The following is a 230,686-nucleotide window of genomic DNA, read 5'->3' on the forward strand; positions in this document are numbered from 1 at the left end:
AGTTAAAGCGCCGGTAATCGTACAGTTCTCCAACGGTGGTGCTTCTTTCATCGCGGGTAAAGGCGTGAAGTCTGACGTTCCTCAGGGCGCTGCAATCCTGGGTGCTATCTCTGGCGCGCATCACGTTCACCAGATGGCTGAACACTACGGTGTTCCGGTTATCCTGCACACTGACCACTGCGCGAAGAAACTGCTGCCGTGGATCGACGGTCTGCTGGACGCGGGTGAAAAACACTTCGCAGCAACCGGCAAACCGCTGTTCTCTTCTCACATGATCGACCTGTCTGAAGAGTCTCTGGAAGAGAACATCGAAATCTGCTCCAAATACCTGGCGCGCATGTCCAAAATGGGCATGACCCTGGAAATCGAACTGGGTTGCACCGGTGGCGAAGAAGACGGCGTGGACAACAGCCACATGGACGCTTCTGCACTGTACACCCAGCCGGAAGACGTTGATTACGCATACACCGAGCTGAGCAAAATCAGCCCGCGTTTCACCATCGCAGCTTCCTTCGGTAACGTACACGGCGTTTATAAGCCGGGTAACGTTGTTCTGACACCGACCATCCTGCGCGACTCTCAGGACTATGTTTCTAAGAAACATAACCTGCCGCACAACAGCCTGAACTTCGTCTTCCACGGCGGTTCCGGTTCTACTGCTCAGGAAATCAAAGACTCCGTAAGCTATGGCGTAGTGAAAATGAACATCGACACCGATACCCAATGGGCTACCTGGGAAGGTGTTCTGAACTACTACAAAGCGAACGAAGCTTACCTGCAGGGCCAGCTGGGCAACCCGAAAGGCGAAGATCAGCCGAACAAGAAATACTACGATCCGCGCGTATGGCTGCGTGCTGGTCAGGCAACCATGATCACCCGTCTGGAACAGGCTTTCAAAGAACTGAACGCGGTTGACGTTCTGTAATTTACGCCGTTCTACGTGACATGAGGCCCGCAAATGCGGGCCTTTTTTATTGCCATTTCAATATGCTGCTGGCAGAGAATTCTGTGATCTGTTTGGCAAAATCCAGGTTTATTGTTTACCCTTGTCAGATTGCCAGTCCCGTTGGGACGGCTTTATTTTTCCCATTTGGGTAAGCAAAAAAGGAATATTGAATGGAAGATTTGAATGTTGTCGACAGCATAAATGGTGCGGGCACCTGGCTGGTCCGCAATCAGGAGCTGCTGTTAAGCTATGCCGTCAACATCGTTGCGGCCATCGCCATTGTCATTATCGGTATGATTGTGGCGCGAATCGTATCAAACACCGTTAACCGCCTGATGGTGGCACGTAAAATTGATGCAACCGTTGCTGACTTCCTCTCCGCACTGGTGCGCTACGGTATTATCGCGTTCACGCTGATTGCCGCTCTGGGTCGCGTTGGGGTACAAACCGCTTCTGTGATTGCCGTTCTCGGTGCCGCAGGTTTAGCCGTTGGTCTGGCGCTGCAAGGTTCGCTGTCCAACCTCGCCGCTGGCGTGCTGCTGGTGATGTTCCGTCCGTTCCGCGCAGGTGAGTATGTAGACCTCGGCGGCGTAGCGGGAACCGTACTCAACGTGCAGATTTTCTCCACGACTATGCGTACCGTAGACGGTAAGATTGTGGTGATCCCAAACGGTAAAATCATTGCCGGAAACATCATTAACTTCTCTCGTGAGCCGGTTCGTCGTAACGAATTTATCATCGGCGTGGCTTACGACTCCGATATCGATCAGGTGAAAAAAATCCTCACCGATATCATTCAGTCTGACGAGCGTATCCTTAAAGATCGTGAAATGACGGTGCGCCTGAATGAGCTGGGCGCTTCCTCGATCAATTTTGTGGTACGCGTCTGGAGCAACAGTAGCGATCTGCAAAGCGTCTACTGGGACGTACTGGAGCGTATTAAACGCGAGTTTGACGCCAACGGTATCAGCTTCCCGTACCCGCAGATGGATGTGAACTTCAAGCGTGTGAAAGAGAGCGCGGCAGAGTAATCGCGTGCCCGGTGGCGCTATCGCTTACCGGGCCCGCAGGTTTTGTAGGCCGGATAAGGCGTCAGCCGTCATCCGGCATTTCCCCCCCCCCCTGGGTATTAATTCTTCTTATCCCTGATTAAAATTATCCATTTCCGCTAATGTTTTCCCCGCGCTATAGTCTGCTCCTAAGAGAAACAGTTCGGGATGATTAACGTGTTATCGTATTATTTTCAAGGGCTTGCACTTGGTGCGGCTATGATACTTCCGCTCGGTCCGCAAAACGCCTTCGTGATGAATCAGGGGATCCGTCGCCAGTATCACATCATGATTGCTTTACTCTGCGCTATCAGCGACTTAGTGCTGATTTGCGCGGGGATCTTTGGCGGTAGCGCCTTGCTGATGCAGTCACCATGGCTGATGGCGCTTGTCACCTGGGGTGGGGTGGCATTTTTACTCTGGTACGGTTTCGGGGCGTTAAAAACGGCGATGAGCAGTAACCTGGAACTGGCCAGCGCCGAGGTGATGAAGCAGGGCCGCTGGAAAATTATCGCTACTATGCTGGCGGTGACATGGCTAAACCCCCATGTTTACCTGGATACCTTTGTGGTGCTGGGGAGTCTGGGAGGCCAACTGGACGTTGAGCCTAAGCGCTGGTTTGCGCTGGGTACCGTCAGCGCTTCGTTCCTGTGGTTCTTCGGCCTGGCATTGCTGGCGGCCTGGCTCGCTCCGCGTTTGCGCACTGCTAAAGCACAGCGGATCATCAATACCCTGGTAGGATTGGTGATGTGGTTTATCGCTTTTCAGTTGGCAAAAGAAGGTGTTGCGCACGTTCATGCGTTGTTCAACTAAGTGTTGTCTGATGGACAACGCAGCGAGATCGGCTAAGCTTGCCTGCATGTGCCCTGAGTTTCGGGGTAATTAATGAAACATGGAGGAACGACCGTGAAGTTCAAAATAATGGCCCTGGCGGCATTAGTCGGATTCAGCGCACTATCGGTACAGGCAAATGAGTTGCCAAATGGACCGCACATCGTGACTTCCGGAACGGCAAGCGTGGATGCGACACCAGACATCGCTACTCTGGCGATTGAAGTGAACGTTGCTGCAAAGGATGCGGCTTCAGCGAAGAAGCAGGCAGATGAGCGCGTGGCGCAATATCTGTCCTTCCTTGAACAGAACCAGATAGCGAAGAAAGATATTAGCGCGGCAAACCTGCGCACCCAGCCGGACTACGACTACCAGAATGGTAAAAGCGTCCTTAAAGGCTATCGTGCGGTACGTACCGTTGAGGTCACGCTGCGTCAGTTGGACAAACTCAACGCGCTGCTTGATGGTGCGCTGAAGGCCGGTCTGAATGAGATCCGTTCGGTATCGCTTGGCGTTGCCCAGCCGGATACTTACAAAGATAAAGCGCGTAAAGCAGCAATTGATGATGCTATTCATCAGGCTGAGCAGTTAGCTGCGGGCTTTAACAGCAAATTGGGGCCCGTTTACAGCGTGCGTTACCACGTTTCCAATTATCAACCGAGCCCGATGGTACGGATGATGAAAGCAGATGCAGCGCCTGCGACATCCGCTCAGGAAACCTACGAACAGCCGGTTATTCAGTTTGACGATCAGGTTGATGTGGTCTTCCAGATTGAGCCGACGGCGGGGCAGCCAGCAGCAACGCCAGCCAAAACCCAGTAATCATTGCAGACCCGGCTTTCCAGCCGGGTTTTTTCTGTGAGCAACTGTAAAAATGAGACCCCACATCCAGTCTTTTTTTTCGCCGTAATGAGGATAGGCCATAGCGATTTTTAAGGGGACGCTATGGATATTTTTATCTCGAAAAAGATGCGTAATTTCATTCTGCTGGCGCAAACCAATAACATTGCCAGAGCGGCAGAAAAAATACATATGACCGCATCGCCTTTCGGTAAAAGCATTGCCGCACTGGAAGATCAAATCGGCTATACGCTGTTTACCCGCAAAGATAACAACATCAGCCTGAATAAAGCCGGACAGGAGCTGTATCAGAAGCTGTTTCCCGTTTATCAGCGCCTTTCTGCCATTGATAACGAAATCCATAACGCCTCTCGCCGCTCGCGGGAAATCGTCATCGGTATCGACAATACCTACCCAACGATTATTTTTGACCAGTTGATTAGCCTTGGTGACAAGTATGACGGCGTGACGGCTCAGGCCGTTGAATTCAGCGAGAATGGGGTGATTGATAACCTGTTCGATCGCAAACTGGATTTTATTATCTCGCCGCAGCACGTTTCCCCCCGCGTCCAGGAACTGGAGAATCTGGCGATTAGCGAGTTGCCTCCGCTGCGTTTGGGGTTTCTCGTTTCCCGGCGCTACGAAGAAAAACAGCCGCAGGATCTGCTGCGCGAGCTGCCCTGGCTGCAAATGCGCTTCCAGAATCGCGCCAACTTTGAGGCGATGCTGGATGCATACATGCGGCCCTGCGGGATCAACCCGACGATTATCTACCGTCCGTACAGCTTTATGGCCAAGATCAGCGCGGTAGAGCGCGGGCAGTTTTTGACGGTAATCCCTCACTTCGCCTGGCGGCTGGTGAACCCGTCGACGCTAAAGTATTTCGATGCGCCCGGCAGCCCCATGTATATGCAGGAGTTTCTCTATTCGCTGAAAAATCATCGCTATACCGCCACTATGCTCCAGCATATTGCTGAAGATCGTGACGGTAGCGCAAGTTAACCGAGCATCGATCCTGTTTCGAGAAGATTACGATGCAGATCGAACGCATGGCTGAGATCGTGATGGATATGTCCGCCGGGTGCTTTCTCCAGATAGCGGTGCAGATAATCCCGGTAAAGAGGGTGCGCACAGTTATCGATAATCGTGTGCGCCCGCTGCATCGGAGATAGCCCACGCAGATCGGCAATCCCTTGTTCGGTCACGATCACTTTAACGCTATGTTCGCTGTGGTCGACATGGCTGCACATCGGTACGATGGTGGAGATTTTCCCGCCTTTGGCAATCGACGGCGCCATAAAGATAGACAGGTAGGCATTGCGCTCGAAATCCCCGCTGCCGCCGATGCCATTCATCAGGTTCACCCCCGCAACGTGCGTGGAATTGGCATGGCCGTAGATATCAAACTCCAGACCGACGTTGAGCGCAATAACCCCCAGCCGACGGATGATCTCCGGGTTATTGGAGATCTCCTGCGGGCGCAGCACAATCCGGCTGGCGAAGAAGTCCATGTTGTCGTAAATCTTCTGTAGCGACGGGGCTGAAATGGTCAGGCTGGAGGCGCTGGCACCTGTTATCTTGCCCGTTTCCAGCAGATGCACCACCGACTCCTGCAACACCTCAGAATACATCATAAAGGGCGGGATATCCGGGTTCTCGCCCAGTCGCGCCATTACCGCGTTGTTGATATTGCCCACGCCGCTTTGTAAGGGTAGAAACTCAGCTGGAATACGTTTGTGAGCCATTTCTGCCAGCAGGAAAGTGACGACGTTATCGGCAATTTGCTGGCTGACCGGATTGGTTTTATCCGCCGCATTTCCGGCATCGGGCAGCTCGGTATCCACCACCGCAACCACCTTTTTGGGGTCTATCTGTACGCACTGACTGCCTACGCGATCCATGGTATGAAAAATGGGTACGCTGTTACGCCGCGGCGGCGCACCGGGTATCACGATGTCGGCAAACTCCGCCACGCGCGGATTATGGTAATGATTCAATTCAATGATCACTTTTTTCGCCCGCAGCAGCCAGGTCGGCGCATTACCAATACCGCTGGAAAGCCAAATCCGGCCATCTGGCGCGATAGCGGAGGCTTCAATGACGGCAACATCGATCTCGCCAAAAAAGCCGTAATTAACCATTTGCGCCACTTCACTCAAATGGAGATCGACAAACCTCACCTGGCCCTGATTAATTTTCTCGCGCAGGCCCGATGACGTTTGATAAGGCGCCCGCCAGGAAACGGCATCCGCCGCGGATAGAACATCATCAGCGGCGGCGCCAATTGATGCTCCGGTCAGCAGGCGGATCTGAAAAGGCTGCCCGTTCTGATGCCGTTCGCAGGCGCGTTGGGCAATTGCGCTGGGTAACGCTTTGGGTGAACCCGCAGGGGTAAAGCCGCTAAACGCCACCATATCATCGTGCTGGATAATTTCTGCCGCCTGTTCGGCGCTCATCCGTTTCATGGCCGTCTCCTTCCTCGGACGTGATTAATGGCCAACAAAATTTGGTTTACGTTTTTCCATAAACGCGTTCATCCCTTCCTGATAATCCTCGCTGTCGTACACCGCGCGGCGCATGCCCTGAATACGCTCGAACTCATCAGAATTCATGGTGTGCGCTTCACCCAGCACGCGCAGTTCTTCTTTGATGACGGCGATGGCCAGCGGCGCTTTTTCCGAGATGTGGTGTGCCATTTGCAGAGTGAAATCTTCCAGTTCCTCGACGGGCACGACATGGTTAAGGATCCCGACCGCCATGGCGCGTTGAGCGGTGATGGGCGAAGCGGTAAAAATCAGCTCTTTTACTATGTGAAAACCAGCGTCGCGGGTCAGGTTGTGGATGCCCACCAGGTTATATGGCACACCGAGGTTGACCGGGGTCATCGAGAAAGTGGAGGTACTGGCTGCAATGATCAGATCGGAACTCATGATCATCTCAAACGCGCCGCCCCAGACGCTGCCTTCGACCATCGAGATCACCGGCTTCGGGTATTTTTGGATCATACGGGTTATCTGACGCAGCGGATCGTCATAAGAGAGCGGATCGCGACGTCCGGTCGGGAGTTCATGAATATCATGCCCGGCAGAGAACACTTTGGCCCCGCTCGGGGCGCGCAGAATGATGCAGCGAATGTCCGCACGATTGAGATCGCTCAGCGCCTGCATCAGATCGTCAATAAACACTTTACTCAGGGCATTGAGCTTGCGGGCGTAATTGAACTCAATAACCGCGACTTTCTGGATGATGACCACGTTGACGTATTGATAAGACATAATGTTCTCTTTATTGAAAGTAATGATGCTGAATAAATTCGCTGATGTGCCGCAGACCGGTGCGCGGCGAAAGATCATTGTTTTTGACGGCCTGTAGCGTCTGCTGGAAATAGCGGTCGAAATCAGTGCGGGCAAACAGCAGATGCAGGGCTTCTTCTTCAGCCTGCTGGTGTAACCAGTCCACCGCCTGCTGCTGGCGAACTTTTTCCAGTCGACCGCTGGCGGTCAGGCACGTTTTAAAGTCGCTAATCGCCTGCCAAACCTCCTCGATACCGCGTTTTTCCAGGGCGCTACAGGTCAGAACCCGCGGCTGCCACTCGTCATATTTGCGGCGCAGAATATGCAGGGCGGATTCGTACATATGGCGGGCAATGGCAACGCTGGTATGGTTATCACCGTCGTCCTTATTGATGACGACCAGATCCGCCATTTCCATCAGTCCTTTTTTGATGCCCTGTAAATCGTCGCCACCGCCAGCGATTTGCAGTGAGATAAAGCAATCCACCATGCCTGCGACTTCGGTTTCTGACTGCCCTACGCCGACGGTTTCCACAATCACCACGTCAAAGCCAGCCGCTTCGCACAGCAGCATTAATTCGCGGGCGCGCTGGCTGGCACCGCCTAAATGACCGCTGGAAGGGACCGGTCGAATAAACGCAGATTCGGCGCGGGCCAGCTCCGTCATGCGGGTTTTATCGCCAAGAATGCTGCCGCCGCTGACCGGGCTGCTGGGATCGACGGCGATCACCGCTACCCGTAACCCGTGGCGGATAAGCAGCATGCCGAATGCTTCCAGGAAAGTGCTTTTGCCCGCGCCCGGCGTACCGGTGATCCCCAAGCGCAGGGCGTTACCGGTGAACGGCATAATCGCGTCCAGCAATTGCGTACTCAGCGGCTGGTGGCGCGGGTGGTTGCTTTCGACCAGCGTCATCGCCTGGGCGAGCGTAGCCCGTTCACCGAGTCGCAAACGGCGGACGGTATCTTCAAGCGTGGCGGCGTTAATCATGATGCTGACTGATACGGGTTAACACATCGCGGACGCTGTCGAGCATTGGCGTGCCGGGACCATAAATGGCTGCCACGCCATGTTCGTGCAGGAAGGCGTAATCCTGTGGCGGAATAACGCCTCCTGCTACCACGCAGATATCTTCACGCCCCCATTTTTTGAGTGCGGTAACCAGTTCCGGAATCAGCGTTTTATGACCCGCCGCCAGTGACGATGCGCCTATTACATGCACATCGTTTTCTACCGCCAGACGGGCGATCTCTTCTGGTGTGGAGAACATCGGGCTGAGATCGACATCAAAACCGAGATCGGAATAGGCGCTGGCGATTACCTTCGCGCCGCGATCGTGGCCGTCCTGACCCATCTTGGCGATCAGAATACGCGGGCGGCGGCCATTTTCCGCGAGGAATCGTTCGGTTTGCGCAACGATGGTATCAAACTCATCGGCGGATTTGTCTGACTGATGATAGCTTTGCGCAATCACTCCGGTGACGCAGTGGCTGGGAACCAGATACCGATCAAAAGCGACTTCCAGCGCGTCGGAGATTTCACCCAACGTGGCGCGAACGCGGGCGGCGTTGACGGCAGCAGCCAGCAGGTTTTCATTATGCTGCGCGGCGTGGGTCAGTGCCGTGAGCGCGGCTTTAACGGCATCGTTGTCGCGGGTGGTGCGGATATGTTTCAGCGAGGCAATCTGCTCGTTGCGCACCTTCACGTTGTCGATCTCCAGTACCGACGTCTCGTCTTCTTTATCCAGCTTGTACTTATTGACGCCGACGATAACGCGCTTACCCTGGTCGATCAGCGACTGTTCACGCGCGGAGGCTTCTTCGATCATCCGTTTAGGGAGCCCGGCTTCGATCGCTTTCGCCATGCCGCCTGCCTCGTCAATCTGTTTGATGATCGTGCGTGCCTGCTTCACAATTTGATCGGTGAGTGACTCGACGTAATACGATCCGGCCAGCGGATCAACGGTGCGGCAGATCTCTGATTCTTCCTGAATGATGATTTGCGTATTACGCGCAATACGGGCGGAGAAATCGGTGGGCAGACCGAGCGCTTCATCAAAGGCGTTGGTATGCAGCGACTGGGTGCCGCCAAGCGTAGCGCCGAGTGCTTCAATAGTGGTTCGTACCACGTTGTTATATGGATCCTGCTCGGTCAGGCTCCAGCCAGACGTCTGGCAGTGGGTACGCAGAGCGAGAGATTTCGGGTTGGTCGCGCCAAAGCTGCTGACCGCTTCACTCCACAAATAGCGCGCCGCTCGTAGCATGGCGACGTTCATAAACAGATCCATGCCGATACCGAAGAAGAACGACAGGCGCGGGGCGAAGTCATCAATTTTCAGTCCGGCGGAGAGTGCAGCTTTGATGTATTCAATACCGTCTGCCAGCGTAAACGCTACCTGCTGCACGCAGTTCGCTCCGGCTTCACCCATGTGATAGCCGCTGATGCTGATGGTATTAAAGCGCGGCATGTTGCCGGAGCACCAGGCGATGATGTCGGCGATAATGCGCATGGACGGTTTTGGTGGATAAATGTAGGTGTTGCGGCACAGGTACTCTTTCAGAATATCGTTCTGAATGGTCCCGGTGAGTTGTTCCGGCGTTACGCCTTGTTCTTCTGCTGCGACGATATAAAACGCCAGCACCGGCAGAACCGCGCCGTTCATGGTCATCGATACTGACATCTTATCCAGCGGGATCTGGTCGAACAGTATCTTCATATCTTCGACGGTATCGATCGCCACGCCCGCTTTGCCGACGTCACCCGCCACGCGCGGGTTGTCAGAGTCGTAGCCACGATGGGTGGCAAGGTCAAAGGCGACGGAAAGCCCTTTTTGCCCGGCGGCGAGGTTGCGGCGGTAAAAGGCGTTGGACTCTTTGGCGGTAGAGAAACCAGCGTACTGACGAATGGTCCACGGCTGCGCGGTATACATGGTGGCGCGCGGGCCACGCACGTAAGGCGGCAGGCCGGGAAGGGTGCCCGTGACTTCCAGATTATCGAGGTCCTCTTCGGTGTACAGCGGCTTGATGGCAATCCCTTCCGCCGTCTGTCTTTCCAGCGACTCGACGGTTTTTTCCCGTCGACTGAGTTCTTTATTGGCGAGTGTTTGCCACTCCTGCACGTTTGCCATTTTTTGCTCCGTATTACGCAATAAGTTGAATCTTTGCGAATACGGTGAGCTTTTTCATTTGGCTTGTCGCCAGCAAAAAATAGCCAACAGGGCGTCGTTTTTTGCCGCGTGGCGTGTTTGATTTTGTGATTTATTTCAAAGACGTGGCGGGAATAGCATGAAAAGAGGGTAAAAGGCTTGTCGGCCGGATAGGGCGTTACGCCACCATCCGGCACTCAGAGGTTATGAGCGGTTTAATCCTGACGCAGTACGTTGTGACCATAGGCCAGCAGCGCATCGGTGACGTTGCGCATCATGCGACTTTCCGGTGCAAAACGGTGCCAGTACAGCATCCGGCGCTGGAACAGGCCCGGTGTTAAGTCGATAAGCTCGCCGCTTTCCAGTTCTTTCTCAATCTGCAAGTGGGGGATCATGCAGCAGGTCGTTCCCTGACGCGCCAATTGAACAAAGGCTTCAGACGAGTTAACGATATGGCACGGCACGCTGCCCGGTGGCAGGTCGAAGTTTTGTTGCAGGAACGCCTGGTGCATATCATCAAGATGGTCAAACGCTACCGCTGGGGCTTTCAGCAGGGCCGAGCGGGTGACGCCGTTAGGGAAATAGCGCTCGGCGAAAGGTTTAGAGCCAACAAACAGGTAGTCCAGCGCGCCGAGTTTATCCACCAGACAGCTTGGCAGCGCCTGATGCTGAATACTCACCGCACCGACCACCTCACCACGACGCAGACGCTCCTGAGTGCGCGTTTCATCCTCAACCTGCAGGTTCAGCCGAATCGGCGAATTTGCCAGTACCGGAGCCAGCGCAGGAAGTAACCAGGTCGCCAGACTGTCGGCGTTCACCGCCAGTGAGAGCAGCAGCGGCGTCGAGCCGGTTTGTTCATCACCCAGCCACTCGTCTTCCAGCAGTTCAACCTGACGCAAAAGCGCCAGTAGTTTCTGCCCCTGTTCGGTTGGGCGTGGTGGTACGGTACGCACCAGCAGCGGTTGTCCGAACATATTCTCAAGCTGTTTTATGCGCTGTGAAACCGCGGATTGCGTGATGCACAGCTTTTGCGCCGCGCGCTCAAATCCTCGTTCACGAATAACCGCATCCAGTGCTTGTAGTGTTCTGTAGTCCGGACGTTTCATTGCTTTGACGCACTCCTGAAAATTTTGCTTGTTCTGCACTATGACACAAATTTAGGTTGGGTAAAGACGAAATCCGCCGCTTGCGAGCGGGTGTGGGGACATTTTTCTGCACAATGTTCTATAATGCGCGTGAATTTTCCCACCATATTCACACCACAGGCGAAACGATCATGACGCAGGATGAACTGAAAAAAGCAGTAGGATGGGCGGCACTTCAGTATGTACAGCCCGGTACCATTGTGGGCGTAGGTACAGGTTCAACAGCCGCACACTTTATTGATGCGCTGGGCACAATGAAAGGTCAGATTGAAGGTGCGGTGTCCAGTTCGGACGCTTCAACCGAAAAACTCAAAAGCCTCGGTATCCACGTGTTCGATCTTAACGAAGTGGACAGCCTCGGCGTATACGTTGACGGCGCGGATGAAATCAACGGCCACATGCAGATGATCAAGGGCGGCGGCGCTGCGTTGACCCGTGAAAAAATTATTGCTTCCGTGGCGAAGAAATTTATCTGCATTGCCGACGCGTCCAAAGAAGTCGATATTCTCGGTAACTTCCCGCTGCCGGTTGAAGTGATCCCAATGGCGCGCAGCGCTGTGGCTCGCCAGTTGGTGAAGCTGGGTGGTCGTCCTGAATACCGTCAGGGCGTAGTGACGGACAATGGTAACGTGATCCTTGATGTACACGGTCTGGAGATCCTCGATGCCATCGCGATGGAAAACGCCATCAATGCGATTCCGGGCGTGGTAACCGTCGGTCTGTTTGCCAACCGTGGTGCGGATGTCGCGCTGATCGGTACGCCAGACGGCGTGAAAACTATCGTAAAATGATCTGACGGGAGTGTCTTCTCCCGTTAAAAAAATTTTGGCAGGGCAAATTTGGTGACTTGTGTCACGTTTATAATATTGTCCTGCCGATCTCTCCAAAGAAAAAGTTATCGCCAGTATTTTCCTCTGACATTTCTCTCTGAATGACATTTCTTCAGCACGGCGACGCAAACGTTCATATTGCCGCAATATTATTTTTTGATATGTTGAAGAGACGGATGAAAATCCCACACACAACACATCAGTTTGAACAAAAAAAGACAGGGTCGGGGAAATGGCAAAGGTATCACTGGAGAAAGATAAGATTAAATTTCTGCTGGTTGAAGGCGTGCATCAAAAAGCGCTCGAAAGCCTTCGTGCAGCAGGTTATACCAACATCGAGTTTCATAAAGGCGCTCTGGACACTGAACAACTGAAAGAGTCCATCCGTGATGCCCACTTCATTGGCCTGCGATCCCGTACCCATCTGACTGAAGATGTGATTGACGCCGCAGAGAAACTGGTCGCGATTGGCTGCTTCTGTATCGGCACCAACCAGGTTGATCTCAGCGCTGCGGCAAAGCGCGGTATCCCCGTGTTTAACGCACCATTCTCTAACACACGTTCCGTTGCGGAACTGGTGATTGGCGAACTGCTGCTGCTGCTACGCGGCGTACCCGAAGCAAACGCCAAAGCACACCGCGGCGTGTGGAATAAACTGGCTACCGGCTCGTTTGAAGCGCGTGGCAAAAAACTGGGGATCATCGGCTACGGCCACATTGGTACTCAGCTGGGCATTCTGGCGGAATCGCTGGGGATGCACGTCTATTTCTATGATATTGAAAATAAACTCCCGCTCGGCAACGCCACGCAGGTGCAGCATCTTTCCGACCTGCTCAATATGAGCGACGTGGTCAGTTTGCACGTACCGGAAAATGCCTCCACCAAAAATCTGATGGGCGCGCGTGAGATTGCGTTGATGAAACCAGGCGCGCTGCTGATTAACGCCGCACGCGGCACAGTTGTTGATATTCCTGCGCTGTGCGACGCGTTAGCGACCAAGCACCTGGCAGGGGCAGCAATCGACGTATTCCCAACCGAGCCGGCAACCAACAGCGATCCTTTCACTTCGCCGCTGTGTGATTTCGACAACGTGATCCTGACGCCGCACATTGGTGGTTCAACGCTGGAAGCACAGGAAAACATTGGTCTGGAAGTGGCTGGGAAACTGACCAAGTATTCCGACAACGGCTCTACGCTGTCTGCAGTTAACTTCCCGGAAGTTTCGCTGCCGCTGCACGGCGGTCGTCGTCTGATGCACATTCACGAAAACCGTCCGGGCGTACTGACTGCGCTGAACCAGATTTTTGCCGAGCAGGGCGTCAACATTGCCGCGCAGTATCTGCAGACTTCCGCACAGGTAGGTTACGTGGTTATTGATATTGAAGCGGATGAAGATGTGGCAGAGAAAGCGCTGCTGGCGATGAAAGCCCTTCCGGGAACCATTCGCGCTCGTCTGCTGTACTGATTTCCTCTACATGGGCAGGCGATGACCTGCCCATCTTTCCTCTGATTTCCCGGCCTCAAAATCTCTTCCTGTCACGCATACATTCTGTTTTCGAGCCTTGCCGCAATTGGCAAAAAAGCTACCACTCCCAGATTTTGGACGGCGTCACCACCGCAGGCAGCGGGATATCCCATTCTTCGACAGGTAGCTTTTCCACTCGCTGACAATCGTGCGCGTAGCCTACGGGCTGGATCTTATGCTGCTGCCAGTTTTGAAGCGTTCGATCGTAAAATCCACCGCCCATACCCAGGCGTTGCCCGACCTCATCAAATGCCACTAACGGCGTAATCAGTACATCCAGCTGTGAGAGCGGCAATACGTCACGTACATCAAGCCGTGGTTCCTGGATCTTTAAGCGATTGGTTACCAGGTCGCTGTGCGGATGATAGTGCAGGAACAGCAGGTTGCCAGGGCTGAAGGGATGAAGAACCGGAAGATAGACGCGCTTGCCCGCTCGCCACAGCTGATCTATTAGCGGCTGGGTATCGAGTTCGCCATCGAACGAGAGGAATACCGCCACGGTATGAGCGAGTACAACAGGGGGAAAGCTGAGCATTCGGGTTGCGGCTTGCTGACCGTATTGTCGTTGCTGTTCGGAGGTAAGCGCGCGACGACGCTGCCGAATCAGTTGGCGGATTTCTTGCCGGGATAAAGGGAGTTCAGAAAGTAATGTCATGGCTGTTGCCAGGTAGAAGGGAATCTCCGAGATGCCGCCGCAGGCTGTAACCCTTGAACCCTTGGTTCAAGGTGAATGCGTCGTCACAGTTTTAAGGCTTCTCGGACGGGCCGAGCATGCTCACCAACCGTGGAGCGCCACATTCTTGTGGTATGAAATATCGGCTCAGGGGACTGGCCCGCTTGCAAACATCTCAGAGAAATTTTGTCTTCACGGTCACTCTACCACAGTAAACCGAAAAGTGTTATTCAAAGTTTTGGCCCGTTTTTTCGGTTATGCGACCCTGATCAAGCAACGCCTGTTCGATGGTCTGTTGTAGCATCCGAATACGTTGTTCCATGCTCGCCGCGTACTCACGCGTCTTCGCTTTTTCCTGAGTTAATTCATAGCTGATGTTCAACGCGGCGATGAAAACCAACTGCTCAGTATTTGTGACTCTAGTGCGAACTTTCAGATCTTGCAATCGCTGATTGAGATCGTCCGCAGCCTGATTCAACGCATCCCTTTGTTCAGGCGGGCAATTCACTCGCAGTGAACGGCCAAATATTTGGATATCGACGGGTTGTGCAGACATGCCACCTTCCTGCTGATTGACTGCGCTGCCTTCGTCTCCAGACCGTGGGTCCGCGAAGGGGCGACACTATAGCTACCCTGGTATCAAGATACAAGCCCTTTTCTGGTCCACCAGGGTCCAAAGTGGTAGCATATCATGAATATTCCTCCCTTTGATGACGAATGCTTATGTCTATACAGAACGAAATGCCTGGTTACAACGAAGTTAGCCAGTTTTTGAACCAACAAGGGGCTGGATTAACCCCGGCCGAAATGCACGGCTTGATAAGCGGAATGATTTGCGGCGGAAACAACGACAGCTCATGGCAGCCGCTGCTGCACGACCTGACGAACGAAGGTCTGGCCTTTGGTCACGAGCTGGCTCAGGCGCTGCTGAAAATGCACTCAGCCACCAGTGATGCCCTCGAAGACGACGGCTTCCTTTTTCAGCTTTATCTGCCTGAAGGGGATGACGTCAGCGTTTTCGATCGCGCCGATGCGCTGGCGGGGTGGGTAAACCACTTTTTACTGGGCCTTGGCGTCACGCAGCCGAAGCTCGACAAAGTGACCGGCGAAACCGGGGAAGCGATTGACGACCTGCGCAATATCGCTCAATTAGGATATGACGAAGACGAAGATCAGGAAGAGCTGGAAATGTCGCTCGAAGAGATCATCGAATACGTGCGCGTAGCCGCCTTGCTGTGCCATGACACGTTTACGCGTCAGCAGCCGACCGCGCCGGAAGTCCGTAAACCGACTCTGCACTAAGAACGAAACGCAAAGGAGAGTGTGATGAGCGAGATATCTCAGCAAGAATTCCAGCGTCGTCGCCAGGCTTTACTGGCACAAATGCAGCCCGGCAGCGCCGCGCTGATTTTTGCCGCACCGGAAGCGACGCGTAGTGCGGACAGTGAATACCCTTACCGCCAAAGCAGTGATTTCTGGTACTTCACCGGTTTTAACGAACCTGAAGCCGTGCTGGTGCTGATTAAAAGTGATGACACTCATAACCACAGCGTTTTGTTCAATCGGGTTCGCGATCTGACGGCGGAGATCTGGTTTGGCCGCCGTCTGGGTCAGGATGCTGCCCCGGCAAAACTTGGCGTTGACCGGGCGCTGGCCTTCAGTGAAATCAACCAACAGCTGTATTTGCTGCTCAATGGTCTGGACGCGGTATACCACGCCCAGGGCGAGTATGCCTGGGCAGACGAGATTGTGTGCACGGCGCTGGATAAACTGCGCAAAGGCTCCAGACAAAATCTGCACGCGCCTGCCGCGATTATCGACTGGCGTCCGATGGTGCATGAAATGCGCCTGTTCAAATCACCGGAAGAAATTGCGGTCATGCGTCGTGCCGGAGAAATCACCGCACTGGCGCATACCCGCGCGATGGAAAAATGCCGTCCAGGAATGTTTGAATACCAGTTAGAAGGGGAGATTCACCATGAATTTACCCGTCATGGCGCGCGTTATCCGTCCTATAACACGATTGTCGGCAGCGGTGAAAACGGCTGTATTCTGCATTACACCGAAAATGAAAGTGAAATGCGCGATGGCGATCTGGTGCTGATTGACGCTGGCTGTGAATACAAAGGCTATGCGGGTGACATTACGCGAACCTTCCCGGTAAACGGTAAATTTACCCCAGCACAGCGTGAAATCTACGATATCGTACTGGAATCCTTAGAGACCAGCCTGCGTCTGTATCGTCCCGGAACGTCCATTCAGGAAGTCACTGGCGAAGTGGTGCGCATCATGATTACGGGCCTGGTGAAGCTTGGCATTCTGCACGGTGATGTCGATCAGTTGATTACCGAAAATGCGCACCGCCCATTCTTTATGCATGGTCTAAGTCACTGGCTTGGGCTGGATGTGCACGACGTCGGCGTTTATGGTCAGGACCGCTCACGTATTCTTGAGCCGGGAATGGTACTCACCGTCGAACCGGGACTGTATATCGCGCCGGATGCCGATGTACCGCCGGCCTATCGTGGTATCGGCATTCGTATTGAGGATGACATCCTCATCACCGAGGACGGCAATGAAAACCTGACCGCCAGCGTAGTGAAGAAAGCCGATGATATTGAAGCCTTAATGGCTTCGGCGCGACTGCAATGAGCGTGATTATCGTTGGTGGTGGTATGGTTGGCGCGACGCTGGCGCTGGCCATTTCTCAGCTCAGCCATGGGACTCTGCCGGTTCATCTGATAGAAGCGAGCGAACCTGAAACTGACCGCCATCCTGGGTTTGACGCCCGGGCGATCGCGCTGGCGGCAGGAACCTGCCAACAGCTGGCGCGAATTGGCGTATGGCAGGCGATTGCCGATTGCGCAACGGCCATTAAAACGGTTCACGTCAGCGATCGCGGCCATGCCGGATTTGTGACGCTGGATGCGCAGGAATACCGTATTCCGGCTCTGGGTCAGGTGGTAGAACTGCACGACGTCGGGCTGCGTCTGTTTGCGCTGCTGCGCAAAGCACCGGGTGTCACATTGCACTGCCCCGACCGCGTAGCCAGCGTGTCGCGCACGCAGGAGCGCGTTGAAGTGACGCTGGAGAATGGCGAGATGATTACCGGTCGCCTGCTGGTGGCTGCTGACGGCACGCGTTCCGCACTGGCGACTGCCTGCGGTGTTGACTGGCTGCAACAGCCTTATGAGCAACTGGCGGTGATTGCCAACGTCACGACCTCTGTACCGCACGATGGGCGAGCGTTTGAACGCTTCACGCAATATGGCCCGCTGGCAATGCTGCCAATGTCTGACGGTCGCTGCTCGCTGGTGTGGTGCCATCCGCTGGAGCAGCGTGATGAGATCATGGCCTGGTCCGACGAACAGTTTTGCCGTGAACTGCAAACCGCTTTTGGCTGGCGACTGGGACGTATTACCCAGGCTGGTAAACGCAGCGCTTATCCGCTTTCGTTAACTACGGCGCTGAAAGCGATTACCCATCGTACCGTGCTGGTAGGGAACGCCGCCCAGACGCTGCATCCCATTGCCGGGCAAGGTTTCAACCTTGGCCTGCGCGATGTAATGAGCCTTGCTGAGACGTTGACGCAGGCGCAGAACGGCGCAGAAGATGTGGGTGATTATGCGGTGCTGGCACGTTATCAGCAGCGCCGCGAGCGCGATCGCGAGACGACGATTGGTGTGACCAACAATTTAGTGTATTTGTTTGCCAATCACTGGGCCCCGCTGGTTGTTGGGCGCAATGTCGGGTTGATGGCGATGGAATTATTCACCCCTGCGCGCGATGCGCTGGCGGAGCGGACCCTGGGTTGGGTTGCACGATAAATATGACCTGTAGGCCGGATAAGGCAACGCCGACATCCGGCAAGGGTCCCCGCAAAAATGCCTGATGGCGCTGCGCTTATCAGGCCTACGGATTACAGGTTTCGAGGTACAAACAGTGCAAAGTGTTGATGTAGCAATTGTTGGTGGCGGCATGGTGGGGCTGGCGGTTGCCTGCGGCCTGCAGGGCAGTGGGTTGCGCGTTGCTGTATTAGAACAACATGTTCCGCAGCCGTTGGTGGCGGATGCACCTCCTCAGCTTCGCGTTTCGGCCATTAATGCAGCCAGCGAAAAACTGCTTACCCGTCTTGGCGTCTGGTCCGACATTGTTGCCCGTCGCGCTTGCTGCTACCACGGCATGGAAGTCTGGGACAAAGACAGCTTTGGACGCATTGAATTTGATGACCAGAGCATGGGTTACAGCCATTTGGGCCACATCGTTGAAAACTCAGAAATCCATTATGCGTTGTGGCAAAAGGCGCAGCGTTCAGCGGATATTACGCTGATGGCGCCAGCTGAAATACAGCAGGTGGCCTGGGGCGAGAACGAGGCATTTCTGAGCCTCAAAGATGGCGCAATGCTGACGGCGCGTCTGGTCGTCGGTGCCGATGGTGCTAATTCCTGGCTGCGCAATAAAGCGGACATTCCGCTCACCTTCTGGGACTACCGTCATCATGCGCTGGTGGCGACTATCCGTACGCAGGAAGCTCACGGTGCGGTTGCGCGTCAGGCGTTTCATGGCGAGGGGATCCTGGCATTCCTGCCACTCAGCGATCCACACCTGTGTTCTATCGTCTGGTCGCTCTCGCCGCAGGAAGCAGAACGTATGCAGCAGGCAAGCGTTGACGAGTTTAATCAGGCGCTGAATATCGCTTTTGATAATCGTCTGGGGCTGTGCAGCCTTGAAAGCGAACGTCAGGCGTTTCCGCTGACGGGACGTTATGCTCGCCAGTTCGCGGCCCATCGTCTGGCGCTGGTGGGGGATGCGGCGCATACCATCCACCCGCTGGCGGGTCAGGGGGTTAACCTGGGCTTTATGGATGCGGCAGAGCTGATCGATGAACTTAAGCGGCTACAGCGTCAGGGCAAAGATATTGGGCAGTATCTCTATTTACGCCGCTACGAGCGCAGCCGTAAGCACAGCGCAGCGCTGATGCTGGCGGGGATGCAGGGTTTCCGTGAACTGTTTGCAGGCGAGAATCCGGCGAAAAAACTGCTACGCGATATTGGGCTGAAACTGGCCGATACCCTCCCGGGCGTAAAACCACAACTCATCCGTCAGGCGATGGGACTGAACGATCTTCCCGAGTGGTTACGTTAGTGTCCGTAAGGACAATCTTAAGAGTTTGAGACCCGTCACACTTTCCTCTCCCGGCCTTCGCGCCGGGGTGCTTCTCTCATTTGAAATAATCTAATTCCACGCCTTTTTTCGCATTAGTTTTTCTAATATTACGTTTTTTTCATAACGCCATTTTTGACATTTTTTCCACATTTAATGTTGGTTGGTGCTGTAATTTTGCGTTTGTCTTTGTTTGTTGTTCTGATTAATTGCTATATGTATGGAGTTTTATTCTGTTGGCGATCTGGCTGTTTTTCGCCATAAGCTAATGTGATGGTTAATTTTGACTTATGGTTTAGCGTCTGTTTCGGTGGTAAGTTCAGGACAAAGAGAACGTTTGCGTCGTAGCCCCTGGAGCGGCTGCGGTGCTGGGTTTCGTGGCGAAAATTTCACCGCGAAAGAGTTGGTAGCCCCGCTTATTCAACGAGGAAAAGATGGCTCAACAGACTCCTTTGTACGAACAACACACGCTATGTGGCGCGCGCATGGTCGATTTCCATGGCTGGATGATGCCACTGCATTACGGTTCTCAGCTCGATGAACACCATGCTGTTCGCACCGACGCCGGAATGTTTGATGTGTCGCATATGACCATCGTCGACCTGCGCGGTAGCCGCACCCGGGAGTTCTTGCGTTATCTGCTGGCAAACGACGTCGCGAAGCTAACGAAGACGGGTAAAGCCCTCTACTCCGGGATGCTCAACGCTTCGGGCGGCGTGATAGATGACCTGATTGTCTACTACTTCACTGAAGATTTCTTCCGCCTCGTTGTAAACTCCGCCACCCGCGAAAAAGACCTATCCTGGATTACCCAACACGCTGAACCTTACGCCATCGACATCACCGTTCGTGACGACCTGTCGCTGATTGCGGTGCAGGGGCCAAACGCGCAGGAAAAAGCAGCCACGTTGTTTACTGACGAACAGCGCCATGCGGTAGAAGGTATGAAGCCGTTCTTTGGCGTTCAGGCGGGTGATTTGTTTATCGCAACCACCGGTTATACCGGCGAAGCAGGCTATGAAATCGCCATGCCGAATGAAAAAGCGGCTGATTTCTGGCGTGCGCTGGTACAAGCAGGCGTCAAACCTTGTGGTCTCGGCGCGCGCGACACCCTGCGTCTGGAAGCGGGTATGAACCTGTATGGCCAGGAGATGGACGAAGGTATTTCTCCGCTGGCGGCCAACATGGGCTGGACCATCGCGTGGGAACCGGCTGACCGCGACTTTATTGGTCGTGAAGCGCTGGAAATGCAGCGTGAAAAAGGCCACGAACAGCTGGTCGGGCTGGTGATGACTGAGAAGGGCGTGCTGCGTAATGAACTGCCGGTGCGTTTCACCGATGCTTCTGGCAACCAGCATGAAGGCATTATCACCAGTGGCACATTCTCCCCAACCCTGGGTTACAGCATCGCGTTGGCGCGTGTGCCTGCGGGTATCGGTGAGACTGCGATCGTACAGATCCGTAACCGTGAAATGCCGGTAAAAGTGACTAAACCTGTTTTTGTGCGTAACGGCAAAGCCGTCGCGTAATTCATCCTTTTTTGGAGATTGATTGATGAGCAACGTACCTGCAGAACTGAAATATAGCAAAGAACACGAATGGCTGCGCAAAGAAGCTGACGGCTCTTATACCGTTGGTATCACCGAACACGCTCAGGAGCTGTTAGGTGACATGGTTTTCGTTGACCTGCCAGAAGTTGGCGCCACCGTCAGCGCGGGCGATGATTGCGCCGTTGCGGAGTCCGTAAAAGCGGCATCCGATATCTATGCGCCAGTAGGCGGTGAGATTGTTGCGGTTAACGATGCGCTCAGCGACTCCCCGGAACTGGTCAACAGCGAACCGTATGCGGGCGGCTGGATTTTCAAAATCAAAGCCAGCGATGAAAGCGAAATTGAATCGCTGTTGGATGCCACTGCGTACGAGGCATTACTGGAAGACGAATAAGATTGTGCCGGATGGCACTGCGTTTATCCGGCCTACGGTTTTATGTAGGCCCGGTAAGCGTCAGCGCCACCGGGCAATTGAGTTAGAGACCATCACGATTCACTGCACGTTTCAGGAACCATCGCCCATGACACAGACGTTAAGCCAGCTTGAAAACAGCGGCGCTTTCATTGAACGCCACATCGGACCGGACGCCGCGCAGCAGCAAGAGATGCTGAATGCGGTTGGCGCCGAGTCGTTAAACGCGCTGATCGGCCAGATTGTGCCGAAAGACATTCAGCTCGCAACCCCGCCACAGGTGGGCGAGGCGGCAACCGAATACGCTGCGCTGGCTGAATTAAAAGCCATCGCCGGGCGTAACAAGCGCTTCACGTCCTACATTGGCATGGGCTACACCGCCGTGCAGTTGCCACCGGTTATTCTGCGTAACATGCTGGAAAACCCAGGCTGGTACACCGCATATACGCCGTATCAGCCGGAAGTCTCCCAGGGGCGTCTGGAAGCTCTGCTGAACTTCCAACAGGTCACACTGGACCTGACGGGCCTGGATATGGCTTCTGCTTCTCTGCTGGATGAAGCCACTGCGGCTGCTGAAGCCATGGCGATGGCCAAACGTGTCAGCAAACTGAAAAATGCCAACCGTTTCTTTGTGGCGGCTGATGTTCACCCGCAAACGCTGGACGTGGTTCGCACCCGTGCAGAGACCTTTGGCTTTGATGTCATTGTTGATGACGCGGCGAAAGCACTGGATCACCAGGATGTGTTTGGCGTGCTGTTGCAGCAGGTTGGCACCACCGGTGAAGTGCACGACTACAGCAAACTGATTGCCGAGCTGAAATCCCGTAAAGTTGTGGTCAGTGTCGCTGCCGACTTTATGGCGCTGGTACTGCTGACTGCACCGGGCAAACAGGGCGCGGATATTGTTTTCGGCTCTGCGCAACGCTTCGGCGTACCGATGGGTTACGGCGGCCCACACGCGGCATTCTTCGCCGCTAAAGACGAATTCAAACGCTCCATGCCAGGCCGTATTATCGGCGTATCGAAAGATGCGGCGGGCAATACCGCACTGCGCATGGCGATGCAGACTCGCGAGCAGCATATCCGCCGTGAGAAAGCGAACTCCAACATTTGTACCTCGCAGGTTCTGCTGGCCAACATCGCCAGCCTGTATGCCGTTTATCATGGTCCGGTTGGCCTGAAACGTATCGCTAATCGCATCCACCGCCTGACTGATATTCTGGCGGCCGGTCTGCAGCAGAAAGGGCTGAAGCTGCGCCATGCGCACTACTTCGACACTCTGTGTGTTGAAGTGGCCGACAAAGCGGCTGTTCTGGCGCGTGCCGAAGCGGCAGAAATCAACCTGCGTAGCGATATCCATAACGCGGTAGGTATTACGCTCGATGAAACCACCACCCGTGAAAACGTGGTGCAGTTGTTCAATGTTCTGCTGGGCGACAGCCACGGTTTGAATATCGATACGCTGGATAAAGATGTGGCGCTCGACAGCCGTTCCATTCAGGACAGCATGCTGCGTGACGATGCGATCCTCAGCCATCCGGTGTTTAATCGCTATCACAGTGAAACCGAGATGATGCGCTACATGCACTCGCTGGAGCGCAAAGATCTGGCGCTGAACCAGGCAATGATCCCGCTGGGTTCTTGCACCATGAAGCTGAACGCTGCCGCCGAGATGATCCCTATCACCTGGCCGGAATTCGCTGAACTTCACCCGTTCTGCCCGCCAGAGCAGGCAGAAGGTTATCACCAGATGATCGGCCAGCTTTCCGAGTGGTTGGTAAAACTGACCGGTTATGACGCCGTCTGCATGCAGCCGAACTCCGGCGCGCAGGGCGAATATGCGGGTCTGCTGGCGATTCGTCACTATCACGAAAGCCGTAACGAAGGCCACCGCGATATCTGTCTGATCCCGGCTTCTGCCCACGGCACTAACCCGGCATCCGCACAGATGGCGGGGATGCAGGTTGTGGTTGTCGCTTGTGATAAGAACGGCAACATCGACCTGGACGATCTGCGAGCAAAAGCAGAACAACATGCTGCGAATCTCTCCTGCATCATGGTGACCTATCCGTCTACTCACGGCGTGTATGAAGAAACGATCCGTGAAGTGTGCGACGTTGTACACCAGTTTGGCGGCCAGGTTTACCTCGATGGCGCGAACATGAACGCTCAGGTTGGGATCACCACGCCGGGCTTTATCGGCGCAGATGTTTCGCACCTCAACCTGCATAAAACATTCTGCATTCCGCACGGCGGCGGCGGCCCAGGTATGGGACCGATTGGCGTCAAATCACATCTGGCACCGTTCGTACCGGGTCACAGCGTAGTGCAGATTGAAGGAATGCTCACCCGTCAGGGCGCAGTTTCTGCGGCGCCGTTCGGTAGTGCATCCATTCTTCCAATCAGCTGGATGTACATCCGTATGATGGGTGCAGAAGGTCTGAAGCAGGCAAGCCAGGTGGCTATCCTTAACGCTAACTACATTGCCAGCCGTCTGAAAGATGCTTATCCGGTACTGTATACCGGCCGCGACGGTCGCGTGGCGCATGAATGCATTCTCGATATTCGCCCACTGAAAGAAGAGACCGGCATCAGCGAACTGGATATTGCCAAGCGTCTGATCGATTACGGTTTCCATGCGCCGACTATGTCATTCCCGGTCGCGGGTACCCTGATGGTTGAACCGACTGAATCTGAAAGCAAAGTGGAACTTGATCGCTTTATCAATGCGATGCTGGCAATCCGCGCTGAAATCGATCGCGTGAAAGCCGGTGAATGGTCACTGGAAGATAACCCGCTGGTTAACTCACCGCACACGCAAAACGAGCTGGTCGCGGAGTGGAATCACAGTTATAGCCGCGAAATCGCCGTCTTCCCGGCTGGTGTGGCGAACAAATACTGGCCGACCGTGAAACGCCTTGATGATGTTTACGGTGACCGTAACCTGTTCTGCTCCTGCGTGCCGATGAGCGAATATCAGTAACTTTTCCGCGCAGTAAAGCTTTTGTAGGCCGGGTAAGGCGAAGTCGCCTCCCGGCTTTTTCATATCTGGAGGTATCCATGGGAATCGCACTGGTTACTGGCGGCAGTCGCGGCATCGGGCGGGCAACCGCGCTGCAGTTAGCGCAAGAGGGTTACACGGTTGCGGTTAACTTTCATCACAATATCCGTGCAGCAACGGAGGTGGTGAATACCATTGCCGCTACCGGGGGAAAGGCGTTTGCTCTACGGGCTGATATCAGCGATGAAAGCCAGGTTGTGGCAATGTTTGAATCCATTGACCGCGAAGGTGAACCACTGTCTGCGTTAGTGAATAATGCCGGGATTTTGTTTGAACAGAGCACGGTGGAAAGCCTAACCGCCGAAAGAATTAACCGCGTGCTGGCGACCAATGTTACCGGCTATTTTTTGTGTTGTCGGGAAGCGGTAAAGCGCATGTCTTTCAAACACGGAGGGCAAGGCGGGGCGATTGTGAATGTCTCTTCGGCGGCATCGCGGCTTGGTGCGCCATTCGAATATGTTGATTACGCGGCCTCAAAAGGCGCTGTGGACACGCTCACCACCGGCCTTGCGCTGGAGGTTGCGGCGCAAGGGATCCGCGTAAACTGCGTGCGACCTGGTCTTATCTACACTGAAATGCACGCTTCAGGCGGCGAGCCGGGAAGGGTCGATCGCGTGAAATCGATGTTGCCTATGCAGCGCGGCGGACAACCGGAGGAGGTCGCGCAGGCGATTACCTGGCTGCTGAGCGAGAAGGCGTCGTACGTAACGGGCAGTTTTCTGGAACTGGCTGGCGGGAAGTAGGGTTTAATCGCCGGTTGGCGCTACGCTTATCCGGCCTACGGGAATTTAATCTGTAGGCTGGATAAGGCGTTTACGCCGCCATCCGGCAAAAAATCAAAGTTTCTCGCCGTTGCTGGCAATCACCGCTTTGTACCAGTTAAAACTTTTCTTGCGTGAACGCGACATATCGCCGGTGCCGTCGTCGTGTTTGTTCACGTAGATAAAGCCGTAGCGCTTGCTGTACTGACCGGTGGTGAACGAGACACAGTCGATGCAGCCCCACGGCGTGTAGCCCATCAGGTCTACGCCATCATAGGTTACCGCTTTCATCATCTCTTCAACGTGGGCGCGCAAATAGTCGATGCGATAGTCGTCGTTGATGCTGCCGTCTTCTTCCACTTTGTCGTAGGCACCAAATCCGTTTTCTACGATAAATAGCGGTTTCTGATAGCGCTCATACAGTTCGCATAAGGCGTAACGCAGACCGACCGGATCAATCTGCCAGCCCCAGTCGGACGCTTTTACGTGCGGGTTCGGTACGCTGCCCTCAAAACCAGAAATGGCATCGCCGCTGCCGCCTTCCGCTTTTACCGCGTTGGTCATGTAGTAACTGAATCCGAGATAGTCACAGGTGCCTTCACGCAGGATTTGCTCATCTCCAGCTTCCATTCGGATGTTGAATTCGCGGCGTTCCCACTCGTTCAGTACATATGATGGATAGTAGCCGCGCAGTTGAACGTCGGTGAAAACGTAGCGCTCACGCATCGATTCCTGCGCGAACATCACATCTTCAGGCTTACAGGAGAACGGGTACAGCGGCACCATCGCCAGCATGCAGCCGACTTTCATTTCCGGGTTGATGCGACGTGCGGCTTTCACTGCCAGAGCGCTGGCCACGAACTGGTGATGCAGCACCTGGTACATGGTTTCTTCCGGGTTTTCATGCTCGGTATACACCACGCCGGAGCAGCAATAACCAAACAGCGGTGCGCGCCAGTTGCGCTGGTTGTTGATCTCGTTAAAGGTCATCCAGTATTTGACCTTGTGCTTGTAGCGCTCAAAAACGACTTCAGCAAATCGGACAAAGAAATCGACGACTTTACGATTGGTCCAGCTGCCGTATTGTTGAACCAGGTGCAGCGGCATTTCAAAGTGGGAAAGGGTGATGACCGGTTCGATGTTGTACTTCAGCAGTTCATCGAACATGTCGTCGTAGAACTTTAGCCCTTCTTCATTCGGCTGGCTTTCATCCCCTTTGGGGAAGATACGCGTCCAGGCGATTGAGGTACGGAAGCATTTGAAGCCCATCTCGGCAAACAGCTTAATGTCTTCTTTGTAATGACCGTAAAAATCGACGGCTTCGTGGTTGGGGTAGTACTTACCGGGCACAACTTCCTGAGTGATTTCTCGCGGAACGCCGTGCGCACCACCGGTCAGTACATCGCAAATACTGGGGCCTTTGCCACCTTTGTTCCAGCCGCCTTCAACCTGGTGCGCCGCAACCGCGCCGCCCCATAAAAAATCTTTTGGTAAGGTGAGTTTTTTCATCTGCGCTCAGTCTCAAATTAATACAATCTGATTTTGAGTCTAACAAAGGAAAGATAAATGTCACGATATAACAAAATAGTGCTAATGTGATTTGTTACATCCAAAAAACAGATTGTTTTTTTACGCTATTCTTTTCGCCAGCTTGCGGCCGAGTGACTCCAGAATATAAATAACGGGGATCTGTGTGGTTATATCGTATACCCCGGCAATGCGCGTCTGTGGAACGTGCCAGGAGAGATTAAAGTCAGCCAATTTGGCCAGCCGCGAATGTTCATGACTGGTGACAGACAGGACCCTACAGTTATGCAGGCTGAACTGGCTGGCAAAACGCAGGATCTCTTCTGTTTCACCGGAAACGGAAAGCACGATCGCCAGCGCGTTTCTGGCCATGTCATTCGTTACCGGGAAATAAGGATCATCAATGTGATTACTGAATTTTCCAACGTTTGAGAAAAAACGTGCGCCATATTTGGCTAAGGCTCCGGATGTTCCCGCTCCGACGAATATAATACGTTCGGAAGATAATATAATATCAACAGCCTGATCGAGCAGGTTATCGAACTCATCATTATTAACGCCTTTAAAGAAGCTGATAATTTCGCTGGCACCGAAATTAGCCTGTTGCGGTTCATTCTGCTCTAAATATAATTTGAAGCGCACGCGAAATTCTGAGTAACCTTCACACTTAAGCTTGCGGCAAAAGCGCAGTACGGTGGTAGTGGAAACACCCACGGCATCGGCCAGTTCGCGAATGGTCATGTACATGACTTTGTCACGGTTTTTGATGACATAGTTGTAGACCAGCATCTCAAGATTGTTGAGACTGGCGATGGCAGCGTGGGAGAACATACTCACAATGGCAAAACTCACTCATCAGACTTCATCTACAGGGAATAATAACATGCAGCCAAATGACATCACTTTTTTTCAGCGTTTCCAGGATGACATTCTGGCCGGACGCAAGACCATCACTATTCGTGACGAGTCTGAATCACACTTCAAAGCCGGGGACATTTTACGGGTTGGGCGCTTCGAAGATGACGGTTACTTCTGCACGATTGAGGTTGTTGGCACCTCAACCGTCACGCTGGATACGCTGACGGATAAACATGCCCAGCAGGAAAACATGACGCTTGAAGAACTTAAACATGTCATTGCCGAGATTTACCCGAATCAGACGCAATTTTATGTGATTGATTTTAAATGCCTTTGATTTTAATAGTACACATGTTAGCTGAAATTTAAAAACTAACACCATGATTTTTAATGGTAAATATTTATCTGGTAATTATTTTAGCTAACAGGTGTTCACTGGAACCATTCTCAGTTACGCTAGAGGAGCAATCACGATAGGGTTCGTTTCTCGGGAGTAAGTTATGGTTCAGAAGCCATTAATCGCGCAGGGATATTCGCTGGCAGAGGAAATAGCCAACAGCATCAGTCACGGTATCGGGCTGGTGTTTGGGATTGTCGGACTGGTGTTGTTGCTGGTTCAGGCAGTGGATACCAATGCCAGCGCTATGGCGATTACCAGCTATAGCCTGTACGGCGGCAGCATGATCCTGCTGTTCCTCGCCTCAACCTTGTATCACGCGATCCCCCATCAGAGAGCGAAAGTCTGGCTGAAAAAGTTCGACCACTGTGCGATTTATCTGCTGATTGCCGGGACCTACACGCCATTTCTGCTGGTGGGGCTTGATTCGCCGCTGGCACGTGGACTTATGATTGTTATCTGGAGCCTGGCGCTGATCGGTATTTTATTCAAACTGACCATCGCACACCGGTTTAAAATTCTGTCGCTGGTGACTTACCTGACAATGGGCTGGCTTTCGCTGATTGTGGTGTATCAACTGGCGGTGAAGTTGGCGACGGGAGGCGTGACGTTGCTGGCTGTTGGCGGTGTAGTGTATTCGCTGGGCGTAATTTTCTACGTCTGTAAGCGTATTCCTTATAACCATGCGATCTGGCACGGCTTTGTGCTGGGCGGTAGCGTTTGCCACTTCCTGGCGATCTATCTGTACGTGGGGCAACACGCATAGATTCAGTGCAACCCCGGGGGCGGCGTAAACGCCTCGCCCGGGCTGTATTTTGTTGGCCGGACGAGGCAATGCCGCAATCCGGCGGCCTGTGCCGAATTGCCTAATGGCGCTGCGCTTATCAGGCCTACCAATTACTCTTCGTCTAACGAATATGGCAGCGGTACGATACGCAGCGTTTTTGCGTCGTCACGGACGCGGAACACGCTGTCGGCCTCCATGTCGTTATTCATCACAACCTGCACCAGTACCTGACCATCGGCCAGTTGTACTGCAGCAAGTACGGTACCAGTACGACGCCAGTTCTCGCCCATTTTTAATTCAAGGTCTTCGCCAGCTTCCGGTACTCGACCGGCGGCACCCGCCAAAGTCCACATGGCGCGTTTGTTGGCTCCGCGGAATTTTGCACGAGCCACCATTTCCTGACCGGTGTAGCAGCCTTTTTTAAAGCTGATCCCGCCCAGAGCCTGCAGATTGGTAGCCTGTGGAATAAACTGTGCACTGTTGGCTGTATCAATCACGGGGATACCCGCTTCGATATCCAGCGCCAGCCACTGCTGGCTGTTATTTAACTCAGCTTCGCCACGCAGCTTTTCAACCAAGGTTTCTGCGGTGGTGGCATCAACGATCAGCAGAAAACGTTCGGCAGGGTGTTCGAACCACAATACCGTGGAGGCACCTTCGGTAATGACCTGCTTATCACTGTTCGGTAATTCGCTGAAGATATTGGCCAGCGCTGCACGTGCCTGGAATCCCGCTACGCCCAGCAAGACGCGCTCGTCGTCTGGGGCGATCGCCACCTTCGAGAAGACCGCGTATTTTTTCAGCTCAGTGAGCTGCGCATCACGCAGGCTACGGCGCTCAAGCCATGCAAAACCGTCACCCTGGCGGAACAGACGCAGGTTGCTCCACATTTTACCTTTGGCGTCACAATGTGCAGCCAACAGGTGCTGATGCTCGGTCATCTGGCTGACATCCGCCGTGACCTGACCCTGAATATACTTCTCACTGTCGACACCTGTGATGGTGGCGAGCGCCCAGTCATCGAGCGTCATTAGCGTCAGAGGTAAACGCGTTGACGCAAAAGGCTGGCGAGGAGGAAAAGATGTAAAAGCCATAATAATGTCCTGATTTGCTTAACGCAGTGATGATGACTAATGGTAAAAGAGCTATGGACCATTGCAAGCGGTTTAAACAGGCTATTTGTGCCATATATTGTGCTTTGCGAGGAGACATCCAAAATTGGTGAATCCTTTGGCTTAATAAGGTTTTATTTAGCGAGCGAGCTTCAGTTTACTGATATTCCCGTAAAAAGAGCGGGAAAAACACGTTACAATAGCGGGATACTTCGTTTTCGCGAGACAGGGAGAAGAACATGGATATTAACAACAAAGCACGTATTCATTGGGCATGCCGCCGCGGTATGCGCGAGCTGGACATCTCGATCATGCCGTTTTTTGAACATGAATATGACAGCTTAAGTGACGAAGAAAAACGTATCTTCATCCGTCTGCTAGAATGTGATGATCCAGATTTATTTAACTGGTTGATGAATCATGGGAAACCAGCTGATGAGCAGCTGGAACAGATGGTGCGACTTATCCAGACACGGAATCGGGAACGTGGTCCAGTGGCAATCTGATTTACGCGTATCATGGCGCGCGCAGTGGCTTTCACTGCTAATTCATGGGCTGGTCGCGGTGTTTATTTTATTGATGCCCTGGCCATTGAGCTACACCCCATTATGGCTGGTTTTGCTCTCTCTGGTGGTGTTCGATAGCGTTCGCAGTCAGCGTCGAATCAACGCCTGTCAGGGTGAGATTCGGCTATTGATGGATGGCCGTCTGCGCTGGCAAGGGCAAGAGTGGTCTATCGTTAGCGCCCCCTGGATGGTTAAAACAGGTATGATGCTACGCTTGCGATCTGATGCCGGAAAACGTCAACATTTGTGGCTGGCAGCAGACAGTATGGATGATACAGAGTGGCGGGATTTACGGCGGTTGATGCTGCAAAAGGCGAAGCAAGGGTAACGCATGACACATGCCTGATGGCGCGCAGCTTGAAGGCCTACAGTTAGGTGCGTCATGCAGGCCGGATAAGGCATTTACGCCGTCATCCGGCAAATCGGTTATCAGGACCAGTGCTCGGCCATTTCCCCAAGAATTTGCTCGCACCAGGCCTGAATGCGTTCATCGCTGAGATCGTACTGGTTCGTCTCATCCAGCGCCAGGCCAACAAACAGCTGTCCATCAGCAATGACGGGTTTATCGCTGGTGAATTCGTAGCCTTCTGTGGGCCAGTAGCCGACAAACTTTACACCTTTGGTGATCAGTTTATCGTGCAGCATACCCAACGCATCCAGGAACCATTCGCCGTATCCCAACTGATCGCCCATACCGTAAAGCGCGACAATCTTGCCCTCCAGGTTGAGGTCGTCCAGTTGCTCCCAGACCGCTTCCCAGTCCTCCTGAATTTCACCGAAATCCCAGGTTGGGATGCCCAAAATGAGCACGTCATATTGCTCCATTAGGGTCGGAGAATCGTCTTTGAGGTTGTGCAGTGTCACCAGTTCGGGACCCAGGATATCGCGGATTTTTTCTGCTGCCATTTCGGTGTAGCAGGTGCTGGAACCGTAAAAAAGACCCATGTTCATGACGTAAACATCTCAATTCTGCTGTAGCGTTGCGGGTAGTGTAACAGAATCGCCGCATTCTCGGCACAATGAGGCATAATGCATCAAAAATGAGAGTGGAATAAGGGGCGCGAGTGGAACAGGATCTGGCGCGCATCGAGCAGTTTCTTGATGCCCTGTGGCTGGAACGAAATCTGGCGGAAAACACATTAAGTGCGTATCGTCGCGATCTGACCATGCTTGTGGAATGGTTACATCACCGCGGCGCTTCGCTTGCGACCGCGCAAAGTGATGATCTGCAAGCCTTGCTGGCTGAGCGGATGGATGGAGGGTATAAAGCCACCAGTTCCGCACGTTTGCTCAGTGCGACGCGACGTTTTTTTCAGCATCTGTACCGCGAAAAATATCGCGAAGATGACCCCAGCGCCTCGCTTGCATCACCTAAACTTCCGCAGCGCCTGCCTAAAGATCTCAGCGAAGCGCAGGTTGAGCGGCTGCTACAAGCGCCGCTTATTGAGCAACCGCTGGAGCTACGCGACAAAGCCATGCTGGAAGTGCTGTATGCAACAGGCCTGCGCGTGTCTGAACTGGTAGGACTGACGATGAGTGACGTCAGCCTGCGTCAGGGTGTGGTACGGGTGATCGGTAAAGGTAACAAAGAGCGCCTTGTCCCGTTGGGTGAGGAGGCTGTGTACTGGCTGGAAACTTACCTGGAGCATGGGCGTCCATGGTTGCTCAACGGCGTATCGATTGATGTGCTGTTTCCTAGTCAGCGGGCGCAACAGATGACCCGTCAGACCTTCTGGCATCGTATCAAACACTATGCTGTGTTGGCGGGAATCGACAGCGAAAAGCTGTCACCGCACGTCCTGCGGCACGCGTTTGCCACGCATCTGCTCAACCATGGCGCAGACCTGCGCGTGGTGCAGATGCTACTGGGGCATAGCGATCTCTCGACAACGCAGATTTATACTCATGTCGCAACGGAGCGCTTGCGGCAACTACATCAACAGCATCACCCGCGAGCGTGAGTGCTGACAGGATAGGATAGGCTATGAAAAAACGTTTTATGATGTTCACCCTTCTGGCGACGGCGTTTTCCGGCATGGTACATGCAGACGACGCGGCAATTCGTCAGTCATTAGCAAAGCTGGGTGTGCAGAGCACCGAGATTCAACCTGCTCCGGTTGCGGGCATGAAAACCGTACTGACCAATAGCGGCGTGCTGTACGTAACTGAAGATGGTAAACATATTATTCAGGGACCGATGTACGACGTGAGCGGCGCAAGTCCGGTGAATGTCACCAACCAACTGCTGATGAAGCATCTGAACGCGCTGGAAAAAGAGATGATCATCTACAAAGCGCCGCAGGAAAAACACGTCATTACCGTTTTCACCGACATCACTTGTGGTTACTGCCACAAGCTGCATGAAGAGATGAAAGATTACAATGCGTTGGGGATCACCGTTCGTTATCTGGCCTTCCCACGTCAGGGGCTGGACAGCCAGGCTGAGCAGGACATGAAGTCTATCTGGTGTGCTAAGGACAAAAACAAAGCCTTTGATGATGCGATGGCAGGCAAGGGCGTGAAAGCGGCGACCTGTGATGTGGATATCGCTAACCACTATGCGCTGGGCGTACAGTTTGGCGTCAGCGGTACACCGGCGATTGTGCTGAGCAATGGCTATGTCGTACCTGGTTATCAGGGCCCGAAAGAGATGAAAGAATTCCTCGACGCACATGCAAAACAGACCAGCGGTAAATAATTCGCGTGAAACAACAGATACAACTTCGTCGGCGTGAAGCCGACGAGACAGCCGAGCTGCCTGATGACTTGCCGCCATTGTTGCGTCGTTTATACGCCAGTCGCGGTGTACGTAGCGCGCAGGAGCTTGAGCGTAGCGTCAAAGGAATGCTGCCGTGGCAGCATTTAAACGGTGTCGAAAAGGCGGTTGAGATCCTCTACAGCGCCTTTCGTGCGGGAACTCGCATCATCGTTGTTGGCGATTTCGATGCCGATGGCGCGACCAGCACGGCGCTAAGCATCCTGGCGATGCGCGCGTTGGGCTGCAGTAACGTTGACTACCTGGTGCCAAATCGTTTTGAGGACGGTTATGGTTTAAGCCCGGAAGTCGTTGATCAGGCCCATGCCCGTGGTGCTCAGCTGATTGTCACCGTAGACAACGGCATCTCGTCTCACGCGGGTGTCGAACATGCCAGAACGTTGGGGATCCCGGTCGTTGTGACCGATCACCACCTGCCAGGGGATACGCTGCCGGGCGCGGAGGCGATCATCAATCCTAACCTGCACGACTGTGAGTTCCCGTCGAAATCGCTGGCAGGCGTTGGTGTAGCCTTCTATCTGATGCTGGCGCTGCGCACTTTCCTGCGTGACAAAGGCTGGTTTGATGAGCGAGGCATTGCACCGCCGAACCTGGCGGATTTGCTCGATCTGGTTGCGCTTGGCACGGTGGCGGACGTAGTACCGCTGGATGCCAATAACCGCATTCTGACGTGGCAAGGCTTAAGCCGTATCCGTGCTGGAAAATGCCGCCCTGGTATCAAAGCGCTGCTGGAGATTTCCAATCGCGACCCCCTAAAGCTGGCAGCCAGTGATTTAGGTTTTGCCCTCGGGCCACGGCTGAATGCGGCGGGGCGTCTGGACGATATGTCCGTTGGCGTAGCGCTGTTGCTGTGCGACAACATTGGTGAAGCGCGCGTGCTGGCCAATGAGCTGGACGCACTCAACCAGACGCGCAAAGAAATTGAGCAGGGTATGCAGGCAGAAGCGCTGACCCTGTGTGAAAAGCTGGAACGCAGTAGCGATACGCTACCGGGCGGTCTGGCGATGTATCATCCCGAGTGGCATCAGGGCGTTGTGGGGATTCTGGCATCGCGTATTAAAGAGCGATTCCATCGCCCGGTGATAGCGTTTGCCCCGGCAGGTGACGGTACTCTTAAAGGCTCCGGGCGTTCGATTCAGGGGCTGCACATGCGCGATGCGCTGGAGCGCCTGGACACCCTTTATCCGGGCATGATCCTCAAGTTTGGCGGTCACGCCATGGCTGCGGGCTTATCGCTTGAAGAGGCGCAGTTTGAGCGTTTCCAGCAGCGTTTTGGCGAACTGGTAACCGAGTGGTTGGATCCCGCCTTACTGCAAGGTGAAGTGGTGTCGGATGGCCCACTGAACGCGTCGGAGATGACCATGGAGGTCGCACAAATGCTGCGCGATGCCGGACCGTGGGGGCAAATGTTCCCGGAACCGCTGTTTGACGGGCATTTCCGTTTGCTCCAGCAGCGTCTGGTCGGTGAGCGTCATCTGAAGGTGATGGTCGAGCCTGTTGGCGGCGGCCCACTGCTGGACGGTATTGCGTTTAACGTCGATACCACCTGCTGGCCGGACAACGGCGTGCGCGAAGTTCAGCTTGCCTACAAACTGGATATTAACGAGTTTCGCGGCAACCGTAGTTTGCAGATTATAATCGACAATATCTGGCCACTTTAGCGTCACTAATCGCTATAAAAAAGGGCGTGGATTAGTTACAATCCCGCTCTTATCACCGCATTTTGACTAGTCCAATAAAAGAAATCAGACAATGTTTGAAATTAATCCGGTAAATAACCGCATTCAGGACCTCACGGAGCGCTCTGACGTTCTTAGGGGGTATCTTTGACTATGATGCCAAGAAAGAGCGTCTGGAAGAAGTAAACGCCGAGCTGGAACAGCCGGACGTATGGAACGAACCCGAACGCGCGCAGGCGCTGGGTAAAGAGCGTTCTTCTCTTGAAGCCATCGTTGATACGCTCGATCAGATGAGCCAGGGCCTGGAAGATGTCTCCGGCCTGCTGGAACTGGCTGTAGAAGCCGACGACGAAGAAACCTTTAACGAAGCCGTAGCAGAACTCGACACGCTGGAAGATAAACTGGCCCAGCTGGAATTCCGTCGTATGTTCTCCGGTGAATATGACAGCGCAGATTGCTATCTCGATATTCAGGCAGGTTCTGGCGGTACGGAAGCGCAGGACTGGGCAAGCATGCTGATGCGCATGTATCTGCGTTGGGCTGAAGCGCGCGGCTTTAAGACTGAAATTATTGAAGAGTCTGAAGGTGAAGTGGCGGGTATTAAATCCGTGACCATCAGAATTGCTGGCGAATATGCGTACGGTTGGCTGCGTACTGAAACCGGCGTACACCGTCTGGTTCGTAAGAGTCCGTTCGACTCCGGCGGACGTCGCCATACGTCGTTCAGTTCTGCGTTTGTTTATCCGGAAGTTGATGATGATATTGATATCGATATCAACCCGGCGGATCTGCGTATTGACGTTTACCGTGCCTCTGGTGCGGGTGGTCAGCACGTTAACCGTACGGAATCTGCGGTGCGTATTACCCACATCCCGACTGGGATTGTGACGCAGTGTCAGAACGACCGTTCCCAGCACAAGAACAAAGACCAGGCCATGAAGCAGATGAAAGCGAAGCTTTATGAACTGGAAATGCAGAAGAAGAATGCCGAGAAACAGGCGATGGAAGACAACAAGTCAGATATCGGCTGGGGTAGCCAGATTCGTTCTTATGTCCTTGATGACTCCCGCATCAAAGATCTGCGTACCGGGGTTGAAACCCGTAACACGCAGGCGGTGCTGGATGGCAGCCTGGATCAATTTATCGAAGCAAGTTTGAAAGCAGGGTTATGAGGAACCAAAATGTCTGAACAACACGTACAGGGCGCTGACGCGGTAGCCGACCTTAACAATGAACTGAAAACGCGCCGTGAGAAGCTGGCGAGCCTGCGTGAGCAGGGGATCCCGTTCCCGAACGATTTCCGTCGCGATCATACCTCAGACCAACTGCATGCTGACTTCGACGCGAAAGAAAACGAAGAGCTGGAAGCGCTGAACATTGAGGTATCCGTTGCTGGCCGTATGATGACCCGTCGTATTATGGGTAAAGCATCATTCGTTACGCTGCAGGACGTTGGCGGCCGTATTCAGCTGTACGTTGCTCGCGATGACCTGCCTGAAGGCGTCTACAACGAGCAGTTCAAAAAATGGGATCTGGGCGATATCCTCGGCGCGAAAGGTAAGTTGTTCAAGACCAAGACCGGTGAGTTGTCTATTCACTGCACCGAACTGCGTCTGCTGACCAAAGCGCTGCGCCCGCTGCCGGACAAATTCCACGGTCTGCAGGATCAGGAAGCCCGCTATCGTCAACGTTACCTGGATCTCATCTCTAACGATGAATCCCGCAATACCTTTAAAGTGCGTTCACAAATTATGGCTGGCATCCGTCAGTTCATGGTTGCTCGTGGCTTTATGGAAGTGGAAACCCCGATGATGCAGGTGATCCCTGGCGGTGCCGCTGCGCGTCCGTTCATCACCCATCATAACGCGCTGGATCTGGATATGTACCTGCGTATCGCGCCGGAACTGTACCTCAAGCGTCTGGTGGTTGGCGGCTTCGAACGCGTATTCGAAATTAACCGTAACTTCCGTAACGAAGGCATCTCTGTTCGCCATAACCCAGAGTTCACCATGATGGAACTCTACATGGCTTATGCGGACTACAAAGATCTGATCGAACTGACCGAATCGCTGTTCCGTACGCTGGCGCAGAACGTTCTGGGAACGACTGAAGTGCCTTACGGTGAAGAAGTCTTCGACTTCGGTAAGCCGTTCGAAAAACTGACCATGCGCGAAGCGATTCAGAAATACCGTCCGGAAACCAACATGGCCGATCTGGATAACTTCGACTCTGCAAAAGCGATTGCTGAATCTATCGGCATCAAAGTTGAGAAGAGCTGGGGTCTGGGCCGTATCGTGACCGAGATCTTTGAAGAAGTTGCGGAAGCGCACCTGATTCAACCGACCTTCATTACCGAGTACCCGGCAGAAGTTTCTCCGCTGGCGCGTCGTAATGACGAAAACCCGGAAATCACTGACCGCTTCGAATTCTTCATCGGCGGACGTGAAATCGGTAACGGTTTCAGCGAGCTGAACGATGCGGAAGATCAGGCGCAGCGTTTCCAGGATCAGGTTAACGCTAAAGATGCGGGTGATGACGAAGCAATGTTCTATGACGAAGACTACGTTACCGCTCTGGAACACGGTCTGCCGCCGACTGCGGGTCTGGGCATTGGTATCGACCGTATGGTTATGCTGTTCACCAACAGCCACACTATCCGCGACGTGATCCTGTTCCCGGCGATGCGCCCGGTTAAGTAAGGTGTGAAATGCCGGATGGCGGCTGACGCCTTATCCGGCCTACGATTCGTTATGTAGGCCAGATAAGCGTAGCGCCATCAGGCAATAATTTGTTGGCAGTAATTCCGCAACAGCGCACGCGCTTCTTTGTCTGCAACCTGCATTACCATCCACGGGCTAAAAGCCCACGGCGTCGCGTCAATCCCGCTTAAGACATCCTCAAGACTGCTCCACTGGCAATCCATCACTTCATCTGGGTTTAGCTGTAGCGGACTCACGATATGTGCGGCATAAACCGGGCACACTTCGTTTTCCACAATTCCACTCGGGTCTGTAGCGCGATAACGAAAGTCAGCATACACGGGGCTGAGCGAGTCGATGTCTGCACCCAGTTCGAAGCGAGCCCGGCGGACAATAGCGGCTTCGTGGGTTTCACCCAACTGCGGGTGACCACAGACAGAGTTGGTCCAGACGCCAGGCCAGGCTTTTTTGTGCAGCGAGCGGCGGGTGACCAGCAGTTGGCCCAGCTCGTTAAATATCCAGCACGAGAAAGCGGAATGCAGGGGGGTTGTGGCGGTATGCGCCGCATATTTTTCCAGCGTTCCGCAGGGTTGGTCCTGCTCATTCAATAAAATGACATGTTCCTGTCGCATAGCGTCCACCATCAATCTTAAGCATCCATATTATATGCTTAATTAAGTCAGATTGATTAACAGAGGGTGTGAAATGCCAGGGCCGACGGTTCGTTGCGCGATATGATTTGGCATCCGGTTTCTGGCTGCTATGATAAAGCGTCTGAAAATGTTGCGAGGTATTGTTTTGAGTGCAGGACGCCTGAAGAAAAATGGCCTGGGTATCGTGATGTTGCTGTGCGTCGGTCTGCTGTTAGCAGGGTGTTCCGGGAGCAAGTCGTCTGATACAGGAAGTTATTCCGGCTCCGTGTATACCGTGAAGCGGGGGGATACGCTATACCGTATTTCGCGCGCTACCGGGACCAGCGTGAAAGAGATCGCCCGCCTGAATAATATTTCACCGCCCTATACCATTGAAGTAGGGCAAAAACTGAAGGTCAGCGGTGGCGCGAAAACCAGTTCTAACTCTGGCAAAACAACCAAGAAATCCTCAACCAAAACGGCAGCGGTCAGACCGTCTTCGTCCGTACCGCAGTCTTCCTGGCCTCCGGTAGGGCAACGTTGCTGGCTGTGGCCTGCCAGCGGTAAGGTGATCCTGCCTTATTCAACCGCGGACGGCGGCAACAAGGGCATTGATATCTCGGCTGCGCGCGGTACACCGATTTATGCCGCCGGCGCCGGGAAGGTGGTTTACGTCGGTAATCAGCTGCGGGGCTATGGTAATCTCATCATGATTAAGCACAGTGAGGACTACATCACTGCGTATGCGCATAATGACACCATGCTGGTGAACAACGGTCAAAACGTGAAGGCCGGGCAGAAAATCGCAACGATGGGCAGCTCGGATGCGACTACGGTGCGGCTGCATTTCCAAATCCGCTACCGGGCGACGGCTATCGATCCGCTGCGTTATTTGCCGCCGCAGGGCAGTAAGCCAAAATGCTGACGGTGATTTAATCGCCAGTCAGTCGGTTAGTCCCTTGCCAAGAAGAGCGTAAGGTTTATAATCCCTTACGCACTTCGATGCGGGCGTAGTTCAATGGTAGAACGAGAGCTTCCCAAGCTCTATACGAGGGTTCGATTCCCTTCGCCCGCTCCACGACACTTCTTGAAGTTCAATAACTTACTGAATCCTAAGGGATACGGCTTAAAGCCTTCCGATAGTTTTACTCACTGTAACCAACACTGTGACTAACTTTGTTGAAGTAGTGAGCAGACCTAAGGTCTCAGTACATGCTCAACTCAAGAACCTACCTTTATCAGCGTAATGGTGTCTTTTACATCCGTCTTAGGATGAAGACCACTGGTCGCCTGACCGCTTCGCTTCCTTCTCACAACCGTTATAAACTAGCGTCAGTATCACTACGGACTAAGGACAGACGCATCGCTATGGCTCACTCCAGGCACATCAAGTCAGCACTTAAAGCAATCCACGCAGACAACCCTAACGCCTCTTATGAGGAGCTACGGGAGCACCTGAAGACCATTGTCGAGTGGGAACTTAGTGTCAGCCGTGATGACCTTAACGACCCGGAGTCCTACCAGCTTTACGTTGACCAGTACGACGACATCAAGTCCAACCTTCGGGAAGCTGTAGCGACTGAGCGTCTGACTGTAGACCAGCATCGCTATATCAATGACGTTATCGGTGTACTTAAAGCCTGTCAGGATAGACTCAAGGGCGATAACTCTGGCCTGTTGTCTTACCTTGAGCCTGAGACTGGCAGTCTAAGACCGTCCGTCTCCCTATCTGTATCATCGGAGCCTGAAGTCCCCGAACCTAAAGCTCTGACCCTCGCGTCTCTCATTGAGCAGTACGAGCAGGAGAACGCCCAGAACTGGAAGCCAGCGACCCTAAGCGAGAACCGAGCGTCTCACTCTACGTTAATCGAGATATTCGACTATCTGGATATTCAGGATGTCGGCAAGGCGACCCGTGCAGATATGCTTAGGGTCCGTGAAGTCCTCCAACTGTTACCGAAGAACCGCAAGCAACGTTTTAAGGCTATGCCGCTGTCTGACCTGCTGAACCGGGAGTCTAAGACTGACTGTTTGGATGTCGTTACCATCAACAATAAATACCTTATCAAGATGGCTGCTGTCTTTAAGTGGGCGGTACGCAACGACCTGATAGCTAAGAACCTGACAGAAGGTCTTGAGCTGAAAGTCCCGCAGCGTAAAGCCTCAGACGCTCGTGATGCGTTCAGTCCTGAGCAGGTAGGGCAACTACTGGTCGCCGCTAAAGCGTACTCTCAGAAGACCTCAGGTAAACCATATCATTATTACGTCACTGCTCTGGCTGCGATTACAGGTGCGAGACTTAACGAGGTGGCCCAACTTCAGGTCAAAGACGTCAGGACCACTGAGGCTGGGACCGTGTATATCCATATCAACGAAGACGATAGCAGCCTACCGGGTAAAAGTATTAAGAACGCTCATAGCGACCGCTGTGTCCCGCTGGTCGATGGCGCTTATGGTTTTGTATTGGCTGACTTTATGTCGCTTGTGGAAGACCGTAGAAAGACTGCGGGTGATAATGCTATGGTATTCGATGGCCTCAAGCTGATGAAGAATGGCTACGGTGAGCAGGTGAGCAAATGGTTTAACAGAACGTTGCTGCCTAAAGTCCTCGCTGACCGTAGCGGCTTAGCGTTCCACTCATTCAGACATACAGTGGCGACCCAGTTAAAACAACACGGGGTCGAGTTAGCGTATGCTCAGGCGATTATGGGTCATAGCTCAGGGTCAATAACTTACGACCGTTACGCGAAAGAGGTCGAGGTAGATAGATTGGTTAATGTGATGGCTGATGTTTATAAGGAGACTTTAGTAAATGGCTGAGTATTATCCGGCGGTGTTTGAAGCAGAGGCTTTTAATTGTCCTCACTGTGGTGTATATGCCCGTCAGTTCTGGCGTAGGATGTATGGAAGTGCGCGTGAGTTGGCGCAAAGGACAACTGAGTTCCGAATGTCAACATGCTCTCATTGCGGTGATGATGCTTATTGGTATGACGGCAATATGATTATTCCGGCGGCTGGCAATGTTGAACTACCAAATCCAGATATGCCAGATAACTGCAAGTCCGACTATATGGAAGCCCGAAGCATCATTAATCTGTCTCCTAAAGGGGCAGCTGCACTCCTTCGTCTTTGCCTTCAGAAGCTAATGGTCCACTTAGGCGAGCCGGGAGAAAACATTAATAAAGACATCCGGTCACTCGTCCAGAAAGGACTACCTGTACGCATCCAGCAGGCGGCAGATATCTGTCGTATTGTCGGCAATCAGGCGGTCCATCCCGGAGAGATTAGTCTTGATGATGACCCGCAGTTGGCACACGGTCTCTTTAAGCTGCTGAACATTATTGTCGATGACCGAATCACGAGACCGAAAGAAATTGAGGCTATGTTCCAGAGTATGCCTGAAGGTCCACGTCAAGGTATTGAGAATCAGGACAGACAGGCGAGGGAGCAGCAGCAGGCCGCTAACGAATAACCCCTCACTATAGGGGAAGGGGACTTAACTATCACTATAGGGAGAGACCATAAGTCACCAGCCTGCTGGCATTCTCCGACACACATACATTCATTTAGTCTCAGGCTTCCGATAGCGGACCGATTGGAAACCATCCGCAGACGCCTAGTGTTAAATCACCTTGGCCTGAGACCATTCTCTTTTAATGTAGGTTATCTTCCCTTTTGACAGGCAGGGAGCAGAAGACCACATCCGACTTTAAGTTGGCTCTGTGATAATCGCTGCGCGGATAACTGAAGAACCAAGACATCATTGCTGAGGTCTGCCATCCATTTGTGGACAGGCGGAAACTCAAAGAGGTTAGACCAGTGGTGGTGTCTGGGTTGACCTTGAGTCCTGACCAGCAGGCTGGAGGAGACCATGAGTTTATCTTGTTATGGATTGTGTTTATCACAATTCCAATAAGAAGAACTTTAAGTCCAGCCTCCAGTCCTGTCAGCCCGAAGTAAACTATGGTCGCTATGATGTGGTCTCCATGCTTCGGGTCTAACTGGAGGTCAGATTATGGCCTTATCAGGTAGCACATCTTATACCCTCACTATAGGGAATGGACCCTTAGCTATCACTATAGGGACCATACATTCCGCCTCTGGTCTTGATGCGTCAAGTTATGCGGAAGCTCTCCCGACATTAAGTCTTTCTCCTAAGTAAGCAAGGCCAGCAATCCGCCTCTGTCAGACCTCCTGTATCGACCTCCAGCTCGTTAGCGTTCTTTAGTCGTCTCATTGGCTTAAGTCTATCACCGCTCACCATCTGGAGTCCTTACAGCTCGTCCTGACATGCGGCCTGCAACCTTCGTCTCTATGGTCGAAGAACTTAACGCGCTCAAAACTGAGCAGTCCTCAAAAGAGGAAAATTTCCTTTTATTAGCCGCTATGGTCATCTCTGGTCTTCACACGACCTCATCAATCCTCAAGTCTTTCTGTATGTCTCCTGTTGCCTGTGAGTCTCCCTATCGTTGGGGGCTTGAGTAGGCTTTCAGGGTGTGACTTCAGGAGACATAACAAAAGGAGTACAACGATATGTCAAAGCTTAACGCTAACCACATCATCTACATCGATGGTCAACCATTCAAAGCGAATGAGGACGGGATGTGGAACCTGACCGAAATCTGGAAGACCCTGGAGCTGCATCGCGGGAAGTCTCCCTCCGAGTGGAGGACCAAAGACGCTAAGCGTTTCTCTACCGTCCCGCAAAAAATGCGGTCCGCTCGTAATGAGCTGGGTCATGATTATATTCTGGCTGACAAGCAAGTGACCATGAAGTATGCCGGATGGGTCTCTCATGATTTCGAGGACATGGTCTACGCTGCCTTTGAAGCTGTTCTGGCAATGCCTGAAGTCCAGACCGTTGTCGTTAACAAGATGGTTGAGCTGGGCTATCACGCCGAAGCTGAGCTACTGGAGCGACACTCTAACGCTGACCGAGACTACGCCCATCACCAGATGTCTACCCTGTTTAGCAAAGCGGACGGACGCAAGCCTGAGCGACTGTATAAGGCTGTTAAAGCTGGTCACATGACCAAAGGTATGGCGCTGAGTCTCATCCCTACAGGGAGCGTCTGGGCGTCCCGAGTGGAGGGACTCTAAGATGATTGACCCACGCACACCTGAGGGTCGCATGACTCTCCGTTACCGTGGCTACCGGACTGAAGTCCTCCTGAAGGAGCTAGGTCTGGACCCAGAAGACGAGACCCGCCAGCACCAATCCCGAGACGAGCTAATAGCCCAACTGGTCGCTATGAAACTGCCGTCAGCTAGCAAGCTAGCACCAGCACACCGTTAGTAGCTCACCTACTCAATACCTAATTTTAAACCTTTTGAGATGACCGATGCGGGGAGACGCCGCAGGACTAAACACGCCTGTAGCAGACCGATAGTCTCAACTCTCAAGAGGAGAATTACCTATGATGTTCAACAACAACAACTGGAAGCTGTCAGTCACCGACATCAACCTTTATGAAAACACTGTGAGTCTGGACGGTCAGCCATACCCGTTGTCGCTCGCTATCAAGACCCTCATTCCGGGCTACTTGTCAGGCCTGCCGTCTACCAGCCGCGAGGCAATGGAGCTGTTAGAGGCTCTGGCTGAAGCTGGCGTGACCATTGGTAACTTCATGTCCAACGACCTGATGACCGCCTACCAACGCCGCCAGATGAATAAGCGTGTCGAGGCTGAGCGTATCGCTAAAGAGCTGGCGTCTCAGAAAGAGCGTACCCGCGAAATGTTCATGACCGAAGACGAATGGCAGAAAGAGTTACAGCGCCGCGAACAGGTCAAAGCTGAACGCCGGACCTATGGTGAGAACCTCCGCAGTGCTACCCATTCCGCTGGTCGCTCCCGTGCCGCTATCGTCGCTGACCTTGAGTCAGGCGGTAACTGGATGGACAGCCTGTAAGACATACGCACACACAAATGGTCCTGACCTAATGTTGGGACCCACAGTATCTAAACTAATTTAGGAGATTGATTATTATGACAACTATTAAAGACGCTTACCAGTTCGGCATTGAACCAGTACGAATCACCGACACCGACAACATTCAGGTTAACGAAGGTCTGCCAACCAATGCTGACCCACAGGTTTACGCTCTGCGTTTAGCCCAGACCGTTAAGGCTATGCTGAACGGTGTGCTGAAGTCCGCTCAGGAGAACATCCCGTTCCCTGTAGAAGTCCTGCCGACCCGTAACAGCTTACCGACGCCAATCATTGCTCACACTCTGGCTGACCGCTCTGTGGTCGTTCCTGTCCGTGGTGGTAAGCGACCTGAAGTCGTTACCGTTCCGTCCGGTCAGGAGATTGTGGTCGAACCGATTGAACAGGCTATTCTCATCTCTGAGCAGACTAAACTGTGGGACGCTAAGTCGACTACTGGTTTCACTCAGGGGACGCTCCAACAAGATGCGTTGAACATTTGTGAGAATGTGGTCCGTACCATTAACTCTAAGATGGTTGACGTTCTGGAGTCCTCTAAGCTGTTGAAGACAGTAGAGCTTCCGGTTCTAACTGGCAGTCTGACCGCTAAGGCTGACGCTATCATGGATGCCCTGTATGAGAACACCGAGCCTTCTTTCGGTTCTGAGGTTACTGATTATGGACTCATCGCCCATGAGTCACACCTCAAGGCTCTCTCCCGTCTTGCTGCTAAGCAGGGCTTCGGTGGTGAAGACGCTATCGTCGATATGCTGGGGACAGACATCGCCTATTACAACGGTGAAGACCGTGGTGTGTTCATGATGGCTAAACGCTTCACGGCTCTGAGCTTCGGTTGCTTCCGTCACGATGGCGAGAACATTACTGTGGTCCTGTCCCGAGATGGCAACACCCAGTCTCACGACCTTGAGATTCTCGGTAAGGTCTTCGTGGTCGCTGAGGCTGCAACGACTGTAAAGATGGGGACTGGTAGCGCTGCTGCTGTCCTGCCTGTAGTCAAACGCCTGAGCTTTACCAAGACAAGCTAACTAACAATAACGACTATTGGTCAGACTTCCGTAACTGGATGTCTGGCCTTTATTTTGTACTAGTGATCTAGTTCATGGGTACGGAGGGAGGAGGACCTAATGGACCTACACAAAGTCTATCTCGGGGTCTTCCTGCTGAAGTTAGCGCTTGTTGTTTGGCTGATGGCTATTAGACGATGAGTTTTGACTGAAAAATGTGAGACCCTATCTAATACAATGAGCCTGACGATTTACCCCATAGCCCGACCCTCAGTCAGACCAAAGGGCCGGGTAGTCCGTGACCGTGTTCTATTCCTTTTGTGGGAATGTTACGTACTTCAAGTCTTGACCTTCAGCCTCTCCACGTGTAACCATCACTGTAACCACTGGATTCATCAATCTTTAAGAAACAAGAAGTTAGCTAGTTGTCCTCGGCTCCCTTCGCCCGCTCCAAAAATTCTCTCCCTGTAGTTAATCCTTAAAAACGTTAGATAGCGACACCGGAATCCGGTGGCAGCGTGCTGTTACCTTCACCCAGATTACGTTGTAGCAATACCGTGTCGAGCCATAGCCCATGTTTGAAGCCAATGTTTTTCAGTGTGCCGATTTGCGTAAATCCGGCCTGCTGATGGACTTTTAACGATCCCTGATTATTGCTGTCGCCGACGATGGCAATCAGTTGCCGATAACCCTGTGCTTCAGCCCAGCCAATCACATGACGCAGTAAGGCTTTTCCTACACCCTGACGCTGAGCCGTTGGAGCAATATAAATCGAATCCTCAAGGGTATAGCGGTAGGCATAGCGCTCGCGGTAGCGGGTGAGGTAGCAATACCCGATGACCTTATCTTCCTGCAGAGCGACGACCCACGGCAGCCCGAGGCTGCGGATTTTTTCCAGACGAGCAAGCATCTCGTGTGCATCCGGCGGGTCGGTTTCAAAGCTGCCGGTACCGTGAAGAACATGATGTGCATAGATATCGCGTATGGTGAGGATGTGCTTTTCTTCTGCGTTAACGATTTTCATTGACCGGCTCCCATTGGCGTCTTTGCCCAGATTACCTGAAAGACTGAGGGGAAGGTAAGTGCAAAAAATTATGCTTCTATCAGTTGCTTGTAATGCAAATAGGCTTGCATATTGTAAGGGGAAATAATTGATTGTGGTTGATATTGTCAATAGTACGCAAGGTTGGTAAATATATTAACAGGTAGAGTAATACACAATTATTCACGCACGTATTTGATTGAGTTTCCAAATACCAATTATGGTAGGTTTCGAAAAATGATAAATAAAGTTGTTTGATTTCAACGCATTGTTACTGTATCTAATTCTTCTTGCGCCTGTACCCTTATTTTCATTTCATTGGCCCTGTTTGAGCCCTAAAAATTAAGTTATATTTTGTTGTTAGCAGAGAGCCTATTATCAGATTTTTCTCTATTCACCTCTCAAAATAGTTACCATGCAAACAGTTGCGCGGTGTAGCTATGCTAACCAGCAATAGTAAGCATCGTCACATGATGTCACCGGGCAAACTTTGTTTAAATCCAGAATTCAATCCCAAGAGTATTAGGATTATTTAGTCTAAAATACTTTTTTGCCTAAGACTTTTCTTATTGCGTAGCCACGAACTACATGGAGTGATAAAATTCCCGAGTTTATGCCTCCTGTCCAACGATTAGAGGACGCGGTGCGGGTAGTCAATAAGACGAAAGAATTAATTGCTTCATAACCCTATTACGAAATAAGCGGCAGTGCATCTTACATGGTCGGCAACTGTCATGGATTGACCGTAACTTATTGAAAACGCTTATTTTTACTCTGATGTAAGATATAAGGGCAGATATGTTCAGTATGCGTCGACATGCCAACTTCATTAAACGTTTTAAGTCTGTAAGCTGTTTATTTACGGCAAGCATTCTTTTCCCTATGCAAATCTCTGCTGCGGTATCAGATTATGATGCTTTGGTTATTGAAGCGCGGGGGGGGAATAGTGCGCCACTATTGCGCTACCTTGAGGATCAGGGAAAGAAAAGTGCGCTAACGCCAAATCAGGTTGCCGACTGGCTGCAAGTTTCTGGTTGGGTTGAGAACAACGATAAAACAACCATTCAAATCTGGCAGCGGTATCGTGGGCAGATGGATGTGCCTGCGCGCGGCAAAGTCGCCGCTGCACGTGCGTACCGTAACCAGAAAAACTGGAATGATTCATTGGCGGTGTGGGAAAGCGTTTTACAGGAAGAGCCTGATAACGTGGATGTACGCACCGGCTGGATAATGACGTTGGCGGATGCGCGCTACAACCAACAAGCCCTTACTGAAGCGAATAAATGGGCGCAGGCGCATCCGGGCGCAGACTCCGACGCACTGCTTGCCTACGTATATCATTCTCAGGGGAAAAACTGGGATGCACTGTTGGTTGCCAGCCAGGCGGATGATGTTGATCCAGGCAACAAAAATGCAAAATCCACGCTGCTATCTGCGCTGTCGGCGAACCGCGTTTCCGGACCCGCTTTAAATATGGCTGAGGTCGTTCCCACGGCTGATCCAGTGAAGCGCCGTCTTGAGCTTGATGCGGCGGCTGAAATGGTACGCTCCTCCTATACGTCCGCACGTAATGAAGAAGAACGGTTTATCGTGGCCGATAAAGCGCTGGCCCGTTATGACCAGTTGCTGGCGGCCTGGAAAGATGAGCCGTCTGCGCAGAATGATGTCCGTCGGGCGAGAATTGACCGTATGGGTGCCCTGTTGGTGCGTAAGCGTACTGCCGAAGTGATTGATGAGTATGAATCCCTTTCTGCAAGCGGCGAAGTACCAAACTATGCAAAACGCTGGGTGGCATCAGCATGGTTAAGCGAACGCCAGCCGGAAAAAACCGAAGCGATGCTGGCGAGCATCTACTACCCGAATGGACCTATCCCGGTGACGCCGCTCAGTCCTGAGGATCAACAAGATCTGTTCTACGCGCACATTGATAATGAAAACTTCGATGCTGCCAAAAAACAAGTCGATGATTTGATCAAAGAGAGTCCGTATCTGCGGCGTATCTATGGCTCGCCAACGCCGCAGCCTAACGATAACTGGCTGCTCGGACAGTCGCTACTGACGCAATATCATATCGCTGCCAATGAACTGCCAGAGGCAGAAAAGCTCGCAGAGCATCTGGCACGAACAGGCTCTGGTAACCAGGGATTGCGCATATCTTATGCCTCTGTGCTTGAAGCGCGTGGATTGCCGCATGCGGCGGAGAAAGAGCTTAAGCTGGCGGAAGTCATTGAGCCAAGCAACCTGGAGCTGGAACGTCAGCAGGCTTACGTTGCGCTGGATCTCCAGGAGTGGAAACAGGCAGATGAACTGACGGATGACGTTATTGCCCGTAGCCCGGATGATGAAGCGACGCTGCGCCTCGCGCGTATTCGTGATGTCCACAAAATGTCGGAAGTGCGCATTAGCGGTACGCAGGGGATCTCGTCCGATAGCCCGGTCAGCGGTAAGAATGACTTCAACATCAACACGGCTATTTACAGTCCGCCGATTAATGACAACTGGCGACTGTTTACCGGATTCAACTTTGCTACCGGTGAATTTGAGGAAGGGAAGGGCATCAGCCGCGATCTGGCGGCGGGGGCAGAATGGACTTCCCGTGATTACTGGGCGGAAATGGAAGTGTCTGGCCGAAATTATGGCGATGGTCAGAAGATTGGCGGGCGTCTATCCGGCTGGCATGACTTTAATGACAACTGGCGCGTTGGTGGGTCGGCCGAGCGCCTCTCTCGCAATACCCCGTTGCGCGCGCTGCGTAGTGGCGTGTATGCCAACGGCGGCGATATGTTTGTTCGCTGGTATCAAAACGAACGACGTGAATATCAACTGTCGTTTGCCGCATCACATTTCTCGGACGGTAACGATCGCATCGAATATGGACTCAGCGGAAAAGAGCGCATGTGGACCACGCCGCGCTTCACGCTGGACTTTACGCCGGGTATCGGCGGGAGCACCAACACCAAAGAAAATGTTCCGTATTACAACCCGAAGAGTGATTTTTCGGTTGTCCCTGGCCTGAGCGCAGAGCAGGTTCTTTACCGCCACTATGATACCGTCTGGACGCAGCAAGGCCTGGCAGGCGTAGGTGGCTACTGGCAGCAAGGTGAAGATGCAGGTGCTATCGTCCAGGTGGGATACGGCCAACGGCTTAAATGGAACAACGTCGTAGATGGCGGGGTGATGCTGATTTGGGATAAACGCCCCTATGACGGTAAACGTGAGCGGAATATCTCCCTCGCTTTCGATTTAAATGTCAGGTTTTAAGGATTGTTCATGCTGAAAAGATGCCTGTGGCTTAGCGCATTAATCGCTGGCTGGTTGATGATTACCGCGTGCAGCAGCGCGCACAATACAACGCCTCGCTATGTTCCTCCCGCAGAGAGAACACCGCTGACGGCGGATCATCCGTGGCCGAAAAATAGCTTTCTGGTGCTCGGCTACCATGATGTGGAGGATGGTGCAGCCGACCAGCGCTACCTCTCTGTGCGTACCAGCGCGTTGAGCGACCAAATGGCCTGGCTGCGTGATAATGGCTATCAGCCGATCAGCGTGCAGCAAATTCTGGACGCCCATGACGGTAAAATTGTACTGCCGGAAAAAGCGGTATTACTCACCTTTGACGACGGATATAGCAGTTTTTATACCCGCGTCTGGCCATTGCTGAAAGCCTACAACTGGCCTGCACTCTGGGCACCAGTAGGCAGTTGGGTTGATGCGCCAGCCAACAAAAAAGTCGATTTTGGCGGCTTAATGACCGCGCGAGACAAATTCGCCACCTGGAAAATGGTCGAAGAAATGGGCAAGTCGCCGTTGGTAGAAGTCGGTGCGCACACCTGGAACTCGCACTTTGGCGCTGAGGCCAACCCGCAGGGGAGTAAAGAGCCCGCTGTGGCGAACCGCCTGTATGATAAGAAAACCGGCACTTACGAAACGGACGAACAGTACACGCGACGTATAAACACGGATATCTCTCTGATCACTAACAAGATCAAAGCGGTGACCGGCAAATCGCCGCGCGCGTGGGTATGGCCTTACGGCGCAGCCAACGGTACAACGTTAAACCTGGCCAAAGAGCATGGCTATAAGATGGCCTTTACGCTTAATGAAGGGTTGGCAAATGCCGCGTTTCTCGATGATATTCCGCGCGTGCTGATTTCTGATAACCCATCCCTTAAGCGCTTTGCCAGTCAGGTCGCTCAGGTCCGTGAACCACAGACGATGCGCGTGATGCATGTCGATCTGGATTACGTGTATGACAAAGACCCTGCTCAGCAGAAGCGAAATATCGATAAGCTGATCCAGCGCGTTTATGACATGCGTATTTCTCATGTCTTCCTGCAGGCGTACGCCGATCCGCAGGGCGACGGGAATATTCGCGAACTCTATTTCCCCAACCGCTGGCTGCCGATGCGTGCCGATCTCTTTAACTATATCTCCTGGCAGTTACAAACGCGGGCAGGGGTGACGGTGTATGCCTGGATGCCGGTTCTGGCTTTCGATCTCGACGCGTCCATTCCACGCGTAACCGCATGGGATCCGAAAACGGGACGCACTGCTATCAATCACGAGAACTATGTTCGTCTCTCGCCCTGGGACAGCGAAGCGCGCAAACGCATCACTGAAATCTATGAAGACCTGGCGAAGCACGCCAGCTTCAAAGGTATTTTGTTCCATGACGATGCTTTCCTGACGGATTTTGAAGATGCGTCACCGGAGGCGTTAGCCGCCTACCGTGCCGCAGGGCTTCCGGGCAGTATCGAGCAAATACGTAATAATCCTCAGGCGTTCGAGCGCTGGACTCGCCTGAAAAGTAAGATGCTGATTGACTTCACCAAACAACTGACCCGGACGGTGCGTAATATTCGCGGTCCACAGGTGCAAACTGCGCGCAATATTTACGCCATGCCGGTACTGGAGCCTGAAAGTGAAGCCTGGTTTGCACAAAACCTGAATGATTTCCTCAATACCTATGACTGGACGGCGCCGATGGCGATGCCATTCATGGAACAGATCCCGGCCAATGATGCCAACGCATGGCTTGACCGACTGGTGAATGCCGTTGCACAAACCCCTGGGGCGCTGGATAAAACCGTGTTTGAACTGCAGGCACGAGACTGGCGTAAATCCGGGGATCAGGCTGAAATCAGCGGAAAACAAATAGCCGAATGGATGCGCCAGCTGAAATTAAGCGGTGCAGGTAACTACGGCTATTACCCGGATGATTTCATCAGCGACAAACCTGAGATGTCAGAGATTCGCTCGACGTTCTCCTCATACTGGTATCCGCAAAAATGACCGATCGCATTATTGCTTTCCTGATACTTTGTCTGATGTTCAGCCTGCCGTTTGGCGTGGCTGTCATCTTTACAGGTGAAGTGATGTTGAACTTCGTCTTCTTCTGGCCATTGTTCATGTCTGCTTTGTGGATAAGCGGCGGGGTCTATTTCTGGTTTTACCGTGAACGTCACTGGAAATGGGGAGATGACACGCCACCACCAACCCTGCCGGGGAATCCACTGGTTTCCATTCTGATCCCCTGTTTTAACGAAGGGATCAACGCGCGTGAAACCATTGAGGCAGCACTGGCACAGCGATATAAGAATATCGAAGTGATCGCCATCAACGATGGCTCGACGGATGACACTCACGACGTGCTGGAACAACTGGCAGTGGAATACCCCAGCCTGCGGGTGATTCATCTGGCTGAAAACCAGGGTAAAGCGCTGGCGCTCAAGACCGGTGCAGCCGCTGCGCGCAGTGATTACCTGGTGTGCATTGATGGCGATGCGTTACTGGATCGTGATGCCGTTGCCTATATTGTGGCTCCTCTGATCCAGTTCCCGCGCGTTGGTGCAGTGACGGGGAACCCGCGTATTCGAACCCGCTCTACGTTAATCGGTCGTGTGCAGGTCGGTGAGTTCTCTTCCATTATCGGCTTAATTAAGCGTACTCAGCGAGTCTATGGGCAGATCTTTACCGTTTCCGGCGTAGTTGCGGCGTTTCGCCGTCGCGCGTTGGCCGAGGTCGGTTACTGGAGCCCGGACATGATCACCGAAGATATCGATATCAGTTGGAAGCTGCAATTGCGCCACTGGTCGGTATTCTTTGAGCCGCGCGCACTGTGCTGGATCCTGATGCCTGAAACATTAAAAGGGCTATGGAAGCAGCGTTTGCGCTGGGCGCAGGGTGGTGCAGAGGTGTTTATCGTTAACATGCGTCGTCTGTGGTCGTGGGAGTTCCGTCGCATGTGGCCGCTGTTTCTTGAGTTCTGTTTTTCTACCGCCTGGTCGTTTGCCTATGCGATCAGTATCGTGCTGTTCCTGTTAGGACTGATGATCCCGATGCCGGACTCGCTGTATGTACAGCATCTTTTCCCGCCAGCCTTTACTGGGCTTATCCTCGGCGTGGTGTGCTTGCTGCAGTTTGCGGTGAGCCTGATGATTGAACGACGCTATGAAAAAGGCATTGGCGCCTCGTTGTTCTGGATTATCTGGTTCCCGGTGGTGTACTGGATGCTAAGCCTGTTCACCACGCTGGTCGCGTTCCCGAAAGTGATGCTCAAACGTAAACGTGGCAGAGCGCGTTGGGTGAGTCCTGACCGCGGTATTGGGAGGATCGAATCATGAACCAGCCACTGATCTTCACGGAGCGGCGTTTGCTGCCGCGCATCATCGATGTGTTGTTGACGGCCATCGCATGGGTTGGATTTATCTATTTGATCTATAAAGGGCTGATCACAGCCCTGGCGCATTCACCGTATATGGGTGTGCGACCCTTTTTCACCACGCTGGATACGGTCACGTTTTATATCCTTGTCGCCCTGGTCAACGGCCTGGTGCTGATTGGCTGGGCGAAGTACAACCAGTTTCGTTTTCGGGTCGAACGCCGCAGTCGCAGACCCGGGCTTGAAGACCATGAGCTGGCAGAAAGTTTGCGTATTACCCGGGAGCTGGTTACGGAACTGAACAAGGCGAGGGTGCTGACGGTCCACCATCATGAGAATGGCGAAATCAGTCATATCGATGTGGACAGGGATATTGCCGATAACCGCCTCCCGCCGCCGACGCCTGCGATGCTGGAGTATTTGCCGCCAGAGCCGCAGCCGTCGATACAGAAAAAGCCTGAATGATATTTCTGCTTTCAGCCGCTTCCTTCAGCCTCGCATAGGTCTATGATTAGACCCAGACAATAAAAAAATGCGAGGCAATGTCGTGGATAAGGAACTACTGGATGCAGGTTACCGGGCCTATACCGGCGAGAAGATTGACGTCTACTTCAACACGGCGATGTGTCAGCATTCGGGCAATTGCGTGCGGGGAAGCGCGAAGCTGTTTAACCTGAAACGTAAACCGTGGATTATTCCGGATGAAGTGGACGTTGCCACGGTCATCAAGGTCATCGATACCTGTCCGAGCGGTGCGCTGAAATATCGCCAAAAATGAGTGAGGGAAGCATGGAAATTCTTGCAGGCCATAACAAGTTTTATGTCAATGATGCTGAGGGCAACCAGGTTGCCGAGATTGTTTTCGTGCCGACGGGCGAGCATCTGAGCATCATTGAACATACCGATGTTGATCCCAGCCTGAAAGGTCAGGGCGTCGGCAAACAGCTGGTGGCGAAAGTGGTAGAGAAGATGCGCGCTGAAAACCGCAAAGTTATTCCGCTGTGCCCGTTTGCCAAACATGAATTTGATAAAACCCGCGAGTACGACGATATCCGCGCCTGATTATCTTATATGCACCGGAAGGTATAACAGCCATCCGGTGCATCACGCCCGATGCAGTAAATCCTGATAAATCCCCGTCAGTATCCCTTGTGGGCCAAACTCTTTTTTAATCCACTGAGTGACACGACCGGTTGCCGAATGCTGGGTTGCCAAAAGCATTCGTGAATCCTGACGTGGGTTGTGGATCTGCCGTGTCACCAGCAACGACTTTTCCATCGCCTCGCGCACCATATAGTCTGGCAGAAAACCGATGCCCTCCCCCAGGATCTGGCACTGGCACTTGGTATTAAAATCGGGAACCAGAATCGACTCTTGACCGTGTAACAGCCAACCGACTTTTTTGTTGATGGTGTGTGCGGTGTCTTCCACCATGATGTTCGGGTACAGGCGCAGTTGGCTCTCAGAGATGGGTTCAGGCATAAACGCCAGCGGATGATCCGGGGCAATCGCGAACGACCAACGGATCGCGCCGATCTCGGTGTAATCAATTCCGCCGCCGTCCAGTAATGTATCGGGCGCGCCAATCGCGATATTGGCCAGGTTATTGATGATCGAATCCCAGACGCCGTTATACACCTCTGTAGTGACGGTTATCTGGCAGGTTGGAAACTGTTTCTTGAGTACCTGCAGCAGCCTCGCCGTATGTTGAGGGGTATACAACAGCTGGTTAATGCAGATGCGCACCCGAGCCTCAATTCCCTGAGCGATGGTATCAATGCTGCGCTTGATGGCGTGGAAATCGTTGAGCAGGTCGGTCGCCTTGCGAAACAGGTAACGCCCGGACTCGGTCAACTCAATGCTGCGAGTACTGCGGGTAAACAGCACCACGTCGAGACCCATTTCCATGCGCTTAATGGTGTAACTAATTGCCGATGTGGTTAAGCCAAGCTCCTCCGCCGCCTTGCTGAAACTGCTATAGCGGGCAGCCATCGTAAATGCCAGTAGGTTTTCCTCGGTAAATATTGAATTCATCTTTCTCCCCTCCGGCGACAATGCGCATCCGCAACACGATGATTGTTGAATGTATTTGTAATCCTTATACAGAGCAATCAGTTTTGAACAGAATTTAACACTAGTTTTACATTTGATTTGAAGGCAATCACACTTCTGTATTTTAATTGCAGGCCGCTATCCGTGCAGCATACTGCCTGATTTCCCGGACTACTGATTAGTGGCTAAAAGGGCCCCAGCCATAAGGGAAAGATTGCACTACAGCACGTTTTGTTCTCATTGTTAAAATTGATTCAATAATCGATGCGCTAACGATGAATGAAATTTAAGCGGATGTTATTCTCTGCACTCTATTGCTATTCTCAGGTTATCGGATATTTAAAAAGTCTAAAAAACTGCAGGAGAGCGATTATGTCAGAGAAAGAACTCATTACTGAATTTCTGCTGGCGGCAGAGCAGGGCAATGCCGATGGATTAAAATCCTGTCTGGCAAAAAATGTGGATATTAACGCCACCAACCGCCAGGGGCGTACTGCCATTATTATTGCCAGCCTGAATAAACATTATGACTGTGTTTCTTTATTGATTGCTGCGGGTGCCGATATTAATAAACAAGATCAAACTTGTTTTAACCCTTTCCTGATTAGCTGCCTGACTAATGATTTAACGCTGTTGCGTACGGTATTACCGGCTGACCCCGACCTCAATTGCCTGAGCCGTTTTGGCGGCGTTGGTATTACACCAGCCAGCGAAAAAGGTCATGTCGAGATCGTGCGCGAGCTGCTGCTGCGTACCGATATCAATGTCAACCATACTAATTTTGTTGGCTGGACGCCGCTCCTGGAAGCCATCGTGCTAAATGACGGCGGTGCGAAGCAGCAGGAGATCGTTAAGCTGCTGCTCGACCATGGCGCAAACCCGCACATGACGGATAAATACGGTAAAACCCCGCTGGAACTGGCGCGAGAGAAAGGGTACCACGAAATTGCCGAGCTGCTGATTGCGGCCGGAGCCTGACACAGGAGCGCCATTATCGCTACGCCATCACGGCGATGCGTACGGGCGCTAACCGCAGACAGCGCGTTTCTCACTTTCCGGGGAACGGGACGGGTTGAACAGGTTTTTTCCCACGCGGTAAACCTGTTGATACCCGAACAGCAGCGGCTGCTGACGTTACTGAGTGAAGATTGTGATAACGCACCTAACAGCTGTCGGTTGGCGCTGACGCATTGTGAAGACCTGTTTCACCCCGGTGAGCGGGTCAATTTTAGCGGGTCGGGAATAGTTGTTGGCAATGATAAATGGATAGAAACCGCCGGTTGCCAGCTGTGGCGAATACCACGGTGGACATCTGATGCAGCAAGCCTTGCCGCAGTCGGCTGGCAGCACTGGGAAGAGGTTATCCGCCAACAGCTAACAAGCGACGACACATTATTTCTGTACCGGGGTGACAATCCGTTTTATCAGGAAATCACCCGTCAATTACTCAACCGCCGACAAACATTACTGACGGCGTTGCGTACAGGAGAAAATATTACTACGGCGGTCAGCCATTTAATTGGTTTGGGGATAGGGCTGACGCCCTCATCGGATGATTATTTAGTAGGCTTAAGCACCATTTTATTTATTCCCGGATATCCGCTGAGGAAATATAGAGATGATTTTTTAGCGGCATTGCCACGTGCAGGAAATAATACAACGCTACTTAGCAAAATAACGCTAGAGGAAGCATTTAATCAGCGTTATCGGGAAAGCATCGGACGGCTGCTGAACCAATTTATTACTGAGCAACAACCCGTTTCTACGCAATATATTACTGACATTAAAAATATCGGCTCAAGTTCTGGCTGCGACATGCTGTATGGCATGGCGGATGCCTGCGCCCTGAGCCACAGGTCCGGAGGGAATTATGTCAATCAGGATAGTTGTTAAAAAGAACACGTATTTTGATTCTGTCTCACTGATGTCTATCTCCACGCGCGCAAATAAGCTCGATGGCGTTGAGCAGGCGTTTGTGGCTATGGCGACAGAGATGAATAAGGGCGTGCTGAAGAATCTCGGCCTGCTGACGCCTGAACTGGAAGAGGCGAAAAGTGGCGATCTGATGATTGTCATTAAAGGCGCCAGCGAGGCGGCGAACGACCAGACGCTGATGGCGATTGACGATCTGTTTACGCATAAAGAGCAGGGGGGCCAGCATGAATCGCGCTATGCCACGCTTGCCAGCGCGAAGAAGCATGTTCCTGAGAGCAATCTGGCGGTGATCTCAGTCAATGGCCTGTTTGCCGCGCGTGAAGCGCGCCAGGCGCTGCAAAATAACCTCAATGTGATGCTGTTCTCTGACAACGTCTCTCTTGAGGACGAGCTGGCGCTTAAGCAGCTGGCGCATGAAAAAGGACTGTTGATGATGGGGCCAGATTGCGGAACCGCCATCATTAACGGCGCGGCGCTGTGTTTTGGCAACGCGGTGCGTCGCGGCAACATCGGAATTATTGGTGCCTCCGGTACCGGTAGCCAGGAGCTGAGCGTACGCATTCACGAGTTTGGCGGCGGAATTTCCCAGTTGATTGGCACAGGTGGACGCGATCTGAGTGAAAAGATTGGCGGCCTGATGATGCTTGACGCGATTGGCATGCTGGAGGCCGATCCGCAAACTGAGATCATCGCACTTATCTCCAAACCGCCTGCGCCAGCGGTGGTGCGCAAGGTGCTGGAACGTGCGCGCGCCTGTCATAAGCCCGTGGTGGTGTGTTTCCTCGGACGTGAAGCCGCGCCTGCGGATGAAAAAGGCCTACAGTTTGCCCGCGGTACTAAAGAGGCGGCGTTGAAAGCGGTACTGCTGACCGGCGTGAAAAAAGAGAGTCTGGATCTACATCCGCTCAACTGGCCGCTGATTGAAGAGGTTCGCGCCCGTCTGACTCCACAGCAAAAGTACATCCGTGGCTTGTTCTGCGGCGGCACGTTGTGCGATGAGGCGATGTTTGCTGCCATGGAAAAACATGCCGAAGTTTACAGCAACATTCATCCGGATCCGGCGTTCCGCCTGAAAGATCTCAACCGCAGCGTGGCGCATACCTTCCTCGATTTCGGTGATGACGATTTTACCAATGGCAAACCGCACCCGATGATCGATCCCACCAACCGCATTAGTCGTCTGTTACAGGAAGCGCGCGATCCTGAAGTTGGCGTGATCGTGATGGACTTCGTCCTTGGATTTGGATCGCATGAAGATCCGGTTGGCGTGATGCTCGATGCGATCGTTGAAGCCAAAGCGATCGCCGTCGCAGACGGTCGTCCGCTTGAGATCCTCGGCTATGTGCTGGGAACCGATATTGATACGCCGTCGCTGGAAAAACAGTGTCAGATGCTGACCGACGCCGGGGTTATCTGGGCGAGCAGTAGCACCAACACCGGATTGCTGGCGCGTGAATTTATCTGTAAAGGGGAGGAAGCCTGATGAGCCAGACACTGTTTAACCAGCCGCTGAACGTGATTAACGTTGGCATCGCGATGTTCAGCGATGACCTGAAAAAGCAGAACGTACCGGTGACCCAGCTCGACTGGACGCCGCCGGGGCAGGGCAACATGCAGGTCGTGGCTGCGCTGGACGACATTGCCGATTCGCCGCTGGCAGACAAAATCGCGGCCGCTAACCAGCAGGCGCTGGAACGCATTATCCAGTCGCATCCGGTGCTGATTGGCTATGACCAGGCGATCAACGTCGTGCCGGGCATGACCCGTAACACCATCCTGCACGCCGGGCCGCCAATCCGCTGGGAAAAAATGTGCGGCGCAATGAAGGGGGCGGTAACCGGGGCGCTGGTCTTTGAAGGGCTGGCGAAAGATCTGGATGAAGCCGCCGAACTGGCCGCCTCGGGTGAAATCATCTTCTCTCCATGCCACGAGCATGACTGTGTCGGCTCGATGGCGGGCGTGACGTCGGCATCGATGTTTATGCACATCGTCGAGAACAAAACCTATGGCAACCGCGCATATACCAATATGAGCGAGCAGATGGCGAAGATCCTGCGTATGGGCGCGAACGATCAGAGCGTTATCGATCGTTTGAACTGGATGCGCGATGTGCTGGGACCGATGCTGCGCGACGCTATGAAACTGGCGGGCGAAATCGATCTGCGCCTGATGCTGGCGCAGGCATTGCACATGGGTGATGAGTGCCATAACCGCAACAACGCCGGGACGGCGCTGCTGATTCAGGCGCTGACGCCGTGGATTATTCAGACCGGCTATCCGGTTGAGCAGCAACGTGAGGTGTTCGAGTTCGTCCTCAGTAGTGATTACTTCTCCGGACCGACCTGGATGGCGATGTGTAAAGCCGCAATGGACGCTGCACACGGTATTGAATACAGCACCGTGGTGACGACGATGGCGCGCAATGGCGTTGAGTTCGGTCTGCGCATTAGTGGCTTACCGGGCCAGTGGTTTACCGGTCCGGCGCAGCAGGTGATTGGGCCGATGTTTGCGGGCTACAAGCCGGAAGATTCCGGACGTGATATCGGCGATAGCGCGATCACCGAAACCTACGGCATTGGCGGTTTCGCGATGGCGACGGCACCGGCCATCGTAGCGCTGGTGGGCGGTACGGTCGAAGAGGCCGTTGATTTCTCTCGCCAGATGCGAGAAATCACTCTCGGCGAAAACCCCAACGTCACCATTCCGCTGCTTGGTTTTATGGGCGTACCGACCGCTATTGATATTACGCGCGTAGGCAGCACCGGCATTCTGCCGGTGATCAACACCGCTATTGCGCACAAAGACGCGGGGATCGGCATGATCGGCGCCGGAATAGTTCACCCGCCGTTCGCCTGTTTTGAAAAGGCGATCCTCAACTGGCGCGACCGCTACTGCCAATAACAATAACCGGGGCTAACGCGGTTAGCCCCACAGTAGCGAAGCGAAAAACGTTGCTTACCTGCAGGGCTGGGCGATCTCCGCGATCGCAAATGATGCTTAACCTGTTAAGGATATTCCATGAACAGCATAAAACTAGAATGGAAACGTGGTGACTGGGCGGCTTACTTTGGGCTGATGACCAACAACCTGACTAACCTGCTGACAATGATGGGGCTGCTCATTTTTGTCGTCGGGATCCCTACCGAAATTGTCTATGGTCGCATTGCGCCTGCCTTTGGTCTGGCGGTGCTGGTGGCCAGCGTCTGCTACGCCTGGTTTGGCCTGCAGATGGCAAAGCACACCGGGCGTAACGACGTAACGGCGCTGCCGTCCGGACCGAGTGCACCGTCAATCTTCACCGTGACCTTCCTGGTGCTGATGCCGGTTTATCAGCAAACCAAAGATGCCAACTTCGCTATCCAGATAGCCCTGGTGTGGTGCTTTGTCGAAGCGTTGATCCTGGTCGGCGGCTCCTTCCTGGGCGAGACCATCCGCAAGATGATCCCGCGTACGGTACTGCTTTCTTGTCTGTCCGGCCTGGGGCTGTTGCTGCTGGCGATGAACCCGATGCTGCAGGCATTCGAAGCGCCGACGGTTTCTTTCATCGTCCTGTTGCTGATCTTCATTAACTGGTTCGGTAAGAAGCCGATTTTTGCCCGTATTCCTACCGGTTTACTGCTGCTGATTGCCGGTACGGCCCTGGCGTGGATCTCCGGTTTACAAAGCCCGGAAGCCATTAAAGCTTCGATGTCTTCCTTTGGCTTCAACCCGCCGGAAATTCATGTCGACAGCTTCTTGCAAGGTTTACCGCACGCACTGCCGTATCTGGCTTCTGCAGTTCCTTTGGGCCTGGCGAACTATATTTTTGACCTTGAGAACATTGAAAGTGCGCACGCGGCGGGCGATGAGTACAACACCCGTAAGGTCATGATGGCGAACGGCTTTGCCTCCATGCTCGGCTGCATGCTGGGTAACCCGTTCCCGGTGACCGTATATGTTGGGCATGCGGGCTGGAAAGCGATGGGCGCCAGCATCGGCTATACCCTCGCTTCAGGCATCACCATGTTCCTGGTGCCGCTGTTTGGGCTGGGCGCGTTTATGCTCGCCATTATTCCGATGACCGCGATAGTGCCGATTCTGGTGTTTATCGGCGTGGTGACCGCCAACCAGGTGGTGCGAGAAACGCCCAAAGTCGAGGTTCCCGTTATCTTCATCTGTCTGTTCCCGTGGATCGCCAACTGGGCATTAACCATCGTCAACAGCGTGATGGGTGCCGCCGGAACATCCGCGGGGAAACTGGGTAGTGACTTGCTGCACAGCAAAGGTGTCTATTACGACGGACTGGTGCATCTGGGAAGCGGCGCACCGCTGGCCAGCATGCTGTGGGGCTGCGTCGCTATCTTCGCCATTATGAACAAGCCGTTACGCGGGGCGATTGCCGCAGCCTTTGGCGCGCTGTTATCGCTGTTTGGCGTGATTCACTCCCCGGCGGTTGGCTTTGCGGAAGGCAGCTCGATGATGTTTGTTGTGGCCTACCTGATGATGAGTGGCATGTTTGTCCTCAAGCATGTTCTTGATAGCCGTGAAGCGGTGACTGCGCCTGAGCAGGAACCAACGAAAACGACCTGAATTGCCTGCAAGCGGAAGATAACACTATGAAAGAACTTGTGGTCGTTGCCATTGGCGGCAACAGCATTATCAAAGATAACGCCAGCCAGTCGATTGAACACCAGGCTGAAGCGGTGAAAGCGGTAGCGGATACGGTGCTGGAGATGCTGGCATCGGACTACAACATTGTGCTGACGCACGGTAACGGGCCACAGGTAGGGCTGGATCTGCGGCGTGCGGAAATCGCGCACGAGCGTGAAGGGCTGCCGCTTACCCCGCTGGCAAACTGCGTTGCCGATACGCAGGGCGGTATCGGTTACCTGATCCAACAGGCGCTGAATAACCGTCTGGCGCGGCGCGGTGAGCAGAAGGCAGTTACGGTGGTCACGCAGGTGGAGGTCGACAAAAACGATCCGGGCTTCGCTAATCCGACCAAGCCCATTGGAGCGTTCTTTAGCGAAGTGCAGCGTGATGAACTGCAGCGGGTCAATCCGGGCTGGCGCTTTGTTGAGGATTCGGGGCGCGGCTACCGTCGGGTAGTCGCCTCTCCACAACCGAAGCGCATTGTCGAGGCGGAGGCGATCAAAACGCTGACCCAGCAAGGCTTTGTGGTTATTGGCGCGGGTGGCGGCGGGATCCCGGTGGTGCGTAGCGATCAAGGGGATTACCAGAGCGTGGACGCGGTGATTGATAAAGATCTCTCCACGGCGCTACTGGCGCAGGAGATCCGCGCCGACATTTTGGTTATCACCACCGGCGTCGAGCAGGTCTGTATTCATTTTGGCAAACCCAACCAGCAGGCGCTGGATACGGTGGATGTTGCAACGATGACCCGTTACATGCAGGAGGGTCATTTCCCGCCTGGCAGCATGTTACCCAAGATCGTTGCCAGCCTGGCGTTTCTGGAGCGTGGCGGTAAACGAGTGATCATCACCACGCCGGAATGCCTGCCTGCCGCACTGCGCGGCGAAACGGGCACCCATATTGTCCATTCCTGAGAGGAGACGTGAATGAAGGAAAGTAACAGCCGCCGTGAATTTTTAAGCCAGAGCGGAAAAATGGTGACCGCTGCCGCGCTGTTTGGCGCGGTCGCTCCGGTCGCGTATGCTGCTAATCCTGTCGGGAACACCTGCGGGTCGAAGAGCACAATGACGATTAACGATAAACACTATTACCTGGATAACGTCCTGCTGGAAGCGGGCTTTGATTACGAAAACTCGGTGGTGGTGCACACCCGTACCGCGCTGCAAACCGTTGAAATCCAGGACGGAAAAATCGTTGCGCTGCGCGAGAATAAGCAGCATCCGGATGCGACGCTGCCGCACTATGATGCGGGAGGAAAGCTGATGCTGCCCGCCATGCGCGACATGCACATCCATCTGGATAAAACCTTTTACGGCGGTCCCTGGCGTTCGCTGAACCGTCCGGCTGGCACCACTATTCAGGATATGATCCGCCTGGAACAAAAGCTGCTGCCTGAACTCCAGCCTTATACGCAGGAGCGTGCGGAAAAGCTGATCGATCTACTGCAGTCAAAAGGCACCTCGATCGCGCGCAGCCACTGTAATATCGAACCGGTTTCCGGGCTGAAAAATCTCGAAAACCTGCAGGCGGTACTGGCGCGTCGCCAACCGGGTTTTGCCTGTGAAATCGTGGCGTTTCCGCAGCATGGCCTGCTGTTATCAAAATCTGAACCGCTGATGCGCGAAGCGATGCAGGCGGGAGCGCATTATGTCGGCGGTCTGGACCCCACCAGCGTCGATGGGGCGATGGAAAAATCCCTCGACACCATGTTCCAGATTGCGCTGGATTACGATAAAGGCGTAGATATCCATCTGCATGAAACCAGCCCGGCGGGTGTGGCGGCGGTGAATTACATGGTGGAAACGGTGGAGAAAACGCCACAGTTAAAGGGCAAACTGACCATCAGCCACGCGTTTGCGCTGGCAACGTTGAACGAACAGCAGGTAGACACGTTGGCGGGCCGTATGGCGGCGCAGCAGATTACCATTGCCTCGACGGTGCCGATCGGTACCTTGCACATGCCGCTCAAGCAGCTGCGCGATAAAGGCGTGGAAGTGATTACCGGAACCGACAGCGTAATTGATCACTGGTCGCCGTACGGGCTGGGAGACATGCTGGAGAAGGCGAATCTGTACGCCCAGCTCTATATTCGCCCCAATGAGCTTAACCTGTCGCGTGCGCTGTTTCTTGCCACCGGCGATGTGCTGCCGCTAAACGATAAAGGTGAGCGCGTCTGGCCAAAAGCGCAGGATGAAGCCAGCTTTGTACTGGTGGATGCCTCCTGTTCGGCAGAAGCGGTCGCGCGAATTTCCCCACGCACCGCGACCTTCCATAAAGGGCAACTGGTGTGGGGGAGTGTCGAAAGCTAGCCTGGTTTTACGCGCAGCGGCAAGCGCTGCTGCGCTCTCTTGGTGTTAACCGACGATCCCCATATAGCCGTGAATCCCCATATATAAGCCGACCATCGCAATGAGCACACTGGAAAAATAGGGGGCTTTGCGTGCCATCGTGTTAAATCCGCTCCAGCGTTTGGCCGCCTGCTGCACGCTGATTGCCGCTCCCACGCCCACCGTTACGAGCGTCAGCGCCAGCCCGAGGCTGAAGCACAGCACCATGGTCGCACCCAGCGTGAAGGCTTTGAGCTGGATGCAAATCAGCAGCACCGTAATGGCGGCTGGGCACGGGATAAGCCCGCCGGTCAGACCGAACAGTAATATTTGGCCGTTGGTGACCTCTTTGCCCGCAAAGCGGCGCTGAATATCGGTGGCATGCGCCCGTTCGTGGGCATCCTGATACTCTTTCGATCCTTCGGTGAGTCCTGCCAGTGCGGCATGGTCGTGATTATGCTCGTGTTCGTGATGATGATGATGATCGTCATCGTGGTCATGATGGTGGTGATGGTCATCATGATCATGGTGGTGGTGATGCTCGTGATTGTGGTCGTGATGCGTCTGGGCCAGCCAGTTCTGCTCTCCCTGCCAGGTTCGCCAGAACATCCAGAATGCGGTCCCGAGAATAATAATCGCCGAGACAAACTGCAGCCAGGGCTCAACGGCCTGGGCAGTAAACGCTTTGCTGATATACATCCCGCCGAGCGCAATCAGCCATACCACGGCGGTATGCGACAGCGTTGCTGCCAGCCCCAGCATCACTGCCTGTTTGATGGTCCCCTTAATGGCAATAATAAAGGCCGCCATCATCGTCTTGGAATGCCCCGGCTCCAGGCCGTGTAACACACCCAATAGAATCGCGCTGGGAATGAAAAACCAGGCGTTACCTTGCTGAAGAAGCGTAGAAAACTCACCCATGAGAATGATTCTTAGTTGTTTAATTTCGCCTGATTCTACTCCCCCCCAGTATCAAATACTACCCCCCAGTAGAATGTCGATGGTATTGTCCCTACAGCCAGACGTTAAAAAGGTAAAGTTATGTCACATACGATCCGCGACAAACAAAAGCTGAAAGCCCGAACCAGCAAGATTCAGGGGCAGGTAGCGGCGTTGAAAACCATGCTGGATGAACCGCATGAATGCGCGGCAGTATTGCAGCAAATAGCGGCGATCCGCGGGGCAGTAAACGGATTAATGCGTGAAGTGATTAAAGGTCATCTGACCGAGCACATTGTGCATCAGGGCGATGAAATTAAGCGCGAAGAGGATTTGGATGTGGTCCTGAAAGTGCTGGATTCGTACATCAAATAAGTCAGTTTAACGGCTCATCCACGTTCAATACCGTCCAGTTAAGCATGTAGGGTGAACATGTGATTCTTTCTCAGGGTTCCGTTCACCTCAGCAGTGTTATTTTTCTGAAGCATTGATACCCGTGAACGTGTAAAGGGCGTTCTTCGCCACGCCCTTTACAATCCCGGCTCCCGGCGGGAAAATTGCCGCTCCGCGGTCCCCTCCGCTTATTCCTCCAGGCTACCGGGTCGGGCGCGAGGAAGCATCCCTGCAAAGCGCGCCCTGAGCCAGCATCCATGCTGGCTCTCCCGGGCTTACGGAAACACGTCGGCAATTTTCAGCCGGACCAGCCCACACCTCACCATCTGCGTTTTTGGTCTGAACAGCAAAACAGATTTAACTGGAAATCAGAGCGTTGAAGCGATGACTCGGGTCCGGCTGAAAATCGATGAGGAGTTGACGTCTGACCGGGGCTGTCCGCAGGGATGCGGACAGAGGGGACGGGCTGCATGGACGCAGGCTCGGCCCCGACCCGACAGGCAGACGGCATAAGACGAATGAATCGCGTAGCGACGATTTTCCCGCCGGGAGCCTGGGTTGCAAGGGAGGCGGCGGTGAGCCTCCCTTGCACGTTCACAGGAATCGGTGCTTCAGAGAAACGATGAACATGAGGTGAACGGAACCCTTCTCTGAGATAGCATGTTCATTACTTCCGCCAACACAGGTTGAAACTTTCTGAAATTGAGTCGTTAACTGAACGACATCGCACCCACTTTCAGGAGAATGAGCCGTTAAACAACACGTTCTAGCCAAAAAACATCACAGATACGCACAGCAGACCGACAATCAGGGTGATCAGATTACCCACTGAACGGTACGGCTTCAGCGCCGGGATCAGATAGGTAGACAATGTCGGCATGATAAACAGAATCATGGCAATCAGCGGGCCGCTTATCGCGTAAATCATTGAAATGGCATTAGGATTAATGTAGCAGATGATAAACGTGATAGCCGAGACCAGCATGATGGACAGAGCGCGGTTAAAGGCCCGGCTTTTCTTCACACCCACCTGATGCAACGACGTTTTTACTACCTCCGTTGCCCCTTCAATCACGCCAAAGTAGGTGCCGAGGAATGATTTTGACATCGCGACAACGGCAACGATGATCCCGGAAATCGACAGCCATGCCGGTGCGTTTGGCATCATCGACAGCGCGGAAAGAATCGTCACGCCTTCATTTTTCGCGTCTTCGATATAGTTTGTCGGAATCGAAAGCAAGCAGCTGAAGACGAAAAACAGTACGCTCAGGCAGATGATGACGTAGGCTACCTTCATGATTTTTTTGCATTTACCCATGGCCTGCTCGCCGTATTTCTCTCGTCTGTCGATGGCGAACGTAGAGATAATTGGCGTATGGCTAAAAGCGAAAACCATCACGGGAATAGATATCCAAACCTGATGAAGCGTGTGCTGATCGAAAGACATCTGGCCGGTGAGTAGCGTTGGCTGCCAGCTTCCGGTCAGGTAGAGCGAAAGGAACAAAAAGTACGCGATGAGCGGGAACACCAAAAAGCCCATGACCCGAATAGTGGCTTGTCGGCCCATCAGAAAAATCAGGTTCAGCACCAGCACCACGCCAAGGCTGACCAACATGCGGATCCGCAGATCGATAGTGATATGTTTTGCCAGCTGTTCAGTGAGTGAATTGGTTATCGCTACGGCGTAGATCAGCACCACCACAAAGAAGGCAATAAAATAGAGGGTGGTGATCAGGCTGCCAATCTTCTTGCCGTAGTAGTGGGTAACCGCGCCAGTGATCCCTTCACCAGCCGACGTTTTTGAGGACAGGATAAACTGACACAGCGCCTTGTGCGGCCAGTAGGTTAAAGGCCAGGCGACGAGTGCGGTGATAAACAATACCACCGCGCCTGCAGAACCCAGCTGTATGGGTAGGAATAGGGTTCCTGCGCCGACGGCAGTCCCATATAGTGCGAAGCTCCAGAGAGTCTCTTCTTTTGACCAAAATTTCGACATTATTTGAACGTATCAACTATAAAATAAACAAAAAGAAGCGCAATTTACCACAAATGGCAGGGGCTGGGGGAGGTGTGAACAAGAGGGCGAGTGAATGGGACAATAGCCGGAACCGAGAAGATTCCGACTATTATTTTAATTATCAGGCAGTAACGCGCTGCTGGCGGCGCTTCATAACGCGCTCGCGTAACGTGTCATAAGCCCAGTTATAGAACATGGTGTACGGCAGGAAGAACAGGAAGAAACCTATTTCCAGCGTGAATGCCTGAACCAGGCTGACGTTCAGCACATACGCCACGATGCTCACCCCGATCACAATAAAACCGCTCTCGAAGCCTAAGGCGTGAAATGCTCGCACTTTCGCCGTACGTTTTACCAGGTGTGACGGCCACAAACGGTCAAACAGGGCGTTATAAATGATATTCCAGATCATCGCTGTGGTGGCGAGAAGAATGGTCAGTCCGCCCATTTCCAGCACCGAGCGCTGCATCAACCATGCGGTGGTTGGTGCGAGGATCGCGGTGGCAATGCCTTCAAAGCAGACGGCATGAAAAATACGCTCCACTAACGAGCGGCGTTGGACAGTGTCGTGTTGCATAACCTAAAACCTTCTTTGATGCCCGGATAACGGAATGGTGGCAATTTTATCGTTTTATGTGATATCTAAAAGATAGTATCCATCGATAAAGTAGATAGCTCATGCGTTATTCTCCTGAAGCATTAACGGCATTTGTGGAGACCGTTTCCTGCGGTTCATTTTCTGCGGCGGCCCGGCGGCTACGTAAAAGCCAATCCACTATCAGTACGGCCATTGCGCATCTGGAAGCCGATCTTGGTTTTGCGCTGTTTGACCGCTCATCCCGCCAGCCAACGCTGACCGAGGAAGGTAAGCGGGTGTTGGGCTATGTGCAGGCTATTCTGACGGCCAGCGAACGTCTCGATGAGGCGGCGATCTCGCTGTCGGGGGAAACTGAGGCGCGTCTGACCTTTGTGCTGTCTGACACGCTGCATCCGGATGTGCTGGAAGAGTTGATGGTGCAGTTTGATCGCAAGTTTCCCCATACCGAGTTTGAATGCCTGATTGGTGAAGATGAAGACGTGATCGATCTGCTGCAAAAAGGACGTGCTCAGGTGGGGTTGATCGAGGCGCGGGAAGATTACCCGACCGACATGGGCGTTACGCGTCTGCCGATGCAAACCTGGATGGGATTATACGTTGCAGCGTCGCATCCGCTCGCGGCTCAAGAAAAACTGCAGTGGGAGCAGCTACACACCTGGCGCGAGCTGCGTTTGAATACCTATCTGGAAAGCGGCACCAACGTGGCGCGCGGCCCCGTCTGGTCTGCTCCTAACTATCTGTTATTGCTAAGTATGGCTGTTCAGGGATTCGGCTGGTGCGTGCTCCCTTGTGCGCTGGTGGAGGAGTTTGCGGCAGAAAAACCACTGGTGCAATTAAAGATGCCTGGCTGGCCAAAGGCTATCTCTATCGATCTGTTGTGGAATAAGAAATCACCGCCTGGTGTGGCAGGAAGCTGGTTGCGTGACCATTTACAGCAGAGTGGCGTTCAGATGACCAATAAGTGATACGAATTTCCTTTGTGATAAAAATCACCGTTTTTAAACAACCTTGATAACTATTTTTAACAATCATCTACTATTGCGGTGTTATTTTGCGCTGAGGTAGTGATGAAAGAGGTTGTGATCGTCGGGGCATTAAGGACACCGATTGGCTGCTTCCAGGGGACGCTGGCGCGCCACTCTGCCGTTGAGTTAGGCAGCATGGTGGTCAAGGCGTTACTGGAACGCACGGGCGTGGACGTTCACGCTGTGGATGAAGTGATCCTCGGACAGGTGCTTACCGCAGGTGCCGGGCAGAACCCTGCGCGTCAGTCTGCCATCAATGGTGGGCTACCCAATACCGTTTCCGCCATCACCATTAACGATGTCTGTGGCTCGGGTCTGAAAGCGCTGCATCTGGCGACCCAGGCTATCCAGTGTGGCGAAGCCGACATTGTGATTGCGGGCGGGCAAGAGAATATGAGCCGTGCACCGCATGTCCTTACCGATAGCCGCACTGGCGCACAGCTGGGGAACAGCCAACTGGTCGACAGCCTGGTACATGACGGTCTGTGGGATGCCTTCAACGATTATCACATGGGCGTTACCGCGGAAAACCTGGCGCGAGAATACGGAATCAGCCGCGAATTGCAGGATGCCTACGCGCTGCACTCGCAGCACAAAGCGCGGATGGCAATTGATGCCGGACGCTTTAAAGATGAAATCGTGCCGGTGGTAACACAGCGTAACGGGCAATCGTTCGTGGTGGATACCGACGAACAACCGCGTACCGATGCCAGCGCCGAGGGGCTGGCGCGTCTGGATCCTACCTTTGACAGACTCGGTTCGGTAACGGCGGGTAACGCGTCATCCATCAACGACGGTGCCGCTGCGGTGATGATGATGAGCGAGGCCAAGGCGCAGGAACTTAACTTACCTGTGTTGGCTCGTATTCGCGCCTTTGCCAGCGTCGGAGTCGACCCTGCGCTCATGGGGATTGCGCCAGTGTATGCAACGCGCCGCTGCCTTGAGCGCGTGGGCTGGCAACTGGCTGATGTTGATCTTATCGAAGCTAATGAGGCCTTCGCCGCGCAGGCATTATCCGTTGGGAAAATGCTGGAGTGGGATGAACGGCGGGTGAATGTGAACGGCGGGGCCATTGCGCTCGGCCATCCGATTGGCGCTTCTGGCTGTCGTATTCTGGTTTCGCTGGTACATGAAATGGTGAAACGTCGGGCGCACAAGGGCCTGGCAACACTGTGTATTGGTGGTGGTCAGGGGGTGGCGCTCGCTATCGAACGAGACTAATCCCCGTCATACTTCAAGCTGCATGTGCGTTGGCTTTACTCGCTCACCCCAGTCACGTACTTATGTACGCTCCGGGGAATTCGCTGCGTCGCCGCGTGATTCGGCCTTACGGCCTCACCCCTTCGGGGCCAGCGCAAGCGCTGTTCAAAACGGCCGGGAAGTTTTGTCCTGCAACTCGAATTATTTAGGGTATATATTTTTCCTCTCGAACAGTTTTCTGCCGTGTTATCTCTTCCTCTATAAAAAAGCCCTCCAACAGGAGGGCAAGGCCAGTTACAGAAACATACACTCTAAACCCTGCCAACATATCAAAACGTTGTTTCATTTCATGTGATTGATAGCGCACTTTGTTAGAAAAGGTGTGTGAATGACGTATGAGCCTGGCTGTATTTTCAATATCTTATCCCTGCCACTAATGATCTACTCTTTTGTGTTTTTATCTATCTAATTGTTTTAAGTGATTTTATTGAAACCATTTTGCGATTTATATGCGCTAGCGTGATCGCACTTACACTTTTGATAATAAGATGCGTAAAAAGTGAAACATCGTTTTAGTTATAATTGAAAACACATTCAGGGAGGGATATCATGAGCGCATAAGATAAAACGGAACAGCGTTTTGCTATTCGTTTAAGCATTCACGGTCAATTTATCACTGGAGGTAAATGTGGACGTAAGACAAAGCATCCATAGTGCGCATGCGAAAACCCTGGACACTCAGGGGCTGCGTAATGAGTTTTTGGTCGAAGAAGTGTTTGTCGCAGATGAATACACCATGGTCTACAGCCACATCGACCGCATCATTGTTGGCGGCATTATGCCAGTGGCCAAAACCGTCTCTGTGGGTGGCGAAGTCGGCAAACAGCTGGGCGTAACCTATTTCCTCGAACGTCGTGAGCTGGGTGTGATCAATATCGGCGGCCCGGGCACGATTACCGTTGACGGCCAGTGCTATGAAATTGGTCATCGCGACGCGCTGTACGTCGGAAAAGGGGCAAAAGAAGTGGTATTCGCCAGTATTGATACGGCGAAACCGGCGAAGTTTTACTACAACTGCGCGCCGGCACACACGACTTACCCAACTAAGAAAGTCACGCCTGCAGACGTTGCGCCAGTGACGCTGGGCGATAACCTCACCAGTAACCGTCGTACCATCAACAAATACTTTGTGCCGGATGTTCTGGAAACCTGCCAGTTGAGCATGGGTCTGACTGAACTGGCACCGGGTAACCTATGGAACACCATGCCGTGTCATACCCATGAACGTCGTATGGAAGTCTATTTCTATTTCAATATGGAAGAAGACACCTGCGTCTTCCACATGATGGGTCAGCCTCAGGAAACGCGTCATATTGTGATGCACAACGAGCAGGCGGTGATTTCTCCGAGCTGGTCTATTCACTCCGGTGTCGGCACAAAAGCTTATACGTTCATTTGGGGCATGGTCGGCGAAAACCAGGTCTTTGATGATATGGACCATGTTGCAGTAAAAGATCTGCGCTAGTTGCGGGCGACAGCCGTGCCTGTTGCGGCGGGCATTATAAAAAATTAAGGATTTACAATGATTTTGAATGCATTCTCTCTTGAAGGTAAAGTCGCCGTTGTGACCGGTTGTGACACAGGTTTGGGTCAGGGTATGGCGCTGGGTCTGGCTGAAGCGGGCTGCGATATCGTCGGTATCAACATTGTTGAACCGACAGAAACCATCGAACGCGTGACCGCATTGGGCCGCCGTTTTTTAAGCCTGACCGCCGATCTGCGTCAAATCGATGGTATTCCGGCACTGCTGGAGCGCGCAGTGGCAGAATTCGGCCATATCGATATTCTGGTCAACAACGCGGGTCTTATCCGTCGTGACGATGCGATCGACTTCAGCGAAAAAGACTGGGATGACGTGATGAACCTGAACATTAAGAGCGTGTTCTTTATGTCTCAGGCCGCGGCGAAGCACTTTATCGCTCAGGGTAACGGCGGCAAAATTATCAATATCGCCTCTATGCTTTCCTTCCAGGGCGGGATCCGCGTGCCGTCTTACACCGCATCTAAAAGCGGCGTAATGGGTGTTACCCGTCTGATGGCGAACGAGTGGGCAAAACATAACATCAACGTCAACGCGATTGCACCGGGTTACATGGCGACGAATAACACTCAACAGCTGCGTGCTGATGAGCAACGTAGCGCAGAGATCCTCGATCGTATCCCGGCGGGTCGTTGGGGTCTGCCGAGCGATCTGATGGGGCCTGTCGTGTTCCTGGCGTCCAGCGCATCTGACTATATCAACGGCTATACCGTTGCAGTAGATGGCGGCTGGCTGGCACGTTAATTCGCTTTCCTGAACCGTCAAACCCTGCCCTCTGGCAGGGTTTTTTTATATTCGGATCATTAAAATCCATATTGTGGTTATAAATTATTCCATATTAAATTTCATACGTATAAATTTATTGTTTTTAATATTCTTTAATATCAATGAATTAAATTTAATTGAGTGATTGTCGGTAAATTTTAAAATTGGAATATCCATCACATAACCATGTGGTGTAGCTATTTAATCCATGTTTTTGCCGTTTCCCGCCTGACGCTTCCTGCAAGGGATCCCTTACTTTCAATGGCATGGTTACTCTGTATCTGGCAGGAAAAAATGGTCTCAATAAATAATGATGCTGCTTTAGCGCCGCGCCCAGTGCGCGATACGCGACGTATGAATATGTTTGTTTCTATCTCTGCGGCTGTCGCAGGGTTGTTATTCGGCCTGGATATTGGCGTGATTGCTGGCGCGTTGCCTTTTATCACCGATCACTTTGTGTTGACCAGCCGCCTGCAGGAGTGGGTGGTAAGCAGCATGATGCTGGGTGCGGCAATTGGTGCGCTGTTTAACGGTTGGTTGTCATTCCGCCTGGGGCGCAAATACAGCCTGATGGCGGGCGCGATCCTTTTCGTCGTCGGATCTCTGGGCTCGGCGCTTGCCTCCAGCGTAGAAATGCTCATTTTTGCTCGCGTGGTGCTGGGCGTAGCGGTGGGGATCGCGTCTTACACCGCACCACTCTATCTCTCTGAAATGGCCAGCGAAAACGTGCGTGGCAAGATGATCAGTATGTATCAGCTGATGGTGACGCTGGGCATCGTTCTGGCCTTTTTGTCCGATACCGCGTTCAGCTACAGCGGTAACTGGCGCGCTATGCTTGGCGTGCTGGCGCTTCCGGCTGTATTGCTGATTATTCTGGTTGTTTTCTTGCCCAACAGCCCGCGCTGGCTGGCGGAGAAAGGTCGCCACATCGAAGCTGAAGAAGTACTGCGCATGTTGCGCGATACGTCAGAAAAAGCCCGCGATGAGCTGAACGAAATCCGTGAAAGCCTGAAGCTGAAGCAGGGTGGTTGGGCGCTGTTTAAAATTAACCGTAACGTGCGTCGTGCGGTTTTCCTCGGAATGTTACTGCAGGCGATGCAGCAGTTCACCGGGATGAACATCATCATGTACTACGCGCCGCGCATTTTTAAAATGGCGGGTTTTACCACCACAGAGCAGCAGATGATTGCCACGCTGGTAGTTGGCTTAACGTTTATGTTCGCCACCTTTATTGCCGTCTTCACGGTCGACAAAGCAGGACGTAAACCGGCGCTGAAAATTGGTTTCAGCGTAATGGCTATCGGGACGCTGGTGCTTGGTTATTGCCTGATGCAGTTTGATAACGGCACGGCTTCCAGTGGGCTATCCTGGCTGTCAGTTGGCATGACGATGATGTGTATTGCAGGCTATGCGATGAGCGCCGCGCCGGTGGTGTGGATCCTGTGTTCGGAAATTCAGCCACTGAAATGCCGTGATTTTGGTATTACCTGCTCCACCACCACCAACTGGGTGTCGAACATGATCATTGGCGCAACGTTCCTGACGCTGCTCGACAGCATTGGCGCTGCCGGTACGTTCTGGCTTTATACCGCGCTGAACGTCGTGTTTATTGGCATCACGTTCTGGCTGATTCCAGAAACCAAAAACGTCACGCTAGAGCATATCGAACGTAAGCTGATGGCAGGCGAGAAGTTAAGAGATATTGGGGTGTAAGTCAGACAAGCATGCCGGATAGCGGTTCAGCCTTATCCGGCCTGCGAGTGGAGTCTCTTACAGGCCGGGAAAGCGTCAACGCGACCCGGTTTTTTTATTTAGCACCTTACCCGTGCAGAAAATCTTCGCGAATTGGGGTAAAGGTATCCAGCAGCGTTCCCGGTTTTAAGCAGACGCAGCCATGCATAATGTTGGGCTGTTTATACAGGGTATCACCTGCCCTAACGACATGCTTTTCTTCGCCGATGGTAAATTCAAACTCACCGGACAACACGTAAGTCAGCTGCTCATGCGGATGATTGTGCATCGGGCCGATTGCGCCTTGCTCGAAGTTCACCTCAACCGCCATCATGTTACCGCCGTGAGCAAGAATGCGCCGGGTAACGCCATTGCCCAGATCGTCAAGCGTGGTCTCTTTATGAAAAATAAACATCCGGCCTTCCTGTAATTAATTAAAACAATGTTTCATTAAAGCTATATCAGAAAATTAAAAAAAGAAATGCACGCCAACAGATGTGGAAAGTTGATCACATCTTTGGTTCACTGGAGAGACAACAACGAGTCAGGGGAAATGATGAAAACGATCGGTCTGTTAGGCGGTATGAGCTGGGAATCTACCATTCCTTATTACCGACTCATTAATGAAGGGGTAAAACAGCGTCTGGGTGGCCTGCATTCGGCACAGATTCTGTTGCACAGCGTGGATTTTCACGAGATTGAAGCCTGTCAGTCAAGCGGTGACTGGCAGCGAGCCGGTGAGATCCTCGCGCAGGCCGCCACAGGGCTACAGCAAGCCGGGGCGCAAGGAATTGTGCTGTGTACCAACACCATGCACAAAGTTGCTGAGGCGATTGAAAGCGCCTGTGATGTGCCGTTTCTGCATATTGCTGACGCGACGGGGCGGGCGATACAAAAGCAGCAGATGAACAACGTGGCGCTACTGGGTACGCGTTACACCATGGAGCAGGATTTTTACCGCGGGCGTTTACAGACTGAATTCGGCATTAGCACGTTGATCCCTGAAGCTGCTGATCGTCAGAAAATAAACCAGATTATTTTCGATGAGCTGTGTCTCGGTGAATTCAGCGAGGCTTCCCGCGATTATTACCTGGGCGTCATCGACCAACTGGCGAAACAGGGGGCGCAAGGGGTGATCTTTGGCTGTACCGAGATTGGTCTGCTGGTTCCCACCGAGCTAAGCCCACTACCGGTTTTCGACACCGCGGCAATCCATGCGCAAGATGCGGTGGCGTTTATGCTTTCGGCTGCGGATGCAAAATAGCCTCCAGCGGGTCAATAAGCCTCGGTAGATGGGCTTGCAGATGCGCCGTAAAAGCATCAACCAGCGCCGAGGCGGGGCGATGAAGCGGGTGAATCAGGCTGACTGTAAAGGGTACCGAAATACTGAAGCGGCGGATAACGACTCCGCTGCTGGCGTAATCCAGCGCGGTCAGTGGGTTCACCACCGAGATCCCCACACCTGCCCGTACCATTGCACAAATTGAAGCGGCGCTATGGGTTTCAATCACCATGCGGCGCTTCACCTGGTGCTCATTAAACAGTGTATCCAGTAGCTGACGGTAGCTGTCGGTGCGCGACAGGCTGATGTAGTTTTCTCCCTGAAAATCCTGCGGCGTTAACACCGCTTTCTTAGTCAGCGGATGGCCCTGCGGCAGCACGCACACTTCATCCAGCGCCAGCAATTCGGTGCGTTTCGTTCCGGCAGGCGTATGCAGCGTTTCCGTTAACCCCAGATCGTGGCGCTGCGCCGACAGCCACTCTTCCAGCAGCGGTGACTCCTGCGGCACTATCTGAATATTGACCTGTGGATAGCGAGCGAGGAATGGCTGCAGCAGCGGCGGTAAAAAAGACTGTGAGAATACCGGCAGGCAAACAATCGACAATTCGCCTTGGCGAAACTCGCGCAGGCTTTCGGCGGCGCTCACAATTCTGTCCAGGCCATACCACGAACGTTGCACCTCTTCAAACAGACGTAACCCTTGCACGGTTGGATGCAGTCGGCCACGCGTACGTTCAAACAGCGTTAATCCCAGCACTTTCTCGAATCGGGCCAGTTCCCGGCTGACGGTGGGCTGCGAGGTATGTAGCATGCGCGCGGCTTCTGTCAGATTACCTGCCGTCATGATGGCGTGAAAAATTTCGATGTGTCGCAGGTTAACGGCGGGCATGGGCAATCCTCGAATGAATCAATCCATATCATTTTTGCATAGACTCACGATAAAACGATATTTTTTATTCTTTTCGGACTGTGGCGTAATCATAAAAAAGCCAATACCGGAGCACACCATGCCACGCCCACTCAATAGTACTGACACTGACCTGACCGCCGACAACCTGCTGCGCCTGCCTGCCGAATTCGGCTGCCCGGTGTGGGTCTATGATGCTCAGATTATCCGCGGGCAGATTGCCAAATTGAGTCAGTTTGACGTGGTGCGTTTCGCCCAAAAGGCATGTTCGAATATTCATATTTTGCGCCTGATGCGCGAGCAGGGCGTGAAGGTTGATTCCGTCTCGCTTGGCGAAATTGAACGTGCGCTGGCGGCAGGCTTCGTACCGGGGAAAGATGAAATCGTCTTTACCGCCGATATGATTGATGAAGCGACGCTTGCGCGGGTGCATGAATTGCGCATTCCGGTAAATGCCGGGTCGGTGGATATGCTGGAACAACTGGGCCAGGTCTCGCCGGGCCATCGCGTGTGGCTACGCGTAAACCCTGGCTTTGGGCATGGGCACAGTCAGAAAACCAATACCGGCGGCGAAAACAGCAAGCACGGGATCTGGTATAGCGATCTTCCCGCGGCGCTGGAGGTGATTCAGCGCTATAAGCTGAAGCTGGTGGGGATTCATATGCATATCGGCTCCGGCGTGGACTATGCGCATCTGGAGCAGGTGTGCGGTGCGATGGTGCGCCAGGTGGTTGAATTTGGCCAGGATCTGGAGGCGATCTCCGCAGGTGGTGGTTTATCAATCCCGTATCGCGAAGGCGAAGAGGCGATCGATACCGATCACTACTTTGGATTGTGGAACGCTGCGCGTGAACAGATTGCTAAACACCTGGGTCACCCGATCGCGCTTGAGATAGAGCCTGGTCGTTTTCTGGTCGCGGAAGCTGGCGTGTTAGTGGCGCAGGTACGTAGCGTAAAAGAAATGGGTAGCCGTCACTTTGTGCTGATCGATGCGGGCTTCAACGATCTAATGCGCCCGGCCATGTACGGTAGCTATCACCATATCTCAGCGCTGTCAGGAGATGGTCGCTCTCTGGAGCACACACCGCAACGGGAAACCGTGGTAGCCGGGCCGCTGTGCGAATCTGGTGACGTGTTTACCCAGCAGGAAGGCGGAAATGTGGAAACCCGTCTGTTGCCTGCGGTGGTGCCGGGCGATTATCTGGTGCTGCATGATACCGGGGCGTACGGCGCGTCAATGTCGTCAAACTACAATAGCCGTCCGCTGCTGCCGGAAGTTTTGTTCGATAACGGCGTGGCGCGGCTGATTCGCCGTCGCCAGACCATTGATGAGCTATTAGCGTTGGAATTAATCTGATTACAGCGTTGTGAAATGCCGGATGGCGCTACGCTTATCCGGCCTACAAGATTAACTGCGCCGCCATCCGGCATTTGATTACTTAAAGTATGGCCCGAGCGTTACTGAGTCACGTAGTACCAGTTTGCCGGTGAACGGTGGGATTGGCTCGACGCTCTCGCCGTTGGCCAGCCGGATAGCCTGGTCGATTGCCGTGGTTATCATGGTATCAATCGGTAGATAAACGGTAGACAGCCCCGGCTCCAGCCATTTGGCGCTGGGCGCATCATCAAAACCAAACAGTGAGACGTCCGTTGGGATCCTTAGCCCGGCCTGATGTAACGCTTTTGATGCGCCTAATGCCATGTCATCGTTACAGGCGAACAGGGCGCTAAATTTCACCCCTTCCTCCAGCAGTTCACGGCAGGCCTCATAGCCTCGCGTCATCGTGGAGTCGCCGTATTTGACCTTATCGGGATCCCAGGGAATACCGTTTTTTTCCAGCGCTTTACGATACCCCATCAGGCGTGATTTACCGGTAGGCGTATGGCCAGGCACAGTGATACAAGCAATATCGCTATGGCCCTGCGAGATCAGATAATTGACCGCCTGATAGGCCGCGTCTTCCTGTTCAAAGAAAATTGCGCGATCGCGGGCCTGGCTGACATCACGGTTGATGACCAGCAAGGGCATAGCAATGCTGTTCATCAACGACATAATCGCCTTTTCACTCATATAGCGGGTATAGAGAATAATGGCGTCGCACTGCCTGTCCGCCAGCATTTGCACGGCTTCCTGCTCACGCTCTGGTGTGTCGTGGCCGTCGGTGACGATCAACTGCTTGCCGTGAGATTCCGTCTGGCGTGAAGCCTGTTGCAGCAGGCGGCCAAAGTAGAATCCATCAAATGTGGAAACTACCAGACCAATGCTGTTGCTGGTGCGGTTTGCCAAAGAGCGCGCTAAAAAATTAGGCCGATAATCAAGTGCCTGCATGGCCTTAAACACTTTCTGGCGCGTGCTCTCTTTTACCTGACCCGTGCCATTCAGTACGCGCGAAACGGTCGCTTTTGAGACGCCTGCGTGTCGTGAAACGTCCAACATCGTAGTCATAACGCTATCCTGGTTATTCGTTTGACGATGAATTCCCCGGCTCTGTCAGCGTCGAAACGGAATGGCGACGCACCAGAGTTGGGTTAAAAACGTGGGTAATTTCAGGCACGGGACGCTTCTCCGCCAGCGCGAGCGCCAGTTCGGCAGCCTGGGTTGCCATCGTCACGATCGGGTAGCGCACCGTGGTCAGACGCGGGCGCACGTAGCGGGAAACCAGCACATCATCAAAACCAATCAGCGAGATTTCTCCCGGCACATCAATGCCGTTATCATTCAATACGCCCATGGCACCAGCCGCCATTGAGTCGTTGTAGCAGGCTACCGCAGTGAAGTTTTTGCCACGGCCAAGTAACTCGGTCATAGCCTGTTCACCGCCGCTTTCATCCGGTTCACCAAACGTTACCAGTCGATCGCTGACAGGAATATTGCTCTCTGCCAGCGCGTCGTAATAGCCTTGCAGACGATCTTCCGCATCTGAAATCGTGTGATTGGAGCACAGATAACCAATGCGCGTATGGCCCTGCTGAATGAGGTGTCGGGTCGCGAGCCAGGCGCCGAAACGGTCATCAAGGGCAACGCAGCGTTGTTCGAATCCCGGCAGAATTCGGTTAATCAATACCATGCCGGGGATTTGCTTCATGAGTGATGCCAGCTCAGCATCCGGGATAATTTTCGCGTGGACAACAAGGGCTGCGCAGCGGTGGCGAATGAGCTGTTCAATCGCCTGTCGTTCCTTCTGTTCGTTATGGTAGCCGTTACCAATCAGTAAAAAATTACCGGTGTTATACGCCACCTGCTCGACAGCTTTAACCATTGCCCCAAAAAATGGATCGGACACATCTCCAACCACCAGACCGATGGTTTCAGTGGATTGTTGTGCCAGCGCACGCGCATTGGCGTTGGGGTGGTAGCTGAGTGATTCCATTGCACTCGTTACGGCCAGGCGCGATGCTTCGCTGGCTTTAGGAGAATCATTAATCACTCGAGAAACGGTGGCGACTGATACACCAGCTAGTCGGGCTACATCCTTTATGGTCGCCATGATAGTACCTGTTGTGGGTAAACGCTTACATTCCGTCAGTGTTACGGAAAATGGCTGGCTGTTCAAGCAGATTGCCCGTCAGAACGTCGCAAATGTGAGCGCAAACGAGCGAAGTAAGACAGAAAATAGAAAATGCTAATTTTTGCTTACACTTTGCGATGTGCTGTTGCGATTGTTCGCTGGTGAGAGAACTGAGCAGATTGCTAGAGTTGAGATCCCAGAGGTATTGATAGGTGAAATCAACTTTCGGGTTGATCACTAGAATTACACCAGCCTGCGCAGATGCGCAGGTTTTTTTTTACCTTCAGTCTATCTGTAACAGTAACCGATAATTTACACAACTCGTTGCATTTGGGTTCATTTCTTTGCGTTTTCGCACTGGCGTATCTGGCTGCTGACGACCACAATCAAGATCCCAGAGGTATTGATTGGTGAGATTATTCGGTACGCACTTCGTACCTGTCTCTTGCACCAACCTGCGCGGATGCGCAGGTTTTTTTTCGGATTGTATTTACCAGTTACCTGTCGCGCCAATTCCCCAACTCGTATACTCTCCCACCATTGATGTTTATATAATTAATGGCACAGGGAGTTGAGATGCTATTTGGCTTTTTTCGTAATCTGTTTCGCGTGCTTTTCCGCGTTCGCGTCACGGGCGATGTCAGCGCGCTACAGGGAGAACGCGTTCTAATCACTCCCAACCATGTCTCATTTATAGACGGCATCCTGTTGGCGCTCTTTTTACCGATTCGTCCCGTCTTCGCTGTTTACACCTCGATCAGCCAGCAATGGTATATGCGCTGGCTAACCCCGCTGATTGATTTTGTACCGTTAGATCCAACCAAACCGATGTCGATTAAACATCTGGTTCGTCTGGTCGAACAGGGCCGTCCGGTGGTTATTTTCCCGGAAGGACGTATTTCGACCTCCGGCTCGTTAATGAAAATTTATGACGGCGCGGGGTTTGTTGCCGCTAAGTCGGGGGCGACGGTGGTTCCTGTGCGCATTGAAGGCGCGGAGCTTTCCCGCTTTAGCCGCCTGAAAGGTTTGGTTAAACAGCGATTCTTCCCGCGCATCCGCTTACACATCCTACCGCCGACACAACTGCCGATGCCGGAAGCTCCGCGTGCTCGCGATCGCCGCAAAATTGCCGGAGAGATGCTGCATCAAATTATGATGGAAGCACGCATGGCGGTTCGTCCGCGTGAAACGCTATACGAGTCGCTGCTGGCGGCGAAATACCGTTTTGGCGCAGGCAAAAACTGCATTGAAGATGTTAACTTTACCCCGGACAGCTACCGCAAGCTGCTGACAAAGACGCTCTTTGTGGCCCGTATTCTGGAAAAATACAGCGTCGAAGGTGAAAAAATCGGCCTGATGCTGCCAAACGCGGGGATCAGCGCAGCGGTCATTTTTGGCGCCATTGCGCGCCGACGCATTCCGGCCATGATGAACTACACCGCGGGCGTGAAAGGATTAACCAGTGCCATTACTGCGTCTGAAATTAAAACGATCTTCACATCCCGACAGTTTCTCGATAAAGGCAAACTCTGGCATTTACCGGAACAGCTCACCCAGGTGCGTTGGGTTTATCTGGAAGACTTAAAAGCTGATGTGACCTTTAGCGATAAGCTGTGGATTTTCTCACATCTGCTGGCACCGCATCTGGCGCAGGTGAAGCAGCAGCCGGAAGACGCTGCGGTGATCCTCTTTACTTCTGGTTCAGAAGGCCATCCGAAAGGTGTGGTTCACAGTCATAAAAGCATTCTGGCGAACGTTGAGCAGATCAAAACGATTGCCGATTTCACCGCCGATGACCGTTTTATGTCGGCGCTGCCGCTGTTCCACTCCTTTGGCCTGACGGTGGGATTATTCACGCCGCTACTGACTGGCGCAGAAGTGTTTCTTTATCCCAGCCCGCTGCATTACCGCATTGTGCCAGAGCTGGTATACGACCGGAACTGCACCGTGTTGTTTGGTACTTCAACGTTCCTCGGCAACTACGCGCGTTTTGCGCATCCGTACGATTTCCACCGCCTGCGCTATGTGGTGGCGGGAGCGGAAAAACTTCAGGACAGCACAAAGCAGCTGTGGCAGGAGAAATTTGGCCTGCGCGTTCTTGAAGGCTATGGCGTGACGGAATGTGCGCCGGTTGTGTCGATTAACGTACCAATGGCGGCAAAATCGGGAACGGTAGGGCGCATCTTGCCTGGTATGGATGCTCGACTGTTGGCTGTTCCGGGAATTGAGGACGGTGGGCGTTTACAGCTGAAAGGTCCTAATATTATGAGCGGCTATTTGCGCGTCGAAAAACCTGGCGTGCTGGAAGTGCCGACAGCAGAAAATGCGCAAGGTGAGATTGAGCGCGGCTGGTATGACACCGGAGACATCGTGCGCTTTGATGAAAACGGCTTTGTACAGATTCAGGGGCGCGCTAAGCGATTCGCTAAAATTGCCGGAGAGATGGTTTCGCTGGAAATGGTTGAGCAACTGGCGTTGGCGGTATCCGCAGACAAAATGCACGCCACGGCGATCAAGAGTGATGCCAGCAAAGGTGAGGCGCTGGTGCTGTTCACTACCGACAGCGAGCTGACACGTGAAAAACTACAGCAGTATGCGCGGGCGCACGGTGTACCTGAACTTGCCGTACCGCGTGATATTCGCCATCTGAAGCAACTCCCCTTACTCGGCAGCGGTAAGCCGGATTTTGTTACGCTGAAAAGCTGGGTCGATGAGCCGGAAAAACAACATGAGTGAGTCAGTGCACACTAACACTTCAATCTGGTCCAAAGGGATGATGTCCGTTATCGCCGCGCAATTTCTGTCGGCGTTTGGCGATAACGCGTTGCTGTTTGCTACGCTGGCGTTGCTGAAGGAGCAATTTTATCCGGACTGGAGTCAGCCAATCCTGCAAATGGTGTTTGTGGGCGCTTACATTCTGTTTGCTCCCTTTGTGGGACAGGTGGCGGATAGCTTTGCCAAAGGCAGAGTGATGATGTTCGCGAACGCTCTGAAACTGCTGGGCGCGGCGAGTATTTGCTTCGGCATTAATCCGTTTCTTGGGTATACGCTGGTGGGGATCGGCGCGGCGGCATATTCACCGGCCAAGTACGGCATTCTCGGTGAACTGACTACCGGCGACAAACTGGTGAAGGCTAACGGCCTGATGGAAGCCTCCACCATTGCCGCGATTTTGCTCGGTTCTGTCGCCGGCGGCGTTCTGGCCGACTGGCACGTGATTGCCGCGCTTTCTGCCTGTGCCCTGGCCTATGCTGGCGCGGTGGTGGCTAACCTGTATATCCCGAAACTGGCCGCGGCTCGTCCTGGCCAGTCCTGGCATCTGGGGAAAATGACGCGCAGTTTCTTCTGTGCTGCTTCATCGTTGTGGCGTAATGGCGAGACGCGTTTCTCGCTGGTGGGAACCAGCCTTTTTTGGGGCGCGGGTGTTACGCTGCGTTTTCTGCTGGTGCTGTGGGTCCCGGTGGCGCTCGGCATCACCGATAACGCCACACCGACCTACCTCAATGCCATGGTAGCAATCGGGATTGTGGTCGGTGCGGGTGCGGCAGCGAAGCTCGTAACGCTGGAAACCGTGTCGCGCTGTATGCCTGCGGGGATCCTGATTGGCGTCGTGGTGCTGATTTTCTCTCTTCAACATTCGCTGCTTCCGGCTTACGCATTGCTGATGCTTATCGGCGTGTCGGGTGGCTTCTTTGTGGTACCGCTGAATGCGTTGCTGCAGGAACGGGGTAAGAAAAGCGTCGGCGCGGGTAATGCGATAGCGGTGCAAAACCTGGGCGAAAACAGCGCGATGCTGTTGATGCTCGGTATTTACTCACTGGCGGTGCTGGTGGGGATCCCGGCTGTTGCGATTGGTATTGGATTTGGTGCACTGTTTGCGCTGGCGATTGCGGCGCTGTGGATTTGGCAGCGCCGCCATTAGTCTGTTGTATGCTGTTGCCGGATGGCGGCGTTGCCTTATCCGGCCTACAGGATGCTCACTTTGTAGGCCTGATAAGCGCAGCGCCATCAGGCGCTAATCGTCACGGTTCGAGATGAGCATGCTATGAATGTGCCGGATGGCGGCGTTGCCTTATCCGGCCTACAGGATGCTCACTTTGTAGGCCTGATAAGCGTAGCGCCATCAGGCGCTAATCGTCACGGTGCGAGATGAGTATGCTATGAATGTGCCGGATGGCGGCGTTACCGTATACGGCCTACAGGGCGTTCACTTTGTAGGCCTGATAAGCGTAGCGCCATCAGGCGCTAACTGTTACGGTGCAGGATAGGTATACACCTGATGCACCGCTTCAATCTCTGCCAGTACTTCTTCGCTCAACTCCAGATGCAGGCTTTCAACGTTGGTTTTTAGCTGCTCCATCGTCGTGGCGCCCAGCAAAGTGCTGGCGACAAACGGCTGACGACGCACGAATGCCAGCGCCATTTGCGCAGGATCCAGATTATGGCGTTTCGCGATATCTACATAGGCCGCAACGGCTTTCTGCGTCTGCTCGCCGCTGTAGCGCGTGAAACGACTAAACAACGTATTGCGTGCACCGGCAGGTTTCGCGCCGTTCAGGTATTTCCCGGTTAACGTACCGAAGCCCAGGCAAGAGTAAGCCAGCAGCTCAACGCCTTCATACTGGCTCACTTCAGCCAGTCCAACCTCAAAGCTGCGGTTCAGCAGGCTGTAGGGGTTCTGGATGGTGGCGATGCGTGGCAGATCGTGTTTGTCCGCCAGGTGCAGATAGCGCATCACGCCAAACGCGGTTTCATTAGAAACGCCGATGTAGCGAATTTTCCCGGCGCGCTGAAACTCGGCCAGAGCGTCCAGCGTATCGAGAAGGGAAACGACCGGCGCGGAGTCTGTCCAGCTGTAGCCTAACTTACCAAAACAGTTGGTCGGGCGCTGCGGCCAGTGAACCTGATACAGATCCAGATAATCGGTTTTCAGTCTTTTCAGGCTGTCGTGCAGCGCTTCACGGATATTTTTACGGTCCAGCGCCTGATTCGGTCGAATGCCGCTGTCGTTGTTACGTGATGGTCCGCTGACCTTAGACGCAACGATCAGCTTTTCGCGGCTGCCGTGTTTGGCGAGCCAGTTACCTACGTAGGTTTCGGTGAGACCCTGGGTTTCAGGACGCGGCGGTACCGGATACATCTCGGCAACGTCGATCAAATTAATGCCCTGTGCTACGGCATAATCGAGCTGTGCATGTGCGTCGGCTTCGCTGTTTTGTTCACCAAACGTCATTGTGCCCAGCCCCAGTGTACTGACTTCCAGCGAGCTGTGGGGTATACGGTGATATTGCATAGCCGTTTCCTTTTTATAATCACGACATAAGGATTATAAAAATGGCTGAGGGAAGAGAAAAAGGGAAGTAAAATTGTTAAGGCCAGCGCGCTGCTGACCTCAACCATCAGCGTTCAATGATTTGAGACACATCATCGCGGTTAATCTGCATCGCATTGCCCTGCTGGTCGTGATAGCTCACCAGACCGGTATCATCGTCAATTTCTGGTTTTCCATCGGTCAGGATCATTCGACCATCTTTTGTCGCCATTACATAATCGCTGCTGCATCCGGAAACGGCAAAAGCCAGTCCTACGGCGGAAATCAAAACTGCCCATTTTTTCATCTGCTTATCCTCACATGGCCTGCGTCTGACAATAGTTTAGTAATAACGCGAAGTTGTGCAGGGTGAAAGCAGTAAAATCTTAAACTGTGAGAAGGGGTAGGTGTGGCTGGCATTCGCTCCCCTTGCGGGGAGCGATGGATTTCATCAGAGCGGATTTTTTTTATTACGCCACAGGTTCAGGGTCTCTACCGCGATAGAGAAGAACATGGCGAAATAGATATATCCTTTCGGAACGTGGACGTCGAAACTTTCCAGAATCAGCGTAAAACCGACCAGAATCAGAAACGAGAGCGCCAGCATTTTTACCGAAGGGTGGCGATCGACAAACTCACCAATCGGGCGAGCAGCAAACATCATCACGCCTACGGCAATCACCACCGCCGCCATCATGATAAACAGATGATCGGACAAACCAACCGCAGTAATCACGGAATCCAGACTGAAGATAATGTCTAACAACATGATCTGCACAATCGCGCCCAGGAAAGAAGATACGCGGGTTTTTAACCCCTCTTCCTCACCTTCAATGGATTCGTGGATCTCTTTACTGGCTTTCCAGATCAGGAACAATCCCCCCAGCAGAAGGATCAGGTCGCGTGCTGATATCGCCTCGCCAAACAGCTCGAATAACGGGTTTGTCAGCCGCGTTACCCAGGCGATAGAAGCCAGCAGTGCCAGACGCATGATCATCGCCGCCGCCAGCCCAATACGTCGGGCATGATTGCGTTGCGCTGTCGGGAGTTTGGCTACAACCAGAGAAAGGAAAATAATATTGTCGATCCCAAGAACGATCTCCAGCAGCGTCAGCGTACCGAGCGCAAGCCAGGCGTTAGGATCGGTTATCCATGCAAATAACATCGAACAAAGTCCTGCCAAAAAAAAGAAGCGGTAATTATAGGCCCGTAACGCGGCGGGTGAAAGGCCGGACGGTGCCTATTGCGCCTGGAACAAGAAATGTCGCTCAAGCAATGCGCGGGTGAAGTTCTTTTTCAGGTAAAAGCCGCGTGGCAGGGTCAGGATGGGTTCGCCGTTGGCGCCAATGGCCTCGGTAAGCGCGCGGGCGTTGGCGGCTTTAGGACGCAGTTGCAGTACTTCCCCATGGCGAGCGGTGATGCGTTCGACATGTCCTAACACAATCATGTCCATTAACTCTTCCCAGTCCAGACGCAATTGCCGGTCTTCTTCTTCATTCGGGCTCCACAGCAGGGGAGAGCCGACGCGGCGCTCAGCCAGAGGGATGCTGCGTTCGCCTTCTACCGGGATCCACAGAACACGTTTGAGTTTGTGCCGTACATGGCTGGTTTCCCAGGTGACGCCGGTATTGCCGGTTAACGGCGCCACACACACAAAGGTGGTTTCCAGCGGTCTGCCAAGACTGTCCACAGGGATCGTTTTCAGCTCCACGCCCAGCGCCGCAAAATCCTGCTCTGGTTTACTGCCCGCGCTTGCACCGAGCCAGATTTCCAGCAGGACGCCAATCCAGCCTTTATCGCGCTTAAGATCCTTCGGCGTAACGATTCCCGCCATTGCCGCTAATTCTCCTAACGCGTAGCCCGAAAGCTGCCGTGCCTGGCTCAGCAACTGGGCTTCAGATTCAGGGGGAGAAAGCAACGGACGGAGTTCTGGCATCGGGTTAACCCTTAGGTGAAAAAATGAGCAATGATTTTATACCGTGTGGACAGAGTTTATCTTTTTCCACATGCTTTATTCAATTCTATGATTTATATTGGTTTTTAGATTCACGTTCGCAGAGTTGCGCAACAGCGAAGCGGGTTTTCCAATTCTGGTCACTGACAATGAACAGGATCTTACACCATGTTATCCACAGAAAGATGGGATAACTGTGAAAAACCCCCACTACTGTTTCAATTTACAGCCTTGACGTGCGACGAAAATCGAATTTTCACACAAATTGTGCCTAACTTATTGGCATAATCTGTGGATAAAACCAACGCTGGTCGATCTTTCATCAGCGTGAAGATCGTATGCGTGATGCACATCACATTTCTGTGTGTTTATCTGCGTGGAACGGTTTTAACTTTATGAATGTATAAGAGTATTTTTGATATGTGACGAATGTCTTATTCGGACTGTTCTGGGTTTTCCCATAGTAATTCCGTACTTCTTCACAACTATATCCACAGAAAAGGTGAATAAAATCGCCTTGCTTGCCCTTCTTCTGTTTATAACTCGGCCTTTAACTGTGAGTTATTCAATTGTTATTAGAATATCGCACCCTTAACAGAGTGGTTTACCGCCCCTCAGGAGTGTGAAACAATCGTTTGTATATAAGGTTTATGTTGAGGTAGTCCGGTGATTGATGACGATGGCTACCGCCCGAATGTAGGGATAGTAATTTGTAACCGCCAGGGGCAGGTCATGTGGGCCCGGCGATTTGGTCAGCACTCCTGGCAATTCCCACAAGGTGGGATCAACGCAGGAGAGACAGCAGAGCAGGCGATGTACCGGGAACTCTTTGAAGAAGTGGGTCTCAGTCGTAAAGATGTACGGATCCTTGCTTCTACTCGTAACTGGTTGCGTTACAAGTTACCGAAACGTTTGGTGCGTTGGGACACGAAGCCGGTTTGTATCGGCCAGAAACAAAAATGGTTTCTTCTGCAATTGGTCAGCAGCGATGCTGAAATCAATATGCAAACCAGCAGTACACCTGAGTTCGACGGCTGGCGCTGGGTGAGTTACTGGTATCCGGTTCGACAGGTGGTGTCATTTAAACGCGATGTCTATCGCAGGGTGATGAAAGAATTCGCAAGTGTTGTCATGGCGCTTCAGGAGAGCACTCCTAAACCGCAAAGCGCACCTGCATACAGACGTAAAAGAGGTTAAGCTACGCAAATTATGCTCACCCGCCTGCGCGAAATAGTCGAAAAGGTGGCCAGTGCTCCGCGTCTGAACGAAGCGCTGAATATACTGGTTACCGACATCTGTCTTGCGATGGATACAGAGGTCTGTTCGGTTTATCTGGCCGATCACGATCGACGTTGTTATTACCTCATGGCGACCCGGGGACTAAAAAAACCACGTGGTCGCACTGTCGCACTCGCGTTTGATGAAGGTATCGTTGGCCTGGTTGGCAGGCTGGCGGAACCTATCAACCTCGCCGATGCGCAAAAACATCCCAGCTTTAAATACATTCCTTCGGTAAAAGAAGAGCGTTTTCGTGCATTCTTAGGCGTACCGATCATTCAGCGTCGCCAGCTTTTAGGTGTGCTGGTGGTGCAGCAGCGTGAACTGCGTCAGTACGATGAAAGTGAAGAGTCTTTCCTCGTCACGCTCGCCACGCAAATGGCGGCCATACTTTCGCAGTCGCAGCTAAACGCGCTGTTCGGCCAGTACCGTCAAACGCGCATCCGTGCGCTGCCTGCCGCTCCCGGTGTGGCAATAGCCGAAGGTTGGCAGGATGCGACGCTGCCGTTGATGGAACAGGTCTACCAGGCTTCAACGCTGGATCCTGTGCTTGAACGCGAGCGACTGACCGGTGCGCTGGAAGAGGCGGCGAACGAATTCCGCCGCTACAGCAAGCGTTTTACCGCTGGGGCGCAGAAAGAAACGGCGGCGATCTTTGATCTTTACTCGCACTTACTTTCCGATACCCGTCTGCGCCGCGAGCTGTTTGCGGAAGTGGATAACGGTTCGGTGGCCGAGTGGGCGGTTAAAACGATCATTGAAAAGTTTGCCGAACAGTTCGCCGCGCTGAGCGATAACTACCTCAAAGAGCGGGCCGGAGATTTACGCGCGCTGGGCCAGCGCCTGCTGTTCCACCTTGATGACTCTATCCAGGGGCCGAATGCCTGGCCGGAACGCTTTGTGCTGGTGGCGGACGAACTTTCGGCGACCACGCTGGCGGAGCTTCCTCAGGACCGGTTAGTTGGCGTGGTTGTCCGGGACGGCGCAGCCAACTCTCATGCGGCAATTATGGTGCGTGCGCTGGGTATCCCTACCGTCATGGGGGCCGATATCCAGCCGTCGGTACTGCATCGCCGTACGCTGGTGGTGGACGGTTATCGCGGTGAACTGCTGGTCGATCCGGAACCGGTATTGATCCAGGAATACCAGCGTCTTATCAGTGAAGAAATTGAGCTGAGCCGCCTGGCGGAAGACGACGTCAACCAGCCAGCACAGTTGAAAAGCGGCGAGCGCGTGAAGGTGATGCTCAATGCGGGCCTCAGCCCGGAACATGAAGAAAAGCTGGGTAGCCGAATCGACGGCATTGGCCTGTATCGCACCGAAATTCCGTTCATGCTGCAAAGCGGTTTTCCTTCGGAAGAAGAACAGGTTGCGCAGTATCAGGGGATGCTGCAAATGTTTAACGACAAGCCGGTGACCCTGCGTACGCTGGATGTCGGCGCCGATAAACAGCTGCCCTATATGCCGATCAGTGAAGAGAACCCCTGCCTTGGCTGGCGAGGGATCCGCATAACGCTCGATCAGCCGGAGATCTTTTTGATCCAGGTTCGCGCTATGCTGCGTGCGAATGCGGCAACCGGAAACCTGAGCATTTTGCTGCCGATGGTAACCAGCATCGATGAAGTGGACGAAGCGCGACGTTTGATTGAACGCGCCGGACGCGAAGTGGAGGAGATGATCGGTTACGAGATCCCGAAACCGCGCATTGGCATCATGCTGGAAGTTCCGTCGATGGTGTTCATGCTGCCGCATCTGACAAACCGGATAGACTTTATCTCGGTCGGAACCAACGACCTTACCCAGTACATACTGGCCGTCGATCGTAACAACACACGGGTAGCCAGCATTTATGACAGCCTGCATCCGGGGATGTTGCGTGCGCTGGCGATGATTGCGCAGGAAGCCGAAAGAAGCGGTATCGATTTGCGCCTGTGTGGTGAAATGGCGGGCGACCCGATGTGCGTGGCTATTCTGATCGGTCTCGGTTTCCGTCATTTGTCGATGAACGGTCGTTCTGTCGCTCGCGTAAAATATCTGCTGCGTCATATCGATTTTGATGAGGCGCAAACGCTGGCGCAGCGCAGCCTGGAGGCACAGATGGCAACAGAAGTACGCCATCAGGTAGCGGCCTTCATGGAGCGTCGTGGCATGGGGGGCTTGATTCGCGGGGGATTGTAGGTCTGACAAGCGTAGCGCTATCAGGTATTACGGGGGATAGAGATTACCTATACAGATCTTTTACATCTTCCCGGCATCCGCTTCTAACCCCTTGTGCTATCATTCGCACCTTTGGAGCGCCTGCATTATGCAGGCGCGCTTATCAATTGCTGTCTGACTTCAGCGAAATAACAAGAACTTGTGGTGACAGATGACCAGTAGCTATCTGCATTTTCCGGATTTCGATCCGGTCATTTTCTCAATCGGACCCGTCGCGCTTCACTGGTACGGCTTAATGTATTTGGTGGGGTTTATTTTCGCGATGTGGCTGGCGACGCGCCGCGCGAATCGTCCGGGCAGTGGCTGGACCAAAAATGAAGTAGAAAACTTACTGTATGCGGGCTTCCTCGGGGTTTTCCTCGGTGGGCGTATTGGTTACGTACTGTTCTATAACTTCCCGTTATTCCTCGATAATCCCCTGTATCTGTTCCGCGTCTGGGACGGCGGTATGTCCTTCCACGGTGGACTTATCGGTGTGATCCTGGTGATGATCATCTTCGCCAAACGCACTAAGCGTTCGTTCTTCCAGGTTTCTGATTTCATTGCCCCGCTGATTCCGTTTGGCTTGGGTGCAGGGCGTCTGGGCAACTTTATCAACGGTGAGCTGTGGGGACGCGTTGACCCGAACTTCAAGTACGCCATGCTGTTCCCCGGCTCCCGTACCGAAGATATTTTACTGCTGCAAACTAACCCGCAATGGCAGTCTATTTTTGATACCTACGGCTCGCTGCCACGCCACGCCTCACAGCTTTATGAGATGGCGTTGGAAGGCGTTGTGCTGTTTATCATTCTGAACTTGTACATTCGCAAACCGCGCCCGATGGGTTCGGTATCCGGTCTGTTCCTGATTGGTTATGGCGCGTTTCGTATTATTGTTGAATTCTTCCGCCAGCCGGATGCGCAGTTTACCGGCACCTGGGTACAGTACATCAGCATGGGGCAGATTCTCTCTATCCCGATGATTGTCGCAGGCATTATTATGATGGTTTGGGCGTACCGCCGCAGCCCACAGCAACACGTTTCCTGAGGAACCATGAAACAGTATTTAGAACTGATGCAAAAAGTGCTGGATGAAGGCACACAGAAAAACGACCGTACCGGAACCGGAACGCTTTCCATTTTTGGTCATCAGATGCGTTTTAATCTGCAGGAAGGGTTCCCGCTGGTTACGACTAAACGCTGCCATTTACGCTCGATCATTCATGAGCTGCTGTGGTTCTTGCAGGGCGATACTAACGTTGCCTACCTGCATGAAAACAACGTCTCAATCTGGGACGAATGGGCGGATGAAAACGGTAATTTAGGCCCGGTTTACGGCAAACAATGGCGCGCGTGGCCTACGCCAGATGGTCGCCATATCGACCAGATCACCACCGTGCTAAACCAGCTGAAAAATGATCCGGACTCTCGCCGCATCATCGTTTCCGCATGGAACGTCGGTGAGCTGGATAAAATGGCGCTGGCACCGTGCCATGCGTTCTTCCAGTTCTACGTGGCGGATGGCAAGCTCTCCTGCCAGCTGTATCAGCGTTCGTGCGATGTGTTCCTCGGCCTGCCGTTTAACATTGCCAGCTACGCTTTGCTGGTACACATGATGGCGCAGCAGTGCGATCTGGAAGTGGGTGATTTTGTCTGGACCGGCGGCGACACGCACCTGTACAGCAACCATATGGATCAAACGCATCTGCAGCTTAGCCGTGAACCGCGCGCGCTGCCGAAACTGGTTATCAAACGTAAGCCTGAATCAATCTTTGACTATCGCTTCGAAGACTTCGAAATTGAAGGCTACGATCCGCACCCGGGTATTAAAGCACCGGTAGCTATCTAACCTGTTTCATGCTGTCACAACCGACGCCCATGTGCGTCGGTTTTTTTTGTCTCAAATCGCGTTCTTCGGCGTGGATTCCTGAAATATTGCAACGGCCTGTAACGTGCTAAATATTCCCCATAGCTCGCCGTAGAAACCGAATTTCCCGCTCGTTATTCATTTTCCTCACGCCATACTGGCGACATGAAAAAACAACAAGGTTACACGCTTCTCGAAACCCTGATTGCGATGCTGATTGTCGCGGCGCTTGGTGCATCTGGACTGTATGGTTGGCAGCGCTGGCAGCAGCAACAGCGGCTGTGGCAGACCGCCTGCCAGGTGCGGGACTACCTGCTGCAACTGCGTGAAGATGCTAACTGGCGTAACCGCGATCATGTGATAAGCGTGATTCGGGATGGCACATCATGGTGTTTTGTCAGCTCTGCGGCTTCGCAAACCACGTGTCGACCCGCTTCGTCTTTGGTTTTTACATCGCCCTGGGACGACGTCGAAATGGCAGAGATAACACCTTCACTGGCCTTTTTTGGACTGCGCAATACGGCATGGGCCGGACATATACGCCTGAAAAATACGGCAGGGGAATGGCGCGTGGTGGTGTCTGGCTGGGGACGAATCAGGCTTTGCGAGCGCGATGAGGCGAGATTATGTCAGTAAATGAACGGGGATTTTCACTGCTGGAGATGCTCATTGCCATGGCGATTAGCAGTATTTTATTGCTTAGCTCAGCACGATTTTTACCGGCGCTACAGCGAGAGATTCTGCGTAACACGCGCCAGTTAGTACTGGAAGATGAAATATGGCAGCGGGTCTACACCGTGGCGAAGCATCTTCAGCGGGCGGGGTATTGCCGGGGAAACTGTGTCGGAGAGGGACTGGTGATATCGGCTAAGGGAGACTGTGTTATTGCCCGATGGGATGCCAACAGCAATGGCGTTTGGGAAAGCAGTCCCGTGAAAGAGGCTGATTCTATTGGGTTTCGTTTACAGGACAAGGTGTTGGAAACCGTGCGTGGAGCCACCGGCTGCACTGGCAAAGGATGGGAGAAAATGACCGATCCGGCCACGATGCAGATTGAGGCATTCCAGGTTGAAAGGCTGAATTTCAGCGGATATTCCCCGCTTCTTACGCTGCGTTTGCGTGGAGTGAGCAATGACCAACCACAAAAAGTTGTTGAAGCGGTCTACAGCGTTACGGGATTCAACCTGTGAACCGTGAGCGAGGCGTATCTTCTCTGGCAATGGTCCTGTTGCTGCTGGTGCTCGGTAGTCTGCTGCTGCAAAGCGTTAGCAGACAGGAGGCCAGTTTTGCTGCGCGTGTGGTCACACAAAGTCAGGCGCTGCAGCGTCAGGCGGTAGTGCAATCCGGGATGGAATGGGGGCGTATGCAGCCCTGGCGCTTACAACCCCCTGTACAGTGTCGGCGCGTTCCCACGCAGGACGCCGCGGTTTGCCTGCGCCTGCTTACCAATAATTTTGTTCTGCTTATTGCCCACTATGAAGGGATATCGTTATGGCGTCAGGGGGTGGTTATTGATGGCAACATAGAATTCTCGGCGCGTGGCTGGAGCGATTTTTGTCCGCTAAAGGAGCAGACGTTATGCCAGATCCCCTGAACAGACAGCGTGGCTTTAGTCTGCCGGAAGTGATGCTGGCAATGGTACTAATGATAATGATTGTGACCGCGTTGTCAGGATACCAGCGGGTGCTAATGAACAGCTTTATCATCAGAAACCAGTATCAGCAACTCTGGCGCCACGCCTGGCAGCAAACCCAGCTGTACCCGTTTTCATCGCCTGTGAACTGGCAGGTTAACCGAATGCAGACAACGAGAGCGGGATGTGTCAGCATCAACGTTATAATTTCTTCACCCCTCGGCAGGCAGGGTCAGATGACGCGTCTGCATTGCCCGAATCGTCAGTAGTCAGGAGTCGCTATGTTAAGGGTCTACCACTCCAACCGTCTGGATGTGCTGGAAGCGTTAATGGAATTTATCGTTGAGCGCGAGCGGCTGGACGACCCCTTTGAACCTGAGATGATCCTGGTTCAAAGTACCGGTATGGCGCAGTGGCTACAAATGACTCTTGCACAGAAGTTTAGTATTGCCGCCAATATCGATTTTCCGCTGCCCGCGAGTTTTATCTGGGATATGTTTGTGCGCGTGCTGCCGGATATCCCGAAAGAGAGTGCGTTCAGCAAACAGAGTATGAGCTGGAAGTTGATGACGCTGTTGCCACAATTGCTGGATAGCGATGACTTCGCATTGCTACGCCACTATCTGACGGACGATACTGATAAACGTAAGCTTTTTCAGCTTTCCTCGCGCGCGGCTGACCTTTTCGACCAGTATTTAGTCTACCGCCCTGATTGGTTGACCCAGTGGGAATCGGGGCGACTGGTTGAGGGACTCGGCGAGTCTCAGGCCTGGCAGGCACCGTTGTGGAAAGCGCTGGTGGAATACACCGCGGAATTGGGCCAGCCGCGCTGGCATCGTGCCAATTTATACCAACGATTTATTCAGACCCTGGAAAATGCGTCTGAATGTCCGCAGGGGCTGCCTTCTCGCGTCTTTATTTGCGGAATTTCGGCGCTACCGCCGGTTTACCTGCAGGCCTTGCAGGCGTTGGGTAAGCATATTGATATTCATCTGCTGTTTACCAACCCTTGTCGCTACTATTGGGGCGACATTAAAGATCCTGCCTGGCTGGCGAAGCTGATGGCTCGTCAGCGTCGGCACAGCTTTGAAGAACGGCATCTGCCGCTGTTTCGTGATAACCAGAAAGCCGAAGGATTATTTAACAGCGATGGCGAACAGGATGTGGGCAACCCGATGCTGGCCTCGTGGGGCAAGCTGGGGCGTGATTACATTTATTTGCTTTCGGAGCTGGAAAACAGTCAGGAACTGGATGCGTTTGTCGATATTACGCCTGACAACCTTTTGCATAATATTCAATCAGATATTCTGGAACTCGAAAGTAATGCCGTGGCGGGCGTTACGCTGGAAGAATATTCCCGTAGCGACAATAAACGCCGGCTTGAGCTGAACGACACCAGTGTGACTTTCCATGTCTGCCATAGCCCACAGCGCGAGGTGGAAATTCTTCATGACCGGCTGTTGGCCATGCTGGAAGCGGACCCAACGCTGACGCCGCGCGATATTATTGTGATGGTGGCGGACATCGACAGCTACAGCCCATTCATTCAGTCGGTCTTTGGTAGCGCGCCAGCCGAGCGTTACTTACCTTATGCAATATCTGACCGTCGGGCACGCCAGTCTCATCCCGTCTTACAGGCCTTTATCAGCCTGCTGTCGCTGCCGGATAGCCGTTTTGTCTCAGAGGATGTCCTGGCGTTACTGGATGTTCCCGTGCTGGCGGCGCGTTTCAACATTGATGAAGAAGGGTTGCGCTATCTTCGCTTATGGGTCAATGAATCCGGGATTCGTTGGGGAATTGACGACGATAACGTGCGTGAACTGGAACTTCCACCTACAGGTCAGCATACCTGGCAATTTGGTTTAACGCGTATGCTGCTCGGCTACGCGATGGAAAGCTCGCAGGGCGAGTGGCAATCGGTATTGCCTTACGATGAGTCCAGCGGCCTGATTGCCGAGCTGGTAGGGCATCTGGCCTCGTTGCTGATGCAGCTTAATCTCTGGCGTAGAGGGTTAGCGCAGGAACGACCGCTGGAAGAGTGGCTACCTGTTTGTCGGGAAATGCTTAATGATTTCTTCCTACCGGACGCGGACACCGAAGCTGCAATGACGCTGATTGAACAGCAGTGGCAGGCCATTATTACCGAAGGTTTAGGGGCCGAGTACGGCGATGCTATACCGCTCTCTCTGTTGCGTGATGAGCTAGCCCAGCGCCTTGACCAGGAACGCATCAGCCAGCGCTTCCTGGCGGGGCCCGTTAACATTTGTACGCTGATGCCGATGCGCTCCATTCCGTTCAAAGTGGTGTGCCTGCTGGGTATGAACGATGGGGTTTATCCGCGTCAGCTTGCGCCGCTGGGCTTTGATTTAATGAGCCAAAAACCGATGCGGGGTGACCGCAGTCGTCGCGATGATGACCGCTATTTGTTCCTCGAAGCATTAATCTCGGCACAGCAGACGCTCTACATCAGCTACATTGGCCGCTCTATTCAGGATAACAGCGAGCGCTTCCCGTCGGTGCTGGTGCAAGAACTGATGGACTACATTGGACAAAGCCATTATCTGCCGGGCGATGAATCGTTGACCTGTGATCAAAGCGAGGCAAGGGTAAAAGCGCATATAACCCGTTTGCATACCCGTATGCCCTTTGATGCACAAAACTATTTGCCGGGCGAACAGCAAAGCTATGCCCGGGAATGGCTGCCTGCGGCGAGTCTGTCAGGAAAAGCGCACACGGATTTTGTGCAGCCTCTTCCCTTTGAAATGCCAGAAACGCTAACGCTGGAAACGCTGCAGCGATTTTGGGCACATCCGGTACGCGCCTTTTTCCAGATGCGTTTAAGGGTCAACTTCCGCTCTGAAGAGAGTGAGATCCCGGATACGGAACCTTTCACTCTTGAAGGGTTAACCCGCTACCAGCTTAATCAGCAATTGCTTAATACGCTGGTTGAAGAGAACGATGCTGAACGACTGTTCCGCCGTTTTCGTGCGGCGGGCGCGCTACCCTATGGGCCGTTTGGCGAAATTCTGTGGGATACGCAGCGTCAGGAAATGCAGTCACTGGCTGAACGCATTATCGCCTGTCGTCAGCCCTGTCAGAGCATGGAAATCGATCTTAACTGTCACGGCGTGCAAATCACCGGCTGGCTGCCGCAGGTGCAAGAAGACGGTTTGTTGCGCTGGCGCCCATCTTTGATAAGCATTGCGCAGGGTGTGCAACTTTGGCTGGAACATCTTGTCTATTGTGCCAGTGGCGGTAGGGGAGAGAGCCGATTGTTCCTGCGTAAAGACGGAGAATGGCGTTTTCCGCCGCTGGATGCAGAACAGGCGTTGCTGTACCTGTCGCAACTCATTGAGGGGTATCGGGAAGGCATGTCGTCACCATTGCTGGTATTACCCGAAAGCGGCGGTGCATGGATAAAAACCTGTTATGACGCCGCAAATGATGCCATGTTAGATGACGATGCAACGTTGCAAAAAGCGCGTAGTAAGTTTCTGCAAGCCTATGAAGGCAACATGATGGTACGTGGCGAAGGTGATGATATCTGGTATCAGCGTCTTTGGCGTCAACTGGATGCTGATACGCTGGAGGCTATTGTTTTACAGTCTCAGCGCTACCTGTTACCGATTTTTCGCTTTAATCAGTCATGATGATTGTATAAAAATTGCGCAATTCGATGGCTTCCACTATGATGCGCATTCTGTCACGGACTGATTCTTACAAAGAGAAGATGCTGGCTCGTTCAGCACATAGTCTTGCCCTGTTCAGATCATGTATTTATGCGTGGTTTGTAGTGAACAGGTGAATTCGTTAATGATGAGGTTTGTGAATGCCCCGCAGCACCTGGTTCAGCGCATTACTGTTGTTCGTCGCCCTTTGGGTTCCCGTAAGTCAGGCAGATACCGGTTGGCAGCCTTTAGCTGAAACCATCCGTAAAAGCGATAAAGACACCCGTCAGTATCAGGCCGTGCGCCTTGATAACGGCATGGTTGTGCTGCTGGTATCCGATCCTCAGGCCGTGAAATCCCTTTCTGCACTGGTAGTCCCCGTGGGCTCGCTGGAAGATCCGGACGATCATCAGGGGCTGGCGCACTATCTCGAACACATGTGTCTGATGGGCTCGAAAAAATACCCACAGCCGGACAGCCTGGCTGAATTCCTGAAAATGCACGGCGGTAGCCACAATGCCAGCACTGCGCCTTATCGTACGGCCTTCTATCTTGAAGTCGAAAACGACGCGCTGGTGGGGGCGGTGGATCGCCTGGCGGATGCTATTGCCGATCCATTGCTGGATAAAAAATATGCTGACCGCGAGCGTAACGCGGTTAACTCCGAGCTGACACTGGCGCGTACCCGAGACGGGATGCGTATGGCGCAGGTGAGCGCTGAGACGATCAACCCGGCGCACCCAGGTTCGCGTTTCTCTGGCGGGAATCTTGAGACATTAAGCGATAAACCGGGTAACCCGGTGCTGCAAGCATTACAAAAATTTCATGAAAAGTACTACTCTGCGAACCTGATGAAGGCGGTGATTTATAGCAATAAACCGCTGCCAGAGCTGGCGCGGATAGCGGCTGACACCTTTGGGCGCGTACCGAACAGGAATATCGCAAAGCCTGAGATTACCGTCCCGGTCGTCACTGATGCGCAAAAGGGCATCATCATCCACTATGTTCCGGCAATGCCGCGTAAAGTATTGCGCGTCGAGTTTCGTATCGATAACAACAGCGCGCAGTTCCGCAGTAAAACCGATGAACTGGTGACCTACCTGATTGGCAATCGTAGCCCGGGCACGTTGTCTGACTGGCTGCAAAAGCAGGGCCTGGTTGAAGGTATTCGCGCAGACTCCGATCCGGTGGTCAACGGGAACAGCGGCGTATTAGCCATTTCCGCGACGTTAACCGACAAGGGGCTGGCGAACCGCGATGAAGTTGTCGCGGCAATCTTTAGCTACCTCAATTTGTTACGCGAGAAAGGTGTCGATAAACGCTATTTTGACGAGCTGGCGCACGTGCTGGATCTCGATTTCCGTTATCCCTCCATCACCCGTGATATGGACTACGTGGAATGGCTGGCTGATACCATGATCCGCGTTCCCGTCGAGCATACGCTGGATGCGGTGAATATTGCTGACCAGTACGATGCGAAAGCCGTTGAGCAACGTCTGGCAATGATGACGCCGCAGAATGCGCGTATCTGGTATATCAGCGCGAAAGAGCCGCATAATAAAACCGCTTATTTTGTCGATGCGCCTTACCAGGTGGATAAAATCAGCGACAAAACCTTTGCCGACTGGCAGCAAAAAGCGCAGGGCATTGCGCTGTCGTTACCGGAGTTGAACCCCTACATTCCGGATGATTTCACGCTGATTAAGACGGATAAAAAATACGCTCACCCAGAGCTGATTGTTGATGAGCCGGATTTACGCGTGGTGTATGCCCCGAGCCAGTATTTTGCCAGCGAGCCGAAGGCTGACGTCAGCGTGATCCTGCGTAACCCGAAAGCCATGGACAGCGCCCGCAACCAGGTCTTATTCGCCCTGAACGATTACCTGGCAGGGATTGCGCTCGATCAGTTAAGTAACCAGGCATCGGTAGGTGGAATTGGTTTCTCTACCAACGCTAACAATGGGTTGATGCTTAACGCCAACGGCTACACTCAACGTCTGCCGCAGCTTTTTCAGGCGCTGCTGAGTGGCTATTTCAGCTATACCTCAACGGACGAACAGCTGGAACAGGCGAAATCCTGGTATGCCCAGATGATGGATTCCGCAGAAAAGGGTAAAGCTTACGATCAGGCTATTATGCCGGTGCAGATGCTTTCTCAGGTGCCGTACTTCTCCCGCGACGAGCGCCGTAAGCTGCTGCCTTCCATCACCCTGAAAGAGGTGATGACCTACCGCGACGCTTTAAAAACCGGTGCGCGACCTGAATTCCTGGTCATTGGCAATATGAGCGAAGCTCAGACAACGAGCATGGCGCGGGATATCCAAAAACAGCTTGGTGCGAACGGGTCACAGTGGTGTCGCAACAAAGATGTGGTTGTGGACAAGAAGCAGTCCGTCATCTTTGAAAAAGCAGGCAGCAGCACGGATTCAGCGCTGGCGGCGGTATTTGTGCCAACCGGATACGATGAATACGCCAGTTCAGCCTACAGCGCTATGTTAGGTCAGATTGTTCAGCCGTGGTTCTACAATCAGCTGCGTACTGAAGAACAGTTAGGCTACGCCGTATTTGCTTTCCCGATGAGTGTTGGCCGTCAGTGGGGAATGGGGTTCCTGCTGCAAAGCAGTGATAAGCAGCCGTCTTACCTCTGGGAGCGTTATAAAGCGTTCTTCCCGACGGCGGAAGCGAAGCTGCGGGCGATGAAACCTGAAGAGTTCGCGCAAATTCAGCAGGCGATTATTGCGCAAATGCTGCAGGCGCCGCAAACGCTGGGGGCAGAAGCCTCACAGTTAAGCAAAGATTTTGATCGCGGCAATATGCGCTTCGATTCACGTGATAAAATAGTGGCTCAGATTAAACTGCTGACGCCGCAAAAACTTGCCGACTTCTTCCATCAGGCGGTGGTTGAGCCGCAAGGCATGGCGATATTGTCACAGGTTTCCGGCAGTCAGAATGGGAAAGCAGAATATGTGCACCCGGAAGGCTGGAAAGTGTGGCAGACCGTCAGCGCGTTGCAGCAAACCTTACCCCTGATGAGTGATAAGAATGAATGATGCCGCTGAGTCCCTTGATCCACTGCGCTTGCCCCTGACGGGCGAGCGTCTGATTGAAGCCTCTGCGGGCACCGGTAAAACCTTTACCATCGCCGCCCTGTATTTACGTTTACTGCTTGGACTGGGCGGCTCTGCCGCCTTTCCTCGTCCTCTGACCGTCGAAGAACTACTGGTGGTCACCTTCACCGAGGCGGCTACCGAAGAGTTGCGTGGTCGAATTCGTAGCAATATTCATGAACTGCGAATTGCCTGCCTGCGTGAAACCACCGACAACCCGCTATATGCCCGTTTGTTAGATGAAATTGCCGATAAAAAACAGGCCGCGCAGTGGCTGCTATTGGCTGAAAGACAGATGGATGAAGCGGCGGTGTTTACCATCCACGGCTTTTGTCAGCGTATGCTCAGTCTCAATGCCTTTGAGTCAGGCATGCTGTTCGAACAGCAGCTGATAGAAGATGAATCGCTGCTGCGCTATCAGGCCTGTGCGGACTTCTGGCGTCGGCACTGCTACCCGCTGCCCCGCGACATTGCGCAGGTGGTTTTTGAAACGTGGAAAGGACCGCAAGCGCTGTTGAGAGATATCGATCGCTATCTGCAGGGGGAAGCGCCGGTTATCAAGGCGCCACCGTCTGATGACGAAACGCTGGCCGCCCGGCATGAACAAATTCTCGCACGCATTAACCAGATCAAGCAGCAATGGCGTGATTCTGTTGATGAGCTGGATGGCCTGATGGAAGCCTCCGGAATTGACCGGCGTAAATTTAATCGCGGTAATCAGGGCAAGTGGATCGAAAAGATCAGCGCGTGGGCGCAGGAAGAAACACAAAGTTACCAGCTTCCTGACGCGCTGGAGAAATTCTCACAGCGTTTTCTGGAAGAGCGAACCAAAGCGGGCGGGATAACCCCTCAGCACCCGCTGTTTGTCGCTATTGATGAACTGCTTAGCGAACCGTTAACTCTCCGCGATCTGGTGATCACCCGGGCGCTGGCGGAGATCCGCTCGGCAGTTGCCGAGGAAAAACGTCGCCGCGGCGAGCTGGGTTTTGACGATATGCTCAGCCGTCTGGATGCGGCGTTGCGCAGTGAAAGCGGCGATGCGCTGGCGACGGCTATTCGTACTCGTTTTCCGGTCGCCATGATCGATGAATTCCAGGATACCGATCCGCAGCAGTACCGTATTTTTCGTCGGATCTGGCAGCATCAGCCGGATACCGCACTGCTGCTAATTGGTGATCCGAAACAGGCAATTTACGCGTTTCGCGGCGCGGATATCTTCACCTATATGAAGGCGCGCAGCGAAGTCAGCGCACACTATACGCTTGATACCAACTGGCGTTCGGCCCCCGGCATGGTCAATAGCGTGAATACGCTTTTCAGCCAGATGGACGACGCCTTTATGTTCCGCGAAATCCCTTTCAGCCCGGTAAAATCCGCAGAAAAAAACCAGGCGTTACGGTTTGTTTTGCACGGCGAAACGCAGCCAGCTATGAGTATGTGGCTGATGGAAGGAGAAAGTTGCGGCGTAGGCGATTATCAGAGCTACATGGCCCAGGTGTGCGCCACACAAATTCGCGACTGGCTTAAGGCCGGGCATTCTGGCGCAGCGCAACTGGTCAGTGGCAAAGCATCCAGCCCGGTACGCGCGTCAGATATCAGCGTACTGGTGCGAAGCCGCCAGGAGGCGGCGCTGGTCCGTGATGCGCTGACGCAACTGGCCATTCCCTCTGTCTACCTCTCCAACCGTGACAGCGTATTTGAAACGCTGGAAGCGCAGGAGTTGCTATGGGTGCTGCAGGCGGTGATGACGCCGGAACGTGAGAACACGTTGCGTAGCGCGCTGGCGACCTCAATGATGGGTCTGAATGCGCAGGATATTGAAGCGTTAAATACCGACGAGAATGCCTGGGATGCGGTGGTCGAAGAATTCGACGGCTATCGTCAGATCTGGCATAAACGCGGCGTGATGCCGATGCTACGTGCGCTGATGACGGCTCGCCAGATTGCAGAGAACCTGCTGGCGACGGCGGGAGGCGAACGTCGACTGACCGACATTTTACATATCAGCGAACTGTTGCAGGAAGCGGGCTCGCAGCTGGAAAGCGAGCATGCGCTGGTGCGCTGGTTGTCCCAGCATATTCTTGAACCCGACAGCAACGCGTCCAGCCAGCAGCTCAGGCTGGAAAGCGACAAGCATCTGGTCAAAATCGTCACCATCCATAAATCGAAAGGGCTGGAGTATCCGCTGGTCTGGCTGCCGTTTATCACCAATTTCCGCGTTCAGGATCAGGCTTTCTACCACGATCGTAGCTCTTTTGAAGCCGTGCTGGATCTCAGCGATGCTGAGGAGAGCGTTGAGCTAGCCGAAGCAGAGCGTCTGGCGGAAGATCTGCGTTTGCTGTATGTCGCGCTAACCCGTTCGGTATGGCATTGCAGCCTTGGCGTTGCGCCGTTGGTACGACGTCGGGGCGATAAAAAAGGGGATACCGATGTGCATCAGAGCGCGCTTGGTCGCCTGTTGCAAAAAGGTGAGCCGATGGATGCCGTGGGTCTGCGTAGCGCGATTGAAGCGCTTTGTAGCAACGATATTGCTTGCCAGACTCCCGCGCAGCCTGACGGTGAACCCTGGCAGGTTGCGCAGGCTGTTAGCAGCGAACTGAGTGCGAAAATACTGCAGCGTAAGCCCGGTGATAGCTGGCGCGTGACCAGTTATTCCGGTTTGCAACAGCGTGGACAGGGTATCGCGCAGGATCTGATCCCAAGACTGGATATCGATGCCGCAGGCGTCGGTGAGGTTATTGAAGAACCAGGACTCACACCGCACCAGTTCCCGCGTGGCGCTTCGCCGGGTACGTTCTTGCATAGCCTGTTTGAAAATCTCGATTTTACGCAACCGGTGGATCCGCATTGGGTCGAGGAGCAACTGGCGTTGGGCGGTTATGACGCACACTGGACGCCAGTTTTGACCGAATGGCTGGCCGCCATTTTGCAGGCGCCTCTCAACGAGACGGGCGTGAGTTTGAGCCAGCTATCCGCGCGTGAAAAACAGGTGGAGATGGAGTTTTATCTGCCGATTTCGCAGCCGTTGATGGCCAACCAGCTTGATGCGTTAATTCGCCAATACGATCCGCTCTCGGCGGGGTGCCCTGCGTTGGACTTTATGCAGGTTCGCGGCATGCTGAAAGGCTTTATTGACCTGGTATTTCGCCACCAGGGGCGTTATTACCTGCTCGATTACAAATCGAACTGGCTGGGTGAAGACAGCTCCGCCTATACGCAGCAGGCAATGGCCTCTGCCATGCAGGCGCATCGCTACGACCTTCAATACCAACTTTATACCCTCGCGCTGCATCGCTACTTACGCCATCGCATTGCTGATTACGATTATGAACGCCATTTTGGCGGCGTTATCTATCTCTTCCTGCGCGGCGTTGACAGTGAAAATCCGCAGCAGGGAATTTACGCGACCCGACCTGACGGAGAGTTGATTGCGTTGATGGACGAGATGTTTGCCGGTGCGGTGCAGGAGACGATGCTATGACAATCCAGAAACGATTTCTGGAGGCTGTTGAGCAAAAACAGCTCCGGCCTCTGGATGCTCAGTTCGCGCTGGCGGTTGCCGGAAGTGACAACCCTGCCGTTGCGCTGGCTGCGGCGTTGCTCAGTCGTGAAGCGGGAGAAGGGCACGTCTGCTTACCGCTTTCACGGTTATCTCTGAGCGAGGACGCGCATCCTCTGTTAAGCGCCTGGCTCGCTGAAACGGGCGAGCCAGAAGACTGGGCGGAATGTCTGCTGGCTTCCAGTGCGGTAAGCCGTGGCGAGCAACCCACGCCGCTGGTGCTGTACGGCGATCGCTTGTATCTGAACCGGATGTGGCACAACGAACGTACGGTAGCTCGCTTTTTCAGTGAAGTGAACCACGCCATTGAAGTGGATGAACAACGGCTGACCCACACGCTGGCGGCGCTGTTTCCGCCATCGGAGGGGGTTAACTGGCAAAAAGTAGCCGCTGCTGTTGCGCTCACCCGCCGGATATCGGTGATCTCAGGCGGACCGGGGACGGGAAAAACGACAACGGTCGCAAGGCTGCTGGCGGCGTTGATTCAAATGGCAGACGGTGAGCGCTGTCGTATTCGACTGGCGGCGCCAACGGGAAAAGCGGCTGCGCGCCTGACCGCCTCACTAGGCGCGGCGCTACGAGAACTACCGCTAACCGATGAGCAAAAGAAACGCATCCCCGATGACGCCAGTACGCTGCATCGATTATTAGGCGCTCAGCCTGGCAGTCAGCGCCTGCGTCATCATGCGGGAAACCCGCTGCATTTGGATGTGCTGGTGGTGGATGAAGCCTCGATGATTGATTTGCCGATGATGTCGCGCCTTATCGATGCGCTGCCGCCGCACGGACGGGTGATTTTTCTGGGCGATCGCGACCAGCTCGCTTCCGTCGAAGCGGGGGCCGTGCTGGGGGATATCTGTGCTTTCGTTGGTGACGGGTTTACCCCGGAACGCGCCCGCCAGCTCAGTCGCCTGACCGGGAGCGCTATTCCTGCCGGTTCGGGAATTCAGGCAGCAGCGTTGCGCGACAGTCTGTGCCTGCTGCAAAAGAGCTACCGTTTCGGCAGCGATTCCGGAATCGGTCAGTTGGCTGCGGCAATTAATCGCGGCGACAAAACTGCGATAAAAACGGTGTTCCAGCAGGGATTTAGCGACATCGAAAAAAGCACGCTACACAGCAGCGAGGATTATGCCGCGATGCTGGATGAGGCGCTGGCGGGATATGGGCACTACCTGGATTTGTTGCACGAGGGTGCGGAGCCGGGGGCTGTCATTCAGGCCTTCAATGAGTATCAACTGCTATGCGCCCTGCGGGAAGGTCCGTTTGGCGTTAGTGGTTTGAATGAACGCATTGAGCAGGTGATGGCGCAAAAACGTAAAATTCATCGTTCGACGCATAGCCGCTGGTATGAGGGAAGGCCGGTGATGATCGCGCGCAATGACAGTTCGCTGGGATTATTTAACGGTGATATCGGCATTGCCCTCGACCGTGGACAGGGCCTGAGGGTGTGGTTTGCGCTGCCGGATGGTTCTATCAAATCGGTGCAGCCCAGCCGTTTGCCTGAACATGAAACCACCTGGGCGATGACGGTGCACAAATCGCAGGGATCTGAGTTTGACCACGCGGCGTTGATTTTACCCAGCCAGCATTCACCCGTGGTTACCCGCGAGCTGGTCTATACCGCCGTTACCCGCGCGCGTCGCCGCCTGTCGCTGTATGCCGATGAGCGGATATTGAGCCGCGCCATTGCCACCCGTACCGAACGTCGCAGCGGACTGTCAGCATTATTTAATGACGGCATGATGTAGATGTAGGCCGGATAAGCGTCAGCGCCATCCGGCCTAAAAAAGATGTGCCAGCGATGTAGGCCGGATAAGGCTGTTATGCCGCATCCGGCAACGACTCTTACCCCAAATCCGCCATCAGCACTTTTGACCGCCGCTGATAGTTGTACATCTCTTTCTTGCTTTCCGGCAGCAGGTCGATATCCACCGGCGTGAAGCCGCGCTCCTGGAACCAGTGGATGCTGCGTGTGGTTAACACAAACAGCTTGCTCAACCCCATTTGCCGGGCCTGCGCGGCGATTCGTTCCAGCAACACTTCCCCGCGTGACGAGCTACGGTAGTCCGGATGCACTGCTACACACGCCATTTCGCCAATCCTCTCTTCCGGGAAAGGGTACAGAGCGGCACAGGCGATGGTCAGGTTATCACGCTGAATAATCGTGAATTTGTCGATCTCCATTTCCAACTGCTCGCGCGAGCGGCGCACCAGAATACCTTGCTGCTCCAGCGGGCGGATAAGCTCCAGAATCCCGCCGATATCGTTAATGGTAGCGCGACGGATCTGCTCGGCGCTTTCCATTACGATCTGCGTACCGATCCCGTCGCGGGAGAACAGTTCCTGCAGCAATGCACCATCTTCCTGATAGCTGATCAGATGGCAACGGCGTACGCCACTGCGACAGGCCTTCACTGCCCCACGCAGGAAGCGCACCGTGCCGGAGCTGTAATCGCCTTTCTCTTCCTGCAACTCAACGCGAGCCTGAGCTTCGTTAGGAAACAGCTCGGAAATAATATCGCCGTCATCGTTGGTGACACCCTGAGAGGAGCAAAAGCCGATCATTTTCTCGGCCTTCAGTTTGATAGCCAACTGCGTGGCGACCTCTTCTGACGTCAGGTTAAAGCTCTCACCGGTGACGGAAACGGCGACCGGGCCCATCAGCACAATTGCGCCGCTGTCTAACTGGCGGTGAATGGCCTCTTCATCAATACGACGAATACGCCCGCTATGGCAGTAATCTACGCCGTCATCAACGCCCAGCGGCTGAGAGATAATAAAATTACCGCTGACCACATTGATGTGAGCACCCTGCAATGGCGTATTATTCAGGCTCATCGACAGGCGGGCGGTAATATCAAGCTGAAGTAAACCCGCAGCCTGTTTGACCAGCTCCAGCGTTTTAGCGTCGGTAACGCGCGTATTTTTGTGGTACACCGGCTCATGATGATGCGCCGCAAGATTGGCATCAATCTGCGGTCGTGCGCCATAGACCACGACCAGGCGGATGCCGAGGCTATGAAGAAGCCCAATGTCATTGACGATACTGGAAAAGTTTTCATGCTCGATAGCTTCGCCGCCCAGCATAATGACAAACGTTTTTCCCCGATGGGTATTGATATAGGGAACAGAATGGCGGAATCCCTGTACCAGTTCGGTTCTACGCTCCTTCACCACGGCACACCCTCATTGCATGATTATTCGTAATTTGTGTATTTTTATTCTGTTTTTGCGCTGTGCGCAAGCGTAATTTTTACCCATGCCGAAGATTTTTCTCAGTAATGCCGTGAATATAAAAAGAATGTTTACCCTTTTATAGATGACAGATTATGCGTCATTCGCTAAAGTTTCCGGTCAATTCGGACGTTTTACGTATTACCTCTAAAAAAGATTTCTTTTGCTCGGGAGAAGCATGTCGGGATCCAATTCAGCAATCAGTCGCCGCCGTTTATTGAAAGGTGCGGGTGCTATGTGGCTTTTGAGCGTCAGCCAGGTGGGTCTGGCGGCCGTGAGTCAGGTCGTTGCCGTACGTATCTGGCCTGCGTCCAGCTACACTCGCGTCACGGTAGAATCTAACCGTCTGCTGAAATACAAACAGTTTGCCCTGAGTAATCCTGAGCGTGTGGTTGTGGATATTGAAGACGTTAATTTGAACTCGGTGCTCAAGGGCATTGGGACGCAGATTCGTCCTGACGATCCGTATATTAAGTCGGCGCGCGTTGGTCAGTTTGATCCAAAGACCGTGCGGATGGTGTTCGAGCTGAAACAGAATGTGAAGCCGCAACTTTTTGCTCTGGCTCCGGTGGCAGGCTTTAAAGAACGTCTGGTGATGGATCTCTATCCCGCGAATGCCCAGGACGTTCAGGATCCGCTGCTGGCATTGCTGGAAGATTACAACAAGGGCGATCTGGATAAACAGGTGCCACCTGCACAAAGTGGCCCGCAGCCGGGTAAAGCGGGGCGCGATCGTCCCATTGTCATTATGCTCGATCCAGGCCACGGCGGAGAAGACTCCGGTGCGGTGGGGAAATACAAGACGCGTGAAAAGGATGTGGTGCTGCAGATTGCCCGCCGCCTGCGAGCCCTCATAGAGAAAGAGGGCAACATGAAGGTCTTTATGACACGAAATGAAGATATTTTCATTCCGCTTAAAGTCCGCGTGGCGAAAGCGCAGAAGCAGCGTGCTGACCTGTTTGTCTCTATTCACGCTGATGCCTTTACCAGTCGACAACCCTGCGGTTCGTCGGTGTTTGCGCTCTCGACCAAAGGCGCGACAAGTACCGCCGCGAAATATCTGGCGCAGACCCAGAACGCCTCGGATCTCATTGGTGGCGTCAGTAAGAGCGGTGACCGCTACGTCGACCACACCATGTTCGACATGGTGCAGTCGCTGACCATCGCCGACAGCCTGAAGTTTGGTAAAGCGGTATTGAACAAGCTTGGCAAAATCAACAATCTGCACAAGAACCAGGTTGAACAGGCCGGGTTTGCGGTACTAAAAGCGCCGGATATCCCGTCTATTCTGGTCGAAACGGCATTTATCAGTAACGTTGAGGAAGAGCGCAAACTCAAAACGGCGACCTTCCAGCAGGAAGTTGCAGAGTCGATTCTGGCAGGGATTAAAGCCTACTTTGCCGATGGGGCGACGCTGGCGAGAAGGGGATAACAAAAAAGCGCTGAAAAGCGCTTTTTTTATGGGCGGCAGAAACAAAAAAACACCCGTTAAGGTGTTTAATGTGTTGGTTGCGGGGGCCGGATTTGAACCGACGACCTTCGGGTTATGAGCCCGACGAGCTACCAGGCTGCTCCACCCCGCGTCACCGTACTGCTTATATTTTATCAAATTTGATTGGTTGCGGGGGCCAGATTTGAACTGACGACCTTCGGGTTATGAGCCCGACGAGCTACCAGGCTGCTCCACCCCGCGTCCGTCTTTTTGCTTCGTATTTCAAACCACATCAGCGTTGGCTTTCCTCGTTCACCTCAGTCACTTACTGGAGTATGTTCCTAAGGATTCACTGCGTCGCCGCCTTGCTGTGATTCGAACTACTTTGCAAAAATCTTACATCAAATTTTAATTGGTTGCGGGGGCCAGATTTGAACTGACGACCTTCGGGTTATGAGCCCGACGAGCTACCAGGCTGCTCCACCCCGCGTCCGTGGATGCGCACTATACTCTGCTCGCATTTTCATGCAACCCTTTTTTCACCTTGATCACGTTTTTAGGGTGAAAATGAACAAAAACAACGCATTCTGGATTATTTTTTGCTCAAAATTTGCGTTCGGGTATGTATACGCATTTCATTAGGTTCGGGGGTTTGTTATCTTCGTCTCGCATTCAGGCAACATAAGACGAGAACAATGAAAGGACGTTGGGCAAAATATCTTCTGGCGGGAGCTGTAGTCGCGATGCTCGCCGCGTGTTCCTCAAAACCCACCGATCGTGGGCAGCAGTATAAAGACGGGAAATTTACCCAGCCTTTCTCACTGGTGAACCAGCCTGATGCGGTTGGCGCGCCAATCAATGCCGGTGATTTCGCCGAGCAGGTTAATCAAATTCGCAGCGCTTCGCCACGTTTGTACGGCAACCAGAGCGACGTCTACAACGCTATCCAGCAATGGTTACGTGCGGGCGGTGATACGCGCAGTATGCGCCAGTTTGGTATTGATGCCTGGCAAATGGAAGGGGCGGACAACTACGGTAACGTCCAGTTTACCGGTTACTACACACCGGTTATCCAGGCGCGCCATACGCGCCAGGGCGAGTTTCAGTATCCTATCTATCGCATGCCGCCAAAACGTGGGCGCTTACCCTCTCGTGCCGAGATCTACGCGGGCGCGCTAAGCGACAATTATATTCTGGCATACAGCAACTCCCTGATGGATAACTTCATTATGGATGTTCAGGGCAGTGGTTACATCGATTTTGGCGATGGCAGCCCGCTCAACTTCTTTAGCTATGCCGGGAAAAACGGCCACGCCTATCGCAGTATCGGTAAAGTGCTTATCGACCGTGGCGAAGTGAAAAAAGAAGATATGTCGATGCAGGCTATTCGCCACTGGGGTGAAACGCACAGCGAAGCCGAAGTGCGTGAGTTGCTGGAGCAGAACCCATCGTTTGTCTTCTTTAAACCGCAATCTTTTGCTCCGGTGAAAGGGGCCAGCGCGGTGCCGCTGATTGGCCGCGCGTCCGTAGCTTCTGACCGTAGTATCATTCCTGCGGGCACAACGTTACTGGCGGAAGTCCCGTTACTGGACAATAACGGCAAGTTTACCGGCCAGTACGAACTGCGCCTGATGGTGGCGTTAGATGTGGGTGGGGCTATTAAAGGGCAACACTTCGACATCTATCAGGGTATTGGCGCTGACGCCGGACACCGTGCCGGGTGGTATAATCACTACGGTCGCGTATGGGTGCTAAAAACAGCGCCGGGTGCGGGTAACGTGTTCAGCGGTTAATGGCGGGATGGCACTTCGCTTATCAAGCCTACATTATTGAGTAGGCCTGATAAGGCGTAGCCGACATCAGGCAGTCAGACTGCTCGGTATTAATGAATTTGAGGTTCTATGTCTGTGGTTATTAGCGATGCCTGGCGCCAACGTTTTGGCGGTACGGCACGTCTGTATGGCGAAAATGCGTTGCAGCTGTTTGCCCAATCACACGTTTGCGTTGTTGGGATTGGTGGAGTAGGGTCATGGGCGGCGGAAGCGCTGGCGCGAACCGGTATTGGCGCTATCACACTCATCGATATGGATGATGTGTGCGTCACCAATACAAACCGCCAGATCCATGCGCTGCGTGATAACGTCGGTCTGGCAAAAGCTGAAGTGATGGCGGAGCGTATCCGACAGATTAACCCGGAGTGCCGGGTGAACGTGGTCGATGATTTTGTTACGCCAGATAACGTTGCTGAATATATGAATGCGGGATTTTCGTACGTCATCGATGCGATTGATAGCGTGCGCCCAAAAGCGGCACTGATCGCGTACTGTCGGCGTAACAAAATTCCGCTGGTGACCACCGGTGGTGCGGGCGGACAGATCGATCCTACCCAGATTCAGGTCGTTGATTTGGCAAAAACCATCCAGGATCCGCTGGCGGCCAAGCTACGTGAGCGGCTGAAAAGCGATTTTGGCGTGGTGAAAAACAGTAAAGGCAAGCTGGGCGTGGACTGCGTGTTCTCGACCGAAGCGCTGGTTTACCCGCAGGCAGATGGCTCGGTATGTGCGATGAAAGCGACGGCGGAAGGGCCGAAGCGTATGGATTGCGCGTCCGGGTTTGGCGCGGCCACCATGGTGACAGCCACCTTTGGCTTTGTTGCTGTCTCCCATGCGCTGAAGAAGATGATGGCGAAGGCCGCGCGTCAGGCCTGATTGTGTCGGATGTCGCTACGCTTATCCGACCTACGGTTCGTGCAGTGTTGTAGGCCGGATAAGACGTATCAGCGTCGTCATCCGGCTTTCTGGGCCGCCTCGAGAATCGCCTCGTTCAGAGCATGTAGTCCCTGGCTACGCGAGGCGCTGAGCTGCGCGCGTAAACCCAGTTCATCAAATAACGCCATCGGCGAACGCGCCAGTAACTCGGCTGCCGTTTTACCTTCGACCGCGGTGAGTAATACCGCCAACAGTCCGCGTACTATTCGACCTTCGCTGTCGCCGAAGAAATGCAGAGTGCCATTCTCATTAAAAGTATGCCCCAGCCAGACGCGGTTTTCGCAGCCCGCAATTTCTTTGGCCTGCGCCTTTAGCGCATCCGGGAGCGCCGGCAACTGCTTACCCAGCAGAATCAGCTGGCGATATTTATCTTCCCACTGAGTAAGCGGGATAAAGGTATTGCGTAACGTCTCTTCGGTTACGGTTGTGCCAAACGGGTGTCCGGCGAACTGAGGTCTTGTCATTAATCCACCAATATTTCAAGCGCGCGGTCGACGGCTGCGACCAACGCATCCACATCGCTTTGGGTATTATAAGGGGCAAATGAGGCGCGTAGTGTTCCGGATACGCCAAGTTCCGCCAGCAGCGGTTGTGCGCAGTGTTGCCCCGCGCGCAGCGCAATGCCATATTCGGCCAATAGAGTGACCATATCACTGTGATGAACACCCGCGAAATCAAAGGCTAACAGACTGGAGTCCTGGCAGCGGAAGGAACGAAAGCCAGGGCGTTTCGCCAGGGCATCTTCTGCCAGCGTCGCCAGACCCCGGCTCCAGTTTTCGGCCTGCGCAACGTCGACGTCCGCCAGCCATTCGAGCGCCGCGCTTAGCCCGATAACGCCTGCAACGTTAGGCGTACCGGCTTCCAGCTTCCATGGTGCGGGCTTAGTGGTGAAACCGTCAAAACTGACTTCGCTAATCATCTTACCGCCCCCAAGCCAGGGAGACATGGCTTCCAGCAGTTCCGGCTTACCGTACAGCACGCCAATACCGGTGGGGCCATATAGCTTGTGGCCTGAAAACGCATAGAAATCAATATCCAATTGCTGTACATCGGCAGGGTAATGCACAATCCCCTGGGCACCATCAACCATCACCACCATGCCAGCCGCATGGGCGAGCGTAATGGCGCGGACCAGATCCGGGCAGCCACCGGTGACGTTCGACATTTGCCCGAGCGCCAGAATGCGGCTGCGCGGGGTGATGAGCTGCGTGAGGCGCTCAACGTCTGGCAATAAATGGGGGGTGAGTGGGAGTTTGACAACCTTAGCCCCCGTTTGCTCCGCGACCATCAGCCAGGGAACGAGGTTGGCGTGATGTTCCGCTGCGCTAACGATAATCTCATCACCCGGTTGAAGGCGTGGACGCGCATAGCTTTGGGCAACCATGTTGATCGCTTCCGTTGTGCCGCGGGTCCAGACGATGGTTTTGTCATCCGACGCATTAATCAGGTGTGCGACTTTTTCCCGCGCGGCTTCATAGCGTGCGGTCAGGCGCTGGGCTTCAGCAAACTGGCTGCGATGGACGTTCCCGGCACTCAGGCTATAAAACTGATGGGTAGCCTCAATGACTGCCTGTGGCTTCAGCGCCGTAGCAGCGCTGTCGAGATAGACGCCAGCATCGTTGAGTGCGGGAAATTGTGCGCGAAACTGCGCGGGGTTAAAAGCGTTCATGGTATTCCTCAGTTCAGTAAACCGATCGTGGCGCAAAAAGGGCATTGATACAAGGGTTGTGCTAACCATCGGAATACTCTGGATATCCTGGCAAAGTCCGTTCAGTGTCTTATGCTAAATAGCGTTAGGCGAACAATTTTGCCTGTTACGGAGTATGTTTTTAATAGCATAAATCGCTTTAAGGAGAAGAAGATGAAAAAGACTGCCGCCATAATTTCTGCCTGTATGCTGACTTTTGCCCTGAGCGCCTGTTCTGGTTCGAATTACGTGATGCACACCAATGATGGCCGATCAATCGTAGCTGATGGTAAACCACAGACCGATAATGAGACGGGGATGATTTCGTATAAAGACGCTAACGGCAACAAACAGCAGATTAACCGCACTGACGTGAAAGAGATGGTAGAACTGGAGCAATAACAGCCGGTCGGCCATCGACGAAATGTGGACAAAAAAAAGCACCGCAATTTGGCGGTGCTACATTAATCACTATGGACAGACAGGGTAAATGTACAGGAAGTGAAAAAGGGTAGCTTTGCTACCATGGTCTGAATCGCAGACCAATTGCAAACACAACAACACAACATCACAACCGTAAGCCAAAAGCCCACCAGAACACGCATTCCGATAAAACTTTTCGTTCCGGCTTCAGGAAGTGCCGCCACTATAGGTATTTGCTGGTAGAACCTCAACGGACAATTTATAATGGCTCAGATAAAAAAAACTAATAGGTTACAGCCTGTTAGCTAATTGTTAAATTCATTTAACATCAAAGCCTAAAAGTCATGTCAAAACGATTACCACCCTTAAATGCGTTACGTGTTTTTGATGCTGCAGCGCGTCATTTAAGCTTTACTCGCGCAGCAGAAGAGCTTTTTGTGACGCAGGCCGCAGTAAGTCACCAAATCAAGTCACTTGAGGATTTTTTGGGGCTAAAACTGTTTCGTCGACGCAATCGATCTTTGCTGTTAACGGAAGAAGGTCAAAGCTACTTTCTCGACATTAAAGAGATTTTTTCGCAATTAACCGACGCGACGCGTAAACTTCAGGCACGCAGTGCAAAAGGTGCGCTTACCGTTAGTTTATTGCCCAGTTTTGCGATCCAATGGCTGGTGCCCAGACTCTCTAGCTTTAACTCAGCTTATCCGGGAATCGATGTCAGGATCCAGGCGGTGGACCGTCAGGAAGACAAACTGGCTGATGATGTTGATGTGGCGATTTTCTACGGACGCGGCAACTGGCCGGGTCTGCGCGTTGAAAAATTGTACGCAGAATATTTATTGCCGGTCTGCTCTCCGCTGTTGCTTACCGGTGATAAACCGCTAAAGACACCGGACGACCTGGCAAAACACACTTTATTGCATGATGCGTCGCGACGAGACTGGCAAGCCTATACGCGCCAGCTTGGCCTGAATCATATCAACGTGCAGCAGGGACCTATCTTCAGCCATAGCGCCATGGTGCTACAGGCTGCAATCCATGGACAGGGGATCGCGCTGGCTAACAACGTCATGGCGCAGTCCGAAATTGAAGCCGGACGTCTGGTCTGTCCGTTTAACGATGTTCTGGTCAGCAAAAACGCATTTTATCTGGTTTGTCATGACAGTCAGGCAGAACTGGGTAAAATAGCCGCCTTCCGTCAGTGGATTCTGGCGAAAGCGGCCACGGAACAAGAAAAATTCCGCTTTCGTTATGAACAATAATTTACGTAGGGTATTCAAATGACCAGCCGTTTTATGCTGATTTTTGCCGCCGTAAGTGGCTTTATCTTTGTGGCGTTGGGCGCCTTTGGGGCTCATGTTCTGAGCAAAACCCTCGGTGTTGTTGAAATGGGGTGGATTCAGACCGGCCTTGAGTATCAGGCGTTTCATACGCTGGCTATCTTTGGCCTGGCCGTCGCCATGCAACGGCGCATTAGTATTTGGTTTTACTGGAGTAGCGTGTTTCTGGCATTAGGTACAGTGCTGTTTAGCGGCAGTCTGTATTGTCTCGCGCTCTCTCATTTACGCCTGTGGGCGTTTGTTACCCCTGTCGGCGGCTTCAGCTTCCTCGTAGGCTGGGCGCTGATGTTAGTGGGCGCTATTCGATTGAAACGTAAGGGCGTTAGCCATGAATAAGGTTGTATTGTTGTGTCGCCCAGGTTTTGAAAAAGAGTGCGCCGCAGAAATTACGGATAAAGCAGGACGCCGGGAAATCTTCGGTTTTGCCCGCGTGAAAGACAATGCGGGTTACGTCATCTTCGAATGCTATCAGCAGGACGATGCTGAAAAGTTAGTGAAAGAGCTGCCGTTTAGTTCGCTGATTTTTGCGCGTCAAATGTTTGTGGTGGGCGAGCTGCTGCAATACTTACCGCCGGAAGATCGTATTACACCGATCGTTGGCATGTTGCAGGGCGTGGTGGAAAAGGGTGGCGATCTGCGAGTAGAAGTTGCCGACACCAATGAAAGCAAAGAGCTGGTTAAATTTTGCCGTAAATTTACCGTACCGTTGCGTGCAGCGCTGCGCGAAGCGGGCGTACTGGCAAAGTATGAAACGCCAAAGCGTCCGGTGGTTCACGTCTTCTTTATCGCCCCTGGCTGTTGTTATACCGGCTATTCCTGGCCTGACAATAACTCACCGTTTTACATGGGGATTCCGCGTCTGAAGTTTCCAGCCGATGCGCCGAGCCGTTCAACGCTCAAGCTGGAAGAAGCGCTGCACGTGTTTATCCCTGCCGATGAATGGGATGAGCGTCTGGCGAACGGAATGTATGCGGTGGATTTAGGCGCCTGCCCGGGCGGATGGACCTATCAGCTGGTTAAACGCAACATGTGGGTTTATTCCGTGGATAACGGCCCGATGGCGCAAAGCCTGATGGATACCGGACAGGTCACCTGGCTACGTGAAGACGGATTTAAGTACCGTCCGAATCGCAACAACATTTCGTGGATGGTCTGTGACATGGTGGAGAAGCCGGCGAAGGTTGCCGCGCTGATGGCGCAATGGCTGGTCAACGGCTGGTGTCGTGAGACGATCTTCAACCTCAAGCTGCCGATGAAAAAACGCTACGAAGAGGTATCACAGAACCTGGCTTACATTCAGGCCCAGCTTGATGAACATGGTGTAAATGCCCAGATTCAGGCGCGTCAGCTGTATCATGACCGTGAAGAAGTAACCGTTCACGTACGTCGTCTGTGGGCTGCCGTCGGCGGTCGTCGCGACGAGCGATAAGGCTACAATCCAGGTCGGATGGCGGCGTAATCGCCCTATTCGGCCTGGATTGCTTCAATCAGCTGTGTATCTGAAACAATATGCGTCACATCATCCAGATGCCCAATTCTGGCCTCTCCCGAACGATTAAATTTACTTTTATCGATCAGTAATAAAGACTGCGATGCACGCTTAAGCAGAATGGATTTGAAGTCTGCGTTGGTTGCATTTGAGTCCCAGAGCGCACCGTCGCTGTCGATCCCTTCGCAGGAAAAAATAAACAGGTCAATCTCGAGTGGTTTTAGCTGCGAGATAAGCGAGGGATTAACGTAGCAACCGTATTTGCGCTCAAGGCGACCGCCGGAGCTGATAAGCTGAATGTGTTCACGTTTAGCCAATTCCTGGCAGATGGGCTGGCTGTTGGTAAAAACGTGAATGTTGATGTCCGGTAATTGTCGCGCCAGATACCAGCAGGTAGAGCTGGCGTCTAAGGCAATCACCATACCTTCTTCGATCCATGCCAACGCTTCACGGGCGATATCCGCTTTGTGCGCATAGTGGCTTTTGAGTCGAATATGAAATGGGTCACCGCTGTCCTGATTTTCCCGGTGAATAACTTTGGCCCGACCGTGGTTGCGTAACACTTTTCCCTGGGTCTGTAACTCGCTGAGATCGCGGCGGATGGTCTCTTTGCTGACGTTAAGCTGCAAAGCCAGGGCTTCGGTTGTCAGGCTTTTGTGGTTAGTAAGCAGATCTACGATTGCCTGCTGGCGCGCCGCTTTCATGTTCTGATCCTCATCTAATGATGAATGCCCGTACCTGACGGGCATTCTGACCAGAGATTACGGCGTTACCCCTTTTTTTAAAAGAATATTCCCGTACTTTGCCCGCTCTCCTGTGATAACGATCGCAAACGCCTTTTGTGCTCGTTCGTAAAAGGCATAGCGGTCAATACGCGTGATGTCCGGGCAGGGGGTCTGTAATGAAAGCGCCTGACGATAGCGAGTCTCAACGTCAGGATCGAGAGTGTCACCTTCAACCGCAGCCATCATCACCAGCGGTGGGGCGTAGCTGTCCAGTTCAAATAGCGGAATAAGCGCCTGCAGCAGATCGCTGACCAGCAGACCGTCAGCGCGGATGACCTGTGGCCCCATGCTGTTGGCCGGGAAGTGGGCATCGGAAAAGATAATCTCATCGCCGTGTCCCATTTCGGCCAGCACTTTCAGTAAGTCGGGGGAAATTAAGGGAGATATCGTTTTAAGCATGTTACTCGACTCCTGTGAGTTCGGATTCGGTTTGCGGATAGAAGTAACGGTACTGATAGCGCACCTGTTCGCGTGCCTGCTCCGGAGAGATAAATTCCCCGATGCCTGACCAGGCAAACATTGCGGCGCCTGCCACGGTGGTTTCGGCATCATCCAGCACTTTGACAGGGATCCCGAGAACGTTCGCTTTGATTTGGTTCCACAAGATGTTGCGGCTGCCCCCGCCAACTAATAGCAGTTCAGTGGCTTGGAAATGGCCGATTTTTTCCAGCGTTTGCAGATTCCGCTGCAGCTGTTCTGTCAGTCCTTCCAGCGCGGCGCGATAAAAGTGCCCACGGGTAGTATTGAGGGTAACCCCTTGCCAGCCCGCATTCTGACAGGCCAGCAGGTCGCAGTGCATCTTCACCCCTTCGGCACCAGCGGGAATATCCCGAGCTTCATCAATCAACGTTTGCCAGGGCGTGTCCGCGGTCCATAACAGCTTACGAACCCATTCAAGCACACCGGAGGCCAGCCACTGCATACCGGGATTGTTAAGCCCAGCCTGACTATCCAGCTCACAGGTGGAGCCCGCATAATGACTGAGCAGGGAGGTATTTACCTGCGCACTGCGTACCATCAGAATTTCCCATGTGCCGGAAGAGAGCACCGGTTCATCCTGTTGGGCTCCTGCGCCAAATAGCGCAAACTGTGTGTCGTGTCCGGCAGAGATGACTGGAATACCCTCTGGAAGTCCGAGCTGGCTGGCGGCCTCGCGTTGCAGTACCCCAATTTGTTCGCCTGCTTCAACCAGGCGCGGAAACAGGCGACGCGGTATGCCTGTTGCCTGCAAAATGTCCTGGCTGAAATCACGTTGCTGGATATCCAGCATCTGGCTGGTTCCCGCCATGGTGATGTCAGTTGTGAACTCGCCGGTTAAACGTTGGTTGATAAGCGACGAGATAAACAGCCAGGCGTGCGCCTGTTCCAGTAATTGCGGGTGGTTCTCTTTCAGCCACACCAGTTTGTACAGTGTATTGAAGCTAAACGCGCCAACGCCGGAGATTTCCTGCAGTTGCTGCGGCGACATGTAGCGATGGATATTCTCCATTACCGCTGCGGTACGTGGGCATTTCCAACTGATCACCGGGTACAGTTGTTTGCCGTTCTTATCCACCAGCGCGCCATCCACGCCGAAGGTGGTGACGGCGATCCCGCGAATTTGGCAGGCGGCCAATTGTGAGGAAAGCCGCTGACAGCAGTCGGCAAAGCGCTGCAGAATGGCCTCCAGCGACCATTGGTGCCAGGCACTGTTTTCTGCGGCGATGTCACTGGCGTTCGGGGTCGCTGCGCGGGCGACAATCTTTCCCTGTCGGTCAACGGCAATGGCCCGTACGTTGGTCGCGCCACAGTCGAGAACCAGAATAACCTCTTGTTTCATAATTGCTCCTGGGAGATTACCTATTGCCGGATGGCGGCTTCGCCTTATCCGGCCTACAAAACCGTGTGCTTCGTAGGCCGCGCCGCCATCAGGCAATCGCTCGATGTTTAACGCTTATACAGCGGACCGTAGTTCTGACAAGCGCGGTAATCCTGACCTTCCGTATCCATACCGTGGGCGGCCCAGGAGGAAGGACGATAAATTTTCTCGTCTTCCACGTTGTGCATGCACACCGGGATACGCAGCATGGCAGCCAGAGTGATAAAGTCCGCACCTACGTGACCAATCGTCAGCACCCCGTGGTTAGCGCCCCAGTTAGCCATGACGGAATAGACGTCGCTGAACGGGCCCTTGCCGGTTAAGCGCGGAGCAAACCAGGTGGTTGGCCATGTGGAGTTGGTACGCGCATCAAGCTGGTCGTTCATATCTTTCGGCAACTCCACGCTCCAGCCTTCCGCGATTTGCAGCACCGGCCCCAACCCTTTGATGATGTTGATACGGCTCATGGTGAACGGCACACCGCCTTCAGTCAGGAAGCGAGATGAGTAACCGCCCCCGCGGAAGTATTCGTGAATAGCCGGGCACCATTCGGTTGCCGCCAGGCATTCATCCGCCTCTTTCTGCGAGATTTCCCAGTGTGGTTTCATGGTCGGTTTACCTTCGCTGTCGCGCTGTTTGCAGGAACCGTCCAGTGCCGCAGAACCGGAGTTAATCAAGTGAATAATGCCGTGCTCAGCAAGACCGGTCAGCGGTTTACCCGTGACGCGTTCAACCGCCTCTGGCGACCAGTAGGTACGCACATCGGCAAAGACCTGGGCCGTGCCGGTGAGTTGATGGCCGAACAGCATCGCCACGCCGTTCAGGCTGTCGTTTTCTGTCGCGACAACGAACGGTTCACGAACGCCATTCCAGTCAAAGGAGCTGTTGAGCAACGCTTCGGCGGTATCGCCATTTGGGTATTGATCGGTCCAGTGACGCTGGCCCTGGAAGCCTGCGGCGATCGCGTTATAGCCCAGGGATTCTTCGACCAGACCTTTGTCTGCCAGCTTTTTGTTACCCTGCATCATGTCGCGAATGCACATAGCCATCAGCAGGCTTTCTTTCAGCACTGCGCGGCTTTGTTCTGCGTTACGCTTATATTGCTGCGCGTTCTGATCTTCGCCGTAGCGGAAGTTTTTGTCCGCCCACGCCAGCGCCATTTCCAGCTCGGTTTCATCATAGATTTTCTGGTCAATGCGACGACGCAGTTCGGTCATATCAACCGCCTGCACCTTCATACCCAGCCAGGATTCAAAGAAGTTATGGTCGACGATAGAACCGGCGATGCCCATTGATACACCACCGACAGACAGGTAGCTTTTCCCTTTCATACTGGCGACCGCTAAGCCGGCACGGGCAAAGCGCAGCAGTTTTTCTTCAACATCGGCAGGGATAGATGTGTCGTCTGCATCCTGTACGTCATGACCATAGATGGAGAAGGCAGGAAGTCCTTTTTGGCTGTGAGCTGCCAGTGCGGCGGCCAGGTAAACCGCCCCCGGACGTTCCGTGCCGTTGAAGCCCCAGATCGCTTTCGGGCGCATCGGATCCATGTCGATGGTTTCACTGCCGTAGCACCAACATGGGGTAACGGTAATCGTCACGCCAACATTCTGGCTGCTGAATTTTTCTTCACAGGCTGCGGATTCCGCCATGCCGGCGATACAGGTATCGGCAATCACACATTCAATTTGTGCGCCGCAGGCATGACGAAGTTTTTCAGTGATAAGCGCTGCGGTAGCTTTAGCCATATTCATGGTTTGCTCTTCGAGCGACTCACGTACACCCATACGACGTCCGTCAATAACCGGGCGAATACCAATTTTTGGTAAGCTGATTTTTTTCATCACAGATTCCTCACGTTATTCGGATAAATATTCAGTTGGCTGCCGTTTGTGAACGGAAGCGGGCAAAAATAAAGATGATGGCGAAGCAAAGCGCCGGGACCAGTTCAGCGGTCGGGATATTGCCAGCGGCATCGCTGACAAAGCCCATCACCGGGGTCACAATGCCGCCGCCAATGATGGTCATGACGATAAAAGACGAGCCGTATTTGGTGTCTTGTCCCAGATTTTTGATCCCCAGAGAAAAAATGGTTGGGTACTGAATCGACATAAATGCGCTGCACAACGTCAGGGCCAGCAGGCCGATCTGGCCACCGGTGAAGGCGGAAATCAGGCACAGAATCATGGCAAGCAGGGCATATGCGGCCAGCACTTTATGCGGCGCAAAGCGACTGATAAGCCAGGTGCCGGAGAAACGACCGATAAAGAAGCACACCATGGTGCCGGTCAGGTAGTTGGCGGCGAAACCTGGCGTCATGCCTGGGATCTCTTCGATTGCGTAGCGAATCAGGTAGCTCCAGCAGGCAGTTTGTGCACCGACGTAGCAGAACTGCGCCAGTACCGCCCAACGCCAGTGGCGAATGCGCACCAGGCGGGAAAGGGACGCGGAGAATGAACTCTGAGCGTTGTCACTGTGATCGTCACTTTGCAGGGTCGGAAACTTGGTAAACATGATCAGCAGGGCGACCAGCAAAACGACCGCGACGATGATCATATAAGGGGTTTGAACCGATAACACCAGGCTGTGCTTGTAGGCGCTTAGCTGTTCTGGCGCCATCTTATCGAGTACGTCTTGAGATTGATGTGGCACATTAGACAAAATAAGACTTTGCCCAAAAACAACCGCAATAATGGCACCAAATGAGTTAAAAGTTTGCGCGAGATTTAATCGGAAATGACCGCCGCTTTCCGGGCCCAGTACGGTTACAAAGGGGTTGGCAGCCGTTTCCAGACAACCTAAGCCCGCCGCAATAATAAATAGGCCAATCAAGAATAAGGTGTAATTCATTACTTCAGCCGCTGGCCAGAATAATGCTGCACCGATGGCATATAAGAATAATCCGGTAATAATGCCTGCTTTATAACTTAGTTTTTTCATCAGGATCCCAGCTGGGATTGGAATGACGAAATAACCAAAATAAAAAGCAGATTGAATCAGACCAGCCTGAAAGTTTGTTAATGTAAAAGCTTGCTGAAATTGTGGTAATAAAATGTCATTAAGATTATTGGCAACCGCCCAAAGAAAAAACAGTGAACAGAGCAACGCGAAGGGAATGACATAATTTTTTGTCTGCCCCCGCTCTACCGCATGAAAACTTTGTGTTTGTATTGATGTGTTTCCCATAGAATCCTCATCAGTTCATAAGCATGTTCAACAGCTTAAGAGTACGATTGGTGATTTTTACCAACCTGCTAATCCAGGTGAGTTCCGGTAACCTGCCAGATAAAATTGGCCTTCATGAATGAACTCATGAATTCATTTTCAAATAAAAACCGGCCATTAATATGATGGTGGTCACATTTATGCTCAGGGTGTGGGTTTATGTGATTATCATCACTTTAATTTCTTTAAAACAATGACCGTTTGAGAAAAATAAATTAAAAAGCCACAGGGATAATGCCCGAATTAATTAGTTAAGTGGAAAACGGGCAATGGTAACAATTTATTCGCAAATGACCGTTTTACAATGGTTTTATTAAGAACGGACATTTTGCAATTGTAATATTATGCCTGCATGTTTTTATTCAGCGTTATTAGTTGATGAACATCACAAAATCCAGTGCTAAAAATTCCCTTCTCTTTATTCAGCATGATGATAGTTAGCAAATACCCGCTTAAATCAACAGAGCGTCGAGGTATTAGCAATGTTCTGTTGTCGCATTTTGACTCACTGAGAGAGGTAAGTAATGGAACGAAATACGCTGGCACGGCAGATTATCAATACCTGCCTGGAAATGACCCGTCTGGGGTTGAATCAGGGGACTGCGGGTAATGTAAGTGTGCGTTACCAGGACGGGATGTTAATTACCCCGACGGGTATTCCGTATGACAAACTCACCGAATCCCACATTGTGTACATCAACGCTGAGGGGCAGCACGAAGAAGGGAAATTACCTTCCAGCGAGTGGCGGTTCCATATGGCCGCTTATCAGACGCGTCCCGATGCTCAGGCGGTGGTCCATAATCATGCCGTGCATTGTACTGCTGTTTCTATTCTCAATCGGCCAATCCCGGCAATCCATTACATGATTGCGGCGGCTGGCGGTAACTCAATTCCCTGTGCGCCATATGCGACGTTTGGCACGCGTGAGCTTTCCGAGCACGTTGCGGTAGCGCTGAAAAACCGAAAAGCAACGCTGTTGCAGCATCATGGGCTGATCGCCTGCGAGGAAAATCTGGAAAAAGCCCTGTGGTTAGCGCATGAAGTGGAAGTGCTGGCGCAGCTTTATCTCAGCACGCTGGCGATTACCGATCCGGTTCCGGTACTGGACGATGAGGCTATCGCTATTGTGCTGGAAAAATTCAAAACATATGGATTGCGTATTGAGGAATAGGAGATAAAACGATGGCGAACAGAATGATTCTGAACGAAACGGCATGGTTTGGCCGGGGAGCTGTTGGCGCATTAACCGATGAAGTTATTCGTCGTGGTTATCGCAAAGCATTGATTGTGACTGATAAAAATCTGGTGCAGTGCGGCATTGTTGAGAAGGTGACTTCCCGAATGGATGCTGCAGGTCTGGCATGGGAAATCTATTCAGGCGTTATTCCTAATCCAACCATTGCGGTAGTGCAGGAAGGATTGAGTGTCTTTCAGCAAAGCGGCGCAGACTATCTGGTCGCCATTGGCGGTGGCTCCCCGCAGGATACCTGTAAAGCGATTGGCATTATTAACAATAACCCGGAGTTTGCGGATGTACGCAGCCTTGAAGGGTTATCGCCGACACGCTTCCCGAGCGTGCCTGTTATGGCTATACCAACCACTGCGGGAACGGCGGCGGAAGTGACCATTAACTACGTGATCACTGACGAAGAGAATCGGCGTAAGTTTGTTTGTGTCGATCCACATGACATCCCGCAGGTGGCGTTCATTGATGCTGACATGATGGACGGCATGCCTGCTGCATTAAAAGCGGCTACTGGCGTAGATGCACTGACTCATGCCATTGAAGGCTACATCACGCGGGCTGCGTGGGCGCTTACCGATGCGCTGCACATTAAAGCCATCGAAATTATTGCCGGGTCATTACGCGGTTCCGTTGTGGGCGACAGCCAGGCGGGGGAAGCGATGGCTCTGGGCCAGTACGTTGCCGGGATGGGTTTCTCCAACGTAGGTCTGGGATTAGTGCATGGCATGGCACACCCGTTAGGCGCGTTCTACAACACGCCGCACGGCGTCGCGAATGCCATTTTGCTGCCGCACGTGATGCACTATAACGCCGAATTCACCGGGGAAAAATTCCGCGATATCGCCCGGGTAATGGGGGTTAAGGTTGAAGGACTGACGCTGGCAGAGGCACGCAAAGCGGCGGTGGATGCCGTCTTCGCCCTTAATCGCGATGTAGGTATCCCACTGCATCTACGCGATGTTGGCGTCCGTAAAGAGGATATTCCTGCGCTGGCGCAAGCCGCATTTGACGATGTTTGTACCGGGGGAAATCCGCGTGAAGCGAGCCTTGGGGATATCGTTGAGCTGTACCATACCGCCTGGTAATCACCTGGCGTTTATCTGGCCTACAGGGTTGTACAATAAGTAGGCCGGATAAGCGCAGCGCCATCCGGAAATAAGACTACCGCGCCAGCCGTAGCTGCTGTAGGTTTCCGTCGATATGTAAGTCTGTTTGCAGCCGCGCGATATCGCGACACAAAAACGCCATCTCCCGATGTTCTTCGAGTTTCTTGCGCCATTTCTCCGGTACATCATCCAGGTGTTCATACAGCGCTTCCAGCGTTGGAAACTGTGCCAGCAGTTGTGTGGCGCTTTTAGGACCAATACCGGCTACCCCCGGTATTTTAGAACTGCTGATCCCAGCCAGTCCCCAGTAATCAGGCAACTGTTGCGGCAGTACGCCGAACTCTTTCTCGATAAACGGCGCATCCAGCCAGCGTTTCTGGAAATAATCGCGAATCCGCAGCGTTGGGGAGAGTAGCTGACAGTAGCCTTTATCGGTTGAGACGATAGTCGCCTGGTGTCCCGCCTGGCTAACTTTCACCGCCAGAGTGGCGGCTAAATCATCGGCTTCATTCCCGCTGGATACCCAGCAGCAGACGCCGCGCTGTTCAAAAGCGGCGCGTAAGGCGGGCATTTCCTGGTGTAAATCGTCAGGCATCGGCGGGCGACCGGCTTTGTAGTCAGGTAACCGTTGGTGACGCCAGCCGCTGTTACGCGCTTCGTCATCAAATACCGCCACGGCGTGCGTGGGCTGACTGTGCACAATCAGCTGATCGAGTGCGTGCTGGCATGTCTCCACGCAGGGGGAGCCCTGTACGGCGTGAATACGGCGGATGAGATTCAGTGCATCAACAATGAGCAGGTGGACGGCCACGGTGTTCTCCCTAACAAATTAGTCTGTAGGGTAACATTCACGACGAGTGGAGACGAGCATTGCGAAAGAGCGCTATCCGTAAGCCTGACAAGCGAAGCGCCATCAGGCAATAAAAGCCGGATGCGGCGAGCGCCTTATCCGGCCTACAGATACGAAAATGTGCTGAGAATTAATCGCAGGTGACAATCTTCATCGCCAGACCACCACGAGAGGTTTCACGGTATTTGGCGTTCATGTCTTTACCGGTTTCGTACATGGTCTCGATAACTTTATCGAGGCACACGCGTGGTTCACTGGTACGGCGCAGCGCCATACGTGCAGCGTTCACCGCTTTAACCGAAGCAATGGCATTACGCTCAATGCACGGTACCTGAACCTGGCCGGCAACCGGGTCGCAGGTCAGACCCAGGTTGTGTTCCATACCGATTTCTGCCGCGATGCACACCTGCATTGGGCTACCGCCCAGCAGTTCAGCCAGACCAGCCGCTGCCATGGAGCAGGCGACGCCAACTTCACCCTGACAGCCGACTTCGGCACCAGAGATAGAGGCGTTCATCTTGTACAGTGAACCAATGGCGCTCGCGACCAGCATGTAGCGTGCCAGCGAGTTAGCGTTCACTTCACGGATAAACTTGTCGTAATACGCCAGTACGGCAGGAACAATCCCGCATGCACCGTTGGTTGGTGCAGTCACCACGCGTCCACCGGCTGCGTTTTCTTCGTTCACGGCCAACGCGAACATGTTGATCCAGTCAACAACCGCCATCGGGTCGGTGGTGGTTTTGTCGCTGCTGACCAGCATGCGACGCAGCGCAGCAGCACGACGCGGAACGCGCAGTTTGCCCGGCAATACACCTTCGGTGGTGATGCCGCGTTCAATCCCGCTACGCATCACTTCCCAGACGTTAGCAAAGTGCTGTTCCAGCTCTTCTTTGCTGTGCAGCGCCAGTTCGTTTTGCATCATCAGACCGGAAAGCGACAGGCCGGTTTCCTGGCAATGACGTTGCAAATCAGCTGCGGATTTATACGGATATGGCACGTTTACCGGAGAGTTGTTCGGTAAACCAAAATGTTCTTCATCAACGATGAACCCACCGCCAATGGAATAGTAAGTCTGGCTGTAAATAGCCTTTTCGCCCGCCAGTGCGGTAATGCGCATCCCGTTTTCGTGCAGGGACAGATTGTCCGCATGGAAATTCATGCACTTGTCGACCGGGAACTCGACCTCATGTTGACCGTCTGCCAGCAGCAAACGCCCATGAGTATTCACATCCTGGATAAAGGACGGAATGGCATCAATGTCTACGGTATCCGGCAGATTACCCGCCAGGCCCATAATTATCGCGATGTCGGTATGGTGACCTTTCCCCGTCAGAGATAAAGAGCCATAGACATCAACCACTACGCGGGTTACGTCAGTGAGAATTCCGCGTGCAATCAGGTCATCCGTGAATTGTTTGCCTGCTTTCATCGGGCCAACAGTGTGGGAGCTGGAAGGGCCAATGCCGATTTTGAAAATATCGAATACGCTAATCATGAGGCGTCCATTGTGTATCGAGGTGCGCCGCCCCGAGGAGCGGCGCAGGGGAATTAACTGAACAGAGAGTAGAAAATAGCGGAGATAGCGATCAGGCCCATAATCACAACGAAGACGTTGCTGATATGGCCGCTGTACTTACGCATTGCCGGTACTTTCTGAATGGCATACATCGGCATCAGGAACAGAATCATCGCGATGATTGGGCCACCCAGGGTCTCAATCATGCCGAGGATGCTTGGGTTCAGCGTCGCCACAATCCAGGTGGTTACCAGCATGAACAGCGCAGTGATTTTGTTCAGTTTGTTGATTTCGATGGATTTGCCTTTGCCACGCAGAGACTTAATCACCATACCATTGAAGCCTTCACGTGCGCCCAGGTAGTGGCCCAGGAAGGATTTGGTGATAGCGATAATCGCGATGATCGGTGCCATCCAGGCAATAATCGGCGCGTTAAAGTGGTTCGCCAGGTAAGACAGAATCGAGATGTTCTGCTCTTTCGCTGCTGCCAGGTCTGCCGGAGTCAGGCTGAACACGCAGCTGAAGACGAAGAACATAACGGTCAGTACCATCATGATGTGAGCGAATGCCAGAATCTTGGAGCATTTTTTCTCTGCTTCATCACCGTACTCTTCACGCTTCGCCACGGCGAAGGAGGAGATGATCGGGGAGTGGTTGAAGGAGAACACCATTACCGGAATTGCCAGCCACAGGGTCAACAGCAGGCCGTTGCCGGTGGTTGCCGCAGAGTCAAAAGACATGGTTTCCAGAATCGCACCGCTCCACTGAGGGATCAGGTACAGCGCCAGTAGCATCAGAGCCGCAACGAACGGGAATACCAGGATGCTCATCGCCTTAACGATCATCTGCTCACCGAAGCGCACGATGGTCATCATACCGACAATCAGGATCAGTGACAGGATTGCGCGCGGCGGCGGCGTAATCGCCAGCTGGTGGGTCAGGAAGCTTTCAACCGTGTTGGTGATTGCTACGCTGTAAACCAACAGAATCGGGTAGATAGCGAAGAAGTAGAGCAGGGTAATCAGTTTACCTGCACCAACACCAAAGTGTTCTTCTACAACTTCGGTGATGTCTTCACCCGGATTTTTACCGGACAGCACAAAGCGAGTCAGGCCGCGGTGTGCAAAGAAGGTCATTGGGAAGGCAAGGATCGCCATGATGATCAGCGGGATCATACCGCCTACGCCTGCGTTAATCGGCAGGAACAATACACCCGCCCCAATCGCCGTGCCGTAAAGGCCCAGCATCCACATGGTGTCTGTTTTGCGCCATGCGCTGCGGGTCTGGCCCGTAACGATAGTGCTGGTTTGAGTGTTTTCCATCTATTTCTCCTGGAGGAAGCTTAAAAAGTCGGGTTTGGGGTCAATCCAATGAGAAAGTACCCGACTGTAAATCGAAATTCGTTGAGCGATTTTTATATAATTTTTCGCCGTAATAATTTTCGGGCGGAAAGATACATTTTAGTAATGAATGTATCAGTGATCGGGATCCCAAATGCAATAATCCACCTTTTATGTGGATAAATTTGGGCCATTAATCTGTTAAAAAATAGTCAAAGCGAATTTACGGGCGCGAAGGCTAACATTAACGACATATCTCATGAAAGCGAAGGCGCGAAGATAGGCGTGTTCAGCTGTAAAAACTGTTGTTTTTAGATGATTTCGGCGACTAATAATAATTTTCTAAGATAAATCACGGTTGGTTTTTCAAGGTAATCGTTTGCGTAGCGCGCTGTTTTTTATGAATCATCACTGGTATTTATATGATTGTCGGAGCTATGTGACTGGTATCACTAAAAAAAGCCGGGAGGCAAGTGCGCCAAACCCGGCTTTGATATGGACAAAACTGTCACCGCTCTAGCGCTGCTAGCCGGTGTTGAAGGTCAGGCGCAGATCTCGTAGCAAGGGATGTACGCGGAGCCTGGCAACTTCATGCGATGTTGTGCAACAAAGCCCTGCAGGAGATCGTCCATGCGGCGCATCATTTCGCGGTCACCGTGGATTTTGTACGGGCCAAACTCTTCGATGGCGCGAATGCCGACCTCCTTCACGTTACCGGCCACAATACCCGAGAATGCACGACGCAGGTCGGCGGCCAATACTTCAACGGGTTGATCCGGGTACAGCTTCAGGTTGGCCATGTTTTCATGGGACGGCTCGAACGGCATCTGCAAATCAGGTGCGATACGAATCGACCAGTTAAAGCTGTAAGCATCTCCTGTGTCGCGACGGTTTTCTTTCACCAGCGGCATCGCTTTTTTCATCAGACGCGCCACTTCGGCCGCATCGTCAATGATAATGCGATAGTGGCGACGCGCATCTTCCCCTAGCGTGTGCACGATAAATTCGTCCAGCACGCGGAAGTAATCCGCACTCTCTTTTGGTCCGGTCAGGATCAGCGGTAGAACCTGATCTTTGTTGGCCGGATTCATCAGGATCCCCAGCAGATACAGCAGCTCTTCTGCTGTCCCTACGCCACCCGGGAAGATGATAATACCGTGAGCGATACGCACGAACGCTTCCAGACGTTTTTCAATGTCCGGCATGATGATCAGTTCGTTTACCAGCGGGTTAGGCGGTTCAGCGGCGATGATTGACGGTTCGGTCATGCCAATAAAGCGGCTGTCTTTGTATCGCTGCTGGGCGTGGCCGACCGCAGCGCCTTTCATTGGCGCTTCCATCGCCCCCGGACCGCAGCCGGTACAGATGTTCAGTTCGCGCAGACCCAGTTGGGTGCCGACGCGACGGGCATACAGGTACTCATTTTCGTTGATTGAGTGACCGCCCCAGCAGACGACCATGTTCGGCGCTTCACCAACGTGTAGCGCCCGCGCATTACGCAGGATCGAGAATACGAGGTTGGTAATATGTACCGAGCTTTCGAGATCCAGATGCTGAAAACGACCGGCGTTATGGATCTGTCCATTGACGAACAGAATGTCGCGCAGTACGGCAAACAGGTTAGCCTGTAGCGCACGAATAATGCGTCCATCAACAAACGCATCTTCAGGTGGGTTGATCAGTTCCAGCTTCACGCCCCGTTCGCGGCGCAGTACGTTAATATCGAAACTTTCAAAGCGGGACAGCAGTTCTTTACTGTTGTCGGTCAAACTGCCGGAGTTCAGAACGGCAAGCGAACAGTTACGAAACAGTTGATACAGGTCGCTGCTGGCCGTGCGTTTAAGCATATCGACTTCCAGCTGCGACAACATGTCCATTGAGCCAAGCGGGCTAATATGTGTAATCAAGTAAACTCCTTATGGGACGCAACACGTCATTCCCTATTGATTACAATAGCCCTGGCTTATGACCTTTCACAACCTTGCGCGCGGAATCCGGCACGCAAAATTGAGAAAAAAGATTACTGACGTACCAGACGACCGGTTGCCGGAGTGAAATCGGTGTTGGTGCGCCATGGGTTAATGTCCAGGCCGCCACGTCGCGTGTAGCGTGCATAGACGCTCAGTTTCTCTGGCTGGCAGAAGCGCAGAATGTCATTGAAAATACGTTCCACGCACTGCTCATGAAATTCATTATGGTGGCGGAAGGAGACCAGATAACGCAGCAGCTTCTCTCTGTCGATTTTCCGTCCACGATACTGAATTTGTATGGAGCCCCAGTCGGGCTGGTGGGTGATCAGACAGTTGGATTTCAGCAGGTGGCTGACCAGCGTCTCTTCGACTGCCTTTTCACCGCTCACGGCATTTTCCAGATACGCAGTGCTGAACTGATAGTTGTCGATGACGATATCCTGATTGTCGATACAGGTCCCATTAAAGTGGGCTATCGGCTGCCCTTCCAGTTCGTCAAGGCGGTACAGCGCCACGCTGACATCGCCCTGAGCGCAGGCGCGCAGATCGTTTTCCAGCGTCTGGCGTACCGCGTCCCAGGAATCAAAACGCGTCTGGTTAAAACTGTTCAGGTAAAGCTTAAAGCTTTTCGACTCAATCAGATTTACGCTGGTGTAATCCAGTTCCACGTGACCGACCGCGACCTGCGGTAAGCCGTTGGCATTCAGCCACGACAGTTCATATAGCGTCCAGATATCCGCACCGTGAAAAGGCAAGTTATCGGCCTTTAAATCCAGCGGGTCGCGATTCAGGCTGCGCGGAACGCCCTGCAACAGACTTGCATCGTAATTGTCTCGGTAATCCGTTGATTTACCGAGTGTCAGGCCGTTAAGCGCCTGATGATTTTCATAAGAGGACATGTTTCACCGTCATAAACCAGATACACTATGCGACAAGTGTATCCTGGCTTTTGTGAAGAGAGAAATCAGTGGACGAATTGACAGCGCAGGCGTTGATAGCCTTTACGACGCGTTATTGCGACGCATGGCATGAAAAAAACAACAGTTGGCCGCTCAGCGAAGAGCTGTATGGCGTACCTTCTCCGTGTATCATTTCTTCCACAGACGATGCGGTATTTTGGCAGCCTCAACCTTTTGTCGGCGAAAATAACCTCAATGCGGTTGAACGGGCCTTTGATATTGTGGTACAACCTGCCGTTCACGCTTTTTACACCACCCAGTTTGCTGGTGATATGCACGCGCAGTTTGCGGATGAAAAGCTCACGCTGCTGCAAACCTGGAGTGAAGATGACTTCAGGCGCGTTCAGGAAAACCTGATTGGTCATCTGGTTACGCAAAAGCGCCTCAGGCTATCACCTACGCTTTTTATTGCCACACAAGATAATGAGCTTGACGTCATTTCGGTGTGCAATCTGTCCGGTGAAGTATGCAAAGAAACGCTGGGAACCCGTAAACGAACGGTGCTGGCGGCCTCACTTGCGGAATTCCTCACTCAACTTAAGCCAGTTCTGTAATCCAGTTTGCCCTGAATCTTGTGAGAGATCTCTTACAAACCCTGTAGGACATTGCCAGGTGATAAGTAAAGACTTAATGAATTGATAAAATAATAATTTATTATTATTCAATTGGTTAGTGTTTTATTGTCAACTTTCATATGAAAATAATCATAAGGGTAAGCCTGTAAGCATCTTGTAAGACAAAGCGAAACAGGCGATTCTATATCTGTCGACAAGGAGTCGCACAACGAAGAGAACATCAGGATGATGGCTCTTCGCCAGGACACACCAGGACGGTGTTGCAAGGACAGGCTTCAGGACGAAGCAAAGAGGAAGACGCTGGATGCGTTAAAGGACACCTCCAGGATGGAGAATGAGAGCCGGTCAGGATGTTCGGCGGGTCTGGATGGCCAGGATACTTCAGGATGAAGTTTTCACATCGGGGTGATGTGAGCAGGATGCAAAAGTTCAGGATGAACACGGTCGCAAGACCACAGGAAAAGTTGTCAAGGATGAGCAGGGAGCACTAAAAGTAGCTGGAATGCTGCGAAACGAACCGGGAGCACTGTTTTTACAGTGCTCCCTTTTTTTATTTCCCTTCACTAGTGCTATTCTTCGCGCCAGATTTTTTCATCATTGAGGTTAATTTCATGACGACTCATGACCGTGTGCGCCAGCAGTTACACGCACTTGAAGCGCTACTGCGTGAACATCATCACTGGCGGATGGATGAGCCAGCAGAGCATCTGTTTACCAGTACGCAGCCTTTTTGTATGGATACCATGGAACCGGTCGAGTGGCTGCAGTGGGTGTTGATTCCCCGCATGCATACGTTGATTGATAACGCGCAGCCGCTTCCGCAGGCTTTTGCCGTCGCACCGTATTACGAAATGGCGCTGGCAGCCGATCACCCGCAACGCGACATTCTTCTGGCGGCATTGCAGGAGCTGGATGCGCTGTTTACAAGTGATAACGCCTGATGCTGGAAATTCTTTATCAGGACGAATGGCTGGTCGCCGTCAATAAACCTTCGGGCTGGTTGGTTCACCGCAGTTGGCTCGACCGGGATGAGAAAGTGGTGGTGATGCAAACGGTGCGCGACCAAATTGGTCAGCACGTATTTACCGCCCATCGACTCGACAGACCAACCTCCGGCGTGCTGCTGATGGGACTGTCCAGCGAAGCCGGGCGTTTGCTGTCCCAGCAGTTTGAACATCATCAAATTCAGAAACGCTATCATGCGATTGTGCGTGGCTGGCTGATGGATGATGCCGTGCTGGATTACCCGCTGGTCGAAGAGCTGGATAAGATTGCCGATAAGTTTGCCCGCGATGATAAAGGCCCGCAGCCTGCTGTCACCCATTATCGTGGCCTGGCAACGGTAGAAATGCCGGTAGCGACCGGGCGTTATCCGACTACTCGTTACGGGCTGGTGGAGCTGGATCCTAAAACCGGTCGCAAGCACCAGCTCAGACGCCATCTGGCGCACTTGCGCCATCCGATTATCGGCGACAGCAAGCACGGTGATTTGCGGCAAAATCGCAGCGCCGCAGAGCATTTTGGTTGTCAGCGATTAATGCTGCATGCCAGCCAGCTTGCGCTGACCCATCCTTTCACCGGCGAACCGCTGGTTATTCGCGCCGGACTGGATGACGTCTGGATGCAGGCGTTATCACAGTTTGGCTGGCGTGGACTTCTCCCTGAGAATGAAAGGGTTGAGTTCAGCGGGCTGTCAGGTCAGGATGAGCAGATAGATTCTTAAGTCCCAGGAGATTACGGTTATGGCGGAAATTGGAATTTTTGTCGGCACGATGTACGGAAACGCGCTGCTGGTTGCCGAAGAGGCCGAAGCTATTTTGACGGCGCAGGGTCATAAAGCTACGGTGTTCGAAGATCCGGAGCTTAGCGACTGGCAGGCATATCAGGATAAATATGTACTGGTGGTGACTTCCACGACCGGGCAGGGCGATCTGCCGGATAGCATCGTGCCGCTGTTTCAGGGGATCAAAGATAATCTCGGTTTCCAGCCAAATCTGCATTACGGGGTAATTGGGCTGGGCGACAGTAGCTACGTTAATTTCTGCAATGGCGGCAAACAGTTCGATGCCTTGTTGCAGGAACAAAGCGCCCACCGTGTAGGAGAAATGCTGCTGATTGATGCCAGCGAGCATCCTGAACCGGAAAGCGAATCCAATCCCTGGGTAGAAAACTGGGGAACCTTGCTTAAATAACTCCCTCGCTCGTACGGGCATGCAACCCCCATTTGAACCGCAAGCCGGGCCAGGCGAAGCCGCCACCCGGCAATAAAACCCCAATTACGTGAACTAACTTCCACTACTTTGGGCTTATGCCCCAAACAACTTCTCACTGCCTCCCTAATGTTGTGTTCATGCACGGTGAGGGTCAGTGGCACTCCTTCATATACTTTTCCCGTCAGTTCCCGGAATGGCAGCGAGTCAGAATAAAACGGCCCTGAGCTGTACCAACACTGCCACACACTAACCTCTCATTCTGATCACCCTACAGGTGCTGTACAGAATGAACTGGCGAAAGCCAGGATTCAGGAGTGCAACAATGAGTTCATTAAGTCAGGCGGCGAGCAGCGCGGAAAAACGCACTAACGCTCGCTACTGGATAGTGGTGATGCTGTTTATCGTCACATCCTTCAACTACGGTGATCGCGCCACCTTATCCATTGCCGGTTCGGAGATGGCCAAAGACATTGGTCTGGATGCGGTAGGGATGGGGTATGTATTCTCCGCTTTCTCATGGGCCTATGTTATCGGCCAGATCCCCGGCGGCTGGTTGCTCGACCGCTTTGGTTCAAAACGCGTTTATTTCTGGTCCATCTTTATTTGGTCCATGTTTACCCTGTTGCAGGGTTTTGTCGATATCTTCAGTGGTTTCGGCATTATCGTTGCGCTGTTTACCCTGCGTTTCCTCGTCGGTTTAGCTGAAGCGCCCTCCTTCCCCGGCAACAGTCGTATTGTGGCGGCGTGGTTCCCGGCACAGGAAAGGGGCACGGCGGTCGCTATCTTTAACTCTGCGCAATACTTTGCCACCGTTATCTTCGCGCCAATCATGGGTTGGCTGACCCACGAAGTGGGTTGGTCGCACGTGTTCTTCTTTATGGGCGGTCTTGGGATTGTTATCAGCTTCGTCTGGCTGAAGGTGATTCATGAACCGAACCAGCACCCGGGCGTAAACCAAAAAGAGCTGGATTACATTGCCGAAGGTGGGGCGCTGATCAACATGGATCAGGCGGCAGCCAAAACCAAAGTGCCGTTTAGCGTGAAGTGGGGGCAAATCAAACAGCTGCTGGGTTCACGGATGATGATCGGGATTTACATCGGCCAGTACTGCATTAACGCGCTGACCTACTTCTTTATCACCTGGTTCCCGGTTTATCTGGTGCAGGCTCGCGGTATGTCGATTTTGAAAGCTGGCTTTGTTGCTTCGGTTCCGGCCATTTGCGGATTCGCCGGCGGCGTGCTCGGCGGCATTATTTCCGACTGGTTGATGCGCCGTACCGGTTCGCTGAATATCGCCCGTAAAACGCCAATCGTACTCGGTATGCTGCTGTCGATGGTGATGGTGTTCTGTAACTACGTCAATGTGGAGTGGATGATCATCGGCTTTATGGCGCTGGCCTTCTTCGGCAAAGGTATCGGTGCGCTGGGATGGGCGGTGATGGCTGATACCGCACCTAAAGAGATCAGCGGTCTGAGCGGCGGTTTGTTCAACATGTTTGGCAACATCTCCGGCATCGTCACGCCAATTGCTATCGGCTACATCGTCGGGACTACCGGCTCGTTTAACGGCGCGTTGATTTACGTCGGGGTACATGCGCTGATTGCGGTGGTGAGCTATCTGGTGCTGGTGGGCGATATTAAACGTATCGAACTGAAACCTGTCGCAGGACAATGATGATGACAACACAATCGAGTCCCGTTATTACCGATATGAAGGTCATCCCGGTGGCCGGTCATGACAGCATGCTGCTCAATATTGGCGGCGCGCATAACGCATACTTTACTCGTAATATCGTGGTGCTCACCGATAATGCCGGAAACACCGGTGTCGGTGAAGCGCCTGGTGGTGAAGTGATTTATCAGACGCTGGTGGATGCGATTCCGCAGGTGTTGGGCCAGGAAGTGGCGCGCCTGAATAAGGTGGTGCAGCAGGTGCATAAAGGCAATCAGGCCGCTGATTTTGACACCTTTGGCAAAGGCGCCTGGACCTTTGAACTACGGGTCAATGCGGTAGCAGCGCTGGAAGCCGCATTGCTCGACCTGCTGGGTAAGGCGCTGAACGTGCCGGTTTGTGAACTGTTAGGGCCGGGCAAGCAGCGCGATGCGGTCACCGTACTCGGCTATCTGTTCTACGTGGGTGATCGCACAAAGACCGATTTACCGTATCTGGAAAGTACGCCGGGAAACCATGAGTGGTATCACCTGCGTCATCAGCAAGCGATGAACAGTGAGGCTGTGGTACGTCTGGCTCAGGCTTCGCAGGATCGCTACGGCTTTAAAGATTTCAAACTCAAGGGCGGTGTACTGCCTGGCGAGCAGGAAATCGACACCGCTCGTGCGCTGAAAAAATGCTTCCCGGATGCGCGTATTACGGTTGATCCCAACGGTGCCTGGCTGCTGGATGAAGCCATCTCCCTGTGTAAAGGGCTGAACGATGTTCTGACCTACGCTGAAGATCCATGCGGCGCTGAACAGGGTTTTTCTGGCCGCGAAGTGATGGCCGAGTTCCGCCGTGCAACCGGTCTGCCGGTAGCAACGAACATGATAGCCACCAACTGGCGTGAAATGGGCCATGCGGTGATGCTGAATTCAGTAGATATTCCGCTGGCCGATCCGCACTTCTGGACCCTTTCTGGCGCGGTACGCGTGGCACAGTTATGCGACGACTGGGGCCTGACCTGGGGCTGCCATTCTAACAATCATTTTGATATTTCCCTGGCGATGTTCACCCACGTTGGCGCGGCTGCACCGGGTAATCCAACGGCTATTGATACCCACTGGATCTGGCAGGAGGGCGATTGCCGCCTGACCAAAAATCCGCTGGAGATTAAAAACGGAAAAATTGCGGTACCCGATGCGCCCGGTCTGGGCGTGGAACTGGACTGGGATCAGGTACAGAAAGCGCATGAAGCCTATAAGGCGCTGCCCGGCGGTGCGCGTAATGACGCAGGCCCAATGCAGTATCTGATCCCCGGATGGACTTTTGACCGTAAACGTCCCGTTTTCGGCCGCCACTAATTTTGAATAAGGACTTAATTATGAGCGCACAATTTTCTACCCCATTGGTTACCTCTATGCAGGTTATTCCGGTTGCGGGTCATGACAGCATGCTGATGAACCTGAGCGGCGCACATGCTCCGTTCTTCACGCGCAATATTGTGATTATTAAAGATAACTCCGGTCATACCGGCGTGGGTGAAATTCCCGGCGGCGAAAAAATCCGCAAAACGCTGGAAGATGCGATCCCGTTGGTGGTAGGCAAAACGTTAGGCGAATATAAAAATGTGCTGAATGCAGTACGCAATACTTTTGCCGATCGTGATGCGGGCGGTCGCGGTTTGCAGACCTTCGATTTACGTACCACTATTCATGTGGTTACAGGGATCGAAGCGGCCATGTTGGATCTGTTAGGTCAGCATCTGGGCGTAAACGTCGCCTCTTTGCTGGGGGATGGACAGCAGCGTAGCGAAGTTGAAATGTTGGGTTATCTGTTCTTCGTGGGTAACCGTAAGGCAACGCCGCTGCCGTACCAGAGTCAGCCGGATGATAAATGCGACTGGTATCGTCTGCGTCATGAAGAAGCGATGACCCCGGATGCGGTAGTGCGCCTGGCGGAAGCCGCGTATGAGAAGTATGGTTTCAACGACTTTAAACTGAAAGGCGGAGTACTGGCCGGGGAAGAAGAAGCGGAATCTATTGTCGCGCTAGCGAAACGCTTTCCGCAGGCCCGCGTCACGCTGGATCCGAACGGCGCGTGGTCGCTAAATGAAGCGATTAAGATCGGCAAATATCTGAAGGGTTCTCTGGCCTATGCGGAAGATCCGTGCGGTGCCGAGCAGGGCTTCTCTGGTCGTGAAGTGATGGCGGAGTTCCGCCGCGCCACCGGTCTGCCGACCGCCACCAACATGATCGCCACCGACTGGCGTCAGATGGGGCATACGCTGTCGTTGCAGTCTGTGGATATCCCACTGGCGGACCCGCACTTCTGGACTATGCAGGGTTCTGTCCGTGTGGCGCAGATGTGCCATGAGTTCGGGCTGACCTGGGGATCGCACTCTAACAACCACTTTGATATTTCGCTGGCGATGTTTACGCATGTTGCGGCGGCGGCTCCAGGAAAAATTACCGCTATCGACACCCACTGGATCTGGCAGGAAGGCAACCAGCGCTTGACCAAAGAGCCGTTTGAAATCAAAGGCGGCATGGTGCAGGTTCCGGCAAAACCGGGTCTGGGCGTGGCGCTGGATATGGATCAGGTCATGAAAGCGCATGAGCTGTACCAGCAACATGGACTGGGTGCGCGTGATGATGCGATGGGTATGCAGTATCTTATCCCGAACTGGACGTTTGATAATAAGCGTCCGTGCATGGTTCGCTAAGTGATCCAGGACCGCTCCTATAGAGTGAGCGGTTTTGCTCCTGGTGTATGCTTAACATAATCAACATGCGTAAGGATGCTTTATGAAAATAGTAATCGCACCCGATTCCTATAAGGAAAGTTTGAGTGCGCTTGAGGTGGCAACGGCTATAGAGCTGGGGTTTCGTGAGATCTGGCCCGATGCGGATTACGTGAAGATTCCGGTTGCAGATGGCGGTGAAGGAACGGCCGAAGCGATGGTTGCCGCAACGCAAGGTCACCTTGTGCATGTTGATGTTACCGGCCCTTTGGGCAACACAATTCAGGCATTTTATGGTTTATCTGGTGATGAGCGCTCGGCGTTTATCGAAATGGCGGCCGCCAGCGGACTGGAACAGGTTCCTGTGGGGTTACGCGATCCGCTGAAAACGACATCCTGGGGAACCGGGGAGTTAATCCGTCATGCGCTGGACGCTGGCGTTGAGCATATCATCATTGGGATTGGCGGTAGCGCCACCAATGATGGCGGTGCCGGGATGGTGCAAGCGCTGGGAGCAAAACTGCTGGATGCGCAAAATAACGAAATTGCGCAAGGCGGAATCGGTCTGGAATCTCTGTCCCAGATTGATATTTCTCAGTTAGACAGCCGTCTTGCCGGGTGCCTTATAGAAGTGGCTTGCGATGTGACCAACCCGTTGACTGGAAAAGAGGGCGCATCTGCGGTTTTTGGTCCGCAAAAAGGGGCGACGCCGGAGATGATTACCCGCCTGGATCGGGCGCTCACGCACTATGCGCAACTCATTGCCCGCGATCTGGACGTCAACGTGCTGGATCTGGCCGGTGGTGGTGCGGCGGGTGGTATGGGGGCGGCGCTGTATGCGTTTTGCGGCGCACAGTTACGCTGCGGTATTGAGATAGTGACCGATGCGTTACACCTTGATGCCTGCGTTGCGGATGCGGATTTAGTGGTCACAGGTGAAGGGCGCATTGATAGTCAGACCATTCACGGTAAGGTTCCGGTTGGCGTGGCGAAGGTCGCAAAGCGTTACAACAAGCCGGTTATCGGTATCGCAGGTAGCCTGACGGCCGATGTGGGGGTCGTACACGAGCATGGGCTGGATGCGGTTTTCAGCGTCATCTACTCCATTTGTACCCTGGATGAGGCGCTGAAGAACGCGAGCGACAACGTACGAATGACGGCGCGAAACGTAGCCGCAACGCTCAAAGCAGGGCAGCAATTACGCTGAGTTGTTAGCCGCATTCGTCGATGTGCCCGATGCGCGACGCTTATCGGGCCTACGGCAAACAGCGAAACCTGTAGGCCGGATAAGGCGTTTACTACCCGATGCGCGACGCTTATCGGGCCTACGGCAAACAGCGAAGCCTGTAGGCTGGATAAGGCGTTTACGCCGCATCCGGCGATGTGCCCGATGCACGACGCTTATCGGGCCTACGGTAAACAGCGAAACCTGTAGGCCGGACGTTTACGCCGCATCCGGCGATGTGCCCGATGCACGACGTTTATCGGGTCTACAGTAAACAGCGAAACCTGTAGGCCGGATAAGGCGTTTACGCCGCATCCGGCGAATATCACCCCAATATCCGTTTCGCTTCGCGCGCAACGTTGTCCATTTCATCCAGAAGCTCTAAAAATTCAGGTTCCAGCTCTTCTTCTTTGGTTCCACTGCGTAGCTGTTGTTCAATGAGCTGACACAGGTTTTTCATGCGGGGGACACCACTATAACCGCAACTGCCGTGCAGCTTGTGAATCATATCCACTAGCCCTTCGGGGTTCTCTCCGACCAGTTGCTCTTCGATTTTGTTACGCACCTCAGGCAGAAAATCGATCAGCATTTGCAGCATATCCCGCGCCAAATCGTTCTTACCCGCGGCTTGCCTTAATGCCAGTTGCCAGTCGAGCGTCGTGTTCGGATTGACGACCGGCTCAAGAGGTTCTGCGGTGAGTGCCCGCAGCGATGTGCTTGCGCCCGGTTTGTAACGTAACAGCAGATTATGCAGCTTATCTTCCTCGATAGGCTTCGCCAGGTAATCGTTCATCCCGGCGCTGAGCAGCTTCTCTTTCTGCCCGGCCATGGCGTGTGCGGTGACCGCAATGACCGGTGTCTGCTGTTGATGAGGAAGCTGGTGGATCAGTTCGCAGGCACGAATACCGTCCATGTCTGGCATCTGAATATCCATCAGGATCAGGTCAAACGGCATTTGTCTGGCGCGATCCACCGCCTGATGCCCGCTGTCACACAGCACGACGTGCTGTACCTTATCTTCCAGCAATGCGCCAATCAGCTTGAGGTTCGCCGGGTTGTCGTCTACCGCCATGACGGTCATCGCAATTTTGCTTTCATCTAACAGCAGCGGATCCGCGCTGTGGTTTAGCTGACAATACTCTGTCAGCGCAGGCAGTAAACGGGTTGAGGTGAGAGGTTTCAACAGACACGCCGCCGCGCCGCCCTGTTTCAATTTCTCAGCGTTAATTTGTGCATGACAAGGCAAGGCTAGCAACAGGAAGTCGGTCATCGCTGCTGCGCTTGCCAGCCGCTCATGCTGCATGGTGAGTGGTTCGCGCAAAGTGACCGGAATGCCCAGCAACAGAATGTCGTAGTGCTCCGCTGGCAACCCGGAGAACGAAGGGCTGTAAATCACCTCCAGCGGTGTTTCACTCAAGATATCTAACGTGCATTGTGCGGCGGTGGCGTTAGGTTCGACGTAGGCCAATCGTTTACCGGCAAGGCATCGGGTTGTCGAACGATCAATAAGCACGTTAGGGTTGAGATCGAGGCTGATATGGAACCAGAACGTGGAACCCCGATTAGGTTGGCTGTGGAAGGAGATATCCCCACCCATTTCGTTGACCAGTTTTTGCGTAATGACCAGACCTAGCCCGGTTCCGCCATGACGCCGGGAAATACTGGCATCCGCCTGACGGAAAGCCTGGAACAGACGGGATTGATCGCGCTCAGGAATACCGATCCCGGTATCGCGGATTTGTACTTCAATTTGCACTTTCGTGTTACTAAGGGCTCGCTTCTCGACCAGAATGTCGATGTTGCCGCCTTCGGTAAATTTGATGGCGTTGCCGACCAGATTGGTGATCACCTGCTGTAAACGCAGCGGGTCACCGATGACGTTGTCCGGTACGTCATTCTTAATATTCAGCGTCAGCTCAAGCCCTTTATCATGGGATGAATGCGCTAACAGCGTAACGACGTCATCCAGCGTGCTGCGCAGCGGGAACGGAATGCTTTCCAGAATCAGCTTGCCCGCCTCAAGTTTGGAGAAGTCGAGTACATCATTGATGATGGCCAGCAGATTGTTAGCCGAGCGTTCAATGGTATTCAGGTGATCGCGCTGTGTGGTGTTGAGCTCGGTTTTTAGCGTCAGACGGGTGAAGCCAATCACGCCATTCAGCGGTGTTCGCAGCTCGTGGGACATGTTTGCCAGAAACTCAGACTTAATACGTGCCGCTTCCTGGGCGCGTTTCTTCGCCAGATCCAGTTCGACGTTCTGGATTTCCATCTGCTCCAGCGTTTCGCGCAGGTCAGAGGTGGCCTGATCGATGTTGTGCTGCATCTCTTCATGGTAAGCAGCGAGAGACATAGCCATCGAGTTGATGCCATTTTTAAGCATATCCAGCTCGCCCAGCATGAAACCTTCCACGCGGCTGTCGAGCTGTCCTCTACGTATTCGGTCAACGGTATTCACCATATTGCGAATCGGGCCGGTCACGTCGCGCATCAGACGCCAGCCGAAAATTAACGCAATACCAATACAAAACAGCATCATTACGCTGGAGATAAAGATCTCTTTGTACTGCTGCAATCGTACGGACTTAAGGTCCAGCTCAAGCGCCACATACCCCAGCATATTTTTGGTGTTTTTGGCGTCGCTTACGGCGGATTCATCCGGTGAATAGCTTTCCGATATAATAGGGGTTCGCAGGATCATGATATCCCCGTGCCGGGTGACGCTCAGCTTCCGGGGAAACGGTGAACCTGTCGCCAACTGCATTTCAGACGGATCGAGATGAAAATTTGAGGTGACGAACAGTCGGTTATTTTCGTCATAAACAGAAATTGCCCGCACGATATCGGAATGGCGACGATGCAGCACGCTGATAAGCTGGCCGATGGATTCCCTGTTTTGCAGGTTCATGCCATATTCGCTGGAGACCGCGAGTGGTTCAATGATGCTGGCACCAGCATCTTCCAGTTGACGCTGCAAGTCGTTATAGCGATGCACAACAAAAAAGATACTGAGCAACAAACCTATCAGGACGGTCGGGGCCAGGATCAGAATCATCATGCGTGCGCGCAGGCTGTAGTTGGTCATGGAGTTCCGTTATGGGACAATTAGGGTCACACTGTTAAATAGAGAAATATCTCGTCGATGGCGCAATTCTACTCTGCAAAACGACGCGTGACGACGCGTCAGATCATAACCGTTACCGTCAATGACCTCGATCCTTTTGGTCAGGGCGTCGCTCGCCATAACGGAAAGGCGTTGTTTATACCGGAATTGCTACCCCAGGAAAGCGCCGAGGTGGTGATTACCGAAGATAAAAAACAGTTTGCCCGCGCGCAAGTAAAACGACGTTTAAACGACAGCCCACAGCGTGAAGTGCCACGTTGCCCGCATTTTGGCGTGTGCGGCGGTTGCCAGCAGCAGCATGCCAGCATCTCATTGCAGCAGCGTAGCAAAAGCGCAGCGTTGTCGCGTTTAATGAAATGTGAGGTGTCGGATGTTATAGCTGATGCCCCGTGGGGCTATCGTCGTCGCGCACGTTTGAGTCTGAACTATCGGCCAAAAGAACAAAAATTGCAGATGGGGTTTCGCAAATCCGGTTCCAGCGACATTATCGATGTCAAACAATGCCCTATTTTGGTGCCCCAGCTTGAGGCGTTATTACCCCATCTCAGAGCGTGTCTGGAAAGTCTGCAAGGGTTACGCCATCTTGGCCATGTCGAACTGGTGCAGGCGGGAAGCGGAACCCTGATGATTTTGCGCCACACGGCGCCATTGAGTGCTGCGGATAAAGAAAAACTGGAATGCTTTTCGCATTCTCAGGGGCTGTCTTTGTTTCTGGCCCCGCAAAGCGAGATACTGGAATCAATATCAGAAGAATCGCCCTGGTATGATTCAAATGGACTACGGTTAACCTTCAGCCCGCGCGATTTTATTCAGGTCAATGAAGGGGTAAACCAACAAATGGTCGCCCGTGCGCTGGAATGGCTCGATGTGCAACCTGAAGATCGTGTACTCGATCTGTTCTGTGGAATGGGTAATTTTACCCTACCGCTGGCAACTCGGGCAGCAAGCGTGGTTGGCGTAGAAGGTGTTCCTGCGTTGGTGGAAAAAGGCCGAGAAAACGCGCTGAATAACGGATTACACAATGTGACATTCTTTCATGAAAACCTTGAGGAAGATGTTACCCGACAGCCGTGGGCGAAAAACGGATTCGACAAAGTATTGCTCGATCCTGCGCGTGCGGGGGCTGCAGGTGTGATGCAACATATTATAAAATTAGAACCTATACGCGTTGTTTATGTATCCTGTAACCCAGCAACGCTGGCTCGTGACAGCGATGCTTTGCTCAACGCTGGATACGCCATACGGCGACTGGCGATGCTCGATATGTTTCCGCACACTGGACACCTGGAATCAATGGTCCTGTTTGAGCGTTTGTAATGAATTTTGTACCCATTGGATTTAGGGTTGTAATGCAGCATGAAAGACAATGGGTAGGGCTTGTCGACTTCGACAGGCCTGGCCCCTTAAGGAGAGGACAATGGTTGCGGTAAGAAGTGCACATATAAATAAAGCTGGTGAGTTTGATCCAAAGAAATGGATCGCGAGTCTGGGGATCTCCAGCCAGCAGTCGTGTGAACGCTTAGCCGAAACCTGGGCGTACTGCCTCCAGCAGACACAGGGGCATCCGGATGCGGATCTGCTGCTGTGGCGTGGCGTGGAGATGGTAGAAATTCTCTCTATGTTGAGCATGGATATCGACACGCTGCGTGCAGCAATGCTGTTCCCTCTGGCTGATGCCAACGTGGTCAGTGAAGACATCCTGCGCGAGAGCGTGGGCAAATCCATTGTTCATCTTATCCACGGTGTGCGTGATATGGCGGCGATACGCCAGCTTAAAGCCACGCATACCGATTCAGTTTCTTCCGAGCAGGTCGATAACGTCCGTCGCATGCTGCTGGCAATGGTGGATGACTTCCGCTGTGTGGTCATCAAGCTGGCAGAGCGGATTGCCCATCTGCGTGAAGTGAAAGATGCGCCGGAAGATGAACGCGTTCTGGCGGCAAAAGAGTGCACCAATATCTATGCACCGCTGGCCAACCGTTTGGGAATCGGGCAATTAAAATGGGAGCTGGAAGATTATTGCTTCCGTTATCTGCACCCGGCTGAATACAAACGCATTGCCAAGCTGCTGCATGAACGTCGTATCGACAGGGAACATTACATTGATGAGTTCGTCGGTCATTTGCGCTCAGAGATGAAAACGGAAGGCGTCAAAGCCGAAGTGTATGGACGTCCGAAGCATATCTACAGCATCTGGCGCAAAATGCAGAAAAAGCAGTTGGCCTTCGATGAACTGTTCGATGTACGCGCAGTGCGTATCGTGGCAGAGCGTTTACAGGACTGCTATGCCGCACTCGGGATAGTACATACTCACTATCGCCATCTGCCGGATGAGTTCGATGATTACGTTGCAAATCCGAAACCCAATGGCTACCAGTCAATCCATACGGTTGTACTGGGGCCGGGCGGGAAAACCATCGAAATTCAGATCCGTACAAAACAGATGCACGAAGATGCCGAACTGGGCGTCGCGGCGCACTGGAAGTACAAAGAGGGCACCGCTTCAGGCGCGGCGCGTTCTGGTCATGAAGATCGCATTGCGTGGCTGCGTAAGCTGATCGCCTGGCAGGAAGAGATGGCAGATTCCGGTGAAATGCTGGATGAAGTCCGTAGCCAGGTCTTTGATGACCGCGTGTACGTCTTTACGCCAAAAGGCGACGTTGTGGACTTACCTGCGGGCTCCACGCCGCTCGATTTTGCTTACCACATTCATAGCGATGTGGGGCATCGATGCATTGGCGCGAAAATTGGTGGGCGCATCGTACCGTTTACCTACCAGCTGCAGATGGGCGATCAAATTGAAATTATCACCCAGAAACAGCCAAACCCAAGCCGCGACTGGCTGAATCCTAACCTTGGCTACGTAACCACCAGTCGTGGGCGTTCGAAGATCCACGCCTGGTTCCGTAAACAGGACCGCGACAAAAACATCCTTGCTGGTCGCCAGATCCTCGACGATGAACTGGCGCATTTAGGTATCAGCCTGAAAGAGGCGGAAAAACACCTGCTGCCGCGCTACAGCTTCAATGAGCTGGACGAGTTGCTGGCGGCGATTGGCGGAGGAGACATCCGCCTCAACCAAATGGTGAACTTCCTGCAGGCGCAGTTTAATAAGCCAAGCGCTGCCGAACAGGATGCCGCCGCGCTGAAACAGCTTCAGCAGAAAACGCAGGCACCGCAGAGCCGTCGTAAAGACGACGGTCGTGTGGTGGTGGAAGGGGTAGGTAACCTGATGCACCACATCGCCCGCTGCTGCCAGCCGATTCCAGGCGATGAGATTGTCGGGTTTATTACCCAGGGACGCGGTATTTCCGTGCACCGGGCGGATTGTGAACAGCTGGCTGAGCTGCGCTCCCATGCGCCGGAACGTATTGTTGATGCAGTCTGGGGTGAAAGCTACTCGGCAGGGTATTCGCTGGTGGTTCGCGTCCAGGCCAACGATCGCAGCGGCTTGTTACGTGATATCACCACGATTCTCGCCAACGAGAAGGTGAACGTGCTGGGAGTTGCCAGCCGAAGTGATACCAAACAACAGCTGGCCACCATCGATATGACCATCGAAATTTATAACCTGCAGGTGCTTGGGCGCGTGCTCGGCAAGCTGAACCAGGTACCGGATGTGATTGACGCACGTCGCTTGCACGGTAATTAATTATTTTGTAGGCCGGATAACCTTGTAGGCCTGATAGGACGCGTTAGCGTTGCCATCAGGCATTGCTATGTTGCCGGATGTCGGCTATCGCCTTATCCGGTCTACTGTATTGAAATTTCAGGACATTCCAATGAATCAAATCGACCGACTGCTCGGTATTATGCAGCGCCTGCGCGACCCGGAAAACGGCTGCCCGTGGGACAAAGAGCAGACATTCTCCACTATTGCTCCTTACACCCTCGAAGAAACCTATGAAGTGCTGGACGCGATTGCGCGTGAAGACTTTGACGACCTGCGCGGAGAGCTGGGCGACCTGCTGTTCCAGGTGGTGTTTTACGCCCAGATGGCGCAGGAAGAAGGGCGCTTCAACTTCGATGATATTTGTGCTGCGATAAGCGATAAACTTGAACGCCGTCATCCACATGTTTTTGCTGATGTTTCTGCCAGTAACAGTACTGAGGTTTTGACCCGTTGGGAAAAAATCAAAAGTGAAGAACGCGCCCAGAAGGCACAGCATTCCGCACTCGACGATATTCCCCGCAGTTTACCGGCATTAATGCGCGCCCAAAAAATCCAGAAACGCTGCTCAAATGTTGGCTTCGACTGGAAAACGTTAGGACCGGTTGTCGACAAGGTTTACGAAGAGATCGACGAAGTCATGTTTGAGGCTAAGCAGGCTGTTGTTGACCAGGCTAAACTGGAGGAGGAAATGGGCGATCTGCTATTTGCTACGGTTAATATGGCCCGGCATTTAGGCACTAAAGCAGAGACCGCATTGCAGAAAGCGAACGAGAAGTTTGAGCGGCGTTTTCGTGAAGTTGAGCGAATTGTGGCTTCGCGCGGTCTGGAAATGACTGGTGTTGATCTGGAAACTATGGAAGAAGTCTGGCAACAGGTAAAACGGCAGGAAATTGATCTCTAAGGGATTTCGTCGGTCAAGGGCGATTTGTGTGATTTTTTAAATAACAAGCGCTTGATTTACGTCAAAAACATTTACCCAAAAGAGGCTATTTTCTCTTCCCGTTATGTTGATGAAACACCTTGTATACTGCCTCTTCGAGTTATTCGAGTCGCAACAAGGCGGCGACTGAAAGAATCCCCAGGAACATAGAAATGCTATGTGACTGGGGTGAGTGAAGGAAGCCAACACCGGTGCGGCTTGAAGAACGAAGGAGAGGGGATAATGAAAGTTTGTGGCGCTCGTCATGTTCGGGTATACTACTTTCCCGTCTTGGTAATTCCATCGTTTCACCCTAACTTCTCAGGTCCAGCATGACAACGAACTATATTTTTGTGACCGGCGGGGTCGTATCCTCTCTGGGAAAAGGCATTGCCGCAGCCTCCCTGGCAGCCATTCTTGAAGCCCGTGGCCTCAATGTAACCATGATGAAACTGGATCCGTACATCAACGTCGATCCAGGTACTATGAGCCCAATCCAACACGGGGAAGTGTTCGTTACCGAAGACGGCGCTGAAACCGACCTGGACCTGGGTCACTATGAGCGTTTCATTCGTACCAAAATGAGCCGCCGCAACAACTTCACTACGGGTCGTATCTACTCCGACGTTCTGCGTAAAGAGCGCCGTGGCGACTACCTGGGCGCAACAGTTCAGGTTATCCCGCACATCACGAATGCCATTAAAGAGCGCGTTCTGGAAGGCGGTGAAGGTCATGATGTTGTTCTGGTCGAAATCGGCGGAACCGTTGGGGATATCGAATCTCTGCCGTTCCTTGAAGCGATTCGCCAGATGGCCGTAGAAATTGGCCGTGAGCACACGCTGTTTATGCATCTGACGCTGGTTCCGTACATGGCGGCGGCAGGTGAAGTCAAAACTAAACCGACTCAGCACTCTGTAAAAGAGCTGCTTTCTATCGGTATTCAGCCAGATATCCTGATTTGCCGCTCCGATCGCGCAGTTCCGGCTAATGAACGTGCAAAAATTGCATTGTTCTGTAACGTTCCGGAAAAAGCGGTTATTTCTCTGAAAGATGTCGATTCCATCTATAAAATCCCGGGCCTGTTGAAATCTCAGGGCCTTGACGATTATATTTGTAAACGATTCAGCTTGAACTGTCCGGAAGCTAATCTGTCAGAATGGGAACAGGTTATCTACGAAGAAGCGAATCCGGCAGGCGAAGTGACTATCGGTATGGTCGGCAAGTACATTGAACTGCCGGATGCCTATAAGTCAGTTATCGAAGCGCTGAAGCACGGTGGTCTGAAGAATCGTGTCACCGTCAACATCAAGCTGATCGATTCGCAAGATGTCGAAACGCGTGGCGTTGAGATCCTGAAAGGTCTTGATGCAATCCTGATCCCAGGCGGCTTCGGCTACCGTGGTGTTGAAGGTAAAATCGCGACGGCGCGCTTTGCGCGTGAGAACAATATTCCTTATCTGGGCATTTGCCTGGGTATGCAGGTTGCGTTGATTGAGTTTGCACGTAACGTAGTGGGTATGGATAACGCCAACTCCACGGAATTTGTGCCAGACTGTAAGTACCCGGTGGTGGCCCTGATTACCGAATGGCGCGATGAAGACGGCAACGTCGAAATCCGTACCGAGAAGAGCGATTTGGGCGGCACAATGCGCCTTGGCGCGCAGCAGTGTCAGTTGAGCGACGATAGCCTGGTTCGTCAACTGTACGGCGCGCCGACAATTGTTGAACGCCATCGCCACCGTTACGAAGTCAACAATATGCTGTTGAAACAGATTGAAGCTGCGGGTCTGCGTATTGCAGGCCGTTCCGGTGATGATCAGTTGGTCGAGATCATTGAGGTACCGAATCATCCGTGGTTCGTGGCCTGTCAGTTCCACCCGGAATTTACTTCCACGCCACGTGATGGGCACCCGCTGTTTGCCGGCTTTGTGAAAGCCGCCAGTGAACATCAGAAGCGTCAGGCGAAGTAAGAAGTAAATAAGTTAGAACGGCAATGCACCCATTAGGGTGCATTGTTTGTCTGGAGTTTTAGTTTAACTTGTACTGAGGAAAATCTAATGTCCAAAATCGTTAAAATCATCGGTCGTGAAATCATCGACTCCCGTGGTAACCCGACTGTTGAAGCCGAAGTACACCTGGAAGGTGGTTTCGTTGGTATGGCAGCAGCTCCGTCAGGTGCTTCTACTGGTTCCCGCGAAGCACTGGAACTGCGCGATGGCGACAAATCCCGTTTCATGGGTAAAGGCGTACTGAAAGCTGTTGCAGCTGTTAACGGCCCAATTGCTCAGGCTCTGCTGGGTAAAGATGCTAAAGATCAGGCTGGCATCGACAAGATCATGATCGATCTGGACGGTACTGAAAACAAATCCAACTTCGGTGCAAACGCCATCCTGGCTGTGTCCCTGGCGAACGCCAAAGCAGCAGCTGCTGCTAAAGGCCTGCCGCTGTATGCACACATCGCTGAACTGAACGGTACTCCGGGTAAATACTCCATGCCGGTTCCGATGATGAACATCATCAACGGTGGTGAGCACGCTGACAACAACGTCGACATCCAGGAATTCATGATTCAGCCGGTTGGCGCTAAGACTCTGAAAGAAGCCGTTCGTATGGGTTCTGAAGTGTTCCACAACCTGGCTAAAGTTCTGAAAGCTAAAGGTATGAACACTGCAGTTGGTGACGAAGGTGGCTACGCGCCGAACCTGGGTTCCAACGCTGAAGCTCTGGCTGTAATCGCTGAAGCGGTTAAAGCAGCTGGCTACGAGCTGGGCAAAGATATCACCCTGGCGATGGACTGTGCAGCTTCTGAATTCTACAAAGACGGTAAATACGTTCTGGCTGGCGAAGGCAACAAAGCATTCACCTCCGAAGAATTCACTCACTTCCTGGAAGAACTGACCAAACAGTACCCGATCGTGTCCATCGAAGATGGTCTGGACGAGTCTGACTGGGACGGTTTCGCATACCAGACTAAAGTACTGGGTGACAAAATCCAGCTGGTTGGTGACGATCTGTTCGTAACTAACACCAAGATCCTGAAAGAAGGCATCGAAAAAGGCATCGTTAACTCCATCCTGATCAAATTCAACCAGATCGGTTCTCTGACCGAAACTCTGGCTGCGATCAAAATGGCGAAAGACGCTGGCTACACCGCTGTCATCTCTCACCGTTCTGGCGAAACTGAAGATGCTACCATCGCTGACCTGGCTGTTGGTACTGCTGCAGGCCAGATCAAAACTGGTTCTATGAGCCGTTCTGACCGCGTTGCTAAGTACAACCAGCTGATTCGTATCGAAGAAGCTCTGGGTGAACAAGCACCGTACAACGGTCGTAAAGAGATCAAAGGTCAGGCGTAATCCTGTTCTTTAACTCTTAACGTAAAAACCCGCTGCGGCGGGTTTTTTTATGCTCTTAAAGCAGTAGAGGAAGGGTCGCGCTGGCGGTTTGCTGGCTCACATTACTGTACTTTTCATCCAGAGCAATCAGCGACGTAGTCAGTAGTTCTACCAACAGCATCACTCCCACCTTGGCGTTTAGCGCGCCAGCACTCAACGGACCTTCTGGTTTGGCTGCGACCAGTTGAATATCACTCAGCGAAGCCAACGGGCTGCGCGGCGTATTACTTAACGCCAGTACGCGCACGCCTTGCTTACGCGCCAGTTTAACGACATGCAGTAGATCGCGCGTCGAACCTGAACTGGAAATCGCTACCACCAGCGTGTCTTTGTTAAGCGTTGTGGCGTTCATGGCTGCACGATGCATGTCACTGAACAATTGTGCAGGTTTGCCGAGGCGCAGGAGTTTGTAATGTAAATACTCACCCAGAATAGCGCTGGCCGCTACGCCATAAATCTGTACCGACTGGGCCTGATGCAGCGCCAAAGCGGCGGATTCCAGTAATGTCCTGTCGAGTAATTTTGCTGTGTCCTGCAGCGCTTGTACGGATTCATTGACCACATTGTCAATCTCATCTCCGCTGTGCTCTACCGGCTGTCCTTGCTGGAGATCGAGTGCCAGCGCCATTTTGAATTCGTTATAACCCTTACACCCTAGTGCGCGGCACAGACGTGTGACGCTCGCCTCGCTGGTGTCGCTTTCACGCGCCAGTTCGGTAATCGTCAGGTAGACAACTTTTGCCGGATCGCTGAGCACAAACTCTCCCAGCTTCTGCTGTGTTCGGCTATATCCGTCAACGCCCTGGCGCAATCTCAGCAGCAGGTTTTCATTTTCTGACATGCAAAATCCTTAATGCGTTTCTCTGTTGATAGTGTGGCGGAAAGCAGGGGAGAGATGCCAGTCATTTTAAAAAAGTATGATCGGCTTCCTGGATTTTGATGAAAATTTTCATTATTAATATTAAATATGGTAAAAATTTTCATCATTAATCGGAGAGATGAAAAAATGATGCAAATGTTTAGCGGCGCTTCATCGGGCGCATGGTTCGAAAAGGCACAGCGGTTCGGCAAATCGTTCATGCTGCCGATTGCGGTACTGCCCGCTGCGGGGCTGTTGTTAGGGATTGGCGGCGCGCTGTCGAATCCAAACACATTGACTGCTTATCCGTTTTTGGACGTTGACTGGTTACAGGCAATCTTCACGATCATGACCAGCGCAGGTTCTATTGTGTTTGCCAACCTGTCGGTGCTCTTTGCAGTAGGTGTTGCAGTAGGACTGGCTAAAACGGATAAAGGCACCGCTGGGCTTGCGGCATTGCTGGCATTTCTGGTGATGAACGCCACCATCAACGCTTTATTGACGCTCAACGGAACGCTGGCACATGAGAATCCCGGTGCCGTAGGCCAGGGGATGACGCTGGGTATTCAGACACTGGAAACGGGTGTGTTCGGTGGGGTGGTGATTGGGCTTGTCACCTGCGCGCTGCATAGCCGTTTCAATAAAGTCTCATTACCTCAGTTCCTTGGTTTCTTCAGCGGTTCGCGCTTTGTACCGATTATTAGCTCCCTCGCCGCGATTGTCGTGGGGGCGGTCATGACGGTGGTTTGGCCGCATTTCCAGAAACTCATTTTTGGACTGGGAGGTCTGGTGGATGCGACAGGCTATCTGGGGACGCTGTTGTACGGCTTCATCCTGCGTATGCTTGGCCCACTGGGGTTACACCATATCTTCTATTTGCCGTTCTGGACGACGGCGCTTGGCGGTAGTGAAATCGTCAACGGCCAGTTAGTTGAAGGTACGCAGCGTATTTTCTTCGCGCAACTTGCCGATCCGAATACGCAGCAGTTCTATGCGGGCACCTCGCGCTTTATGTCCGGGCGCTTCATCACCATGATGTTTGGCCTGCTTGGCGCATGTCTGGCGATGTACCACACCGCCAAGCCTGAGAACAGAAAACTTGTCGCTGGTCTGCTGTTATCAGCAGCCCTGACCTCTTTCCTGACAGGTATCACTGAGCCTATCGAGTTCTCCTTCCTGTTTGTCGCACCCGTGTTATACATCATTCACGCCTTCTTCGATGGTCTGGCGTTTATGATCGCGCATATTTTACATATCACTATCGGGCAAACCTTTTCGGGCGGGCTTATCGATTTCCTCCTTTTCGGCGTGCTACAGGGGGAAGCTAAAACCAACTGGATGTACGTCCCCATGGTGGGGATCCCGTGGTTCTTCCTTTACTACTTCACCTTCCGCTATTTGATTAACCGCTTTAACTGGTTGACACCTGGTCGTGAAAACGCAGCGCCGACTGAATCCGGCCTGCCGCAGAGTGAGCGAGCAGCGGCAGTGATCGCCGGGCTGGGAGGCAAAGAGAATCTGGAAGAGGTGGATTGTTGTGCCACACGCCTGCGCGTGACGGTGAAAGAGAGCAGCAAGGTCGATGAAGCGGCGCTGAAAGCGACCGGGGCCCGTGGCGTAATTATTCGCGGCAACGGGGTTCAGGTGATTTATGGCCCGCATGTCACCATCATTAAAAACGAAGTCGAAGAGATCTTATCGTAATGAAAACTGTACTGGATTCCCTGAAAGGTAAATTAATTGTTTCCTGTCAGGCGCTGGAAAATGAGCCTCTGCACAGCCCGTTTATTATGTCACGTATGGCGCTGGCGGCAGCGCAGGGCGGTGCGGTAGGTATTCGTGCGAACAGCGTGGTGGACATTCGCGCGATCAAAGAGAGCGTCTCCCTGCCGGTGATTGGGATTATCAAGCGTGATTATCCGGGTAGCGATGTGTTTATCACGGCCACTTTACAGGAAGTCGATGAACTGATGACCGTTGAGCCGGAAATTATTGCTCTGGATGCGACAGCGCGCCCGCGCCCCGGTGGGCAAACGCTGAAAGAACTGGTTACGCAGATCCGCGCTCGCTATCCGTCCGTACTGCTGATGGCGGATATTGCCACCGTAGACGAAGCGGTGACCGCTGAGCGCCTGGGTTTTGACTGTGTGGGCACTACGCTCTACGGCTATACCGCTGATACTGCCGGGCATGTGCTGGCGGAAAACGACTGCGGTTTTTTACGTGATGTGTTGGCTGCGGTTAGCGTACCGGTTGTGGCGGAAGGGAACGTTGATACTCCTGAACGTGCTGCACGATGCCTGGCATTAGGTGCCCATACCGTGGTGGTTGGTGGGGCTATCACGCGCCCGCAGCAGATAACGGCACGCTTTGTCGCAGCGATCGCCTCGTAAAGCATCGATGGGGCATGATACTTTGGCGGGGATCTGCGATAATTATCGTTTATCCCCATATTGAGAGCGCTATGCAGTACCCGATTAACGAGATGTTCCAGACCCTGCAAGGTGAGGGTTACTTTACCGGCGTCCCCGCCATTTTTATTCGTTTACAGGGATGCCCGGTTGGCTGTGCCTGGTGCGATACCAAACACACCTGGGATAAGCTTGAGGATCGGGAAGTCTCCCTGTACAGCATCCTGGCCAAGACCAAAGAAAGCGATAAATGGGGTGCTGCGAGCAGCGAAGATCTGCTGGCGGTCATTTCGCGTCAGGGCTATACCGCCCGTCACGTGGTGATCACCGGTGGCGAGCCCTGCATTCATGACCTGATGCCGCTGACTGACCTGCTGGAAAAGAACGGCTTTAGTTGCCAGATTGAGACCAGCGGCACGCACGAAGTACGCTGTACGCCGAATACCTGGGTGACCGTATCGCCGAAGGTGAATATGCGCGGTGGCTATGATGTGCTGTCACAGGCGCTGGAGCGCGCGAATGAAATCAAGCATCCGGTTGGCCGTGTCCGCGATATTGAAGCGCTGGATGAACTGCTGGCGACGTTGAGTGACGACAAACCGCGAATCATCGCCTTACAGCCAATCAGCCAGAAAGAAGATGCGACGCGTTTGTGCATTGATACCTGTATTGCGCGTAACTGGCGTCTGTCGATGCAGACCCATAAGTATCTGAATATTGCCTGATAACTGTGCCGGGGGCGTTTCGCTTACCCGGCCAGAGTTTGTTGCTCGTTGCAGGCCGGATAAGACGCATTGCCATCCGGCAAGCCTATAATCACTCGCCGCGGTATACGCAGCCCGCTGTGCAGGTCTCTTTCACCATTACGGCACTCAGCAGAGGGACCACAGGTTTAACCTGATCCCAAATCCATTTGGCCAGCACTTCGCTGGTTGGATTTTCTAAGCCAGGAATATCGTTCAAATAGTAGTGATCGAGTCTGTCGTAAGTCGGCTTAAACGCGGCTTTTAACTCAGCAAAATCCATGATCCAACCGGTATGCGGATCGACTTCACCGGTAATTTCAAGACGCACCATAAATGAGTGACCATGCAGGCGGCCACACTTATGCCCTTCCGGTACATGCGGCAGGTGGTGAGCGGCTTCGAAGGTGAAATCTTTAAACAAGGTGGTGGACATTTTTTACTCTCAAGAATGCGAAAAACCGCGGTAGGGTACCGTAAAGAGCAAATTTTATCATTATTTATACACGTCATTCTTTAAGCTGCTTCTTTGTTGGCTGCCTTTGCTCGCCCCAGTCACTTACTCATGTAAGCTCCCGGGGACTTGCTCAGTTGCCGCCTCGATGCATCTTAAATTATTTAGTGTATAAAAGGATGCTCAGCACTAAAGCTACGTATTCATACGATCAATATTAATTAATCATTTGTATATCAAATGCTTATATAATCTGTTTTGCAGTTAATAACTATAACTAAAACAGGTTAGTCCATTTGGTTATTTGTTATTTCCATCCCTTCTTTAATTGTTACTATCCCCGCCGTTAACCTTATCTTCAGTTTGGGTTTTATTGCTGAAATCCGCTTTGCTTACTGGAACATGACAACGCATGACGACACAGGCCCCACCTTCCGCTTTGCTACCGCTAAACCCGGAGCAACTGGCACGCCTTCAGGCGGCCACGACCGATTTCACTCCCGCACAGCTTGCGTGGGTTTCTGGCTATTTTTGGGGCGTGCTGAATCAGCAGCCTGGCAGCAACGCGGTGGCGCCTGCGCCTGTCGCTGAAATGCCTGGCATTACGCTTATCTCCGCCTCGCAAACCGGTAATGCGCGACGTGTGGCGGAAGCCCTGCGCGATGATCTGATCGCCGCGAAGCTCAACGTCACTCTCATCAACGCTGGCGACTATAAATTCAAACAAATCGCCAATGAAAAACTGCTGATCGTGGTGGCGTCGACGCAAGGGGAAGGTGAACCGGCGGAAGAAGCCGTGGCGTTGCATAAATTCTTGTTCTCGAAAAAAGCGCCGAAGCTTGATAACACCGCTTTTGCCGTGTTTGGTCTTGGCGATACCTCTTATGAGTTTTTCTGCCAGGCAGGAAAAGACTTCGATGCGAAACTGGCTGATCTGGGCGGTGAACGTCTGCTCGATCGCGTCGATGCCGACGTTGAATACCAGGCCGCCGCCGCGCAGTGGCGTGCTCGCCTCGTTGATGTTCTGAAAGCGCGTGCGCCTGCGGCACCGTCTGTGCAAGTTGCCGCGAGCGGTGCAGTAAATGAAGTACACACCAGCCCATACACCAAAGAAGCGCCGCTGACGGCGTCGCTTGCGGTGAATCAGAAAATTACCGGCCGCGACTCTGAAAAAGACGTGCGCCATATTGAAATTGATTTAGGCGATTCCGGCCTGCGTTATCAGCCGGGCGATGCGCTGGGCGTCTGGTATCAGAATGACCCGGCTCTGGTTAAAGAACTGGTTGAACTGCTGTGGCTGAAAGGTGATGAGCCGGTCACGGTTGAAGGAAAAACCCTGTCGCTCGCTGAAGCGTTGCAGTGGCATTTCGAGCTGACGGTTAACACCGGCAATATCGTGGAAAACTATGCCACCTTAACCCGCAGCGAAACTTTGCTGCCGTTAGTGGGTGACAAAGCACAGTTGCAGCATTACGCCGCAACCACGCCCATCGTCGATATGGTGCGCTTCTCTCCGGCACAACTGGATGCTCAGGCGTTAGTTGATCTTCTGCGTCCGCTGACGCCGCGTTTGTACTCCATTGCTTCTTCCCAGGCGGAAGTGGAAAGCGAAGTGCACGTCACCTTGGGCGTGGTGCGTTATGAGATAGAAGGTCGCGCCCGTGCTGGTGGTGCTTCCAGTTTCCTCGCCGACCGCGTGGAAGAAGAAGGTGAAGTTCGCGTGTTCATTGAACACAACGACAACTTCCGTCTGCCGGCGAACCCGCAGACGCCGGTAATTATGATTGGACCGGGTACGGGGATTGCGCCGTTCCGTGCATTCATGCAGCAACGTGCGGCTGACGGAGCCGAAGGCAAAAACTGGCTGTTTTTTGGTAACCCACACTTTACCGAAGATTTCCTGTATCAGGTGGAATGGCAGCGTTACGTCAAAGAGGGCGTACTGAGCCGTATCGATCTCGCCTGGTCCCGCGATCAAAAAGAAAAAGTCTACGTACAAGATAAACTGCGCCAACAGGGCGCGGAACTGTGGCGCTGGATTAACGACGGTGCGCACATTTATGTCTGTGGCGACGCCAATCGCATGGCGAAAGACGTTGAGCAGGCGTTGTTGGAAGTGATTGCCGAATTCGGTGGTATGGATATCGAAGCGGCGGATGAATTTTTAAGTGAGCTGCGCATTGAGCGCCGTTATCAGCGAGATGTCTACTAATGAGCGAAAAACATCCAGGACCATTGGTGGTCGAAGGCAAACTGTCCGACGCTGAGCGTATGAAGCTGGAAAGCAACTATCTGCGCGGTACCATTGCCGAAGATTTAAACGACGGCCTGACCGGCGGGTTTAAAGGCGACAACTTCCTGCTGATCCGTTTTCACGGTATGTACCAGCAGGACGACCGCGATATCCGCGCCGAACGTGCCGAGCAAAAGCTGGAGCCGCGTCACGCGATGCTGCTGCGCTGTCGTCTGCCAGGTGGGGTGATCACCACCAAACAGTGGCAGGCGATCGATAAGTTCGCCCATGACAACACCATTTACGGCAGCATTCGTCTGACCAACCGTCAGACCTTCCAGTTTCACGGCATTCTGAAGAAGAACGTTAAGCCGGTACACCAGATGCTGCATTCAGTCGGGCTTGACGCTCTGGCGACCGCCAACGATATGAACCGTAACGTGCTGTGCACCTCGAATCCGTATGAATCTGAGCTGCACGCGGAAGCCTACGAGTGGGCGAAAAAGATCTCCGAACATCTGCTGCCGCGCACCCGCGCCTATGCAGAGATCTGGCTTGATCAGGAAAAAGTCGCGACCACCGACGAAGAGCCGATCCTCGGTCAAACCTATCTGCCGCGTAAGTTTAAAACCACGGTCGTGATCCCACCGCAAAACGACATCGATCTGCACGCCAACGACATGAACTTCGTGGCGATTGCGGAAAACGGCAAGCTGGTGGGCTTTAACCTGCTGGTGGGCGGCGGTTTGTCGATTGAGCACGGCAACAAGAAAACCTACGCCCGCACAGCAAGCGAGTTTGGTTATCTGCCGCTTGAGCATACGCTGGCCGTGGCGGAGGCTGTGGTGACCACGCAGCGTGACTGGGGTAACCGTACCGACCGTAAAAATGCCAAAACCAAATACACCCTTGAGCGCGTCGGCGTCGACACCTTCAAGGAAGAGGTTGAGCGCCGGGCGGGGATCAAGTTTGAGCCGATCCGTCCGTACGAGTTTACCGGTCGCGGCGATCGTATCGGCTGGGTGAAAGGGATCGACAATAAATGGCATCTGACGTTGTTTATTGAAAACGGCCGTATCCTCGATTATCCGGGCCGACCGCTGAAAACCGGTCTGCTTGAGATCGCGAAGATCCACAAAGGTGAGTTCCGCATTACCGCGAACCAGAACCTGATCATTGCCGGTGTTCCTGAGAGTGAAAAGGTGAAGATCGAGAAGATTGCGCAGAAGAGTGGCTTAATGAACGCGGTCACTCCGCAGCGTGAAAACTCGATGGCCTGCGTCTCGTTCCCGACCTGTCCGCTGGCGATGGCGGAAGCTGAGCGCTTCCTGCCAATGTTTATCGACAACATCGACACTCTGATGGCGAAGCACTGCCTGAGTGATGAAAACATTGTCATGCGTGTGACCGGCTGCCCTAACGGCTGCGGCCGCGCGATGCTGGCGGAAGTTGGTCTGGTGGGTAAAGCACCCGGGCGTTATAACCTCCATTTAGGGGGCAACCGTATCGGAACCCGCATTCCCCGGATGTTTAAAGAGAACATCACCGAGCCGGAAATTCTGGCATCGCTGGATGAACTGATTGGGCGCTGGGCGAAAGAGCGCGAAGCGGGTGAAGGCTTCGGTGACTTTACGGTGCGTGCGGGCATTATTCGCCCGGTGCTCGATCCCGCCCGGGATTTCTGGGAATAATGTGAAATTGACTTATCGGGTCTGCTGAATCGGTAGGCCTGATAAGCGCAGCGCCATCAGGCAAGGCAAACAGTGAGGAACTTATGTCCAAACTCGATCTCAACGCGTTGAACGAACTGCCGAAAGTTGAACGCGTTATGGCGTTGGCACAAACCAACGACCAACTGGAAAAATTGAGCGCCGAGGATCGCGTAGCGTGGGCGCTGGAAAACCTGCCTGGTGAATATGTACTGTCATCAAGTTTTGGTATCCAGGCGGCAGTGAGCCTTCATCTGGTAAATCAGGTTTGCCCGGATATCCCGGTGATCCTCACCGATACTGGCTACCTGTTCCCGGAAACCTATCAGTTTATTGATGAGTTAACGGACAAGCTTAAGCTTAATCTGCAAGTCTACCGGGCAAAGGAAAGTGCGGCCTGGCAAGAAGCGCGCTACGGCAAACTGTGGGAGCAGGGCGTTGAAGGCATTGAAAAATACAATGACATCAACAAAGTCGAGCCGATGAACCGGGCGCTGCATGAGCTGAACGCGCAAACCTGGTTTGCCGGTCTGCGCCGTGAGCAATCGGGTAGTCGTGCGCATTTGCCGGTGCTGGCTATCCAGCGTGGCGTGTTTAAAGTTCTGCCGATCATCGACTGGGATAACCGTACGGTTTACCAGTATCTGCAAAAACACGGTTTGAAATACCATCCGTTGTGGGATCAGGGCTATCTGTCGGTAGGCGATACCCACACCACCCGCAAATGGGAGCCGGGTATGGCGGAAGAAGAGACGCGCTTCTTCGGATTGAAGCGTGAGTGCGGACTGCACGAAGGGTAAATTAACCCATGATGGGCCAGTATTGAACAAATGTTGGCCCGTCATTATCTTCCGAGGCCTGTCCGTTTATTGTAATAACCCGCTTCACCTTCTGGCGATACCAGAATCACCTGTGCTGTCGGGCGGTGTTGTTTCTTACGGAACAGCTCAAGCTGTTCATCGCTGGGGAGTAAAAAGTCGCCTGATTGTTTACGCCACCACGACAGGCGTACTGATAACCGGCTCATTTCCCATCGGAAATCGCCTTCATCGACGATGGGATGAAACTCACCCTCCTCATTTTGCCATGCGAGGTAAACATCCACGCTCTCTTCGCCCAGGCGAGTCGAAAATTCTCTGTCTTTGTCCCATAAAAAATCGCTGGCTTCCCGATCATAACCGAGATCGTGACGTAACAGATTTTGTGCGGCAACTGATCGTTGGCTGAGTACTTTACCGAAGGCAATATCGGAAAGTGTCTGTAAGCCCGCCGGAGCAGCTATCTCCTGCTTGTAGACGCCATCCACTAATGCTCTGGCGTTTTCTGGCATACGGATTTCTCCGTGCTGGCGCAGCACTGCCTGGGTACGCCACAAACAGGCATGATCGGCATAAACAAAACCGGTTCCTTTTATTTCTTGCCCCAGCCAGCCCTCTTCAGCTTGTTCCTGCCATTCCGGCACCAGAATATGCAATACCGGCAGCTGGCGACCATCAGGCAACGTGGGTTTACGCTGCCCATCAGCATCGCGGATATGACGTTGCAGACGACCAGCGCGCTGGATCAATAAATCAATGGGGGCCAGATCGGAGATCATCCAGTCAAAGTCCAGATCGAGGCTCTGTTCAACGACCTGCGTGGCGATCAATACTTTACCCCGTCGTTCTGAAACGGGAGCGTTATTACCGAACCAACTGAGCGTTTTATTTTCAATATCAATACGATCGGTAAAAGCGAAGCGACTGTGGAAAAGTAACAGATCCTGTTCTGGCAGCATTCCTTCGTGAAGTAACTGCTGGTAAACGTCTCGCGCATCATCCACCGTGTTACGAATCCAGCAAACACACTGCCCGGCAGCCACAACACGATAAATAATATCCAACGCTTGCTGGCGTTGCTGTATCCATTTTATGGTTACGGTACGTTGGACCTCGGGGCGCGTATCCAGCGATTGCTCCAGCAGACCGCTGGAAGATAGATGGCTTAGCCAGGGGTAGCCCGCATCCTCGTTGGTTTCAGTAGCCGTAAAATCGGCACCGTCATTGAATGCGTGGAGTAGTTTCTCTCGTAAGGCGGCAGGAAGCGTCGCACTCAGAATAATGGCGCTGCCCCCCTGTGCGGCATGGAATCTCAATAGCCCTTCCAGTAATTTCACCATATAGCCATCGTAGGCGTGGACCTCATCCAGCAACAGAATTTTATCGCGCATTCCCAGCAGGCGGAGCGACTGGTGGCGAAAAGGCATGACGGCCATTAAGAGTTGATCAAGCGTTCCGACGCCAACTTCTGCCAGCAGCGCTTTTTTGCGTGAATCGGCAAACCATGCGTGGCACTCACTGTTCGCGTTACCATCATTGTGAGCATAATCTTTCGCCGTATCTCCATCTGGTTGCCAGATAGATTGTCGGAAGGCGTCAGTCATTTCTCGCCCACCGTGCGCCAGAATTAGCGAGGGTCTGGAATCATCGGTAAAAAGCGCGTGATAGGCCGCGGCCAGACGTTTATACATGGCGTTTGCAGTGGCCATAGTCGGTAGTCCAACGTAGAGACCGTGGCCTTTATTGGCTGACATTAAACGATGAGTCAGGATCAGCGCAGCCTCTGTTTTGCCGGCTCCGGTAACGTCTTCCAGAATAACCAACTGTGGGCCGGGGGCTGAGATATCTAATGTGGTTGCCCGCTCCTGCAGTGGGGTCAGCGTATGAATGAACGGAAATAATGCCTGGTGGCTCTGATAATGGCTATGCTGCGATAACGGGGGCATTTTAAGAATGGCCTGCTGCGCTTTTTCACAAGCAAGAGGCCAATAATCGACCAATGGCATAGGCTGGCTAAGCAGAGGGAACTGCGTTTCGTCAGATCCCATCCAGTCAGCGAGGGTGACGAGACCTGCAAAAAACCAGCTATGTTGCTTTAAGCATTTTCTGCCTGCTTTAGTCTTCCATTCCTGCGGGATCGTAAAGGGGAATAACTGACTTAATGCTTCCAGATAATGTGTTGCTGCAACAATATCTTCATCAGCGAATGCCAATGAACTTCTGTTCTTCATGGTTTCCGGTGGGATGCCATGATGTCCGGTGCTAATGAGCATCCAGGTATTTAAGGGGCTTTCAAATCTGGCACGGTTTTCAGATTCAATGCCTGCGATAATTTCATTACTACCTGAACACCACGCTTCAAATAATTTCCCCCACAAATAGAATCCTAAGGAATCATGTCTCTCAAATGCGGAAATCCCACTAACAGGAGGAAATAAAGGGGAGTCGGGGAATTCTGCATATCTTTGAAATCCTCTGGCGAATTTTCCAATATCATGACTGGCAAGAAACCAGATTAACCAGTTTTCGGCATCCGTGCCAGTAATGCCGCATTTCTGTAATATATCTTTAGAGTCAAATATATTGTTTTCAATTATGTAATACCCGCATGCGGCAACATCGAGGCAATGGTATGCCAATAAATGATAATTATTAATTATGTTTTTAGTTGATTTATTGGTTTTCCCCCAATATCGGAGGTAGTCAAGGTTTTCTATTTGCGTCATCTTTTTACTGTAAGGAGGAAGATAAATGACATCCATTTTAATACAGAGTAAGTAACTTATTGGGTTTTTTGAGAAAAACTGAGGTTACCCCCGCTGGCGCGGGGAACGTTTTGCTATTCAGACTGTATCTACGGTTTATCCCATAACTTAAGGGAACGTATTAAAGATAACAAATAATAATAAAAAATACATTGTATGATTTAAGACTGTATCTACTTTTTATTTATGTTTTCGTTTTTGAAAAAATGGAGTATAACTCCAATGGAAGTATTAAATGGAAATCTCAGAACGGAGCTTACCTGTGGGTAGGTAATATTTCAATTGGCTTGAGAAATAGTCTTACAGGAGTAATTCTATGGATTTAACCAGAGAGAAATGGCTTCCCGTCATATTCTCAAGCGGCGAGAAAAAGAGAATATCATTAAGCGAACTTCTGGATAACAATATTCAGGATCTTGCATACCCTCGGGCCGATTTTCAGGGGGCGGCATGGCAAATGCTGATTGGTATTTTGCAATGTACCGTCGCGCCGGAAGATAAAGAAGAATGGGCTGATATCTGGCATGACGGTATCGAATTCGAACAATGGGAGAAGACGTTAACAACGCTCTCTCTGGCTCTACAGTTCGGCGAGCAAAAGCCCTCCTTCCTGCAAAGTTTCGATCCTCTGGATAGCGAATATGGATCTATTGCCGGGTTGTTAGTCGATGCGCCTGGCGGCAATACGCTTAAGCTCAATAAAGATCATTTTGTTAAACGCGGCAATGTGGAGCAAATTTGCCCGCACTGTGCGGCGATAGCGCTGTTTGCGATTCAAGCCAATTCACCTGCCGGTGGGGCGGGCTACCGGGTCGGAATGCGCGGCGGTGGTCCGCTCACCACGCTGGTGGTACCGCAGGAAGAAGATAAATACCCACTCTGGAAAAAACTCTGGCTAAACGTCTTACCGCAGGAGGCTAAGCCTACCGTCGCACAGTATCCCCTTATTTTCCCGTGGCTTGCGCCGACAAAAACCAGTGAAAATGCCGGAAATGTGGTGACGCCGGAAAATGCCCACCCGTTGCAAGCTTACTGGGGAATACCGCGGCGTATCGAGCTGGATTTCTCCCAGACTATGGCAGGTATCTGCGATTTGTGCGGAGAACATCATGAGTCGCTGTTACTGCAAATGCGCAGTAAAAATTATGGCGTTCAGTACGACAGCTGGCGGCATCCTTTCTCCCCCTATCGGCAGGCATTGAAAGATCCTTCCTCACCCTGGCTGGCGTTTAAAGGGCAGCCGGGCGGGTTAAGTTATAAAGACTGGCTGGGGCTGATGCTCAATCGCGAGGATAAGTTCAACAAAATGCAGCCTGCGAAGGTGGTCTCTGCTGCTGGTCAGAGGAATAACATGAGCCTGTGGTGCTTTGCCTGGGATATGGATAACGCCAAGGCCCGCTGCTGGTATCAGCATCGTATTCCGCTTATCAGCGTTTCGCATGAAGAGCAATTTCTCGCTGCGCTTAACATTGTGTTGGTGCTGGCTAGTGAGGCGCTGTCGTTGTTAAGGAACGCGTTAAAGAGCGCCAAATTCGATACGCCGAAAGAAGCCAAAATGGATTTCAGTATGGTGGATATCGCCTTTTGGCAGGAAACCGAGCCTGCTTTTCGGGTGCTGCAAGAGGCGCTGGTTGCTGACCCATTACGTCAAAATCCGCTGACTCACCGCGCAGTTCGCCAGTGGGAGCAGGAATTAGCGCGTTATTTATTTCACGTTTTTGACCGTGATGCCCTGACCAACCCCGATTGCCCGGACGATATCCTGTTGCGCCAACTGACGGCCAGGCAGGATTTTGCCAGCAGCTATCGTAAACATAAAGCGCGCAAGGATGTGTTGGCGCTGGTCGAATAACCGAAGGATCTAAATATGCTGAACAGTAATACCGCAGCGTTATGCAGAATTCTCAACTCTGACGCGCAGAAAGCTCTCCTTGACTGGTTTGCCACGCTGTCTGAGCGCTATGAGCGCAAAGATGATAAACGAATCAACGGTCGAGCTTGGCGGGCTGAGTTGAAAAGAATGGCGCCGCCTTATGGCGTGATGATGTGCGAGGGGTATGACGCGCTTCGTCAGGCGCTACTGAAACATATGCCGCTGCAACCTCTTGATGAAATGGCGCTGGCGCTGTTTGTCAGCGTTGCCGCACATATTAAGAGTCATAAGGAAAAAGCCAGTTTTGCCGCGCAACTGGGGGAAAAGCTAAAAGGTTCCACGCCGTGCGTTTCTGCATTGCGTTTTGAACGTTTACAAAAAGCGTCCGACCCGGAGACGTTTTGTCTGTTGTTGATTCAGGCGGTGAAAATTCGTGGAACAGAAGGGGTGAATGTTCTGTCGCTGGCCGATGGAATATTCCTGTGGATGGAAGAGTGGCAACGACGCGAAAACCATCAGCCGGAACCCGCCAATCCCTTTGAACGCAACCGTACACGTTGGGCGAATGAATACCTTTCCATGTCGCGCGGCAAATAATCATTTTTAGAAGGATTTAACGATGACCTCTTTTATTCAACTGCATTTATTGACTGCTTATGCGCCTGCTAACCTGAACCGTGATGAATCCGGACGCCCGAAAACGGCTTATATGGGCGGTGTAGAGCGCCTGCGCGTTTCGTCGCAAAGCCTGAAACGCGCCTGGCGTGTGTCGGAAACCTTTGAGGGCGCGATGGATGGATTTATGGGTAAGCGTACCCGCCGAATTGGCGTGGATTATGTTTATCGCCCGATGACTGCCGCTGGCGTTATTGGGAAAACAGCGAAAAGCGCAGCGGAGAAAATTGCGGCGCAGTTCGGCAAACTGAAAAGTGACAAAAACGCGCCTGAAGAAAAGAATCTTGAAATTGAACAGATCGTTCACGTCAGCAACCATGAAATTAGTTTGATCAAACAGTTGGTCGATACGCTAATTGCCGAAAAACGCGAACCCAGCGATGAAGAAGTGAAGCTATTACGCAAAGAGCAGCGAAGCGTAGATATGGCGCTGTTTGGGCGTATGCTGGCGTCATCACCGGAGTTTAACGTAGAGGCGGCCTGTCAGGTCTCGCATGCGCTGGGCGTAAGCGCTGTGACCGTTGAATCTGATTTTTTCACCGCCGTTGACGATCTGAATAATAAAGAAGAAGACGCAGGCTCCGGACATATGGGCGAACAAGGTTTTGCCTCAGCGCTTTTCTATACCTATGTCTGCATCAGCCGCGATCTGTTGGTGGAAAACCTCGGCGGTAATGAAGATCTGGCGAAACGCGCCATCGCCGCGCTTACCGAAACGGCGTTAACGGTCTCTCCGACCGGAAAGCAAAACAGCTTCGCTTCTCGCGCCTACGCAACCTATGCGCTGGCGGAAATCGGTCAAAAACAACCGCGTTCTCTGGCGGCGGCGTTCTTCCAGCCAGTGCGTGATACCGATCAAATTCCCGCAGCAATCGCCCGTTTAACACAGCAGCGCGCGAGTTTCGATAGCGTATACGGGAATTGTGCTGATGATTATCGCGAGCTGAACGTTCAGGAAGGCACGGGTTCTCTGGCGGAATTACTGGCCTTTGTTAGCCAGTAAGGATGAATAATGAAGGAATATCTGGTTTTCCAGCTCTATGCACCGCTGGCGTCGTGGGGGGAAGAAGCATCTGGCGAGATTCGCCATTCTGCAACGGTTCCCACGCGATCCGCATTATTGGGGATACTTGCCGCTGCGCTAGGAATTCGTCGTGACGAAGAAGAGAGGCTGAATAGCTTTAATCAGCATTACCATCTGGCGGTACACGCGCTAGCTTCACAAGATCGCTGGTTGCGGGATTATCACACGGTTAGCGCGCCGCGAGAAAATAAAAAGTATCGCTACTACACGCGCCGGGATGAATTGACTCTCGCGCCGGATGAAGTGGGGACGCTTATTTCGCAGCGGGAATATCGCTGCGACGGCTACTGGCATGTGGCAATAAGTGTAACGCCCGATGCACCGCATACGCTTAGCGAAATGCGAGCGGCGCTACTGACCCCACATTTCCCTCTCTATTTGGGGCGAAAATCTTGCCCTCTGGCGTTACCGTTGGCACCACGTTTAATGACGGGCACGTTAAAAGAGATATTCACTCAGGCTGTTGAGGAACTGTCCGCTGCGGAGTTAAGCGGCTTTACCCTGCGTGAAGGCGTTTGTTACTGGGACGATCCTGACGAAGCGAGTTTGGTCTGGCAGCAAAAGCAGCATAGCAATAATCAACCTGTTAGCCGCCAGCGCTGGCAGTTTGGCGGCTATACCCGCTTCTATGGCCCCTTACAGGAGAGAACATAATGTATCTTTCTCGTATCCAGCTTCGGTTTAATCAATTGCGACCGGAAATGCTGGAAAAATGGCATTCAGCCAGGCCTTATGCCAGCCACCAATGGCTATGGCAGCTTTTTCCTGAACAAGAGTCACGTCAGTTTTTATTTCGTGAGGAAGCGCATGGCGGTTTTTTCATGCTTTCGGCGATACCGCCGTTAGCTCAGCATTCCCTGTTTCTCGTTGAAACCAAAGCGTTTAATCCACAGCTGACCAATGGTCTTATGCTTGATTTTCAACTTCGCGCAAATCCTGTCATTACTCGTAACGGTAAGCGCAGCGATGTGATGATGGATGCGAAGTTTCAGGCAAAAACGCAGGGAGTCGCGCAGGAACAATGGTGGGAGCTGCAACAGCAGGCTGCACAGGCCTGGCTGGAAAGGCAAGGGCAGCAGCATGGTTTCCGTTTGCTTGAGGAGGAGACTGATGATTTCGCCCAGTGGGCAGACGCGGAACAGAGTGAAATGCAGGCGCGTTGTGGGTGTGTGCAAGCCTATCAACAACATCGTTTTGTCCGTAACGATCGGGAAGAGTCGATTGCTTTCAGTAGCGTTGATTTTAGTGGAACGCTTTGCATTACTGATGCCTCACGATTTGAACAGGCGCTGTATTCTGGATTAGGTAAGAGTAAAGCGCTGGGCTGCGGAATGCTGATGGTGAAAAGGAAGCGCTGATGGCCTGGCTACCGTTGAACCCCATCCCGTTAAAAGATCGCGTATCGATGATTTTTCTCCAGTATGGGCAGATTGATGTTATCGACGGCGCGTTTATATTGATCGATAAAACGGGCGTTCGTACACATATCCCCGTTGGCTCGGTTGCCTGCATCATGCTAGAACCGGGGACGCGTGTTTCCCATGCGGCAGTACGTCTTGCCGCGACGGTGGGGACATTGCTGGTGTGGTTGGGGGAAGCAGGCGTTCGTGTTTATGCTTCGGGGCAGCCGGGCGGGGCTCGTTCAGACAAATTGCTTTATCAGGCGAAACTCGCACTGGATGAGGATTTGCGGCTGAAGGTAGTGCGTAAAATGTTTGAGTTACGTTTTGGCGAACCCGCGCCAAGCCGTCGTTCCGTTGAACAATTGCGCGGCATTGAAGGTAGTCGCGTACGGGCAACCTACGCATTGCTGGCGAAGCAATATGGCGTGAAGTGGCAGGGGCGTCGTTACGATCCGAAAGATTGGGAAAAAGGCGATGTGATTAATCAATGCATCAGCTCAGCAACTGCCTGTCTTTATGGTGTGACGGAAGCGGCGACATTGGCAGCTGGGTATGCGCCTGCGATCGGTTTTGTGCATACGGGGAAGCCTCTATCTTTTGTTTATGACATCGCTGATATCATTAAATTTGATACCGTCGTACCGAAAGCATTCGAAATAGCAAAGCGTAATCCTACCGATCCCGATCGCGAAGTCCGCCTTGCTTGCCGGGATATTTTTCGTAGCGGTAAAACGCTGGCTAAATTAATACCTCTTATCGAAGATGTTCTCGCAGCAGGTGAAATCCAACCGCCGTTACCTCCTGAAGATTCACAGCCCATCGCAATCCCACTTCCTGTTTCTGTGGGGGATTCTGGCCATCGGAGTAACTAACGATGAGTGTGCTGGTTGTTGTTACAGAAAACGTACCACCTCGCTTGCGAGGCCGACTTGCCGTCTGGTTGCTGGAAATTCGAGCTGGTGTATACGTTGGTAATGTTTCAACGAAGATCCGCGAGATGATATGGCAACAGGTCTCCGTTCTGGCAGAAGAAGGGAACGTTGTCATGGCGTGGGCAACGAATACGGAGTCGGGCTTTGAATTTCAGACGTGGGGTGAAAACCGACGTATTCCGGTGGATCTCGATGGATTACGATTAGTGTCGTTTCTGCCTGTTTTAAATCAATGAGTTAGCGATCTTTAAAAATACGGAAAAGTTGGTGGATTTCTTGTATGCCAAAAAAGGCTTAAAATTCAGTTGGGTAGTTTTAGAGTGTTCCCCGCGCCAGCGGGGATAAACCGCGGCGCGGGCAGACTGGGCACCGGTGCTGCTTGTGTTCCCCGCGCCAGCGGGGATAAACCGGGCGAGCCGAACATTCGCAAACACCTGCAATCGTGTTCCCCGCGCCAGCGGGGATAAACCGCCAGTTCTCTTAATGGGTTTTCTAAAAGAGAAGTGTTCCCCGCGCCAGCGGGGATAAACCGATCCGGCGTTCCCCTTCCTCGGTCGACACGTCGTGTTCCCCGCGCCAGCGGGGATAAACCGCGATATGGAGGATTCGCAGGGCCGACCGCTGTGTGTTCCCCGCGCCAGCGGGGATAAACCGTCCTGGTCAACGACTCCACCCACCAGCGGCACGTGTTCCCCGCGCCAGCGGGGATAAACCGAGGTCCAGGAGAGCGCCATGCGTATCACGACAGTGTTCCCCGCGCCAGCGGGGATAAACCGCAATTCGGTGCGACTCAGCATCAAATGTTGATGTGTTCCCCGCGCCAGCGGGGATAAACCGCAATTCAGCAGCGGCACACCGCCCATGCCCTGGTGTTCCCCGCGCCAGCGGGGATAAACCGGGATCCAGATCCTCTCCTGCTCCATGAATACCGTGTTCCCCGCGCCAGCGGGGATAAACCGACGCAGGGCAGCTCGGCGAGTTTATAACTACCGTGTTCCCCGCGCCAGCGGGGATAAACCGGGCCAGATCATCAGTCAAAAAATCCTCGTTGCGTGTTCCCCGCGCCAGCGGGGATAAACCGTTCATCACCCTATTCATTTCCGGTATCGTGCCGTGTTCCCCGCGCCAGCGGGGATAAACCGCACTCCAAAAATGATTTCCTTCAACCCCTTATGTGTTCCCCGCGCCAGCGGGGATAAACCGGTGATATTATTACTCTGTGAACTATCTACCTAGTGTTCCCCGCGCCAGCGGGGATAAACCGCCAAAGAATAAGATGCTCACCAGTCGCCCCAGGTGTTCCCCGCGCCAGCGGGGATAAACCGTTTTTTGTATCCAGTTCCATGTCACCTTCGGCGTGTTCCCCGCGCCAGCGGGGATAAACCGATATTTCGTCTGTAACAGGTATTCCGGTTGGCGTGTTCCCCGCGCCAGCGGGGATAAACCAGAGGCGATATTAGCCACGCCTGCCGAGGTTAAGTGTTCCCCGCGCCAGCGGGGATAAACCGGAAAAATGAGGGGATGACCATGCGCGATTTACGTGTTCCCCGCGCCAGCGGGGATAAACCGGAGCAATGGGGCGTCATCCAGCGCACTCTTAGGTGTTCCCCGCGCCAGCGGGGATAAACCGGTTTCCTTAATGAGCATAGAGCTCGAAACGAAGTGTTCCCCGCGCCAGCGGGGATAAACCGTGGCAATAACCCGGACCGGGAGTGGATTTACCGTGTTCCCCGCGCCAGCGGGGATAAACCGCGATTTAAATTCGCCATTGGTTAATTTTCCCCGTGTTCCCCGCACCAGCGGGGATAAACCGTCATCTTTATAGATGAATCCGATGGGTCATCAGTGTTCCCCGCGCCAGCGGGGATAAACCGGCATATCCCAGACTTTCCACGTCAACTTGTACGTGTTCCCCGCGCCAGCGGGGATAAACCGAAACGCCAGATCCGCGCCAGTAAACAGCACTAGTGTTCCCCGCGCCAGCGGGGATAAACCGCGGCCAGAATTGCCATTTCCATTTCGCGGGACGTGTTCCCCGCGCCAGCGGGGATAAACCGAGGGTGATATAGTTATTACGTGGATTGATTCAGTGTTCCCCGCGCCAGCGGGGATAAACCGTGGGCTTATCAGTCTTAGATAAAATTGTGAAGGTGTTCCCCGCGCCAGCGGGGATAAACCGCCTTTTACAAAGAGATGATCAGGCTTGCTGACGTGTTCCCCGCGCCAGCGGGGATAAACCGGCTAATTGCTTTTATTTCTCGGTGCTTTAATCGTGTTCCCCGCGCCAGCGGGGATAAACCGCAAAACTACCAGGTCCGTTTGTCTCGACCATGGTGTTCCCCGCGCCAGCGGGGATAAACCCGTTGCCGGCATGGTATGCGTCATGGACATCTCGTGTTCCCCGCGCCAGCGGGGATAAACCGGATACGCCTGAATTCGACGTTATCTCGCCAACGTGTTCCCCGCACCAGCGGGGATAAACCGAATTTATCCGGGACTACAACATATCTCTTTATGTGTTCCCCGCGCCAGCGGGGATAAAGTCATTTTAGCGTTACGTATTGAGCCGATGATGTCGTATTCCCTGCTGGCACAGGGACGAAAATGATAGCCCAACGTCTTCATCTAAAAAGGTGCTAAGAGTTTTTACCCGCTTTTGCCAGTTCTTTTACCAGTGGCAGCATAATGCGTACCACGTCGCGGCTACGGTGCTCTATCCGGCCCGGTAACGCTTTATCAATGTGCTGCTGGTTATCCAGTCGCACATCGTGCCAGCTGTTGCCTGCCGGAAATGAGGCGCTTTTGGCGAGCTGTTGATAGCCATCTTTCTTGCCCAGGTTCCAGTTGGTCGCTTCAACGGAGAGAACGGCAATCCCCGCGTTGTCGAAGACCTCTGCATCGTTACAACATCCAGTGCCTTTCGGATAGTCTTTGTTCAGACCTGGATTGGTGCTGGCAACGATACCGCGGCTGTGCGCGATAGCCAGTGCCCGGTCGCGCGTCAGTTTTCGCACCGCTTCCGGGGTTTTCTTACCGCTATTGAAATAGAGCTTATCACCGACAATCAGGTTATCGAGGTTGATAACCAGCAGCGTGTTTTTCTTCTCTGCAGCGCTCATTCGCTTCAGAATGTTCTCCGCGCCCAGTTTGCCTTCTTCCTCGCCGCTGGTGGCGATAAAGCGAATACCGTACTGCGTCGGCACGTTCTTGAGTTTTTCCGCCAGTTCCAGCATTACGCCAACACCTGCGGCGTTGTCATCGATACCTTGCAGGGTTAATCCACCCAGATTGGCATCGGAATCGGCGTCGCTTTGTGCGGCGTAGGTGTCGAGGTGCGCCATAATAATAATCTGCTGCGGCGCTTTGCCTTCATGTGCTGCAATAACGGTGCTTCCCGTTACGTTATGCCAGTTTTTACGGTTATCTTTGGCGGTATAAACATAACGGCTATTAAACGTCCGAATATCGCTGCTATAGCCCATCTGCTGAAATTGTTGACGTATATAATCAGCAGACAACATTTCTGCCGGAGATCCCGTCACGCGGCCTGGGAAAAACGTTGCGATATATCGAGCCTGGGTATTTGCGATATCTCCGGGCTTCGAAGATGTTGCCTGTGCGGGAAGGATGAAGCACGCGCCGAGCGCCAGGGCGGTAGTCAGGTGGCGCAATGCGGAAAACATAGTGAGTCCTTAAATACCAAGCAGAAATTTTCAGCCGCTAGTATGAAACCGTGATCGAGGTAAAACAATTTCATTTGCTCTTAAATGCCCGAATTCCGGTAGCTTAAGCACTTTTTGATATTTGCTTTTCCGGATCGTTATTCCTTTGAGGAACTACTCATTCCAATTCGTAATTTCATTCGCCCCCTTGCCCTCCCTATAGTCAGGTTATCTGAGCATCGTTAGCAAAATAACGGCATTACATAGGAACGGTTATGGATCAAAAACGACTTACCCACCTGCGGCAACTGGAAGCGGAAAGCATCCATATCATTCGTGAGGTGGCCGCCGAGTTTTCTAATCCGGTGATGATGTATTCCATCGGCAAAGATTCCAGCGTAATGCTGCATCTGGCGCGTAAAGCGTTTTATCCGGGCACGCTGCCGTTCCCATTGCTGCACGTTGATACCGGCTGGAAATTCAGCGAAATGTACGAGTTTCGTGACCGCACGGCGAAAGCCTACGGCTGCGAACTGCTGGTGCATAAAAACCCGGAAGGGGTGGCGATGGGCATCAACCCGTTTGTCCACGGTAGCGCCAAGCATACCGACATTATGAAAACTGAAGGGCTGAAGCAGGCACTGAATAAATACGGTTTCGATGCCGCGTTTGGCGGTGCTCGTCGTGACGAAGAGAAATCGCGTGCCAAAGAGCGTATTTACTCTTTCCGCGATCGTTTTCATCGCTGGGATCCTAAAAATCAGCGCCCGGAGCTGTGGCACAACTACAACGGGCAGATTAACAAAGGCGAAAGCATTCGCGTCTTCCCGCTTTCTAACTGGACTGAACAGGATATCTGGCAGTACATCTGGCTGGAAAATATCGACATCGTACCGCTGTATCTGGCGGCGGAGCGTCCGGTGCTGGAACGCGACGGCATGCTGATGATGATTGATGACGACAGAATCGATCTGCAACCTGGTGAAGTGATTAAAAAACGCATGGTGCGTTTCCGTACGCTCGGTTGCTGGCCGCTGACAGGCGCGGTGGAGTCGAATGCGCAGACGCTACCGGAAATCATCGAAGAGATGCTGGTTTCAACCACCAGTGAACGTCAGGGCCGCGTGATTGACCGCGACCAGGCGGGCTCCATGGAGCTGAAGAAACGTCAGGGGTATTTCTAAGGAGCCGCCATGAATACGACACTTGCACAACAAATTGCTAATGAAGGCGGCGTTGAAGCCTGGATGGTTGCCCAGCAACACAAAAGTCTGCTGCGCTTTTTAACCTGCGGTAGCGTGGATGATGGGAAAAGTACCCTGATTGGCCGCCTGCTGCACGACACGCGTCAGATTTATGAAGACCAGCTTTCATCGCTGCACAATGACAGTAAACGTCACGGCACTCAGGGCGAAAAGCTTGATCTGGCGTTATTGGTTGACGGCTTGCAGGCCGAGCGTGAGCAAGGCATCACCATCGACGTGGCGTATCGTTATTTCTCTACCGAAAAGCGTAAATTTATTATTGCGGACACTCCCGGGCATGAGCAGTACACCCGTAACATGGCGACCGGTGCGTCGACCTGCGACCTGGCGATCCTATTGATCGATGCGCGTAAAGGCGTGCTGGATCAGACTCGTCGTCATAGCTTTATCTCCACGCTGCTTGGGATCAAACACCTGGTGGTGGCGATCAACAAAATGGATCTGGTGGACTTTAGCGAAGAGACATTTAACCGCATTCGCGAAGACTATCTTACTTTTGCTGAACAACTGCCGGGCAACCTGGATATCCGGTTTGTGCCGCTCTCTGCGCTGGAAGGCGATAACGTGGCTTCGCAAAGCGCCAGTATGCCGTGGTACAGCGGTCCGACGCTGCTGGAAGTGCTGGAAACCGTTGAGATCCAGCGCATTGTTGATACTCAGCCGATGCGCTTCCCGGTGCAGTATGTGAACCGACCGAATCTGGATTTCCGTGGTTATGCCGGAACGCTGGCCTCCGGTAGCGTGAAGGTTGGACAGCGCGTCAAAGTGTTGCCGTCCGGCGTGGAGTCGAGCGTGGCGCGGATCGTAACCTTTGATGGCGATTTACAGGAAGCGCATGCGGGTGAAGCGATCACCCTGGTGCTGAAAGATGAGATCGATATTAGCCGGGGTGACCTGTTACTTGATGCCGGTGAAACGCTGCCGACAGTACAAAGCGCAGCTGTTGATGTGGTGTGGATGGCGGAACAACCGTTGTCGCCAGGGCAGAGCTACGACATAAAAGTCGCAGGTAAGAAGACCCGCGCACGTGTTGATAGCGTGCAGTATCAGGTCGATATTAATAACCTGACCCAACGTGACGTTGAAGCGCTACCGCTGAACGGTATCGGTCTGGTTAATCTGACTTTTGATGAGCCGCTGGTGCTGGATACCTATCAGCAGAATCCGGTTACGGGCGGGCTGATTATCATTGATCGCCTGACCAACGTTACCGTTGGCGCGGGACTGGTGCGTGAGCCAATCGTCCAGGAGCTTGCCACAGCTTCTCAGTTCAGCGCGTTTGAGCTGGAGCTTAATGCACTGGTGCGTCGCCACTTCCCACACTGGGGTGCGCGCGATCTGCTGGGAGGAAAATAATGGCGCTGCATGACGAAAACGTCGTCTGGCATGCCCATCCTGTTACACCGCAACAGCGGGAACAACGCCACGGTCATCGTGGTGTTGTGCTGTGGTTTACCGGGCTGTCAGGTTCCGGTAAATCCACGGTAGCAGGGGCGCTGGAAGAGGCGCTGCATAAGCTAGGGGTGAGCACCTATCTGCTGGATGGCGATAACGTGCGTCACGGTCTGTGCAGCGATCTTGGGTTTAGCGATGCCGATCGTAAGGAGAATATTCGTCGGGTTGGTGAAGTGGCTAACCTAATGGTAGACGCCGGCCTGGTGGTGTTGACTGCGTTTATCTCTCCACATCGCGCCGAGCGAAAAATGGTTCGCGAGCGCGTGGGTGAAGGGCGTTTTATTGAGGTTTTTGTCGATACGCCATTAGCAACGTGCGAAGCTCGCGATCCAAAAGGGCTGTATAAAAAAGCGCGTGCGGGAGAGTTGCGCAATTTCACCGGAATTGACTCGGTTTACGAAGCGCCTGAATCGCCAGAGATTCATCTTGATGGTGAACAATTGGTAACAAATTTGGTTCCTCAATTATTAGACCTGCTGAGGCAGGAAGATATTATCAGATCCTGAGACACCCGAGCTTACACGCCCGGTCAGTCACGGTCACAGGATTAGATATGCGTAACAGCCATAACATTACTATTACAGAGTCAGATACCTTCGCCGCCGACGACGAAACTACCTGGTCACTCCCAGGAGCCGTGGTCGGTTTTGTCGCGTGGTTGCTGGCGCTGGGATTCCCGTGTCTGATGTATGGCCCTAACACACTGTTTTTCTTCCTTTATACATGGCCCTTTTTCCTCGCATTGTTGCCCGTGGCGATTGTCGCGGGTATTGCCCTACATTCGCTATTGAAGGGGCGGTTGCTGCTGAGTATTACCTGTACCCTGCTGGTGGTTGGCGCAATGTTTGGCGCACTGTTCCTGTGGCTACTGGGTTAGGCATACGTCCTTTCACGCGATCGCCGCTGTTGTTCACTGTCTGGCCATAATTCAAACCGTAACCAACAATGAGATTATGTTCTCCTTACATGGGGTATACGTAACAACGGGCAAATGTGGTACATTTGCCCGCGTTGTCGCGGCATTCCCGTCCGTTGATGTAAAGTTGTCAGCGGAGTTTATGGGATGTTGATGCCGTTTTTCAGGGGGCAGGATGGGTAAACTTACGTTGCTGTTGCTGGCTTTATTAGTCTGGCTACAGTATTCGCTGTGGTTCGGTAAGAACGGCATACATGACTATAGTCGCGTCAACGATGATGTTGCGGCGCAGCAAGCTACAAACGCGAAACTGAAAGCGCGTAACGATCAGCTTTTTGCCGAAATTGACGATCTCAATGGCGGGCAAGAGGCTATCGAAGAGCGCGCGCGTAACGAACTCAGTATGACTAAGCCAGGCGAAACCTTTTATCGTCTGGTGCCTGACGCGTCTAAACGCGCTCAGACTGCAGGGCAAAACAATCGATAAACCGTCCAGGGATTTAACATGGCAGCCACTTTAATGGACGTTTGCGCCGTGGTGCCGGCTGCCGGGTTTGGCCGCCGAATGCAAACAGAGTGTCCTAAGCAGTACCTCTCTATTGGCAATAAAACCATTCTCGAACACTCGGTTGATGCGCTGCTGGCTCATCCCCGGGTGACGCGAGTCGTCATCGCTATTAGCCCAGGCGACAGTCGCTTTGCCCAACTTCCACTCGCAGCGCACCCGCAAATTACCGTGGTGGATGGTGGCAACGAGCGTGCCGATTCTGTCCTTGCTGGTTTGCAAGCCGCAGGTGAGGCCAGTTGGGTACTGGTACATGATGCCGCGCGTCCGTGCCTGCATCAGGAAGATTTATCTCGTTTGCTGGCAATAAGTGAAACCAGCCGCATCGGTGGGATCCTTGCTGCGCCGGTGCGCGACACGATGAAACGCGCGGAGCCGGGCCGAACAGACATCGCCCATACGGTCGATCGCACCGATTTATGGCATGCGTTGACGCCGCAGTTTTTCCCTCGCGAGCTGTTGCATGACTGTCTGACCCGTGCGCTAAACGAAGGCGCAACCATTACGGACGAAGCCTCGGCGCTTGAATATTGCGGTTTTCATCCGCTGCTGGTCGAAGGACGCGCTGACAACATTAAAGTCACCCGCCCGGAAGACCTGGCGCTGGCGGAATTTTATCTGACCCGAACTATCTAGATACATCATTCTTCAGGCTGCCTGGAGGATGTTGTGTATATCAGGAGAAAGCATAATGCGAATTGGACACGGTTTCGACGTACACGCTTTTGGCGGAGTTGGCCCAATTATCATTGGTGGTGTGCGCATCCCGTATGAAAAAGGATTGCTGGCGCATTCTGATGGCGACGTGGCGTTACACGCGTTAACCGATGCACTGCTGGGCGCGGCTGCGCTGGGGGATATCGGTAAACTCTTCCCGGACACCGACCCGGCCTTTAAAGGTGCAGATAGTCGTGAATTATTGCGAGAAGCCTGGCGGCGTATTCAGGCCAAAGGCTATACGCTTGGTAATGTGGATGTGACGATTATTGCTCAGGCGCCGAAGATGCTGCCGCACATTCCGCAAATGCGCGTGTTTATTGCCGAAGATCTCGGCTGCCATATGGATGATGTTAACGTGAAAGCGACCACCACGGAAAAACTCGGTTTTACCGGGCGTGGGGAAGGGATTGCCTGTGAAGCGGTGGCGTTACTCATTAAGGCAACGAAATGACTGCGTTTGAAGATCTGACGTATCTCCATGGCAAACCACAAGGCCATGGCGTTCTGAAAGCGAATCCTGAAGACTTTGTCGTCGTCGAAGATTTAGGCTTCGAACCGGATGGCGAAGGTGAGCACATTTTGGTGCGTATCCTGAAAAACGGTTGTAATACCCGTTTTGTGGCTGACGCGCTGGCGAAGTTCCTGAAAATTCACGCCCGTGAAGTGAGCTTTGCTGGCCAGAAAGACAAGCATGCAGTCACGGAACAGTGGCTGTGCGCGCGCGTGCCGGGCAATGCAATGCCTGATTTAAGCAAATTTGAACTCGAAGGCTGTAAAGTGCTGGAGTACGCGCGCCACAAGCGTAAGCTGCGTTTAGGGGCGCTGAAAGGTAACGAATTTATGCTGGTGCTGCGTGAAGTGAGCCAGCGAAATGACGTTGAAGCGCGTTTGCAGGCGATTAGCGAGCGCGGCGTACCGAACTATTTTGGCGCTCAGCGTTTTGGTATTGGCGGCAGCAACCTGCAAGGGGCGCTGCGTTGGGCGCAAAGCGATGCGCCGGTGCGCGATCGCAATAAGCGCAGTTTTTGGTTGTCGGCGGCCCGTAGCGCGTTGTTTAATCAGATAGTCAGTGAACGCTTGAAAAAAACAGACTTTAATCAAGTTGTTGACGGCGATGCGCTACAATTGTCGGGACGCGGAAGTTGGTTTGTCGCCACGCAGGAAGAACAGACCGAATTACAGCGTCGCGTCGATGATAAAGAATTGATGATTACAGCGGCATTACCGGGCAGCGGTGAGTGGGGAACTCAGCGCGACGCGCTGGCGTTTGAAGAAGCCGCTATTGCTGATGAAACCGCGCTGCAGTCGCTGTTGTTGCGCGAGAAAGTCGACGCATCGCGTCGTGCTATGTTGCTGTATCCACAACAATTAAGCTGGAACTGGTGGGATGACGTAACCGTTGAGTTACGTTTCTGGCTACCGGCAGGTAGCTTCGCCACCAGTGTTGTAAGGGAACTTATTAACACAATGGGTGATTATGCGTATATTGCTGAGTAACGATGATGGGGTCCACGCACCCGGTATACAAACGCTGGCGAAAGCGCTGCGTGAGTTTGCTGACGTACAGGTGGTTGCCCCGGATCGTAACCGCAGTGGCGCGTCTAACTCGCTGACGCTGGAATCCTCACTTCGCACGTTCACCTATGAAAACGGTGATATCGCCGTACAAATGGGTACACCTACCGATTGCGTCTATCTGGGCGTGAACGCATTAATGCGTCCGCGTCCGGACATTGTCGTGTCTGGTATTAACGCAGGTCCTAATCTGGGCGATGATGTTATCTATTCCGGTACCGTTGCGGCGGCGATGGAAGGTCGTCACCTGGGCTTTCCTGCGCTGGCGGTCTCACTTGATGGGCATAAACACTACGATACTGCTGCCGCAGTAACTTGCCGTATCTTACGGGCGCTGAGTCGCGAACCGCTGCGCACCGGGCGAATTTTGAATATCAACGTGCCGGATTTACCGCTGGATCAGATTAAAGGTATCCGCGTCACCCGCTGCGGTAGCCGCCATCCTGCGGATCAGGTGATCCCACAGCAGGACCCGCGCGGTAATACGCTGTACTGGATCGGGCCGCCGGGCGAAAAGTGCGACGCCGGACCGGATACAGATTTTGCCGCCGTCGATGAAGGCTATGTTTCCATTACGCCGCTGCATGTCGATTTAACCGCCTACGGCGCGCATGAAGTTGTTTCTGACTGGTTAGACAGCGTGGGAGCCGACACGCAATGGTAAGCAGACGCGTACACACTCTTCTTGAACAATTACGTGCGCAGGGCATCAGAGATGAGCTTGTTCTCGATGCACTTGCCGCCGTGCCGCGTGAAAAATTCATTGATGAGGCGTTTGAACATAAGGCCTGGGATAATATTGCCCTGCCGATTGGTCAGGGGCAGACGATTTCGCAGCCCTATATGGTTGCGCGGATGACCGAGCTGCTTGAGTTAACGCCGCAGTCCCGGGTGCTGGAAATTGGTACCGGCTCTGGCTACCAAACGGCGATTCTGGCGCACCTGGTGCATCATGTGTGCTCTGTTGAGCGCATTAAAGGTTTGCAGTGGCAGGCGCGTCGTCGACTTAAACAGCTTGATTTACATAATGTTTCTACCCGTCATGGTGATGGATGGCAGGGCTGGCAAGCGCGAGCCCCGTTTGACGCTATCATTGTTACGGCAGCGCCGCCTGAGATCCCAACTGCGCTAATGATGCAGTTGGATGAAGGCGGCATTCTCGTCTTACCCGTGGGCGACGAGCATCAGTTTCTGAAACGGGTGCGTCGTCGGGGAGGCGAATTTATTATCGATACCGTGGAGGCCGTACGTTTCGTTCCCTTAGTAAAAGGGGAGCTTGCGTAGATACAGGCAATGAATACCTGGAGTTTTCCTGGATATTCTGGAATTAGTAAGCGTATCGTGGTCACGTTTCCAGTGCCCAGTCCGATGCCTTGCACGGTGATTACGTCACTGGTTTTAACCAAATTTTCCTGGGGGATAAATGAGCGCGGGAAGCCACAAATTTACCGTTCGCCGCATTGCGGCATTGTCACTGGTTTCATTATGGCTGGCAGGTTGTTCAAATACCTCGAATCCACCTGCACCGGTCAGTTCCGTTGATGGCGGTGCATCAACGAACACCAATTCCGGCATGCTGATTACGCCTCCACCAAAAATGGGCTCGACGTCGACAGTACAGCAAACGCCACAGATCCAGCCGGTGCAGCGTCCGACCACACAGTCAACACAGATCCAGCCTGTTGCGGAACAGCCTGTGCAGATGGAAAACGGTCGTATTGTGTACAACCGTAAGTATGGGAACATTCCGAAAGGTAGCTATACGGGCGGCAGTACCTATACTGTTAAGAAAGGCGATACCCTTTTCTATATCGCCTGGATTACCGGGAACGATTTCCGTGATCTCGCACAACGCAATAACGTTCCGGCCCCGTATGGCCTGAATGTCGGTCAAACTCTGCAAGTGGGCAACGCGTCGGGTACACCGATTACTGGTGGGAATGCCATCACCCAGGCGGATGCAGCACAGCAAGGAGTTGTGACCAACCCTGCACAAAATTCCACCGTTGCTGTTGCTTCGAAACCAACAATTACGTATTCTGAGGATTCAGGTGAACAAAGTGCTAATAAAATGTTGCCGAACAACAAGCCTGCTGGGACCGTTGTCACAGCGCCTGTAACGGCTCCAGCAGTTAGCGCAACCGAATCAACTGCAAGCTCAACGTCAACCAGCTCGCCAATCTCTACCTGGCGCTGGCCGACTGACGGCAAAGTAATCGAAAACTTCGCGGCTACTGAAGGTGGCAATAAAGGGATCGATATTGCAGGCAGTAAAGGACAGGCTATTGTCGCGACCGCAGATGGACGCGTCGTATATGCCGGTAACGCACTGCGCGGTTACGGTAATCTTATTATCATCAAACACAACGATGATTACCTGAGTGCCTACGCCCATAACGATACAATGCTGGTCCGGGAACAACAAGAAATCAAGGCGGGGCAGAAAATAGCTACCATGGGTAGCACCGGAACCAGTTCAACACGCTTGCATTTTGAAATTCGTTACAAGGGGAAATCCGTAAACCCGCTGCGCTATTTACCGCAGCGATAATTCGGCGGAACCAGGCTTTCACGTGCTAGTTCCGTTAGGGATCACGGGTAGGAGCCACCTTTATGAGTCAGAATACGCTGAAAGTTCATGATTTAAATGAAGATGCGGAATTTGATGAGAACGGAGTAGAGGCTTTTGATGAAAAAGCCTTGAGTGAAGAGGAACCCAGTGATAACGACCTGGCTGAAGAAGAGCTGTTATCGCAGGGGGCCACACAGCGTGTGTTGGACGCGACTCAGCTTTACCTTGGTGAGATTGGTTATTCACCACTGTTAACAGCCGAAGAAGAAGTTTATTTTGCGCGTCGCGCACTGCGTGGGGATGTCGCTTCTCGCCGTCGCATGATTGAAAGTAACCTGCGTCTGGTGGTGAAAATTGCTCGTCGTTATGGCAATCGTGGTCTGGCATTGCTGGACCTGATTGAAGAGGGCAATCTGGGACTGATCCGTGCAGTCGAGAAGTTTGACCCGGAACGCGGGTTCCGCTTCTCAACATACGCAACCTGGTGGATCCGCCAGACGATTGAACGGGCGATTATGAACCAAACCCGTACGATCCGACTGCCGATTCATATTGTAAAAGAGCTGAACGTCTATCTGCGTACCGCGCGTGAGTTGTCGCATAAACTGGACCACGAACCGAGCGCAGAAGAGATTGCTGAACAACTGGATAAACCGGTTGATGACGTCAGCCGTATGCTCCGACTCAACGAGCGTATTACCTCGGTAGACACCCCGCTGGGTGGCGATTCCGAAAAAGCGTTGCTGGATATTCTGGCCGATGAAAAGGAAAACGGCCCGGAAGACACCACGCAAGACGATGATATGAAACAGAGCATCGTCAAATGGCTGTTCGAACTGAACGCCAAACAGCGTGAAGTGCTGGCACGTCGTTTTGGTCTGCTGGGGTACGAAGCTGCGACACTGGAAGATGTGGGCCGTGAAATTGGTCTCACCCGTGAACGTGTTCGCCAGATTCAGGTTGAAGGTCTGCGTCGTCTGCGTGAAATCCTGCAGACTCAGGGACTGAATATCGAAGCGTTATTCCGCGAGTAAGCACAAGTTCTATCAAGAAAGGCCAGTCTCATTGGGACTGGCCTTTTTCTATGTTTGTTGCCTGATGGCACTGCGTTTATCAGGCCTACGGGGAGCTGGACTTTGTTGGCCGGATAAGACATTTATGTCGCCATCCGGCAGATTAGTTCATCATCTTACGCACCAGACGTGTGAACTGCTCACGTTCTGCATCAGATAATCGCCCCAGAAACTCATCATCCACGCTATCGCCTAACGGAGTTGCGCTGGCCAGTAACGCTTCTCCTTGCGCGGTCAAATAAACAAACCGTCGACGCTTATCTGCCGGGTCATGTTCACGCCTGACCAGCTCCCGTTTTTCCATTCGGCTCAGCATTTCCGCAAGGGTTGCCTTGGTACAGACTGCGGCTTCGGTCAGGTCAACCTGCTCAATGCCGGGACGTTCAGCAATGGCGCGCATTACCGCATACTGTGGTTTGGTCAGGTCCGGTAATTCATGTTGCCAGCGGGATGTATGCTGCTGGAAGAGCTGACGTAAAAGGTGAAATGCTTTATTTCGTAACGGCATGAGCGCTCCGGAATTCCTGTCAGTCTCTATCATAGCGGGTTACGCATCTTTTTTTAACAATTGCGGCTTTAGCGATCTGTGCTCGATGACCTTGCCCGAAATGTTATGTGAGAGTATTTTAATCAAAATGTTCGTATACGAACAAAAATTGAGAGGCTAAATGAGGCTAATTGTCGGAATGACCGGGGCAACCGGCGCTCCCCTTGGTGTGTCGCTATTGCAGGCACTGCGAGAAATGCCCGAGGTGGAAACCCATCTGGTGCTGTCAAAGTGGGCCAAAACCACTATTGAACTGGAAACGCCGTACAGCGTCCGCGATGTGTCTGCGTTGGCCGATTTTTGCCACAACCCGGCGGACCAGGCGGCGACCATCTCCTCTGGATCGTTTCGCACTGACGGCATGATCATTATCCCCTGCAGTATGAAAACCCTGGCCGGTATTCGTGCAGGCTACGCGGAAGGGCTGGTGGGGCGCGCTGCCGATGTGGTGCTGAAAGAAGGGCGCAAGCTGGTGCTGGTTCCGCGTGAAATGCCGCTTAGCACTATTCATCTGGAAAACATGCTCGCGCTTTCCCGCATGGGCGCGGCGATGGTCCCGCCCATGCCCGCGTATTACAACCACCCGCAAACGGTCGATGACATCACTCAGCATATCGTTGCGCGTGTGCTCGATCAGTTTGGTCTGGAACACCCCAACGCCCGTCGCTGGCAGGGTTTACGGCAGGCGCAGAATTTTTCACAGGAGAATGAATAATGGCATTTGATGATTTGCGCAGCTTTTTACAGGCGCTGGATGACCAGGGACAATTGCTGAAAATCAGTGAAGAAGTTAACGCCGAGCCGGATCTGGCTGCGGCAGCCAATGCGACCGGACGCATTGGTGACGGTGCGCCAGCGCTGTGGTTTGACAATATTCGTGGTTTTACCGACGCCCGTGTGGCGATGAACACTATTGGTTCGTGGCAGAATCACGCCATCTCTTTAGGCCTGCTGCCAAATACCCCAGTGAAAAAACAGATTGATGAGTTTATTCGCCGTTGGGATAAATTTCCGGTTACGCCGGAGCGTCGCGCCAATCCGGCGTGGGCTGAAAACTGTGTTGATGGTGATGAGATCAACCTGTTTGATATTCTGCCGCTGTTTCGCCTGAACGATGGCGACGGCGGTTTCTATCTTGATAAAGCCTGCGTGGTGTCGCGCGATCCGCTGGATCCGGACAACTTTGGCAAACAGAACGTCGGCATTTATCGTATGGAAGTGAAGGGTAAACGCAAGCTTGGCCTGCAGCCGGTGCCGATGCACGATATCGCGCTGCACCTGCATAAAGCCGAAGAGCGCGGTGAAGATCTGCCGATTGCCATCACGCTGGGTAACGATCCGATCATCACCCTGATGGGGGCCACGCCGCTGAAGTACGATCAGTCGGAATACGAAATGGCGGGAGCGCTGCGTGAAAGTCCGTATCCGATCGCTACCGCGCCGCTCACCGGCTTTGACGTGCCATGGGGTTCAGAAGTGATCCTCGAAGGGGTAATTGAAAGCCGTAAGCGTGAAATCGAAGGGCCGTTTGGCGAGTTTACCGGGCACTATTCCGGTGGACGTAATATGACGGTCGTGCGTATCGATAAAGTCTCTTATCGCACCAAACCTATTTTTGAATCGCTGTATCTGGGGATGCCGTGGACGGAGATTGACTACCTGATGGGGCCGGCAACCTGCGTACCGCTGTATCAACAGTTGAAAGCCGAATTCCCGGAGGTGCAGGCGGTGAATGCCATGTATACCCACGGTTTGCTGGCAATTATCTCCACCAAAAAACGCTACGGCGGCTTTGCCCGCGCGGTGGGGCTGCGCGCAATGACGACGCCGCATGGCCTGGGTTACGTGAAAATGGTGATTATGGTTGATGAGGATGTTGATCCGTTCAACCTGCCGCAGGTGATGTGGGCGCTGTCTTCGAAGGTCAATCCGGCGGGCGATCTGGTGCAATTGCCGAATATGTCGGTGCTGGAGCTTGATCCGGGTTCCAGTCCGGCGGGGATTACCGACAAGTTAATTATTGATGCGACCACGCCGGTTGCGCCGGATAACCGTGGGCACTACAGCCAGCCGGTATGCGATTTACCGGAAACGAAAGCCTGGGCAGAAAAACTGACCGCCATGCTGGCCAACCGTAAATAAGGAGTAGCAGATGATTTGTCCACGTTGTGCCGATGAACATATTGAAATGATGGCAAACTCGCCGGTAAAAGGTATCTGGACGGTATATCAGTGCCAGCATTGTCTATACACCTGGCGTGATACTGAGCCGCTACGCCGTACCAGCCGCGAGCACTATCCGCAAGCGTTTCGCATGACGCAGAAGGATATTGATGACGCACCGATGGTGCCGAGTATTCCACCGCTACTGGCAGAAGATAAGCGCTAATCAACACGCCGGGTGCGGCTTTGCCTTACCCGGCCTACATATAGTGATATTTTATAGGCCCGATAAGCGTATCACCATCGGGCATTACGGCGTTACACCAGACTCTTCAACCGGTAGATCCACTCCAGCGCCTGGCGAGGCGTTAGCGAATCCGGGTCGAGATTTTCCAGTGCTTCAACGGCGGGCGACGTTTCTTCCGGAGCTGACAGGAGCGACATCTGTGTGCCGTCGACCTGAGTTGCAGCAACATTCGGCGCGATGCTTTCCAGTTCGCGCAGTTTTTGCCGCGCGCGTTTAATAACCTCTTTTGGTACACCAGCCAGGGCAGCTACCGCCAGACCATAGCTCTTGCTCGCCGCACCATCCTGTACGCTGTGCATGAAGGCGATGGTATCGCCGTGCTCTAACGCATCAAGATGCACATTTGCTACGCCTTCCATTTTCTCCGGTAACTGAGTCAGTTCGAAGTAGTGGGTGGCAAACAACGTTAATGCTTTGATTTTATTGGCCAGATTTTCAGCGCACGCCCACGCCAGCGACAGGCCGTCGTAGGTGGAGGTGCCGCGTCCAATCTCATCCATCAGCACCAGGCTGTTCTCGGTGGCGTTATGCAGAATGTTGGCGGTTTCGGTCATTTCTACCATGAAGGTAGAACGACCGGAGGCCAGATCATCCGCCGCGCCCACGCGGGTAAAGATGCGGTCGATAGGCCCAATCTCTACTTTCTGCGCCGGAACGTAGCTGCCGATGTAGGCCAGCAGCGCAATTAACGCAGTCTGGCGCATATAGGTACTTTTACCCCCCATGTTCGGGCCGGTGATAATCAGCATCCGTCGCTGAGGCGAGAGGTTAAGTGGGTTGGCGATAAACGGCTCGGTCAGCACCTGTTCAACCACCGGATGACGTCCCTCGGTAATACGAATACCAGGCTTGTCGGTGAAGGTCGGGCAGGTGTAATTCAGGGTATAAGCGCGTTCCGCAAGGTTGACCAGTACGTCCAGCTCTGCCAGCGCGCTGGCGCTTTGTTGCAAATCAGCCAGGTGCGGCAGCAGCATGTCGAACAGCTCATCGTACAGCTGTTTTTCCAGCGCCAGCGCTTTGCCTTTTGATGTCAGAACTTTGTCTTCGTACTCTTTCAGCTCCGGAATAATGTAGCGTTCGGCATTTTTCAGCGTCTGGCGACGCACATAGTTAATCGGCGCCAGATGACTTTGCCCGCGACTGATCTGAATGTAGTAGCCATGGACGGCGTTAAACCCAACTTTCAGCGTATCCAGACCTGTGCGCTCGCGCTCACGAATTTCCAGTCTGTCCAGATAGTCAGTTGCGCCATCAGCCAGCGCTCGCCACTCGTCCAGTTCTTCGTTATAGCCGGGGGCGATGACGCCACCGTCGCGAACCAGCACAGGTGGAGCTTCCACTACGGCACGTTCCAGCAGTTCACGCAGGTCAGCAAACTCACCCATTTTCTCGCGCAGCATCTGCACGGGGGCACTGTCTATGCTTTCCAGTTGTGCGCGCAGTTCTGGTAATTGCTGGAAGGCATGACGCATACGGGCCAGATCGCGCGGGCGCGCGGTACGCAGGGCCAGACGAGCAAGGATACGTTCCAGATCGCCGACCTGACGCAGCACGGGTTGCAATTCACCGGTGGAATCCTGTAGCGCGCCGATGGTCTGTTGGCGCTCAGTGAGGACTTTGGTGTCACGGACCGGCATATGCAGCCAGCGTTTGAGCATACGGCTGCCCATCGGCGTCACGGTGCAGTCGAGTACTGAAGCCAGCGTGTTTTCAACACCACCCGCCAGGTTCTGGGTAATTTCCAGATTGCGGCGCGTGGCGGCATCCATAATGATGCTGTCCTGCTGACGTTCCATGGTGATGGAACGAATATGCGGCAGCGAGGTACGCTGGGTATCTTTTACGTATTGCAGCAGGCAGCCTGCCGCGCATAATCCACGCGGGGCGTTTTCCACGCCAAAGCCAATCAGATCCCGTGTGCCAAACTGCAGGTTTAGCTGCTGGCGAGCGGTATCGATTTCAAATTCCCATAGTGGACGACGACGTAATCCGCGACGTCCCTCAATCAGTGAAGTTTCAGCGAAATCTTCGGCATACAGCAGTTCAGCTGGATTGGTGCGCTGCAATTCTGCGGCCATGGTCTCGCGGTCGGCGGGTTCGCTAACACGAAAACGCCCGGAGCTGATATCCAGCGTGGCGTAACCATAACCTTTACTGTCCTGCCAGATAGCGGCCAGCAGGTTGTCCTGGCGTTCCTGTAACAGCGCTTCATCACTGATGGTGCCTGGCGTGACGATACGCACCACTTTGCGCTCGACCGGACCTTTGCTGGTCGCCGGATCACCAATCTGCTCACAAATAGCGACGGACTCACCCTGGTTGACCAGCTTGGCGAGGTAGTTTTCTACCGCATGGTGAGGAATGCCCGCCATCGGGATTGGCTCGCCCGCAGACGCGCCGCGTTTGGTCAGGGAAATATCAAGCAGCTGAGACGCACGTTTCGCATCGTCATAAAACAGTTCGTAAAAGTCGCCCATGCGGTAAAACAACAGTATCTCCGGGTGCTGGGCTTTCAGCTTGAGATACTGCTGCATCATTGGGGTGTGGTTCGTGAAGTCCGTATCAAGTGACTCTTTCATATCGCTTTTGCTCTTTTTTTAATCTTTTTGGGGACCTGGGCAGTCTCACGTGAGCCCCTGGAAACTCACATAAACCCACAAATTTGTCATTCGAAAGCCGCCTGATGGGCAGTAACGACGAGCGTTGGCTCGACCTGAATGGTCTATCTTATCACCGACAACGACTGAGATTCATCCGTAGGTTTTGCCGCCAGAACGCTTATTGATTATTCATTTTCCGGCAAAGCATAATTCTGGCAGTACAGATAGGGGATCCCCTCTTTGGTAATCAGGTATGTCGCGCTGTTCAGTGCAAAAAAATCGACGTTGGATACGCTGGTGTTGGTCAGGAAAAAATCGGGGAGGAGTTCCTGAATAAGGCTGGCGGGAGCTGTTTCGCGATTGGAAATTTGGATTTTCTGTGAAATCCAAACCGGGCTTGAGCCGTAGCTGGATTGTGTAAAAAGTACCATGCGTTGCACGGTTTGCTCATTATTTTCGGCATCTTTGATAATACCATCAATATTCACAATACCTTTACTGCCCCCGGTTTTAATATCAATAATCCCTCGGAACGAGCTTGTATTGCGTACAATTTCGATGGCAGAGCGGCAGGTGAGATCATGTAACTCGCCATTGTTCTTACTGTACCGATAGACGACAGTAAGAATAAGCGCAGCAAAACAAAACAGCAGGATAATACCTGTCTGGATGCGGGACGTTCGGGGATATAAGTTCATTAGCTATCATACCGTGGGTAATATACCGACTGACAGGCATTTTCTTGCCTAGCTTTTATCGGTGAGCGACACACCAGCACGGACAGTTTCTTAGACTCAGGATAGGTCGTGATATAGATAAATTTATGGCTCTGACACAGTCCTGGGTTTTTGTCGATAAACGCGGTATGCCGGGAGAAATTACTGGCATCGTTATTGAAATAATACTGACAGCCAGTGGGTGCTTTATCCGCAGTGATATAGCCGGAGAAATAATCATCGCTGGCTTGCCACGGATATAATATCAGCACACAAATTATCAGGGTAAGTGCCAACATTACTGTTTCTGCAGCCGTTATCAAAGGTTGACGCGGTGTGTCAGCCAAAAATTCCTCAATGGTGGCATCTGGCGCTAAGGATTCTTCAGCAGAAGCAGAGTTCTCCTCCTGTGTTTCAATGACCTGAATATCAAACTCTTCTTGAATGATCAGCCCTTTGCGGGGGATCGTTGTGATCAGCGGTTGTTCAAGCTCCAGCTGCAGTAAGCTTTTACGCAACGAGAGAATGCTTTGATAAAAGGCGTTGAAACTCACCTGCCGGTGATTTTTACCCCAACCGAATTCCAGCAATTCGTTTTGAGAAACCACTTGCCCGCGATGTTGAATAAGTAATAAAAGACATAACGACGCTGAGTGTTTGAGTTTTATCCGCTGATTGGGGTGATCTACCCGCGCCAGACATTGTGTGGCTGGCGTAAATATTATTCTATTTTCAATCAGATAACTGACATTGCCAGTCTCAGACATATTGTCTCTACTCTTGATGATGCGTCTGGTGGTTGTTTAGTCATGATACCACTGAGCCTATAAAGACCACCAGCATGGACCTGATTCCACAGCGAGAACCGCGAAGTGTTGCAAATTGGTATCATAATATAACAAGAATGAAAACTTTTTAATGAAAATAAAATCCATTAAAATCAATTGATTGTATCTTTTTGGCTACTCTGCAAAGAACAGAAAGATGAAAAAATGTCGACAAAGATGATTGCCATTAATTCTTTATGGACAGCGCCATATACTGCATGGCACCACCACGCGAAAACAGCATGAACCTTAACGCGTCAATGGTACCAGGGAATGCCGGTGGTAGATGTAGATGGGAATAAATGTCAGCTTGTTTGCGAGCTGACATTTATTTTTAGTGCCGAGTAAATTTAACCATCTTTTTGACTAAGCCATAATTTGCGGTAGAGAGTCCCATGTTCCAGAAAGAAATTGAAAATGCTGTAGTGCTCGTTGGCGATGAAATGAAGAAGTCGGATAATGCCTGGCTGTCGTTACGTAAAAAACGTCAGCGTATTGATTTGAAGACCGATGGACAAATCTTATTTCTGGAGAAAGGGACTGTCTCTGTTTATCGTGTGGAAAACGATTTAGTCACCGTGAGTATTTCTGCACCTGCTATTCTCGGCCTGCCACAAATGCGTACGGAAGTGGCTGGTCACTATTTACGTTGTGATACCGATTGTGAAATGTGGGCGATGAGCGTACAAAATGCCGATCACCTGTTTACGACCAAAAACTTATGGAAGCAGGCGTTTGATATCTTAACGCATCATCTTCAACGTTATTTTCAGCGTGAGGCGTTGCAGTCGCACCGCACTATACGTGAGCAGATTATTGAACACGTGAAATATATCTGGTCGATGGAACCAGAGGTTCGCGAGAAAACATCCGTGTATACTTTTATTTTGACCCGTAACCATATTTCACGTAGTGCCATCCATAAGGTGTTACAGGAGCTGGTTAATGACGGGAAAATCACCCTGAATCGTGGAAAGCTCTCTTTTTGCACGCCGTTATAAATTCATGCGCTCCCCGGCAAAATGTAAGGGAGCGCAACCGATCAACGTTCTCTGAGTGCTTCCGCGCGTGCGCGAATAATCGGTTTTAACAGGTAGCTCAGAATCGTTTTCTTGCCGGTGAGAATATCGACGCTCGCCACCATGCCGGGAATGATCAGCATCGGATGCTCTTTTGTTCCCAGGTAATTTTTGTCCGTCTGCAAACGCACAATATAAAAGCTTCGCCCCTGCTTATCGGTAACGGTGTCCGGGCTTATCTGCACTACTTCGCCTTGCAGACCGCCATAAATGGTGTAATCGTAAGCGGTAAATTTCACCATCGCATGTTGACCCGGATGGAGGAAGGCGATATCGCGCGGCTGGATTTTGGCTTCGATTAACAGTTTGTCATCCAGCGGAACGATTTCCACCAGATCGCTGCCCGGTTGAATGACGCCGCCGATAGTATTCACCATCACCTGCTGGACGATACCCCGCACCGGTGAGGTGACCATGGTACGGTTCACCCGATCCTCCAGTGCTTTAACGCTTGCCTGGGTTTTACTCAGATTAGTGCGAGCTTCATTGAGTTGGGCCAGCGCATCGCTCTGGAAACGGCCACGGCTTTCACCGATTTTATTCTCAATCTCTTTAATTTCTGACGTAGCCTTGGGCAGCGACAGGCTAATAGAATTGAGCTGCCCGGCGGTTTCCACTTCGGTACGACGCAGTCGCAGCAGTTCGACTTTTGAAATGGCGCCTGAAGCGAGCAGCGGCTCGGACATTTTGATTTCCTGACGGATTAACCCGAGGCTGTGCTTAAACTGATCCTCCTTGGACTCAAAGTCGCGCAGTTCCTGTTTTTTCTGCACCAGCTGTTCTTCGAGCCCGGAAATTTCGTTGTGAAATTGTTCCCGGCGGCTGTTGTACAGCTCGGTTTCTCCCCGGGCGACTTCCGGCGCCTGGCTGGCTATCTCGGGTGAAATCACAAAGTCCCGGTTTTCAACTTCCGCCGTCAGGCGTTCTACCTTGGCGCGCAGACCGAGTTTGTCGGCTTCAGTTTCACCCACGTTGGAGGCGAAGCGCGTGTCATCGAGGTGCAGTAGTGGAGTTCCGGCGTTAACGATTTGCCCTTCATGCACGTACAGCTCGGTGACAATGCCCCCTTCCAGGTTCTGGATTTTTTGCAGTTTTGATGAAGGGATCGCTTTGCCTTCACCGCGTGTCACTTCATCAATTTTTGCAAAACCAGCCCAGATGAAGGACAGCACCACCAGCGCGAGGATCACCCACAACGTCAGTCGTATCACTCTTGGGGCATCATCAATTATGGCCTGACTGACCTCATTAATACTGTCGGTTTGATTTTCATCACGACCGCGAAAATAGTGCTGCATATAGCTGCGGGCACGAGTCAGGAGATCAGCGAGACGCATTAATTTGCCCCTTTTTCAACGCATCCATCACTACCCCTTTCGGACCGTCTGCGATGATGCGACCTTTATCAACAATAATCAGACGGTCAACCAGCGACAGCATGGAAGCGCGGTGCGTGACCAGTAATAACGTTTTTCCCGCAATACAGGGGGCCAGCGCGTGTTTGATCTTCTCTTCGCTGGTGTTGTCCATCGAACTGGTGGGTTCATCCAGTAGCAGGAGAGGGGGATCAAGCAACAGTGCGCGCGCGAGCGCCACCGCCTGCCGTTGCCCGCCGGAAAGCTGGGAGCCGCGTTCGCCGACCTGCAGGTTATAGCCGTCGGGATGCAGGCGTGCGAATTCGTTGACGCCAGCCAGTTCTGCCGCTCGCAGCATGGTTTCGTCATCGACATAGCGCGCTCCGCACAGCAGGTTATCGCGCAGCGTGCCGTTGAATAGCTGGATGTCCTGTGGCACGTAGCCGATGCTGTGGCGCAGATCGTTCACATCCAACTGACGAGAGTCGATACCATCGATCAGCAGGTTCCCGGCGCTCGGCTGGTATAAATTGACGATTAGTTTACTCAGCGAACTTTTACCGGAACCGCTGCGCCCGATAATGCCGATGCGCTCACCTGGCTGAATGGTCAGGTTAATTTTGTGCAGCGACAGGTTTTGTTGCTCCGGGTAGCTGAAATCCACATCGCGAAATTCAATGCTGCCCTGTAACTGTTCACGCTTGAGCGGGTTTTCATCCGCACGGCGCTCCTGCGTCAGCGACATCATTTTCTCAGTGTTTTTGATGGTCAGTTTCGCCTGCTGATAGCGGGCGATAAGGCCTGTGAGCTGACCCAGCGGCATCAAGGCGCGACCATTGAGCATGTAGCAGGCGATCAAGCCACCCATACTCAGTTTGCCGTCGATAATCATGTACACCCCGACGATGATCATCACCACGCCTGAAATTTGCTGGAACCAGCCGGTAAGGTTGCTGGCCAGGCTGGACAAGGTTTTCACCCGCAGTTCGAGACGGCTCAGGCTGCCCAGCGTTTGTTCCCACTGGAACTGGCGTTCGCTTTGGGCATTATTCACTTTGATGGCATCCAGACTGCTCAGGGTTTCAATCAGTAGCGCCTGACGTTCGCTGGCGAGGCTCATGGTTTTTGCCACAGCAGCGTTGACCGGCTTTTGTAGTGCCCAACTGCACAACAGGGCAATCGGTAATGTCAGTACCGGGATCCATGCCAGCGCGCCGCCGATAATGCCAATAACAATCAGCAGTAACAGGGTGAAGGGCAAATCGATAATCGTCGTCAAAGTGAGGGATGAGAGGAAATCACGCAGTGACTGAAACTCGTGAATGTTTTGTGCAAAGCTGCCCACGCGTGCCGGGCGCTCTTTCATCTCCATACCGACAATGCGCTCAAACAGGGTTGAAGAGATGATGAGATCGCTTTTCTTACCTGCAATATCAAGGCAGATACCGCGCAGCATTTTTAAAATCAGATCAAAGACAAAAGCCAAGCAGATGCCGACTGCCAGCACCCATAGTGTGACCGTTGCCTGGTTTGGCACGACGCGGTCATACACATTCATGGTAAAGAGCGGTGTGCCGAGCGCAATCAGGTTGATTAACAGACTGGCCAATACCGCATCCATATACAGAAAATGCGACAGCTTCAGCGTGTCTTTAAACCAGGATTTGGTACGCGGCAGAAAGGCCTCTGCCTGCAAATCGAATTCGTGGCGCGGATGCGCAAAAATGACTTTGCCCGCATAGTTTTGCTCAAGCGTGGCGGCATCAACGCAAATTTCCCCACCTTCGCTTTCGCTGGGCATAAAGCGGGCGCTGCCGTCATCGTTCCATGCCAACAACACCCCGGTTCCCCCTGCGTTCAATAACAAGACAGCAGGCAGAGACATTGCCGGAATTTCATCGAGCGTGCGCGTGACGACTCGCGCCTTTAAACCGGCCCTTGCCGCTGCGCGTGGAAATATATTCAGCGTGAGCCGATCGTTTTCTAATGGCAGGCCACTGCTTAATGTTGAACGACTCGCCGGTTTACCGTGCAGAGAACACAGAATCAGTAAGCTATCTAATAACGGGTCGTCATTATGGCTACGTGGGTCGTGATGTTGAGAATTAGGACGAGCGTAATTCTCAGGGACGTCATTTAATAATTCGGCTTGTGCACTCATTTTCGCAACCATTCTGACCGTGCACGGTTAAATAATAGCAAGCTAATTATAAGCGTGCAGGTCAGGGATTTATTGGGGATTAATAATTATTAATGAAGTTCCGGTAGGCTATTTTCTTCTGCTGAATCTACCGGTTGCCCCGATGGCGGAGGTGTAATTTTTAGAATATTCATTAATTCACCGGTGCGTTCGCTAATACGATAGCCACTGGTCATGGCCAGATAACGTAATTCAACAAGACGGCGTTTAGAGGAGAACACTTCATTTTCACTATCGAGTAAATCCAGCAGCGTACGCTCGCCAAGACTAAATTGATCCTGATAAGCCGTGCGCACTTTGACGCTGCGGTCGGCATATTCTTCCGCCGAAGGAAGCTGGGCGCGAGCGTTTTGCAGTGCGGTCCAGGCCAGGCGTAGCTCCTGATTCAGCTGGCGCAGCGTGTTATTACGTACATCCTGAGCCTGCTTGTGCAGATAAGCGCGGGAGTTCATGTTGGCTTTGTCGCTGCCGCCCTGGTACAGGTTGTAATGCAGTTTGACCATCGCTTCCCACTCTTCGGTGTGTGCGCTGGTGGTATCGGTGTTGTTGCTAATCCCTCGGGAAAGCTCAACGTCCACACGTGGATAGAAGGTTGATTTCGACGCTTCATACTGCTGGTGCGCAGCTTCGATGTCCGCATTGGCAGACTTCAGTAATGGATTATTTTTTTCCATCCGACTTTTGGCATCTTCCAGCGAGGTTGGCAGCTGAGAGTCAATGCTTTCTGGCTGGCTTAAGCCCTGCGGATCCATGCCCGTCACGCTGACAAAGGTGGTTTTCGCGTCTTCAAGGTTAGTCTGCTCGGTCAGCAGGTTGTTACGCGCCTGCGCCAGACGCGCTTCGGCCTGCATAAAATCCCCGGAGCGCCCAACGCCCTGATCGGTACGCAGTTTTATCTGGTCATAAATGCGCTCGTGGTTCGCCAGATCGTCTTCAGCAAGGCGAACAAACTCTTCGCGTTGCAGCACGTCGAAATAGGCCTGAATCACCGCATAAGCGGTGCTTTCGCTGGTGTTCATCACGCTGTAAGCGCGTGAGTCTACGGTCGCTTTTTGGCGCGCCACTTCGCTGTTGGTCGCAAAGCCGTTAAACACATTTTGCTCGAGGCTGATAGTCGCCTCGTTAGGTGATTGAGTCAGACCGTTATTGCGTCCTGCAGCGCGGGTAGTTGCATCATCAACATTTTTGCGCCCGGCCTCGGCATTTAAATTCAGTGATGGCAAATAGCCACCTTGTGCCGCACGCAGATCTTGCTCCGAGGAATAACGGCTATTTATTGCAGCATTAACTTCAGGATGATTCGCTAATGCATCTTTAACGGTATTTTGTAAGTCTTCTGCGTTTACTGCATTTATTGAAAAACATGAAAGCAGAAAAACTAAAAACTTCTTCATGACATGAATGCCCTATATCTCACGGTTATGACATCCAGGTGTCGTCGCTATCATCCATTTTTACAAACACGTTATATTAATTAACAAATATGAATTGTCTTAATTGATGACTGTAATCAGCTATTCAGCGACATGTTTTGTCACATCGTGTTTTATTTTTGGTTATTTTTTATTATATTCATTTGCCAGTCAAGTCTCATGTAATTGCATTCTATAAAATGTGTTTTTTTCTACATTGAGATATTAATGTTTACATTAATTGAATGTGATATTTGTTTGTTAATATATTAACGAGTTTATAAAAATAATGATGGTAATTAAGTGAGGTTACGGTGAGCAAATTACTCGGTGTGATCAAAGCAATTATTGGACAGGTTTACGTAGTTGATGCCAATGGTGCACAACGACTGGTTCATGAAGGCGACAGGGTATATAGCGGTGAAGAAATTGTGACCGGTGCCAGCGGCGCGGTAAGTATCTCTTTACCAGACGGAAAAACGCTGGATATAGGCCGTAATAGCCATTGGGGTGAGCACGGTCTACAGGCCAGCCATCATCCGGAAAGTAGTGCTCAGGATATTGCCGCCGCACAAAAGGCCATTGCCGATGGCGCTGACCCGACGCAGGTGCTGGAAGCCACCGCGGCGGGTAATGAAGCACCGGTAACATTAGAAGGTGGCGGCGGGGGGCACACTCTGGTTCAGCTTGAATTGACCGGGCAGGTGGTTGATCCGACAGCAGGTTTTAACACTAAAGGTCTGGGAAGCCCGAACTGGGATATCAATCTGCCGATAGGGGGAGTTACCGCAGGTTCCGCGAGTGTTTTCCCGCCTGAGGTACAAATTACCGAGTTTGCCGGCAACGACGGTTTCATTAACAAAAGCGAATTCCATCAGACCCATTTAAGCGGCACCAGTAATCAAAATCACATCACACTCACCTTCACCGATAGCCAAAAAAACACATTCACCGTTACTGTTCCAGTGAGCAACGGGCACTGGAATATTGATACCGATCTGGGGGGACTGGTCCCGGGAAATGTAACAGTGGTGGCAATAGCCACCGATGTGACGGGACGAACGGCAGAAAGTTTTGATCATGCGCTGATTGATATTACCGGACCACACATCGACATTACCGTTGATAACGTCACGCCGGATAACCTCATTAACTACGAAGAGTCGCGTCAACCGCAAACCCTGATCCACGGGTCGGTCGGCGGCGACACTAAACCCGGCGATATCGTTACTTTATTGGTTGATGGTAAAGAATATACCGGTGTTGTTACCGACCCAGGAAATGGGACTCTGACTTATACCATCCCGGTACTGACCCAGGGGTTACTGCATGAACCGAACATCCACGCCACGTTAACCTCTACTGACGACGCAGGAAATACCACCATTGTTTCCACTGATCATCATGTCGATAACGACCTGTATGCGCAAAATGCCGTGACCATTGAAACGGTGGCGAATGATGATGTCGTCAACGCTAATGAGTTTCGTATGCCGACCATTATTTCTGGCATTGCCAGCGGTGATGCGAAAGCGGGTGATCCGGTCACGTTGACCATTCAGGGCAAAGCGTTTCACGGCACGGTTTTCGACGATCATGGCCAGCTACGCTATGAAATCGTTGTGCCTTCCGCAACTCTCAAAGAGGGGGCTAACGATGTGCAGGTGACGCTGGTAAGCCATGACGCGGTAGGCAATGAAGCCACTGCCGTGACGCACCGCACCGTGGTACTGGACACCCAGGCGGCCAACGCCATCAGCATTGATACCGTGGCAGGGGATAATGTCGTGAACCGCAGTGAGTCGCGGATGCCGACGCTGATCAGCGGGGCGGTGACCGGGGATGCGCAGCCGGGCGATAACGTTGCGGTGGTGGTGAACGGCAGGACCTTTACCGGCCTGGTGGTGACCGATGAACACGGGGCGCTGCGCTATGAAGTGGCGGTGGACTCGTCGGTACTGACCGAAGGCAGTAACAATGTGGAAGTGACGGTGACCGGGGTGGATACGGCAGGCAACACCGCGGTGGCGGTGCAGCACACCACGGTGGTGCTGGACACTAAAGCGCATAACACCGTCAATATTCATGATGTCACCGCCGACAACACCCTGAACTTTACTGAGCTGTCGACGGCGAAGCAGACGATTGCCGGAAACGTGCGCGGGGAAGACGCGAAAGCGGGCGACCCGGTGCTGGTGGAAATTAACGGCCACCAGTATCACGGCCAGGTGATTGATACCGGGAAAAATACCCTCGGTTATCGCATCGAGGTGGATTCGGACGCATTCTCCGATAACCAGGGTCATGTGCTGAAAGAGGTGACGGTCCATGTCAGCGTCACCTCTCACGATGCGGCGGGCAACCTGGCGATTGCCACCAGCAGCCACGATGTGCATATCGACAACTTCGCGGAAAACACGGTACATATCGACACCGTCGCGAACGACAATGTGGTCAACGCCATTGAAAACCGCATGACCGCGCTGATAAGCGGCGTGGCAGGCGGCGATGCCAAAGCGGGGGATACCGTTACCGTCAGTGTACAGGGGCAGAATTTTACCGGGACGGTGGTCGAGGATAACGGCGAACTGCGCTACGAAGTGGCGGTGCCGGTCGGCACGCTGAAGGAAGGTAAAAATGCGGTGGTGGTGACGCTGGTCAGCCACGATGCGGTGGGTAACGAAGTGACCGCGCTGGCGCACCGTACCGTGGTGCTGGACACTAAAGCGCATAACACCGTCAATATTCATGATGTCACCGCCGACAACACCCTGAACTTTACTGAGCTGTCGGCGGCGAAGCAGACGATTACCGGAAACGTGCGCGGGGAAGACGCGAAAGCGGGCGACCCGGTGCTGGTGGAGATTAACGGCCACCAGTATCACGGCCAGGTGATTGATACCGGGAAAAATACCCTCGGTTATCGCATCGAGGTGGATTCTGCGGCGTTCTCTGACAACGTCGGTCATGTGCTGAAAGAGGTGACGGTCCATGTCAGCGTCACGTCTCACGATGCGGCGGGCAACCTGGCGATTGCCACCGACACCCACAGCGTGCATCTCGACAACTTCGCGGAAAACACGGTACATATCGATACCGTCGCGAACGACAATGTGGTCAACGCCATTGAAAACCGCATGACCACGCTGATAAGCGGCGTGGCAGGCGGCGATGCCAAAGCGGGGGATACCGTTACCGTCAGCGTGCGGGGGCAGAATTTTACCGGAACGGTGGTCGATGATAACGGCGAACTGCGCTACGAAGTGGCGGTGCCGGTCGGCACGCTGAAGGAAGGTAAAAATGCGGTGGTGGTGACGCTGGTCAGCCACGATGCGGTGGGTAATGAAGTGACCGCGCTGGCGCACCATACCGTGGTGCTGGACACTAAAGCGCATAACACCGTCAATATTCATGATGTCACCGCCGACAACACCCTGAACTTTACTGAGCTGTCGGCGGCGAAGCAGACGATTACCGGAAACGTGCGCGGGGAAGACGCGAAAGCGGGCGACCCGGTGCTGGTGGAAATTAACGGCCACCAGTATCACGGCCAGGTGATTGATACCGGGAAAAATACCCTCGGTTATCGCATCGAGGTGGATTCTGCGGTGTTCTCTGACAACGTCGGTCAGGTGCTGAAAGACGTGACGGTCCACGTCAGCGTCACTTCCCACGATGCGGCAGGTAACCTGGCAATTGCCACCAGCAACCACAACGTACATCTCGATAACTTCGCTGAAAACGCGGTGCATATTGATACCGTCGCGGGTGATGACCTTATTAATATCAAGGAGTTTTTAGCCAACGGCGGGATCACGCAAATTACCGGTACCGTAACCGGCGTGGATGCGAAGGTGGGGGATGCGGTTACCCTGGCACTGAAGGGCGGCGAGGTGATTCACAGTGTGGTTATCGCGCTGGCGGGCGGTGGACTGGGCTATAGCATCCCGGTAAATAGCCATAAGCTGGTAACTCATCCGGAATTTACGGTTTCTGTTACCTCTACGGATCCGGCAGGGAACAGCGTCACGCATTCTGAAACCAAAACCATCAGCGCCGATCTGTATACACAGTCGTATATCACCATTGATGACGTGACGGCTGATAACTTTATCAACATCAAGGAATCGACGGACAATCACGGCAAGACCACCATCAGTGGCACGGTGAGCGGAGATGCAAAAGAGCATGACACCGTTCAGCTGGTGATTAATGGTCAACACTATTCGGGGGAAGTGGAGAAGCTGGCGAACGGCAATCTGGTCTACCATATCCCGGTGGATACCCAGAACCTGGTCAACAACCCGGTGATTCATGCCAGCATCCATACCACGGACGAGCATGGCAACGAAATGACGGCGGTGACGAAACACCACGTTGGGCTGGATCTGGACGCCAGCGCCTCTATCGGCATCGATACCGTCGCAAGTGATGACATTATCAGTAAAGCCGAGTCCAACCTGCATAAGACGATCATCACGGGGCCGGTTGGCGGCGATGCGCAGAAAGACGATGTTGTCACCTTAACCTTCAATGGCAAAACCTATAGCGGCAAGGTCTTTGAACTGCCTGACCATTCGCTGGGTTACAGCATTGAAGTCAGCACCGATAATCTGAAAGATGGCAGCGACCAGAAGGTCCATGTCTCCATTTCAACCGTCGATGAACACGGTAACCCGTCAACGGTAACGCACGACCATATGGTGCATATCGATCTGCACGCGGAAGCGAGCATTACGATTGATAAGGTGACCGCCGATAACACCCTGAACCATAGCGAACTGAATATGGCTCAGCAACTCATCACCGGCACCGTCGATGGTGATGCGAAGCTTCACGACGTTGTCAGCCTTGAGATCAATGGCCACACGTTTACGGGTGAAGTCATTACGCTGAATAACGGTCAACTGGGCTACCAAATCCCGGTCGATTCGTCGGCGTTCAGCAACAACCAGGGCCACCAGGATAAAAACGTCAACATCAGGGCGACGGTTGTCTCGCATGATGCGGTAGGCAACGAAGTGACGGCGATCAGCAACCACAGCGTGCATATCGACAACTTTGCGGTAAACCAGGTGCATATTGATACCGTCGCGGGTGATGACGTTATTAATATCAAGGAGTTTTCCGCCAACGGCGGTATCACGCAAATTACCGGTACCGTTACCGGCGCGGATGCGAAAGTGGGGGATGCGGTTACTCTGGCGCTGAAGGGCGGCGAGGTGATTCACAGTGTGGTTATCCCGCTGACAGGCGGCGGGCTGGGCTTTAGCTTCCCGGTCAATACTCATATGCTGATGACCCACCCGCAAATTACCGTTTCCGTAACTTCCTCGGATGCGGCGCATAATAGTGTCACCAGTCAGAATACCCTGACCATTAGCAACGATATGTACACGCAATCGCATATCACCATTGATGGTGTGACGGATGATAACTTCATCAACATCAAGGAATCGACGGACAATAACGGCAAGACCACCATCAGCGGCTCGGTGAGCGGCGATGCAAAAGAGCACGATATCGTTGAGCTGGTGATTAATGGCCAACATTATTCGGGGGAAGTGGAGAAGCTGGCAAACGGTGGCCTCGGCTACCATATCCCGGTGGATACCCAGAACCTGGTCAACAACCCGGTGATTCATGCCAGCATTCATACCACGGACGATCATGATAACGAAACCACGGCAACTGCGGAGCGTACCGTGGGGCTGGATCTGAACGCCAGCGCCTCTATCGGCATCGATACCGTCGCAAGTGATGACATTATCAGCAAAGCTGAGTCTCAGTTGCACAAGACGACGATTACAGGGGCAGTCGGCGGCGATGCGCAGAAAGACGATGTTGTCACCTTAACCTTCAATGGCAAAACCTATAGCGGCAAGGTCTTTGAACTGCCTGACCATTCGCTGGGTTACAGCATTGAAGTCAGCACCGATAATCTGAAAGATGGCAGCGACCAGAAGGTCCATGTCTCCATTTCAACCGTCGATGAACACGGTAACCCGTCAACGGTAACGCACGACCATATGGTGCATATCGATCTGCACGCGGAAGCGACGATTACGATTGATCCGGTGACGGATGATAACGTACTCAACCATTTCGAGTTGGACAAGACCTGGCAGTTGGTTAGCGGCGTCGTGGGTAAAGACGCCCAGGTTGACGATGATGTGCGCGTTGAGATTAACGGTAACACCTATACCGGCAAGGTTATCGTTCTGGGCAACGGTCAATTGGGGTATCAAATCCCGGTTCTGTCCTCTGACTTTAGCGACAACCAGAGCAACCAGGACAAAGATGTCACCTTCAAGGCTACCGTAACGTCGCACGATGCCGTGGGGAACGAAGTTGTCAAGTCCACGACGCATACAGTAAAAATTGATAACCACGCCCAGGCAGGGATTACCATTGATACCGTGGCGGGCGACAATATGATTAACGGCGCCGAGTCCACAAAACACACCACCGAAGTGATGGGTACCGTTTCTGGTGATGTGCACATGGGCGATAAAGTGATCGTTACCATCAATGGTCACCACTACGACGCAACTGTCCAGAAACTCCCGGAGCACAATAATGCGCTGGGCTATAAGCTGGATGTGCTGACGGGCGATCTGGTGAAAGATCCGCATATTTTTGCGCAGGTAGTTGGAGTAGATCGTGCTGGCAACCAGCAGAGAGCTGAAACCACGCATGATTTGTCGGTGGATTTGCACGCGAAAGCGCTGCTGACTATCGATCCGGTTACTGGCGACAATATGATTAACGGTGCGGAGTCGCATGATCAGTTTACGATGGTCACCGGCAAAGTCGGCGGTGATGTGCATGTGAACGACATCGTGTATCTGACCGTCAATGGTCACACTCTGACCGGGAAAGTCATCGATCAGGGTGGGCATCTCGGGTATAGCATCAAAGTCAGTACTGCCGATCTGCTGTCCGATCCGCATTTAACGGCCACCGTTAGCACCACCGATGTTGCGGGCAACCCGGCGACGGCCAATGCTGAGACCACGGTGGTGATCGATACCCGCATCGACGCGACGATTACAATCGACGACGTTACGCCAGACAACACGCTGAATTATGACGAGCAGCATCAGACCACTACGGTTGTGAGCGGCACCGTGACCGGCGAAGTTCAAAAAGGCGACCCGCTGGTCATGACCATCAACGGCGTCACTTATAAAGGTTCGGTGGACGATATCAATGGCCATCTGGGCTACCGTATTATCGTCAATACCGCCGATCTGGTCGCCAACCCGCATATTGAAGTCACCATGGACGTTACCGATGCGGCGAAGAACCATGCGCACGTGGTGGCGCACCATGACGTTAATCTGGACGACCGGGCTTTTGCTGCGATCACCATCGATCGCGTGACGGGTGATAACGTTCTGAACGGTACTGAACTGCAGGCACCGAAAACGATCATCAGCGGCACGGTGGGCGGCGACGCGCACAAGGGAAATATCGTTCACTTGGTAATTGACGGCAATACGGTTGATGCGACGGTGGTCGAACTGCCGAAGCTGGGGACGCTGGGCTATAGCGTCGAGGTGGATACCCAGTGGTTGAAAAACGATCCAAATATTACGGCGACGATTAGCACCCATGATGCCGCAGGAAATACCGCGACGGCGGATGCGACAAGCACGGTGAAAATTGACGATCGCGCCGAGGCTATCGTCCATATTGACCCGCTGGTGACGGATCATAATGATGATGTTATCAGCTACAAAGATGCGCATAACCCGCTGACCACCGTGACCGGTACCTTGGGTGGCGATGTACGAGTGGGGGATCTGGTTGAACTGACCATCAACCATCAGACCTACTATGCCCCGGTGCAGGATGGCAGCAACGGCCAGCACGTGTTCAGCACTCAGGTTTCAACGCTCGATCTGCTGATGGACCCGAATATCCATGCTGAAGTGACGGCAAAGGATGCAGCTGGCAACGTTGCGCGCGGGCATGATGATAGGCCGGTGGAGATTGATACCGTTGCTCAGATTGGCATCACTATTGACTCAGCTAAAAACTGGGTTCCGCAAGACCTTGCTGCTGGAGCCAGACCTGATTATGTAACGGTTGTGGGACATGTTGATCATGATGCGCAATTCGGCGATCTTATCCATATTGACGTAGGTCATGGAAACAGATTGGACACCACCGTTATCACCTTACCGGATGGGAAGCTGGGATACACACTGAACATTAGCACTGATTATTGGGATGATGACGGCAATATTACTGTAACTGTCATTGGCCACGACAATCATGGCAATGTCGCTATGGCGGTGGCACATCAATATTATGACCTACCTTGGGTAGCACAAATTCCTGTTGCTGGCGGTAGCAGTTTTAATACCAATTTGACGCCAATCACTACATCTACAACCGGCACGGGAACCTCGCTGCCACAGAAACCGCATGTCCACCTCACCGTCGATCCGGTGACGGGCGATGATGTAATCAACCAAGTTGAAGAGGGTAAATCCACTACGCCGATTCGTGGTCTGATAACTGGGGATGTAAGCGTCAATGATACGGTTATTGTCACCATTAACGGCAATCAATACCCTGGCAAAATGATCGCGATTCCTGGCCTGCCGGGTGAATTAGGCTATCAGGTTGATGTTCCTACCGACGTACTTAAGGCGCACCCGACATTTGAGGTATCAATTACCGTCAGTAACTCCGCGGGTAGCGACACCTCGAGCGTGCTGAAAACCATTCAGGTCGATATCGATAACCCAGTCCACATCACCATGGACAATGTCGCCGGTGATGACGTTATCAATGGTTCGGAAGCGAAAAGCGGCACAATAACGATCAGCGGTACGGTCAGCGGCGAAGGCATCCATGACGGTAGCGTAGTCTCGCTGCAGGTGAATGGTAATACTTTAACCGCTGTGGTACATGCAGGCACCACGGGATGGGTCTGGTCGCAGGATGTCAGCATCAACGATCTGCGTAATAACCCGGACATTACCGCGTCGGTAAGCGCTACCGATGCTGCCGGAAACACTGGTACTGACTCGACGTCGAAGCACGTTGAGGTCGATCTCAACGCTGATGCGGGCGTTACGATTGATAACATCACAACTGATAACGTACTGAACTCGCAAGAAGTTGGACAAGCAAAGACCACGGTGAGTGGTTCCGTTTCCGGCGATGTTAAACCCGGTGAAAACGTGACCTTGACGGTCAATGGTCATGATTACAATGCCGTTATTAATGCAAGTAATCACTACACAGTTGATGTAAATACGTCAGACCTGGTAGCTGACCATACCATCGACGCTAAAGTGACCGGCCACGACAAGGCTGGCAACGTTCAGGACACCAGTATCATCAAAGCGTTTTCTGTCGATACCACGGCATCGGCAGCGGTAACGGTTAATACCGTGGGCGGTGACGACGTTATCAATGCCGCTGAGATTCAGGCTGGCAAGGTTGAAGTCAGCGGTACCGTGGATGGTGACGTACACAAAAACGACAAGGTCTATATCACCGTTAATGGCAACCAGGTTGAGGCCACTGTCATTGAGCTGCCGCATATGAACGGGCAGTTGGGGTATAAAGCATTCGTGAGTACCACGGATCTTCAGGCCGATCCGACTATTCATGTCAGCGTGACGGGTCATGATACGGCAGGCAATATCCAGACTGCGACGTATGACAAAATCGTGATAATTGACGAGCGCGTGGATGCGACAATTGTCCTGGACCCAGTGTCCAATGATGACGTGCTGAATAACGTTGAAGCCGGGAAACCGACCACCATCATCACCGGTTCTGTGACCGGCGACGTTGAGGTCGGCGATCAGGTTACCGTCACCGTCAATGGCAAAGATCTGCCGGCGATAGTCTCCGACAGCGGCGGTAAGAAGGTGTTCCGCGTTGAAGCCAGTACGGTTGATTTGGTTCACAACCAGCATATTACCGCCCATGTCGTCGCCCATGACGATGCCGGTAACCGCCAGCAGATTTATACCGATAAGACGATCCTCATCGACCGCGTGGCTTCAGGTACCGTCGACATTGACAGCGTCACGGCGGATAACGTCCTCAACCACCAGGAGCTGTCGGGGCAGAAGGTGACCATCACCGGCCATGTCGGCGGTGACGCGCAGCTTTATGATCCGGTTACCTTGACCATCGGCGGGCATAAGTATCAAGGGAGCGTCATCACCCTGAGCGGCGGCGGTCTGGGCTATCAGATTGACGTGGATTCGGCGGTTCTACGTAGTGATGCGCACAAAGTTATTGACGTTGAGCTTACCGGCCATGACGCGCCGGGGAACCCGTTCACCGCAAAATCGACACATACCTATTCCATTGATGAGCAGGCCAACGGTGCAATTACCATTAATGACCACATCGCAGGCGACAACGTCGTTAACCTGAATGAATCGAAGTCAGACACGGTGATTAAATTTACGGTTTCCGGCGACACTCACCCGACCGATGTCGTTGATGTTAGCGTCAACGGCAACAACTTGAAGGCTTCGTTGGTACCTGGCTCCTCGACGGTTTATCAGGTTGCGGTTCCGGGAACGTATCTGAATGAGGGCGATAATAAGATTGAGGTGAAAACGACGTTACACGATGACGCAGGGAATACGTTAGACGTGCACGATCAGAAAAACGTGGTGCTGGATACTCATGCCGATGGTGCGATTACTATCAATGACGGCATCGCAGCAGATAACGTCGTTAACCTGAAAGAATCGCAGTCAGACACAGTGATTCGCTTTACGGTCTCCGGGGATACCCATTCTACCGATGTTGTTGAAGTGAATATCAACGGTCACCTTATGAAGGCTACGCTGGCACCTGGATCATCAACGGTTTATCAGGTTGCTGTCCAGAGCGCATATCTGAAGGAAGGTATCAATGATATTGATGTGAAAACGACGTTACACGACGACGCGGGTAATACAATCGATGTGAGCGATCACAAAACCATCGTCCTTGATACACACGCTGACGCCAGTATCGTGGTAGATAAGATCGCCGGTGATAACCACATCTCGCGTGCCGAATCACAGGATACCGTCACGCATATTACCGGCAGCGTGAGCGGTGATGTGAATGATGGCGATCATATTAAAGCGCTGGTAAATGGTCATCAGTACGATGCCATTCTTCATCAGGGCATTAATGGGTTGACCTATGACATTGAGGCCGATACCTCCGCATTCCGTGCCGGTCATAACCGCGTGAACGTATTGGTCGAGGCGCATGATAACCACGGTAATATTACGCCTTATAGCCAAACGTTGAACGTGACGATGGACGATCCTGCACCAGTGAAAGGGCATACGGTGGATAAAGGGAATCATGCTGCGATGCAGCATGCGCTGCATAACCTGTTCGACGACAACGCATTATCTCTGTCTTATGCACCAGCAGCGACCGGACACGGTCAGGCGACAGCGGTACTCAGCGCCGATGATAAGGCGAAGGGGGTGCTTGAAAAAGTCGATCTCAGCGATCTGGCGCGTGAACTGCATGAAGGTGTGGATATTGCGAAGTACATTCAAAGCGGCGGCGATCATCACCTGATCGCCAGTCCGGCAAAAGTGGCGCATGGAATAGATACCGCGCTGTCTACTCCGGCAAGCGGCGATCTGCATTCTCCGACCTACTCGTTGGATCACCTGATTGCTAAACCCGATCAAAACCACACTCACTAACGATTGCCTGCTGCCCTGTGTAAACAGGGCAGCAGCGTCATGCAAAATGAAAAGGCACTGATATGAATTCTGATTCATCTGCTGCAAACGTGCAGGCAGAAGGCGTGGCAAAAAGTCCTGAAAATGACAACCAGCAGGCTTTAGCGATGCTGCAAAAAAGCGACCTGGAGATGGTTCGCGTGCTCGACGATTTGATTTACCTGTTGATCCGTAAAGGCGTGATTGCTATTACCGATCTTCCAGCGATGGCGCAGGTTAAATTAATGAATCGCGCGAACGCGCGCCAGGAACTTGGCGGGTTAGAACAACTGCTTGGCAACGATGATCGTATATTTTAGCTGATGCAGGCAGTTTGTAGGCCGGATAAGCGTAGCGCCATCCGGCTATACAAAGGCGTATCAAGACGCCAGTTTTATCACAATGGTGCGGGCTCACCTAATAATTGCCCCATTGCACCATCAATCCCTAATTCTTGCAGCACCATAAGCTCACCTTCCGTTTCAACACGTTCGGCAATGAGCGGCAAATCAATACTGCGCGTGGCACTGCACAATACTTCAATAAACAAACGCTTATCATTTTCCTCATCAATTTTGCGGATATAGCTGCTGTCGATTTTCAGATAGGCAAGACCCCATTGCGACAGATGACCGATCATATCGAAACGGCTACCGAAGTGTTGCAGTCCCAGCGCGCAGCGATGCTGACCTACGGCTTTAACAAATGCCGCCATCTGATGGGGGCCTGGTAACTGATTTTCATCCAGTTCCAGAATCAGCTTGCTGGCTAATTTCGGTGAGTACCGTAACGGATTGAGCAGGTCTGCAATGGCGGTCGCGCTGGCGACAGAACTGCCAGAAATACTCAACGCTAGTTTTCCGGGCGCGGTTTTCAACTGGTTCAATGTGAGCTTCAACATGACTTTATCGAGTCGATGACTCCAGCCAAAGCGGTGGATCCAGGGCAAGAACCGCCCCGCGGTAATGGCGTTACCCTGCTCATCAATAATGCGCGACAGTACCTTGTAATGCAGGATTTTGTCCGGCTGGCGGCAATCGACCACCGGCTGATAAACCAACTGAAACTGTTGATTTGTCAGCGCATGCTCCAGGCGAACAAACCACAAATGCTGATCTTCTGTAGCTGCAGGTATTTCGGTGGTAGGAACGACCTGATGGTTGGTGTGTGTTTCCGCTTCAACCAGCAGGCGATCGGCCTGGATCAGCAATGACTGGGCATTTTCTCCGGCGCTGAATGGCACCATGCTGGTATAGGCAACCGGCTGTTGGTCTGACATTCCAGTAGCGTAAAAGGCCGTGAGTTTCTGAGACAATGAATTACACAGCTCCAGCATTTCTCCGTGCGTCACGCCAGGGCAGAGTAGGGCGAATTCACCGCCGCGAATGCGGGCGAGCGTGCTGTCGAGAGGGGCATACTTTTCTCTGTGCGCGTTCAGCAGGTTGGCGATGTTGAGCAACAGCTTATCAGTATGCGGTCCGCCAAAGCGCTGATTCAGGCCACCTAAATCCTGAACGCGAACCAGCATCAGATATCCTGGTGCCGTATCGGCATCACTCAGTCGCGCCTGGAGCTGCATATCGAATGCCCGGCGGTTAGCTACCCCGGTCTGGCTGTCGAGATAAGCTTCATTGTGCAGGCGTTCGCTGTAGATAGCTTGTTCTTCAAATAACGATTTAAGCTTAGCTGCCATTAAATTCATGGCGCCTACAACGCGGCGTAATTCCGGCGTTTTGGGTAACTCGTGGAGTGTCAGAAACTCGCGACGGGTAATAGCTTCGGATTGTTTTGCCATGTAATTGAGTGGGCGCAGCAGTTTGCGCAGCAGCAGAATACCGGCGATTAAGCAGGCAAGACTACAGGACAGCATCCACAACAGATTGCCTAAGGTATTGTCCCACAGACGCTGCACGGCAAAGATAGGATCGCTGGTCACTTCCACGCGAGCTGCCTGCTGCCAGCCGCGCATAATCGTTGCTTCACCGGTTTGCGGGGTGACATCCACCAGATCGACGAACCAACCGGGAACGTTGGGAATTGTCGCTACCGCGCTACGCTCAAGCATTATTTTGCCGTTTGCCAGATCGACGATGCGGATTTTTTTGTAGTAACCGCTATCGAAAATGGAGCTGACCATCAGCTCGATCATTGCCGGGTCGTTGACGTTGGGCGTCAGCGAAACGCCTAGCGCCGTTGCGGCATCCTGGGCATGTGAAAGGAGTTGGTTATTGGACTGATTGCGAGAACTCTCCAGCGTCACAATAAAATTGCCGCTGAACACAACCATCATAAAGAGAGAGATTGCCAGAAGTAACTGTTTAAAAAGAGACACGGGCGATTCCTATTTATCCATCGGGAAGCCTTCTTCCCGCATTTTGGTGAAAACTTGCTGCCAGCGAGAAAGCCTCTTGCTGTCCCCAACGCGTTTATTGTTTTGATTGCCGGGAAGCCAAAGGCCGGTGTTGTTAAAGGAGTAGACGGGTAATAGATCCATGCGCTGCGTCGCAGGCGAAATGGTGCTGGTCAGACTGTCGAGTACCAGAGGAATCGCCTCAGGGGTGGCGTACCAGGTCAGCACCATGTGTGCGCGGTTTAAACGCAGGGCTTTAACATAGGTGATGCGAAGTTTGTCTTCGGATACTCCCAACTGGCGGAGGGTGAAATATTTGGCGATCGCGTAGTCTTCACAATCTGCCTCACCCTTGCGCAGCGACTCGATAGGGGTCGCCCAGTAATCGACGTTATGCCAGACATCAATATCTTCGGTATAGCGGATCTTCTCGTTAAAGAATTGGTTTACGGCGCGTAATTGCGTTTGCTCGTCAGCATTACGCAACTGGAGCAGAAGCTGTTGCCAGGCGTGGATCCGTTGCTGTGCTTCTGGTGTTGCCGGGCCATATAGCGCATCGGACTTTTGTTGAATATTGGCAAAATCCCAGGCCGCGCGTAGCGAATGGACTGACAGCAATAGCAGCAGCGCCCCGGGGATTTTCCACAGGCGTAGCAGGCGGTGGCGTAAGCAGCGGCGGATAATGTTCAATGGCTATGCTGGCAACTGCCCGGTGACGGGTTTTTCATCTTTTCGCAGGACCAGGGGGACAACCACTTTTTACGTAATTGCACGTTGGCCGGCGAGGCAAAAAAATCTTTCAGCGTACTGTCAACAAACGTCACAAACTGCGGATCGTTTTTCCTCATCATAATGGCATAGTGCATCTCATTGCCGATGCTCTCAGAAGAGACGCTGAACAGTTCAGGTTGCTCGCTATGATTAATCAGCGGCCAGGCCAGAATGTCATCGACAAAGAAAGCGGCGGATTCATTATGCGCCATTTTCTCAAATGCGCCGTTTATGGTGGTGGTGGTAATCGTTGAAATATTAAGGTGTTGCTCTCTGTTGGCTTTATTAAATTCCAGCAAATCTTTAGAGCTACCGGTCAGACTTACCGTGCGTCCTTTTAGATCGGCAATTGAATTTATATTATTTTTACGCAAAGAGATGATGCGCATTTTCGCGGTGTAGTAGTTGAGCGAAAATGAAACGCTGGAGGTCCGCTCCGGTGCGTTAGTATTTACACCACAGTCCATATCTATTTTCCGTGTGTTTAATGCGGAGAAGCGTTCTGCAAAATTCACGGGAATATAATGAATGGTTAAGCTGTTGAGCTTCAAATACTGGCGCAACTTATCGGCAATCATGTTACATACCGCGATGGTATAACCCGTGACTTTGCCATTGTGGTCAGTAAAAGAAAACGGTGGCAGCTGGCGATAACCCACGTTGAGCACGCTGCTGTTCTGAATATGATCGAGCGTCGCGGCGTTCTGCTGCGCCATCAGCGCGGGGGTGATACCGATGCCTGCCAGTAAAAACAGCCATTGCACTATGCGGTTCACCCTTGTCATCTCACGATTAATTATATTTTTCATAATCAAAACTGATCTTCTTTTTAGCAGACGTTAATGCTTTCAGGTTATCTGACATGGGAATGTTTAAATTAATGGCTTTCGGCGGAATCGGTGACTGAAACCATTTATTGTACAGCGCAGTAAATTCGTTGCTGGCCATCAGCGAGGAGAGAGTGTCATCAACAAATTCTTTAAATTCTTTATCGTGTAACGGGAGTAACAAGCCGGCCGGTAGCGGGGCGCTGAGCGCAATGTCGGAAAGTTTATAGTCTCCAGGATTAGGCGTTTGCGCGATCATCCCTTTGAGTAAAACCGTACTGGAGATCAGTGCAGAATACTCACCATTCTTCAGTTCATTGAAGGCGGTAATGTTGTTGGTATCGAGTTGAATATTAATATCCAGGTCATTGGCGGCATTCACTTTTTGCAGTTGCTCAACGTAAATCGTGCCGCTTTTTACCAGTACGCTATGTCCGGAAAGCTCTGCCAGATTGTCGTTGCTTTCATTTTTACGCATGACGAAGCGGGTACTTGAAAAATAAAACGGAAGCGAGAACTCGCTAATGCTGTGGCGACTTTTCGAATAAAAGGCCGGGATACACATGATGTCTGCCATGTGATTTTTAATCAGGACAAACTGCGATGCTGAGTTAGCTTTTACCCACTCGACCTTCAGGTTTTTAAGCTGAAGTTTTGTCTTGAGCGCGCTGACGATACTGTTGCAAATATCAATGGAATAGCCGGCAGGTACGTTGCCATTCTGCCATGAGAAAGGAAACGCATCATCCTGATAACCAAGGGTAATGCTTTTCTTGCTGGCGATTTGCTCCAGCGTGTGCAACGGCAGGGCTGAGCCTGCTAAGCATGGCGTTGCTGAAACTATTAACAGGACAAAAATCGTCAGCATGCGCTTTACCGGGCGAAAGAAGTCAGACATTGCACAGTCCTTCTTCAATGACCTCTTTGGCAAATGCGGAAAGCACTTCACGCTCGCGCAGCGGATAGCTAAAGAAATAGCCCTGAACATTCTGGCACTCAATGTCGCGCAGAATGTCACGCTGCTGCGCGGTTTCTACCCCTTCAGCGGTGACCGACATATTGTACTTATGGGCAAACTGAATCAGCATCACAATCAAATACTGACTGGCATTATCTTGCTGGAGCTTATCGACCAGCGTGCGCGCTATCTTGATGCGAGTGAAAGGATAGATCAGCAGATAATCCAGTGCCGCGTAGCCGGTGCCTAAATCATCCATCGCGATTTCAATGCCCAGAGAGCGAATCTCTTGCAGCACGGGTAAGGCAATCGACTTATCCAGCTTTTCGGATTCGGTAATTTCTATTTCAAGACGTTCGGCTGAAAGTTGACTGATGCGTAACGCATCTTTGATAACGTCAACCAGTCCTGGGCTGTGCAGTTGGTAGGCCGATATATTGACGGCTACCCTGATACGCTCCGGCCATTTGGCAGCGGCTTCACAGGACTGACGAATAATCCATTCGCCCAAACGGACAATCAGACCGGAGTTCTCGGCGATGTTGATAAAATAATCAGGGTAAATCAGACCCTTGGTGGGATGATTCCAGCGTATCAGCGATTCGTAGCCATATACGCTTTCATCTTCCAGATTGATGATTGGCTGGTAATGAAGCTCGAATTCCTTGTTATCAATACCATCGATGATTTCCTGATTAATAAACAGGCTGTGGGTATGCTTCATCACCATGCCGTCTTCGAAGAAATGGAAGCAACCCCGGCCATGATGTTTTGAGGCGTACATGGCAAGGTCGGCATTGATCATCAACGTCGAGGTATTATTGCCCTGATACGGCGCGGTGGTGATACCGATACTGCAGCTGATGGAAAAAGTATGCGTACTCCAGGTAAACGGGGTGCTCAGCGCACGAATAATCCGCTTCGCCAGCCGATTCGCTTCTTTGATGGCGTTATCGCTGACATGTTGCAGAATGGCGAATTCATCACCGCCCAGACGCGCTGCGATATCGTTAGGTCCCAGCAAGAGCTGCAGGCGCTGGGCAACGCTGATTAACAGCTCATCGCCCGCTTTATGACCAAAGGTGTCGTTTACTGGTTTGAAGTTGTCGAGGTCAATCAACAGCAGGTTAAATGGTTTTTCGTCCTGATGGATTTCACTGACGCGTTTATCTAACGCCTGGCCAAACGAAACGCGGTTGGGTAATCCGGTCAGTGAATCATGATGGGCCATATGCTCCATCTTTTGCGACATTTCATGCATTCGTTGCAGATAGCCGCGTTCTTTCATGGCGACGCGCAATTTTTCAATCGCCCCGGCCAGATGTCCAATCTCATCGTCCTGATCAAGATAGGGCGTTATACAGTCCGTCTCTTCATGGGCGATGCGGGTAAGGGAGTTAATCAGCAGCGGAACCGGACGGAATAAACGGCGCATAAACATCGTGACCAGTGCCAGCGTTACCAGCAAAATCAGGACGAAAATGATACTGCTTTTTTTCAGCATCGCATCGTAGGTGGCGTAGAGATCGCTTTTTTTTCCAATGCTGCTAATCAGGCTACCGAGGATCTCACCTGAAGGCGTCAAAATAGGAACGGCGCTGATAAAGCACTCTTCGCCATTAATTTGGGCGAAGCCAACATAGTAGTTACCCAGCACATCGCGCGGCAGACGACCGGGGAAAGAGATGATCCCTTCACCCTCTTCTGACTTGTTGTTGATGCCAACAAACCCTTTCTCCGGCGTATACAGAAACAACCAGGTGGGGCTATGGGTCTGTACTGATGCCAGTGCCAGGACGTCAACCGGGTTATAACCGGTTTGCATAATAGAGTCGGTGTCACCAATCTGTCTGTCGGAGACAATGCGGGATATCTGCCCTGCGTCGCTGGTTTCGACCGAAACGGTGGTATACACGTTGCGGATGATGTAGGTCATAATCTGTGCATTCGCTTCAGCCCGCTGTACCCACTGCTGATAAGAAAAGTTATCTATCAGGCTCCAGTTGGTAAACGCGCCAGCACTAAACGCAATAACGATACCCGCCAGCAAGAATTGCGTTATTTTGCCAGTGATTGAATGTTGCCACCCTTTTATTGCTTTAAGGGAAAACAGAGACTTTGCCACGGATTATGTTAATTCCTGAAAAGATTATTCGATACTAAAATTAATTTCTGTTATTACTTGATGGAATATTATTGTTGCAAATAAGTAGATGAAAGATGTGAAACGTAATGACGTAACAAATAACTAACATTGAACCATGGTGAGTAATGACAAAAATAACGGTATGCGAATATAGATAACGCTGCTCTTTTCGTCAATAGGCAAAAGTGTACATAAAAATACATTTTCTGAATGCCCCTTTCAGGATATTAATGTTGACATTCATGGTGCTTGAGAAGATTTTTTATACGTACTGGTTGGAGGTGTTGGGAAACTGACAAAGGCTTTTTTGTTTTTTACTAAACATCAATGAATTAGCAGTTTTTTGGACAGGCATTTTAGTGATTTCATCCCCGCCGGATGTCCATTTTTGTCTATAAATGGGTATTTATTTCCTGATTTGATATGAATAACATGCTCTCTTCATTATAGAACCTTATTTTATTTTCTCAGTGCGCGGTCAATGTTGACAATTTTGCTATGGTTCATCGGCTGACCCAAAAGGATTTGTTTGTGACATTCGAGTCTGGATTAAAGTCCTATTGGTATAGTGCATAGCGGATAAATTGATTTGGACGCAATAATAAATTCAAACACGATAAAAAACATTCGGGAATGGTGCCTGCCACTTGTCTTACCTGGCCTTTTTTACCCGCTGGCACAATATCTTAACGGTTATAGCATTCTCAATAATACTATTTTAACAGTTTACGATCTCAAGCTAGCCGTATTTTCTGCCGCATTGGTCTTGTTTGGTTTTCGGGTGTTGCCGGGATTTCTTCTGTTCCTGACGGTCATGTTTGTGGTCGGTCCGCAAAATGAACGGGTAGATGCGTTGTGCCTGATCATCGCGTCGACCTTAAGTTATGCCGCGTACCGCAAATTCACCGGCAGACGCAGCTGCGTTAGCTTTGGTCGCATCAAAATTAGCTTTAATCGTCTGCTCTGGCTTTGTGGCTACAACGTCCTGCTGTATCTGGTGTTCAGCAAACTCTTTGCAATGTTTGTCGCCCACGGACAACGCCCCGATGTGGATAACATTCCGGCGTTGAGTCTGGGCATGCTGGTACGTATTCAGGGGATCATCAACGGTTGCCTGACGGGGATCCCTTTATTTTACAAGATTTACCGCATCATTCGTCGACCGTCTTTCCTGCTGACCTTTCTGCGGGCCATTGCCGAACAGTGTAAAGGCAATGTCGGCGTCTACGGCGTTATATCCTGGTGCATCTTGCTGTTTTTTCTGATGTTCTTCTTAACATCACCGGATAATTTGGATGTTTTTTTCTCTATCTATAGCCTGATCCTGTTATTTCCGTTGATGTTGTGGGGAGCAATCAAGATTGGCCACTTGCTCACAATGCTGGTGTGGACGATCGTATTAATCATCTTAGGCAAACATAACGACAGCTATATCGCCAGCAATGTTAACTTCATGCTGCATCAGGCGCTGGTTTCGACGTTGATCTTTGTCTTTTCACTCACCATTGTGATCATGGGGGTACTGGCAAAATTTACCCGTCAGCGTTTTAACCAGGCGCTGCTGCTGGGGCTGACTGACCCGATGACAGGCATGGCAAATTTACGGGCGCTGAAGACGGAGCTATTTACCACTGAACGCGCGACCGTATGTCTGATACAGATCCCCGAGCTGGAGCTTTTTTCGCGTCGCTATGGTTTTCATTTCCGCGCCCGCTACCAGAAGATCCTTGCTGAGCATTTGCGCAGACATCTGGTGAAAAGCGAGAAAGTCTATTACCACGCGGGTTATGATCTGCTCATCCGGCTGGAAAATGGCACCTGGGAGCGGCTATGCGATCTGTATCAGGCCGCCAACAGTTTTCGTCTCTTTTACAACAACCATCGGTTGGGTTTTCGCAGTGGTTTGGGCTATTGCCTGATTAACGATCTGAGTGATGATATTTATCAGCTGGTGGGGAAACTGGGCATGGTGGCGGGTTTATCTCTCACCAACGGCAGGCCGGAAAACCTTGAGGCGCAGCATAGCCGGATCCTTGGCAACCACATTGTTGATAAAACGGAAATTCGCACTGCGCTGCAAAATGCGCTGGATAACAATGCGTTTGTCCTGATGGCACAGCCAATAGTCAGTACCCACGGTGAAGCGCCGTATCATGAAATATTGATCCGTATGCTTAACGAACGGGGTGAATTTATTCCACCGAACAGTTTCCTGCCGGTTGCTCATGATGCGGGGCTGGCACCGGATATCGATCTCTGGGTTATCGAAAACACCCTCAAATTTATGCGTAGCCACCCGCAGCGTTGTTTTTCTATTAACCTGGCACCAGTAACGGTGTGTCGTTCAAATATTGTCATGAAGATCACCCAACTCCTGCACGACTACGCGGTGGAGCCACAGCGGATTATTTTTGAAATAACGGAAGCAGATACGTTATCAGACAAAGAACAAACCGTGGAAACGCTACGTTTAATACGTCAGCTGGGATGTCGGGTGGCAATTGATGACTTTGGCACCGGGTTTGCGAGTCATGCGCGCTTGATGAACATCGAAGCAGATATCCTGAAAATAGATGGCTCTTTTATTCGACGGATCACCGAAAGTGAAATTAGTTACTACATCGTTGAGTCATTCTGCCGCGTTGCTGAAATGAAAAAAATGCAGGTGGTCGCTGAATTTGTCGAGAACGCCACTATTCAGGCCTGTCTGGAAAAAATGAATGTGGGCTGGTTACAGGGATATCACATTGGCAAACCTACGCCGCTGTTCACACTCGAATCACAGGGCGCTAGCTCCTGATGACCAAAAAAAGAGTAATTTCTTCTCAGGTAGAGAATAAAAATCATGAGTGACATTATTAAAGTAAAAAATCGAACGGCGAATACCACCAGTGAGGGACCGCGCGCTCGACTATTGTCCTGGCTGCACAACATCCATCCCGGTGTGGCGATGAAGCTCGGTATGATTTTGGTTGTTTGTATCGCAACGTTGCTGATTGGCGCCTCTTTTATATTATCGTCTTATCTTTCCAGAGAATTGCAGGTCAATGCGCTGGAGATGATTAAAACCAACACGCGGATATTCCGCAACAGTATTTCTAACGAGTTTCAGCGCGTGACTCGCGATGCGGAACATTACAGCAATGTTTATATTAATAATTATCAAAACGTTGCCAATAAACCGCTGCGTTATATGGACTCTACTGAATTAAAAACGGTGCTGAGCAACCCGAATACTAACTCACATTTCACCGAGTTAACCAGCGTATTTGCCAGTACGTTTATTCTGCAAGGCGAGCAATTTGTACGTGTCAGCAGTACGTTACTGGCGAGTTCAGGCAATACGGCAACAGCAACAGCGCTAGGGCATGATAATCCTGCGTTGCCGCTGCTTTTGAAAAATAAACCCTTTTCCGGTGTGGTCACACTGTTCGGTAAACAGTTTATTAGTCACTACGAACCGATTGCCGACAAATATGGTCAGGTCGTGGGGGCCGTCGCGGTGGGTTTCGACGTCAAACAGAGTTTGCAACCGATCATTCAGCGTTTGTTGAATGTGCATATTGGTAAAGATGGCTACGCCTATGTGCTGGATGCCGGATTTGAACCTGGTCGTATGTTGGTCCACCCCTCGTTGAGCAACCAGCAGGCAATTAATATTACCGATGCCAATGGTTTTAAGCTGTTTGCCGACATGCTCGAACACAAGAATGGCATCACTTACTACAACTGGGTGAGCGGTTATGGGGCATTGCCGAAGACCAAAGTTGCCGTTTATGAATACGTTGAAGGGATAAACTGGATAATCGCCACCACCAACTATGTTGATGATGTCGCCAAGAGCAGCAATCTGGTGCGTAACGGTCTGCTGCTGTTTACCGCGCTGCTGCTGCCCATCATTTTACTGCTGATTGCTGTGGCCAGCCGTTTCCTGATTTCCCGGCGCTTAAACCGTGTCCTGGGGATTGCACAAACCATTGCCGAAGGCGACTTAACGGTGGATGTTCAGGTCGATCACCACGATGAGATCGGCGAACTGCTGAGTGCGGTGGAGATGATGCGTCAGCGTCTGCACTCGTTGGTAGGCGGTATGGTTTCTCATGCAAATTCGGTACATCAGGCATCTTTGCATATTACCGAAGCGGTCGATGGGCAGGCATCAACCAGCGTGGAAACCTCATCTTCAGTGGCTGAAATTACCTCCACCATGGAAGAACTGTCTGCCTCATCGACACAGATAGCCGAACACTCACGGGCGGTTGTGGATATTGCCAACCAGACGCTCGAGGATTGCAATAAAGGCTCCGAGTCGATGTCGCAATTGCTGATGCGTATGACGGATATTGATACCGACAATCAGCAAAATATGCGTGAAATCATGATGCTCGGTAATAAGTCGACGGAAATCAGTCGCGTGATGGTGATCATTAACAGCGTCGCGGATCAGACGAAACTTATCGCCTTTAACGCAGCGCTCGAAGCTGCCAGCGCCGGGGAAGCCGGTAAGCGTTTCTCGGTGGTGGCAGCTGAAATCCGCCGTCTGGCTGATTCGGTGACGGAATCGACGGTTGAAATTGAAAATAAGATCAGTGAGATCCAAAACGCGATTAATCGTCTGGTGCTGAACGCGGAAAAAGGCGGTGAGAGCATTAAAGCAGGCGCAATAGCCTGTAAAGTCAGTGCTGAACATCTGAACGATATCGTTGTTACGGCTGAGCAAACTTCGACGGCGGCGCTGCAAATATCGCTTTCAACACAGCAACAGAAAACGGCGAGTAATCAGGTGGTCATGGCGCTACGTGAGATCGTTGTTGCCAGTAACTATACCTCGCAATCTATCAAAGACATTCTGGTTGTCAGTCAGGATATGACACAACTGTCGAAAGCGCTGAAAGAGGCTTCGTCCTCATTCACACTGACGGAAACAGATGCATGAATAGCAGCAACATTCGGGTGCTGATCCTCGACCTGGGCAGCGCATCGCGTAATGAGCTGGTCAGGCAACTGGAGGATCACCCGCACATTAAGGTGGTGGGGCAAGCAGCCCATCGCAGGCAGGCGATCCGACTGTTGCAACAGCTGATGCCGGACCTGCTGATTCTGACGCTGGATATTTCGAGCGCCGATAACGTCGAGATCGTGGAAACGATCATGGCAACCAGCGCAATCCCGATCCTTGTCATGAGATTTTGTCCAGAGAATCAATGGGATGATGATTACATTTCCCGTGGTGCGTTAGCGGTGTTGCACCATAGCAGTGATTCACCACTCTCAACGGATGCTTTGCATCGTAAAGTAGAATTATTGGTCGGTGTAAAAGTCATTCGACATATCAAGGGATTACGCTATCCAAGCGAACCAGTAATCCCCACTGTACGACCGATGACAGACGTTGTAAAAACGCCACAGGACTGGCCTTTTGTGCTGGCGATTGCCTGTTCGACGGGCGGGCCGCAGGCGCTCAGTAAGCTGTTACAGGAGCTGCCCGGTACGTTCCCGTGCCCGGTACTTATTGCCCAACATATTGCCGATGGCTTCGCGAAAAATATGGTGCATTGGCTGGATAGCGTGACCGATCTGAAGGTGCGACTGGCGCAGGAGGACGATCGGGTGGAAGCGGGGTATGTGTATATATTGCCACCGGAGCAGCACCTGATCGTCAAAAGCAACCAGCGTTTAGCGGCGATCCCAAGACAGGAAAGCGACGTTTACCATCCCAGTTGCAACCTGTTGCTGGAGTCGGTGGCTGAGGTGTTTCGCGAAAAAGCCGTCGGACTGATTATGACCGGCATGGGCAGCGATGGCTGCCGCGGCATTGAGCTTATTGTCCGCCGTGGCGGAACAACGCTGGCGCAGGACGAAGAAAGTTCGGTGGTATTCGGTATGAATAAGAACGCGATCGACAAGCAACTGATACACCGCACGATCCCTCTGGATGGCCTTGCTGCGGTACTGCTTTCGATGGCTTGCCACGGGCATGTTGAGAGTAAATTGCCATGATCCCTAATCTTCCTGACTATGCGCGCCTGATCAAAGAACGGGTCGGTTTGCACTTCGATAATGCCATGGAAGCATTGCTGAAAACGGCGCTGGGTCGGCGAATGTCCGAGCGAAAAATCAATGATTACTATGAATACTATGAACAACTGCGTAGCTCGCAGAATGAGTTTGATAGTTTCATCACGCTGATTACGATTAACGAAACCTATTTTTTCCGTGAAAGCGATACGCTGGATTTAATCTGCGATAAATGGATCCCGCGTCTGTTGCAACAGCGCAGCGGCCCGGTGCGAATTCTGAGTGCCGGATGCTCTTCCGGAGAGGAAGCCTACTCGTTGGCGATCAAGCTGCATGAGAAATACCTTGGCGGAATGGCCCAGCGCATTGAAATTTACGGCTGTGATATTGACCCGGCAATCCTGGCAAAAGCCCGCAACGCCTGCTATTCAAGCTACTCGTTTCGCGGCGTCGACCCGAGTATTCAGCAACGCTATTTTACCCGCTCGGGAAACCTCTACCGACTGCATGATGAGATCCGTGAGAAGGTCTCCTTCCATCGCACCAACATTATAAAAGAACAGTTACTGCCGGAAGTGGACATCATTTTGCTGCGCAATGTGTCCATCTATTTTGATACGCCAACGCGTCGCGAGCTGCACGGTAATTTGCTGAAGATGTTGCAACCGCAGGGAGCCTTATTTTTTGGCAATGCGGAAACGCTGGCTAACAATTTCGACATTCTGAAGCTGGAGCAGGAAGAGGGGATTTTCTATTTTTGCCACCATCGTGAAGCGGCAAGGGTTGTGCCTGTCCCCAGAGTTGCGGTGCGCATTCCGCAGTCGAGAGCGGTAGTTGAACAGGTTCCTCTGGTGCCCACGGCGCAGCAGAGTAATGACTGGTTGAAGAAAGCACGCGCCAGCCTCGATGAAAAATGTTTTTCTGAAGCTGAAAAATGTATCGCCTGTGTATTACGTGACGATCCCCGTAATCAGGATGCGCTTTTGATCCAGGGCGTTATTGCCCTCGAACAGCGTGAGTTTTCTCAAACAGCCGGAAACGCACAGCAGATCCTCGCCCAGGATGAGTGGTCGGCAGAGGCCAAAATGCTGCTCGGACTGGCGATGATGTGGCAACACCAGACCCAGCAGGCCATCGCCTGGTTCAAACAGGTGGTTTATCAGGAACCCGGCTACTGGCCTGCGCACTATTATCTGGCTGAAATGTACCGGCAAAGCGAGTTATACCAGCCTGCTCAACGGACTTATCGTGTGGTGATGCAGTTACTGAACGACGAGATAAACAATCCGTCCTCGGTTTGTCGTCTGCGTTTGCCAATGGTATTTCCTGGCAATACGTTTCGTTTCCTGTGTGAACATCAACTGGCGCAATTCGCCCATCAAAGTGGCTAATAAGAGCGATTATGGCTATCGATCTGAAAAAATTCGTTCTGCGCTTTATTGATGAAGGGAGAGGTCATTTGCAGACGATCAGCGAAGGGGCGTTTCTCCTCTCCGCTGATGAACATACCGACGCCTGGATAGGTGAGATGTTTCGCGCTGCGCATACCCTGAAAGGGGGCGCGCGGATGCTGAAGCTGCAAAGTATTGCCGATGTCACGCATCATCTTGAAGATGTATTGAGTGAACTACGTGATAACAAACTGACGCCGGACAGGGCGCTGGGCAATCTGATCCATGAGTCTGTGGAGTACCTTTCTGGTCAGCTTACCCAGCTTTTTGTCAGCGAAGGGGATAATCAATTGCCACCGGCGGATGCCGGGCTGTGCGAACGCCTTGCCCGCGCCAGTCGGGGAGAGGATATCACGCTGACTGTCGAAACTGCCGGGGCAACAGAAAAACCGGTAGTCCCTGCGCCTGCGACACCTTCCAGCATGGATGCCGGAATTAAGCAGGCGGATTTCGTTCGGGTAAAGCTGAATAAGCTCGATGGCCTGATCGACATTCTGGGGGAGGTGCTCGCCGGACATGATCGCCTGGAACAGCAGATACAAAACCTGAGTCAACTAGTACCACGGTTACCGGGATTAAGCGCTGAACAGCTTCGCCAGCAGATCCACGACTTTAGTGCCCAGTTAAAAGAAAGCGTTCAGCTCCAGCATTTGCAGATGTTTGAACTATACGATGTGGCGGCGCGGATCCGTATGCTGCCACTTTCAACGTTGTTTGAACCCATTTCGCTGCAGGTCAGCGAACTGGCTTCCACACTGAACAAGCAGGTGGTGTGCCGCTTTGTTGGCGGAGAAGTGGAAATCGACCGCCAGCTCATTGATCGGCTTTCAGAGTCGCTGACACATCTACTGCGTAATGCCGTTGATCACGGGATTGGTGAGATCGATGAACGTCTGGCGCTCGGTAAATCCACTCGCGGCACGATTACCATCACTACTCAGCAGGACGGCAGCGGGATACTACTGCGTATCGAAGATGATGGCCGTGGTCTGAACTATGAGGCCATCAGCGCGAAGGCGGTCAGTAAAGGTCTGGTTCCCGCTTCAATGGTCGGGCAGCTCTCCGAGCAAGAATGTAATGAGCTGATTTTTCATCCCGGCTTTTCGACCAGCAAGATAGTCTCCGAGCTTTCTGGTCGCGGCGTTGGTCTTGATGTGGTGCGCAAAACGGTGGTGACCGACCTGCAAGGCGATTTGCAGGTTTATAGCCGTCCGGGAGTCGGAACCAGCTTTAACCTGCGGTTGCCTGTTTCGTTAACCATGATGCGGATTTTGCAATTTGAAGAGCAGGGGCACCTTTTTGGACTGGCTGCGCAGTATGTGGTTGAGGTGGTGGAATGCACGACACAGGGGATCAGCGATATCGCCGGACGTCCTGCAATTATCTTGCATAACGAGTTTATCCCGGTGGTTTGCGTAGGTAGCTTGCTGGGCATTCATGAACGCCAGAGCAGCTTTTCAACGCCCGGACAGCGATTAATCGTGGTGCAGAACCAGTACAGCAAAATGGCGCTGCAAGTGGATAAGCTCCTCGATGAACGCAAGATGATGATCAAACCGTTACCGAAGCATATGCAACAGCAGTCGCTGGTCTCCGGGATGGTACAAACACCGGATAACCAACTGGTCAGCATCCTGCACGTTCCCGCGCTGATGGCGATGGCGCAACAATCACGGCAAACCAGTACACCAGCGCCCGCCACGAGCGTAACGCAGGATGCCTGGCATGTGTTGGTGGTCGATGACTCACTGAATACCCGTGAGATAGAAAAGAACGTGCTGGAAGCGCACGGCTATCAGGTGACTCTGGCAGAAGACGGGCTGTCGGGGCTGCAAAAAGCGAAACTGACCCAGTTTGATGCCGTACTGACGGATGTCGAAATGCCGTTTATGGATGGTTTCACCTTCACCAAATCGTTGCGTGGGGAGAAAAACTACCAGCATACGCCAATCATCATCGTGACGTCCCGCGCGAAGGAAGAGGACCGGCGACGGGGGATTCAGGTGGGTGCGGATGCCTACATCGCCAAGGGCGATTTCGAGCAGGACAGTTTGATAAAAACATTAAAAATGCTTTTGTGCTGATGGCGCAAAATCGAGAGAGAAAATGCGAATTTTATTAGTTGATGATGATCTTTTTGCGGCTGAACTGGCATCCATATTTTTGCAAATGGACGGCTACGATGTGGTGATTGTGGAAAGCGCGATTTCCGCCCTGGCGTGCCTGGACTCGGATAACAACATCGACCTGGTGATTAGCGATCTGCATATGCCAGAGATCAGTGGGTTGGATTTGCTGGCGCTGTTACGCGCTCAGGATTGGGCTAAGCCTTTTATTTTACTGAGTGCCAATGAAGTAACGGGCAGCGACGCTCTGTACGACCGTTGGGTGAAAAAAGATGAAAACCTCGCGGAAAATCTGGGGGCTGCTGTCAATGCGCTACTGCAACCATCTGCGATTAACTGAATAAGCCTACGTGTTTGATGAAACAAGAAAATAAGCATATAGCGATGGCGGCAGCGCAGGAAAAAATAGCGCGTTTACGGCAGGGGTTTCTACGCCGAATTCCCGACATGCTGGCACAAGCGGAAAGATTACTCGTTCAACTGGTCGCAGAGCCTAGCGAAGCCTGTCGCAAACAGCTACACATCCTGCTGCACAGTATTCACGGTTCGGCAGGGTCCTTTGGCTTTAGCCCGCTGGCGAATGCCTCAGCAGAAGGTGAGCGTTTACTAACAGAGCCGGAAACAGAGCAAAGCACATTGCATTACGATGAGCTGCGGCGAATCATCAGGTGGTTGTACACCCTGACTCAGGAGCAGCTCAATCTTGAACATCGTATCAGCGATACGGAGTTCACATTACCGATCGCCGCACAGCGCCCGGAAGAGGGATATGTTCGGCGGGCCAGTAAGCCTATCTACCTGTGTGATGATGATATTGACCAGGTCGAGCTTCTCGCGACCCAACTGCGCTGTTTTGGTTTTACCTGCCATGTGTTCGCGAACACGCAGGATTTCACTCAGGCCGTATTGTCGCAACCGCCTGCCGTGGTGATTATGGATGTTAGCTTTCCGGACAACGCCTACGGTGGACCGCTGGCAATGTCGGATTTGAAACAAAAAGTGGGCAAACCTTTCCCTGTGCTGTTTCTCTCGTGTCATAGCGATTTCAATGCCCGCGTCAACGCCATCAAATCTGGCTGCGATGGCTACTACGTAAAACCTGCGTCTATCACCGATTTAGTCCAGGAACTTCATCGCCTGACTCAACCGTCGCTGAAAAAGCCTTACCAGGTATTGTTGATTGATGACGAACCCGCGGTGGCGGAATACAACGCGGAGATGCTGCGCATGGCGGGCATGGAAGTGCATGTGCTGGAAAAACCTCACTATCTACTGCATGTACTGAATGCGCAGCCGATTGATCTGGTGTTGATGGATTATCACATGCCGGAGTTCAGCGGTGAGGAACTGACAAAACTGATTCGCCAAATACCGCAGCATATTGGCCTGCCTATCGCCTATCTCTCCAGCGAGACCAACAAGCATGCGCAGTTGGGAGCAATGAGCATCGGCGCGGAGGATTTTATCCTCAAACAGAGCGACCCAGAGGAGCTGATCCGCGCCGTATCGATTCGCGCGGAAAGAATGCGCGTCCTGCGTGCACGCATGTCGCAGGACAGTCTGAGCGGGTTATATAACCACTCAACGACCACCCATTTTCTCAAAAGCGCGATTGCCGAGTCGAACTACAGCGGCAACCCGTTTTGTATGGTGATGGTGGACCTGGATCGCTTTAAAAGTATTAACGATACCTACGGTCATGCGGTCGGTGACCAGGTAATTGTCGGTATTTCGCAGTTGTTCTCCCATCGCTTACGCAGCACCGATATCGTTGGCCGTTATGGTGGTGAAGAGTTTGTCATCATTATGCCCAACACCAGCAGTGACAAGGCCGCGCGCGTGGTCGAACGATTGCGCAGGGATTACGAGCAGGTCACGTTTTCCGTTAACGACGCCAGTTTTCACAGTACCTTCAGCGCGGGTATTGCCCAGTGGCAGTTTGGCGATCGGATTGAAACGCTACGCGAACGTGCCGATCAGGCGCTGTATGCCGCGAAACAAAATGGCCGTAACACTTTCTGCATTGCCGAGTAAAAGGAGTCAATATGAGCCAACAGCTGGAGCAGATTCTTGCGCTGAACCATGGTGAAAAACCGGAGTGTGAAAACGTTGATGAACCCCAGCGCACGCTGGTGTTATTTCAACTGGCGGGTAAAAATTTTGCCTTCTATGGGGCGCAAATTAAAGAGATCCTTGCTGAGCGCCCGATCTCCTGGGTTCCCTGTTGCGCGCCAATGCTTGAAGGGGTCATCAACTATCGTGGACGGGTGGAATCGGTAATGAGACTGGACAGCCTGATCGATAAACCTACCGTCAATTCGGCAGGTAAGCGCACTATTTTGATTGGATGCGCCGAGAAAATGCAAAGTGGGATCCTGATAGATAAACTGATTGATGTGTTGGAAGTCGCCGAAAGCCAGATTCATTTGCCAGGAGATTCGTTGCCCCCGGCGTTACAAAGCATCGCTGTGGGGGTGGTTAACGTGATAGAAACCTGGTACACGCTGCTCGATCTGAATCTGGTCTTTGAGCGTTATCAGGAGACCAGCGGTTATGACGGCACCCACTAATCTGGCGGCGGTACGTATTACTTTGGGAGCGCTAACGTTGTATATACCGGCAAACCAGGTTGGTGTGTGTTCGTTAGTGACTCAGGTTGTGCCTGAAATCCCTCGATTTAGCCAGTGGCTGGGGATTGCGGATGAGCCGCATGAGGGATGGCATTTGCATTTACGCGTCCCGGACAGTGGCGTTGAAACCGGCTGGTACCTATGGGGACAACTTGAGAATGTGATGCTCTCCGGCGACATTATTTTTGCCGTACCTCCGCTTCTGGCGCGTAACTGTCATCTGCCTGCGCTTCGTGCCCTGGTGGGACGTGAGGCGTTTAGCCCGCTATTAAGCTGGCGCTGACACGCTGCGGGAGCTTTAACGGTCCCGCAGCATGAGAAGGCTGGGAGTGCTAAATCCCGTTACTGGATATAAGCATCAACAGCCCGACTGACCAGCTTAGTCATAAAGTTGTCAATCTTATCAATGGTCTGCTTGTCCTGAAGATCGTAGGTTTTTGCTACGTCATCCAGGTTTTCATAACCGACCCAAACTCGCCCGATCTTATCCTGCCATATGGAGACACGTAACGGCAGATCCAGCGCGACACCCTGTTTATCCTGCATCAGTTTTGTGCCGACTTTAGGGTTACCAAATACCAGGACTTTCGTTGGCCTGAGGTTCATTCCCGCGCCCTCGGCATTTTTCTCGTGATCAATTTCGGTGAATACCGGAACGCCTTCGCTTTTCAGAATGGCTTTCAGTCGGGAGACCGTCTCATCGACTGAGAATTTACTTTCCTGGTTTTTGATCTTCTCTGAATTTAACCCAGAACCCAGCCCGATTTTATAGGCTTCAGCGATATCACGAGCCACCTGAGTCATGTCTACGCCTTCTTTGTTGGTCAGCATTGTCACGCAAACCAGTTCATCACCGGCGGTAAAGCGGCTCAGATAGGCACTAAAGCCACCTGTGGTTCCTTTGATTTCCAGAAAACCAGGATGGTGGGTAAATTCCCAGCCGGCCATGGCAGGCACGACTTTGCCATTTTTCAGTTTTGCCGGGCTATAGATAATGTCGCGCAGCTTTTTGTCTTTAACCAGCGTGCTGCCGGCAAGACCGATATCCCACTTACTGATGTCTTCCGCTGACGACCACAGACCACCGTAGGCGAACAGATTATCAGTGGCGATCGCGCTGACAGGCGCCAGTTTGTCACCCGCTGCGACGTAACCTGTTGCAGGCTCAACAGGGTTGATCCAGTCAATTTCTGACTTAAATTTCGAATGCTGATTATGTTGCTTATCAGGCGTCGGGCGATCAAGGAATGCTTTCGTTGGCATGTCTTTTGCGAACATGGTGCTTTGCAGACCTAACGGCGCAATTTGGTATTTGTTGACGAAGTCTACGTAACTCATTCCGCTGACTTTCTCGATAGCCATTCCTAACAGGATAAAGTCAGTTGCGCTGGAGTTGATATCCGTGCCGTTTTTAAATTCGAGCGGTTTATCTTTAACAAGATCCACCAGCTGCGCAGGTGTATATTTTTGCTCTTGTTTATAGCCGAAAGATCTGAAATCAGGGATCCCGGATGAGTGCTGCATTAATTCCAGAATCGTAATGTTATGCCAGCTTTCCGGCAGGCCAGGCAAATAAACACTCACAGGAGTATTAAGATCCAATTTACCTTGCTCTACCAGTTGCATTACTGCGACTGCAGTAAAAGCTTGCGTGATAGGGCCAATTCCCCACATGGTTTTGGTGGAAGCAAGCTCATCATTGGCAGCCGTTGCCAGACCGTATCCCGCTGAGCGCGGAATATAAGGCGCCTGAACAATCGCCATGGATAAACCCGGCAGATTATTTTTCGCCATTACCTCGGCAATGATCTGATCGATATATTTGCCGTTGACCTTTAATTGTGGATCACCACGGTTAACTAAGTAAGTAGTCTCATTTGTATTGGCAGCGGCCAATACCTGAGTAGCTGAAACAGACATGGAAAGTAAAATACATGCCGAAATAACCTTAAACTTAAGATTCATGGAAAAGCTCCGCGCTTAATTAAATTTATTTTGATGGCTAATGGATGAGCGATGTTGTACATACAATTACCCTCGGTAACCGTACTCATAGCTATTACTTAGCTGCTGCCTTTACCTTTTCAACCGTGGTGTTGGTGTCCCATAAATCATTGGCAATGATGCGGTAGTTGGTTAGAGCGGCGAGATAACCGTCACCTTCCGGAATGCGCGGACCCGCTGTCGCATCTTTAACGACGACAACTTCAAAACCTTGCTCAATCAATTCACGCATATGGGATTCAATACACAGATTGGCAGCCATACCGGCGAGAATGACCTGTGAGACACCGCGTTTTCTTAATTGCAGTACCAGGTCGTTGGTTTCTGGTCCGAAAATCTTATGCGGTGAGGCAATGACCGTTTCGCCATCATAAATATATGGCTTAAACTGCGGTAAAAAGTCTGCGCCGGAATTTTCAAAATTCTCCATCGTCAGTGGACCTTTACGACTGAACATTCCAGTGCCGTGCATAAATGTTTCTCCCGGTGCGGTAGATTGCCATTTATGGTCGTGCGGAAAGTAATAATGTGGAGAAATAAAAACAGGCATTTGTGCTTCTTTTGCCATTTTGAACAACGTCTCGAGATTTTCTACAGTATTATTTTCAATAATGCTGTCTTTAAAAACCTCCCAGCCAATACCCTGAGGACTTAAAAAATCGATCTGTGGATCGACTACCACCAACGCAGCTTCCTTATTATTAAGTGTTATACCTTTGCGTGGTAAGCCATAGGCCTCTGGTTCAGAATAGATTTCTGACATGCTCATCTTGCTCATAAAATTTACCTGTATTTTTATCTAATGTGATAGTGACTATCTGATTATTAAATAGCGCTGGTAAATATGGCATGGTTTCAGAACGGGGCATTTGTTCAGGACGCTGGGAATATTGTCATTACGTATTCTAATAACGATAGTGGGCATATCACTGCCCACTCCGTTAGAGGTCGTATTGCTGGCGTCGCCGTTCTAAACGACGATCGCGCAGGGTGGAATAAATAAAGGTCATCACAAACAGTAGCGAAAATAGTACGACGATGGTGGGGGCCGGTGCACTGTCGATGAAAAAAGACAGGTACACGCCCATAAACGAGGTAACGACCGACATAATCACCGCCAGCCACAAGGCGTGGGAAAATTTCCGCGTCATTAAAATCGCAATGGCGCCAGGCGCAATCAGTAAGGAGATCGACAAAATAATCCCTACTGATTTTAGCGTGGCGACAATCGTCAGGGCGATCATGCACAGCAGGCCGTAATGTAGCAGTGCAGTGTTAAGCCCACTGGCCTTTGCCTGATGCGGGTCGAACGCATGCAGCAGCAGATCTTTCCACTTAAGCCCAATAATAAGCGCTATCCCAAGCGTAATAACCGCGGTTTGTATGATGTCGCTGAACGATACGCCCAGCATATCGCCGAACAGAATATGATCGAGATGGACCTCTGACTGGATAGAGACGTACAGCACCAGCCCTGCGCCAAACATGCCGGAAAAGACGATTCCCATCAGGGTATCGCGTTTGATGCGGCTGTTATCGTCGAGATAACCCGTCGCCACCGCA

185 protein-coding genes, 4 tRNA genes, 1 other RNA gene and 1 CRISPR repeat array (2 of these 191 only partly in view) are annotated in these 230,686 nt (G+C 52.6%); of the genes, 128 read left to right on the top strand and 62 right to left on the bottom strand.

Annotated elements, in window-relative coordinates; all coding sequences use genetic code 11:
* From fbaA to srsR, 5 genes are all read left to right on the top strand, one after another.
* Window positions 1-925 carry the 3' portion of a class II fructose-bisphosphate aldolase gene (fbaA, locus tag BZK40_RS03305; protein ID WP_003027029.1) on the top strand. The gene continues 155 nt to the left of window position 1, outside the view, so only the last 925 of its 1,080 coding nucleotides appear in the window; its start codon lies off the left edge, out of view; its stop codon occupies window positions 923-925.
* Between the two features lie 191 nt (window positions 926-1,116).
* Entirely contained in the window at window positions 1,117-1,977 is an 861-nt protein-coding gene (locus BZK40_RS03310; protein ID WP_003825461.1) for a small-conductance mechanosensitive channel MscS, read from the top strand.
* A gap of 195 nt (window positions 1,978-2,172) precedes the next feature.
* On the top strand, window positions 2,173-2,808 hold the full coding sequence (gene argO / locus BZK40_RS03315; protein WP_003027005.1) for an arginine exporter ArgO: 636 nt from the start codon (window positions 2,173-2,175) through the stop codon (window positions 2,806-2,808).
* A 93-nt stretch (window positions 2,809-2,901) separates the two neighbouring features.
* Complete coding sequence (locus BZK40_RS03320; RefSeq protein ID WP_003825465.1) at window positions 2,902-3,648, top strand: oxidative stress defense protein; 747 nt, start codon at window positions 2,902-2,904, stop codon at window positions 3,646-3,648.
* A gap of 123 nt (window positions 3,649-3,771) precedes the next feature.
* Window positions 3,772-4,668, top strand: a complete 897-nt coding sequence (srsR, locus tag BZK40_RS03325) for a LysR family transcriptional regulator SrsR (RefSeq protein ID WP_003026999.1) — start codon at window positions 3,772-3,774, stop codon at window positions 4,666-4,668.
* On the opposite strand, the gene scpC is transcribed toward srsR, so the two are convergent.
* From scpC to argP, 5 genes are all read right to left on the bottom strand, one after another.
* Complete coding sequence (gene scpC, locus BZK40_RS03330) at window positions 4,665-6,131, bottom strand: succinyl-CoA:acetate CoA-transferase ScpC (protein ID WP_048225482.1); 1,467 nt, start codon at window positions 6,129-6,131, stop codon at window positions 4,665-4,667. The two genes, srsR and scpC, sit on opposite strands and share 4 nt — an antisense overlap.
* Window positions 6,132-6,155: 24 nt before the next feature.
* The gene (gene scpB / locus BZK40_RS03335) at window positions 6,156-6,941 is read right to left on the bottom strand and encodes a methylmalonyl-CoA decarboxylase (protein WP_008785757.1); all 786 of its coding nucleotides are present in this window, start codon (window positions 6,939-6,941) and stop codon (window positions 6,156-6,158) included.
* Between the two features lie 10 nt (window positions 6,942-6,951).
* Window positions 6,952-7,947, bottom strand: a complete 996-nt coding sequence (gene meaB, locus BZK40_RS03340; RefSeq protein ID WP_079934158.1) for a methylmalonyl Co-A mutase-associated GTPase MeaB — start codon at window positions 7,945-7,947, stop codon at window positions 6,952-6,954.
* Window positions 7,940-10,084, bottom strand: coding sequence for a methylmalonyl-CoA mutase (gene scpA / locus BZK40_RS03345; RefSeq protein ID WP_079934159.1), 2,145 nt, complete (start codon window positions 10,082-10,084; stop codon window positions 7,940-7,942). The genes meaB and scpA overlap by 8 nt, the downstream gene beginning before the upstream one ends.
* Before the next feature lie 233 nt (window positions 10,085-10,317).
* Window positions 10,318-11,211 (bottom strand): DNA-binding transcriptional regulator ArgP, encoded by an 894-nt coding sequence (gene argP / locus BZK40_RS03355; protein WP_003825477.1) that lies wholly within the window; start codon window positions 11,209-11,211, stop codon window positions 10,318-10,320.
* 170 nt (window positions 11,212-11,381) lie between these two features.
* Between argP and rpiA the strand changes: the two genes are divergently transcribed.
* Window positions 11,382-12,041, top strand: coding sequence for a ribose-5-phosphate isomerase RpiA (gene rpiA / locus BZK40_RS03360; RefSeq protein ID WP_003825479.1), 660 nt, complete (start codon window positions 11,382-11,384; stop codon window positions 12,039-12,041).
* A gap of 271 nt (window positions 12,042-12,312) precedes the next feature.
* Window positions 12,313-13,545 carry a phosphoglycerate dehydrogenase gene (serA, locus tag BZK40_RS03365; RefSeq protein ID WP_003825480.1) on the top strand — a complete coding sequence of 411 codons (1,233 nt, stop codon included), beginning with the start codon at window positions 12,313-12,315 and terminating at the stop codon, window positions 13,543-13,545.
* A 118-nt stretch (window positions 13,546-13,663) separates the two neighbouring features.
* Here the strand turns inward: serA and BZK40_RS03370 are convergent, their stop codons facing one another.
* The 3 genes from BZK40_RS03370 to zapA form a co-directional block, all read right to left on the bottom strand.
* Entirely contained in the window at window positions 13,664-14,260 is a 597-nt protein-coding gene (locus BZK40_RS03370; protein WP_008785752.1) for a 5-formyltetrahydrofolate cyclo-ligase, read from the bottom strand.
* A gap of 19 nt (window positions 14,261-14,279) precedes the next feature.
* A non-coding RNA gene (gene ssrS / locus BZK40_RS03375) (6S RNA) lies at window positions 14,280-14,463 on the bottom strand.
* A 41-nt stretch (window positions 14,464-14,504) separates the two neighbouring features.
* Window positions 14,505-14,834, bottom strand: coding sequence for a cell division protein ZapA (gene zapA, locus BZK40_RS03380; RefSeq protein WP_003026980.1), 330 nt, complete (start codon window positions 14,832-14,834; stop codon window positions 14,505-14,507).
* 167 nt (window positions 14,835-15,001) lie between these two features.
* Between zapA and BZK40_RS03390 the strand changes: the two genes are divergently transcribed.
* From BZK40_RS03390 to BZK40_RS03430, 8 genes are all read left to right on the top strand, one after another.
* Window positions 15,002-15,580, top strand: a complete 579-nt coding sequence (locus BZK40_RS03390) for a YecA/YgfB family protein (RefSeq protein ID WP_003026978.1) — start codon at window positions 15,002-15,004, stop codon at window positions 15,578-15,580.
* Between the two features lie 24 nt (window positions 15,581-15,604).
* Entirely contained in the window at window positions 15,605-16,930 is a 1,326-nt protein-coding gene (gene pepP, locus BZK40_RS03395; RefSeq protein ID WP_079934160.1) for a Xaa-Pro aminopeptidase, read from the top strand.
* A complete protein-coding gene (gene ubiH / locus BZK40_RS03400; RefSeq protein WP_032944902.1) occupies window positions 16,927-18,105 on the top strand; it encodes a 2-octaprenyl-6-methoxyphenyl hydroxylase in 1,179 nt (392 codons plus the stop codon). The genes pepP and ubiH overlap by 4 nt, the downstream gene beginning before the upstream one ends.
* 115 nt (window positions 18,106-18,220) lie before the next feature.
* Entirely contained in the window at window positions 18,221-19,423 is a 1,203-nt protein-coding gene (gene ubiI / locus BZK40_RS03405; RefSeq protein WP_071445581.1) for an FAD-dependent 2-octaprenylphenol hydroxylase, read from the top strand.
* A 452-nt stretch (window positions 19,424-19,875) separates the two neighbouring features.
* Window positions 19,876-20,970 carry a glycine cleavage system aminomethyltransferase GcvT gene (gcvT, locus tag BZK40_RS03415; RefSeq protein ID WP_003825494.1) on the top strand — a complete coding sequence of 365 codons (1,095 nt, stop codon included), beginning with the start codon at window positions 19,876-19,878 and terminating at the stop codon, window positions 20,968-20,970.
* Window positions 20,971-20,995: 25 nt separating this feature from the next.
* The gene (gcvH, locus tag BZK40_RS03420) at window positions 20,996-21,385 is read left to right on the top strand and encodes a glycine cleavage system protein GcvH (RefSeq protein WP_003026965.1); all 390 of its coding nucleotides are present in this window, start codon (window positions 20,996-20,998) and stop codon (window positions 21,383-21,385) included.
* A 127-nt stretch (window positions 21,386-21,512) separates the two neighbouring features.
* Window positions 21,513-24,386: an aminomethyl-transferring glycine dehydrogenase gene (gene gcvP, locus BZK40_RS03425; protein WP_079934161.1), complete on the top strand. Its 2,874-nt coding sequence runs from the start codon at window positions 21,513-21,515 to the stop codon at window positions 24,384-24,386.
* Between the two features lie 77 nt (window positions 24,387-24,463).
* Complete coding sequence (locus BZK40_RS03430; RefSeq protein ID WP_048215587.1) at window positions 24,464-25,207, top strand: SDR family oxidoreductase; 744 nt, start codon at window positions 24,464-24,466, stop codon at window positions 25,205-25,207.
* Window positions 25,208-25,300: 93 nt separating this feature from the next.
* On the opposite strand, the gene bglA is transcribed toward BZK40_RS03430, so the two are convergent.
* Window positions 25,301-26,734 (bottom strand): 6-phospho-beta-glucosidase BglA, encoded by a 1,434-nt coding sequence (gene bglA / locus BZK40_RS03435; RefSeq protein WP_048236723.1) that lies wholly within the window; start codon window positions 26,732-26,734, stop codon window positions 25,301-25,303.
* Window positions 26,735-26,854: 120 nt separating this feature from the next.
* On the bottom strand, window positions 26,855-27,583 hold the full coding sequence (locus BZK40_RS03440; protein ID WP_071445579.1) for a MurR/RpiR family transcriptional regulator: 729 nt from the start codon (window positions 27,581-27,583) through the stop codon (window positions 26,855-26,857).
* A gap of 52 nt (window positions 27,584-27,635) precedes the next feature.
* On the opposite strand from BZK40_RS03440, the gene yqfB reads away from it, so the two are divergent.
* Both yqfB and trhA read left to right on the top strand, forming a co-directional pair.
* The gene (gene yqfB / locus BZK40_RS03445; protein WP_003026949.1) at window positions 27,636-27,947 is read left to right on the top strand and encodes a N(4)-acetylcytidine aminohydrolase; all 312 of its coding nucleotides are present in this window, start codon (window positions 27,636-27,638) and stop codon (window positions 27,945-27,947) included.
* 163 nt (window positions 27,948-28,110) lie between these two features.
* The gene (gene trhA / locus BZK40_RS03450; protein ID WP_060683277.1) at window positions 28,111-28,773 is read left to right on the top strand and encodes a PAQR family membrane homeostasis protein TrhA; all 663 of its coding nucleotides are present in this window, start codon (window positions 28,111-28,113) and stop codon (window positions 28,771-28,773) included.
* A gap of 131 nt (window positions 28,774-28,904) precedes the next feature.
* Here the strand turns inward: trhA and ygfZ are convergent, their stop codons facing one another.
* Window positions 28,905-29,888 carry a tRNA-modifying protein YgfZ gene (gene ygfZ / locus BZK40_RS03455; RefSeq protein ID WP_079934162.1) on the bottom strand — a complete coding sequence of 328 codons (984 nt, stop codon included), beginning with the start codon at window positions 29,886-29,888 and terminating at the stop codon, window positions 28,905-28,907.
* A 257-nt stretch (window positions 29,889-30,145) separates the two neighbouring features.
* Between ygfZ and sdhE the strand changes: the two genes are divergently transcribed.
* Together sdhE and BZK40_RS03470 are read left to right on the top strand one after the other, a co-directional pair.
* Complete coding sequence (gene sdhE / locus BZK40_RS03465; protein WP_003825514.1) at window positions 30,146-30,412, top strand: FAD assembly factor SdhE; 267 nt, start codon at window positions 30,146-30,148, stop codon at window positions 30,410-30,412.
* Complete coding sequence (locus BZK40_RS03470; protein WP_071446521.1) at window positions 30,393-30,800, top strand: protein YgfX; 408 nt, start codon at window positions 30,393-30,395, stop codon at window positions 30,798-30,800. The genes sdhE and BZK40_RS03470 overlap by 20 nt, the downstream gene beginning before the upstream one ends.
* 101 nt (window positions 30,801-30,901) lie before the next feature.
* Here the strand turns inward: BZK40_RS03470 and fldB are convergent, their stop codons facing one another.
* Window positions 30,902-31,423 (bottom strand): flavodoxin FldB, encoded by a 522-nt coding sequence (gene fldB, locus BZK40_RS03475; protein WP_003026933.1) that lies wholly within the window; start codon window positions 31,421-31,423, stop codon window positions 30,902-30,904.
* A gap of 113 nt (window positions 31,424-31,536) precedes the next feature.
* Here fldB and xerD point away from each other — a divergent pair, with 113 nt between their 5' ends.
* From xerD to lysS, 5 genes are all read left to right on the top strand, one after another.
* Entirely contained in the window at window positions 31,537-32,433 is an 897-nt protein-coding gene (xerD, locus tag BZK40_RS03480) for a site-specific tyrosine recombinase XerD (protein WP_003825519.1), read from the top strand.
* 23 nt (window positions 32,434-32,456) lie between these two features.
* Entirely contained in the window at window positions 32,457-33,170 is a 714-nt protein-coding gene (dsbC, locus tag BZK40_RS03485; protein WP_048225463.1) for a bifunctional protein-disulfide isomerase/oxidoreductase DsbC, read from the top strand.
* Window positions 33,171-33,175: 5 nt separating this feature from the next.
* Window positions 33,176-34,909: a single-stranded-DNA-specific exonuclease RecJ gene (gene recJ / locus BZK40_RS03490; protein ID WP_079934163.1), complete on the top strand. Its 1,734-nt coding sequence runs from the start codon at window positions 33,176-33,178 to the stop codon at window positions 34,907-34,909.
* Window positions 34,910-35,000: 91 nt separating this feature from the next.
* A protein-coding gene (gene prfB, locus BZK40_RS03495; protein ID WP_100194817.1) for a peptide chain release factor 2 occupies window positions 35,001-36,099 on the top strand; the annotation gives its coding sequence in 2 pieces (ribosomal slippage) (window positions 35,001-35,075 and window positions 35,077-36,099; 1,098 coding nt in all).
* A gap of 9 nt (window positions 36,100-36,108) precedes the next feature.
* Window positions 36,109-37,626, top strand: coding sequence for a lysine--tRNA ligase (lysS, locus tag BZK40_RS03500; RefSeq protein WP_003026911.1), 1,518 nt, complete (start codon window positions 36,109-36,111; stop codon window positions 37,624-37,626).
* Window positions 37,627-37,703: 77 nt separating this feature from the next.
* Here lysS and idi read toward each other — a convergent pair whose 3' ends face one another.
* The gene (gene idi, locus BZK40_RS03505) at window positions 37,704-38,258 is read right to left on the bottom strand and encodes an isopentenyl-diphosphate Delta-isomerase (protein ID WP_048215592.1); all 555 of its coding nucleotides are present in this window, start codon (window positions 38,256-38,258) and stop codon (window positions 37,704-37,706) included.
* Window positions 38,259-38,424: 166 nt separating this feature from the next.
* On the opposite strand from idi, the gene actS reads away from it, so the two are divergent.
* From actS to BZK40_RS03545, 7 genes are all read left to right on the top strand, one after another.
* Window positions 38,425-39,183: an amidase activator ActS gene (actS, locus tag BZK40_RS03510; protein WP_020996306.1), complete on the top strand. Its 759-nt coding sequence runs from the start codon at window positions 38,425-38,427 to the stop codon at window positions 39,181-39,183.
* 79 nt (window positions 39,184-39,262) lie between these two features.
* Window positions 39,263-39,336, top strand: a tRNA-Gly gene (locus tag BZK40_RS03515).
* 134 nt (window positions 39,337-39,470) lie between these two features.
* Entirely contained in the window at window positions 39,471-41,078 is a 1,608-nt protein-coding gene (locus BZK40_RS03520; protein ID WP_079934164.1) for a site-specific integrase, read from the top strand.
* Window positions 41,071-41,730 carry a DUF4145 domain-containing protein gene (locus BZK40_RS03525; RefSeq protein ID WP_000852869.1) on the top strand — a complete coding sequence of 220 codons (660 nt, stop codon included), beginning with the start codon at window positions 41,071-41,073 and terminating at the stop codon, window positions 41,728-41,730. The genes BZK40_RS03520 and BZK40_RS03525 overlap by 8 nt, the downstream gene beginning before the upstream one ends.
* Before the next feature lie 1,061 nt (window positions 41,731-42,791).
* Window positions 42,792-43,358: a hypothetical protein gene (locus tag BZK40_RS03530; protein ID WP_079934165.1), complete on the top strand. Its 567-nt coding sequence runs from the start codon at window positions 42,792-42,794 to the stop codon at window positions 43,356-43,358.
* A gap of 317 nt (window positions 43,359-43,675) precedes the next feature.
* A complete protein-coding gene (locus BZK40_RS03540; RefSeq protein ID WP_079934167.1) occupies window positions 43,676-44,167 on the top strand; it encodes a hypothetical protein in 492 nt (163 codons plus the stop codon).
* A 77-nt stretch (window positions 44,168-44,244) separates the two neighbouring features.
* Window positions 44,245-45,231 carry a hypothetical protein gene (locus BZK40_RS03545; protein ID WP_079934168.1) on the top strand — a complete coding sequence of 329 codons (987 nt, stop codon included), beginning with the start codon at window positions 44,245-44,247 and terminating at the stop codon, window positions 45,229-45,231.
* A 466-nt stretch (window positions 45,232-45,697) separates the two neighbouring features.
* Here the strand turns inward: BZK40_RS03545 and BZK40_RS03550 are convergent, their stop codons facing one another.
* The gene (locus tag BZK40_RS03550; RefSeq protein ID WP_079934169.1) at window positions 45,698-46,234 is read right to left on the bottom strand and encodes a GNAT family N-acetyltransferase; all 537 of its coding nucleotides are present in this window, start codon (window positions 46,232-46,234) and stop codon (window positions 45,698-45,700) included.
* Window positions 46,235-47,050: 816 nt separating this feature from the next.
* Here BZK40_RS03550 and pgaA point away from each other — a divergent pair.
* The 6 genes from pgaA to BZK40_RS03580 all read left to right on the top strand — a co-directional run bounded on the left by pgaA (window position 47,051) and on the right by BZK40_RS03580 (window position 53,975).
* Entirely contained in the window at window positions 47,051-49,513 is a 2,463-nt protein-coding gene (gene pgaA, locus BZK40_RS03555) for a poly-beta-1,6 N-acetyl-D-glucosamine export porin PgaA (protein WP_057067439.1), read from the top strand.
* A 9-nt stretch (window positions 49,514-49,522) separates the two neighbouring features.
* Window positions 49,523-51,544 (top strand): poly-beta-1,6-N-acetyl-D-glucosamine N-deacetylase PgaB, encoded by a 2,022-nt coding sequence (gene pgaB, locus BZK40_RS03560; RefSeq protein WP_048215612.1) that lies wholly within the window; start codon window positions 49,523-49,525, stop codon window positions 51,542-51,544.
* On the top strand, window positions 51,541-52,875 hold the full coding sequence (gene pgaC, locus BZK40_RS03565; RefSeq protein WP_003033859.1) for a poly-beta-1,6-N-acetyl-D-glucosamine synthase: 1,335 nt from the start codon (window positions 51,541-51,543) through the stop codon (window positions 52,873-52,875). Before pgaB ends, pgaC begins: the two co-directional genes overlap by 4 nt.
* Window positions 52,872-53,378 carry a poly-beta-1,6-N-acetyl-D-glucosamine biosynthesis protein PgaD gene (pgaD, locus tag BZK40_RS03570; RefSeq protein ID WP_003825542.1) on the top strand — a complete coding sequence of 169 codons (507 nt, stop codon included), beginning with the start codon at window positions 52,872-52,874 and terminating at the stop codon, window positions 53,376-53,378. Before pgaC ends, pgaD begins: the two co-directional genes overlap by 4 nt.
* 82 nt (window positions 53,379-53,460) lie before the next feature.
* A complete protein-coding gene (gene yjdI / locus BZK40_RS03575; RefSeq protein WP_003825544.1) occupies window positions 53,461-53,691 on the top strand; it encodes a 4Fe-4S mono-cluster protein YjdI in 231 nt (76 codons plus the stop codon).
* An 11-nt stretch (window positions 53,692-53,702) separates the two neighbouring features.
* Window positions 53,703-53,975 (top strand): GNAT family N-acetyltransferase, encoded by a 273-nt coding sequence (locus tag BZK40_RS03580; protein WP_003033869.1) that lies wholly within the window; start codon window positions 53,703-53,705, stop codon window positions 53,973-53,975.
* Window positions 53,976-54,017: 42 nt separating this feature from the next.
* Here BZK40_RS03580 and BZK40_RS03585 read toward each other — a convergent pair whose 3' ends face one another.
* On the bottom strand, window positions 54,018-54,947 hold the full coding sequence (locus BZK40_RS03585; RefSeq protein ID WP_003825551.1) for a LysR substrate-binding domain-containing protein: 930 nt from the start codon (window positions 54,945-54,947) through the stop codon (window positions 54,018-54,020).
* Between the two features lie 390 nt (window positions 54,948-55,337).
* Between BZK40_RS03585 and BZK40_RS03590 the strand changes: the two genes are divergently transcribed.
* The 7 genes from BZK40_RS03590 to BZK40_RS03620 all read left to right on the top strand — a co-directional run bounded on the left by BZK40_RS03590 (window position 55,338) and on the right by BZK40_RS03620 (window position 63,841).
* Window positions 55,338-55,943: an ankyrin repeat domain-containing protein gene (locus BZK40_RS03590; protein WP_008785731.1), complete on the top strand. Its 606-nt coding sequence runs from the start codon at window positions 55,338-55,340 to the stop codon at window positions 55,941-55,943.
* A 15-nt stretch (window positions 55,944-55,958) separates the two neighbouring features.
* The gene (locus BZK40_RS03595) at window positions 55,959-56,858 is read left to right on the top strand and encodes an oxamate carbamoyltransferase subunit AllH family protein (protein ID WP_079934170.1); all 900 of its coding nucleotides are present in this window, start codon (window positions 55,959-55,961) and stop codon (window positions 56,856-56,858) included.
* The gene (fdrA, locus tag BZK40_RS03600; RefSeq protein ID WP_079934171.1) at window positions 56,836-58,383 is read left to right on the top strand and encodes an acyl-CoA synthetase FdrA; all 1,548 of its coding nucleotides are present in this window, start codon (window positions 56,836-56,838) and stop codon (window positions 58,381-58,383) included. Before BZK40_RS03595 ends, fdrA begins: the two co-directional genes overlap by 23 nt.
* Entirely contained in the window at window positions 58,383-59,801 is a 1,419-nt protein-coding gene (locus tag BZK40_RS03605; protein ID WP_008785728.1) for a YlbE family protein, read from the top strand. The genes fdrA and BZK40_RS03605 overlap by 1 nt, the downstream gene beginning before the upstream one ends.
* Window positions 59,802-59,918: 117 nt before the next feature.
* Window positions 59,919-61,469, top strand: a complete 1,551-nt coding sequence (locus BZK40_RS03610) for a hypothetical protein (RefSeq protein WP_003825560.1) — start codon at window positions 59,919-59,921, stop codon at window positions 61,467-61,469.
* Between the two features lie 26 nt (window positions 61,470-61,495).
* On the top strand, window positions 61,496-62,446 hold the full coding sequence (locus tag BZK40_RS03615; protein ID WP_079934172.1) for a carbamate kinase family protein: 951 nt from the start codon (window positions 61,496-61,498) through the stop codon (window positions 62,444-62,446).
* 12 nt (window positions 62,447-62,458) lie between these two features.
* On the top strand, window positions 62,459-63,841 hold the full coding sequence (locus BZK40_RS03620) for an amidohydrolase family protein (protein WP_079934173.1): 1,383 nt from the start codon (window positions 62,459-62,461) through the stop codon (window positions 63,839-63,841).
* Between the two features lie 45 nt (window positions 63,842-63,886).
* Here the strand turns inward: BZK40_RS03620 and BZK40_RS03625 are convergent, their stop codons facing one another.
* On the bottom strand, window positions 63,887-64,780 hold the full coding sequence (locus BZK40_RS03625) for a nickel/cobalt efflux protein RcnA (protein ID WP_079934174.1): 894 nt from the start codon (window positions 64,778-64,780) through the stop codon (window positions 63,887-63,889).
* 120 nt (window positions 64,781-64,900) lie between these two features.
* On the opposite strand from BZK40_RS03625, the gene rcnR reads away from it, so the two are divergent.
* The gene (gene rcnR / locus BZK40_RS03630) at window positions 64,901-65,173 is read left to right on the top strand and encodes a Ni(II)/Co(II)-binding transcriptional repressor RcnR (RefSeq protein ID WP_003825567.1); all 273 of its coding nucleotides are present in this window, start codon (window positions 64,901-64,903) and stop codon (window positions 65,171-65,173) included.
* A gap of 784 nt (window positions 65,174-65,957) precedes the next feature.
* Here rcnR and BZK40_RS03645 read toward each other — a convergent pair.
* Window positions 65,958-67,187, bottom strand: a complete 1,230-nt coding sequence (locus BZK40_RS03645; protein WP_079934176.1) for an amino acid permease — start codon at window positions 67,185-67,187, stop codon at window positions 65,958-65,960.
* 142 nt (window positions 67,188-67,329) lie between these two features.
* Window positions 67,330-67,785 (bottom strand): multidrug/biocide efflux PACE transporter, encoded by a 456-nt coding sequence (locus BZK40_RS03650; RefSeq protein ID WP_008785723.1) that lies wholly within the window; start codon window positions 67,783-67,785, stop codon window positions 67,330-67,332.
* A gap of 101 nt (window positions 67,786-67,886) precedes the next feature.
* Here BZK40_RS03650 and BZK40_RS03655 point away from each other — a divergent pair, with 101 nt between their 5' ends.
* The 5 genes from BZK40_RS03655 to araE all read left to right on the top strand — a co-directional run bounded on the left by BZK40_RS03655 (window position 67,887) and on the right by araE (window position 74,109).
* The gene (locus BZK40_RS03655) at window positions 67,887-68,771 is read left to right on the top strand and encodes a LysR family transcriptional regulator (protein ID WP_079934177.1); all 885 of its coding nucleotides are present in this window, start codon (window positions 67,887-67,889) and stop codon (window positions 68,769-68,771) included.
* Window positions 68,772-68,873: 102 nt separating this feature from the next.
* Window positions 68,874-70,052 (top strand): acetyl-CoA C-acetyltransferase, encoded by a 1,179-nt coding sequence (locus BZK40_RS03660; protein WP_032944867.1) that lies wholly within the window; start codon window positions 68,874-68,876, stop codon window positions 70,050-70,052.
* 667 nt (window positions 70,053-70,719) lie between these two features.
* Complete coding sequence (gene kduI, locus BZK40_RS03665) at window positions 70,720-71,556, top strand: 5-dehydro-4-deoxy-D-glucuronate isomerase (protein ID WP_008785720.1); 837 nt, start codon at window positions 70,720-70,722, stop codon at window positions 71,554-71,556.
* A 57-nt stretch (window positions 71,557-71,613) separates the two neighbouring features.
* Complete coding sequence (kduD, locus tag BZK40_RS03670) at window positions 71,614-72,375, top strand: 2-dehydro-3-deoxy-D-gluconate 5-dehydrogenase KduD (protein ID WP_003033923.1); 762 nt, start codon at window positions 71,614-71,616, stop codon at window positions 72,373-72,375.
* Between the two features lie 315 nt (window positions 72,376-72,690).
* On the top strand, window positions 72,691-74,109 hold the full coding sequence (gene araE / locus BZK40_RS03675; protein ID WP_079934275.1) for an arabinose-proton symporter AraE: 1,419 nt from the start codon (window positions 72,691-72,693) through the stop codon (window positions 74,107-74,109).
* A 106-nt stretch (window positions 74,110-74,215) separates the two neighbouring features.
* Here the strand turns inward: araE and BZK40_RS03680 are convergent, their stop codons facing one another.
* Window positions 74,216-74,542, bottom strand: a complete 327-nt coding sequence (locus BZK40_RS03680; RefSeq protein WP_071446038.1) for a cupin domain-containing protein — start codon at window positions 74,540-74,542, stop codon at window positions 74,216-74,218.
* A 141-nt stretch (window positions 74,543-74,683) separates the two neighbouring features.
* Here BZK40_RS03680 and BZK40_RS03685 point away from each other — a divergent pair, with 141 nt between their 5' ends.
* Window positions 74,684-75,391 (top strand): aspartate/glutamate racemase, encoded by a 708-nt coding sequence (locus tag BZK40_RS03685; protein WP_079934178.1) that lies wholly within the window; start codon window positions 74,684-74,686, stop codon window positions 75,389-75,391.
* Here BZK40_RS03685 and BZK40_RS03690 read toward each other — a convergent pair.
* On the bottom strand, window positions 75,363-76,298 hold the full coding sequence (locus tag BZK40_RS03690) for a LysR family transcriptional regulator (protein WP_008785717.1): 936 nt from the start codon (window positions 76,296-76,298) through the stop codon (window positions 75,363-75,365). The two genes, BZK40_RS03685 and BZK40_RS03690, sit on opposite strands and share 29 nt — an antisense overlap.
* Before the next feature lie 118 nt (window positions 76,299-76,416).
* On the opposite strand from BZK40_RS03690, the gene lysA reads away from it, so the two are divergent.
* The gene (gene lysA / locus BZK40_RS03695) at window positions 76,417-77,673 is read left to right on the top strand and encodes a diaminopimelate decarboxylase (RefSeq protein ID WP_048215624.1); all 1,257 of its coding nucleotides are present in this window, start codon (window positions 76,417-76,419) and stop codon (window positions 77,671-77,673) included.
* A gap of 78 nt (window positions 77,674-77,751) precedes the next feature.
* On the opposite strand, the gene BZK40_RS03700 is transcribed toward lysA, so the two are convergent.
* Both BZK40_RS03700 and galR read right to left on the bottom strand, forming a co-directional pair.
* Complete coding sequence (locus BZK40_RS03700) at window positions 77,752-78,762, bottom strand: LacI family DNA-binding transcriptional regulator (protein WP_008785715.1); 1,011 nt, start codon at window positions 78,760-78,762, stop codon at window positions 77,752-77,754.
* Between the two features lie 13 nt (window positions 78,763-78,775).
* Window positions 78,776-79,804: an HTH-type transcriptional regulator GalR gene (gene galR / locus BZK40_RS03705; RefSeq protein ID WP_048215625.1), complete on the bottom strand. Its 1,029-nt coding sequence runs from the start codon at window positions 79,802-79,804 to the stop codon at window positions 78,776-78,778.
* Window positions 79,805-80,401: 597 nt separating this feature from the next.
* Between galR and aas the strand changes: the two genes are divergently transcribed.
* Both aas and lplT read left to right on the top strand, forming a co-directional pair.
* Entirely contained in the window at window positions 80,402-82,561 is a 2,160-nt protein-coding gene (gene aas / locus BZK40_RS03715) for a bifunctional acyl-ACP--phospholipid O-acyltransferase/long-chain-fatty-acid--ACP ligase (protein ID WP_003825593.1), read from the top strand.
* Window positions 82,554-83,747, top strand: coding sequence for a lysophospholipid transporter LplT (lplT, locus tag BZK40_RS03720; protein WP_008785713.1), 1,194 nt, complete (start codon window positions 82,554-82,556; stop codon window positions 83,745-83,747). Before aas ends, lplT begins: the two co-directional genes overlap by 8 nt.
* Window positions 83,748-84,077: 330 nt before the next feature.
* Here the strand turns inward: lplT and BZK40_RS03725 are convergent, their stop codons facing one another.
* The 4 genes from BZK40_RS03725 to mutH form a co-directional block, all read right to left on the bottom strand.
* Entirely contained in the window at window positions 84,078-85,118 is a 1,041-nt protein-coding gene (locus BZK40_RS03725) for an NADP(H)-dependent aldo-keto reductase (protein WP_003825597.1), read from the bottom strand.
* Window positions 85,119-85,224: 106 nt separating this feature from the next.
* The gene (gene ygdR, locus BZK40_RS03730; RefSeq protein WP_000758660.1) at window positions 85,225-85,443 is read right to left on the bottom strand and encodes a lipoprotein YgdR; all 219 of its coding nucleotides are present in this window, start codon (window positions 85,441-85,443) and stop codon (window positions 85,225-85,227) included.
* Between the two features lie 144 nt (window positions 85,444-85,587).
* Window positions 85,588-86,301: a TerC family protein gene (locus tag BZK40_RS03735; protein ID WP_003033961.1), complete on the bottom strand. Its 714-nt coding sequence runs from the start codon at window positions 86,299-86,301 to the stop codon at window positions 85,588-85,590.
* 75 nt (window positions 86,302-86,376) lie between these two features.
* Window positions 86,377-87,072: a DNA mismatch repair endonuclease MutH gene (mutH, locus tag BZK40_RS03740; RefSeq protein WP_003033965.1), complete on the bottom strand. Its 696-nt coding sequence runs from the start codon at window positions 87,070-87,072 to the stop codon at window positions 86,377-86,379.
* 684 nt (window positions 87,073-87,756) lie between these two features.
* Here mutH and rppH point away from each other — a divergent pair.
* The 12 genes from rppH (at window position 87,757) to recD (ending at window position 106,146) form a co-directional block, all read left to right on the top strand.
* Complete coding sequence (rppH, locus tag BZK40_RS03750; protein ID WP_003825602.1) at window positions 87,757-88,287, top strand: RNA pyrophosphohydrolase; 531 nt, start codon at window positions 87,757-87,759, stop codon at window positions 88,285-88,287.
* 12 nt (window positions 88,288-88,299) lie between these two features.
* Window positions 88,300-90,546: a phosphoenolpyruvate--protein phosphotransferase gene (ptsP, locus tag BZK40_RS03755; protein ID WP_003825604.1), complete on the top strand. Its 2,247-nt coding sequence runs from the start codon at window positions 88,300-88,302 to the stop codon at window positions 90,544-90,546.
* Window positions 90,547-90,736: 190 nt separating this feature from the next.
* The gene (lgt, locus tag BZK40_RS03760) at window positions 90,737-91,612 is read left to right on the top strand and encodes a prolipoprotein diacylglyceryl transferase (RefSeq protein WP_003825606.1); all 876 of its coding nucleotides are present in this window, start codon (window positions 90,737-90,739) and stop codon (window positions 91,610-91,612) included.
* Window positions 91,613-91,618: 6 nt separating this feature from the next.
* Window positions 91,619-92,413 carry a thymidylate synthase gene (gene thyA, locus BZK40_RS03765; protein WP_003033990.1) on the top strand — a complete coding sequence of 265 codons (795 nt, stop codon included), beginning with the start codon at window positions 91,619-91,621 and terminating at the stop codon, window positions 92,411-92,413.
* 183 nt (window positions 92,414-92,596) lie between these two features.
* Entirely contained in the window at window positions 92,597-93,067 is a 471-nt protein-coding gene (locus BZK40_RS03770; RefSeq protein ID WP_048215628.1) for a prepilin peptidase-dependent protein, read from the top strand.
* On the top strand, window positions 93,058-93,621 hold the full coding sequence (locus BZK40_RS03775; RefSeq protein WP_057067306.1) for a prepilin peptidase-dependent protein: 564 nt from the start codon (window positions 93,058-93,060) through the stop codon (window positions 93,619-93,621). Before BZK40_RS03770 ends, BZK40_RS03775 begins: the two co-directional genes overlap by 10 nt.
* Window positions 93,618-94,025 carry a DUF2509 family protein gene (locus tag BZK40_RS03780; protein WP_079934179.1) on the top strand — a complete coding sequence of 136 codons (408 nt, stop codon included), beginning with the start codon at window positions 93,618-93,620 and terminating at the stop codon, window positions 94,023-94,025. The genes BZK40_RS03775 and BZK40_RS03780 overlap by 4 nt, the downstream gene beginning before the upstream one ends.
* Window positions 94,010-94,333 (top strand): prepilin-type N-terminal cleavage/methylation domain-containing protein, encoded by a 324-nt coding sequence (locus tag BZK40_RS03785; RefSeq protein WP_008785708.1) that lies wholly within the window; start codon window positions 94,010-94,012, stop codon window positions 94,331-94,333. Before BZK40_RS03780 ends, BZK40_RS03785 begins: the two co-directional genes overlap by 16 nt.
* 12 nt (window positions 94,334-94,345) lie before the next feature.
* Complete coding sequence (gene recC, locus BZK40_RS03790; RefSeq protein WP_079934180.1) at window positions 94,346-97,714, top strand: exodeoxyribonuclease V subunit gamma; 3,369 nt, start codon at window positions 94,346-94,348, stop codon at window positions 97,712-97,714.
* Window positions 97,715-97,893: 179 nt separating this feature from the next.
* Window positions 97,894-100,782 carry a pitrilysin gene (gene ptrA, locus BZK40_RS03795; protein WP_032944851.1) on the top strand — a complete coding sequence of 963 codons (2,889 nt, stop codon included), beginning with the start codon at window positions 97,894-97,896 and terminating at the stop codon, window positions 100,780-100,782.
* Window positions 100,775-104,320, top strand: a complete 3,546-nt coding sequence (gene recB / locus BZK40_RS03800) for an exodeoxyribonuclease V subunit beta (RefSeq protein ID WP_071446054.1) — start codon at window positions 100,775-100,777, stop codon at window positions 104,318-104,320. The genes ptrA and recB overlap by 8 nt, the downstream gene beginning before the upstream one ends.
* Complete coding sequence (gene recD, locus BZK40_RS03805) at window positions 104,317-106,146, top strand: exodeoxyribonuclease V subunit alpha (protein ID WP_048215633.1); 1,830 nt, start codon at window positions 104,317-104,319, stop codon at window positions 106,144-106,146. The genes recB and recD overlap by 4 nt, the downstream gene beginning before the upstream one ends.
* Before the next feature lie 97 nt (window positions 106,147-106,243).
* On the opposite strand, the gene argA is transcribed toward recD, so the two are convergent.
* Complete coding sequence (argA, locus tag BZK40_RS03810; protein ID WP_079934181.1) at window positions 106,244-107,575, bottom strand: amino-acid N-acetyltransferase; 1,332 nt, start codon at window positions 107,573-107,575, stop codon at window positions 106,244-106,246.
* A 235-nt stretch (window positions 107,576-107,810) separates the two neighbouring features.
* Between argA and amiC the strand changes: the two genes are divergently transcribed.
* The gene (gene amiC / locus BZK40_RS03815) at window positions 107,811-109,064 is read left to right on the top strand and encodes an N-acetylmuramoyl-L-alanine amidase AmiC (RefSeq protein WP_079934182.1); all 1,254 of its coding nucleotides are present in this window, start codon (window positions 107,811-107,813) and stop codon (window positions 109,062-109,064) included.
* 74 nt (window positions 109,065-109,138) lie between these two features.
* Here amiC and BZK40_RS03820 read toward each other — a convergent pair.
* From BZK40_RS03820 to BZK40_RS03830, 3 genes are all read right to left on the bottom strand, one after another.
* Window positions 109,139-109,215: transfer RNA gene (locus tag BZK40_RS03820), tRNA-Met, on the bottom strand.
* A gap of 33 nt (window positions 109,216-109,248) precedes the next feature.
* Window positions 109,249-109,325: transfer RNA gene (locus BZK40_RS03825), tRNA-Met, on the bottom strand.
* Between the two features lie 152 nt (window positions 109,326-109,477).
* Window positions 109,478-109,554, bottom strand: a tRNA-Met gene (locus BZK40_RS03830).
* A 205-nt stretch (window positions 109,555-109,759) separates the two neighbouring features.
* On the opposite strand from BZK40_RS03830, the gene mltA reads away from it, so the two are divergent.
* Both mltA and tcdA read left to right on the top strand, forming a co-directional pair.
* On the top strand, window positions 109,760-110,857 hold the full coding sequence (gene mltA, locus BZK40_RS03835; protein WP_008785702.1) for a murein transglycosylase A: 1,098 nt from the start codon (window positions 109,760-109,762) through the stop codon (window positions 110,855-110,857).
* 108 nt (window positions 110,858-110,965) lie between these two features.
* Window positions 110,966-111,772, top strand: a complete 807-nt coding sequence (gene tcdA / locus BZK40_RS03840) for a tRNA cyclic N6-threonylcarbamoyladenosine(37) synthase TcdA (RefSeq protein WP_003825630.1) — start codon at window positions 110,966-110,968, stop codon at window positions 111,770-111,772.
* A gap of 77 nt (window positions 111,773-111,849) precedes the next feature.
* On the opposite strand, the gene csdE is transcribed toward tcdA, so the two are convergent.
* Together csdE and csdA are read right to left on the bottom strand one after the other, a co-directional pair.
* Window positions 111,850-112,296 (bottom strand): cysteine desulfurase sulfur acceptor subunit CsdE, encoded by a 447-nt coding sequence (csdE, locus tag BZK40_RS03845; RefSeq protein ID WP_079934183.1) that lies wholly within the window; start codon window positions 112,294-112,296, stop codon window positions 111,850-111,852.
* Window positions 112,296-113,501, bottom strand: coding sequence for a cysteine desulfurase CsdA (gene csdA, locus BZK40_RS03850; RefSeq protein ID WP_079934184.1), 1,206 nt, complete (start codon window positions 113,499-113,501; stop codon window positions 112,296-112,298). The genes csdE and csdA overlap by 1 nt, the downstream gene beginning before the upstream one ends.
* A gap of 192 nt (window positions 113,502-113,693) precedes the next feature.
* Here csdA and BZK40_RS03855 point away from each other — a divergent pair, with 192 nt between their 5' ends.
* From BZK40_RS03855 to rlmM, 4 genes are all read left to right on the top strand, one after another.
* Window positions 113,694-113,921, top strand: coding sequence for a YgdI/YgdR family lipoprotein (locus BZK40_RS03855; protein ID WP_003825635.1), 228 nt, complete (start codon window positions 113,694-113,696; stop codon window positions 113,919-113,921).
* Between the two features lie 365 nt (window positions 113,922-114,286).
* Window positions 114,287-115,204, top strand: a complete 918-nt coding sequence (gcvA, locus tag BZK40_RS03860) for a glycine cleavage system transcriptional regulator GcvA (protein ID WP_003034035.1) — start codon at window positions 114,287-114,289, stop codon at window positions 115,202-115,204.
* 18 nt (window positions 115,205-115,222) lie between these two features.
* Window positions 115,223-115,618: a DUF423 domain-containing protein gene (locus BZK40_RS03865; RefSeq protein WP_003034037.1), complete on the top strand. Its 396-nt coding sequence runs from the start codon at window positions 115,223-115,225 to the stop codon at window positions 115,616-115,618.
* Complete coding sequence (gene rlmM, locus BZK40_RS03870; RefSeq protein ID WP_003034040.1) at window positions 115,611-116,711, top strand: 23S rRNA (cytidine(2498)-2'-O)-methyltransferase RlmM; 1,101 nt, start codon at window positions 115,611-115,613, stop codon at window positions 116,709-116,711. The genes BZK40_RS03865 and rlmM overlap by 8 nt, the downstream gene beginning before the upstream one ends.
* Window positions 116,712-116,746: 35 nt before the next feature.
* Here rlmM and fucR read toward each other — a convergent pair whose 3' ends face one another.
* The 5 genes from fucR to fucP all read right to left on the bottom strand — a co-directional run bounded on the left by fucR (window position 116,747) and on the right by fucP (window position 122,600).
* Window positions 116,747-117,475, bottom strand: coding sequence for an L-fucose operon activator (gene fucR, locus BZK40_RS03875; protein ID WP_003825642.1), 729 nt, complete (start codon window positions 117,473-117,475; stop codon window positions 116,747-116,749).
* 57 nt (window positions 117,476-117,532) lie between these two features.
* Window positions 117,533-117,955, bottom strand: coding sequence for an L-fucose mutarotase (gene fucU, locus BZK40_RS03880; RefSeq protein ID WP_048236690.1), 423 nt, complete (start codon window positions 117,953-117,955; stop codon window positions 117,533-117,535).
* 1 nt (window position 117,956) lies between these two features.
* Window positions 117,957-119,375: an L-fuculokinase gene (gene fucK, locus BZK40_RS03885; protein ID WP_057067291.1), complete on the bottom strand. Its 1,419-nt coding sequence runs from the start codon at window positions 119,373-119,375 to the stop codon at window positions 117,957-117,959.
* Between the two features lie 107 nt (window positions 119,376-119,482).
* Complete coding sequence (fucI, locus tag BZK40_RS03890) at window positions 119,483-121,258, bottom strand: L-fucose isomerase (protein ID WP_079934185.1); 1,776 nt, start codon at window positions 121,256-121,258, stop codon at window positions 119,483-119,485.
* Between the two features lie 31 nt (window positions 121,259-121,289).
* A complete protein-coding gene (gene fucP, locus BZK40_RS03895) occupies window positions 121,290-122,600 on the bottom strand; it encodes an L-fucose:H+ symporter permease (RefSeq protein WP_008785696.1) in 1,311 nt (436 codons plus the stop codon).
* 563 nt (window positions 122,601-123,163) lie between these two features.
* Here fucP and fucA point away from each other — a divergent pair.
* Together fucA and fucO are read left to right on the top strand one after the other, a co-directional pair.
* A complete protein-coding gene (gene fucA / locus BZK40_RS03905) occupies window positions 123,164-123,811 on the top strand; it encodes an L-fuculose-phosphate aldolase (protein ID WP_003825656.1) in 648 nt (215 codons plus the stop codon).
* Between the two features lie 11 nt (window positions 123,812-123,822).
* Window positions 123,823-124,971, top strand: a complete 1,149-nt coding sequence (gene fucO, locus BZK40_RS03910; RefSeq protein WP_060683307.1) for a lactaldehyde reductase — start codon at window positions 123,823-123,825, stop codon at window positions 124,969-124,971.
* Window positions 124,972-125,047: 76 nt separating this feature from the next.
* Here the strand turns inward: fucO and xni are convergent, their stop codons facing one another.
* From xni to queF, 5 genes are all read right to left on the bottom strand, one after another.
* Entirely contained in the window at window positions 125,048-125,803 is a 756-nt protein-coding gene (gene xni, locus BZK40_RS03915; RefSeq protein ID WP_003825659.1) for a flap endonuclease Xni, read from the bottom strand.
* Window positions 125,804-125,972: 169 nt separating this feature from the next.
* On the bottom strand, window positions 125,973-127,340 hold the full coding sequence (locus BZK40_RS03925) for an L-serine ammonia-lyase (protein ID WP_003034070.1): 1,368 nt from the start codon (window positions 127,338-127,340) through the stop codon (window positions 125,973-125,975).
* A 53-nt stretch (window positions 127,341-127,393) separates the two neighbouring features.
* A complete protein-coding gene (locus BZK40_RS03930; RefSeq protein WP_003034073.1) occupies window positions 127,394-128,683 on the bottom strand; it encodes an HAAAP family serine/threonine permease in 1,290 nt (429 codons plus the stop codon).
* A gap of 560 nt (window positions 128,684-129,243) precedes the next feature.
* Window positions 129,244-130,608, bottom strand: coding sequence for a nucleotide 5'-monophosphate nucleosidase PpnN (gene ppnN / locus BZK40_RS03935; protein WP_003840366.1), 1,365 nt, complete (start codon window positions 130,606-130,608; stop codon window positions 129,244-129,246).
* A 113-nt stretch (window positions 130,609-130,721) separates the two neighbouring features.
* Complete coding sequence (gene queF, locus BZK40_RS03940) at window positions 130,722-131,570, bottom strand: NADPH-dependent 7-cyano-7-deazaguanine reductase QueF (RefSeq protein WP_003825665.1); 849 nt, start codon at window positions 131,568-131,570, stop codon at window positions 130,722-130,724.
* Between the two features lie 68 nt (window positions 131,571-131,638).
* On the opposite strand from queF, the gene syd reads away from it, so the two are divergent.
* From syd to BZK40_RS03985, 8 genes are all read left to right on the top strand, one after another.
* Window positions 131,639-132,184, top strand: a complete 546-nt coding sequence (syd, locus tag BZK40_RS03945) for a SecY-interacting protein (RefSeq protein ID WP_079934186.1) — start codon at window positions 131,639-131,641, stop codon at window positions 132,182-132,184.
* Window positions 132,185-132,816: 632 nt separating this feature from the next.
* The gene (locus BZK40_RS03950; protein ID WP_003825670.1) at window positions 132,817-133,146 is read left to right on the top strand and encodes a YqcC family protein; all 330 of its coding nucleotides are present in this window, start codon (window positions 132,817-132,819) and stop codon (window positions 133,144-133,146) included.
* A complete protein-coding gene (gene truC / locus BZK40_RS03955; protein WP_003825671.1) occupies window positions 133,146-133,928 on the top strand; it encodes a tRNA pseudouridine(65) synthase TruC in 783 nt (260 codons plus the stop codon). The genes BZK40_RS03950 and truC overlap by 1 nt, the downstream gene beginning before the upstream one ends.
* 19 nt (window positions 133,929-133,947) lie before the next feature.
* Complete coding sequence (locus tag BZK40_RS03960) at window positions 133,948-134,397, top strand: flavodoxin (RefSeq protein ID WP_003825676.1); 450 nt, start codon at window positions 133,948-133,950, stop codon at window positions 134,395-134,397.
* A gap of 343 nt (window positions 134,398-134,740) precedes the next feature.
* Entirely contained in the window at window positions 134,741-136,093 is a 1,353-nt protein-coding gene (gudP, locus tag BZK40_RS03970) for a galactarate/glucarate/glycerate transporter GudP (RefSeq protein ID WP_048225345.1), read from the top strand.
* Window positions 136,094-136,095: 2 nt separating this feature from the next.
* Complete coding sequence (locus BZK40_RS03975; protein ID WP_048215648.1) at window positions 136,096-137,436, top strand: enolase C-terminal domain-like protein; 1,341 nt, start codon at window positions 136,096-136,098, stop codon at window positions 137,434-137,436.
* Between the two features lie 20 nt (window positions 137,437-137,456).
* On the top strand, window positions 137,457-138,797 hold the full coding sequence (gene gudD, locus BZK40_RS03980) for a glucarate dehydratase (RefSeq protein ID WP_079934187.1): 1,341 nt from the start codon (window positions 137,457-137,459) through the stop codon (window positions 138,795-138,797).
* 82 nt (window positions 138,798-138,879) lie between these two features.
* Window positions 138,880-140,022 (top strand): glycerate kinase, encoded by a 1,143-nt coding sequence (locus BZK40_RS03985; RefSeq protein WP_079934188.1) that lies wholly within the window; start codon window positions 138,880-138,882, stop codon window positions 140,020-140,022.
* A gap of 343 nt (window positions 140,023-140,365) precedes the next feature.
* Here BZK40_RS03985 and barA read toward each other — a convergent pair whose 3' ends face one another.
* Window positions 140,366-143,122, bottom strand: a complete 2,757-nt coding sequence (gene barA, locus BZK40_RS03990; protein ID WP_048215651.1) for a two-component sensor histidine kinase BarA — start codon at window positions 143,120-143,122, stop codon at window positions 140,366-140,368.
* 57 nt (window positions 143,123-143,179) lie between these two features.
* On the opposite strand from barA, the gene rlmD reads away from it, so the two are divergent.
* From rlmD to eno, 5 genes are all read left to right on the top strand, one after another.
* Window positions 143,180-144,478, top strand: a complete 1,299-nt coding sequence (gene rlmD / locus BZK40_RS03995; protein WP_008785684.1) for a 23S rRNA (uracil(1939)-C(5))-methyltransferase RlmD — start codon at window positions 143,180-143,182, stop codon at window positions 144,476-144,478.
* 100 nt (window positions 144,479-144,578) lie between these two features.
* Window positions 144,579-146,813: a GTP diphosphokinase gene (gene relA / locus BZK40_RS04000; protein WP_003825690.1), complete on the top strand. Its 2,235-nt coding sequence runs from the start codon at window positions 144,579-144,581 to the stop codon at window positions 146,811-146,813.
* Between the two features lie 130 nt (window positions 146,814-146,943).
* Window positions 146,944-147,735: a nucleoside triphosphate pyrophosphohydrolase gene (gene mazG, locus BZK40_RS04005; RefSeq protein WP_003825693.1), complete on the top strand. Its 792-nt coding sequence runs from the start codon at window positions 146,944-146,946 to the stop codon at window positions 147,733-147,735.
* Window positions 147,736-148,085: 350 nt separating this feature from the next.
* Window positions 148,086-149,723, top strand: coding sequence for a glutamine hydrolyzing CTP synthase (gene pyrG, locus BZK40_RS04015; RefSeq protein ID WP_008785683.1), 1,638 nt, complete (start codon window positions 148,086-148,088; stop codon window positions 149,721-149,723).
* 87 nt (window positions 149,724-149,810) lie between these two features.
* A complete protein-coding gene (eno, locus tag BZK40_RS04020; protein WP_003034129.1) occupies window positions 149,811-151,109 on the top strand; it encodes a phosphopyruvate hydratase in 1,299 nt (432 codons plus the stop codon).
* A 55-nt stretch (window positions 151,110-151,164) separates the two neighbouring features.
* Here the strand turns inward: eno and BZK40_RS04025 are convergent, their stop codons facing one another.
* Window positions 151,165-151,989, bottom strand: a complete 825-nt coding sequence (locus tag BZK40_RS04025) for a MurR/RpiR family transcriptional regulator (protein ID WP_048236682.1) — start codon at window positions 151,987-151,989, stop codon at window positions 151,165-151,167.
* 165 nt (window positions 151,990-152,154) lie between these two features.
* Here BZK40_RS04025 and BZK40_RS04030 point away from each other — a divergent pair, with 165 nt between their 5' ends.
* From BZK40_RS04030 to queE, 3 genes are all read left to right on the top strand, one after another.
* On the top strand, window positions 152,155-153,711 hold the full coding sequence (locus BZK40_RS04030) for a maltose/glucose-specific PTS transporter subunit IIC (RefSeq protein WP_079934276.1): 1,557 nt from the start codon (window positions 152,155-152,157) through the stop codon (window positions 153,709-153,711).
* Complete coding sequence (locus tag BZK40_RS04035) at window positions 153,711-154,400, top strand: N-acetylmannosamine-6-phosphate 2-epimerase (protein WP_079934190.1); 690 nt, start codon at window positions 153,711-153,713, stop codon at window positions 154,398-154,400. The genes BZK40_RS04030 and BZK40_RS04035 overlap by 1 nt, the downstream gene beginning before the upstream one ends.
* A gap of 71 nt (window positions 154,401-154,471) precedes the next feature.
* On the top strand, window positions 154,472-155,143 hold the full coding sequence (gene queE / locus BZK40_RS04040) for a 7-carboxy-7-deazaguanine synthase QueE (protein ID WP_003034139.1): 672 nt from the start codon (window positions 154,472-154,474) through the stop codon (window positions 155,141-155,143).
* A 91-nt stretch (window positions 155,144-155,234) separates the two neighbouring features.
* Here the strand turns inward: queE and queD are convergent, their stop codons facing one another.
* Entirely contained in the window at window positions 155,235-155,597 is a 363-nt protein-coding gene (gene queD, locus BZK40_RS04045; protein WP_003825707.1) for a 6-carboxytetrahydropterin synthase QueD, read from the bottom strand.
* A 430-nt stretch (window positions 155,598-156,027) separates the two neighbouring features.
* Between queD and cysJ the strand changes: the two genes are divergently transcribed.
* From cysJ to cysH, 3 genes are all read left to right on the top strand, one after another.
* Window positions 156,028-157,827, top strand: a complete 1,800-nt coding sequence (cysJ, locus tag BZK40_RS04050; protein WP_079934191.1) for an NADPH-dependent assimilatory sulfite reductase flavoprotein subunit — start codon at window positions 156,028-156,030, stop codon at window positions 157,825-157,827.
* Window positions 157,827-159,539: an assimilatory sulfite reductase (NADPH) hemoprotein subunit gene (cysI, locus tag BZK40_RS04055; RefSeq protein ID WP_079934192.1), complete on the top strand. Its 1,713-nt coding sequence runs from the start codon at window positions 157,827-157,829 to the stop codon at window positions 159,537-159,539. Before cysJ ends, cysI begins: the two co-directional genes overlap by 1 nt.
* Window positions 159,540-159,622: 83 nt before the next feature.
* Window positions 159,623-160,357: a phosphoadenosine phosphosulfate reductase gene (gene cysH / locus BZK40_RS04065; protein WP_079934193.1), complete on the top strand. Its 735-nt coding sequence runs from the start codon at window positions 159,623-159,625 to the stop codon at window positions 160,355-160,357.
* 44 nt (window positions 160,358-160,401) lie between these two features.
* Here the strand turns inward: cysH and BZK40_RS04070 are convergent, their stop codons facing one another.
* Window positions 160,402-163,101, bottom strand: coding sequence for a CRISPR-associated helicase/endonuclease Cas3 (locus BZK40_RS04070; protein WP_079934194.1), 2,700 nt, complete (start codon window positions 163,099-163,101; stop codon window positions 160,402-160,404).
* 355 nt (window positions 163,102-163,456) lie between these two features.
* Here BZK40_RS04070 and casA point away from each other — a divergent pair, with 355 nt between their 5' ends.
* The 7 genes from casA to cas2e are packed head-to-tail and all read left to right on the top strand — an operon-like array spanning window position 163,457 to window position 169,343.
* On the top strand, window positions 163,457-164,992 hold the full coding sequence (casA, locus tag BZK40_RS04075; protein WP_079934195.1) for a type I-E CRISPR-associated protein Cse1/CasA: 1,536 nt from the start codon (window positions 163,457-163,459) through the stop codon (window positions 164,990-164,992).
* A 15-nt stretch (window positions 164,993-165,007) separates the two neighbouring features.
* Window positions 165,008-165,610 (top strand): type I-E CRISPR-associated protein Cse2/CasB, encoded by a 603-nt coding sequence (gene casB, locus BZK40_RS04080; protein ID WP_079934196.1) that lies wholly within the window; start codon window positions 165,008-165,010, stop codon window positions 165,608-165,610.
* 22 nt (window positions 165,611-165,632) lie between these two features.
* Window positions 165,633-166,691, top strand: a complete 1,059-nt coding sequence (cas7e, locus tag BZK40_RS04085) for a type I-E CRISPR-associated protein Cas7/Cse4/CasC (RefSeq protein WP_079934197.1) — start codon at window positions 165,633-165,635, stop codon at window positions 166,689-166,691.
* Between the two features lie 9 nt (window positions 166,692-166,700).
* Window positions 166,701-167,426: a type I-E CRISPR-associated protein Cas5/CasD gene (cas5e, locus tag BZK40_RS04090; protein WP_079934198.1), complete on the top strand. Its 726-nt coding sequence runs from the start codon at window positions 166,701-166,703 to the stop codon at window positions 167,424-167,426.
* Window positions 167,426-168,130, top strand: a complete 705-nt coding sequence (gene cas6e / locus BZK40_RS04095; RefSeq protein ID WP_079934199.1) for a type I-E CRISPR-associated protein Cas6/Cse3/CasE — start codon at window positions 167,426-167,428, stop codon at window positions 168,128-168,130. The genes cas5e and cas6e overlap by 1 nt, the downstream gene beginning before the upstream one ends.
* Window positions 168,130-169,047, top strand: a complete 918-nt coding sequence (cas1e, locus tag BZK40_RS04100; protein WP_079934200.1) for a type I-E CRISPR-associated endonuclease Cas1e — start codon at window positions 168,130-168,132, stop codon at window positions 169,045-169,047. Before cas6e ends, cas1e begins: the two co-directional genes overlap by 1 nt.
* A gap of 2 nt (window positions 169,048-169,049) precedes the next feature.
* On the top strand, window positions 169,050-169,343 hold the full coding sequence (cas2e, locus tag BZK40_RS04105; RefSeq protein ID WP_079934201.1) for a type I-E CRISPR-associated endoribonuclease Cas2e: 294 nt from the start codon (window positions 169,050-169,052) through the stop codon (window positions 169,341-169,343).
* Between the two features lie 84 nt (window positions 169,344-169,427).
* Window positions 169,428-171,652: a CRISPR direct-repeat array (repeat unit 29 nt; unit sequence GTGTTCCCCGCGCCAGCGGGGATAAACCG).
* A gap of 91 nt (window positions 171,653-171,743) precedes the next feature.
* Here cas2e and BZK40_RS04110 read toward each other — a convergent pair.
* Entirely contained in the window at window positions 171,744-172,790 is a 1,047-nt protein-coding gene (locus BZK40_RS04110) for an aminopeptidase (protein ID WP_079934202.1), read from the bottom strand.
* A 254-nt stretch (window positions 172,791-173,044) separates the two neighbouring features.
* Here BZK40_RS04110 and cysD point away from each other — a divergent pair, with 254 nt between their 5' ends.
* The 12 genes from cysD (at window position 173,045) to rpoS (ending at window position 182,871) form a co-directional block, all read left to right on the top strand.
* A complete protein-coding gene (gene cysD, locus BZK40_RS04115) occupies window positions 173,045-173,953 on the top strand; it encodes a sulfate adenylyltransferase subunit CysD (RefSeq protein ID WP_003034152.1) in 909 nt (302 codons plus the stop codon).
* Between the two features lie 9 nt (window positions 173,954-173,962).
* A complete protein-coding gene (gene cysN / locus BZK40_RS04120; RefSeq protein WP_008785677.1) occupies window positions 173,963-175,390 on the top strand; it encodes a sulfate adenylyltransferase subunit CysN in 1,428 nt (475 codons plus the stop codon).
* Window positions 175,390-175,995 carry an adenylyl-sulfate kinase gene (cysC, locus tag BZK40_RS04125; RefSeq protein WP_003034157.1) on the top strand — a complete coding sequence of 202 codons (606 nt, stop codon included), beginning with the start codon at window positions 175,390-175,392 and terminating at the stop codon, window positions 175,993-175,995. Before cysN ends, cysC begins: the two co-directional genes overlap by 1 nt.
* Before the next feature lie 47 nt (window positions 175,996-176,042).
* Window positions 176,043-176,366: a DUF3561 family protein gene (locus BZK40_RS04130; RefSeq protein WP_060683318.1), complete on the top strand. Its 324-nt coding sequence runs from the start codon at window positions 176,043-176,045 to the stop codon at window positions 176,364-176,366.
* Between the two features lie 214 nt (window positions 176,367-176,580).
* Window positions 176,581-176,892, top strand: a complete 312-nt coding sequence (gene ftsB, locus BZK40_RS04135; protein ID WP_003034163.1) for a cell division protein FtsB — start codon at window positions 176,581-176,583, stop codon at window positions 176,890-176,892.
* An 18-nt stretch (window positions 176,893-176,910) separates the two neighbouring features.
* Window positions 176,911-177,606 (top strand): 2-C-methyl-D-erythritol 4-phosphate cytidylyltransferase, encoded by a 696-nt coding sequence (gene ispD, locus BZK40_RS04140; RefSeq protein WP_003825722.1) that lies wholly within the window; start codon window positions 176,911-176,913, stop codon window positions 177,604-177,606.
* A 55-nt stretch (window positions 177,607-177,661) separates the two neighbouring features.
* Window positions 177,662-178,141 carry a 2-C-methyl-D-erythritol 2,4-cyclodiphosphate synthase gene (gene ispF / locus BZK40_RS04145; protein ID WP_003034167.1) on the top strand — a complete coding sequence of 160 codons (480 nt, stop codon included), beginning with the start codon at window positions 177,662-177,664 and terminating at the stop codon, window positions 178,139-178,141.
* A complete protein-coding gene (truD, locus tag BZK40_RS04150; RefSeq protein WP_079934203.1) occupies window positions 178,138-179,187 on the top strand; it encodes a tRNA pseudouridine(13) synthase TruD in 1,050 nt (349 codons plus the stop codon). Before ispF ends, truD begins: the two co-directional genes overlap by 4 nt.
* Window positions 179,168-179,929, top strand: a complete 762-nt coding sequence (gene surE, locus BZK40_RS04155; RefSeq protein WP_032944818.1) for a 5'/3'-nucleotidase SurE — start codon at window positions 179,168-179,170, stop codon at window positions 179,927-179,929. The genes truD and surE overlap by 20 nt, the downstream gene beginning before the upstream one ends.
* A complete protein-coding gene (locus BZK40_RS04160; protein WP_003034172.1) occupies window positions 179,923-180,549 on the top strand; it encodes a protein-L-isoaspartate(D-aspartate) O-methyltransferase in 627 nt (208 codons plus the stop codon). Before surE ends, BZK40_RS04160 begins: the two co-directional genes overlap by 7 nt.
* 184 nt (window positions 180,550-180,733) lie before the next feature.
* Complete coding sequence (nlpD, locus tag BZK40_RS04165) at window positions 180,734-181,816, top strand: murein hydrolase activator NlpD (RefSeq protein WP_223849051.1); 1,083 nt, start codon at window positions 180,734-180,736, stop codon at window positions 181,814-181,816.
* A gap of 62 nt (window positions 181,817-181,878) precedes the next feature.
* A complete protein-coding gene (gene rpoS / locus BZK40_RS04170) occupies window positions 181,879-182,871 on the top strand; it encodes an RNA polymerase sigma factor RpoS (protein ID WP_000081498.1) in 993 nt (330 codons plus the stop codon).
* A gap of 142 nt (window positions 182,872-183,013) precedes the next feature.
* Here the strand turns inward: rpoS and BZK40_RS04175 are convergent, their stop codons facing one another.
* On the bottom strand, window positions 183,014-183,418 hold the full coding sequence (locus tag BZK40_RS04175; protein WP_079934204.1) for a MarR family winged helix-turn-helix transcriptional regulator: 405 nt from the start codon (window positions 183,416-183,418) through the stop codon (window positions 183,014-183,016).
* A gap of 160 nt (window positions 183,419-183,578) precedes the next feature.
* Here BZK40_RS04175 and BZK40_RS04180 point away from each other — a divergent pair, with 160 nt between their 5' ends.
* From BZK40_RS04180 to BZK40_RS04190, 3 genes are read left to right on the top strand one after another with little or no spacing between them, the layout of a single operon-like run.
* Window positions 183,579-184,172, top strand: a complete 594-nt coding sequence (locus BZK40_RS04180) for a non-oxidative hydroxyarylic acid decarboxylases subunit B (protein WP_079934205.1) — start codon at window positions 183,579-183,581, stop codon at window positions 184,170-184,172.
* On the top strand, window positions 184,172-185,599 hold the full coding sequence (locus tag BZK40_RS04185) for a non-oxidative hydroxyarylic acid decarboxylases subunit C (protein ID WP_079934206.1): 1,428 nt from the start codon (window positions 184,172-184,174) through the stop codon (window positions 185,597-185,599). The genes BZK40_RS04180 and BZK40_RS04185 overlap by 1 nt, the downstream gene beginning before the upstream one ends.
* Window positions 185,600-185,609: 10 nt before the next feature.
* A complete protein-coding gene (locus BZK40_RS04190) occupies window positions 185,610-185,846 on the top strand; it encodes a non-oxidative hydroxyarylic acid decarboxylases subunit D (RefSeq protein WP_008785668.1) in 237 nt (78 codons plus the stop codon).
* 92 nt (window positions 185,847-185,938) lie between these two features.
* Here the strand turns inward: BZK40_RS04190 and mutS are convergent, their stop codons facing one another.
* The 3 genes from mutS to BZK40_RS04205 all read right to left on the bottom strand — a co-directional run bounded on the left by mutS (window position 185,939) and on the right by BZK40_RS04205 (window position 190,010).
* Window positions 185,939-188,506 (bottom strand): DNA mismatch repair protein MutS, encoded by a 2,568-nt coding sequence (gene mutS / locus BZK40_RS04195; protein WP_079934207.1) that lies wholly within the window; start codon window positions 188,504-188,506, stop codon window positions 185,939-185,941.
* A 206-nt stretch (window positions 188,507-188,712) separates the two neighbouring features.
* Complete coding sequence (locus tag BZK40_RS04200; protein ID WP_057068063.1) at window positions 188,713-189,225, bottom strand: YqeJ family protein; 513 nt, start codon at window positions 189,223-189,225, stop codon at window positions 188,713-188,715.
* Complete coding sequence (locus BZK40_RS04205) at window positions 189,225-190,010, bottom strand: winged helix-turn-helix domain-containing protein (RefSeq protein ID WP_079934208.1); 786 nt, start codon at window positions 190,008-190,010, stop codon at window positions 189,225-189,227. Before BZK40_RS04205 ends, BZK40_RS04200 begins: the two co-directional genes overlap by 1 nt.
* 455 nt (window positions 190,011-190,465) lie before the next feature.
* On the opposite strand from BZK40_RS04205, the gene BZK40_RS04210 reads away from it, so the two are divergent.
* Window positions 190,466-191,071, top strand: a complete 606-nt coding sequence (locus BZK40_RS04210; RefSeq protein ID WP_008785664.1) for a helix-turn-helix domain-containing protein — start codon at window positions 190,466-190,468, stop codon at window positions 191,069-191,071.
* A 41-nt stretch (window positions 191,072-191,112) separates the two neighbouring features.
* Here the strand turns inward: BZK40_RS04210 and BZK40_RS04215 are convergent, their stop codons facing one another.
* The 3 genes from BZK40_RS04215 to BZK40_RS04225 form a co-directional block, all read right to left on the bottom strand.
* Complete coding sequence (locus BZK40_RS04215) at window positions 191,113-192,486, bottom strand: HlyD family type I secretion periplasmic adaptor subunit (protein WP_053069349.1); 1,374 nt, start codon at window positions 192,484-192,486, stop codon at window positions 191,113-191,115.
* Window positions 192,473-194,665, bottom strand: a complete 2,193-nt coding sequence (locus BZK40_RS04220) for a type I secretion system permease/ATPase (RefSeq protein WP_253193175.1) — start codon at window positions 194,663-194,665, stop codon at window positions 192,473-192,475. The genes BZK40_RS04215 and BZK40_RS04220 overlap by 14 nt, the downstream gene beginning before the upstream one ends.
* A gap of 89 nt (window positions 194,666-194,754) precedes the next feature.
* Complete coding sequence (locus tag BZK40_RS04225; RefSeq protein ID WP_079934210.1) at window positions 194,755-196,098, bottom strand: TolC family outer membrane protein; 1,344 nt, start codon at window positions 196,096-196,098, stop codon at window positions 194,755-194,757.
* 332 nt (window positions 196,099-196,430) lie between these two features.
* Between BZK40_RS04225 and BZK40_RS04230 the strand changes: the two genes are divergently transcribed.
* Window positions 196,431-207,824 (top strand): retention module-containing protein, encoded by an 11,394-nt coding sequence (locus BZK40_RS04230; RefSeq protein ID WP_079934211.1) that lies wholly within the window; start codon window positions 196,431-196,433, stop codon window positions 207,822-207,824.
* Between the two features lie 62 nt (window positions 207,825-207,886).
* Window positions 207,887-208,162: a hypothetical protein gene (locus tag BZK40_RS04235; RefSeq protein ID WP_079934212.1), complete on the top strand. Its 276-nt coding sequence runs from the start codon at window positions 207,887-207,889 to the stop codon at window positions 208,160-208,162.
* A gap of 77 nt (window positions 208,163-208,239) precedes the next feature.
* Here BZK40_RS04235 and lapD read toward each other — a convergent pair whose 3' ends face one another.
* Genes lapD through BZK40_RS04260 form a run of 5 tightly spaced genes read right to left on the bottom strand, consistent with a single transcriptional unit; the run spans window position 208,240 to window position 214,873 of the window.
* Complete coding sequence (gene lapD / locus BZK40_RS04240; RefSeq protein WP_008785657.1) at window positions 208,240-210,174, bottom strand: cyclic di-GMP receptor LapD; 1,935 nt, start codon at window positions 210,172-210,174, stop codon at window positions 208,240-208,242.
* A gap of 9 nt (window positions 210,175-210,183) precedes the next feature.
* Entirely contained in the window at window positions 210,184-210,876 is a 693-nt protein-coding gene (lapG, locus tag BZK40_RS04245) for a cysteine protease LapG (RefSeq protein WP_410734578.1), read from the bottom strand.
* 2 nt (window positions 210,877-210,878) lie between these two features.
* Window positions 210,879-211,748 (bottom strand): transporter substrate-binding domain-containing protein, encoded by an 870-nt coding sequence (locus BZK40_RS04250; RefSeq protein ID WP_234096605.1) that lies wholly within the window; start codon window positions 211,746-211,748, stop codon window positions 210,879-210,881.
* Between the two features lie 7 nt (window positions 211,749-211,755).
* The gene (locus BZK40_RS04255; protein WP_032944786.1) at window positions 211,756-212,688 is read right to left on the bottom strand and encodes an amino acid ABC transporter substrate-binding protein; all 933 of its coding nucleotides are present in this window, start codon (window positions 212,686-212,688) and stop codon (window positions 211,756-211,758) included.
* Window positions 212,681-214,873, bottom strand: a complete 2,193-nt coding sequence (locus tag BZK40_RS04260; RefSeq protein ID WP_032944783.1) for a putative bifunctional diguanylate cyclase/phosphodiesterase — start codon at window positions 214,871-214,873, stop codon at window positions 212,681-212,683. Before BZK40_RS04260 ends, BZK40_RS04255 begins: the two co-directional genes overlap by 8 nt.
* A gap of 610 nt (window positions 214,874-215,483) precedes the next feature.
* Between BZK40_RS04260 and BZK40_RS04265 the strand changes: the two genes are divergently transcribed.
* The 9 genes from BZK40_RS04265 to BZK40_RS04305 are packed head-to-tail and all read left to right on the top strand — an operon-like array spanning window position 215,484 to window position 227,402.
* Window positions 215,484-217,694 (top strand): sensor domain-containing phosphodiesterase, encoded by a 2,211-nt coding sequence (locus BZK40_RS04265; RefSeq protein WP_079934215.1) that lies wholly within the window; start codon window positions 215,484-215,486, stop codon window positions 217,692-217,694.
* A 45-nt stretch (window positions 217,695-217,739) separates the two neighbouring features.
* Window positions 217,740-219,830 carry a methyl-accepting chemotaxis protein gene (locus BZK40_RS04270; RefSeq protein ID WP_079934216.1) on the top strand — a complete coding sequence of 697 codons (2,091 nt, stop codon included), beginning with the start codon at window positions 217,740-217,742 and terminating at the stop codon, window positions 219,828-219,830.
* Window positions 219,827-220,894 (top strand): chemotaxis protein CheB, encoded by a 1,068-nt coding sequence (locus BZK40_RS04275; protein ID WP_079934217.1) that lies wholly within the window; start codon window positions 219,827-219,829, stop codon window positions 220,892-220,894. Before BZK40_RS04270 ends, BZK40_RS04275 begins: the two co-directional genes overlap by 4 nt.
* On the top strand, window positions 220,891-222,303 hold the full coding sequence (locus tag BZK40_RS04280; RefSeq protein ID WP_079934218.1) for a CheR family methyltransferase: 1,413 nt from the start codon (window positions 220,891-220,893) through the stop codon (window positions 222,301-222,303). The genes BZK40_RS04275 and BZK40_RS04280 overlap by 4 nt, the downstream gene beginning before the upstream one ends.
* A gap of 11 nt (window positions 222,304-222,314) precedes the next feature.
* Window positions 222,315-224,447, top strand: coding sequence for a hybrid sensor histidine kinase/response regulator (locus BZK40_RS04285; RefSeq protein ID WP_079934219.1), 2,133 nt, complete (start codon window positions 222,315-222,317; stop codon window positions 224,445-224,447).
* A 22-nt stretch (window positions 224,448-224,469) separates the two neighbouring features.
* Window positions 224,470-224,829 (top strand): response regulator, encoded by a 360-nt coding sequence (locus tag BZK40_RS04290; protein ID WP_008785648.1) that lies wholly within the window; start codon window positions 224,470-224,472, stop codon window positions 224,827-224,829.
* A gap of 17 nt (window positions 224,830-224,846) precedes the next feature.
* Window positions 224,847-226,523: a diguanylate cyclase gene (locus BZK40_RS04295; protein ID WP_008785647.1), complete on the top strand. Its 1,677-nt coding sequence runs from the start codon at window positions 224,847-224,849 to the stop codon at window positions 226,521-226,523.
* Window positions 226,524-226,534: 11 nt separating this feature from the next.
* Entirely contained in the window at window positions 226,535-227,059 is a 525-nt protein-coding gene (locus tag BZK40_RS04300; protein ID WP_008785646.1) for a chemotaxis protein CheW, read from the top strand.
* A complete protein-coding gene (locus BZK40_RS04305; RefSeq protein WP_079934220.1) occupies window positions 227,043-227,402 on the top strand; it encodes a hypothetical protein in 360 nt (119 codons plus the stop codon). The genes BZK40_RS04300 and BZK40_RS04305 overlap by 17 nt, the downstream gene beginning before the upstream one ends.
* 59 nt (window positions 227,403-227,461) lie before the next feature.
* Here BZK40_RS04305 and BZK40_RS04310 read toward each other — a convergent pair whose 3' ends face one another.
* The 3 genes from BZK40_RS04310 to sitD all read right to left on the bottom strand — a co-directional run.
* Window positions 227,462-229,084, bottom strand: a complete 1,623-nt coding sequence (locus BZK40_RS04310) for a serine hydrolase (RefSeq protein WP_079934221.1) — start codon at window positions 229,082-229,084, stop codon at window positions 227,462-227,464.
* A gap of 94 nt (window positions 229,085-229,178) precedes the next feature.
* Window positions 229,179-229,901, bottom strand: coding sequence for a cysteine hydrolase family protein (locus BZK40_RS04315; protein WP_079934222.1), 723 nt, complete (start codon window positions 229,899-229,901; stop codon window positions 229,179-229,181).
* Between the two features lie 163 nt (window positions 229,902-230,064).
* Window positions 230,065-230,686: the 3' portion of an iron/manganese ABC transporter permease subunit SitD gene (gene sitD, locus BZK40_RS04320; RefSeq protein WP_032944764.1), read on the bottom strand. It continues 230 nt past the right edge of the window; the window shows 622 of its 852 coding nt (coding positions 231-852); its start codon lies off the right edge, out of view; the stop codon is at window positions 230,065-230,067.

It is taken from the genome of Citrobacter portucalensis, from assembly GCF_002042885.1.
Taxonomy (GTDB): domain Bacteria; phylum Pseudomonadota; class Gammaproteobacteria; order Enterobacterales; family Enterobacteriaceae; genus Citrobacter; species Citrobacter portucalensis.

Bases quoted from the DNA above. Each gene is read 5' to 3' on its own strand.
- BZK40_RS03700 (WP_008785715.1), bottom strand. From the start codon at position 78,762: ATGACTACGATGTTGGACGTTTCACGACACGCAGGCGTCTCAAAAGCG.
- BZK40_RS03580 (WP_003033869.1), top strand. From the start codon at position 53,703: ATGGAAATTCTTGCAGGCCATAACAAGTTTTATGTCAATGATGCTGAG.
- queD (WP_003825707.1), bottom strand. From the start codon at position 155,597: ATGTCCACCACCTTGTTTAAAGATTTCACCTTCGAAGCCGCTCACCAC.
- mutH (WP_003033965.1), bottom strand. From the start codon at position 87,072: ATGCCAGAACTCCGTCCGTTGCTTTCTCCCCCTGAATCTGAAGCCCAG.
- BZK40_RS03390 (WP_003026978.1), top strand. From the start codon at position 15,002: ATGTCTATACAGAACGAAATGCCTGGTTACAACGAAGTTAGCCAGTTT.
- BZK40_RS04185 (WP_079934206.1), top strand. From the start codon at position 184,172: ATGGCATTTGATGATTTGCGCAGCTTTTTACAGGCGCTGGATGACCAG.
- BZK40_RS03615 (WP_079934172.1), top strand. From the start codon at position 61,496: ATGAAAGAACTTGTGGTCGTTGCCATTGGCGGCAACAGCATTATCAAA.
- bglA (WP_048236723.1), bottom strand. From the start codon at position 26,734: ATGAAAAAACTCACCTTACCAAAAGATTTTTTATGGGGCGGCGCGGTT.
- truD (WP_079934203.1), top strand. From the start codon at position 178,138: ATGACTGCGTTTGAAGATCTGACGTATCTCCATGGCAAACCACAAGGC.
- gcvT (WP_003825494.1), top strand. From the start codon at position 19,876: ATGGCTCAACAGACTCCTTTGTACGAACAACACACGCTATGTGGCGCG.
- BZK40_RS04255 (WP_032944786.1), bottom strand. From the start codon at position 212,688: ATGTCTGACTTCTTTCGCCCGGTAAAGCGCATGCTGACGATTTTTGTC.
- sdhE (WP_003825514.1), top strand. From the start codon at position 30,146: ATGGATATTAACAACAAAGCACGTATTCATTGGGCATGCCGCCGCGGT.
- gudD (WP_079934187.1), top strand. From the start codon at position 137,457: ATGAGCGCACAATTTTCTACCCCATTGGTTACCTCTATGCAGGTTATT.
- lplT (WP_008785713.1), top strand. From the start codon at position 82,554: ATGAGTGAGTCAGTGCACACTAACACTTCAATCTGGTCCAAAGGGATG.
- BZK40_RS03525 (WP_000852869.1), top strand. From the start codon at position 41,071: ATGGCTGAGTATTATCCGGCGGTGTTTGAAGCAGAGGCTTTTAATTGT.
- BZK40_RS04160 (WP_003034172.1), top strand. From the start codon at position 179,923: ATGGTAAGCAGACGCGTACACACTCTTCTTGAACAATTACGTGCGCAG.
- rlmD (WP_008785684.1), top strand. From the start codon at position 143,180: ATGGCGCAATTCTACTCTGCAAAACGACGCGTGACGACGCGTCAGATC.
- gcvA (WP_003034035.1), top strand. From the start codon at position 114,287: ATGTCAAAACGATTACCACCCTTAAATGCGTTACGTGTTTTTGATGCT.
- casB (WP_079934196.1), top strand. From the start codon at position 165,008: ATGCTGAACAGTAATACCGCAGCGTTATGCAGAATTCTCAACTCTGAC.
- BZK40_RS03985 (WP_079934188.1), top strand. From the start codon at position 138,880: ATGAAAATAGTAATCGCACCCGATTCCTATAAGGAAAGTTTGAGTGCG.
- cysC (WP_003034157.1), top strand. From the start codon at position 175,390: ATGGCGCTGCATGACGAAAACGTCGTCTGGCATGCCCATCCTGTTACA.
- BZK40_RS03440 (WP_071445579.1), bottom strand. From the start codon at position 27,583: ATGTTCTCCCACGCTGCCATCGCCAGTCTCAACAATCTTGAGATGCTG.
- pgaB (WP_048215612.1), top strand. From the start codon at position 49,523: ATGCTGAAAAGATGCCTGTGGCTTAGCGCATTAATCGCTGGCTGGTTG.
- BZK40_RS04030 (WP_079934276.1), top strand. From the start codon at position 152,155: ATGATGCAAATGTTTAGCGGCGCTTCATCGGGCGCATGGTTCGAAAAG.
- BZK40_RS03950 (WP_003825670.1), top strand. From the start codon at position 132,817: ATGACGACTCATGACCGTGTGCGCCAGCAGTTACACGCACTTGAAGCG.
- pyrG (WP_008785683.1), top strand. From the start codon at position 148,086: ATGACAACGAACTATATTTTTGTGACCGGCGGGGTCGTATCCTCTCTG.
- BZK40_RS03520 (WP_079934164.1), top strand. From the start codon at position 39,471: ATGCTCAACTCAAGAACCTACCTTTATCAGCGTAATGGTGTCTTTTAC.
- BZK40_RS03655 (WP_079934177.1), top strand. From the start codon at position 67,887: ATGCGTTATTCTCCTGAAGCATTAACGGCATTTGTGGAGACCGTTTCC.
- BZK40_RS03775 (WP_057067306.1), top strand. From the start codon at position 93,058: ATGTCAGTAAATGAACGGGGATTTTCACTGCTGGAGATGCTCATTGCC.
- BZK40_RS03650 (WP_008785723.1), bottom strand. From the start codon at position 67,785: ATGCAACACGACACTGTCCAACGCCGCTCGTTAGTGGAGCGTATTTTT.
- ftsB (WP_003034163.1), top strand. From the start codon at position 176,581: ATGGGTAAACTTACGTTGCTGTTGCTGGCTTTATTAGTCTGGCTACAG.
- kduD (WP_003033923.1), top strand. From the start codon at position 71,614: ATGATTTTGAATGCATTCTCTCTTGAAGGTAAAGTCGCCGTTGTGACC.
- rpiA (WP_003825479.1), top strand. From the start codon at position 11,382: ATGACGCAGGATGAACTGAAAAAAGCAGTAGGATGGGCGGCACTTCAG.
- BZK40_RS04250 (WP_234096605.1), bottom strand. From the start codon at position 211,748: ATGACAAGGGTGAACCGCATAGTGCAATGGCTGTTTTTACTGGCAGGC.
- aas (WP_003825593.1), top strand. From the start codon at position 80,402: ATGCTATTTGGCTTTTTTCGTAATCTGTTTCGCGTGCTTTTCCGCGTT.
- BZK40_RS04305 (WP_079934220.1), top strand. From the start codon at position 227,043: ATGACGGCACCCACTAATCTGGCGGCGGTACGTATTACTTTGGGAGCG.
- BZK40_RS04180 (WP_079934205.1), top strand. From the start codon at position 183,579: ATGAGGCTAATTGTCGGAATGACCGGGGCAACCGGCGCTCCCCTTGGT.
- BZK40_RS03865 (WP_003034037.1), top strand. From the start codon at position 115,223: ATGACCAGCCGTTTTATGCTGATTTTTGCCGCCGTAAGTGGCTTTATC.
- BZK40_RS03590 (WP_008785731.1), top strand. From the start codon at position 55,338: ATGTCAGAGAAAGAACTCATTACTGAATTTCTGCTGGCGGCAGAGCAG.
- rcnR (WP_003825567.1), top strand. From the start codon at position 64,901: ATGTCACATACGATCCGCGACAAACAAAAGCTGAAAGCCCGAACCAGC.
- BZK40_RS03545 (WP_079934168.1), top strand. From the start codon at position 44,245: ATGACAACTATTAAAGACGCTTACCAGTTCGGCATTGAACCAGTACGA.
- queF (WP_003825665.1), bottom strand. From the start codon at position 131,570: ATGTCCTCTTATGAAAATCATCAGGCGCTTAACGGCCTGACACTCGGT.
- BZK40_RS04235 (WP_079934212.1), top strand. From the start codon at position 207,887: ATGAATTCTGATTCATCTGCTGCAAACGTGCAGGCAGAAGGCGTGGCA.
- serA (WP_003825480.1), top strand. From the start codon at position 12,313: ATGGCAAAGGTATCACTGGAGAAAGATAAGATTAAATTTCTGCTGGTT.
- BZK40_RS04275 (WP_079934217.1), top strand. From the start codon at position 219,827: ATGAATAGCAGCAACATTCGGGTGCTGATCCTCGACCTGGGCAGCGCA.
- BZK40_RS03310 (WP_003825461.1), top strand. From the start codon at position 1,117: ATGGAAGATTTGAATGTTGTCGACAGCATAAATGGTGCGGGCACCTGG.
- fldB (WP_003026933.1), bottom strand. From the start codon at position 31,423: ATGAACATGGGTCTTTTTTACGGTTCCAGCACCTGCTACACCGAAATG.
- csdE (WP_079934183.1), bottom strand. From the start codon at position 112,296: ATGACAAGACCTCAGTTCGCCGGACACCCGTTTGGCACAACCGTAACC.
- BZK40_RS03550 (WP_079934169.1), bottom strand. From the start codon at position 46,234: ATGAAAATCGTTAACGCAGAAGAAAAGCACATCCTCACCATACGCGAT.
- pgaC (WP_003033859.1), top strand. From the start codon at position 51,541: ATGACCGATCGCATTATTGCTTTCCTGATACTTTGTCTGATGTTCAGC.
- scpA (WP_079934159.1), bottom strand. From the start codon at position 10,084: ATGGCAAACGTGCAGGAGTGGCAAACACTCGCCAATAAAGAACTCAGT.
- cas6e (WP_079934199.1), top strand. From the start codon at position 167,426: ATGTATCTTTCTCGTATCCAGCTTCGGTTTAATCAATTGCGACCGGAA.
- BZK40_RS03975 (WP_048215648.1), top strand. From the start codon at position 136,096: ATGACAACACAATCGAGTCCCGTTATTACCGATATGAAGGTCATCCCG.
- BZK40_RS03680 (WP_071446038.1), bottom strand. From the start codon at position 74,542: ATGTTTATTTTTCATAAAGAGACCACGCTTGACGATCTGGGCAATGGC.
- BZK40_RS03585 (WP_003825551.1), bottom strand. From the start codon at position 54,947: ATGAATTCAATATTTACCGAGGAAAACCTACTGGCATTTACGATGGCT.
- lysS (WP_003026911.1), top strand. From the start codon at position 36,109: ATGTCTGAACAACACGTACAGGGCGCTGACGCGGTAGCCGACCTTAAC.
- cas5e (WP_079934198.1), top strand. From the start codon at position 166,701: ATGAAGGAATATCTGGTTTTCCAGCTCTATGCACCGCTGGCGTCGTGG.
- pgaA (WP_057067439.1), top strand. From the start codon at position 47,051: ATGTTCAGTATGCGTCGACATGCCAACTTCATTAAACGTTTTAAGTCT.
- BZK40_RS04300 (WP_008785646.1), top strand. From the start codon at position 226,535: ATGAGCCAACAGCTGGAGCAGATTCTTGCGCTGAACCATGGTGAAAAA.
- ptsP (WP_003825604.1), top strand. From the start codon at position 88,300: ATGCTCACCCGCCTGCGCGAAATAGTCGAAAAGGTGGCCAGTGCTCCG.
- BZK40_RS03540 (WP_079934167.1), top strand. From the start codon at position 43,676: ATGATGTTCAACAACAACAACTGGAAGCTGTCAGTCACCGACATCAAC.
- fucI (WP_079934185.1), bottom strand. From the start codon at position 121,258: ATGAAAAAAATCAGCTTACCAAAAATTGGTATTCGCCCGGTTATTGAC.
- cysI (WP_079934192.1), top strand. From the start codon at position 157,827: ATGAGCGAAAAACATCCAGGACCATTGGTGGTCGAAGGCAAACTGTCC.
- fucA (WP_003825656.1), top strand. From the start codon at position 123,164: ATGGAACGAAATACGCTGGCACGGCAGATTATCAATACCTGCCTGGAA.
- scpB (WP_008785757.1), bottom strand. From the start codon at position 6,941: ATGTCTTATCAATACGTCAACGTGGTCATCATCCAGAAAGTCGCGGTT.
- BZK40_RS03625 (WP_079934174.1), bottom strand. From the start codon at position 64,780: ATGGGTGAGTTTTCTACGCTTCTTCAGCAAGGTAACGCCTGGTTTTTC.
- BZK40_RS03685 (WP_079934178.1), top strand. From the start codon at position 74,684: ATGAAAACGATCGGTCTGTTAGGCGGTATGAGCTGGGAATCTACCATT.
- idi (WP_048215592.1), bottom strand. From the start codon at position 38,258: ATGCGACAGGAACATGTCATTTTATTGAATGAGCAGGACCAACCCTGC.
- BZK40_RS03960 (WP_003825676.1), top strand. From the start codon at position 133,948: ATGGCGGAAATTGGAATTTTTGTCGGCACGATGTACGGAAACGCGCTG.
- lgt (WP_003825606.1), top strand. From the start codon at position 90,737: ATGACCAGTAGCTATCTGCATTTTCCGGATTTCGATCCGGTCATTTTC.
- barA (WP_048215651.1), bottom strand. From the start codon at position 143,122: ATGACCAACTACAGCCTGCGCGCACGCATGATGATTCTGATCCTGGCC.
- BZK40_RS04295 (WP_008785647.1), top strand. From the start codon at position 224,847: ATGAAACAAGAAAATAAGCATATAGCGATGGCGGCAGCGCAGGAAAAA.
- recC (WP_079934180.1), top strand. From the start codon at position 94,346: ATGTTAAGGGTCTACCACTCCAACCGTCTGGATGTGCTGGAAGCGTTA.
- BZK40_RS03735 (WP_003033961.1), bottom strand. From the start codon at position 86,301: ATGTTATTTGCATGGATAACCGATCCTAACGCCTGGCTTGCGCTCGGT.
- BZK40_RS03660 (WP_032944867.1), top strand. From the start codon at position 68,874: ATGAAAGAGGTTGTGATCGTCGGGGCATTAAGGACACCGATTGGCTGC.
- ygdR (WP_000758660.1), bottom strand. From the start codon at position 85,443: ATGAAAAAATGGGCAGTTTTGATTTCCGCCGTAGGACTGGCTTTTGCC.
- BZK40_RS04190 (WP_008785668.1), top strand. From the start codon at position 185,610: ATGATTTGTCCACGTTGTGCCGATGAACATATTGAAATGATGGCAAAC.
- cas2e (WP_079934201.1), top strand. From the start codon at position 169,050: ATGAGTGTGCTGGTTGTTGTTACAGAAAACGTACCACCTCGCTTGCGA.
- truC (WP_003825671.1), top strand. From the start codon at position 133,146: ATGCTGGAAATTCTTTATCAGGACGAATGGCTGGTCGCCGTCAATAAA.
- gudP (WP_048225345.1), top strand. From the start codon at position 134,741: ATGAGTTCATTAAGTCAGGCGGCGAGCAGCGCGGAAAAACGCACTAAC.
- BZK40_RS04225 (WP_079934210.1), bottom strand. From the start codon at position 196,098: ATGAAGAAGTTTTTAGTTTTTCTGCTTTCATGTTTTTCAATAAATGCA.
- BZK40_RS04205 (WP_079934208.1), bottom strand. From the start codon at position 190,010: ATGTCTGAGACTGGCAATGTCAGTTATCTGATTGAAAATAGAATAATA.
- BZK40_RS04130 (WP_060683318.1), top strand. From the start codon at position 176,043: ATGCGTAACAGCCATAACATTACTATTACAGAGTCAGATACCTTCGCC.
- trhA (WP_060683277.1), top strand. From the start codon at position 28,111: ATGGTTCAGAAGCCATTAATCGCGCAGGGATATTCGCTGGCAGAGGAA.
- pgaD (WP_003825542.1), top strand. From the start codon at position 52,872: ATGAACCAGCCACTGATCTTCACGGAGCGGCGTTTGCTGCCGCGCATC.
- zapA (WP_003026980.1), bottom strand. From the start codon at position 14,834: ATGTCTGCACAACCCGTCGATATCCAAATATTTGGCCGTTCACTGCGA.
- BZK40_RS04210 (WP_008785664.1), top strand. From the start codon at position 190,466: ATGTTCCAGAAAGAAATTGAAAATGCTGTAGTGCTCGTTGGCGATGAA.
- rpoS (WP_000081498.1), top strand. From the start codon at position 181,879: ATGAGTCAGAATACGCTGAAAGTTCATGATTTAAATGAAGATGCGGAA.
- BZK40_RS03925 (WP_003034070.1), bottom strand. From the start codon at position 127,340: ATGATTAGCGTATTCGATATTTTCAAAATCGGCATTGGCCCTTCCAGC.
- BZK40_RS03725 (WP_003825597.1), bottom strand. From the start codon at position 85,118: ATGCAATATCACCGTATACCCCACAGCTCGCTGGAAGTCAGTACACTG.
- BZK40_RS03785 (WP_008785708.1), top strand. From the start codon at position 94,010: ATGCCAGATCCCCTGAACAGACAGCGTGGCTTTAGTCTGCCGGAAGTG.
- dsbC (WP_048225463.1), top strand. From the start codon at position 32,457: ATGAAAAAACGTTTTATGATGTTCACCCTTCTGGCGACGGCGTTTTCC.
- ygfZ (WP_079934162.1), bottom strand. From the start codon at position 29,888: ATGGCTTTTACATCTTTTCCTCCTCGCCAGCCTTTTGCGTCAACGCGT.
- BZK40_RS03370 (WP_008785752.1), bottom strand. From the start codon at position 14,260: ATGACATTACTTTCTGAACTCCCTTTATCCCGGCAAGAAATCCGCCAA.
- pepP (WP_079934160.1), top strand. From the start codon at position 15,605: ATGAGCGAGATATCTCAGCAAGAATTCCAGCGTCGTCGCCAGGCTTTA.
- BZK40_RS04025 (WP_048236682.1), bottom strand. From the start codon at position 151,989: ATGTCAGAAAATGAAAACCTGCTGCTGAGATTGCGCCAGGGCGTTGAC.
- fucK (WP_057067291.1), bottom strand. From the start codon at position 119,375: ATGAAACAAGAGGTTATTCTGGTTCTCGACTGTGGCGCGACCAACGTA.
- BZK40_RS04215 (WP_053069349.1), bottom strand. From the start codon at position 192,486: ATGCGTCTCGCTGATCTCCTGACTCGTGCCCGCAGCTATATGCAGCAC.
- BZK40_RS03770 (WP_048215628.1), top strand. From the start codon at position 92,597: ATGAAAAAACAACAAGGTTACACGCTTCTCGAAACCCTGATTGCGATG.
- BZK40_RS04175 (WP_079934204.1), bottom strand. From the start codon at position 183,418: ATGCCGTTACGAAATAAAGCATTTCACCTTTTACGTCAGCTCTTCCAG.
- lysA (WP_048215624.1), top strand. From the start codon at position 76,417: ATGCCACGCCCACTCAATAGTACTGACACTGACCTGACCGCCGACAAC.
- BZK40_RS03605 (WP_008785728.1), top strand. From the start codon at position 58,383: ATGAGCCAGACACTGTTTAACCAGCCGCTGAACGTGATTAACGTTGGC.
- BZK40_RS03620 (WP_079934173.1), top strand. From the start codon at position 62,459: ATGAAGGAAAGTAACAGCCGCCGTGAATTTTTAAGCCAGAGCGGAAAA.
- amiC (WP_079934182.1), top strand. From the start codon at position 107,811: ATGTCGGGATCCAATTCAGCAATCAGTCGCCGCCGTTTATTGAAAGGT.
- scpC (WP_048225482.1), bottom strand. From the start codon at position 6,131: ATGAAACGGATGAGCGCCGAACAGGCGGCAGAAATTATCCAGCACGAT.
- recD (WP_048215633.1), top strand. From the start codon at position 104,317: ATGACAATCCAGAAACGATTTCTGGAGGCTGTTGAGCAAAAACAGCTC.
- tcdA (WP_003825630.1), top strand. From the start codon at position 110,966: ATGTCTGTGGTTATTAGCGATGCCTGGCGCCAACGTTTTGGCGGTACG.
- mltA (WP_008785702.1), top strand. From the start codon at position 109,760: ATGAAAGGACGTTGGGCAAAATATCTTCTGGCGGGAGCTGTAGTCGCG.
- BZK40_RS04290 (WP_008785648.1), top strand. From the start codon at position 224,470: ATGCGAATTTTATTAGTTGATGATGATCTTTTTGCGGCTGAACTGGCA.
- BZK40_RS04035 (WP_079934190.1), top strand. From the start codon at position 153,711: ATGAAAACTGTACTGGATTCCCTGAAAGGTAAATTAATTGTTTCCTGT.
- fucU (WP_048236690.1), bottom strand. From the start codon at position 117,955: ATGCTTAAAACGATATCTCCCTTAATTTCCCCCGACTTACTGAAAGTG.
- rlmM (WP_003034040.1), top strand. From the start codon at position 115,611: ATGAATAAGGTTGTATTGTTGTGTCGCCCAGGTTTTGAAAAAGAGTGC.
- fucO (WP_060683307.1), top strand. From the start codon at position 123,823: ATGGCGAACAGAATGATTCTGAACGAAACGGCATGGTTTGGCCGGGGA.
- BZK40_RS04220 (WP_253193175.1), bottom strand. From the start codon at position 194,665: ATGAGTGCACAAGCCGAATTATTAAATGACGTCCCTGAGAATTACGCT.
- srsR (WP_003026999.1), top strand. From the start codon at position 3,772: ATGGATATTTTTATCTCGAAAAAGATGCGTAATTTCATTCTGCTGGCG.
- BZK40_RS03610 (WP_003825560.1), top strand. From the start codon at position 59,919: ATGAACAGCATAAAACTAGAATGGAAACGTGGTGACTGGGCGGCTTAC.
- gcvH (WP_003026965.1), top strand. From the start codon at position 20,996: ATGAGCAACGTACCTGCAGAACTGAAATATAGCAAAGAACACGAATGG.
- araE (WP_079934275.1), top strand. From the start codon at position 72,691: ATGGTCTCAATAAATAATGATGCTGCTTTAGCGCCGCGCCCAGTGCGC.
- BZK40_RS04285 (WP_079934219.1), top strand. From the start codon at position 222,315: ATGGCTATCGATCTGAAAAAATTCGTTCTGCGCTTTATTGATGAAGGG.
- cysH (WP_079934193.1), top strand. From the start codon at position 159,623: ATGTCCAAACTCGATCTCAACGCGTTGAACGAACTGCCGAAAGTTGAA.
- cas1e (WP_079934200.1), top strand. From the start codon at position 168,130: ATGGCCTGGCTACCGTTGAACCCCATCCCGTTAAAAGATCGCGTATCG.
- csdA (WP_079934184.1), bottom strand. From the start codon at position 113,501: ATGAACGCTTTTAACCCCGCGCAGTTTCGCGCACAATTTCCCGCACTC.
- BZK40_RS04270 (WP_079934216.1), top strand. From the start codon at position 217,740: ATGAGTGACATTATTAAAGTAAAAAATCGAACGGCGAATACCACCAGT.
- BZK40_RS03645 (WP_079934176.1), bottom strand. From the start codon at position 67,187: ATGTCGAAATTTTGGTCAAAAGAAGAGACTCTCTGGAGCTTCGCACTA.
- relA (WP_003825690.1), top strand. From the start codon at position 144,579: ATGGTTGCGGTAAGAAGTGCACATATAAATAAAGCTGGTGAGTTTGAT.
- BZK40_RS04200 (WP_057068063.1), bottom strand. From the start codon at position 189,225: ATGAACTTATATCCCCGAACGTCCCGCATCCAGACAGGTATTATCCTG.
- cas7e (WP_079934197.1), top strand. From the start codon at position 165,633: ATGACCTCTTTTATTCAACTGCATTTATTGACTGCTTATGCGCCTGCT.
- argP (WP_003825477.1), bottom strand. From the start codon at position 11,211: ATGAAACGTCCGGACTACAGAACACTACAAGCACTGGATGCGGTTATT.
- casA (WP_079934195.1), top strand. From the start codon at position 163,457: ATGGATTTAACCAGAGAGAAATGGCTTCCCGTCATATTCTCAAGCGGC.
- surE (WP_032944818.1), top strand. From the start codon at position 179,168: ATGCGTATATTGCTGAGTAACGATGATGGGGTCCACGCACCCGGTATA.
- recB (WP_071446054.1), top strand. From the start codon at position 100,775: ATGAATGATGCCGCTGAGTCCCTTGATCCACTGCGCTTGCCCCTGACG.
- BZK40_RS03855 (WP_003825635.1), top strand. From the start codon at position 113,694: ATGAAAAAGACTGCCGCCATAATTTCTGCCTGTATGCTGACTTTTGCC.
- BZK40_RS04310 (WP_079934221.1), bottom strand. From the start codon at position 229,084: ATGAATCTTAAGTTTAAGGTTATTTCGGCATGTATTTTACTTTCCATG.
- BZK40_RS04280 (WP_079934218.1), top strand. From the start codon at position 220,891: ATGATCCCTAATCTTCCTGACTATGCGCGCCTGATCAAAGAACGGGTC.
- ispD (WP_003825722.1), top strand. From the start codon at position 176,911: ATGGCAGCCACTTTAATGGACGTTTGCGCCGTGGTGCCGGCTGCCGGG.
- cysN (WP_008785677.1), top strand. From the start codon at position 173,963: ATGAATACGACACTTGCACAACAAATTGCTAATGAAGGCGGCGTTGAA.
- ubiH (WP_032944902.1), top strand. From the start codon at position 16,927: ATGAGCGTGATTATCGTTGGTGGTGGTATGGTTGGCGCGACGCTGGCG.
- BZK40_RS04110 (WP_079934202.1), bottom strand. From the start codon at position 172,790: ATGTTTTCCGCATTGCGCCACCTGACTACCGCCCTGGCGCTCGGCGCG.
- ptrA (WP_032944851.1), top strand. From the start codon at position 97,894: ATGCCCCGCAGCACCTGGTTCAGCGCATTACTGTTGTTCGTCGCCCTT.
- meaB (WP_079934158.1), bottom strand. From the start codon at position 7,947: ATGATTAACGCCGCCACGCTTGAAGATACCGTCCGCCGTTTGCGACTC.
- BZK40_RS04315 (WP_079934222.1), bottom strand. From the start codon at position 229,901: ATGAGCAAGATGAGCATGTCAGAAATCTATTCTGAACCAGAGGCCTAT.
- queE (WP_003034139.1), top strand. From the start codon at position 154,472: ATGCAGTACCCGATTAACGAGATGTTCCAGACCCTGCAAGGTGAGGGT.
- BZK40_RS03930 (WP_003034073.1), bottom strand. From the start codon at position 128,683: ATGGAAAACACTCAAACCAGCACTATCGTTACGGGCCAGACCCGCAGC.
- mutS (WP_079934207.1), bottom strand. From the start codon at position 188,506: ATGAAAGAGTCACTTGATACGGACTTCACGAACCACACCCCAATGATG.
- fucP (WP_008785696.1), bottom strand. From the start codon at position 122,600: ATGGGAAACACATCAATACAAACACAAAGTTTTCATGCGGTAGAGCGG.
- mazG (WP_003825693.1), top strand. From the start codon at position 146,944: ATGAATCAAATCGACCGACTGCTCGGTATTATGCAGCGCCTGCGCGAC.
- eno (WP_003034129.1), top strand. From the start codon at position 149,811: ATGTCCAAAATCGTTAAAATCATCGGTCGTGAAATCATCGACTCCCGT.
- fucR (WP_003825642.1), bottom strand. From the start codon at position 117,475: ATGAAAGCGGCGCGCCAGCAGGCAATCGTAGATCTGCTTACTAACCAC.
- galR (WP_048215625.1), bottom strand. From the start codon at position 79,804: ATGGCGACCATAAAGGATGTAGCCCGACTAGCTGGTGTATCAGTCGCC.
- fdrA (WP_079934171.1), top strand. From the start codon at position 56,836: ATGTCAATCAGGATAGTTGTTAAAAAGAACACGTATTTTGATTCTGTC.
- BZK40_RS04070 (WP_079934194.1), bottom strand. From the start codon at position 163,101: ATGACGCAAATAGAAAACCTTGACTACCTCCGATATTGGGGGAAAACC.
- thyA (WP_003033990.1), top strand. From the start codon at position 91,619: ATGAAACAGTATTTAGAACTGATGCAAAAAGTGCTGGATGAAGGCACA.
- cysD (WP_003034152.1), top strand. From the start codon at position 173,045: ATGGATCAAAAACGACTTACCCACCTGCGGCAACTGGAAGCGGAAAGC.
- cysJ (WP_079934191.1), top strand. From the start codon at position 156,028: ATGACGACACAGGCCCCACCTTCCGCTTTGCTACCGCTAAACCCGGAG.
- yqfB (WP_003026949.1), top strand. From the start codon at position 27,636: ATGCAGCCAAATGACATCACTTTTTTTCAGCGTTTCCAGGATGACATT.
- gcvP (WP_079934161.1), top strand. From the start codon at position 21,513: ATGACACAGACGTTAAGCCAGCTTGAAAACAGCGGCGCTTTCATTGAA.
- BZK40_RS03530 (WP_079934165.1), top strand. From the start codon at position 42,792: ATGTCAAAGCTTAACGCTAACCACATCATCTACATCGATGGTCAACCA.
- BZK40_RS03430 (WP_048215587.1), top strand. From the start codon at position 24,464: ATGGGAATCGCACTGGTTACTGGCGGCAGTCGCGGCATCGGGCGGGCA.
- BZK40_RS03690 (WP_008785717.1), bottom strand. From the start codon at position 76,298: ATGCCCGCCGTTAACCTGCGACACATCGAAATTTTTCACGCCATCATG.
- ispF (WP_003034167.1), top strand. From the start codon at position 177,662: ATGCGAATTGGACACGGTTTCGACGTACACGCTTTTGGCGGAGTTGGC.